This is a genomic window from Proteus sp. fly-1089 (genome assembly GCF_040138965.1).
Classification (GTDB): Bacteria; Pseudomonadota; Gammaproteobacteria; order Enterobacterales; family Enterobacteriaceae; genus Proteus; species Proteus vulgaris_B.
The window spans coordinates 637,118-867,803 of sequence record NZ_JBEETS010000001.1; the positions used below are offsets into that span (position 1 = coordinate 637,118).

General features: G+C 36.3%; 206 protein-coding genes, 1 tRNA gene and 5 pseudogenes (2 of these 212 cut by a window edge). 85 read left to right on the forward strand and 127 right to left on the reverse strand.

The window, feature by feature from the left end; translation table 11 throughout:
* On the reverse strand, window positions 1-1,144 hold the 5' portion of the coding sequence (gene yegD / locus ABN080_RS03010; protein WP_109408252.1) for a molecular chaperone. It extends 209 nt beyond the left edge of the window; the window shows 1,144 of its 1,353 coding nt (coding positions 1-1,144); the start codon lies at window positions 1,142-1,144; its stop codon lies off the left edge, out of view.
* A gap of 197 nt (window positions 1,145-1,341) precedes the next feature.
* On the opposite strand from yegD, the gene ABN080_RS03015 reads away from it, so the two are divergent.
* Window positions 1,342-1,818 carry a hypothetical protein gene (locus ABN080_RS03015; RefSeq protein WP_349440311.1) on the forward strand — a complete coding sequence of 159 codons (477 nt, stop codon included), beginning with the start codon at window positions 1,342-1,344 and terminating at the stop codon, window positions 1,816-1,818.
* Window positions 1,819-1,902: 84 nt separating this feature from the next.
* On the opposite strand, the gene ABN080_RS03020 is transcribed toward ABN080_RS03015, so the two are convergent.
* The 3 genes from ABN080_RS03020 to ABN080_RS03030 form a co-directional block, all read right to left on the reverse strand.
* A complete protein-coding gene (locus ABN080_RS03020) occupies window positions 1,903-2,316 on the reverse strand; it encodes a DUF6122 family protein (RefSeq protein ID WP_349440312.1) in 414 nt (137 codons plus the stop codon).
* Between the two features lie 101 nt (window positions 2,317-2,417).
* Window positions 2,418-4,730 (reverse strand): hypothetical protein, encoded by a 2,313-nt coding sequence (locus ABN080_RS03025; protein ID WP_349440313.1) that lies wholly within the window; start codon window positions 4,728-4,730, stop codon window positions 2,418-2,420.
* A gap of 87 nt (window positions 4,731-4,817) precedes the next feature.
* Window positions 4,818-4,889: transfer RNA gene (locus ABN080_RS03030), tRNA-Arg, on the reverse strand.
* A gap of 350 nt (window positions 4,890-5,239) precedes the next feature.
* On the opposite strand from ABN080_RS03030, the gene mnmH reads away from it, so the two are divergent.
* Window positions 5,240-6,325 carry a tRNA 2-selenouridine(34) synthase MnmH gene (gene mnmH, locus ABN080_RS03035; protein ID WP_349440314.1) on the forward strand — a complete coding sequence of 362 codons (1,086 nt, stop codon included), beginning with the start codon at window positions 5,240-5,242 and terminating at the stop codon, window positions 6,323-6,325.
* Between the two features lie 87 nt (window positions 6,326-6,412).
* Here mnmH and ABN080_RS03040 read toward each other — a convergent pair whose 3' ends face one another.
* Together ABN080_RS03040 and ABN080_RS03045 are read right to left on the reverse strand one after the other, a co-directional pair.
* Window positions 6,413-7,156 (reverse strand): DUF4184 family protein, encoded by a 744-nt coding sequence (locus ABN080_RS03040; RefSeq protein WP_197269210.1) that lies wholly within the window; start codon window positions 7,154-7,156, stop codon window positions 6,413-6,415.
* Window positions 7,157-7,347: 191 nt separating this feature from the next.
* Window positions 7,348-8,907: a bifunctional metallophosphatase/5'-nucleotidase gene (locus ABN080_RS03045; protein ID WP_349440315.1), complete on the reverse strand. Its 1,560-nt coding sequence runs from the start codon at window positions 8,905-8,907 to the stop codon at window positions 7,348-7,350.
* A gap of 169 nt (window positions 8,908-9,076) precedes the next feature.
* On the opposite strand from ABN080_RS03045, the gene ABN080_RS03050 reads away from it, so the two are divergent.
* On the forward strand, window positions 9,077-10,453 hold the full coding sequence (locus ABN080_RS03050; RefSeq protein WP_349440316.1) for an IS1/IS1595 family N-terminal zinc-binding domain-containing protein: 1,377 nt from the start codon (window positions 9,077-9,079) through the stop codon (window positions 10,451-10,453).
* Between the two features lie 253 nt (window positions 10,454-10,706).
* Complete coding sequence (locus ABN080_RS03055; protein WP_349440317.1) at window positions 10,707-11,144, forward strand: GNAT family N-acetyltransferase; 438 nt, start codon at window positions 10,707-10,709, stop codon at window positions 11,142-11,144.
* 187 nt (window positions 11,145-11,331) lie between these two features.
* Here the strand turns inward: ABN080_RS03055 and ABN080_RS03060 are convergent, their stop codons facing one another.
* Together ABN080_RS03060 and ABN080_RS03065 are read right to left on the reverse strand one after the other, a co-directional pair.
* Entirely contained in the window at window positions 11,332-12,978 is a 1,647-nt protein-coding gene (locus tag ABN080_RS03060) for a DUF4139 domain-containing protein (protein WP_349440318.1), read from the reverse strand.
* 352 nt (window positions 12,979-13,330) lie between these two features.
* Window positions 13,331-14,731: an amidohydrolase gene (locus ABN080_RS03065; RefSeq protein WP_349440319.1), complete on the reverse strand. Its 1,401-nt coding sequence runs from the start codon at window positions 14,729-14,731 to the stop codon at window positions 13,331-13,333.
* A gap of 173 nt (window positions 14,732-14,904) precedes the next feature.
* Here ABN080_RS03065 and ABN080_RS03070 point away from each other — a divergent pair, with 173 nt between their 5' ends.
* Window positions 14,905-16,152: a TerD family protein gene (locus tag ABN080_RS03070; protein ID WP_349440320.1), complete on the forward strand. Its 1,248-nt coding sequence runs from the start codon at window positions 14,905-14,907 to the stop codon at window positions 16,150-16,152.
* A 100-nt stretch (window positions 16,153-16,252) separates the two neighbouring features.
* On the opposite strand, the gene ABN080_RS03075 is transcribed toward ABN080_RS03070, so the two are convergent.
* Together ABN080_RS03075 and ABN080_RS03080 are read right to left on the reverse strand one after the other, a co-directional pair.
* Entirely contained in the window at window positions 16,253-16,708 is a 456-nt protein-coding gene (locus ABN080_RS03075; protein WP_072068072.1) for a YaiI/YqxD family protein, read from the reverse strand.
* Between the two features lie 69 nt (window positions 16,709-16,777).
* Entirely contained in the window at window positions 16,778-17,653 is an 876-nt protein-coding gene (locus ABN080_RS03080; RefSeq protein WP_349440321.1) for an EamA family transporter, read from the reverse strand.
* A 97-nt stretch (window positions 17,654-17,750) separates the two neighbouring features.
* On the opposite strand from ABN080_RS03080, the gene ABN080_RS03085 reads away from it, so the two are divergent.
* The 7 genes from ABN080_RS03085 to ABN080_RS03115 all read left to right on the forward strand — a co-directional run bounded on the left by ABN080_RS03085 (window position 17,751) and on the right by ABN080_RS03115 (window position 25,884).
* Window positions 17,751-18,233, forward strand: coding sequence for a MarR family winged helix-turn-helix transcriptional regulator (locus ABN080_RS03085; RefSeq protein ID WP_072068074.1), 483 nt, complete (start codon window positions 17,751-17,753; stop codon window positions 18,231-18,233).
* A gap of 276 nt (window positions 18,234-18,509) precedes the next feature.
* The gene (locus tag ABN080_RS03090; RefSeq protein WP_196553046.1) at window positions 18,510-20,648 is read left to right on the forward strand and encodes a TonB-dependent receptor plug domain-containing protein; all 2,139 of its coding nucleotides are present in this window, start codon (window positions 18,510-18,512) and stop codon (window positions 20,646-20,648) included.
* A 2-nt stretch (window positions 20,649-20,650) separates the two neighbouring features.
* A complete protein-coding gene (locus ABN080_RS03095) occupies window positions 20,651-21,535 on the forward strand; it encodes a heme/hemin ABC transporter substrate-binding protein (protein WP_349440322.1) in 885 nt (294 codons plus the stop codon).
* A gap of 20 nt (window positions 21,536-21,555) precedes the next feature.
* Window positions 21,556-22,902, forward strand: coding sequence for a heme anaerobic degradation radical SAM methyltransferase ChuW/HutW (gene hutW, locus ABN080_RS03100; protein WP_502935105.1), 1,347 nt, complete (start codon window positions 21,556-21,558; stop codon window positions 22,900-22,902).
* A 42-nt stretch (window positions 22,903-22,944) separates the two neighbouring features.
* Complete coding sequence (gene hutX / locus ABN080_RS03105; RefSeq protein WP_502935106.1) at window positions 22,945-23,433, forward strand: heme utilization cystosolic carrier protein HutX; 489 nt, start codon at window positions 22,945-22,947, stop codon at window positions 23,431-23,433.
* A 6-nt stretch (window positions 23,434-23,439) separates the two neighbouring features.
* Window positions 23,440-24,069 carry an NAD(P)H-binding protein gene (locus tag ABN080_RS03110; protein WP_349440323.1) on the forward strand — a complete coding sequence of 210 codons (630 nt, stop codon included), beginning with the start codon at window positions 23,440-23,442 and terminating at the stop codon, window positions 24,067-24,069.
* A 216-nt stretch (window positions 24,070-24,285) separates the two neighbouring features.
* The gene (locus ABN080_RS03115; RefSeq protein WP_109408225.1) at window positions 24,286-25,884 is read left to right on the forward strand and encodes an ABC-F family ATPase; all 1,599 of its coding nucleotides are present in this window, start codon (window positions 24,286-24,288) and stop codon (window positions 25,882-25,884) included.
* A gap of 152 nt (window positions 25,885-26,036) precedes the next feature.
* Here ABN080_RS03115 and ABN080_RS03120 read toward each other — a convergent pair whose 3' ends face one another.
* Both ABN080_RS03120 and ABN080_RS03125 read right to left on the reverse strand, forming a co-directional pair.
* Window positions 26,037-28,925: a DEAD/DEAH box helicase gene (locus ABN080_RS03120; protein ID WP_349440324.1), complete on the reverse strand. Its 2,889-nt coding sequence runs from the start codon at window positions 28,923-28,925 to the stop codon at window positions 26,037-26,039.
* A complete protein-coding gene (locus tag ABN080_RS03125; protein WP_072068079.1) occupies window positions 28,918-29,319 on the reverse strand; it encodes a (deoxy)nucleoside triphosphate pyrophosphohydrolase in 402 nt (133 codons plus the stop codon). Before ABN080_RS03125 ends, ABN080_RS03120 begins: the two co-directional genes overlap by 8 nt.
* A gap of 195 nt (window positions 29,320-29,514) precedes the next feature.
* On the opposite strand from ABN080_RS03125, the gene ABN080_RS03130 reads away from it, so the two are divergent.
* From ABN080_RS03130 to ABN080_RS03165, 8 genes are all read left to right on the forward strand, one after another.
* Complete coding sequence (locus tag ABN080_RS03130) at window positions 29,515-31,755, forward strand: TonB-dependent siderophore receptor (RefSeq protein ID WP_349440325.1); 2,241 nt, start codon at window positions 29,515-29,517, stop codon at window positions 31,753-31,755.
* Window positions 31,756-31,764: 9 nt separating this feature from the next.
* Window positions 31,765-32,934, forward strand: coding sequence for an ABC transporter substrate-binding protein (locus ABN080_RS03135; protein ID WP_349440326.1), 1,170 nt, complete (start codon window positions 31,765-31,767; stop codon window positions 32,932-32,934).
* Between the two features lie 2 nt (window positions 32,935-32,936).
* Window positions 32,937-34,058, forward strand: coding sequence for a hypothetical protein (locus ABN080_RS03140; RefSeq protein WP_349440327.1), 1,122 nt, complete (start codon window positions 32,937-32,939; stop codon window positions 34,056-34,058).
* Between the two features lie 111 nt (window positions 34,059-34,169).
* On the forward strand, window positions 34,170-36,254 hold the full coding sequence (locus ABN080_RS03145; protein ID WP_349440328.1) for a TonB-dependent siderophore receptor: 2,085 nt from the start codon (window positions 34,170-34,172) through the stop codon (window positions 36,252-36,254).
* Window positions 36,255-36,329: 75 nt separating this feature from the next.
* Window positions 36,330-37,112, forward strand: a complete 783-nt coding sequence (locus ABN080_RS03150; protein ID WP_196553038.1) for an ABC transporter ATP-binding protein — start codon at window positions 36,330-36,332, stop codon at window positions 37,110-37,112.
* Window positions 37,103-38,023: an iron-siderophore ABC transporter substrate-binding protein gene (locus ABN080_RS03155; RefSeq protein WP_349440329.1), complete on the forward strand. Its 921-nt coding sequence runs from the start codon at window positions 37,103-37,105 to the stop codon at window positions 38,021-38,023. Before ABN080_RS03150 ends, ABN080_RS03155 begins: the two co-directional genes overlap by 10 nt.
* Complete coding sequence (fhuB, locus tag ABN080_RS03160; RefSeq protein ID WP_349440330.1) at window positions 38,013-39,980, forward strand: Fe(3+)-hydroxamate ABC transporter permease FhuB; 1,968 nt, start codon at window positions 38,013-38,015, stop codon at window positions 39,978-39,980. Before ABN080_RS03155 ends, fhuB begins: the two co-directional genes overlap by 11 nt.
* A 253-nt stretch (window positions 39,981-40,233) precedes the next feature.
* Complete coding sequence (locus ABN080_RS03165) at window positions 40,234-40,461, forward strand: hypothetical protein (RefSeq protein ID WP_349440331.1); 228 nt, start codon at window positions 40,234-40,236, stop codon at window positions 40,459-40,461.
* A gap of 108 nt (window positions 40,462-40,569) precedes the next feature.
* Here the strand turns inward: ABN080_RS03165 and ABN080_RS03170 are convergent, their stop codons facing one another.
* The gene (locus ABN080_RS03170) at window positions 40,570-41,166 is read right to left on the reverse strand and encodes a TetR/AcrR family transcriptional regulator (protein WP_349440332.1); all 597 of its coding nucleotides are present in this window, start codon (window positions 41,164-41,166) and stop codon (window positions 40,570-40,572) included.
* 152 nt (window positions 41,167-41,318) lie between these two features.
* Here ABN080_RS03170 and ABN080_RS03175 point away from each other — a divergent pair, with 152 nt between their 5' ends.
* Complete coding sequence (locus ABN080_RS03175) at window positions 41,319-42,821, forward strand: MFS transporter (protein ID WP_196553034.1); 1,503 nt, start codon at window positions 41,319-41,321, stop codon at window positions 42,819-42,821.
* Between the two features lie 9 nt (window positions 42,822-42,830).
* Here the strand turns inward: ABN080_RS03175 and ABN080_RS03180 are convergent, their stop codons facing one another.
* Window positions 42,831-43,718: a LysR family transcriptional regulator gene (locus ABN080_RS03180; protein WP_196553479.1), complete on the reverse strand. Its 888-nt coding sequence runs from the start codon at window positions 43,716-43,718 to the stop codon at window positions 42,831-42,833.
* A 78-nt stretch (window positions 43,719-43,796) separates the two neighbouring features.
* Entirely contained in the window at window positions 43,797-44,759 is a 963-nt protein-coding gene (accA, locus tag ABN080_RS03185) for an acetyl-CoA carboxylase carboxyl transferase subunit alpha (protein WP_349440333.1), read from the reverse strand.
* 304 nt (window positions 44,760-45,063) lie between these two features.
* Between accA and ydeE the strand changes: the two genes are divergently transcribed.
* Window positions 45,064-46,251 carry an efflux MFS transporter YdeE gene (gene ydeE, locus ABN080_RS03190; RefSeq protein WP_349440334.1) on the forward strand — a complete coding sequence of 396 codons (1,188 nt, stop codon included), beginning with the start codon at window positions 45,064-45,066 and terminating at the stop codon, window positions 46,249-46,251.
* A 186-nt stretch (window positions 46,252-46,437) separates the two neighbouring features.
* Here the strand turns inward: ydeE and ABN080_RS03195 are convergent, their stop codons facing one another.
* Window positions 46,438-46,974: a metallophosphoesterase gene (locus ABN080_RS03195; protein WP_072068090.1), complete on the reverse strand. Its 537-nt coding sequence runs from the start codon at window positions 46,972-46,974 to the stop codon at window positions 46,438-46,440.
* A gap of 132 nt (window positions 46,975-47,106) precedes the next feature.
* Window positions 47,107-47,886 carry a helix-turn-helix domain-containing protein gene (locus ABN080_RS03200; RefSeq protein WP_349440335.1) on the reverse strand — a complete coding sequence of 260 codons (780 nt, stop codon included), beginning with the start codon at window positions 47,884-47,886 and terminating at the stop codon, window positions 47,107-47,109.
* Window positions 47,887-48,165: 279 nt separating this feature from the next.
* On the opposite strand from ABN080_RS03200, the gene ABN080_RS03205 reads away from it, so the two are divergent.
* The gene (locus ABN080_RS03205; RefSeq protein WP_196553029.1) at window positions 48,166-48,720 is read left to right on the forward strand and encodes a GNAT family N-acetyltransferase; all 555 of its coding nucleotides are present in this window, start codon (window positions 48,166-48,168) and stop codon (window positions 48,718-48,720) included.
* A 71-nt stretch (window positions 48,721-48,791) separates the two neighbouring features.
* Here the strand turns inward: ABN080_RS03205 and ABN080_RS03210 are convergent, their stop codons facing one another.
* The 4 genes from ABN080_RS03210 to ABN080_RS03225 form a co-directional block, all read right to left on the reverse strand.
* Complete coding sequence (locus ABN080_RS03210) at window positions 48,792-50,075, reverse strand: cystathionine gamma-synthase family protein (RefSeq protein ID WP_349440336.1); 1,284 nt, start codon at window positions 50,073-50,075, stop codon at window positions 48,792-48,794.
* A 279-nt stretch (window positions 50,076-50,354) separates the two neighbouring features.
* On the reverse strand, window positions 50,355-51,155 hold the full coding sequence (locus ABN080_RS03215) for a MetQ/NlpA family lipoprotein (protein WP_196553027.1): 801 nt from the start codon (window positions 51,153-51,155) through the stop codon (window positions 50,355-50,357).
* Between the two features lie 217 nt (window positions 51,156-51,372).
* Window positions 51,373-51,906, reverse strand: a complete 534-nt coding sequence (locus ABN080_RS03220; protein ID WP_349440337.1) for a carbapenem self-resistance protein CarG family protein — start codon at window positions 51,904-51,906, stop codon at window positions 51,373-51,375.
* A gap of 206 nt (window positions 51,907-52,112) precedes the next feature.
* The gene (locus tag ABN080_RS03225) at window positions 52,113-52,490 is read right to left on the reverse strand and encodes a lysozyme inhibitor LprI family protein (RefSeq protein WP_349440338.1); all 378 of its coding nucleotides are present in this window, start codon (window positions 52,488-52,490) and stop codon (window positions 52,113-52,115) included.
* A 547-nt stretch (window positions 52,491-53,037) separates the two neighbouring features.
* Here ABN080_RS03225 and ABN080_RS03230 point away from each other — a divergent pair.
* Together ABN080_RS03230 and ABN080_RS03235 are read left to right on the forward strand one after the other, a co-directional pair.
* Window positions 53,038-54,126 carry an alpha/beta hydrolase family protein gene (locus ABN080_RS03230; protein WP_349440339.1) on the forward strand — a complete coding sequence of 363 codons (1,089 nt, stop codon included), beginning with the start codon at window positions 53,038-53,040 and terminating at the stop codon, window positions 54,124-54,126.
* Between the two features lie 68 nt (window positions 54,127-54,194).
* Window positions 54,195-54,569: pseudogene (locus ABN080_RS03235) on the forward strand (EamA family transporter); the annotation flags it as partial.
* 65 nt (window positions 54,570-54,634) lie between these two features.
* Here ABN080_RS03235 and ddlA read toward each other — a convergent pair.
* Window positions 54,635-55,735 (reverse strand): D-alanine--D-alanine ligase, encoded by a 1,101-nt coding sequence (ddlA, locus tag ABN080_RS03240; RefSeq protein ID WP_349440340.1) that lies wholly within the window; start codon window positions 55,733-55,735, stop codon window positions 54,635-54,637.
* A 202-nt stretch (window positions 55,736-55,937) separates the two neighbouring features.
* Between ddlA and ABN080_RS03245 the strand changes: the two genes are divergently transcribed.
* The 3 genes from ABN080_RS03245 (at window position 55,938) to ABN080_RS03255 (ending at window position 59,768) form a co-directional block, all read left to right on the forward strand.
* On the forward strand, window positions 55,938-56,372 hold the full coding sequence (locus ABN080_RS03245; RefSeq protein WP_072068100.1) for a MerR family transcriptional regulator: 435 nt from the start codon (window positions 55,938-55,940) through the stop codon (window positions 56,370-56,372).
* A gap of 131 nt (window positions 56,373-56,503) precedes the next feature.
* Window positions 56,504-57,682: an MFS transporter gene (locus ABN080_RS03250; RefSeq protein WP_349440341.1), complete on the forward strand. Its 1,179-nt coding sequence runs from the start codon at window positions 56,504-56,506 to the stop codon at window positions 57,680-57,682.
* A gap of 337 nt (window positions 57,683-58,019) precedes the next feature.
* The gene (locus ABN080_RS03255) at window positions 58,020-59,768 is read left to right on the forward strand and encodes an ABC-F family ATP-binding cassette domain-containing protein (protein WP_349440342.1); all 1,749 of its coding nucleotides are present in this window, start codon (window positions 58,020-58,022) and stop codon (window positions 59,766-59,768) included.
* Between the two features lie 56 nt (window positions 59,769-59,824).
* On the opposite strand, the gene yqfB is transcribed toward ABN080_RS03255, so the two are convergent.
* The 3 genes from yqfB to ABN080_RS03270 form a co-directional block, all read right to left on the reverse strand.
* Window positions 59,825-60,145, reverse strand: a complete 321-nt coding sequence (yqfB, locus tag ABN080_RS03260; protein WP_349440343.1) for a N(4)-acetylcytidine aminohydrolase — start codon at window positions 60,143-60,145, stop codon at window positions 59,825-59,827.
* Window positions 60,146-60,205: 60 nt separating this feature from the next.
* The gene (gene ada / locus ABN080_RS03265; protein ID WP_349440344.1) at window positions 60,206-61,054 is read right to left on the reverse strand and encodes a bifunctional DNA-binding transcriptional regulator/O6-methylguanine-DNA methyltransferase Ada; all 849 of its coding nucleotides are present in this window, start codon (window positions 61,052-61,054) and stop codon (window positions 60,206-60,208) included.
* A 65-nt stretch (window positions 61,055-61,119) separates the two neighbouring features.
* Window positions 61,120-61,740, reverse strand: a complete 621-nt coding sequence (locus tag ABN080_RS03270; RefSeq protein ID WP_196553018.1) for a DNA-3-methyladenine glycosylase family protein — start codon at window positions 61,738-61,740, stop codon at window positions 61,120-61,122.
* A gap of 237 nt (window positions 61,741-61,977) precedes the next feature.
* Between ABN080_RS03270 and ABN080_RS03275 the strand changes: the two genes are divergently transcribed.
* A complete protein-coding gene (locus ABN080_RS03275) occupies window positions 61,978-62,997 on the forward strand; it encodes a methyltransferase (protein WP_349440345.1) in 1,020 nt (339 codons plus the stop codon).
* 71 nt (window positions 62,998-63,068) lie between these two features.
* Here ABN080_RS03275 and leuE read toward each other — a convergent pair whose 3' ends face one another.
* Window positions 63,069-63,716 (reverse strand): leucine efflux protein LeuE, encoded by a 648-nt coding sequence (gene leuE, locus ABN080_RS03280; protein ID WP_196553017.1) that lies wholly within the window; start codon window positions 63,714-63,716, stop codon window positions 63,069-63,071.
* 570 nt (window positions 63,717-64,286) lie between these two features.
* Here leuE and ABN080_RS03285 point away from each other — a divergent pair.
* A complete protein-coding gene (locus tag ABN080_RS03285; RefSeq protein WP_349440650.1) occupies window positions 64,287-64,829 on the forward strand; it encodes an NAD(P)/FAD-dependent oxidoreductase in 543 nt (180 codons plus the stop codon).
* 9 nt (window positions 64,830-64,838) lie between these two features.
* A complete protein-coding gene (locus tag ABN080_RS03290) occupies window positions 64,839-65,606 on the forward strand; it encodes a GNAT family N-acetyltransferase (protein WP_349440347.1) in 768 nt (255 codons plus the stop codon).
* 47 nt (window positions 65,607-65,653) lie between these two features.
* On the opposite strand, the gene ABN080_RS03295 is transcribed toward ABN080_RS03290, so the two are convergent.
* Complete coding sequence (locus ABN080_RS03295) at window positions 65,654-66,250, reverse strand: sugar O-acetyltransferase (RefSeq protein WP_349440348.1); 597 nt, start codon at window positions 66,248-66,250, stop codon at window positions 65,654-65,656.
* Window positions 66,251-66,330: 80 nt separating this feature from the next.
* Entirely contained in the window at window positions 66,331-67,089 is a 759-nt protein-coding gene (locus tag ABN080_RS03300) for a DJ-1/PfpI family protein (RefSeq protein ID WP_349440349.1), read from the reverse strand.
* Window positions 67,090-67,174: 85 nt separating this feature from the next.
* Here ABN080_RS03300 and ABN080_RS03305 point away from each other — a divergent pair, with 85 nt between their 5' ends.
* Complete coding sequence (locus tag ABN080_RS03305) at window positions 67,175-67,798, forward strand: TetR family transcriptional regulator (RefSeq protein WP_196553012.1); 624 nt, start codon at window positions 67,175-67,177, stop codon at window positions 67,796-67,798.
* Between the two features lie 27 nt (window positions 67,799-67,825).
* Here the strand turns inward: ABN080_RS03305 and ABN080_RS03310 are convergent, their stop codons facing one another.
* Window positions 67,826-68,551 carry a sulfite exporter TauE/SafE family protein gene (locus ABN080_RS03310; protein WP_349440350.1) on the reverse strand — a complete coding sequence of 242 codons (726 nt, stop codon included), beginning with the start codon at window positions 68,549-68,551 and terminating at the stop codon, window positions 67,826-67,828.
* A 144-nt stretch (window positions 68,552-68,695) separates the two neighbouring features.
* Here ABN080_RS03310 and ABN080_RS03315 point away from each other — a divergent pair, with 144 nt between their 5' ends.
* The 6 genes from ABN080_RS03315 (at window position 68,696) to glgP (ending at window position 79,492) form a co-directional block, all read left to right on the forward strand.
* The gene (locus ABN080_RS03315; protein ID WP_349440351.1) at window positions 68,696-69,577 is read left to right on the forward strand and encodes a LysR substrate-binding domain-containing protein; all 882 of its coding nucleotides are present in this window, start codon (window positions 68,696-68,698) and stop codon (window positions 69,575-69,577) included.
* Window positions 69,578-69,941: 364 nt separating this feature from the next.
* Complete coding sequence (glgB, locus tag ABN080_RS03320; RefSeq protein WP_349440352.1) at window positions 69,942-72,125, forward strand: 1,4-alpha-glucan branching protein GlgB; 2,184 nt, start codon at window positions 69,942-69,944, stop codon at window positions 72,123-72,125.
* A 1-nt stretch (window position 72,126) separates the two neighbouring features.
* Window positions 72,127-74,196, forward strand: coding sequence for a glycogen debranching protein GlgX (glgX, locus tag ABN080_RS03325; RefSeq protein ID WP_197269184.1), 2,070 nt, complete (start codon window positions 72,127-72,129; stop codon window positions 74,194-74,196).
* A 21-nt stretch (window positions 74,197-74,217) separates the two neighbouring features.
* Complete coding sequence (gene glgC, locus ABN080_RS03330; RefSeq protein ID WP_072068116.1) at window positions 74,218-75,567, forward strand: glucose-1-phosphate adenylyltransferase; 1,350 nt, start codon at window positions 74,218-74,220, stop codon at window positions 75,565-75,567.
* Window positions 75,564-76,997 carry a glycogen synthase GlgA gene (gene glgA, locus ABN080_RS03335; protein WP_349440353.1) on the forward strand — a complete coding sequence of 478 codons (1,434 nt, stop codon included), beginning with the start codon at window positions 75,564-75,566 and terminating at the stop codon, window positions 76,995-76,997. The genes glgC and glgA overlap by 4 nt, the downstream gene beginning before the upstream one ends.
* A 44-nt stretch (window positions 76,998-77,041) precedes the next feature.
* Entirely contained in the window at window positions 77,042-79,492 is a 2,451-nt protein-coding gene (glgP, locus tag ABN080_RS03340) for a glycogen/starch/alpha-glucan family phosphorylase (RefSeq protein WP_349440354.1), read from the forward strand.
* Between the two features lie 80 nt (window positions 79,493-79,572).
* On the opposite strand, the gene ABN080_RS03345 is transcribed toward glgP, so the two are convergent.
* Complete coding sequence (locus ABN080_RS03345) at window positions 79,573-80,223, reverse strand: helix-turn-helix transcriptional regulator (RefSeq protein WP_196553006.1); 651 nt, start codon at window positions 80,221-80,223, stop codon at window positions 79,573-79,575.
* A 93-nt stretch (window positions 80,224-80,316) separates the two neighbouring features.
* Here ABN080_RS03345 and ABN080_RS03350 point away from each other — a divergent pair.
* The 4 genes and pseudogenes from ABN080_RS03350 to ABN080_RS03365 all read left to right on the forward strand — a co-directional run bounded on the left by ABN080_RS03350 (window position 80,317) and on the right by ABN080_RS03365 (window position 84,098).
* A pseudogene (locus ABN080_RS03350) lies at window positions 80,317-81,731 on the forward strand (MFS transporter).
* 139 nt (window positions 81,732-81,870) lie between these two features.
* A complete protein-coding gene (locus tag ABN080_RS03355) occupies window positions 81,871-82,659 on the forward strand; it encodes a type III secrection system effector, WxxxE family (RefSeq protein WP_349440355.1) in 789 nt (262 codons plus the stop codon).
* A 76-nt stretch (window positions 82,660-82,735) separates the two neighbouring features.
* Window positions 82,736-83,125, forward strand: a complete 390-nt coding sequence (locus ABN080_RS03360; protein WP_349440356.1) for a RidA family protein — start codon at window positions 82,736-82,738, stop codon at window positions 83,123-83,125.
* A 4-nt stretch (window positions 83,126-83,129) separates the two neighbouring features.
* The gene (locus ABN080_RS03365) at window positions 83,130-84,098 is read left to right on the forward strand and encodes a threo-3-hydroxy-L-aspartate ammonia-lyase (protein WP_349440358.1); all 969 of its coding nucleotides are present in this window, start codon (window positions 83,130-83,132) and stop codon (window positions 84,096-84,098) included.
* A gap of 124 nt (window positions 84,099-84,222) precedes the next feature.
* On the opposite strand, the gene ABN080_RS03370 is transcribed toward ABN080_RS03365, so the two are convergent.
* The 13 genes from ABN080_RS03370 to ABN080_RS03430 all read right to left on the reverse strand — a co-directional run bounded on the left by ABN080_RS03370 (window position 84,223) and on the right by ABN080_RS03430 (window position 97,276).
* Window positions 84,223-85,134 carry a dihydrodipicolinate synthase family protein gene (locus ABN080_RS03370; RefSeq protein ID WP_349440359.1) on the reverse strand — a complete coding sequence of 304 codons (912 nt, stop codon included), beginning with the start codon at window positions 85,132-85,134 and terminating at the stop codon, window positions 84,223-84,225.
* A gap of 18 nt (window positions 85,135-85,152) precedes the next feature.
* Window positions 85,153-85,758, reverse strand: a complete 606-nt coding sequence (locus tag ABN080_RS03375) for a dihydroxyacetone kinase subunit L (RefSeq protein ID WP_349440360.1) — start codon at window positions 85,756-85,758, stop codon at window positions 85,153-85,155.
* Between the two features lie 2 nt (window positions 85,759-85,760).
* Window positions 85,761-86,756 carry a dihydroxyacetone kinase subunit DhaK gene (locus ABN080_RS03380; RefSeq protein ID WP_349440361.1) on the reverse strand — a complete coding sequence of 332 codons (996 nt, stop codon included), beginning with the start codon at window positions 86,754-86,756 and terminating at the stop codon, window positions 85,761-85,763.
* A 146-nt stretch (window positions 86,757-86,902) separates the two neighbouring features.
* Window positions 86,903-88,393 carry a tripartite tricarboxylate transporter permease gene (locus tag ABN080_RS03385; RefSeq protein ID WP_349440362.1) on the reverse strand — a complete coding sequence of 497 codons (1,491 nt, stop codon included), beginning with the start codon at window positions 88,391-88,393 and terminating at the stop codon, window positions 86,903-86,905.
* A 15-nt stretch (window positions 88,394-88,408) separates the two neighbouring features.
* Window positions 88,409-88,846, reverse strand: coding sequence for a tripartite tricarboxylate transporter TctB family protein (locus ABN080_RS03390; protein WP_349440363.1), 438 nt, complete (start codon window positions 88,844-88,846; stop codon window positions 88,409-88,411).
* 31 nt (window positions 88,847-88,877) lie between these two features.
* A complete protein-coding gene (locus ABN080_RS03395; RefSeq protein ID WP_072068128.1) occupies window positions 88,878-89,822 on the reverse strand; it encodes a tripartite tricarboxylate transporter substrate binding protein in 945 nt (314 codons plus the stop codon).
* Window positions 89,822-91,066, reverse strand: a complete 1,245-nt coding sequence (locus ABN080_RS03400) for a PfkB family carbohydrate kinase (RefSeq protein WP_349440364.1) — start codon at window positions 91,064-91,066, stop codon at window positions 89,822-89,824. The genes ABN080_RS03395 and ABN080_RS03400 overlap by 1 nt, the downstream gene beginning before the upstream one ends.
* Before the next feature lie 314 nt (window positions 91,067-91,380).
* On the reverse strand, window positions 91,381-91,695 hold the full coding sequence (locus ABN080_RS03405; RefSeq protein ID WP_349440365.1) for an AzlD domain-containing protein: 315 nt from the start codon (window positions 91,693-91,695) through the stop codon (window positions 91,381-91,383).
* Window positions 91,692-92,405, reverse strand: a complete 714-nt coding sequence (locus ABN080_RS03410; RefSeq protein ID WP_349440366.1) for an AzlC family ABC transporter permease — start codon at window positions 92,403-92,405, stop codon at window positions 91,692-91,694. The genes ABN080_RS03405 and ABN080_RS03410 overlap by 4 nt, the downstream gene beginning before the upstream one ends.
* Window positions 92,406-92,503: 98 nt before the next feature.
* Window positions 92,504-93,355: an AraC family transcriptional regulator gene (locus tag ABN080_RS03415; RefSeq protein WP_349440367.1), complete on the reverse strand. Its 852-nt coding sequence runs from the start codon at window positions 93,353-93,355 to the stop codon at window positions 92,504-92,506.
* Window positions 93,356-93,443: 88 nt separating this feature from the next.
* Window positions 93,444-94,454, reverse strand: coding sequence for a LacI family DNA-binding transcriptional regulator (locus ABN080_RS03420; protein ID WP_349440368.1), 1,011 nt, complete (start codon window positions 94,452-94,454; stop codon window positions 93,444-93,446).
* Between the two features lie 44 nt (window positions 94,455-94,498).
* Window positions 94,499-95,905 (reverse strand): sucrose-6-phosphate hydrolase, encoded by a 1,407-nt coding sequence (locus ABN080_RS03425; protein WP_349440369.1) that lies wholly within the window; start codon window positions 95,903-95,905, stop codon window positions 94,499-94,501.
* Window positions 95,906-97,276 (reverse strand): sucrose-specific PTS transporter subunit IIBC, encoded by a 1,371-nt coding sequence (locus tag ABN080_RS03430; protein ID WP_196552994.1) that lies wholly within the window; start codon window positions 97,274-97,276, stop codon window positions 95,906-95,908.
* A gap of 676 nt (window positions 97,277-97,952) precedes the next feature.
* On the opposite strand from ABN080_RS03430, the gene dmsA reads away from it, so the two are divergent.
* The 4 genes from dmsA (at window position 97,953) to dmsD (ending at window position 102,664) form a co-directional block, all read left to right on the forward strand.
* Window positions 97,953-100,391, forward strand: a complete 2,439-nt coding sequence (dmsA, locus tag ABN080_RS03435) for a dimethylsulfoxide reductase subunit A (protein WP_196552993.1) — start codon at window positions 97,953-97,955, stop codon at window positions 100,389-100,391.
* An 11-nt stretch (window positions 100,392-100,402) separates the two neighbouring features.
* Entirely contained in the window at window positions 100,403-101,020 is a 618-nt protein-coding gene (locus tag ABN080_RS03440; protein ID WP_023582154.1) for a DMSO/selenate family reductase complex B subunit, read from the forward strand.
* 1 nt (window position 101,021) lies between these two features.
* Window positions 101,022-101,879 (forward strand): DmsC/YnfH family molybdoenzyme membrane anchor subunit, encoded by an 858-nt coding sequence (locus ABN080_RS03445; RefSeq protein WP_197269172.1) that lies wholly within the window; start codon window positions 101,022-101,024, stop codon window positions 101,877-101,879.
* 173 nt (window positions 101,880-102,052) lie between these two features.
* Window positions 102,053-102,664, forward strand: a complete 612-nt coding sequence (gene dmsD / locus ABN080_RS03450) for a Tat proofreading chaperone DmsD (RefSeq protein ID WP_349440370.1) — start codon at window positions 102,053-102,055, stop codon at window positions 102,662-102,664.
* A gap of 101 nt (window positions 102,665-102,765) precedes the next feature.
* Here the strand turns inward: dmsD and ABN080_RS03455 are convergent, their stop codons facing one another.
* Together ABN080_RS03455 and ABN080_RS03460 are read right to left on the reverse strand one after the other, a co-directional pair.
* Window positions 102,766-103,227, reverse strand: a complete 462-nt coding sequence (locus ABN080_RS03455) for a nucleoside deaminase (RefSeq protein ID WP_196552990.1) — start codon at window positions 103,225-103,227, stop codon at window positions 102,766-102,768.
* The gene (locus ABN080_RS03460) at window positions 103,227-103,913 is read right to left on the reverse strand and encodes an ankyrin repeat domain-containing protein (protein WP_349440371.1); all 687 of its coding nucleotides are present in this window, start codon (window positions 103,911-103,913) and stop codon (window positions 103,227-103,229) included. Before ABN080_RS03460 ends, ABN080_RS03455 begins: the two co-directional genes overlap by 1 nt.
* A gap of 226 nt (window positions 103,914-104,139) precedes the next feature.
* On the opposite strand from ABN080_RS03460, the gene ABN080_RS18220 reads away from it, so the two are divergent.
* Genes ABN080_RS18220 through kdpE form a run of 6 tightly spaced genes read left to right on the forward strand, consistent with a single transcriptional unit; the run spans window position 104,140 to window position 111,989 of the window.
* Window positions 104,140-104,223: a potassium-transporting ATPase subunit F gene (locus ABN080_RS18220; protein WP_115349781.1), complete on the forward strand. Its 84-nt coding sequence runs from the start codon at window positions 104,140-104,142 to the stop codon at window positions 104,221-104,223.
* A 2-nt stretch (window positions 104,224-104,225) separates the two neighbouring features.
* On the forward strand, window positions 104,226-105,929 hold the full coding sequence (gene kdpA / locus ABN080_RS03465) for a potassium-transporting ATPase subunit KdpA (RefSeq protein ID WP_349440372.1): 1,704 nt from the start codon (window positions 104,226-104,228) through the stop codon (window positions 105,927-105,929).
* Window positions 105,930-105,940: 11 nt separating this feature from the next.
* A complete protein-coding gene (gene kdpB / locus ABN080_RS03470) occupies window positions 105,941-107,998 on the forward strand; it encodes a potassium-transporting ATPase subunit KdpB (protein ID WP_349440373.1) in 2,058 nt (685 codons plus the stop codon).
* Window positions 107,999-108,008: 10 nt separating this feature from the next.
* Window positions 108,009-108,605 carry a potassium-transporting ATPase subunit KdpC gene (gene kdpC / locus ABN080_RS03475; RefSeq protein WP_340896570.1) on the forward strand — a complete coding sequence of 199 codons (597 nt, stop codon included), beginning with the start codon at window positions 108,009-108,011 and terminating at the stop codon, window positions 108,603-108,605.
* Window position 108,606: 1 nt separating this feature from the next.
* Complete coding sequence (kdpD, locus tag ABN080_RS03480) at window positions 108,607-111,309, forward strand: two-component system sensor histidine kinase KdpD (RefSeq protein WP_349440374.1); 2,703 nt, start codon at window positions 108,607-108,609, stop codon at window positions 111,307-111,309.
* Window positions 111,306-111,989 carry a two-component system response regulator KdpE gene (gene kdpE, locus ABN080_RS03485; RefSeq protein ID WP_196552985.1) on the forward strand — a complete coding sequence of 228 codons (684 nt, stop codon included), beginning with the start codon at window positions 111,306-111,308 and terminating at the stop codon, window positions 111,987-111,989. Before kdpD ends, kdpE begins: the two co-directional genes overlap by 4 nt.
* A gap of 478 nt (window positions 111,990-112,467) precedes the next feature.
* Here the strand turns inward: kdpE and ABN080_RS03490 are convergent, their stop codons facing one another.
* The 5 genes from ABN080_RS03490 to ABN080_RS03510 form a co-directional block, all read right to left on the reverse strand.
* A complete protein-coding gene (locus ABN080_RS03490; RefSeq protein WP_072068145.1) occupies window positions 112,468-112,773 on the reverse strand; it encodes a hypothetical protein in 306 nt (101 codons plus the stop codon).
* A gap of 11 nt (window positions 112,774-112,784) precedes the next feature.
* Entirely contained in the window at window positions 112,785-114,089 is a 1,305-nt protein-coding gene (locus ABN080_RS03495; RefSeq protein ID WP_284551734.1) for an insecticidal delta-endotoxin domain-containing protein, read from the reverse strand.
* Window positions 114,090-114,908: 819 nt separating this feature from the next.
* Window positions 114,909-116,036 (reverse strand): ABC transporter permease, encoded by a 1,128-nt coding sequence (locus ABN080_RS03500; RefSeq protein ID WP_196552983.1) that lies wholly within the window; start codon window positions 116,034-116,036, stop codon window positions 114,909-114,911.
* Complete coding sequence (gene rbbA / locus ABN080_RS03505; RefSeq protein WP_349440375.1) at window positions 116,037-118,805, reverse strand: ribosome-associated ATPase/putative transporter RbbA; 2,769 nt, start codon at window positions 118,803-118,805, stop codon at window positions 116,037-116,039.
* Window positions 118,802-119,875 carry an HlyD family secretion protein gene (locus ABN080_RS03510; protein WP_349440376.1) on the reverse strand — a complete coding sequence of 358 codons (1,074 nt, stop codon included), beginning with the start codon at window positions 119,873-119,875 and terminating at the stop codon, window positions 118,802-118,804. The genes rbbA and ABN080_RS03510 overlap by 4 nt, the downstream gene beginning before the upstream one ends.
* Window positions 119,876-120,706: 831 nt before the next feature.
* On the opposite strand from ABN080_RS03510, the gene ABN080_RS03515 reads away from it, so the two are divergent.
* Together ABN080_RS03515 and ABN080_RS03520 are read left to right on the forward strand one after the other, a co-directional pair.
* Entirely contained in the window at window positions 120,707-121,741 is a 1,035-nt protein-coding gene (locus tag ABN080_RS03515) for an isoaspartyl peptidase/L-asparaginase family protein (protein ID WP_349440377.1), read from the forward strand.
* 331 nt (window positions 121,742-122,072) lie between these two features.
* Window positions 122,073-123,065 carry a tyrosine-type recombinase/integrase gene (locus ABN080_RS03520; RefSeq protein ID WP_349440378.1) on the forward strand — a complete coding sequence of 331 codons (993 nt, stop codon included), beginning with the start codon at window positions 122,073-122,075 and terminating at the stop codon, window positions 123,063-123,065.
* Between the two features lie 92 nt (window positions 123,066-123,157).
* Here ABN080_RS03520 and ABN080_RS03525 read toward each other — a convergent pair whose 3' ends face one another.
* The 4 genes from ABN080_RS03525 to ABN080_RS03540 form a co-directional block, all read right to left on the reverse strand.
* Entirely contained in the window at window positions 123,158-124,609 is a 1,452-nt protein-coding gene (locus ABN080_RS03525; RefSeq protein WP_349440379.1) for an AMP nucleosidase, read from the reverse strand.
* Window positions 124,610-124,675: 66 nt separating this feature from the next.
* On the reverse strand, window positions 124,676-126,025 hold the full coding sequence (locus ABN080_RS03530; RefSeq protein WP_349440380.1) for a hypothetical protein: 1,350 nt from the start codon (window positions 126,023-126,025) through the stop codon (window positions 124,676-124,678).
* 115 nt (window positions 126,026-126,140) lie between these two features.
* Entirely contained in the window at window positions 126,141-127,049 is a 909-nt protein-coding gene (locus tag ABN080_RS03535; RefSeq protein ID WP_349440381.1) for an AEC family transporter, read from the reverse strand.
* Between the two features lie 191 nt (window positions 127,050-127,240).
* Window positions 127,241-127,726 carry a GNAT family N-acetyltransferase gene (locus ABN080_RS03540; protein WP_349440651.1) on the reverse strand — a complete coding sequence of 162 codons (486 nt, stop codon included), beginning with the start codon at window positions 127,724-127,726 and terminating at the stop codon, window positions 127,241-127,243.
* Between the two features lie 145 nt (window positions 127,727-127,871).
* Here ABN080_RS03540 and ABN080_RS03545 point away from each other — a divergent pair, with 145 nt between their 5' ends.
* The 3 genes from ABN080_RS03545 to ABN080_RS03555 are packed head-to-tail and all read left to right on the forward strand — an operon-like array spanning window position 127,872 to window position 132,353.
* Complete coding sequence (locus ABN080_RS03545; protein ID WP_349440382.1) at window positions 127,872-128,981, forward strand: lysophospholipid acyltransferase family protein; 1,110 nt, start codon at window positions 127,872-127,874, stop codon at window positions 128,979-128,981.
* Entirely contained in the window at window positions 128,975-129,856 is an 882-nt protein-coding gene (locus tag ABN080_RS03550) for a phosphatase PAP2 family protein (protein WP_349440383.1), read from the forward strand. Before ABN080_RS03545 ends, ABN080_RS03550 begins: the two co-directional genes overlap by 7 nt.
* Window positions 129,840-132,353: a PEP/pyruvate-binding domain-containing protein gene (locus tag ABN080_RS03555; protein WP_349440384.1), complete on the forward strand. Its 2,514-nt coding sequence runs from the start codon at window positions 129,840-129,842 to the stop codon at window positions 132,351-132,353. Before ABN080_RS03550 ends, ABN080_RS03555 begins: the two co-directional genes overlap by 17 nt.
* A gap of 88 nt (window positions 132,354-132,441) precedes the next feature.
* Here ABN080_RS03555 and ABN080_RS03560 read toward each other — a convergent pair whose 3' ends face one another.
* The gene (locus ABN080_RS03560) at window positions 132,442-132,924 is read right to left on the reverse strand and encodes a hypothetical protein (RefSeq protein ID WP_340896581.1); all 483 of its coding nucleotides are present in this window, start codon (window positions 132,922-132,924) and stop codon (window positions 132,442-132,444) included.
* Between the two features lie 258 nt (window positions 132,925-133,182).
* On the opposite strand from ABN080_RS03560, the gene catA reads away from it, so the two are divergent.
* Window positions 133,183-133,824, forward strand: coding sequence for a type A chloramphenicol O-acetyltransferase (gene catA / locus ABN080_RS03565; protein WP_349440385.1), 642 nt, complete (start codon window positions 133,183-133,185; stop codon window positions 133,822-133,824).
* 93 nt (window positions 133,825-133,917) lie between these two features.
* Here catA and ABN080_RS03570 read toward each other — a convergent pair whose 3' ends face one another.
* From ABN080_RS03570 to ABN080_RS03585, 5 genes and pseudogenes are all read right to left on the reverse strand, one after another.
* On the reverse strand, window positions 133,918-134,910 hold the full coding sequence (locus ABN080_RS03570) for an alpha/beta hydrolase family protein (RefSeq protein ID WP_196552975.1): 993 nt from the start codon (window positions 134,908-134,910) through the stop codon (window positions 133,918-133,920).
* Between the two features lie 167 nt (window positions 134,911-135,077).
* Window positions 135,078-135,200, reverse strand: a complete 123-nt coding sequence (locus ABN080_RS03575; protein ID WP_349440386.1) for a hypothetical protein — start codon at window positions 135,198-135,200, stop codon at window positions 135,078-135,080.
* Window positions 135,201-135,267: 67 nt separating this feature from the next.
* A complete protein-coding gene (locus tag ABN080_RS03580) occupies window positions 135,268-136,560 on the reverse strand; it encodes a hypothetical protein (RefSeq protein WP_349440387.1) in 1,293 nt (430 codons plus the stop codon).
* 113 nt (window positions 136,561-136,673) lie between these two features.
* Window positions 136,674-136,840, reverse strand: a pseudogene (locus tag ABN080_RS18225) (AEC family transporter); the annotation flags it as partial.
* Window positions 136,841-137,045: 205 nt separating this feature from the next.
* Window positions 137,046-138,218, reverse strand: a complete 1,173-nt coding sequence (locus ABN080_RS03585) for a hypothetical protein (RefSeq protein ID WP_349440388.1) — start codon at window positions 138,216-138,218, stop codon at window positions 137,046-137,048.
* Window positions 138,219-138,477: 259 nt separating this feature from the next.
* On the opposite strand from ABN080_RS03585, the gene ABN080_RS03590 reads away from it, so the two are divergent.
* Window positions 138,478-138,681: a YdcA family protein gene (locus ABN080_RS03590; protein ID WP_196727311.1), complete on the forward strand. Its 204-nt coding sequence runs from the start codon at window positions 138,478-138,480 to the stop codon at window positions 138,679-138,681.
* Window positions 138,682-138,727: 46 nt separating this feature from the next.
* On the opposite strand, the gene ABN080_RS03595 is transcribed toward ABN080_RS03590, so the two are convergent.
* The 21 genes and pseudogenes from ABN080_RS03595 to ABN080_RS03695 form a co-directional block, all read right to left on the reverse strand.
* Window positions 138,728-138,946, reverse strand: coding sequence for an ogr/Delta-like zinc finger family protein (locus ABN080_RS03595; RefSeq protein ID WP_071233994.1), 219 nt, complete (start codon window positions 138,944-138,946; stop codon window positions 138,728-138,730).
* Between the two features lie 52 nt (window positions 138,947-138,998).
* On the reverse strand, window positions 138,999-140,096 hold the full coding sequence (locus ABN080_RS03600) for a phage late control D family protein (protein ID WP_349440389.1): 1,098 nt from the start codon (window positions 140,094-140,096) through the stop codon (window positions 138,999-139,001).
* Entirely contained in the window at window positions 140,096-140,560 is a 465-nt protein-coding gene (locus ABN080_RS03605) for a phage tail protein (protein ID WP_099075426.1), read from the reverse strand. Before ABN080_RS03605 ends, ABN080_RS03600 begins: the two co-directional genes overlap by 1 nt.
* A complete protein-coding gene (locus ABN080_RS03610; protein ID WP_349440390.1) occupies window positions 140,560-143,421 on the reverse strand; it encodes a phage tail tape measure protein in 2,862 nt (953 codons plus the stop codon). The genes ABN080_RS03605 and ABN080_RS03610 overlap by 1 nt, the downstream gene beginning before the upstream one ends.
* On the reverse strand, window positions 143,414-143,587 hold the full coding sequence (locus ABN080_RS18230; RefSeq protein WP_371014266.1) for a GpE family phage tail protein: 174 nt from the start codon (window positions 143,585-143,587) through the stop codon (window positions 143,414-143,416). Before ABN080_RS18230 ends, ABN080_RS03610 begins: the two co-directional genes overlap by 8 nt.
* Window positions 143,548-143,895 carry a phage tail assembly protein gene (locus ABN080_RS03620; protein ID WP_349440391.1) on the reverse strand — a complete coding sequence of 116 codons (348 nt, stop codon included), beginning with the start codon at window positions 143,893-143,895 and terminating at the stop codon, window positions 143,548-143,550. Before ABN080_RS03620 ends, ABN080_RS18230 begins: the two co-directional genes overlap by 40 nt.
* A gap of 19 nt (window positions 143,896-143,914) precedes the next feature.
* Window positions 143,915-144,430, reverse strand: a complete 516-nt coding sequence (locus ABN080_RS03625; RefSeq protein ID WP_036908498.1) for a phage major tail tube protein — start codon at window positions 144,428-144,430, stop codon at window positions 143,915-143,917.
* Between the two features lie 3 nt (window positions 144,431-144,433).
* Complete coding sequence (locus ABN080_RS03630) at window positions 144,434-145,606, reverse strand: phage tail sheath protein (protein WP_349440652.1); 1,173 nt, start codon at window positions 145,604-145,606, stop codon at window positions 144,434-144,436.
* A 1,100-nt stretch (window positions 145,607-146,706) separates the two neighbouring features.
* Window positions 146,707-146,982, reverse strand: a pseudogene (locus tag ABN080_RS03635) (baseplate assembly protein); the annotation flags it as partial.
* A 1-nt stretch (window position 146,983) separates the two neighbouring features.
* The gene (locus ABN080_RS03640) at window positions 146,984-147,322 is read right to left on the reverse strand and encodes a GPW/gp25 family protein (protein ID WP_349440392.1); all 339 of its coding nucleotides are present in this window, start codon (window positions 147,320-147,322) and stop codon (window positions 146,984-146,986) included.
* Window positions 147,319-147,945: a phage baseplate assembly protein V gene (locus tag ABN080_RS03645; protein ID WP_349440653.1), complete on the reverse strand. Its 627-nt coding sequence runs from the start codon at window positions 147,943-147,945 to the stop codon at window positions 147,319-147,321. Before ABN080_RS03645 ends, ABN080_RS03640 begins: the two co-directional genes overlap by 4 nt.
* Before the next feature lie 65 nt (window positions 147,946-148,010).
* Window positions 148,011-148,646 carry a phage virion morphogenesis protein gene (locus ABN080_RS03650; protein WP_340896598.1) on the reverse strand — a complete coding sequence of 212 codons (636 nt, stop codon included), beginning with the start codon at window positions 148,644-148,646 and terminating at the stop codon, window positions 148,011-148,013.
* Window positions 148,633-149,073 (reverse strand): phage tail protein, encoded by a 441-nt coding sequence (locus tag ABN080_RS03655; RefSeq protein ID WP_340896599.1) that lies wholly within the window; start codon window positions 149,071-149,073, stop codon window positions 148,633-148,635. The genes ABN080_RS03650 and ABN080_RS03655 overlap by 14 nt, the downstream gene beginning before the upstream one ends.
* Window positions 149,048-149,551, reverse strand: coding sequence for a lysis protein (locus tag ABN080_RS03660; protein WP_211838750.1), 504 nt, complete (start codon window positions 149,549-149,551; stop codon window positions 149,048-149,050). Before ABN080_RS03660 ends, ABN080_RS03655 begins: the two co-directional genes overlap by 26 nt.
* The gene (locus ABN080_RS03665; RefSeq protein WP_349440393.1) at window positions 149,548-149,958 is read right to left on the reverse strand and encodes a M15 family metallopeptidase; all 411 of its coding nucleotides are present in this window, start codon (window positions 149,956-149,958) and stop codon (window positions 149,548-149,550) included. The genes ABN080_RS03660 and ABN080_RS03665 overlap by 4 nt, the downstream gene beginning before the upstream one ends.
* Complete coding sequence (locus ABN080_RS03670) at window positions 149,945-150,259, reverse strand: phage holin family protein (RefSeq protein ID WP_161710257.1); 315 nt, start codon at window positions 150,257-150,259, stop codon at window positions 149,945-149,947. Before ABN080_RS03670 ends, ABN080_RS03665 begins: the two co-directional genes overlap by 14 nt.
* 20 nt (window positions 150,260-150,279) lie before the next feature.
* Window positions 150,280-150,486, reverse strand: a complete 207-nt coding sequence (locus ABN080_RS03675) for a tail protein X (protein ID WP_349440394.1) — start codon at window positions 150,484-150,486, stop codon at window positions 150,280-150,282.
* Window positions 150,486-150,941 carry a head completion/stabilization protein gene (locus ABN080_RS03680; protein WP_349440395.1) on the reverse strand — a complete coding sequence of 152 codons (456 nt, stop codon included), beginning with the start codon at window positions 150,939-150,941 and terminating at the stop codon, window positions 150,486-150,488. The genes ABN080_RS03675 and ABN080_RS03680 overlap by 1 nt, the downstream gene beginning before the upstream one ends.
* Before the next feature lie 74 nt (window positions 150,942-151,015).
* The gene (gpM, locus tag ABN080_RS03685) at window positions 151,016-151,684 is read right to left on the reverse strand and encodes a phage terminase small subunit (RefSeq protein WP_234566094.1); all 669 of its coding nucleotides are present in this window, start codon (window positions 151,682-151,684) and stop codon (window positions 151,016-151,018) included.
* Entirely contained in the window at window positions 151,684-152,802 is a 1,119-nt protein-coding gene (locus ABN080_RS03690; RefSeq protein ID WP_349440396.1) for a phage major capsid protein, P2 family, read from the reverse strand. Before ABN080_RS03690 ends, gpM begins: the two co-directional genes overlap by 1 nt.
* Before the next feature lie 15 nt (window positions 152,803-152,817).
* Window positions 152,818-153,627 carry a GPO family capsid scaffolding protein gene (locus ABN080_RS03695; RefSeq protein WP_349440397.1) on the reverse strand — a complete coding sequence of 270 codons (810 nt, stop codon included), beginning with the start codon at window positions 153,625-153,627 and terminating at the stop codon, window positions 152,818-152,820.
* Window positions 153,628-153,798: 171 nt separating this feature from the next.
* Here ABN080_RS03695 and ABN080_RS03700 point away from each other — a divergent pair, with 171 nt between their 5' ends.
* From ABN080_RS03700 to ABN080_RS03710, 3 genes are all read left to right on the forward strand, one after another.
* Complete coding sequence (locus ABN080_RS03700) at window positions 153,799-155,553, forward strand: terminase ATPase subunit family protein (protein WP_235365342.1); 1,755 nt, start codon at window positions 153,799-153,801, stop codon at window positions 155,551-155,553.
* Window positions 155,553-156,581 (forward strand): phage portal protein, encoded by a 1,029-nt coding sequence (locus ABN080_RS03705; RefSeq protein ID WP_349440398.1) that lies wholly within the window; start codon window positions 155,553-155,555, stop codon window positions 156,579-156,581. The genes ABN080_RS03700 and ABN080_RS03705 overlap by 1 nt, the downstream gene beginning before the upstream one ends.
* A gap of 495 nt (window positions 156,582-157,076) precedes the next feature.
* On the forward strand, window positions 157,077-158,426 hold the full coding sequence (locus tag ABN080_RS03710; RefSeq protein ID WP_349440399.1) for a KAP family P-loop NTPase fold protein: 1,350 nt from the start codon (window positions 157,077-157,079) through the stop codon (window positions 158,424-158,426).
* A 62-nt stretch (window positions 158,427-158,488) separates the two neighbouring features.
* Here ABN080_RS03710 and ABN080_RS03715 read toward each other — a convergent pair whose 3' ends face one another.
* The 8 genes from ABN080_RS03715 to ABN080_RS03750 form a co-directional block, all read right to left on the reverse strand.
* A complete protein-coding gene (locus ABN080_RS03715; RefSeq protein WP_349440400.1) occupies window positions 158,489-159,169 on the reverse strand; it encodes a terminase large subunit domain-containing protein in 681 nt (226 codons plus the stop codon).
* Window positions 159,170-159,375: 206 nt separating this feature from the next.
* Window positions 159,376-161,754 (reverse strand): replication endonuclease, encoded by a 2,379-nt coding sequence (locus ABN080_RS03720; RefSeq protein WP_349440401.1) that lies wholly within the window; start codon window positions 161,752-161,754, stop codon window positions 159,376-159,378.
* 1 nt (window position 161,755) lies between these two features.
* Entirely contained in the window at window positions 161,756-162,079 is a 324-nt protein-coding gene (locus tag ABN080_RS03725; protein ID WP_349440402.1) for a DUF5405 family protein, read from the reverse strand.
* Window positions 162,079-162,906, reverse strand: coding sequence for a DNA adenine methylase (locus ABN080_RS03730; protein WP_349440403.1), 828 nt, complete (start codon window positions 162,904-162,906; stop codon window positions 162,079-162,081). Before ABN080_RS03730 ends, ABN080_RS03725 begins: the two co-directional genes overlap by 1 nt.
* A 1-nt stretch (window position 162,907) precedes the next feature.
* Entirely contained in the window at window positions 162,908-163,129 is a 222-nt protein-coding gene (locus ABN080_RS03735; RefSeq protein WP_036907622.1) for a TraR/DksA family transcriptional regulator, read from the reverse strand.
* A complete protein-coding gene (locus ABN080_RS03740; RefSeq protein WP_223878651.1) occupies window positions 163,122-163,328 on the reverse strand; it encodes a DUF2732 family protein in 207 nt (68 codons plus the stop codon). The genes ABN080_RS03735 and ABN080_RS03740 overlap by 8 nt, the downstream gene beginning before the upstream one ends.
* Before the next feature lie 68 nt (window positions 163,329-163,396).
* Complete coding sequence (locus tag ABN080_RS03745; protein WP_349440404.1) at window positions 163,397-163,792, reverse strand: DUF5347 family protein; 396 nt, start codon at window positions 163,790-163,792, stop codon at window positions 163,397-163,399.
* Window positions 163,793-163,800: 8 nt separating this feature from the next.
* Window positions 163,801-163,950: a hypothetical protein gene (locus ABN080_RS03750; protein WP_349440405.1), complete on the reverse strand. Its 150-nt coding sequence runs from the start codon at window positions 163,948-163,950 to the stop codon at window positions 163,801-163,803.
* 45 nt (window positions 163,951-163,995) lie between these two features.
* Between ABN080_RS03750 and ABN080_RS03755 the strand changes: the two genes are divergently transcribed.
* The gene (locus ABN080_RS03755) at window positions 163,996-164,271 is read left to right on the forward strand and encodes a hypothetical protein (protein WP_123822138.1); all 276 of its coding nucleotides are present in this window, start codon (window positions 163,996-163,998) and stop codon (window positions 164,269-164,271) included.
* On the opposite strand, the gene ABN080_RS03760 is transcribed toward ABN080_RS03755, so the two are convergent.
* The 3 genes from ABN080_RS03760 to ABN080_RS03770 are packed head-to-tail and all read right to left on the reverse strand — an operon-like array spanning window position 164,264 to window position 164,890.
* Window positions 164,264-164,461 carry a hypothetical protein gene (locus tag ABN080_RS03760; protein ID WP_123822139.1) on the reverse strand — a complete coding sequence of 66 codons (198 nt, stop codon included), beginning with the start codon at window positions 164,459-164,461 and terminating at the stop codon, window positions 164,264-164,266. The genes ABN080_RS03755 and ABN080_RS03760 overlap by 8 nt on opposite strands.
* Entirely contained in the window at window positions 164,433-164,633 is a 201-nt protein-coding gene (locus ABN080_RS03765; RefSeq protein ID WP_349440406.1) for a hypothetical protein, read from the reverse strand. Before ABN080_RS03765 ends, ABN080_RS03760 begins: the two co-directional genes overlap by 29 nt.
* Window positions 164,630-164,890 carry a Cox family DNA-binding protein gene (locus ABN080_RS03770; protein WP_099432912.1) on the reverse strand — a complete coding sequence of 87 codons (261 nt, stop codon included), beginning with the start codon at window positions 164,888-164,890 and terminating at the stop codon, window positions 164,630-164,632. The genes ABN080_RS03765 and ABN080_RS03770 overlap by 4 nt, the downstream gene beginning before the upstream one ends.
* A 101-nt stretch (window positions 164,891-164,991) precedes the next feature.
* Here ABN080_RS03770 and ABN080_RS03775 point away from each other — a divergent pair, with 101 nt between their 5' ends.
* Complete coding sequence (locus ABN080_RS03775) at window positions 164,992-165,291, forward strand: helix-turn-helix transcriptional regulator (protein WP_349440654.1); 300 nt, start codon at window positions 164,992-164,994, stop codon at window positions 165,289-165,291.
* A 66-nt stretch (window positions 165,292-165,357) separates the two neighbouring features.
* Window positions 165,358-166,340, forward strand: a pseudogene (locus ABN080_RS03780) (phage integrase).
* A 131-nt stretch (window positions 166,341-166,471) separates the two neighbouring features.
* On the opposite strand, the gene ahpF reads toward ABN080_RS03780, so the two are convergent.
* The 12 genes from ahpF to ABN080_RS03840 form a co-directional block, all read right to left on the reverse strand.
* Window positions 166,472-168,037: an alkyl hydroperoxide reductase subunit F gene (ahpF, locus tag ABN080_RS03785; RefSeq protein ID WP_349440407.1), complete on the reverse strand. Its 1,566-nt coding sequence runs from the start codon at window positions 168,035-168,037 to the stop codon at window positions 166,472-166,474.
* A 70-nt stretch (window positions 168,038-168,107) separates the two neighbouring features.
* Window positions 168,108-168,671 carry an alkyl hydroperoxide reductase subunit C gene (gene ahpC, locus ABN080_RS03790; RefSeq protein WP_006536680.1) on the reverse strand — a complete coding sequence of 188 codons (564 nt, stop codon included), beginning with the start codon at window positions 168,669-168,671 and terminating at the stop codon, window positions 168,108-168,110.
* A gap of 284 nt (window positions 168,672-168,955) precedes the next feature.
* Complete coding sequence (locus tag ABN080_RS03795; protein ID WP_349440408.1) at window positions 168,956-169,606, reverse strand: hypothetical protein; 651 nt, start codon at window positions 169,604-169,606, stop codon at window positions 168,956-168,958.
* A 443-nt stretch (window positions 169,607-170,049) separates the two neighbouring features.
* Entirely contained in the window at window positions 170,050-171,567 is a 1,518-nt protein-coding gene (locus ABN080_RS03800) for a carbohydrate porin (protein ID WP_349440409.1), read from the reverse strand.
* Window positions 171,568-172,233: 666 nt separating this feature from the next.
* On the reverse strand, window positions 172,234-172,389 hold the full coding sequence (locus tag ABN080_RS03805) for a hypothetical protein (RefSeq protein ID WP_164526352.1): 156 nt from the start codon (window positions 172,387-172,389) through the stop codon (window positions 172,234-172,236).
* Window positions 172,382-173,281 carry a PadR family transcriptional regulator gene (locus ABN080_RS03810; RefSeq protein WP_349440410.1) on the reverse strand — a complete coding sequence of 300 codons (900 nt, stop codon included), beginning with the start codon at window positions 173,279-173,281 and terminating at the stop codon, window positions 172,382-172,384. The genes ABN080_RS03805 and ABN080_RS03810 overlap by 8 nt, the downstream gene beginning before the upstream one ends.
* Window positions 173,282-173,746: 465 nt before the next feature.
* On the reverse strand, window positions 173,747-175,582 hold the full coding sequence (locus ABN080_RS03815) for a tyrosine decarboxylase (protein WP_349440411.1): 1,836 nt from the start codon (window positions 175,580-175,582) through the stop codon (window positions 173,747-173,749).
* Between the two features lie 499 nt (window positions 175,583-176,081).
* Window positions 176,082-177,119, reverse strand: coding sequence for an NAD(P)H-quinone oxidoreductase (locus ABN080_RS03820; protein WP_349440412.1), 1,038 nt, complete (start codon window positions 177,117-177,119; stop codon window positions 176,082-176,084).
* 131 nt (window positions 177,120-177,250) lie between these two features.
* Window positions 177,251-178,135, reverse strand: a complete 885-nt coding sequence (locus ABN080_RS03825) for a 4Fe-4S binding protein (protein ID WP_340893042.1) — start codon at window positions 178,133-178,135, stop codon at window positions 177,251-177,253.
* A 14-nt stretch (window positions 178,136-178,149) separates the two neighbouring features.
* Window positions 178,150-179,022 (reverse strand): dimethyl sulfoxide reductase anchor subunit family protein, encoded by an 873-nt coding sequence (locus ABN080_RS03830; protein ID WP_349440413.1) that lies wholly within the window; start codon window positions 179,020-179,022, stop codon window positions 178,150-178,152.
* On the reverse strand, window positions 179,019-179,648 hold the full coding sequence (locus ABN080_RS03835; protein ID WP_109408131.1) for a DMSO/selenate family reductase complex B subunit: 630 nt from the start codon (window positions 179,646-179,648) through the stop codon (window positions 179,019-179,021). Before ABN080_RS03835 ends, ABN080_RS03830 begins: the two co-directional genes overlap by 4 nt.
* Entirely contained in the window at window positions 179,645-182,035 is a 2,391-nt protein-coding gene (locus ABN080_RS03840) for a DMSO/selenate family reductase complex A subunit (RefSeq protein ID WP_349440414.1), read from the reverse strand. The genes ABN080_RS03835 and ABN080_RS03840 overlap by 4 nt, the downstream gene beginning before the upstream one ends.
* A gap of 572 nt (window positions 182,036-182,607) precedes the next feature.
* On the opposite strand from ABN080_RS03840, the gene fnr reads away from it, so the two are divergent.
* Window positions 182,608-183,366 (forward strand): fumarate/nitrate reduction transcriptional regulator Fnr, encoded by a 759-nt coding sequence (fnr, locus tag ABN080_RS03845; RefSeq protein ID WP_072068170.1) that lies wholly within the window; start codon window positions 182,608-182,610, stop codon window positions 183,364-183,366.
* 143 nt (window positions 183,367-183,509) lie between these two features.
* Window positions 183,510-184,460, forward strand: coding sequence for a universal stress protein UspE (gene uspE / locus ABN080_RS03850; protein ID WP_109408129.1), 951 nt, complete (start codon window positions 183,510-183,512; stop codon window positions 184,458-184,460).
* Window positions 184,461-184,531: 71 nt separating this feature from the next.
* Here the strand turns inward: uspE and pntB are convergent, their stop codons facing one another.
* Entirely contained in the window at window positions 184,532-185,920 is a 1,389-nt protein-coding gene (gene pntB / locus ABN080_RS03855; RefSeq protein ID WP_072068172.1) for a Re/Si-specific NAD(P)(+) transhydrogenase subunit beta, read from the reverse strand.
* A gap of 11 nt (window positions 185,921-185,931) precedes the next feature.
* The gene (gene pntA / locus ABN080_RS03860) at window positions 185,932-187,461 is read right to left on the reverse strand and encodes a Re/Si-specific NAD(P)(+) transhydrogenase subunit alpha (RefSeq protein ID WP_349439036.1); all 1,530 of its coding nucleotides are present in this window, start codon (window positions 187,459-187,461) and stop codon (window positions 185,932-185,934) included.
* A gap of 386 nt (window positions 187,462-187,847) precedes the next feature.
* On the opposite strand from pntA, the gene ydgH reads away from it, so the two are divergent.
* On the forward strand, window positions 187,848-188,801 hold the full coding sequence (ydgH, locus tag ABN080_RS03865; protein ID WP_196552963.1) for a DUF1471 family protein YdgH: 954 nt from the start codon (window positions 187,848-187,850) through the stop codon (window positions 188,799-188,801).
* 264 nt (window positions 188,802-189,065) lie between these two features.
* Window positions 189,066-190,460: a basic amino acid/polyamine antiporter gene (locus ABN080_RS03870; RefSeq protein ID WP_349440415.1), complete on the forward strand. Its 1,395-nt coding sequence runs from the start codon at window positions 189,066-189,068 to the stop codon at window positions 190,458-190,460.
* 248 nt (window positions 190,461-190,708) lie between these two features.
* Here ABN080_RS03870 and hrpA read toward each other — a convergent pair whose 3' ends face one another.
* Window positions 190,709-194,605: an ATP-dependent RNA helicase HrpA gene (gene hrpA / locus ABN080_RS03875; protein ID WP_349440416.1), complete on the reverse strand. Its 3,897-nt coding sequence runs from the start codon at window positions 194,603-194,605 to the stop codon at window positions 190,709-190,711.
* 233 nt (window positions 194,606-194,838) lie between these two features.
* On the opposite strand from hrpA, the gene ABN080_RS03880 reads away from it, so the two are divergent.
* From ABN080_RS03880 to ABN080_RS03900, 5 genes are all read left to right on the forward strand, one after another.
* Entirely contained in the window at window positions 194,839-195,462 is a 624-nt protein-coding gene (locus ABN080_RS03880) for an FMN-dependent NADH-azoreductase (protein WP_349440417.1), read from the forward strand.
* A gap of 351 nt (window positions 195,463-195,813) precedes the next feature.
* Entirely contained in the window at window positions 195,814-196,362 is a 549-nt protein-coding gene (locus ABN080_RS03885) for a fimbrial protein (RefSeq protein ID WP_349440418.1), read from the forward strand.
* Between the two features lie 90 nt (window positions 196,363-196,452).
* Window positions 196,453-197,154, forward strand: coding sequence for a fimbrial biogenesis chaperone (locus ABN080_RS03890; protein ID WP_349440419.1), 702 nt, complete (start codon window positions 196,453-196,455; stop codon window positions 197,152-197,154).
* Window positions 197,155-197,187: 33 nt separating this feature from the next.
* Window positions 197,188-199,512, forward strand: coding sequence for a fimbria/pilus outer membrane usher protein (locus ABN080_RS03895; protein ID WP_349440420.1), 2,325 nt, complete (start codon window positions 197,188-197,190; stop codon window positions 199,510-199,512).
* Window positions 199,513-199,534: 22 nt separating this feature from the next.
* A complete protein-coding gene (locus ABN080_RS03900; protein WP_349440421.1) occupies window positions 199,535-200,083 on the forward strand; it encodes a fimbrial protein in 549 nt (182 codons plus the stop codon).
* 92 nt (window positions 200,084-200,175) lie between these two features.
* On the opposite strand, the gene ABN080_RS03905 is transcribed toward ABN080_RS03900, so the two are convergent.
* From ABN080_RS03905 to ABN080_RS03915, 3 genes are read right to left on the reverse strand one after another with little or no spacing between them, the layout of a single operon-like run.
* Window positions 200,176-200,508: a DUF1318 domain-containing protein gene (locus ABN080_RS03905; RefSeq protein ID WP_196554200.1), complete on the reverse strand. Its 333-nt coding sequence runs from the start codon at window positions 200,506-200,508 to the stop codon at window positions 200,176-200,178.
* 10 nt (window positions 200,509-200,518) lie between these two features.
* Window positions 200,519-200,725 carry a YnbE family lipoprotein gene (locus tag ABN080_RS03910; RefSeq protein WP_109408118.1) on the reverse strand — a complete coding sequence of 69 codons (207 nt, stop codon included), beginning with the start codon at window positions 200,723-200,725 and terminating at the stop codon, window positions 200,519-200,521.
* Window positions 200,722-203,358, reverse strand: a complete 2,637-nt coding sequence (locus tag ABN080_RS03915; RefSeq protein WP_349440422.1) for a YdbH family protein — start codon at window positions 203,356-203,358, stop codon at window positions 200,722-200,724. Before ABN080_RS03915 ends, ABN080_RS03910 begins: the two co-directional genes overlap by 4 nt.
* A gap of 150 nt (window positions 203,359-203,508) precedes the next feature.
* On the opposite strand from ABN080_RS03915, the gene ABN080_RS03920 reads away from it, so the two are divergent.
* Complete coding sequence (locus ABN080_RS03920; RefSeq protein WP_196554197.1) at window positions 203,509-204,507, forward strand: 2-hydroxyacid dehydrogenase; 999 nt, start codon at window positions 203,509-203,511, stop codon at window positions 204,505-204,507.
* Window positions 204,508-204,600: 93 nt separating this feature from the next.
* Here ABN080_RS03920 and ABN080_RS03925 read toward each other — a convergent pair whose 3' ends face one another.
* The 3 genes from ABN080_RS03925 to ABN080_RS03935 all read right to left on the reverse strand — a co-directional run bounded on the left by ABN080_RS03925 (window position 204,601) and on the right by ABN080_RS03935 (window position 207,893).
* Window positions 204,601-206,199: a methyl-accepting chemotaxis protein gene (locus ABN080_RS03925; RefSeq protein ID WP_349440423.1), complete on the reverse strand. Its 1,599-nt coding sequence runs from the start codon at window positions 206,197-206,199 to the stop codon at window positions 204,601-204,603.
* Window positions 206,200-206,718: 519 nt separating this feature from the next.
* Window positions 206,719-207,207: an NUDIX hydrolase gene (locus ABN080_RS03930; RefSeq protein ID WP_349440424.1), complete on the reverse strand. Its 489-nt coding sequence runs from the start codon at window positions 207,205-207,207 to the stop codon at window positions 206,719-206,721.
* Window positions 207,208-207,272: 65 nt separating this feature from the next.
* Window positions 207,273-207,893 (reverse strand): TetR family transcriptional regulator, encoded by a 621-nt coding sequence (locus ABN080_RS03935; protein WP_349440425.1) that lies wholly within the window; start codon window positions 207,891-207,893, stop codon window positions 207,273-207,275.
* Between the two features lie 90 nt (window positions 207,894-207,983).
* Here ABN080_RS03935 and ABN080_RS03940 point away from each other — a divergent pair, with 90 nt between their 5' ends.
* From ABN080_RS03940 to fetB, 4 genes are all read left to right on the forward strand, one after another.
* Entirely contained in the window at window positions 207,984-208,898 is a 915-nt protein-coding gene (locus ABN080_RS03940) for a helix-turn-helix domain-containing protein (protein ID WP_196554195.1), read from the forward strand.
* A 191-nt stretch (window positions 208,899-209,089) separates the two neighbouring features.
* On the forward strand, window positions 209,090-210,010 hold the full coding sequence (locus tag ABN080_RS03945; RefSeq protein ID WP_349440426.1) for an acyl-CoA thioester hydrolase/BAAT C-terminal domain-containing protein: 921 nt from the start codon (window positions 209,090-209,092) through the stop codon (window positions 210,008-210,010).
* Window positions 210,011-210,146: 136 nt separating this feature from the next.
* Window positions 210,147-210,797, forward strand: coding sequence for an iron efflux ABC transporter ATP-binding subunit FetA (fetA, locus tag ABN080_RS03950; protein WP_340896667.1), 651 nt, complete (start codon window positions 210,147-210,149; stop codon window positions 210,795-210,797).
* 51 nt (window positions 210,798-210,848) lie between these two features.
* Window positions 210,849-211,622, forward strand: a complete 774-nt coding sequence (gene fetB, locus ABN080_RS03955; protein WP_196554193.1) for an iron efflux ABC transporter permease subunit FetB — start codon at window positions 210,849-210,851, stop codon at window positions 211,620-211,622.
* Window positions 211,623-211,685: 63 nt separating this feature from the next.
* Here the strand turns inward: fetB and ABN080_RS03960 are convergent, their stop codons facing one another.
* Window positions 211,686-212,510, reverse strand: coding sequence for a DNA/RNA non-specific endonuclease (locus ABN080_RS03960; protein ID WP_371032478.1), 825 nt, complete (start codon window positions 212,508-212,510; stop codon window positions 211,686-211,688).
* Window positions 212,511-213,201: 691 nt separating this feature from the next.
* Here ABN080_RS03960 and ABN080_RS03965 point away from each other — a divergent pair.
* The gene (locus ABN080_RS03965) at window positions 213,202-214,089 is read left to right on the forward strand and encodes a PhzF family phenazine biosynthesis protein (RefSeq protein ID WP_196554192.1); all 888 of its coding nucleotides are present in this window, start codon (window positions 213,202-213,204) and stop codon (window positions 214,087-214,089) included.
* A gap of 62 nt (window positions 214,090-214,151) precedes the next feature.
* Here ABN080_RS03965 and ycgN read toward each other — a convergent pair whose 3' ends face one another.
* The 4 genes from ycgN to ABN080_RS03985 are packed head-to-tail and all read right to left on the reverse strand — an operon-like array spanning window position 214,152 to window position 216,779.
* On the reverse strand, window positions 214,152-214,595 hold the full coding sequence (gene ycgN, locus ABN080_RS03970; protein WP_109408109.1) for a cysteine cluster protein YcgN: 444 nt from the start codon (window positions 214,593-214,595) through the stop codon (window positions 214,152-214,154).
* 36 nt (window positions 214,596-214,631) lie between these two features.
* The gene (locus tag ABN080_RS03975; RefSeq protein ID WP_072068191.1) at window positions 214,632-215,288 is read right to left on the reverse strand and encodes a fumarylacetoacetate hydrolase family protein; all 657 of its coding nucleotides are present in this window, start codon (window positions 215,286-215,288) and stop codon (window positions 214,632-214,634) included.
* Between the two features lie 51 nt (window positions 215,289-215,339).
* Window positions 215,340-216,467, reverse strand: a complete 1,128-nt coding sequence (locus tag ABN080_RS03980; RefSeq protein WP_349440427.1) for a lytic murein transglycosylase — start codon at window positions 216,465-216,467, stop codon at window positions 215,340-215,342.
* Between the two features lie 24 nt (window positions 216,468-216,491).
* On the reverse strand, window positions 216,492-216,779 hold the full coding sequence (locus ABN080_RS03985; protein ID WP_072068467.1) for a YcgL domain-containing protein: 288 nt from the start codon (window positions 216,777-216,779) through the stop codon (window positions 216,492-216,494).
* A gap of 133 nt (window positions 216,780-216,912) precedes the next feature.
* Here ABN080_RS03985 and minC point away from each other — a divergent pair, with 133 nt between their 5' ends.
* Genes minC through minE form a run of 3 tightly spaced genes read left to right on the forward strand, consistent with a single transcriptional unit; the run spans window position 216,913 to window position 218,722 of the window.
* Window positions 216,913-217,614: a septum site-determining protein MinC gene (gene minC, locus ABN080_RS03990; protein ID WP_349440428.1), complete on the forward strand. Its 702-nt coding sequence runs from the start codon at window positions 216,913-216,915 to the stop codon at window positions 217,612-217,614.
* 22 nt (window positions 217,615-217,636) lie between these two features.
* On the forward strand, window positions 217,637-218,449 hold the full coding sequence (gene minD, locus ABN080_RS03995) for a septum site-determining protein MinD (RefSeq protein WP_099075461.1): 813 nt from the start codon (window positions 217,637-217,639) through the stop codon (window positions 218,447-218,449).
* 3 nt (window positions 218,450-218,452) lie between these two features.
* Entirely contained in the window at window positions 218,453-218,722 is a 270-nt protein-coding gene (gene minE / locus ABN080_RS04000) for a cell division topological specificity factor MinE (RefSeq protein WP_072068194.1), read from the forward strand.
* 373 nt (window positions 218,723-219,095) lie between these two features.
* On the opposite strand, the gene rnd is transcribed toward minE, so the two are convergent.
* The 5 genes from rnd to yoaA all read right to left on the reverse strand — a co-directional run bounded on the left by rnd (window position 219,096) and on the right by yoaA (window position 225,723).
* On the reverse strand, window positions 219,096-220,214 hold the full coding sequence (rnd, locus tag ABN080_RS04005; RefSeq protein WP_072068195.1) for a ribonuclease D: 1,119 nt from the start codon (window positions 220,212-220,214) through the stop codon (window positions 219,096-219,098).
* A gap of 98 nt (window positions 220,215-220,312) precedes the next feature.
* Window positions 220,313-222,001 carry a long-chain-fatty-acid--CoA ligase FadD gene (gene fadD, locus ABN080_RS04010; RefSeq protein WP_349440429.1) on the reverse strand — a complete coding sequence of 563 codons (1,689 nt, stop codon included), beginning with the start codon at window positions 221,999-222,001 and terminating at the stop codon, window positions 220,313-220,315.
* A 301-nt stretch (window positions 222,002-222,302) separates the two neighbouring features.
* Window positions 222,303-222,899 carry a Slp family lipoprotein gene (locus ABN080_RS04015; RefSeq protein ID WP_349440430.1) on the reverse strand — a complete coding sequence of 199 codons (597 nt, stop codon included), beginning with the start codon at window positions 222,897-222,899 and terminating at the stop codon, window positions 222,303-222,305.
* A gap of 86 nt (window positions 222,900-222,985) precedes the next feature.
* Window positions 222,986-223,681: a tRNA (adenosine(37)-N6)-threonylcarbamoyltransferase complex dimerization subunit type 1 TsaB gene (tsaB, locus tag ABN080_RS04020; protein WP_349440655.1), complete on the reverse strand. Its 696-nt coding sequence runs from the start codon at window positions 223,679-223,681 to the stop codon at window positions 222,986-222,988.
* Between the two features lie 98 nt (window positions 223,682-223,779).
* A complete protein-coding gene (yoaA, locus tag ABN080_RS04025; protein ID WP_349440431.1) occupies window positions 223,780-225,723 on the reverse strand; it encodes a DNA repair helicase YoaA in 1,944 nt (647 codons plus the stop codon).
* A gap of 83 nt (window positions 225,724-225,806) precedes the next feature.
* On the opposite strand from yoaA, the gene ABN080_RS04030 reads away from it, so the two are divergent.
* Window positions 225,807-226,151, forward strand: coding sequence for a RidA family protein (locus ABN080_RS04030; RefSeq protein WP_098942664.1), 345 nt, complete (start codon window positions 225,807-225,809; stop codon window positions 226,149-226,151).
* Between the two features lie 66 nt (window positions 226,152-226,217).
* On the opposite strand, the gene ABN080_RS04035 is transcribed toward ABN080_RS04030, so the two are convergent.
* The 4 genes from ABN080_RS04035 to zwf all read right to left on the reverse strand — a co-directional run bounded on the left by ABN080_RS04035 (window position 226,218) and on the right by zwf (window position 230,269).
* Window positions 226,218-227,183, reverse strand: a complete 966-nt coding sequence (locus ABN080_RS04035) for a lysozyme inhibitor LprI family protein (RefSeq protein WP_349440432.1) — start codon at window positions 227,181-227,183, stop codon at window positions 226,218-226,220.
* Window positions 227,184-227,443: 260 nt separating this feature from the next.
* The gene (gene mdtI / locus ABN080_RS04040; protein WP_023582084.1) at window positions 227,444-227,776 is read right to left on the reverse strand and encodes a multidrug/spermidine efflux SMR transporter subunit MdtI; all 333 of its coding nucleotides are present in this window, start codon (window positions 227,774-227,776) and stop codon (window positions 227,444-227,446) included.
* A gap of 2 nt (window positions 227,777-227,778) precedes the next feature.
* Window positions 227,779-228,219, reverse strand: a complete 441-nt coding sequence (mdtJ, locus tag ABN080_RS04045; protein ID WP_196569175.1) for a multidrug/spermidine efflux SMR transporter subunit MdtJ — start codon at window positions 228,217-228,219, stop codon at window positions 227,779-227,781.
* Between the two features lie 574 nt (window positions 228,220-228,793).
* Window positions 228,794-230,269, reverse strand: coding sequence for a glucose-6-phosphate dehydrogenase (zwf, locus tag ABN080_RS04050; protein ID WP_072068202.1), 1,476 nt, complete (start codon window positions 230,267-230,269; stop codon window positions 228,794-228,796).
* Between the two features lie 350 nt (window positions 230,270-230,619).
* On the opposite strand from zwf, the gene ABN080_RS04055 reads away from it, so the two are divergent.
* A protein-coding gene (locus ABN080_RS04055; protein ID WP_196554184.1) for a MurR/RpiR family transcriptional regulator crosses the window boundary here: on the forward strand, window positions 230,620-230,686 show its start. The gene runs 776 nt beyond the window's last position; only the first 67 of its 843 coding nucleotides appear in the window; the start codon lies at window positions 230,620-230,622; its stop codon lies off the right edge, out of view.

Below are 230,686 nucleotides of genomic sequence, written 5' to 3' on the forward strand. Positions count from 1 at the left end.
TAGGGGATTCTATCGACTCCACCATTTGTTCACGTTCAATGGTGCATTCTAATGTTTCACTTAACAAGGCGATATTAGCAATATATTCAGGAGAATCTGATAAGGCAATTTTAGCCTCTTCAGCACGTCGAACAATGCTATAACCCAGTGTTTCATTATACACTTCGATTAGACGAGCTATTTTTTCAGGTTCTTTCGCATCTCGTCTAAGCTGATTTAATGCAGCTAAATTTTGACGAGAATAAAAATCTTTTTGCGCCTCGACATTATTAATCGCAATAGGATCCCAGAATTGTTTCAGCGGTAATTTAATACCAGAAGAAGTTAATCCTGTCATACCGAATAAAGGCATAAGTTGTTTAAAAGCAAGATAAATATCAAGATCATTACCACCAACACGTTGTCCACTATGGGCAAGTAAGGTGTTTGAACGATCAGTTTTACCTTGATAACTTGGCCCCATCTGAATTAATGAACAATCTGTTGTACCACCGCCAATATCAACAACTAGTACTGTTTGGTCTTTATTTAAGGTAGATTCATATTCAAGCCCAGCTGCCACAGGTTCAAATTCAAACATAATATTCTTAAAGCCAGCTCTTTTAGCCGCGCGGATAAGAATACTTTCAGCTTGTTTATTTGAAGTTTCACCACCTAACCCATTAAAGTTAATTGGTTTACCAATAACGGTATCTGTAATTGCTTCTTGTGTGCTTTTTTCTGCTTGGTGTTTAATATTCGCCATCATGGCGCACACTAAATCTTCAAAGAAGCTAATTTGTATATCATGTAGGCCCGAAGCCCCTAAAAAAGATTTAGGTGATTTAACGTAATAGACATCGCGCGGATCACGTAGATACAAACTTAGTGCAGATTGTCCGAAAAGAATATCTTCAGGTACTAATTCAATATCTTCTTCTCGATTAAACGCAATCGACTTTCTTAGTAATTGTTCGCCAATTTCACTGGAAGGTTTTATATTTAAATGGCGAAATAAGTGCTCAGAAACAGATTCACGGGTTGGCGCACAAAGGGTCGATGGAATATAGACATCATTACCTTCTAAAGGTAAAAGAGTCGGTTTTCCTTCTTTCATGATTGCAACAGAACAATTCGATGTTCCGTAATCAAAGCCTATAAACATTCAGCCTCCCCAATAGACTTCATTAAAAAAAGACTGAGCACTCTACATCAAGATTTTTGCAATTACCACCAGATTATAAAGTCAAAAAGAGCGTCAATGAGACAAGTGATTTACTGTATGAGTGGCTTATAATATTTTTAATAAAATTAAGATGGTTATAAAACAATTAGAGATTTTTACGAGAAGGTATAAAAAATATGAAGATAATTTATTTATGCATTATAGGTATATCTGATTATGAAGGTCCTGATTTTATTTTAGGGGCTTTTGACAATAGAGATATTGCTGAAAAAGCAAAAATGACTTTCATTAAAGATAATCAAAACGAAGAAAATCAAGTTAAAGTACTCACTGAAAAAGACAGATGGATTGAAGTTGAAGAAGTGAAATTAAGCAGTTTTAGTTGTGATATCCCTCTTTCAGATTTTTATTATGTTATTTCACGTTTTAGTGAAGGTTTTGGTCAGATCTATCGAGATATTGAAGCTATTTTTGATAACTATGAAAACGCACTCTCTAAATTAGAACAACTCGAAAAAGAGTATGATGAATCAGATGCTTCATTCCCTGAATATTTTGCGATTGAAAAACTACAATCGAATCAAGTTAATGCTAAAACGGTAACGCAGTGGTTAGCCAGTGACTTTTTCGGTGATGATAACAGTTTATTATGATCTTTTTCTTTCAATGTTGCGTTGGTAGTCGCTATTAACACCGAATTGCTAAAGAACAAAAACAAAGGGAGATTTACCCCTTTTCTATTTTTGACTAATAAAGTTATTACTGAAATCGGATATAAAGTAATTTTTATCACAAATCATCGTTATTGTTAGGCTGGGTTTTAATCCACCTAAATAGCAGTCAATCGAGTCGGTAAATAAATGAAATAAACATCCTATTGCAATAGCTTTTAATTTCCATGAGGGTAAAAACCATATACCCAAATAAACTAAAGCGGCCCAAACCGTGTGTAATGGATGAAAACCCACGCTACAACGATTGGGATCAAAAATAGGGGTTGCTAACAAATGGTCGATATCAATAGCCATTGTTCCAATCATAAGCAGTGAGGCTATCTTCCAATTCTTACGCCAGAAAAGATAGCCTAATAGAATAGGCGCTAAAAAATGTAAGCTGTAATGTAAAAGTGTTCTAAAAATCTCAAATATCACTTAAGCCTCTAAACTAATCATAGATAATGTTATACAGAGTAAACAGGCAAAAAGAACCGTTCAGTCTATTTGCCTATTTAATTTTGATGTATATCTCAAGTTTATTCACAAATTTCTTCACCATTGGCTTTTAAAATAGTCTTCATCATCCAATGTTTTTTAGACCAACCATAAAAAATAAGATGTGATGTTTTATCATCATAATTATAGTCATTTGGCGTATTTATTACGCTCATTAGCCCATTCCAAATTGGCATAAATAGTGTTTTGAAATATTGAGATTGGGTATCAATATAATTCTCTGCCCATAAGACAAATTGTTGTAGTTCTTCTTGTGATAAATACGAGAGGTAAAAAACACATTGTCGCCATGCATAAGCTGCATTTTTTATTATGATTAATGATGCATGATAACCACGATAAGGAGCCTGTAAATAGCGATTGATGACTTGTACACATTGTTTACACATATCAAGCAAGAATGGTTTTAATTTGTCAACAAGACCAAGCACATTAAAAATGGTACTAAGATTATGGGTTGTTAATATGTAGGATTGTTCAAGTAATTCCCCATTTATTGCCGGCGAATAAGAGCCAAATTTTTCATTTGTTCTATCCTCACACCATTTTAAAATCACGCGAGATGTCGCATAAGGGTCGCTCCCTTGTGTATTTACTGGCGATAAAGCGGTGAGTAATTCATGCTTCAACAGTAAATAATCAACTTTATAATATTGTGAATACAGACTGTAAGGTAAAATTGAATCAGCATTTTTTACCAATATATTCGCGATCTTCTTACTGAACATTCCCATAAAGATATCTGCGGCAAGTTCTTCACTCCATTTAATGCTTGGATCTATTTCAGATGTCAGTGAGTTTAATTCTTGTAATAAAGGATTAGGTAGCTGCGTTTGTGGAAAATAACGAAAGTTTAATAATAGAAACTCATTTAATACTTCCGTAAAGATAGTTTTATTGGAAATTTGTTTTGTACGAAACTTGTCAATAATCGTAATCCACGGTAGCTCTTCTAGTTGTACTTGATGTTGTAAATCTAATAACAACAAAGAGCGACGTTGTTTAAATGCTCGATAGTTTTTTTCGTAAAGATGGCGTAATGGAATATCTAACAGACTATTGGCACGTAAACCCGCTGTAATTTGAGGAATAATATGACTTAACGCTTCTGAAGAAGTAATTAACTTTTGTTCGACAAGCTGGCTTGCTGTGGTATTAAAACTACGCATTGTTTTATACGTAATGATATTTGGAATAGGATAACCTTGTGTTAAGTTAAATTTATTTGCTTCACTTTCAGAAATTGCCTCTGTGGCGATTTCTTTATTATCAAAACCATTATTAATATCTAAGCAATCAAGTCGGTTTAAAATGACTCGACTTAATGTGTAATGTAATGGTGCTTGCACATCACCTTGCTTTATTTTTTGTATTTTATCGCTTTTCTCTGAGTTTGGTTCACCATACTTCTCGATATGGCGTTGTAATAAAATACGAATATGTTGTACTTGATGAAGATCTAACTCATTATTCTCAAAGGATAACTGCTCAATAGCAATACGTAATTTTGCAAAGTCACCTTTATTTTTTACAGGTTTATTGCAAAGGAAATATTGTTTACGTAATTTGGAATATTCAGCAATAAGATCTTTTGCCGATTGCCTCCATAACGATGTAATTGTATTACTCGATGACTTATCAACAATTTCTGAAAGTAACGCTACCATTTTCATTTTAAAAGGATGCCAAATAGTCACCGCTTCTTTTTGTGCTAATACTCGTTTATTGGGCTTTATTCTTTTAAGATCGTAAATTGTTATATCGAGATCTTGCACTCTTACTGTACTGCTTGAAATAACAGGCTGTTCGACAATGCGAGGGTAAAATCTTAATGTTGAAAACCAAGGCGAAATAATATCAAGCAAGTCCCTTGCGTAAGCTTGAGCTTTATTTCTGATCAACCATGCAACAGTGAGTAAAACACTCTCTTCAGGAATCGTAATAAGATAGTTTTCATTATCTAAACATTTATTAAGAACATTCATTCCTTCATCAGTTAAATAGTAGCTATTTAACGCTAATCGTTGATTTTCAGGTGAGGTTTTTATTTGCAGTTTATCTAATAAGTGTTGCTCTTCAGATGTTATTTCTCCCCCAGCCAACCAATTACCAGTGGCGAATCCTCCTGTTATAACCTCAAGGGTGATCCATGCAGGTGTGTTTTCGAAGGGTGTACGACTGCCATAAGTGGCTTGCCCTTGTAGTATCTGGTGTAAGACAGCTTCCCATTGTTGAACTTTATTGTTATTTATCTCGGGTTGGCTTAACGCTTTAGCCAATTGCGATTGTGCATAAGAAAGTCCAACGGGTAATAGGTTTTGTTTATCAGCCATGATATTCACCAAATAAAGAGGGGTATTCAAGGTGGTTTTTGATTGCTCTGAAAGGGATCAAGCAATAGAAATTATTATTAATGAGGGATCCAGAAGCAGGAGTTGAACCTGCGCCCTTTCGGTCCGAAGCCAAATGCTCTACCACTGAGCTATTCTGGAATACGTTGTGATTATAAGTGATAAACAAAAAATATCATCTAAATTATACCTATTATTTACATCTTTATGGATGATTTTAAGCAAAAATTATTACCCTTATTAGCTAAATTAACGTCGGTGACACAGGGCGATAGAAATATTAAGCAGTGGTAAAATGTTGCTGTGACAAATTTAAAAATATGCCACAGGATTTACTGACAGTGATGTGTTTTTTTGTTCTATAGAAAATTATTCTGTTAGAAATAACACACTATAATTTAATAAAAACATACGATCAGAGCGTGTCATCACATGTTCTTAAGAGTATAGTAGTCAATCTTTCAGCCAGACTAGATATAACAATTTTTATTATGGAATCAGCGTTTTCTGCTCAAAATATTCGACATATTCTTGCAACTAACACACCTATTATTGATGTGCGTGCACCTATTGAATTTAATCAAGGCTCGATCCCTAATGCGATTAATTTGCCTTTAATGAATGATGAAGAGCGCGCGGCGGTGGGAACTTGTTATAAACAACAAGGCTCACAAAAAGCAGTCGATTTAGGACATCAATTGGTTAGCGGTGAAATCCGTGATAAGCGAATTGTAGCTTGGCGTGAAGCCTGTGAGCAATTTCCTAATGGTTATATCTGCTGTGCTCGTGGTGGGATGCGTTCTCATATCGTTCAGCAATGGCTTAAAGACACAGGTATAGATTTCCCATTAATTGAAGGGGGATATAAGGCATTAAGACAGGCTGTTATTGAAATGACCAAAGAGTTCGTTCAGCGCCCTATTATCCTTATTGGTGGATGTACTGGCAATGGAAAAACGACATTAGTGCGTTCATTACCTGAAGGTATTGATCTTGAAGGTATTGCTCATCATCGAGGTTCTTCTTTTGGCCGTACTGTTGAAGATCAATTCCCTCAAGCTACATTTGAAAACCATCTTGGTGTTGAAATGTTGAAAAAATCAAAAAAATATACGAGATGGGTACTCGAAGATGAAGGCCGTGCTATTGGAGCTAATGGATTACCTGAATGTTTGCGAGCAAAAATGGCTGAGGCATCAATCGTTGTTGTTGATGATCCCTTAGAGCGCCGCATTGAGCGTTTAAAAGCAGAGTATTTTGATCGTATGACTCATGATTTTCTAGAGGCATATGGCGAAGATAAAGGCTGGCAAGCTTATAGTGATTATTTACATCATGGGTTATTCGCTATCCGCCGTCGATTGGGATCTCAACGAGCTGCGGAATTAACACAATTACTCGATAACGCGTTAGAAATACAAAAAAAAGAAGCCAATACTGAAGTTCACTTTACTTGGTTAACTCCTTTGCTGAAAGAGTATTACGATCCTATGTATCGTTATCAATTAAGCAAAAAGGTAGATAAAATTATTTACCAAGGAAGTTATGAAGAAGTCATGCAGTGGTTTAAAAACTAATAAATAGCTAAGATTTTCTGTATTAAATACGGACACTAAAGAAAAGCTCCATAAATTTATATTACGGGGCTTTTTTAGTTTAATTGGTCAAGTTTTAGTTCGATATAACCATAACCCTAAAATTATCATTAAACCAAAGAAAAAAGGCACAGCTAAAGATAGTTCTAAGAAAATAAATCGATTAATGTTGATCCCCTGTCCTTTATTTGAGAATTGCAAAGCTAAAGGTAAAGCACACAAGCCTGACAGAAAGCCGATCCCAACTAAGCGATATAATTTAATACGGTTTTCTTTTTGTGTTAGATAGTTTTGTTTACGCTGATATTGAATGTATTTCCAACACAAATAAAGTACTCCTATCACCGAGCCTAAATGTTGTAATAATTTATAAATAGCAATCTCTTGGCTGTCTGTCATTCCTTGTAATAATTGAGCCTGTAATACAGAAAAAAATCTGACTGCAGTTCCCGTTTCATGGGTAAATGAATCCCATACAATATGTGTTACTGCACCAATATACAGGGATAAAACAAATAGACATAATGCTCGAATATTGAATTTTAGAGGATCATATAAAGGTATGGGCGATACACATTTTAATGGATTTCTGAATAAGTAATTTAAGATAAAAACGAAGATACAAAAAGGAAATGCAGTATAAAACCAGCCTAATAAATCATGTGCCGTTGTTGCAGATTGATATAAACCAAAAGAATAGAGTAAATCAGGTGAAGTGCTTCCCACAATTAATGCAGGTAAATTAAGATATTTGCCTATTCTGGACTGTTTTATCGGGAAAACAATGGAAGGATGTGAAAAAGTCCACGGCATAGGAATATCTCAACAAAACAAAGTGAATAACAAAATAAGCATGAGTATATCAGCAGATGAGTTAAGTTTTATCTGATATCACAGCGATCTGCTGGATTAATAAAAAGCCTTCTTATTAATTAATGCAAAAAACGCCATAAATAGTGAGAATATTAATGGCGTTATATGATGGGTTATTGGTTATTTATACACTACTTTTTTGTGGAGATATCAACAATTCGTTCTTCTCTAGGCATGTTGATAGTGGCTTTTTGCTTAATATATTCAATAACGGCCGTTGCTGCACTGGTATTAGGAATATCTTTAGTATTTTGGCCATGAGTAAAGGCAGTGAAACCATCACCGCCTCTTGCTAAGAAGGAATTAGCAATAATGGGATAATAAGCATTATCTTCAACTTGTTTTCCATTAATAGAAACAGAAACAACACGCTCATTAACAGGTTTAGAGCTATCATATTTCATTTCAAAACCACTAGAAGCCTGCAATACACCATTAGTTAAATTTGCAGAGTGATTCATTAAATCCCGTAAATCTTTACCACTTAATTCCATGTAAGTTAAATCATCAGGGAATGGGAACATACTAATAATATCCCCGATCGTAATATCTCCTTTATGGATCTCGTTACGAATACCACCACTATTAACAAAAGCAATTTGAGCTCGATTATCTGTGACTAAAAAAGCATCGGTAATTAAATTACCAATTTCAGAAGATCCACCATAAGAGCGCGTTAGTTCATTATGGGCGTTACCAATTTTTTGTTGTGCAATTTCATCTAATTTTTTAGTCCATGCTTCTATTTTTTTCTGTGTATCTGGATCAGGTTTATGTTCATCGGCAAAGATATTAACTAATTCGCCCTTATAGCTATCAATTTTTTTAGTTTTATCATTGATATCTAAAACTAATTTTCCAACATTAATGCCATAAGCATCCGTAGAAACAATCAACGTATCATTTACTTTAATAGGTTCTGGTGTACCCACATGAGCATGTCCAGTAATTAAAATATCCAACCCTTTTACTTGCTGTGCTAATTCAATATCTTTTTGTAGCATACGGGTGACATCTGTTGAGCCAAAGCTAGATTGTCTTGCAGGAACACCTTCATGAACCAGTAATACAGTTATATCAACTTTCCCTTTTAGTTCATTAAGATATTTATTAAGGTATTCAACTTCGTCTCTCGCTTCTACACCCTCTCGTTTATCTTTATTGACAGTATCATAGAAAGCAAATTTACCGTGTAGTCCTATTACACCAAACTTAACACCTTCTTTTTCTACTATAATATACGGTTTATCCCAAACAGCTTTCCCATTATTTTCATAGAAAATATTACCTAAAAGTACGGGAAACTTCGCTTTATTAAGCTGTGTAACCATATTTTCAACACCATGGTCGAATTCATGATTTCCCACAGAGGCTGCATCAAAAGACATTTCATTCATGATATCAATAATGGCTTCACCTTGTGTTAAGGTGCTTAAATAAGGTCCTGTAAAATAATCGCCAGCATCAAAAAATAAGACACCTGGATTATCTTTTTTTGCCTCTTTAACGATGGTTGCAATATTGGCAAAACCGCCAACTAACCTATCTTGGCTAACGTAAGGAGCTTTAAAAGGAACGGCATTCGCGTGCAAATCGTTAGTGTGATAAATGGTAATTTCTTGAGCAAAAACTGAAGAATTCCCTAATAACGTGCCAATTAAAAGAGGCAATATAAAAATAGGCTTATGCATAATAATATCCTGTAATAATGAGAATACTGAAATAACGTCGTTGATGTTCGATATCTAGTTAATAACAGCTGAGTTATTAAAAGTATGATAACTATCACAGTAAGTTAGCAATATACCCGATTGAATTATGTTATTATCGTTTCGTGTTGGTTTTTTATGATAAGAACTGATGAAAATAACAAACGAAATCAATGTTAATATATGTAAAACAGAGAGTTGTGAACATTTTTCTGACGTAATAGAAGATGTTTATATCATCCCTTCTTTTAAATTGGGCTTTCCCGCTGTTTATTGTAATGGTTGTGGTGGTAGCAGCGTATTAATCAATAATGAGGATATAAAAACATTATTAAATCCTTATATTGATTTTTTTAATTTAAATATCAATGAATACTGTCCAAATTGTGATTCATCAGAGAAAATACTTTATGGAAAAACTGCAAAAAGAACAGTACGTTATCAATGCAAAAAGTGTAATGCTGTTTTCTCCCTTAAAAATAATATAGATTTAAAACATCTTTATAATAAAATAATAGACCTCCTTATTTTACAAATACAAACACCAACTTATATTATCAATAATTTAAATATTACCCCCGCTCTGTTTTATCGGAAATTAGCTAAAATTGAACAATTGCTAGAAATAAAAACACGAAAATATGAACAATCTTTGAATAGAAACAAAATCTATAGCTTACAAACAAATGTATTTACTTTGAATTGTCGAAATAATACAACAAAAGGTTTTTCAAATGAGCTGTTTGGGATTGTAACCTGTTGTTCTAATACAGGTTATGTTTTTCTGTCTAGTGTTAATTGGAGTAAGGCTGTCGTGAGTCCTGACAGCCAATATCATAACAATACTAAAAAAGAGGTGCTAGATAATACGCAAGGTATATTACTTGATAATATTATTATGCGATATGAACAAATAAACAGTAGAAAAAGTTTTGGACAAATTCAATATACAGAAAAAATTTGTTCTGAACATATTATTGAACCCGTTGTTTTATCACACTTTCATTTTCTTAAATTAAAATTTATTCTACCAATAACTATCCAATACCATTTTATTTATCATGATAGTTTTATACGTGGTGGGTGTATGGTGGCATATGGAAAAGAAATAAAGCGAAAAGAATCTAATCTTTATTATGTGGTTTCAAAAGGAACTCGTTTAACTACTGACTTTTCTTATAAAGGGAGTTATACATTGGGTTGGTGGAATAATAAATGGTATGAGTTTATATCTCAAGATAATCAAGAGCTTTTTTATCTATGTAATTTAGGGTTAAATAAAACAGATGATATTAACTTTTATACTAAAATAGCTCCTTCTCTTGATTATAGTCATTTGTTTATTCAATCATTTAAAGAGAAGTTTTCGGATGTATTTTTAAGAAAATTATCGCCTAGTACAGTAAGTTTATTATTGTCTATTTATAGCTTTTATTATAATTATTGTCTTATCAATGAAAACGAAACGCCCGCACAAAAAATAGGATTAAGAAAAGAAATGATAACATTGGAAGCGCTATTTACTTAAAATAAAGATGGCTTATTAAAAGTGTTTAACAAAGCATTTTCACATCTAAAATTTATCTATTTATTTTTAATAATGATTTTCTACTTTAATCCTTGTCTATTGTTATTTTTTTATTTCAATATTTGGAATGGATAAAGTAATGTGACTTATAGTGCTATCTAAATTTTCTCTTAATCTTTCTTAAATTTTAGCTATGATAATAAGTGGTGAACTTATATTGATATGTGAATTAGTGATTTAAAAAGAGAATATAATGGACATCAGTTTAAAACCTATAACTTCAGATAATTATGAAGAAATTAGTTTACTTGAAGTAGAAGAATATCAAGAAGACTATATTGCTTCTAATATGTGGTCTTTAGTCGAAGCGGCTTATAATGAAAACTATATTGTCAGAGGAATTTATTTATCAGATAAACCTGTTGGTTTTTTTATGTGGGTGAAAGAAAATCCGTATAAAATTGCTATCTGGCGTTTTATGATAGATAAAGTACATCAAAATAAAGGATTAGGCCGAGAAGCACTACATATTGCTTTAAGTGAAATTAAGCAAGATAAGCAAATCAATGAAATTGAAATTTGTTACAACCCATTAAATCCAGTAGCTAAAAAATTTTATAGTTCTTTTGGTTTTGAAGAGATAGGTCTGGATAAAGATGGTGATGATATGTTGGCAGTCATAAGAGTATGAAAAGAAATATAATGATCATAGGTTATTGGAATAATGAATTTCAATTAGTGAACCAATAATCGATTAAATTTTATTTAATTTTAAAAAAGATGATAAGTGATTTTTTATAATATAGAATTGATCTCTTTAAAATAGAAAAAGGTGCAATTGCACCCTCTTCTATTTTTTATCAGCCTAAAGATCGTAATTATAGCCCGATAATTTGTCTGTTTTTAGGGTAAGAAAGCGTATAATTTAATGGTAAGGATTTTTCTTGTTTTGCCCCTAACGTGATATTCCACTCTATTTCACCTGTATCTTTATCAAGTACGCCATCTTTATAATCAGCGTTTGAGACGTTAATATTATTTTCCTGGCTAAGTGGTAATTGATCGTAAATTGTCACTTTAATTGGCGTGTTATACGTATTTCTTATTTTAATAGTATAGCTTTCTTTTTGTTCTATTGTGGTGCCAATAAAGATGGGTTCTTTCCTTATTTTTTCATTATTAATACGACTAATTTGGATATTTTTATCTATTCCAAGTGGAATGTTAAGTAATTCTGTTAATTCATTAGTATTAATATAGCTATTACCTACAAAACTATTCATATAGTAGATATTAGCACGGCCATTAAGTAAATTTAAATTTTCCCAGTCTTTGACTTCAGCTTGTAAATAGACTTCTTCAGCTAATTTTGGTGTGGTTAAATAGCGATAATCTGCAACAACTTCTTTTTGATTAATCACTAATGTATTAGGCTCTGTGCTATTTTTTAATGTGTAAGGTAATGCGATAGCGTGGCTTAAATTAATACCATTATTATTGGTTGTCACATACCGCGTTACGCCTTTATTTAATTGTTTTTCATAGCTTTCTTCTCTCATTACTGCAGGGGAAGGTGCTGAAGCCATATCCATGCTCATACTTTTACTTCTAAATTTAGCATTATCATTATAAAGAGCGAGATACCATGGCGATAAAGTGGGTGCAGTAATATTTAAAGATGGATTAGTGGATGTTAAAACCAGCTTTACTTTATCCCAATTTAGGCCTGTATTTTGAATAACATCTGCTTTATAGGTAAGTAATATTGGCTTATCCATTCCTTGACTTCGAATATCATAAGCAGGAGACCATCCAGCATCTGGTGTTATATAAGATATACGCATTTTACTTGTTAGGTTTTTTGATGTGCCTAAAGATAAAACAATTTGTGTTTTTTCTTGCGCAATAATTGGCATATCGATTTCTAATTTACGTGTTAACTCTTCTAATTGCTCAGTCAGTTTAGCTATTTCTTCACGCGCTGTTTTTTGTTGATTTAAAATAGATGTCATTTTTTGGCTAATAAAATCAAACTTCTGTGATGAATGTTCTAATGTCTGCGTTTCACCATAGCCAAAAAATGATTGGTCTTTTAGTAAAGCAATTTGTTCATCACCTACATTAATATTGATGTTTAATTCTTCAATTTGCTTATTAATGTCTTTCTGTTTTTTCATCAATACTACAATTTCAGGGGGGTAACTAGGTGCAATAGGAATTTTTTTAACGTTAATGGTGTTAATAATCACATCGTCATTATCAATGCTAATTGATAGGCTTTTGGGATCAAGATTATCCGCAACATTTGATAAAATGACTTCACTTTGTCCTGCTGGCAAATTGAGCATCGTACTATTTTCAAGCTCTGCGCCTCGTAAGAAAATAGTGGCTTGATTAAGTGTTACATCTTGATAAAGCGTTTTAGTTAGTTCTGCTGAGTTATGTTCATTAGCCAACGCGTTAGATGCACTAATAACCGATAATGTAAAAAGTGACAGAGTGAGTTTATTAGGTTTAATCATCATTTTTATTCTATCCATAGTTGATGAGCAGTGTTATCAGAATACTAAATAGGAATGCACTATTGCATAAGTATATTGAGATAGTATTGCATCTCTAATAATTTAGATAACAGAATAAACTTAAAGAGGAAATGACATTAGAATATAAGGATCAAGATAAAACAGAGTGTTACAGTATTAGATAGAATAATCATTATAAATAAGCAAGATTATCTTAGTAATGGTGAAAGATTTAGTCGTTACTTTATCTTAATTAGTCCTGTTTGGATAAAAATAAGAGAAATATTTTAATGATAAAAATAAAAAGGCAGTTTAAAAGCAAACTGCCTAGGATAAAGATGTTTGATATCGATTTTTATTTAACCACTTCGCCACTATCGATAACAGTTTTACGTACTTTATTAGAGAAATCTTGCGCTTCTTTAATAATCGCTTTCTCATCAACCGTTAATAGTTGACGATCTTCCATTAAAATTTTGCCATCTACAATGGTATGGCGGACATTACTGCCATTTGCACCATAAACTAATGCTGCATAAGGGCTATACATAGGCACCATATTAGGTGATTTTGTATCAACAACTATGATATCAGCAAGTTTACCTGATTCTAATGAGCCCAATTTATCTTCCATATGCAAGACTTTTGCTGAACCCATAGTCGCCAGCTCTACAACCGTTAAAGGTGGCATTGTAGCACGATCTTTATTTTCTAATTTATGAATTTTACCTACAAGATTCAGTTCATTCATGGTTGTTAGTGTATTACTCGACATTGGACCATCAGTCCCTAAACCGACACGAACACCCTTTTCTAGCATTGCGACGACAGGTGCAACCCCTTTCGCTGATTTTGTATTAGCACTGATATTATGAGCAACGCCAACATCATATTTTTTCAGTAAATCAATATCTTTTTCATCAACCATAATCGCGTGCGCCGCAATAACTTTGTTATTTAACGCTCCAATATCGGCCATATATTGAACAGGACTTTTGCCACCTGTGCGTTTGGCGATTTCTTCTTGTTCACGGTCTGTTTCAGCTAAATGGATCATTACTGGCACATCTAGCTCAATAGATAATTTGGCAATTTTCTGAAGATTTTCCGTGGTGTTTGTATAAGGTGCGTGAGGTGCAAAAGCAGGGGTAATACGAGGGTGATCTTTATATTCTTTAATAAAATTTACCGCATATTGAATGCCTTCTTCTGGTGTTTTCGCATCTGCAACAGGGAAATTAATAACAGATTCTCCTAATACAGCGCGATTTCCCATTTTATCAACGGTTTTAGCAACTTCATCTTCGAAATAATACATATCAACATAAGTTGTTACACCACCTTTTACCATCTCGATATTTGCAAGATCAGCGCCTACTCTGACCATTTCACGAGAAACCATTTTGCTTTCAAGCGGGAAAATATAGCGGTGAAGCCTATCTGGAACATCATCCGCTAATGAACGAAATACTGTCATTGAACCGTGAGTATGAGTATTAATCAACCCAGGCATAACAATATCACCATCAACATCTAGAACTTTATTCGCTTGGTATTCTTTGGAAAGCTCAGGGCCTCCAACGGCAATAATTTTATTTTCTTTTACGACAACAGTACCCTGTTCAATAATTTTATTTTGCTGATCCATAGTTAGAACAGTACCGTCAACTATCATCAAATCAGCCTGTTTTGCAGCGTAACTGGAAAAAGAGACCGCCATTACAGCCAAAGCAAGCATAGATTTAGAAAATGACATCATTACCTCTCGTCTTGATGGAAAAATTTCCCTAAGATTATAAATAAATTCATTGGGTTTTGATATCTAATGAAAGTGAAAGAGATCACCGAATAAATAATTAATTGAAGTTATTATCACTTCTTTCATCTCAATTTCTTGCAGTTGGTCTTATCAATCAAGGAGCAGTTTTAATGAGTAAAACGTTGCAACCTGGTGAAAATACATCACTAAGTGAAAATAAAGGACAAGTTAGAGTCTCTCATGCAGTAGGCAATAACCTTGATATTAATTTGACTGCTTTTTTAGTCACTGAGTCAGGCAAAGTCGTTCATGATGATGATATGGTTTTTTTTAATGCCCCTCATCATACCTCTGGTGCAGCGTCATTTATTGCACCAGTTACTCAAGGTTCATCGGTTATTCATAGTATTGATTTTGACTTATCTCGTTTACCTACCAATATTACCAAAATTGCTATTACCTTGACGCAAGATGGAAGTGCTGGTGGTTTTGCTGTTGTGGCGCAATTAAAAGCGCAAGTATTGTTAAATAATGACGACGTTATTGAATTAGCGCCAAGCCAATTTTCGCAAGAAACGGGCATTATTGTTTTAGAACTGTATGTTCGAAATGGGCAAAATAAAGTGCGTGCTGTTTGGCAAGGGTTCGCATCGGGACTTGCTGGGTTATGTGATCTTTATGGTATTGAGGTTGAAGAACCCGCCCCCGTTATTACTACACCTGTGCCGACACCACCTGTTAATATACAAAAAAGCGTGGTGAAACTGACGAAACCAGATAGTAGCCACCGTGTTTCTTTACTAAAAGGGAGTGATGCACCTAAGCGCATTTTAGTCAGTGCAACGTGGATAGATAATGGTGATGGTAAGGATAACGATGATTTAGATCTTCGTGTGGGTATTTTGCGCCCTAATGGTCAAATGTCTATTATTCAAGCGCCAGATAAAAGTGGTGCTTTTAATACGGATCCTTTTGTTTTCCATACTGGTGATGTGGTCAGTGTTAGCCAAGATCAGCCCGGTTGTGAAACAGTTGAAATAAACCCCGCTATTTCTCAATTAATGGGCGGAAAAGTGGCATTAGTTTGTAGTGTTTATTCTGCCATTAGTAATGGTTGCGTTTCTGTTGCATCATTAAAACCAACAATGCGCATGGAATATGGTAATCAAATCGTTGAGTGCTCTTGTGAATACAAAAAAGGTTTTTTCAATAATATGATTTATACCTATGTCATTGGTATTATTGAAATTGATCAAGAGAGCATTACGTTAAAGCCTTCAGGTGTAACATCAAGAGCAGGCAGTGAAGCCACTCCTTGGTTAACACGTATTGGTGATGAGCTTAAATTAACGATGGATGGTCCGCATGTTTTTAAAGGGAAGAAACCGAGTATTTTAGGCTCAAAGCGTTATGTCTAATCTCATTATAAAGAAGAAATAAGTTAAAGTTTATCTTAAGAAAAACGGGCAATAATATCTATGCCCGTTTGTTTATTTAAAGAGATAATAACCTGTGAAGTTAAGTGCGTCTTTTTTGCTGTAATAGCCACTTATCTAATTCATTAGCAAAAAGCTGGCGGTCGCGTTGGTTTAGGCTTGCAGGCCCTCCCGTTTGAATACCACTGGCTCTCATCGTATCCATAAAATCACGTATATTTAAGCGTTCACGAATAGTTGCTTCTGTATAACGTTCACCTCGAGGATTTAGAGCAACCGCACCCTTTTCAATTACTTCCGCCGCTAATGGGATATCTGCCGTGATCACCAAATCATCTTTATTAGTACGGCGGACAATTTCGTTATCTGCAACATCAAATCCAGCAGAAACTTGTAATGTACGTAAGAAAGGTGATGCAGGTACGATTAATCGTTGATTAGCAACAAAAGTAATAATCACTTTTTCTCTATCTGCTGCACGATATAACACTTCTTTGATTACTTTTGGACATGCATCAGCATCAACCCATATAGGCATAACAACTCTCTCTTGATTATTCTGTATTAAACATTGCATGGTTAAGGTGGTTAAAATAACACAATAATCCTAACTAAGTGATTGTAGCTTTGCTCGTGCTCGTTTTTCTGATTGTTGATTAACCCAAATACTCACTAATATCACAATTATACCGATAATTTGTAAACCAGTTAATTGTTGTCCTAATAATGCCCAGCCTAAAATAACAGCACTAAGTGGACTTAAAAATCCTAATGATGCCACAGAGCTTGGCCCTAATAATGCCAATCCTCTAAACCAGAAAACATAGGTTAATGCCCCACCAATTAACGTTAAATAAGCTAAGCCTAAAAGATTAATACCCGTTAATGAAGGTAATGCAGGTTCAAATAATAACGCAAGAGGTAATAATACAGCACCACCCGCAGTTAACTGCCATGCGGTAAACGTTAAAGGAGTAACTGGTGGTTGCCAGCGACGACTTAATACAGTACCAGCCGCCATTGATAAAGCACCACCTAATCCTGCAATTATTCCGAGAGGATCAAGGGTTGCATTAGGCGTAAGTATCAATATTGCCACACCTAATATGCCGCCTAATGCTGCTGAAATAGAAAGCCATGATAAACGTGTTTGTAATAACCAATGAGACAGAAATAAGACAATTAAAGGCTGAACCGCCCCTACAGTTGCTGCAACACCACCAGGTAAACGATAAGCCGAAATAAATAATAACCACCAAAATAGTGAGAAATTTAAAATACCCAAAATTATCACGCGTAACCACCATATCCCTTGTGGCAGTTGTCTCATAATCATTAATAATAAAATACCAGCAGGTAATGCACGTAATGCAGCCAATGTCATTGGCACGTTTGCAGGCAACATTTCGGTTGTCACAATATACGTACTTCCCCAAACAATAGGAGCTAAAGCGGTTAATAAAAGCGTTGTGTATCGGTTCATAAAGTGACTCAAGTTATTTGCCATTGTGATTTATCTTGAGGTCAAGATAAATTGATAATACCTTGACGTCAAGATAAATAATTGACATGATAAATGCATGGACAGAATAGATAGAATTACCGAACAATGGCAGCGTGAGCGACCTGATCTTGATATTAGCCCTATGGGGTTAATTGGCCGATTGGGTAATATTACTTTGCATCTTTCCCGCGAAATGGAGAAAGTTTTTTCCCAATTTGGCTTGAATACATCAAGTTTCGATGTGTTAGCCACATTACGACGAGCAGGAAATCCTTATACCCTTTCCCCTGGTGAAATGTTATCAACATTGATGGTTACATCGGGCACAATGACAAACCGCATTGATCAATTAGAAAAAGCAGGCTGGGTTATACGTAAAGTTAATCCGGAAGATGGCCGTAGCTTTTTAGTTTCTTTAACACCACAAGGTTTAGAATTAATCAACCAAGTTATTGAGGCTCATGTTAACAATCAAAAACGTTTGGTTGCGGGTTTATCACAACAAGAACAGCAAGCATTAAATGAATTACTAAAGGTTTTTCTTAATTCTCTAGAATAATGTTTTGCCCCCATTCTATTTTCTGCAAGATATTTAATAATAAAGGTAAGTACAGAAACTGAGTATTCTTACTTACCTTCTTTTCTTTGTTTGCTTAAAAACCCTTCTTTTTATGCCATTTTTGTTTATTTAGGCACCTAATGTGCATGAAGTCACATTTTTACTTTGATTTAAATCAAAGATGTATTCTATTTGCTATTTTTAGGTTGCTGAATACCAAAAGTTAAATTATAAAGCGAATGATAATTATTATTGATCTCATTAAGGTCTGTAACTATGTGTATTCAATTTAAATCTTGCTTCGTATTATCGGCTCTAACCCTCTCACTTTCTCAATACGCCATTGCTGAAACGGCGTCACCTAAAGAAGAAACGCTGGTTGTTACTACAACGCGTAGTGCCTCCTCTTTATGGAATAGCCCTGCGACTATTCAAGTCATTGATAAGGAATCATTAAATCAATCAACCGCGTCTTCTATTGCAGATCAATTGCGTGATATTCCTGGTGTTGAAGTCACTGATAATAGCCTCGCGGGCCGTAAACAAATTCGTATTCGTGGCGAGGCTTCATCACGCGTACTTTTGTTGGTTGATGGACAAGAAGTTACCTATCAACGAGGTGGTCAAAACTTTGGTGCGGGTATTTTAATTGATGAATCTGCACTAGAGCGTATTGAAGTGGTTAAAGGTCCCTATTCTGTACTTTATGGTTCACAAGCTATTGGCGGTGTGGTGAATTTAATCACCCAGAAAGGCGGCGATAAGCCCTTTGGCGGCAATGTTAAAGTTGTTTATGACTCAGCAACGATGGGATGGCGTGAGTCAGCGTTAATTTCAGGCACAATAGGTGATTTTGAATACCGTTTTAATGGGAGTTATGCCGATCATGGTGATCGCGATACTCCTGATGGTCGCTTAGCTAATACTCATTTTAGAAATAATGGTCAAGGGGCATGGTTAGGCTATAAAGTTGATAACCATAAATTTGGGCTTTCGCTTGATCGCTATGATTTATCTACGCAATCTTATTATGCTGATGAGGGAAAATATCAAGAGTTTAGCGTTAAAGTTCCTAAGCTTGAGCGTGAAAAAATCGGCTTATTTTATGATTATGATATTGATGCTGATTATTTTAAAAAACTTCATATAGATGCATATACACAGCGAATTGAACGAAAATTTGAAAACCGCGTTGGTGTCGTTACGCCAACAGGCAGTCCAATGATTGGTAATTTAACTGTTAAAAACCGGACACAGTCAGAGGATACACAGAATACTTATGGAATGACTATGCAGGCAAACTTTACGTTACCTGCAAATAATGAACTCATTTTAGGCGCGCAATATCAACAAGATAAAGTAAAACAAACCTCTGTTGGCCAAACATCTTCAAATAGTACAACGGGTTTTCCACCTGCCGTAAACTATGAAAAACAATCTTTGTTACATAATCGCAGTCAGCAAACTAATGTGTCTGTTTTTGCCCAAAATGGTTGGAAAATAACAGAAGATTGGTCATGGACTGTGGGGGCTAGGCAGTATTGGTTAAAATCAGAATTACAAGATGGTGATGAGACTGTTAATCATAATAAAACAGGTACAAGCTATAAGACATTACCCTCTACATCTGTGAGAGATAATGCTTTTATTGTTTCATCCAATTTACGTTATTCCGGGTTCAAAGATACTGAGTTGCGCCTTGCATTTGCACAAGGTTATGTGTTCCCTACGTTAGTTCAGCAATTTATGAATACAACGGCGGGCGGTGCGGTAACTTATGGTAATCATGATCTTGAGGCTGAACACTCTAATAACGTAGAGTTTGGTGCACGTTATAAAGGTAATAATTGGTATATTGATAGCGCCATTTATTATTCTGAAGCAAAAGATTACATCACCTCAGTCGCTTGTGCTGGGGAACGTATTTGCGAAGGAAATAGCAAAACAGGCCGAGCAGATTACTTCTATTATGACAATATCGACCGCGCGAAAACTTATGGTATGGAGGTAATGGCCCAATATCAAGGTTGGCCAATTACACCTTATGTTTCTGCCAATGTGATGCGTCGCCAATTTATTAGCCCAACCCTAAAAACATGGGACACAGGGGAACCTACAGTCACTACACGAGTTGGTACTAAACATCTCTTATTGCTCAATAATATGAATCTAATGTCAGATTTATATTTAAGAGCAGCAACGCAAGCGAAAGATCATAGTAATCCAGAAAATAAACAGCATTACGCCGGCTGGACAACGGTTAATCTTTCACTTAGTAGTGAGTTTGGCCATAACGATCAATATCGTATTAACTTTGATTTAAATAATATTTTAAATAAGCGTTATCAAACAGCTCATGAATCTATCCCTGCTGCGGGTATTAATGCTGCAGTTGGTCTGACATGGGCGTTTTAATAATGAAAAAAATATTAATTACTCTCAGTTTTTTATTGTTGCCTTTTAGCTTAACGGCAAAAGAGAATATAAAAAATGACCGTTGGGTCATTGCGGGTGGTTCTATTGTGGAATTAGTTTATGCCATGGATGCTGGCAATAAGCTTGTTGGTGTTGATGAAACCACCTCTTACCCAGAGCAAACTCAGGTATTACCCCATATTGGGTATTGGAAACAGCTAAGTATTGAGGGCATTTTGTCTCTACGCCCTTCTACTTTTGTAACGTGGGATGATGCTGAACCGAAAATGGTTTTACGTCAGCTTGCTCAACATAACGTTAAGGTGATCACATTACCAAGAACGCCAGCAACTTTTGAGTTAATGCTTCAAAACATCCGCACGTTAGCCATCTCACTGAATAAACAGCCACAAGGCGATGCATTAATTGATTCATTACAATCACGTTTAGCCTCTATTCAGGCTAAAAATAATCAAATTAAACAGAAAGTAAAAGTGATGTTCTTTCTTTCACCGGGAGGCGGAATTCCTCAAGTTGCAGGGAAAACCAGTGTCGCAGATGCGATCCTTCAATTAGCGGGTGGTGAGAATATCGCTACACACGAGAATTATCGTATCTATAGCGCAGAGGCCATTATTGCAGCTGACCCAGAGTTAATTGTTATTACGACACAAAGCCAAAAGAACCAAACAGGCACAATAAGAGCGTCTGAAGGATTAGCTTCTGTGCCCGGAGTGTCAATGACTCAAGCATGGAAAAATCAACGCATTATCGAAATTGATCAATCCCTTATTTTGGGAATGGGGCCTCGTATTGTGGATGCTGTAGAGTTATTGCATCAACAGTTTTATCCCGCTGATCTAGTAAAAGATAATAAGAGCGAATAATAAGTAGGAATGATTTAATAATGAAAGAGTCAGTCGCAACACATGTTATGCCCCCTTCTGCTGAAATTGATCTTACTGCTCACTTCGCTTTAGAAGGTGATAGTCCTTTTCGAGATAGGCATGCCACCATGCCATGGCGAAGTTCTGTACCTATTGTAAAAGAAGAACATCAATCAACATGGCAAGCCTTATTAGCAAGTAAAACGCCAGCCTGTAAGCGTTTGTTGTATATTCATATCCCTTTTTGTGCAACACATTGCACATTTTGCGGTTTTTATCAAAATAACTATCACGAAGAAGCCTGTACGCGCTATACCAATGCATTATTGCGCGAGATCTCCGCTGAATCAGATAGCTTACTTTATCAATCAGCACCAATTCATGCCGTTTATTTTGGTGGTGGAACCCCTTCTGCGTTATCCGCCAAAGATCTTTATCGTGTGATCGCACATTTGCGCCAATCACTACCTCTAGCCCCTGACTGCGAAATTACTATTGAAGGTCGAGTTTTAAATTTTGATGATAATCGCATTGATGCTTGTTTAGATGCAGGTGCAAACCGTTTTTCGATAGGTATTCAAACTTTTAACAGTAAAATTCGTAAACGAATGGCGAGAACCTCAACGGGTGAAGAAGCTACCAAATTTATGAAAGGGCTTTGTTTACGAGATCGTGCTGCCGTGGTGTGTGATTTATTATTTGGATTACCTGGGCAAGATGCAACGAACTGGCAAGAAGATCTCACTATTGCTCATGATATTGGCTTAGATGGTGTCGATCTCTATGCATTGAACTTATTGCCTAATACACCATTAGGTAAAGCAGTTGAAAATCAACGAATTACTGTGCCCTCACCAATACAAAGACGTGATCTTTATCTTCAAGGTTGTGACTTTATGGAAAATGTCGGCTGGCGTCAGATCAGTAATAGCCATTGGGCAAGAACAACCCGCGAGCGTAATCTTTACAATCTATTAATCAAACAAGGGGCAGATTGCCTAGCTTTTGGCTCGGGTGCTGGTGGCTCTGTTAATGGTTATTCATGGATGATTGAACGTTCGCTTGATAATTATTATCAAAAAATTACAGATAACCAAAAACCCTTAATGATGATGAGCCGTACAACCGATAGTGGTTTTCGTTGGCGTCATGAGTTACAAGCTGGCATTGAGTGCGGGCGTGTTGACTTAGCCAAGTTAAGCCCACAAGCGACTCTACTCTCTCCTTTATTAAATCAATGGTATCAAGCTGGTCTTGTTGAAGACGACTTTCTTTGTATGAAATTAACCAATGAAGGTCGATTTTGGGCAAGTAACTTGCTGACATCCTTACAGCAATTAATTTTGCAATTAAATACGCCTCGTTAATTTTATTACCCTGAATATTAATTAGAAGATGGAAACAACATCATGAATACTGAGTTACAACAATTTTTAATGACTGAGCCTGATGGAACATTGGAAACCATTGCAACACAATTTAATACCACATTGTTGGAGGTTGTGAGACATTTACCATCACGCTCATTAATGAGTGGCGAACAATTCGATACGGTTTGGGATAGTGTGATGAAATGGGGTAATGTCACCACGCTTGTGCATACTCAAGATGTTATCTTAGAGTTTAGTGGTGAATTGCCAAGTGGTTTCCATCGTCATGGCTATTTTAATTTACGGGGTAAAAAAGGAATGACCGGCCATATTAAAGCCGAAAATTGCCAATCTATTGCAATGATCGAACGTAAGTTTATGGGTATGGATACCGCCTCTATTTTATTTTTCAATCAACAAGGCGTTGCTATGTTTAAAATCTTCCTTGGGCGAGATGAACATCGTCAATTATTACCCAAGCAGTTATCAGCTTTCCGTCAACTAGCACAACAATTAAATAAGGAATAATTGCACGTGAAAACTTGGGTTATTTTTGGCGCTGGCGGTAAAGGGATTGGTGCACATATTGCTGATATTGGTGTAGCACAACAACGCCCTATTGTGGCTTTAGTTCGCAATCCAGAAGCGGCAACGCGTTTAGAAACAAAAGGAATAAAAACAGTCGTGGGTGATGCGATAGATCCTGATGCTGTTGACCGCGTATTAACACTAGCTGGAAATGAAGCAGATATCATTTCAACGATGGGGGGAGAAAATGATTATCTTGCACATAGAACAGTGATTGATACTGCGGAAAAAATGGGTTTTCAACGAATGCTCATGGTTTCTTCTTTAGGCTGTGGTGATAGTTGGGTTGCCTTATCTGACAGAGCAAAAGCTGCTTTTGGGCAAGCCGTTAGAGAAAAATCATTAGCTGAAGTATGGCTGCAAACTAGCCGTTTTGATTATGCAATAGTAAGACCTGGCGGGTTACTGAATGGTGAAGAAACGGGTAAAGCTCAGCTTTATCAATATGAAGAGACTCACGGCTTAGTTAATCGTCGTGATGTTGCACGTTTAGTGACTCAACTTATGGATGCTGATCTGCTAGATGACCAAGTTTATGCAGTGGTTGAACCGGGCTTAGTACCAACCAAATCATAGATATTAATACCAATAAAATTACCTTAAGAGATGACCTATGTGTTATCTCTTTTTTCTTACTTTAATTATGGTCAATAGCTCACATTATGATGAGTTTTCTACTCATAATGAAATTTCCTCAATAGTCATTTGTCACTTTACTGTCTTAATGGGGGTAACTTGTGGCATAATGCGGCCCCATTACCTTTTGTCATTCACTAATAATGAGTATTCGTCTTGTTAATCAGCAATAATATCACTATGCAGTTTGGCTCAAAGCCACTGTTTGAAAACATTTCTGTCAAATTCGGTGGCGGAAATCGCTATGGTTTAATCGGTGCTAACGGTAGCGGTAAATCAACCTTTATGAAAATTTTAGGTGGCGATTTAGTGCCAAGTAGTGGCAACGTATTTCTTGATCCTAATGAGCGTCTTGGTAAATTAAAACAAGACCAATTTGCTTATGAAGAATATACAGTGCTTGATACCGTGATTATGGGTCACACTGAACTTTGGGAAGTTAAACAAGAGCGCGAGCGCATCTATAACTTACCAGAAATGAGTGAAGAAGATGGCTTACGAGTTGCTGATCTGGAAGTAAAGTTTGGTGAAATGGACGGCTATACCGTTGAATCTCGTGCTGGCGAATTATTATTAAATGTAGGCATTCCATTAGAGCAACATAATGGCCCTATGAGTGAAGTCGCACCGGGTTGGAAATTACGTGTGTTATTAGCACAAGCCCTATTCGCTGATCCTGATATTTTGTTACTGGATGAACCTACGAATAACTTGGATATTGATACTATTCGTTGGCTTGAACAAACGCTAAATGAACGTAACAGTACCATGATCATTATTTCCCATGACCGTCACTTCCTAAATATGGTATGTACGCACATGGCTGACTTAGACTATGGTGCGCTTGCTGTTCATCCGGGTAACTATGATGAATATATGTTTGCTGCAACTCAAGCGCGTGAACGTTTATTAGCGGATAATGCGAAGAAAAAAGCACAGATTAGTGAATTACAATCTTTCGTAAGTCGCTTTAGTGCTAATGCATCTAAATCACGCCAAGCAACCTCTCGTGCTAAGCAAATTGAGAAAATTCAATTAGCTGAAGTTAAAGCATCTAGTCGCCAAAACCCATTCATTCGCTTTGAACAAGAGAAAAAATTATTCCGTAATGCGCTTGAAGTGGAAAATATCTCTAAAGGCTATGATGATAATGCCCCGCTGTTTAAAGACGTCAATATGATGCTTGAAGTGGGCGAAAAAGTTGCCATTCTGGGTAATAACGGTGTGGGTAAATCGACGATGATTAAAACATTAGTCGGTGAATTAACACCAGATACAGGTCGTTTAAAATGGTCTGAAAACTCAAATATTGGTTATTATGCACAAGATCATGCAACTGATTTTGAAGTAGATATGACTGTATTTGATTGGATGAGCTTATGGATGAAACCAGAAGACGACGAGCAATCTGTACGTAGCGTATTAGGTCGTTTATTGTTCTCTCAAGATGATTTGAAAAAATCAGTTCAAGTTTTATCAGGTGGTGAAAAAGGCAGAATGTTATTTGGTAAGCTGATGATGCAAAAACCAAACATTCTGATTATGGATGAACCAACCAACCACTTAGATATGGAATCTATCGAATCACTGAATATGGCATTAGAACTTTATCAAGGTACTTTGATTTTTGTTTCTCATGACCGCGAATTCGTAAGTTCATTAGCAAATCGTATTATTGAAATTACACCTGAAAAAGTGACTAATTTCCAAGGTACTTATGATGAGTTCCTTGCCAAAAAAGGTGTTACGCTTTAATTTCACAGCAAAATTAAAGTAATAAGCAAACAAAGGCTTGATAACTATTTATCAGGCCTTTTTATTGCATTGATTCAGCCAAATAAGGTTGATATTTTTCTAATCTAGAATTGATTAGTATAATGAAATCAAGTTACCGATCTATATCAAGACTAGTTATTCATCAATAAAAATCTGTAGATATCATTATCAACAGGATGCTCAAGATCGAATACTACTTTAACAACAGGTTTATTATCTATTACGTTTTGTTCAAAGCTATTTATCTGTGGTACAACATCTCCCATATAGTAAAAATCAATTTCATTTTTATCTTTTTTGATAAATAATGGTAAGCGCAATCCAGATTTGTAATTGATAATAGATTTAATATCTTTACTATTTAATGTACGTTGTGATTTAGACATCCAGTTAAATTCATATTGATTAATAAAATAATCTTCGTATTTAGTGCTTTCTGAAATATCATCTGATTTATGATAATTAACAAAAATTGGACAGTTAGAACCATCTTTACTAATAATATATCCACCAACATTTTGAGCTATAGGATTTTGACTCCAATTTAATATCCTAAAAACATCTTTTCGAGAATATTTTTTGTACAACTGAAAACCATCAAAAAATAAATCGACATTAAAATCATCATCAAATTTTTTTATTGAGTAATTGGTATTATCTGTTAGATATTTTATAAAAAATTTATTTTTTAAAATTGTTTTAAATTGATTATCCCATTCTATAAACTCATCGTTATAAGATATTATTTTAAAATTATATATTTGAGATATAGGTAAGTGTTTTTTTTCTTTAACCTCAGTTACAAAATTACAATTTAAATTATTCACATAAGAAATAATATCTTCTTTTAATAATTCTTGTTTATAATTGTTTTTTAAGATTTTTTTTAACTTACTTACAAATAACTTATTATTAAGTAGAAGTTCTTTTAAAATAATACTTTCACCAATTCTTTTGGAATTATTTATATCATTAGCAAAAAACTCTAATAATCTTCTTTCTTTTTTATTAATTCCATTTTTTATTGTATCTTCAAATTCTTCTGCAAAGTTAAAAAATGAACGACTATATTTTACAAATGCAAATGGATCTCGTGAGCCATATTTAATAAAATCCATCATTAAAGGAGCTCTACCTAACTTTAATTTTAAAGATATATAATCTTTAGTTAAATCTTGTTTCTTTTGTAGATTTGCATTATTTATTGATTCATATATTCTTTTTTCGGCTATTCTGTCAAAACTAACTGTTGATGTTCCTGGAATTATTTTATTCCTACTAGACATGATTTTTTTAAGATTATCTTTGTTATAGGAATTATCACCAAATAAAGCAATTGGAATTAAAAAATTATTCTTATAATTACCAATGAAATCAATAACAGTTAAATATTTTTTATTACTATTTTTTCTTAATCCTCTACCTAGTTGTTGCACAAATACGATTGCTGATTGAGTTGGCCGAAGCATAACAATTTGATTAACACTTGGTATATCAACACCTTCATTTAAAATATCGACAGAAAAAATATAGTCAATCTTTTTTTCTGGTATAATAGATTCAAGCCTGTCAATAGCTATCTCTCTCTCTTCTTCAGTTGTTTTATTTGTTAATGAGAGTGTTTTAAATCCTCGCTTATTAAATTCTAAAGAAAATTGTTCACATTCATCAATATTGGAGCAAAATATTAGCCCTCTTACATTTCCATTGTCACATCCATAAAGGTTAATATTATTTATTATATTTTTTATTCTTTCTTTTTCTATTAATAAGTTTAATGCTGAATTTTCACTAATTTGTTTACCATCAACACTCACATCAGTTATACCATAATAATGAAATGAAGATAATATATTCATTTCTAACGCTGATTGTAATCTTATTTCATAAGCTATATTGTGATCAAAATATTTATAAATATCATTGCCATCAGTTCTTTCAGGGGTTGCAGTCATACCTAAAATAAACTTAGGTGAGAAATAGTTTAAAATATGTTGATAGCTATTTGCATTAACTCTATGAGTTTCATCAATAACAATATAGTCAAAATCTTTAGGATCAAATTTTTTTAAATGTTCCTGTTTTGATAATGTTTGTACTGTAGAGAAAATAAAATCTTTTTCTAGTTCTAAATTTTTACCTGAATATAACCCACATGTTTTTTTCTGCTTAAAAATATTTTCATATGTATTCATTGCATCTTTTGCTATTTTTTTTCGATGAACAATAAATAATAGCCTATTAGGATTGAATTTATAAGCATCAAAAGCTGATAAGTAGGTTTTTCCCGTTCCAGTAGCAGAGATTAATAATGCTTTCTTTTCACCATTAATTCGTAATTGTTCTAAATTTTTTAATGCATCTTCTTGTATCTTATTTGGTTTTATTTCTTCCGTTATAAGCTTAGTTATCTTTTCGTTATTAGCTTTCTGTTCTATAAAAATTAATTCATATTTTTTTATAAATTCATTTGTAACAATAGTAGAACGATTGAATTCCTTATTAAATTCTTCTAATGTTGTTATTGATAATCCACTTGTGTTTTTTGATGTAACTTTTAAATTCCATTCTTTATTTATACTAAGTGCACTTGCCGTAAGATTGCTACTACCGATAATTAAATGATTCAACTTCCCTTGTTTAAATAAATAGCCTTTAGCATGAAAGTTTGAGTTTATGGATATACGAAGCTCAATATTTTTAAAGCGTAATAGCTTTTTTAATGCCTCAGGTTCAGTAAAATTTAAGTATTGTGAAACTAATATTTTTCCAGAAATATTTCTTTCTTCTAAGTTAAGTAAATCTTGAATTATACTAGCAAGACCACTACTTGTTAAAAATGCAACTGAAAACCAGAAATGATCACATGATTCCAGTTGTTCTTTTATTGTAATAAGTATTTTTTTACCTTGTTTATCATTGGTCAACAATTCTGGTTGATATTGTTGCTCTGATAGGTATTTACTATTAATAAAACCAGTTTCAATACTTTTTCTAAGTTCATTAACTTTATTATTCATAATTAGACACTTTTAATTTTTCAACAATTGGAAGATCCGCTTCAGCCCAATCTAAGTTATCTAATTCATGTTTATTTAACCATTGAATATTTAAATGCTCAGATAGTTGTAAGATTCTTGAATTAACATCACATAAAAAACTATGCATGATAATATTAAAATCAGGATATGTATGTTCAACTGTTGTAAAGTGTGAGCGTATATTAATATCCATTTTTAATTCTTCTTTAATTTCTCTAATCAAAGCTTTTTCTAAGGATTCGTTCTTTTCAACTTTGCCACCAGGAAATTCATATTTTCTGGAGATATAATCTAATTTGCTGTCTCCTCGTTGGGCACAAAGAACTTGTCCACGATGTACAATAATTGCTGCAACAACTTCGATTGTTTTCATTTTTCATCATCTTTGTTATATGAGAATTTTATATATTATACCTTTTAAAATTAGATTAATAAAATCTATGAATAATTTTTCAGATAGTCATATACAGAAAATATCTTTATTGTGATTTGATTACACAATTATTAAACCCCACACATAAATGTAAATAATTATCATTTATATTGACTGACAGTCGGTCGATAATGTATGTTACCGACCACGAGTCAATCATGGTTTATTTCATTTTTTGGGATCATTATGTTGCTACTACCTCAAATAATACATTGTCCAAATAAGCAATTAAAAAATTATTGGAAATGTAGTTACTCTTTTGTTTTACCTACATTAATTTCATTAAGCGTGGTGTTACCCTCTTTTGCTTCAGAAAATATTGAAAAAATTATTGTCGCCTCTTCACCAAGTTCGTTGTCTGATGCACAACCTTACGGATATGTTGCAAAACAGCAGGCAACGGCGACGAAAAGTGATGCAACTTTATTAGAAGCACCACAAATGGTTTCTGTTGTTAATCGTAGTCAACTAGATAACTTACCCTCTGAATCTATTAGTCAGGCATTACGTTATAGTTCTGGGATTGTCAGTGAAAAATTTGGCGCTTTTGGTAGTGGTATTGATTACTCGAAAATGCGCGGATTTGATGCAGACTATTATTTAGATGGTTTAAGAATGCTTGGTAATAGCGGTATTTGGGCGCCACAAATTGATAGTTGGAGTTTAGAAAGTATCGAAGCCGTACATGGCCCTGCATCTGCTTTATATGGACAAGGTGGTGCAGGTGGTGTGATTAATATGATATCGCGTCGTCCTTGTGCAGAAACGCAACACCAAGTGCAATTACAAGCGGGCAATAATAAAAATCATGGTATTAAATTTGATACCACATCAGCTCTTAATGAAAATGAAACATGGTTATATCGTGTTTCAGGTTTGATGCTTGAACAAGGATCGCAAATACCCTCTTCTCGTCAAACTCGTTTTCTTATTTCACCTGCTCTCACTTGGAAACCTAATGATGTATTGAGTTGGACAATATTGGGACAATATCAAAAAGAGCCTCGTCTGGGTTACTACAATACGCTACCTGCTCAAGCATTAGGTTTATTACCTAATCCTAATGGTAAAGTTGATCCTAATCGAAATTATAATAATCAAAGCCATGATAATTCACATCGTAAACAACAATCGTTAACTTCATTGTTTGAATATGAACTGACCCCACAGTGGCAATTTAAGCAAAATACTCGTTTTATGAAGGTTGATACAGAAATAAGCCGTGACTATACCCGTGGCTTTCTGCCCGGTGCTCGCTTGTTAACTGCGGTTTATCAGGAGGCGCCAAGTACATCAGAAACATGGGTAACTGATTCACAATTGATTGGTAAATTAGCAACATGGGATATCAATCATACTGTGATAACTGGTTTTGATTATCAACATGGCTATATGACCAAAGATTGGTGGGGTTCACAAACAGTTAGTTTTGATCCTTGGGCATCACATCACAAGCCTGATTTTGAGCCTTACCCTGTTTCGCGTACTTCCACAAAACAACAATTTGATCGCTATGGATACTATTTACAAGATCACCTTCGTTGGCAGCGATGGAATTTATTACTCAGTGGCCGTTATGACAGTGCGGATTTAGAGACACATAATCAAATTTCAGGTATGACACAGCAAAGCCATAACACGGCATGGAGTCATCGTGTTGGTTTAAGTTATCAATTTAATAATGGGTTCTCACCTTGGATAAGTACATCAGATAGTTTTGATCCTGTATTAGGTACAGATGCAGATGGAAAAGCTTTTATTCCAATGAAATCAAAACAATATGAAGCAGGTGTTAAATATCAAAATTCTGAGTTAACACAACTGGTTAGTATTTCTGTATATCAATTAACCCAAGAGAATGTCACAACACATAACCCTAGAAATCCTGATTATTATCAGCAATCGGGTAAAATTCGTTCTCGTGGCGTTGAGCTTGAAAGTAAATTAGCGCTAACGCCACAAGTTAATATGATGCTCAATTATGCTTATCTTCATAATATTGTGACATCGACTAGCGATCCAACCACCTTAAATAAACACCCTGTCCAAGTACCTACTCATACGGGATCTGCATGGATAGATTATCGTTTTCATCAACCTTATTTAAACGGTGCATTATTAGGTGCTGGTGTACGTTATTTAGGTTCAACTTACGGTGATAATACGAATACATTTAAGGTACCAGCAGTATGGTTAGGGGATGTGAGTTTCCGTTATCAATTATCGGCAATTAATCGTGAATTACAGGGTTTAGAATTAGGATTAACTGTCAGCAATATCACGAATAAATCCTATATTTCTAGTTGTACTAGTTCAACTTATTGCAGTGTGGGAAGCGATCGTGTTGTGCTTGGTATCCTCAATTACTATTTTTAGGAGATGAACATGGATAACTATCGACGTTCATTACTAAAAGGTGCCAGTGCATTCTCGTTATTATTAGCAACCCCTTTTCCTGTTTATGCAAAACTTGTTTATGTAAAACCAAGACAGAGAGAAATTGTTGATATTCTGGGAAGAGAAATTGTATTAGTACAAGAATTAACACGCATTTATGTGGCAGATAGTGGGTTATTTTTACTTTATGCTTCATTAAGTGGAGGCGCTTTTTATGAGCGTCTTATCGGGATGCCATCCGCCTTCCGTACTGCCGACTTAAGTTTATATCACCAATATACGCGAGCATTTCCTCAATTATTGGCATTACCTGAGTTTACGGCTATGTCGAGTGGACATTTTAATAGTGAAAAACTTATCGCGCTAAAACCCGATGTCATTATTGTGGCGGTTGGAACTTATCGTGCAATTAGTGTTAATGGTGTGCTGGATTTATTAACGAAAGCGAATATTCCCGTTGTGGTGTTTGATTTGAGCATCGACCCACTTAATAACACGCCAATTAGTACATCTATAATGGGAAATTTATTGGGCAATATTTCACAAAGCCAAGCCATGAATCAATTTCGTGAAAAGCAACTCAATTATATTTCTCAGCAATTAAGAAAAAAGCCACTTAAACGCCCTAATGTGTTATTTGAACGAGCCGCTGGTTTTACACCTGAATGTTGTCTTTCTTATGGTAATGGCAGTATGGGACAAATGTTACAAAATGCAGGTGGTCAAAACTTAGGTTCAGAATATATAAAAGGCACTTATGGGATTTTGAACCAAGAAACGGTGATTTATGCCAAACCGGATAAGATTTTTTTAACAGGGGCTGATTGGAGTGGCTATAACCCTTCAGGTGATTGGGTTAATTTAGGCCCAGGTGCAAATTTAGATTTGGCAAAACAGCAACTTGAAATTTTAATGCACCGACTTGCTTACAAAACACTCGATGCGGTTAAAGATAAACAAGTATATGCTCTTTGGCACTCATTTTATGACAGCCCTTTTGGTTTTATTGCGATATTACAAATGGCTAAATGGCTACACCCTGAGCGTTTTTCACACCTCGATGTAGACACTATTTTTTATGATTACCATACTCAATTTTTACCAGTGAAATGGGAAACGGGCTATTGGGTCACTTTGTTTGATCAAGATAAGGAATAATCATGTTTGATATCTATTCACCCGATCCTTTACGGGCAAAAATTGAGTCACAATCAGCAGGAAAAAGAACAATTTTATACTCAGCAAAAGGCCAACCTAACTATATGTATGTTGTTCCTTATTTTCGATTAAATGAAGTATCAGATAATCTTGATGATACAACTCACTCTGCATTTATTGTAAATGGAAAAGTTAAGAATGAGTTTTTCTATGCGTGTTATCCCGCTTCATTACATCAAGATGAATTGTTAAGTTTACCTAACCAAAAACCGGCGACATCATTAGATTTATTGAGCTTCCAGCAATATGCACAACATACAGGACGAGGATTTCATTTAAGTACACATGCAGAATGGGCTGCTTTAATGCTGTGGTGTCGCCACCACAATATGATTGAAGATGGTAATACGGATTATGGACGAAGCTTTCTTCACCCAGAGCAATCTGTTACTCGTGTTGATGGTAAAGAAGCTGGTGATATGGACTTTACCACAGGTGATCCCACGACAATAACGGGGCCACAATGGTCGAATTGGTATCATGATAATAGTGAGTTTGGTATTAGTGATTTATGTGGCAACCTTTGGGAATGGCAAAGTGGTATGCAATTAAATGCCGGAGAAATACAGATAATTAAAGATAATGATTCTGTATTTTGTGGTGATCCCTCAGTAATAGAGCAATGGCACTCAATAGCATTATCAACGGGACAATTATTACCAATCAATCATCCCAATAGCGCAAAATACGATGCCCCTTCAGATTATTGTGATGGAAATGCTGGTACTCCTATTTTATCAACTTCAATAAAACACTATAACGGCACACCAACAGATAATGGTTATCCTGCTGGATTAATGGACGGCGATTTTAATGCAATAACAGCAGAAGATAGTATTAAAATACCTACATTATTTAAAGAATTAGGATTATATCCAGCAATAAACCAACAGGACAATGATCAGGTTTATTTACGAAATTATGGTCAACGCTCTTTAATGCGCGGAGGCGCTTGGTATTCACAGCAAGCCGCAGGGATGCGAGCATTATGCTTAAGTCATAATCAGCATCATTTCAGCACTTCTGTCGGCGGTCGCCTTGCTTGGATTGATACAACCAGTTAATTAACCTAAAAAATTATTATTTATAGATATTTTTGCATAAATTAATTTACCTTAGTATCGATTATATGAATAATACTGCTAATAGTAATTATTATTATTCGGTGACTTATTGTGATTAATTTTCATGCGTTTAAATTAAAACCGGTGGCATTGCTCTGTTCTGCCACCCTTCCTTTTGTTTTGGCTACACAGGCTTTTGCGGAAGATGCAGCAAAAACAGAACAAGTAGAGAAGCTTGTTGTTAGTGCTCAAGCATTAAAAGTAAATACTAGTTTGCAAGAAACGCCTAAATCAGTTTCTGTGATTTCTCAGCAAGATATAGAAACTCATGCTCCACAAAAATTAGACGAAGCATTGCGTTATACATCAGGTGTTGTCTCTCAACCTTTTGGTGCTGATAACGATACTGATTGGCTCCGTATTCGTGGCTTTGAGGCGGCAACTTATCTCGATGGCAGTCGCCTCTTTCGTGATGGTTATTATACATGGCTACTTGAGCCTTATGGTTTTGAACAAATTGAAGTGGTAAAAGGTTCTTCTGCTGTATTATTTGGTGAATCGACACCTGGTGGTGCCGTTAACGTAGTACAAAAGAAACCCAGTTTTACTCCTCGTAATGAAGTCTTTCTTGAGGCCGGAAATAATGATCAACGAGGCTTAGGCTTTGATGTTTCAAGTGCCACGGATGATAAACGTGTGCGCTATCGCCTTGTTGGGTTAATGAAAAAATCAGACGGAGAATTATCGGGTACTGATAATGAGCGTATTTATCTAGCGCCAAGTGTTGCGATTAACCTGACTGACGATACATCACTCACTTTTATGGCAACCTATCTTCATGATGATGGTACGCCAACTAATCCTTTCTTCCCAGCAGCAGGCACATTAATTTCATCCCCTTTTGGTAAAATTAAGCCTTCTACCAACTTAGGTGAACCTGGGTATGATAAATATAAACGTACCCAAATTTCAGCAGGTTATTTACTTGACCATAATATCAATGATGTTTGGCGTTTTTCACAACGTTTAAACTATGGCTATAACGATTTGTTATTACGCAGTGTCTATGCTTTTCCTAATTCAGATATCACTGCAACAGAGCTAAGTCGAGGTGTTGTCTTCCGTGATGGTAAAAGCCAAAGTATCACTTTTGATAACAATATAGTCGGTGAATGGGATACAGATAATTTTGAGCACACATTATTAGCCGGTGCTGAATTGCAATATCACCAAACTAAAGGTGATGAACAAGATAATTATAGTTTTGATAAAATTAATCCGTGGAACCCAATTTACGGTAAATATACCCCACTTAACCCTGCTGATAATGTCAATCGTACTATCGATAAAACACAATATAGTCTTTATTCACAATATCAAACCAAATTTGATAGTCACTGGGTTGCCGTTGCCGGTGTTCGTCAAGATTGGGTAAAAACAGAAAATAAAGCGCAAACAAAAAATGAGGACAAATCACGTACTGATAGTGAATTTAGCCTCAATGCAGGATTAATGTATTTAGCAGATAATGGCGTATCGCCTTATATCAGTTATTCTGAGTCATTCGAGGTGATGAGCACCATTGATCCGGCAACTAAAGAGCTTTATAAACCACTCAAAGGTGACCAAATTGAAGCGGGTATAAAATATACGCCTGATTTTATGGATGGTTATTTTAATATTGCTTGGTTTGATATCACACAGAAAAATGCACTTGTTGCAAACCCAACAACTTTTGTTTCAACACAAACGGGTAAAGTCACCTCAAAAGGTGTCGAAGTTTCCAGTGAAGTGCAGTTGACTGAACGTTTAGCATTAAAAGCCAATTACACCTATACCGATATGCAAACGGATGACACTGGTAATAAAGGTAAACAGCAAGCGGGGTTAATTCCTAAACATACCGCTTCAGCTTGGGGAAGTTACACTATTCCAATTACAGGGACGCAAGATCTAACATTAGGTACTGGGGTACGCTATTTAGGAGAATCTAAAGATAACCCTAAAAGCAGTAATTTAACTGTTCCTAGTGCAACATTATGGGATATGGCAGCAACTTATAACCTCGATAAACAGTGGCAACTACAGTTAAATATCAACAATATCCTCGATAAAGAGTATATCTCTGGTTGTGATTACTACTGTTATTATGGGCAATCGCGCTCTGTTTTATTGAACGCAAAATATCGCTGGTAATTTTCTTTTTTATTCCGCCTTTTATTGTTAAATATGCAATTAAAAGGCGGAATAGTATTTTATAAATGAGTGACCATGTTCGAACTCTCAAATATTCAAATGGATCGCGGTGGACGTACTATTTTATCAATCCCCTCACTGCGTATTTCAGACTCTGGATTAACTATTGTGCTCGGCCATAATGGTTCAGGTAAATCGACCTTAGTTAGTTTATTATCTGGTCAGCAAATCCCTGATAGTGGAAATATCACACTGAATAATTGCAATATCTCACACTATAAACCACGTGATCTAGCTAAACAGATAGCCTTCCTTCCTCAAAAATTGCCTGCTTCTGCAGGATTAACAGTAAGAGAATTAGTGCGTTTAGGCCGTTTCCCTTGGCGTGGAACATTAGGCCGTTGGAATAAAAAAGATGATGAAATAATCACAACGGCAATGGAAAAAGCGGGAGTTTTACCCTTTGCAGACACACTCGCTGATGATTTATCTGGTGGTGAACGTCAACGTGCTTGGGTTGCAATGTTACTGGCTCAACAATCACCCATTTTAATTTTAGATGAGCCAACTTCTGCTTTAGATATACATCATCAATATCAACTAATGGAGCTTTTAAGTGAATTAAATCAAACTCAACATGTTGGTATTATCGTTATTTTGCATGATCTCAACCTTGCCTTGCGTTACGCCACTCATATTATCGCGCTTAAAAAAGGGAAAATTGCATTTGAAGGAGAAGCCTCACTACTTTTTGATGATGAACGACTTTCTGCACTTTATGAAACACCCATTAAGCTGATTGAACACCCTGATAATAAAGGTTCACAACAACATAAGGTGGCAGTGGTATGTGTGTAATATTACAAAAAATAGTTAGGCTTCTGTCTTTTTGTCTGGCTATTTTATTTATCACTCCCATTGTTAATGCTGCGCAAAATAATCATGAAACAAACGCGAATACGCCACAACGCATTATTGTTTTGGATTGGGATTTATTGGAACAAATATTAACACTTGATGTTATTCCAGTGGGCGCTACTGAAATTGCTGGGTATAACCAATGGGTAGCTTACCCTGTTGCTCCAAATACTATTGAAGAAGTGGGTATGCGGGCTGAGCCTAATTTAGAAAAAATGGCTTCGTTAAAACCAGATCTTATTTTAGCATCAAGTTCTCAGCAAGATTTATTGCCTGTATTAAAAACCATAGCCCCTGTTGTATATCTGCCTAATTTCTCTCGCCAAGATAATGCAGCAGAAGTTGCTTTGGCGCATTTTAATACCCTAGCCTCTATTTTAGGAAAAACAGCGCTTGCACAGCAAAAATTAGCAGAAATGGACAACACTTTTGCACAATTAAAGAGCAAATTACAGCAAGCATTTATTACGTTACCTGAAGTGGAAGTGATCCGTTTTTCTACATTAACGTCTGTTTTTCTATACACCGAAAACTCAACAACTGAATATGTAGTCAATAAGTTGGGTCTAAAATCCGCCATATCATTACCTCCTCAACCTTGGGGAATTGATCAGCGAAGAATGAATATATTGCAACATATTAAACAAGGCTACGTTCTTTATATGTTGCCATTCCCTGATGAAAGCAAACTGCAAAAATCCGCATTATGGCAAGCCATGCCATTTGTACAGAATAGGCATTTTCACTCAGTGAAGCCAGTATGGAATTATGGCGGAGTAGCATCATTAACGTTAATGGCAGAAGCTATTACAGAAAGTTTATTAGATATGGCACCGAATAATGAATATTAAGCAATTTACTTTCTATTTTTTGGCGATCATCTTATTAAGCATTACTAGCTTACAAATTGATAATTCTCTTTCATTATATCGCCAATGGCATTTGTTGGGAAATTTAGATACAAACGCCCTATTTGCCGATGTTTTTTTTATTCATGCACAATTACCTCGTTTAGCTATGACACTACTGATTGGCGGGATTTTCGGTGTTGTCGGCAGCTTAATGCAACAATTAACACAAAATAACCTGACATCACCGTTAACATTAGGTACTTCTTCAGGAGCTTGGTTAGCTTTAGTTATTGTTAATATCTGGTTTACAGATTGGGTTGCTGACTATAGTGCATTAGCTGCAACGATGGGGGCTTTATTTGCATTTGGTCTTGTCATTATTATTGCGGGTATCCGCAATATGACCGGTTTACCCCTCGTTGTTTCTGGTATGGTCATTAATATCTTATTAGGCGCAATTGCAACCGCGCTGGTGACATTAAATTCACAGTTTGCTCAAAATATATTTATGTGGGGTGCAGGTGATTTAGCGCAAGATGGTTGGGATAAATTCCTTTGGCTATTACCTCGAATTACACCTGTTTTACTTATTTTTATGTTTGCACCTCGTATTCTCACTTTATTACGATTAGGGCATGAAGGTGCAACGGCTCGAGGGTTATCTGTTTTACCTACATTTGCATTTTTTATTATATTAAGTACTTGGCTAGTTTCCGTATCAATTACTGTTGTTGGCGTCATTAGTTTTATCGGATTACTTGCACCTAATATTGTCAGAACATTAGGTGCAAGAACTGCTCGTCAAGAGCTTATTGCCAGCGGCTTAATGGGAATATGCTTATTACTTATTACAGATAGCTTGGCAATATGGGTTGGTCAGTGGCTCAATACGGTTATTCCCAGCGGAGTGACAGCCGCGGCTATTGGAGCGCCTGCATTAATTTGGTTTAGTCGAAAGAAAATGAGAGCTCAAGATCAGCTTTCTATTTCTATTCATTCTCAGACCAAAACAGTATCAATGTATACTGTAATAGGAATATTTGTATTATTAATACTTGGATTAGTCCTTACAATTTTCATTCATATTAATGAGCATCAATGGTTTTGGGAAATACCCTCTGTTTACCAATGGGCGTTACGCTCTCCTCGTTTATTAGCTGCTTTATTTGCCGGTATTGCACTGGCTATTGCTGGCGTGATTTTACAACGTTTAATCTACAATCCATTAGCTAGTCCAGATATTTTAGGGGTTTCATCTGGTGCTACTTTTGCATTAGTTTTTTCTAGCTTAATTTTAGGGAGTACCTTACAAACATCACAGTGGGGAATTGCATTATTAGGTAGCGGTGTTGTGATGATTACTCTATTAATCTTAGGCAAAAAACACCAATATGCGCCAGCCAGTTTGATATTAACGGGTATTGCATTAACCGCGAGTTTAGAAGCCTTTATTCAATTTTTCTTAGCGAAAGGCTCATTAAGCAGCTATAAAATATTACTGTGGTTATCTGGTTCAACTTATCGTGTTAATAGTGAACAGGCTCTCTATTTTGCATTTGCAATTACATTGATTGTGGGAAGTGTCTTTTTATTAACGCGCTGGCTTGCACTAATATCAATTGGTCGAAGTTTTGCTTCAGCTCGAGGATTGCATACTGAGCGTGCCAGTATTATTTTATTAATCATCGTTTCGTTATTATGTGCTTTAGTAACTTCAACAGTAGGCCCTATTGCCTTTATTGGCTTAGTTGCTCCTCATATGGCCGTATTACTTGGTGCTCAAAAAATAAAATCACAATTAATGGTTTCAGGATTAATTGGTGGCACCTTAATGGTTTGGGCTGATTGGCTTGGACAAATATTTATTTATCCCGCACAAATTGCGGCAGGAACTTTAGTGGCTATTTTAGGTGGTAGCTATTTCCTTTGCTTAATGCTGTTAAACCGTAGCCGTTGATTTGAAAAGCCTAAGATATTGGTGTTATTTTTACTAATATTCTTAGGCTTTAAATATAATTAGTTACAAAGATATTTTTCAGTGGTAATTATTTATACGTTTGAAACTAAAAATATTTAATTATTTATCTCAATAATACCTATTAATAGATAAGTATTATTGATTAATTGTTATTTATTGTGATCAGGGCACCTTTATAAATAAAAGCATTACGCTATGTTTAAAATTCACTTTTTATATAAGGAGTTTTTATATGGCAAAGTATTATTATGAATCTAACTTAAAGAAATCGCTATATTCAACAGATTTCAATACTGAATTTAAAACATCACAATATGTAGAATATTCAGGAATTTACAGATGTAAAACATGTGGTTATGAAATTGCGCTAAATGCACATGAAGGAAAGGTCCCACCTCATCAAAATAATTCAAGTTGTTCAAATAATGTTTTTAAGCTATTAGTTAAAACAGATAATTAAAAATAAAAACCACCTGTATTGTGGGTGGTTTTATTTTGATATACGAGCATTATGACTAATCCAATAATTTAAATAACGTTTTTTAACATCCCTATTTTCTCTAAATAATTATTTTAGCAATTGCGTAAATTGCTGGTAAAGCATTGGGCCTAAAGTATTTGCAGTATATTCTTCACTATGACCTAAATTATCAACCGCTGCATGCATACCATGATAAATCAACGTACTGGTTAATTCAGGCTGTGTGACGTGCCACGTTTTATTTTCAGTTCCTGAAATTAACAATGTTTGTATTTGCTGCAATGCCCTATTTTCATGAATATTACTACTTTGATGAAAAACTTGATGAAAAAGCATATCGTGTAATTGCTGTTTCTCAACATAAGCAATCACACTAATTTCACACCACTGTTTTAATTTTTCACGGTGATCTTGCTGTGAGCAGGCATTCATCGCACTGTCTATTTTATCCAAGTACCAATCCATATAACGCGTTCTTAATGCGTTAAGAACATCTGTTTTGGCAGAAAAATAGTGATAATAGGTTCCTTTAGCTACCCCTGCCTTTTTTACGATATCGCTCACAGTTGTTGCATCAAAGCCTTTATCTAAAAACAATGCTTCTGCTGCATTCATTAACTCTTCTAAACGAACCTCTGCGGGTTTTGTTCTTGGTTTATCTGTGGTTTGTTCTTCTAATGACATTGCTTATCTCCCTCAAAGTCGCTTGTAAAGAGTACTCTAAATTAAAGCTAGCCACAACGATGATAAATGAAACTCATTATCAATAACGATTGACCGACGGTCGGTCGAGTATTATTATGCCATTATTATTCATCATTAAGGCAATAAAGCTTATGACTTATTTGAAACGACTGTCACTTATCTGTGCCATTTGTTTAGGCACTTTTATGGCAACACTTGATATTAGTATCGTGAATGTAGCATTACCCACTATTCAAAATGATATCCATGCTGATATGGCAACTTTACAATGGATTGTTGATGCTTATGCGCTTTGTTTATCTGCCTGTATTTTGTCATCAGGCCCTTTAAGTGACCGCTTTGGACGAAAAAAAGTATGGTTATGGGGTGTGATTATTTTTACTGTAGGATCTGTTATTTGTGCTATTGCACAGCAACATGAAGTGCTTATTTTAGGCCGTATTATTCAAGGTATTGCTGCCGCCGCACTAATTCCTGGCGCATTGTCTCTAATTACACATGCTTTTCCAATTGATATTGAGCGTGTCCGTATTATAGGTATTTGGTCTTCTGTCAGTGCTTTATCACTGATTATTGGCCCTATTTTAGGTGGGATATTAGTTCATACCAGCGGTTGGGCAAGTATATTCCTTATTAATATTCCTATAGGCATAATTACTGTATTACTGGGTTGGTATGGATTAAGTGAAAGCGCTGATCCTGAAAATGTGGCACTAGATCCCTTTGGTCAATTGACCAGTATGTTAGGACTAGGCTTACTGACTTATGGTTTAATTGAAGCCGGATCTGTAGGTTGGTCACATTATCGAACTTTATCGACATTGATGGTAGGCGTTATATTTCTCGTTCTCTTTTTAATGATAGAAAAACGTGTTGAGCGGCCTTTATTACCACTTACTTTATTTAAAGATCGCGCATTTTTTCAATATAACCTTTCTTCTTTCACTTTGGGCTTTGCCACTTATAGCAATGTCTTTTTTATTGCTTTTTTTCTGCAAAAAGCACAAGGCTGGAGTGCATTAGAAACAGGTTGGAGAATGGCACCTGAATTTATTGCAATGGCTCTATTTTCAATGTCTTTTGGTCGTTTATCTGCATATTTTTCAGTAAGAAAATTAATGATCTGTGGTTTCTTGTTTATCGCTATTTCTTCTTGCTTATTAGCGACATTGGCAACAAATAGCCACTATGGAATAACTGGAAGTTATTTATTTGTATTAGGTGCTGGAATGGGCTTGTCAACGCCTGCAATTGGTGCGTTAGTGATGAAAAGTGTTTCACCATCTCGCTCTGGTATGGCGTCTGCAACCATGAATGCATTAAGACAAACAGGAATGACGATGGGGATTGCTTTACTAGGTACATTAATGGTGCAACAAGCAATCCATTATATGGTTATGCAAAGTCAGGCATTAGGAATATCTGTAAACTATATCGATGTTGTCAGTCTAGTAACTGAAAATACTACCAGCAATTTAGATAAAGAATTCATTACTCTGCTACCAGAGGCATTTAATTCCGGATTTGCTTATGCAATTGCAACTGCTGGGATCTCATGTTTTATCACTTTATTTATCGTATTATTACCTTTAAAAACAAAACATAGCGCACTTTCCCAGCAAATAACCGATTGATAGTGATAGTTATAAACGTTGAGTAAGAAACTCAAGGAAAGATTCAATATTACGAGAAAGCGTACTACGACTTGCATATATTGCGATTAAATTAATACTGGCGGGCTGTTGAGGAAATTCAATAGCTCGCAAATCTCCAGCTTTAATTGCATCAATACAACAATGTTCAGCCAAAATAGCAAACCCTAATCCTTTTAATACCGCAGCTCTTGCTAATATGGCGCTATTTACTCGGTAATGGCTATTAATAGTAACTTTTATTGATTTTTTATGTTCATCAATAAATATCCAAGGCTGCCCTTCTAATGCGCTTAAACTAGAAATACAAGGCATTTGACTTAATTGTTCGATATGAGTTGGAACACCTGTTTTTTCTAATAACTCATTAGAGGCAACAACAATACTGCGCCACGATTTAATTAACCGTGAATGATAACTGCTATCTGCTAGATTTCCGCGATGAAAAGTTAATAGTAAATCAATATCATCATCAATGATATTTCTTGGCATTAATTGAGTGTCACATTGAATAAGTAAATTAGGATGAAGAACTGCAAAATCGGCTAAAATATCAGCCAGTAGTTCGCTACCATATTCACTAGGAATGGTTAAACGGAACGTTCCTGTTAATGGGCCATCACTAGTGATATTGCTTATAACATTGTCTAACTCAGTTAACGTTTTCTTTCCTTGCTGATAGAGTAATTTACCTTGTTCTGTAAGACGCATCTTTCGCGTTGTTCTATCAATAAGTTTACAAGTGAGTTGCTGTTCAAGCTGTTTAATAGCACGACTGATATTCGAGGTAGGCATAGATAATAGCCGAGCTGCTGCGGCAAATTGTCCTTGCTCGGCTACAGCAGAAAAAATACGTAATAAATTAAGATCAATTTGCATAAATAATTCACTGCCTACTGTATTTTTATTGCTTAATATAGGCAGTGTATCATTCATTTTCTTTTCTCTCGTTAATAATTAACAGTAACCATGAGACATGAGTTTTTGATAACGTTTATCTAAAAGCTCCTCGGTTGAATAGCTTTTTAATAAGGCTAAGTCAGTCAATAATTGTTGTTTAAGAAATTCAGCTGCTTGTTGATGATCACGATGAGCTCCACCTAATGGCTCTGGAATAATAGCGTCGATAATGCCTAATGATTGTAATTTAGGTGCTGTCATTCCCATGGTTTCTGCCGCTATTGGCGCTTTTTCAGAACTTTTCCATAAAATAGAAGCACAGCCTTCTGGTGAAATTGCCGCATAAGTGCTGTATTGCAGCATATTCACTTTATCACCAACACCAATTGCTAGCGCACCTCCAGAAAATCCTTCACCAGTAATAGTGCAAATAATCGGTGTTTTTAATCGTGACATTTCAAGAATATTACGAGCGATAGCTTCTGCTTGTCCTCGTTCTTCAGCACCAACACCTGGGTAAGCGCCCGCAGAATCAATAAAAATAATAACGGGTAGATGAAAACGTTCAGCCATTTTCATTAAACGTAATGCTTTTCTATAACCTTCAGGTGATGGCATACCAAAATTACGAAGAATTTTCTCTTTTGTATCACGCCCTTTTTGTTGCCCTATCACCATGACTGGCATTTTGTCTAAACGCGCTAAGCCCGCAACAATCGCTTTATCATCGGCATAAGCTCTATCACCCGATAACTCCTGAAAATCAGTAAAAACCGCTTTAATGTAGTCAAGGGTATATGGGCGCATTGGGTGACGAGCGAGCTGCACAATTTCCCATGCACCTAAATCAGTAAAAATAGATTTTGTCAGCGAAAGGCTTTTTTGCCTTAAACGAGCGATTTCTTCATCTAAATTAATACCTGTTGGTTCATCTTGAGATTGCTTAAAGGTAAGCAATGCATCTATTTTTTCGTCTAATTCAACAATAGGTTTTTCAAATTCAAGATGAATAAAAGACATAACGACCTCAGATTTAATGCAGTAAATAAAACAGTAATTGGGTCAGTTTAGAAAAAATAATAATGTGTTGATAGAGAGGAATTTGATAAACACTATTATCAAAAATGGGATAATTAAACATTACAACAAGATCGACAAGAAAAAAAACAAGATCAAAAAGAGCTTTTTTTCTGACTTTAAGCTATACAGTAATTACTAAGTTATGTATTAATATACAGTGCGAACTTATTCTTTTTACACCCGTGAAAAATCGCAAAAATTATAAAACACTCCATAAAATACAAATAATTAGAATAAATATAATATGTTCTCAAAAAAAACACGCTCAACAACTGCACTGCTATTTTCATCGCTTCTTCTTACAATAGGAAGAGGTGCAACATTACCATTTATGGCTATCTATTTGTCGCGGGAGTATCAATTACCCGTCGATGATATTGGTATTGCCATGTCTATTGCATTAACAACGGGAATTTTTTTCAGCCTTGGTTTTGGCATGCTTGCTGATAAGTTTGAGAAAAAACGTTATATGATCCTTGCAATTCTAACGTTTATTTTTGGATTTACCGCAATCCCTCTTGTCCATAGTACTATTTTAGTTGTTATCTTTTTCTCTGTGATTAACTGCTCTTATTTAGTGTTTTCAACTGTATTAAAAGCGTATTTTTCTGAAACCTTATCGGTTTCAGCAAAGCCTAAAATATTTTCTCTAAACTATACCTTTATCAATATGGGATGGACGGTGGGTCCTCCTATCGGCACCTTATTATTAATGTACGGAACGCAATTACCTTTCTGGCTTGCCGCTATTTCGGCAACATTTCCACTATTTATGATCCAAGTTTTTGTTCAACGCTCAAAAGCGGTGAATAAAGATGAAGAAAATAGTGTGAAATGGGACCCGAAAATAATGCTAAAAGATAGAGCATTAAGTTGGTTTGTACTCTCTACTTTTTTCGGTACATTAACATTTGGCTCTTTTGCCTCATGTATTTCACAATATATCTTAGTAGTGTACGATGCTAAATTAGCAGAGTCCGTTATTGCGGTTGTACTGCCTGTAAACGCCGCTATTGTCGTTTCTTTGCAATATATTGTGGGTAAGCATGTTACAGCCGACAGATTGCGTAAATTAATGACCTTAGGCACATTATTTTTTATGTTAGGCTTACTTGGTTTTATGTTTGCTGGTGACAACTTGATATTTTGGGCATTAGCCATTGCCGTTTTTACTTTTGGTGAGTTAATTTATGCGCCAGGTGAGTATATGATGATTGATAACATTGCGCCGTTAGGAATGAAAGCAAGTTATTTCTCTGCTCAGTCGTTAGGTTGGTTAGGTGCAGCATTAAATCCATTAGCCAGTGGTTTTATTTTAACGTCATTCCCTCCTATTTCTTTATTCGCTATTTTAATGGCCGTTTCTGCATTGGCTTGGTTTTGTATGATCCAAGGAATGAATGCCAGTAAAAAAATAGCTATTGCACTTTAATTTCTGGAAACTTCACAAACTAAAAAGACACCTTAAGGTACTTTTTAGTTTGTAGACGACTTATTTTGTCTCTATTCTTTTCTGCAATGGATTAGGGAAGACAGATTTCTTCCTAATCTTGAGTTATATGGCTAGCTAACATTGTTAATTTATTGAATTTTAAATAAAAAATATTGCAGAATAAAATTATTTTGATGTTCTTTTGAGTATTGTTTCAATGCTAATAGGGAAGAAATCATTAACATCGACACCAACATTAATTGCATTTTTTCCTAAAACATCTAAACGCTTACGTTGAGTTGGATCTTTTTGTGAATTGTGTACATGACCATATAAATGAATAGCGTCACGGAAAAAACCACCCCATTCTAATATAGGATAATGAAACATCACAATTTTTCGTTTTTTATAATCCAATTCAAAGTAGTCTTTTACCCATTCAAATACTGATGCGTCAAATTCTGGATCATCGAGAAATTTGTCATGATTTCCACGGATAAGGTACTTTTTACCGTTTAATCGACGTAAAATTCGGTTGGCATCTTGCCCTGTTCCTCGATAGAGAAAATCACCTAAAATATAGATTTCGTCATGATCAGATACATAAGCATTCCAGTTATGGATTAACGTATCATTCATATGGCTTACGCTATTGAAAGGACGGTCACAAAGATTGAGGATATTTGAATGGCAAAAATGTGTATCAGAAGTAAAATAAATCATAGTAATTTCTTAATAAGTAATAAAAATCTTAACCTTAAGAAAGTATTTTCCCTCGGTCTGTATAGTGATATTTTTTCAACATAATTACCTCCCTTAGCTAAAAATAGAACAATAAATACAATATCATCTGTTTTATTGTCGTTGATGTTGTTTACGGTAACCAGATAAAGAATGCCCCGTCTCTCTTTTGAAATATCGGCATAAATAAGAGGGCTCATCAAAATGAAGCTTTATTGATATCTCATTTACTGAAAGCGAAGTGTGCATTAATAATGCTTTTATTTCAAGAATAACTTGACGATTAATCAACGTCTTAGGTGAATCATTAAAAAATTGTTTTGTTATTTGTGATAAATAAAACGGCGTAATATTAAGACAATTTGCATAAAAAGCAACTTCTCTATGCTTTAAAGAATGTTTTCCAATTAACTCCCAAAATTGCCAACAAAGCTTTTCTTTACGACTAAATTCTTTTTTAGCGATAGAGAAATACGTTGGTATTGATTCTGTGATCGCAAAGAAGAGATTTTGCAGGTGGTTTTTTAACATCAATTTTCTATGTTCAGAATATTGACTATCTATATATTTTAGTTGTTCTACCCATCTATTTAAGGCTTCTTTTTGTTCTTTTTTGGGAGAGCAAATGGGATTTTCATGGAGAAAGGCAAATAAAGTATTAGAAAGAGAATAAGCAATTTCTGAAGCAAAAGATTTATCGAGAAAGCAATAAAATAAGCGAAAATTTGCTGATTTTTGGCTTAAAACGGTCATGATATCATCACCCAAAATAAGAATATCATTCGCTTTAATCATCTGCTTCTGAAAACCAATATTAATGACAGCCCTTCCTTCTAGGCATACCATGACCACAATGTAAGATAAGGGTAATGGATAATTAATTTCATTTGCCATACTGCTTTCACCCATAATGGCGTGTTGCGATGAGGTATTCAGTTGTGACAGTACTTGACTTAACATAAATCTATCGATCTCTTTTTATTCTAATTTAATTAGTTTTTATATTTGATGATATTTAACTTAATAACAAGTATTTTCTTTTATTTTGTTTTCAAAAGTATCGATTTTACCTCTTTTATGCCATTCGGGTTTTTATTTCTTTTCTTTAGAATACACATATCTTAAAAACACAAGATAAATTGCAACATATTGATAAAAAGAAAATTAATTGAAATGAAAACATTAAAAACAGAAAGACTCATACTACGGCCATGGAAACTTGCTGATGCCCCAAGCCTGTATGAATACGCGAAAGATGAACGAGTTGGCCCTATTGCTGGTTGGCCTATTCATAAAAGTATTGAAGAAAGTACTGAAATAATTCGTACTATATTTATGCGAGATGAAGTTTATGCTGTCACATTAATTGATGATGATCGTGCTATCGGCTTAGTGGGTTTATCTTTTGCTAAAGAGAGTAATTTCCCGATAGGCGATAATGATGCTGAAGTCTCTTATTGGATTGGAGTTCCGTTCTGGGGAAAAGGCTTAATTCCTGAAGCGGTGAGAGAAATTAGCCGTCATAGTTTTGAAACTTTGGAATTAGATAATTTATGGTGTGGATACTTCGCTGATAATAAGAAGTCACAAAAAGCACAAGAAAAATGTGGGTTTAAATTTCATCACATTATTGAAGAACAATACGTAGAATTTTTAGATGAAGTGAAAGTTGAAAATATTTGCCGCTTAACTAAAGATGCATGGGTTGAAATCCAAAAACAGTTGTAATGAAAATAAAAAACACCAGATAACCAATTGTTATCTGGTGTTTTTCTAAAATAGATAAGCTAATCGCTTAATTAAGCGTTTTCTAATGCTTGAGATAAATCAGCAATTAAATCTTGAGGATTTTCAATACCAATAGATAAACGAATTGTAGTGTCTTGAATACCAATATTATGGCGTAATGCTATCGGTACGCCAGAATGAGTTGTTGAGCCAGGATGACAGGCTAAAGACTCTGTACCTCCCAGACTAACTGCAAGTTTAAAAATTTTCATAGCATTAAGAAAACGGAAAGCTTCACTCTCCCCTCCCATAATATCAAATGAGAATGTTGAACCTGCCCCCGTACATTGTTTTGCAAATACTTGACCTTCAATCGAGTTTTTATCCGCAAATGGCAAATAGTGAATAGTTTTTACTTTTTTATGATCACGCAAAAACGCTGCAACTAATAATGCGTTCTGGTTCGCTTTTTCCATTCTAATTTGTAGTGTTTCTAAAGAACGCCCAAGCATCCAGCAAGAATGAGGGTCAAGCTGTGTTCCTATTGCACCTCGTAGTAATCGAATTTGATTAATCAGTTCACGAGAGCCCATTGCAGCGCCAGCAACCAAGTCCGAATGCCCCCCAACATATTTAGTCAAAGAATAAACAGAAATATCTGCACCTTGTTCAATTGGGTGTTGATAAACAGGGCCAAGTAATGTGTTATCACAAACAATAATGGGACGATAGCCCTGCTTTTTTTCTAGTTTATCAGCAACAATTTTTAATGCGCTAATATCGACTAATGAATTAGTTGGGTTTGCAGGTGTTTCTGCAAAAATAACGGCAACCCGCCCTTTTTGGCTAGCGTTATTGGCTTGTGCTTGGATCAATGAAAGGTTTAAGCCGTCAGTAAATGGAGTGGCTTGAATACCAAATTTAGCAAGTGTCTTTGCAATTAATGTCTCTGTTCCACCATAGAGAGGTTGAGAGTGTAAAATGACATCACCAGGCTGAGTTAAGGCCATTAATGTCGTCGTGATTGCTGACATCCCTGAAGAGAATAATACACAAGATTGTGTATTTTCATAGACAGCAAGCCTATCTTCAACAATTTCACTATTAGGCTGATTAAAACGAGAATAAACCAAACCTGCTTTTTCACCTTCAGGTAAAGGTTTTCTCCCGCTCACTGTATCAAAGAAAGCTTTGCCTTCTTCTGCACTTTTAAAAATGAAGGTCGATGTTAAGAATACAGGTGGTTTTACTGAACCTTCAGAAAGTAATGGGTCATATCCATAACTCATCATAAGTGTTTCAGGCGATAGTTTGTGTTCACCGATATATTGTTTTTTTAGTTGAGAATCAGCCATTTTTTTATTTCTTCTGTGTAATGGAGGATGAGTTATCATACTGAAAAAAATTCATGTTGTTAGAATGTTTTATAAAGTATGGAAACTAGTAGTTATATAAAAATAGCGAAATGAGGAATAAAAATAAGGATTAATAATGAAATATTAAAAATTGAGTGATATTTAGACAAGAAAATACGCTAAATAATAGTGGTTCATTCTAGTGAAAAGAGTAATTTATGTGGAAAAATAATGAAAACTTAAAGATAAAAAGAATTCTTTTATCTTTAAGTCAAGACGTTACCATGCTCTGACTGCATCACCTTTATACATTTCTTTAAACTTCAACTCGATTTGTCGTGAGTGAAGCACTGAAATCAACTTCTTTATATTTTCATCATCTTTGTTATCTTCGCGGGTTACGATAACATTGGCATAAGGTGAGTTTTTATTTTCTAAAATTAATCCATCACGAGTTGCAATTAACCCAATTTGAGACGAAAAATTATTATTAATAACCGCCATTGTAATTGCTGGATCATTTAGTGCTTCAGTGAGCTGTGGTGGATCGACTTCAATAAACTTAATTTCTTTAGGGTTATAGATAATGTCATCTAATGTTGGAGTAAAACCAACGTTCTCATTAAGAGTAATAAGATGGTTTTCTGCTAGTAATAGAAGTGCTCGACCTCTCATACTGGCTTCATTTGAGATAGCAACAAGAGATCCTAATTGTAATTCATTTATATCACTAATTTTTTTAGAGTATGCAGCTAAAGGAAAAATATAGGTTTTACCCGCGATATGAAATTTATAGTTATTTTCTTTCATTTGTGTTTGAAGATAAGGAATGGATTGAAAAACATTCGCATCAACTTCTTTATTATTTAATGCCTTATTAGGAAGTACATAATCATTAAAAGTGACAACTTCAACGTCTAACCCTTCTGTTAATTTAGCTAAACGAATAACGTCATCCCAAATCACTTGATCAGGTCCTGTATTAATTGCCACCTTTATCTTATGTGCATCTTCTTGTGAACAAGATACAGTAAATAGTGATATTGAGGCTAGAAGTAAACCCGTAATAATTTCCTTCATATCTCCCTCTTAAACAGTCCCAGATAAGATCAGTACTATTAATATCATTTTGATTAAGAAATATCCTAATAATAGATTAATAACAAGGAAAAAGAAATGATACAAGTACTCAATGAATATAAAGAAAGGAATATTCTTTTTATTCTTACAATTCATTGTTTTATAAAATAAAAAATAACTCATCAAAATATGATGTGTTTGTTAATAAATTGTAGATTTACTCATTGATAATTTTATTTATACAAGCATCAGAATATGAGTCTTCAACGCTAAGATAAGATAATTCAGTGACACAATAAGTATTAAACTGCCATTTGAACTGAATTTCATCCTCTTGTTTCTTTTCTGATATTTCATAACTAGAAAAACGAATCGGAGTTGGCCGTTGTAAATCGTTTCCTATTTTTTCAGCACTTAACAACACCACTCTGCCTTTTTTTTCAATGAATTCAAAATCAGAAATAGTGATATTAGTGCCTTTAATCTTATTGTTGTAAAGACTTAACGCATTAGAATATATGGATGGGACAATATACACTTTTTGATCGCTGCCTTTGATATAAACGGTCGTCATATCAAAAGATGATGAATCATTTAATGAACGTCGAGACTTGACCACGACATCAGGAATACCATCACCATTAAAATCGATAAGATTTACTCCATATTCGAGTTTAATTTCAGATGATGTTGAAGTGAAAGGTAATGATGCAAAAAGTAATCCTAGCCCAAGTTTTAATATTTTATTCATTGTATTCGCTTCTTTTTTTGCTTATTACTTGAGCATCAGACTACTTTGTGGCAATGATTAGTCAAGGAATTTTATGTTTCGAAATAATACAGAATTTACAATTATATCATTCATAAAATATTTCCATGCTAATGAATTTACTTATTTGACTATTATAAAATGAATTGTTTTTTTATTTTCTATTATTTTAAGGCTTAAGTTTTTATTTAATATAAAGCAATGTAATTTTTAAGATCATTAATTCTTTCTTTTGTTTTATCTTTTAGGCAGCTGCTATATACCATTGGCGCTAAACTTCCCCCTTGATAATAGTCCGCTTCATACTGACAAGAAAGGTCTCTAAAATTAACCCATACTAACTGTGCTTGCTTTAATTGCACCTTTCTAGCGCTATCTAACTTGGCGTAATATTGCTGGTAAATGTGGTTAAGCTCTTCATCTTTCTGCTGAAAATCTTGATATACACATTGATTTATTTCAGTTTGCGTTGCTGCATTTCGACAATCAAAGTTATCTGCTTGTAAATGTATAGACCAAAAGAGTATACCGCCAGATATTGCACTTAATAGGATAAGTTTTTTCATCGCACCGTCCATTTTTTGATTAAAAACATCGCTAAAAATATTTATTTCACTCCTTTAATATTTAATTTAAGGAATGAAGATAAAGTAAAACCTTTATCATTTTAACAATGTTTCTTATATAACAATTACATGAAGATAACGCAAAATCTCTCTATTTAAGACAATCAAAATAAGATTAAGATACTATTACAAGTAATTATACTGATGTTTTTTTTAAAACAAATATTTTTTAAAAAATATTTAAAAAAATGATAACTAAACACTCTTTTTTTTAACATTAAATGTTATTTGCAAAAATATTAGGCAAAATAATGGCTATATTTTATGATTTATTTCCTGTTGTGCTGAGTTGTTATTATTAATATATCTAATCAATTTCACCTTAATACAACTCCTCCTATTCGTTTTTATTTAAGTTGCTTTTAATAAAATAGAGATAATAAATTAGACTATTTAGTCTAATTAATGCATGTTATATAAAAAATGTTCAAAAATAGTTCATTTAATATGCTCACTCGCTTCTTACTCAAGGTGGATCTTTTAAGCTATGAAAAAATGTTTTAACTCTATTTGGTTTTATTTAGGGCTTTTTATTCTTACCTTTGCACTGGTTGTAAGCCGTGGGCAGTATTCTGATTTTGAACTAAATTCTGACACGTCAGTAATAATCCCCGTAAATTTTGTGTCTAAAATGGATACATTATCAGGTACGTTGCTCTTACCCCGTGACAATAAAGTAAAAGCGGTCGCTATTTTTATTCATGGTGATGGCGCTCAAGATCGATTTTCTAATAGTGGTTATTTACCTTTAATTAATAATTTACTTGATGCAGGTATTGGTGTTTACACATGGGATAAAGCCGGTGTTGGTGAAAGCCAAGGAAATTGGTTACTTCAATCCATGTATGATAGAGCAGATGAAGCACTAATTGCATTTCATCTGATACACGGAAAATTTATAAATACGGATATTAAAGTGGGTTATCTTGGATTTTCCCAGGCAGGCTGGGTTATTCCCATTGCGGCTTCGCAATCTGAACCCGATTTTTCCGTTATTATTGGTGGCGCAATTAATTGGCGTGATCAAGGTGCGTATTATCAGCAAGTCCGCCTAAAAAACAATCATGTTAATGATGCTGAGATTACTCGAAGAGTATTAGAACAATTGCAACAAAACGATCGTGTATTTGGTATTAATGGTAGTCATGATATTTCATCCCAAGGTGAGATGTCTCATGATCGCTTTCAATTTGTTATTAAAAACTATTTGAGTGATTCCTCTAAATTTCTACCGAATATGAATGGTCGAGTATTAGCGATATTGGGTGAGTTAGATCTTAATGTTGATGCAACTAAGAATGCCTGTTTATATAAAACATTATTAGGTGATCATGTAGATAAAACCGTTGCCTTATTCCCTAATGCATCACACGGTTTATTAAAAGCGCCTATGTACAATTACCAGCTAGAAAGCCAGTGGTCATGGTGGAAAGAAGCACTTTTTATTTATCAAGGTAGAGAGAGTTATTCTTCAGATGCTTTGTCTGCACTTACCGCGTGGATAGCTGAAGGCACACCAATATCACCTGCCTACACAAATTTCGACTGTACAAATAACAATAAGGCTTATCAATAAAAAATAAATCACAATAACTATGGAACATCGTATGCAACATGAAAAAGACAAAGAGCGAAAAAATGGCTGGATATGCAGAAGGAGCAACGTTGACGAAATCATTAGGTTGTTGGCAAGTTATCTGTTGGGCATTAATTGTATCGTTACCTCCTATGCTTATTCTGAGCTTTATTCTTATGCCAGAGGAATTAACGACAATCGATCTCTCTGCCTGGGTAGGTTTAGGTTATGTTTCTCTATTTAGTATGCTGATTGGCTTTATATTTTTGTACAAAGGGTCATCTCAAGGTGGGATTGCAACAGTAGGACAGCTTCAATTATTACAGCCTTTCTTTGGTTTAGCATTAGCGACCGTGTTACTCAATGAGTCTGTAAATTTATTGATGTTGCTCGTAACTGTTGGTGTTATTTTTTGTGTTGCTGGTTCACGAAAATATGCTTAATTAATATTAGCTAGTTAAAGCTAAAAACACGCTAAATATTTTTATTTAGCGTGTTTTTACTTTAATTAAAGCTCACACTTCGTTTTCAAGGTAGCTGTTTTTTTATGATGATCCAGTGCTAGCTCAATTAATTTAGTAATTAACGACTGATAGCCTAAGCCAGCACTTTGCCATAATTTTGGATACATACTGATATTTGTAAATCCTGGTAATGTGTTTATTTCATTAATCACAACTCGGTTGTCTTGAGTTAAGAATACATCAACACGCGCCATACCTAAGCAATTAAGCACACGATAAGCTTTTAATGCCACTTGGCGAATATGTAAACTAGTGTCTTCATTCATAACAGCAGGAACAACAACTTTAGCACCATCTTCGTCGATGTATTTGGTGTTATAACCATAGAAAGCATCATTTAACACTATTTCACCACAAGGGCTTACTTCAGGGTTTTCGTTACCTAAAACAGCACACTCTATTTCACGACCAACAATAGCACTTTCAACAATCACTTTAAGATCATATTCAAAAGCCATGGCTAATGCCGCGTTAAATTCTTCTTCGTTATTAACTTTGCTAATTCCTACAGAAGAACCTAGGTTTGCTGGTTTAATAAATAAAGGTAATCCTAATTGACGAACCATTTCGTTATAAGGAATATCATTAATTTGGTGTGCCATAATCGTAATAAAAGGTGCAACCGCTAATCCCGCACCATCAAGTAGGCGTTTTGTGACATCTTTATCCATACAAGCGGCTGAACTCATGATATTAGGACCGACATAAGGCATATCAATCATGTGTAATAGACCTTGCAGTGTACCATCTTCACCATAGGCACCATGGACAATTGGGAAGACAACATCAATTTGTGGTAATGCTTGACCATCTTCAAGCGAAATAAATTGATTTTTTACACTACCTGGAATAATAGCAACCGCTCTTAAAGGTTTGCTTAATGAGATAGTTTTAGGATTATCGCTATTGAGTAAATAGTCAGCTTCTGAATATTCATGCCACTGTCCTTGCTCATTAATACCTATTAAGCAAAGGTCGAATTTCGTTCGATCTAATTCATTAATAATATTTTTTGCTGATTGTAATGAAACTTGATGTTCTGTGGATTTACCACCAAAAATAATAGCGACTCTTAATTTACTCATTTTCTAACCTTTTATAGGACAGCTATAGCGAATAGGTAGCAATATATCATGATAAAAACGCCCAATGTAGGTAGATAGTTCTTATCTGCGAAAAATTACGATAAAATGATGAAATTCTATGATTTAGAGTGTTAAAACATCACTATTTCAAGATATAACAGCGCAATAACGATCACAATTCTATTGGTATAAGATAAACACCATGACTGATATAAAACAACCGATTGAAATGGATATTACTGAAGTAGCAAAAGCAACAGGGCTTGCCTCTTCAGCAATACGTTATTATGAGAAAAAAGGACTGATTAATTCGATAGGACGTAAAGGGCTTAAACGCGTTTATCACCGCGATATATTGAGCCGCTTGGCCTTAATTTCTTTAGCGCAACAAGCGCATTTTTCGCTAGATGAAATTGCACAATTAAGCTGCAACCAAAAAATCCCCTCAATAGATAGAACTATTGTTCATCTAAAAATTGAAGAAATTGATAATAAAATAAATGAACTTAAACGTCTTAAAAAAGGATTAGAACATATTCAAACCTGCCCTGAAGAGAACCATTTTCAATGCAATAGATTTCAAAAAATTTTAGCATTAAGTCTAAAAAAGAATAAAAAACGAATTAATAAAAAATAATCGATTACTTTAGGTAAGCGCTAAATCAACTGATGCTCTTTTAATAATAACCCTCCTCTTGACTTGAAGTTAACTTCAAGTTGTAAGATGCGTATCTCTTTAATTTATTTATCGCATCAATGGAGATATCTATGCCTAGATCAGTCTGGTGGTTGGCATTTTCTTTGGCTCTTTTTACAACTGGGAACGCATTAGTGCTTTCTGTCGCTGTCCTTGTGGGAGAGCAACTTGCTAAAGATCCTATTTATTCAACGGTCCCTTTATTAAGCCAATATATTGGAATTATTTCAGCAACACTTCCAATGGCACACTTTATGATGAAATATTCACGTAAAGCAGGTTTTATTATTGGAAATATAGGCGGATTAATCGGCGCATTATTATCTATTGCAGGTATTTATTATCATAATTTAATGCTGTTTTCCTTTGGTACTTATTTTACTGGAGTTGCTATTGGTACAGCACAACAATATCGATTTGCCGCACTCGAAGAAACACCAGTGAGCATGCATGCAAAAGCTATCGGTTTAGTAATGAGTGGCGGTATTGTTGCCGCAGTTATTGGACCAACATTAGCGGTAACAACGCGGCAATTCTTTGCAGATTATCCGTTTATTGGACCTTTTACTGCATTAAGTATTATTTATATTTTAGCCTTCGGATTACTGTTGAAAATTCCTTTAAAAAAAATAATAAAAACCAAAATACAAACAGAAGAAAAACCAAGAAGTTATCCGCTATTATACAGTCAACCTTTGTTATTTTTAGTCACAATTGTTAGTGCATTAGGTTATGGCATTGTGGTGTATATGGTTGGCGCTATTCCACTATCGATGAAACAAAATGGCTTTGAATTTGCCACCATTGCTTTTGTGTTTCAATGCCATATCTTAGGCATGTTTGCTCCCTCTTTTATTACAGGTCAACTTATCCACCGATTCGGGATCAAGATTTTCTTTTTTACTGCCATACTCTTATTGATAATTGCATTTGGTGTCAATTTACAAGGTAATAGCTTTTATCATTACCTTATTAGTTTTGTGTTAATTGGTATTTCATGGAATCTAAATTTAATTAGCTCTACTCATTTGCTATCTAAAACGTATTTATCGCATGAGCGTGCAAAAGTCCAAGGTACCAATGACTTTTTAATTTTCTTCTTTGGTGGATTAGGCAGTATCGCAGGTGGCCTTGCTTTTTATTTAATAGGCTGGCAGCACACCAACATTATTGGTATTACTGTTGCTGTCATGATTTTATTAGCCGCAATTAAACTACGAAAACATTTACCCTCAGCGAGTACGTTATAATTTTATTCACTCATGATTATCTCAAGCCTGCATAAATTGCGGGCTTTCACACTAAATGATACTTTTTATCTTTCTTATGGGATTGCATAGAGGAATTCTATATTGATAGAATTAAATCACGGATTCATTTTTTAAACTTAAAGAAGGAGGCTAATTATGTTTTTGTGTGATCTTATTGAATACTCACACTTCTTTGGTAATCGCCACAGCTCAGGCTTTCACAGTATTTTACTGCGTTAACCTGCCTGAGCGACGTTAACTATTACCTCTCCTCAGCTTACAGGGTTATCGCAAGATATTACCCAAGGCGTTTCTACGCCTAAAGAATGAGTAAGCTATGAGCACATTATTATCTACACAAAATCTGTCTTTTCATAATAACAACGGTTTATTACTAAATGATATTTCTTTAGCCTTAATTAAAGGTGAGAAAATTGGTTTAATTGGCCATAACGGCTGTGGAAAAAGTACATTATTAAAACTTTTATCACATCAATTAACACCGAATGAAGGTGTTATTTCCATTGCTAATCAAACTGTAATGGCCTATATAGAGCAGCACCTTCCTCAAGAGTTACAGCCAATGACATTAATGGATGCTGTGCTTCATAAATTTCCTGAAGAATACAGATTATCTGAAGGCTGGCGCGCAGAGTTACTACTCAGTGAAATGGGTTTTAAGTTTGATGAAAAAAATCTACGTGTTTCACAATTAAGTGGTGGCCAACATACACGTTTATTATTAGCAAGGGCGTTAATTATTGAGCCTGACCTATTATTACTTGATGAACCCAGTAACCATCTCGATTTACCCACTATTTTATGGTTAGAAACCTTTTTAAAACAGTGGCGTGGTAGCTTTATTTTGGTGTCTCATGATAATACGCTATTAGACAACGTGACGAATTGTACGTGGATCATTCGTGATAAGTCATTATCTATCTTTCGCTTGCCCTGCTCTCAAGCCAGAATAGCGCAAGAAGAGCAAGATATGAGTGCGCAACATCGACGTGATGCACAGCAAAAAGAGATAGATAGGATCACCCAAAGTGCGAAGCAACTTGCAATTTGGGGGCACGTTTATGATAACGAGAATTTATCTCGCAAAGCTAAACAGATGGAAAAACATATTGTTCGTTTAAAAGATGAACAAACCGAAGTGGCTGAAGAGGCTCAGTGGGTATTACAATTCTCAGGTACAACACTGCGTGCTGATAGGCTTTGTGAATTAAACCAACTCCCTGTTATTCCTGCTGATAATGCACCTGTTCTCTATATTGTCGAAAATCAGCGCATTAAAAGTGGTGATCGAGTGGCAATAATCGGTGCTAATGGAACCGGAAAGTCATCATTATTAAAGATGATTTGGTCATTAAATTCAGTTGAAACAACGACACAAAGTACAATAAGGTTACATCCACGTGTTGAATTGGGTTATTACGACCAAAACATTGCGCAGTTAAAGGATAATGATACCCTCACTGATGCATTGAAACCTTTTGCGCCTTTAACTGATGAACAACGTAAAATGGCACTAATTAGTGCGGGTTTTGCTTACATTCGTCATGGGCAAAAAGTGAGTACGTTAAGTGGTGGTGAACGTGCTCGTTTATTATTTATCGGTCTGAGTTTAGCGAAATACTCATTCTTGATGCTTGATGAACCGACGAATCATATTGATATGGACGGCAAAAAGGCGTTAGCTGAACAAATTAGTCAATTCACTGGTGGCATTTTATTAGTTAGTCATGATCGAGAATTGATTGAAAATAGTTGTAATCGCTTTTGGTATATTCACAATGGTATTTTGACTGAACATCATGATATTGAAACGATTTATCAACTTATTTCTGAAGAGGAAATGCCAGAAATACAGATAACAGATAAGGAAAGTGATATAGAAAATCATGCATCGGTGCTGTCTGTTTCTCACCATGATGATGATGAAAAACTGTTTAAACTCATTGAATTAGAAGAGAAACTGGATGCTGATTTAGCACGTAAACCCAACCATCAAAAACCTACTTTGCAAGCACAATGGAAACTGGAAATTAGTCAGTTAAAGCAATCGCTTAATATGATGTAAAAGAATAAGATTTTGGTGTAACTCAAAGGATCACATTGTGATCCTTTTTATTGTTCTTATTTTACTAATTCATATTCAATCAGGTATAAAGACTGAGTTGTTGGATAAATATCTTTAATAAGCCCTTTTAATACAGGAAGCGTCATTCCTTCTTGCTGTGCATGATACTCATTAATATCATCATAATGTAAAGGTGATACAGCTAGAATTTTTAATTTTCCATAGTAAGTACGATGTTCGTTAGCATATAACTCAACCACACTACCTGGCTTATAATAGCTTTCACTTTCATCTCGAATAGTAATTACTTTTATTTCTTTAAGAATTGAAGGAATTAAACGCTCAAAAAAAGTAATTTCTGTAGGGTTAAATGACATAGTATTACTCACGAATAAATTGATAACTTGCTGATTATCTTACCATGTCTTACTGGTGTTTTATCTTTTTTTGCTAATTATTGTGTTATTTGATGCTTCGGTCTGAAGCAATTTTGCTTTACGCTCGATCCCCCAACGATAACCTGACAATTCGCCATTTTGACGAATAACACGATGGCAAGGTATCGCCACAGCAAGTTTATTAGCTGCACAGGCATTTGCTACGGCACGATATGCTTTAGGGGAACCTATTTTATTGGCAATTTCTTGATATGTCATGGTACTACCAAAAGGAATATCTAATAATGCCTGCCACACTTTTTGCTGAAAAACAGTACCTTGAATATCAAGAGGCAAAGATAGTGGTTGTTTAGGTAATTCAATAAAACCAACAACTTGAGCTATTATTTGTTCAAACTCTTTATTTGCACCAATTAATTCAGCAAGAGGAAATTGTTTTTGTAAATCTTCTAATAATTGTTCTGCATCATCCCCTAACATAATAGCGCAAATTCCCTTTTCGCTTTGAGCCACTAGAATATTACCTAAAGAACACAGTGCAATCGCAAAAAAGATAGCAATATTCTTACCACCTGTACGCCAATTGGTTGGAGTCATTCCTAATATTGCGGCTGCGTTTTCATAAAAACGGCTATTAGCATTAAAACCTGATTGATAAATTGCATCAGTAATACTGACATCTTCTATCAGGGCTTTTTTTATTAATTTTTGGCGGTAGGCATTAGCATAATCTTTTGGGGTGATACCCATAATCGATTTAAAGAGACGATGAAAATGATATGGGCTTGCCATAACATGCTCAGCAATACGAGCTAGTGAAACATCACCGTTATTTTGTTCAATAAAACGGCAGGCTTGTTCAATAAGTTGATTACGCTTATTTTCCATTATGACAGTCCTTTAATGCGGGATTACGGTTATTATCAACAGTCATAATAAATAAAGAACTCCGTTTATTGCGCAATAATTTCAGGCTCTTTAGATAATGCCCATAAATAAAGCGATGCTGTAGAGCCATAAGGTGAATATCGTTTACGGTAACGCTCAAAACGTGCTTTATCTAATGTTTTATGACGATAAAGGCGCATAATTCCGCGTTGAATGGCCAAATCTCCCCAACTTAAAATATCTGGCCGATTAAGCGAAGAAATTAATAACATTTCTGCTGTCCAAACTCCAATACCTTTCAGTTGAATTAAAGTATCAATAACCTCTTTATCTGTCATATTAGGAATTTTATTTAAATCTAATTTTTCTGAAATAACAGCATCTGCGATACCGATAATATAACCCGCTTTACGCATAGTCATTCCACATTGCTGTACCTCTTTTTCTGATAATTTTGCAATACGCTCTGGCGTGTAAATGCCCTCACATAAATTCAATAGCCGTTGGTGCACCGTTATGGCGGCAGAAACAGAAATTTGTTGTTCAATAATGTTTTTAACTAATGCGGTAAATAAATCAGGTGTAATAGGACGTTTAATGTCACCCATTCTTTCAATGAGTGCAGCTAAGCGTTTATCACGCTGCTTTAAGGTTTTTATCTCTTTTTCGCCATACTGAAAATACATAGCTATTCTCTATTAAAAATATATTAGAAGTCAGTATAACTTGAAAAACAAGATATTATGCACTCCATTTCTTGCTTTTTTATTTTCATACTCAGAATAATAATTATAGAAACAATTACAGTTAATAATTAAATTTAAATATTTATAAAAATAATACAAATAAAAAATACTCTATAATTTATTTGAAAAGGTTTTTTATTATCAAGTCACCTGTATTACACAATGGAGTTTAATATTATGAATGAAAATTTAGATTTAAATAATAAATCAGCGGCATTAGATTTAATGAAAAAATCCATGAGCTTTACTATTCCTGGCGCTTTAAGAGTTGCAGCTAAATTAAAAATTGCAGATTTATTAAAAGAAGGGCCTAAAGATATAAATGAACTTGCAAAGAAAACGAACTCAATTCCTTATGTTTTAAATAGAATATTAAGAATGTTAGCATCTGAAAGTATATTTTATGAGTCAGAAGGAGAGCGTTACTCTCTTGCTCCCGCGGGGCGATTTTTATTAAGTGATCATAAATATAGCTTGCGTGATGCCGTATTAATGTTAACTAATGAAACGTTATGGCGCCCAGTTGGCGATGTTATTGAGTCAGTTCAGGGTAACCCTGCTTTTGAAAACTTATATGGCATGTCTTTTTATCAATATTGGCAAGATAATGTAAGAGAAGATCATGATTTTCAAGCAGGTATGAGCTCTTTATCAAAAATAGAAAATTATTTTCTTATTAAGCATTATAACTTTCCAGAGAACAAAATAGTGACAGATATTGCAGGAGGGTTAGGTGGATTATTATTAGAAATTTTAAAAGAAAATCCTACGTTAAAAGGACAGTTATTTGATCACCCGCATGTATTAGAAAGAACAAAATTAGTTGAATTAAGTGATGATAGTCGTTGGAAATTAATACCAGGTGATCTATTTGGAGATTATCCTGAATCTGATATTTATTTAATGAAATATATTGTTCACAATTGGAATAATGAAAAAGTTATTAATATTTTTAAAAATTTACGCAAAATAATGAAGGCGGATTCAAAAGTACTTATTATTGAACCGGTTATTTTTAAAAAAAATATACCGGATTTCGCTAAATATATGGATATGATTTGTATGAGCGCATTTCCTGAATCTGGCGAGCGTACAGAAGATGAATTTATTGCTTTATTAGAACAATCAGATTTGAAAATTAATAAAGTGATTAAAACAGAAACTTATAATTCAATATTAGAAGTTGTTATTAAATAATTTATTGAAAAGATCGTCTATTTGTAACAAAAAAAGCCACTTTCAAAGTGGCTTTTTAAATTGAAAAAAGATTATGCAGTTAACGCCAGTTTTGCACCAAAAAGTAAGAACACTGCACCTATACAACTATTTGATAATGATGCTAATCGTTTGTTATGTTTTACTTTATTAGTAATAGCCACTCCGCCAAAAATAAGAATTGATAAATAAATCATGCTACATGTTTCTAAAATTGCACCTAATACAAAAAATGGAACACCCGCATTTTCATATTTAGGATCAATAAACTGAATAAAGAAAGAGACATAAAAAATGATCATTTTAGGATTAAGCATACTTAAAAATAGAGCCTTAACATAAAGGCCATCTTTTGCTTTGATTGCCACTTCTGATAATTGTTCAGTTGTTTCTTTTTTCTTGTGAAACGTTGCATATAATGTCTTTAAACCCAAATAGGTTAAATAAAGTGCACCTGCATATTTAATAACAATAAAGAAAACGGGTGAAGTCTTGACTAATGAAGCAACCCCCAAAAATGCCAAAAAGATTAATAATGCATCACCCGTAAAAACACCAAGAGCGGCTTTATACCCCCCTTTTACCCCATGCTTCGCACTGGAAGTAAGGACGAAAATCGAGTTTGGACCTGGTACTAAGGTAATAAAAATAACGCCTAAAAGGTATGTCCAAATATTTGAAATACCGATACTTTCTAACATACGACGCCTTTTTTAAAAAAATAATATGCTGAATATGTGAGCTATCATATCGATAATAATATTTTTGTAAAACAATAATCTTTATACAATCTAAAAATAAGTCAATTAATCTACTTTGATTAATAAAAGGCAGTTTGTAAGTCTTTTTTAATTGCTTTATTTAGATTAAAAAACTAGTTTAAATGTGCGTTATAGTATGATGCTGAAATTAAAATTTATACAGCGATAAAGTTCAAAATAAAAAACAATATCAGTCTTATAAACTGAAAATCAGATAAATATTAGAGGTAATATCCTATTGTTTGTTTTGTGTTATGGTTTTTTATTCTTTTTGTGATTTACATCTACTCAATATTATCAAAAAAACAGTAAGAATAGTAACTATGCTTATGAAAAATAATGATTTTTATAAACATGTTATTAAATGTATTAGCACAAAAAGTGAGAGGATAAATAAGATTATTTTTCTCAAAACCATTATTCTGTTTGTTTTTTACATTTAGCATAAAAATCACCTTACCTCCTATTACTGTTAAGAGAATAAAATGGATATAAGCACCTCATCGCATTATTGGTGTAGAAACAGAAAATATTAAAATGCATGCTGATCATGTTATTTTAACCGCGGGAGTGGGCGCTTTAGCGTTATTGTCTGAAAAAAGTATTGATTTACCTTTATATGCGTCATCCAATATTTTACTCAAATTAACAACAGATGCAGAAACGCCGTTTTTACCTTGCATTATCTCAACGCCAGAAATGGAGTTACGTCACTTTGCTCAAAATGAGATTATTGCAGCTGAAGATTACATTGATAATAGTGATGAACATCACCCTGAGCACATTGCATTCCATGCACAAGCGACTTTTTATGATAATTTTACGCAAACAGGTAAACTAACGATTGAACAAGTTATTGTTGGTGAAAGACCCATGCCTAAAGATGAAATGCCAATTATTGGAGAAATATCTCCTTATCAAGGACTATATCTTGTTACTATGCACGCCGCCGTGACGTTGTCACCTTTATTGTGTAAATTGGTTGCACAAGAACTGATTTACGAAAAAGCGAATCCTCTATTAACTCCTTATCGCTTATCACGATTTAGCTAGAGAACCATTATGGATGCACAACTGTATAAAGAATTTAAAGTAGTAGAAAAAGCTTTTTGGTCAGAAATTTGTGAAAATAATATTCGTATTGGTGATCATACTCATTGCTTTATGACACCAATGGACGCGCCAATTTTTAACTTTATTTATTTACGTCAAGGCGCAACAGAAGGCTCATTTCAGCAGGCAAGTACCCTTTTCTCTTCGCAACAAAAAGACCATATTTTGGTTTTACCTGAATCATTATTACCTGAATTTGAAGGCATTATAAAAAATGCGGGCTATACTGGTGACGGTATGACAACAGCAATGTATTTAACGTTGTCAGAAGCGGTTTACCCTTCTTATCGAAATAATCCATGCGATATTATTCTCACTAATCATAACCTAGAACAATGGGCACATCCGTTAAAAACAGCGTTTCCTGTGGGAGATGACAGTGATGATACGATTGTTAATGAGTATATTCGTTATCATCAAAAAGCATTAGATAATGGCGCGACTATTTTCCATTATGCTCTGTTAGTTGAAGGTCAGCCCGTATCGTCATTAACGCTGACGTTACATGATAAATTAGCGCGTTTTGACGATATTGGGACAGATGTTGCTTATCAAGGCAATGGCTATGCGACTCATTTAATTAAACACGTTTTAGAGTTTTGCCGTGAGCAAGGTGTAGAGCGTTGTTTCTTAGATGCATCCGCAGATGGTTTGGCGCTATACCGTAAATTTGGTTTTAAATCCCTATTTAACTATTTAAGTTTTATTAAAGAGTAACTTTATCATAAGGCTCAATAAACTTATTGAGCCTTGATTTTTAGTAATTAAAGTTTCAACCTTCTTTCTGCATCTGTATTGTCTTTATCACTGATTTGTCTTATTACACGACAGGGATTGCCAACAGCAACACAATTAGCTGGAATAGATTTTGTTACTACACTGCCCGCACCAATAACACAATTATCACCAATAGTTACGCCGGGTAAAATAATGCACCCTGCACCTAACCATACCGAATTGCCAATAGTAATAGGTAATGCATATTCAAGTTCACTGCTGCGTATTTCAGGATCAATAGGATGAGTTGCAGTTAAAATGCTAACATTCGGTGCACACATTACATTGTTTCCAATTTTCACAGGTGCACAATCTAATATCGTTAAATTGAAATTGGCATAAAATCCCTCTCCAATTTCAATTAATTGCCCATAGTCACAATGAAATGGAGGTTCAATAGAAAAATTTTCACCTGTTTTACCGAATAGTTTCTTTAAATAAGCTTTTCTTTTTTCAACTTCAGACGGCCGCGTTATATTAAAATCATAAACAATTTCGCGTGCTTTTGTTCTTAAGGGCTTCAAGCTGTCATCTTTATTTGCATGATAAAGATGACCTGATACCATTTTTTCATATTCTGTCATTGTGATGCTCCGAAATTGAATAAAACAGTTTAGGTAAACTTCAATATTTATCACCTCATTCTAACGTGAATTAATCTAAATTAACGGTACTTTTTAAGACCATTACGTGCAGCTTGATGAAATTGAGCATTTAAATTAGCGGTTAAGCTTTGTGAAATTGCCGTCATTTCTGTGCCTGCTAATGCAGGTGAACCTGTACCAAAAGGCGGACGTGGATCATACTCAATAGCAAGCTCTACCAATTGAGCAAAAGGCGTACCGAGTAATTGTTCTAATACTAATAATGAGGCATCGAACGAGCCTGTTGCTGGCCCCGAAGTATAAATATTGCCATCAATAACAACATCACTTCCCTCTACAGCTATGGCTCCCATATCAGGTAACATCGGAACGACATTTGAATTACTGGTTGCTTTTTTACCTTTTAATAATCCTGCCGCACCTAAAACTAAAGAGCCGTAACATGTACCAATAACATAACGTGCTTTATTACCCATGTTAGCAAAAAATGTCAGTGTCTCTTCATCTTCAACAATTTCTGGTGGTACCATTCCTACGACTAGTACATCAAGATCTTCAGGGCATTCATCAAAAGTCATAGTGGGCATTGTTGGCCAACCAATATATCCTTCAACTAACTCTTTCTTTTTCCAGATAAAATAAATTTCAGCACTCGCAATTGTAAAGACTGATTGAGCACCGTTAATATCCATAGGCATAAAGCCTGGACAGACAAAAATACCTATTTTCAATGGCTTTAATTGCTGCTTACGCCCATCTTCAACGAGCCTGATAATAGAGGGCATATTTTTTCCATACAGCATTTCATTGTGATTCATTTTACTTTCCTATTTTGTACTAGTTAGTAAAATAATGACATTTGTTTTATACTGAGTAAATGAATTTCTTACTAACTGGTATAAAATGCAAAAAAAAGGTCGCCCTCGTCGTTATGATAGCGATGCCGCTCTTGAAAAAATAATGGCATTATTTTGGCGAAAAGGATTTACTGCAACATCTATGGATGACTTGGTCATTGAAACTCAGATGAATAAGCCAAGTCTTTATGCTGCATTTGGTAATAAAGCCGCATTGTATGAAAAAGCCATTGAACGCTTTAATCATATTGCTTCTACACGTTATCGCCATGAATTAGAAAAACAGTCACCGAAAGATAAAATTACCGTAAGAATAAAACGTTATCTGAATTCGGCTATCCATTTTTATACAGATAATGATGGATTAACTGGTTGTATGGTGCTTTCAACCGCAGTGACTGAAATAGCCGATCCTGCAATCAAGAATATGCTAAATCAGGTTATTAATGCACAAACTCAGCAAGTTGAAGATGCCTTGCAAGAAGCATTAGAAGTGGGTGAACTAAAAGAAGGAACAGATATTCACACTATTGCATTGGGGATGATCGCGTTATTACATTCCATTTCCTTAAGAGCAAGATCAGGCGCAACAATTGATGAATTGTTGCCACTCGCTGATCTCTCACTGATTATATTAGCGCCTTATTTATCAGATTATTATGATGAATAAAGAAAATAAGTAATTTGCATTCGTTATTTAAGAGAAAAAACCATTAAAAAGCAGTGAGCCACCAGCAAAAATTAACATGACATCTAATAGCCCTTGGAATAGCTTAGGTGTCAGTTTTAATACTAGCTTTTTGCCAAGGAAATTTCCCATGGTTAAGCCACAACCCACTAACATTCCACTAATTAGGATAAAGCTATTAACTGCTCCAAGTTGGCTAAAGGTTAGGGCTTTGGTGAGATAAATAATAAACGAAGCAGCCGCTTCTGTTGCTAGTAATGGCCCTAGAGTTAGCCCATATGCAGAAAATATTGGAATAGTTAATGGCCCAGTAGAAAAAACAACCCCGGTTAAATAGCCGATAACTGCACCAGCAATAATAACTTGGTAAGGTTTTATTTTAATTTGATGTTGGCGTAATAAATGAATAATTGGGATCATCAAAATAAAGAACAGTCCCATCCCGATATTGAGCCATTTTTCAGACATAACCCACAATGTATTTGCACCTAAAATAACCGCGGGAATACCAGCTAATAAATAATAAAAAAGTGGCTTAAAACATATACTATGGCGCCATAAATAAATACGAGATAAATTTCCCATTACTGAGGCAATAGCCATAATAGGCACCGCCTCTTTAGCGCCAAATACATAAGTTAATGCGGGAATAAGTAAAATAGAAGAGCCTGTTCCAACTACTCCGCTGATGATACCAGAAAGTACTGCTAATAAAATAACCGCGATAAAACTCATTATCATCCTTTAAGTTCAATAAGTTAAAGACGCTGTATCATACCTGCCTTCTTTATTTTTACCTGTGATAAAATATCACTGTACTGTGAGTTTTAATCAGAAAGACTGCTTTATTGATGATAAGTAAACTATGATGAGAAAATTATGATGAGAAACCTTCCTCCATTACCGTCATTACGTGCTTTTTTAGTTGCTTGTCATAGCCAAAGTTATACAGAAGCCGCACAAACACTATGTGTAACTCATGGTGCAATTAGCAGACATATTCAAGTTGTTGAAAAATGGTTTGGTGTTACGTTATTTCACAAACAAGGTTTACGTCGTGTACCAACTCCCTATGCATTAACATTGGCACAAGAATTAAGTGATGTTTTTGATAAGCTTAATGACATTGGTGTTCGTTATGGTAATGGTGGTAAAAACGATATTTTAAATATCAGTGTTCCTACAACATTATGTTTAAAATGGCTTATTCCAAGAATGGAGGATTTTTATCTTCAATATCCTAATGCCAACATTCAAATTGCCTCAGCAAATAGTGAGCGATTTCATTTAATCAGCCATGATGATTTAATTATTCGTCCTCAACCTCAGCAACAAGAATATTCATCTATTGTTTTTCTAAAGGATGTGCATTGTTTAGTTGCCTCTGAAAAACTACTTAAACGTTACAGTGTCACCAATTTAGAAGACATTTTTAATTGCCCTGCTATCGATACACTCACTCGCCCTGGCCATTGGCAACAATGGCTAATTGCGGCTCAGCTTAATACTCAGCGATCATTTTTGCGTCAGTATCGTTTTGATCACTTTCATATTTCACTTCAAGCAATTATCGAAGGTTTAGGAATAGGCATTGGTCCAATCTCAATTTTATCGAATGAGATAAATCGAGGGACTTTAAAAATCTTATTTCCTAACATTCAAATAGCCCCTCTTTATTACTATGCATTAACACCATTAGGTGTACAAAAAACCAAAACACACCTTGATTTTGAGCAATGGCTCACACAACAAAAAAGTTAATTTTGCTAATGAAATAAGTGTTTTTTTTTCATAAAAATGACGATTTTACTCTTATTACTTATACTTTTTAAAACTCTATCTTAAGTGTTTAATTAAAAATATTTAATATCATTCTCTTTTTTAGATTAGGTAAAAACGCTATTTGTGCTGTATTTATAATTCGCTACCTTACTCTACGCCCTATATCAAATCCATTTGTATTCAGTAAATTAAAGGCAAATTTTAAGTGTATTAACCCATGATGATTATTATATTTTTAAATAATCTGTTAAAAACACTTATTGTTTAACTTAAATTAACGTTCTATGCTGATATTTATATATAAAATTTATTAATTTATTTGCTGGCAACGAAGGACGATACGATGTCTGTAGCTGTGACAAAAAAAGCAATAGAAAAGCTAATCAATGGGTATGAGTCTGATCCTTTTGCACTTCTTGGTATGCATGAAACATCGGTAGGTTTAGAAGTTCGTGCATTTTTACCTGATGCTGTTTCAGTCAGTGTCATCGATAGAAAGAATGGCAGAAAAGTCGCGACATTAGAACGCAAACATCCTAGTGGTTTTTTCTGTGGTGCAATCTCCCGACGTAAACGTCGTTTTAGTTATTGTTTAGATGTTACTTGGGAAAATGCACAAGGGATTGTTGATGATCCTTATCAGTTCGGTATTTTACTGCAAGAAATGGATATTTGGTTTTTAGCACAAGGTCATCATTCTCGCCCTTATCAATGTTTAGGCGCTCACCCCGCTAAATTAGGTGATATTGATGGGATTACTTTTGCTGTATGGGCACCAAATGCACAAAGTGTGAGTGTGGTTGGCGATTTCTCATTTTGGGATGAAAGACGTTTTCCTATGCGATTACGTCGTGAAAGTGGAATTTGGGAGCTTTTTATTCCACAAGCCCATCTTGGTGATTGCTATAAATACGCTATTTTAGATGCCAATGGAGAACGTCGATTAAAAGCAGATCCTTATGCTTTTGAAACACAGATACGCCCTGAAACTGCATCAATTATTAATACATTACCTTCCGTTAAACCAATGCCATTGTCGCGTCAGCAAGCAAATCAACGTAATGCGCCTATCTCTATTTATGAAGTTCATTTAGGCTCATGGCGCCGACACACTGACGATCAAAGTTGGTTAAGTTATCGTGAACTAGCCGAACAGTTAATTCCCTACGTTAAAGAAATGGGCTTTACCCATATCGAACTATTGCCTATTAATGAGCACCCCTTTGATGGTTCATGGGGATATCAACCTTTAGGGTTATATTCACCAACTCGTCGCTTTGGTTCACCTATGGATTTCCGTGATTTTATCGAAGTAGCTCATCAGGCTGAAATTAGCGTTATTTTAGATTGGGTTCCCGGCCATTTCCCTGAAGATGACTACGGTTTACGTAATTTTGATGGTACATCGCTCTATGAATATGCTGATAGACGAGAAGGCTTTCATCCAGATTGGAACACCTTAATTTATAACTATGGTCGTAATGAGGTACTGAATTACCTTTCAGGCAATTTATTGTATTGGCATGAACATTTTGCACTTGATGGTTTCCGTTTCGATGCCGTTGCTTCCATGCTTTATCGTGACTATAGCCGAAAAGAAGGTGAATGGATCCCGAATAAACATGGTGGACGAGAAAACTTAGAAGCCATTGATTTTCTTCGTTATACCAATAAATTATTAGGTACAACTTGCCCTGGCACCATCACGATTGCTGAAGAATCAACTGATTTCCCCGGTGTTACCTTACCGCCAGATGATGGAGGTTTAGGTTTTAACTACAAATGGAATATGGGATGGATGCATGACACGTTGGCATATATGCAACGTGATCCTATCTATCGTAAATATCACCACAATCAAATGACCTTTGGCATGCTCTATGCCTATAACGAAAACTTTGTTCTGCCTCTTTCTCACGATGAGTTTGTGCATGGTAAAGGTTCGTTGATTGGTCGTATGGTGGGTGATGATTGGCAAAAATTTGCTAATTTACGTGCATATCTTGGCTTTATGTGGGCTTATCCGGGCAAAAAGCTACTATTTATGGGATGCGAATTTGCACAATGGCGTGAATGGGATCACGACAATAGCTTAGATTGGCATCTTCTTGAAACACCAAATAGCCCACACCAAGGTGTTCAGCACTTTGTGCGAGATTTGAATCTTTCCTATCAAGCGAATACTCCTCTTTATGAATGTGACTTTGAACGAGAAGGCTTTGAATGGCTTACCGTTGATGATCATGACAATTCTGTTTTTGTTTTTTGCCGAAAAGATACACAAGGCAACGAAATTATTGTTATCAGTAATTTTACCCCAGTAGTTCATCACAATTATCTCGTGGGTGTTAACAAAGCCGGTGCATATCAAGAAATACTCAATAGTGATTCTGAATTTTACAACGGAAGTAATGTGGGAAATCTAGGTGAAATAGAGGCAATAGCAAGTGAATTTAATGGTAAAGCCTACTCTTTGTCATTGACGCTACCGCCACTTGCAACACTGTATTTAAAATTGAAGGATTAATATGTCTTTAGATTATGGTCGCCCTTTCCCTATGGGCAGTCATTATGATGGCTATGGAGTAAATTTTACACTCTTTAGTGAAAATGCCACTAAAGTCATACTTTGCCTGTTTGATAAAGCAGGCAAAGAGATCCGCTATCCATTACCCGGCAAAACGGGAGCTATTTGGCATGGATACTTACCCGGTGCAGGGCCAGGTTTGCATTATGGCTATCGTGTAGAAGGTGAATGGAACCCAGAACAAGGATTATTCTACCAACCTCAACAGTTGTTATTAGATCCTTATGCGAGACAAGTTACAGGCATCGTGGATAACACCTTACCTTATACATCTCCTGTTTTTAATGCATTAGAACATGATGATAGCGCAATAACACCTAAAGCAGTTATCACGGATGATAGTGGTTGTTTTTGTCACTATTATAAAGAAAAAGGCACTTATCAACGCTTAAACACACCTTGGTCAGAAACTATTATTTATGAAGGACATGTCAAAGGACTAACAAAACTTCATCCAGATATACCTGAAACAATTGCAGGAACTTATGCAGCATTAGGTCACCCTGCTTTTATTTCTCATCTGAAAAAACTAGGTATTACGGCATTGGAATTATTGCCTATTCAATATCATTTAACAGAACCTCATCTTCATAAAATCGGATTAAAAAATTATTGGGGTTATAACGTATTAGCGCCTTTTGCTTTATCTACACAATATTATTCCAACACAGGTCGGAATATTATTGATGAATTTCGAGAAGCCGTAAGATGCCTGCATAAAGCCAATATTGAAGTCATTCTAGATGTGGTATTCAATCATACTGCGGAATTAAGTGACCAATATGAAGGTTATATTGTTTCTCAACGTGGTATTGATAACCAAAGCTATTATTGGCTAAACGATGAAAACAAAGCTCAAAATTGGACAGGATGTGGCAATACTCTCAATTTAAGTCGCCCTGAAACAGTGCAGTGGGTAATGGATTGCCTACGTTATTGGGTTACCGAATTTCATATTGATGGCTTCCGCTTTGATTTGGCAACCAGTCTTGGCCGCGTTCCTTATTTTGATACACAATCACCATTATTAACGGCTATTCGCCAAGATCCGCTTCTTTCACGCATTAAACTTATCGCAGAGCCATGGGATTTAGGATCAGATGGTTATCAAGTCGGTAATTTCCCAGTTCCATTTACAGAATGGAATGATGGCTACCGTGATGTTATTCGTCGTTTTTGGTTATGGCGAGATGTATCTATTGCAACATTTGCAGACAACATTACTGGCTCTGCAAAGCTATACCATAAAAACGGTCGGCCTCCCTATTCTAGTATCAATATGATAACGAGCCATGATGGCTTTACACTGCGGGATTTAGTGAGTTATCAGAATAAGCATAACGAGGAGAATGGAGAATCAAACCTAGATGGACATAACACCAATTACAGTGTGAATTTTGGTGAAGAGGGTTTGATAGTTAACGAAAAAATAGGTCAATACAGATTGCTTGCGACAAGGAATATGCTGGCAACCTTACTGCTTTCTAGAGGAACACCTCATTTACTCGCCGGTGATGAAGTGGGTAATACGCAATATGGTAATAACAACGCTTATTGTCAGGATAATAAAGTCAGTTGGATCAAATGGTTTCATCAACCTTATGACTTAACTGATTACATTCGCCACCTTATTGAATTACGTCACCAAATTACACCTTTAAGTTCTCTTAAATGGTGGGAAGAAGATAGTGAAAATGTTATTTGGCTCAATCAAGATGCTCAACCTATGAGCCATGAAGATTGGCAACAACTTCCTCCCTCACCATTACAACTTTTTTTAGCGCAACAATGGATTTTAATGATTAACCCATTAAGAAATAGCGCTGTCTTTTCTTTACCTGAAGGGTCTTGGTCTTGCTTGCTTGATACGGCTAGCTGGCCTCTTTGTCACCCAACACAATCTCAGCATTGTGAAGTACAACCTAACAGTATCACCCTTTGGCGAAATAGCGTTTTTTATACTCAGTCTTCTACTGAAAAATTACCCAATATTTCCTCCCAAGTTAAGTAATTTGATTGGAGTGCTATAACTATGATGACAACAGAACAAGGCCAAAAATTAATGTTGGCACAACAACTTCCTAAAGAGGCAATTGCACTCGTTTTAGCTGGAGGTCGTGGTACACGCTTAAAAGCATTAACAGCGAAACGTGCAAAACCGGCGGTTTTCTTTGGTGGGAAATTTCGAATTATCGACTTTACGCTATCAAACTGTCTTAACTCAGGGATCCGTCGTATTGGCGTAATAACCCAGTATCAATCGCACTCCCTCGTTCAACATATTCAACGTGGGTGGTCATTTTTTAACGAAGACATGAATGAATTTGTTGACTTATTACCGGCTCAACAACGTCGTAATACTGATCACTGGTATATGGGTACGGCTGATGCGATATATCAAAACCTTGATATTCTTCGCAGCTACAAAGCTAAATATGTGGTGATTTTAGCAGGTGATCATATTTATAAGATGAACTATGCGCGTTTATTGCTTGATCACGTAGAAAATAAATCAAAATTTACCGTTGCCTGTATTCGAGTTCCTAAAGAAGATGCATTCCAGTTTGGTATTATGGATATCGATGAAAATCGTCGAGTACTAAATTTCCTAGAAAAGCCATCAAACCCACCGTGCATTCCTGATGATCCAGATCATTCATTAGCTAGCATGGGGATTTATGTAGTTGATAGAGATTATCTATTTGATTTATTAGAAGAAGATAGTCGTGATCCTGATTCACATCATGATTTTGGCCAAGATATTATTCCTAAAATCACTGAACGTGGTGATGTGTTGGCTCACCCATTTGAACTATCTTGCGTTAGTTCTGATCCGTCTGTAGCACCTTATTGGCGTGATGTAGGAACCATTGAAGCGTATTGGTCAGCAAACCTTGATTTAGCTTCGGTGACACCAGAGCTTGATATGTATGCCAAAGATTGGCCAATTCGTACCTTTATGACCCCGCTACCCCCTGCAAAATTTGTACAAGATAATCATGGTGAACATGGGCAAATGATGAACTCTTTGATTGCAGATGGCTGTATTATCAATGGTTCAACCCTCTATTCTTCTATTTTATTCCCATTGGTTCGCGTTGAATCTTTCTGCCACATTGAAGATTCTGTCATTTTACCGGATGTTACCGTGAGTCATCACTGCTACTTAAAACGTTGTATTATTGAGCGCAGTTGTACTATCCCCGAAGGGACAGTCATTGGTATGAATGCAGAAGATGATGCGGCTCGTTTTCATCGTACTGAAGAAGGTATTGTGCTAGTGACAAGAGAAATGCTTGAACAATTAGCACATCAAAAAAAAGAAAACTCAATTGAGAAAAACGAAGAACAAAAACCTCAAAATGAGGAGGCATTTTCGTGAATGTCCTTCACTGTTGTTCTGAATTATTCCCTCTGCTAAAAACAGGGGGATTAGCTGATGTTATGGGCTCTTTGCCTTTAGCTCAGAAAAAGATAGGTTTAGATGCGCGGGTTGTTATACCCGCGTTTCCTGCTATCAAAGATAATATTCCTGATCTCAAATTAGTCACTAATATCGACACCTTTGCCGGTAATGTTTCTCTGCTTTATGGACAATACCAAGGTGTTGATATTTATCTTATTGATGCACCTCATCTTTATCAACGTACTGGTAGCCCTTATCACGATGAATATCAACATGCTTATAGTGATAATGTTTTTCGTTTTGCCTTATTAGGTTGGGTAGCAAGCGAATTATCAGCGGGGTTAGATCCTTTATGGCGAGCTGATGTTGTTCATGCCCATGATTGGCATGCTGGACTTGCTTGTGCTTATTTAGCAGTTAAACATTATTCAGCAAAATCTGTTTTTACCGTTCATAATCTGGCTTATAAAGGTGAGTTCTCACCTTATCATCTGCATCAACTTGAATTACCTGATTACAGTTTTTCAATTAATGGACTGGAATATTACGGACAAATTTCATTCTTAAAAGCGGGCTTGTTTTATGCCAATCATATTACGACGGTTAGCCCAACGTATGCCAAAGAGATAACGCGCCCTGAATTTGGTTATGGACTTGAAGGTTTATTGCGTCAACGTACGGATGAACAACGATTAAGTGGCATATTAAATGGCATAGATGAAGCGATTTGGGAGCCTGCAACGGATAACTTAATTACACGTCGCTATGATATAAACAGCCTCAATAAACGCCTAGAAAATAAAACAGCCTTACAGAAAAAATGCGGTTTACCTGTTAATAATAAAGCTCCTCTTTTTGCTGTTGTGAGCCGTTTAACATCACAAAAAGGGCTTGATTTAGTGATTGACGTATTACCTGATATTGTTGATCAAGGTGGCCAATTTGTGTTGTTAGGTACAGGTGATAGTCATCTTGAATCCGCATTTTTACATGCTCAACAACAATATCCGCAAAATGTAGCAGTTCATATTGGTTATGACGAAAGTTTTTCACACCAAGTCGTCGCGGGTGCTGATGTGATTATGGTGCCTAGTCGTTTTGAACCTTGTGGGTTAACTCAGTTATATGGTTTGAAATACGGCACACTTCCTTTAGTGAGGCACACCGGTGGATTAGCTGATACGGTGAATGATTGTTCATTAGAAAATCTAGCCCATCATAAAGCTACAGGTTTTGTTTTCCATGAAGCAACACCTGATGATTTGCGTCTTGCTATCAATCGAGCCTTTACTTTATGGGGTATGCCAAAACAATGGCAACAAGTTCAAACAGATGCCATGAACCAAACTATTTTTAGTTGGGAAACAGCGGCTAAGACATATGCAGCGCTGTATCACCGTTTATAGACATGATGTCTATTTGACCTGTGGATCACCAAAAGAGATTTATAATGAAAAAGTTATGTGAATTTGATTATTTATCACCAGATAAGGATGTTGAATCGTTAAAGCGTTCTATTGTTTATAAACTGATGTTTATTGTTGGTACTTCCCCTAAATACGCCACACCAACAGATTGGTTAAATGCAACTTCCTACGCTATACGAGACCGTTTAGTTGAACGTTGGCTGAAATCAACCAAAGCGGAACTTTCACCGAAAGTAAAACAGGTTTATTACATTTCGATGGAATTTCTTATGGGGCGTTTTTTAACGAACGCAATGCTCTCTTTAGGGGTTTATAACGAAGTTAAAGAAGCATTAAAAGAATTAGGACTTGATCTTGAAAAGCAAATCGAACTTGAGCCAGATCCGGGTTTAGGTAACGGCGGTTTAGGTCGTTTAGCCGCGTGTTTTCTTGATTCTTGTGCCACATTAGGTTATCCAGTGACAGGCTATGGTATTCGCTATGAATATGGTATGTTCCGCCAGCAAATTCAAAATGGCGAACAACATGAAGTTGCGGATAACTGGCTTGAAAAAGGTAATCCTTGGGAATTCCCGCGCCATGATGTGCAATTTGAAGTGGATTTTGGCGGGCGTTTACAACAAGAAGGTGATAAAAGCTATTGGGTTGATACCTTAAATGTGCTGGCACAACCTTATGACTCTATTGTTCCTGGTTATAACACACAAGCAACAGATACCATTAGGTTATGGTCTGCTAAAGCAAATGGTGCGTTTAATTTAGGTAAATTCAATAAAGGTGAATACCTAGAGGCTACAGAAGCCAAAGATCGCTCTGAAAATATCTCTCGTATTCTTTACCCTGATGACTCAACCACATCAGGTAAGATGTTACGTTTACAGCAAGAATATTTTTTAGTCAGCGCCTCTATTCAAGATATTTTGCAACGTCATTATCATCTTCATCAACGCTTTGATAATTTAAAAGATTTTATTGCCATACACCTTAACGATACTCACCCTGTTCTTGCCATCCCTGAATTAATGCGTCAACTTATTGATAAACATGGGTTCAGTTGGGATGAAGCATGGGAACAAACAATCTATATATTCTCATACACCAATCATACGTTAATGGGGGAAGCATTAGAAACATGGCCTGTTGATATGATAGGACGCTCACTTCCTCGCCATTTACAAATTATTTTCCAAATCAATGATAAATTCTTAAAGCAAGTTAGAGAACAATATCCTAATGATAACGACTTATTACGTCGCGTTTCTATTATTGATGAAGAAAATGGTCGCAATGTCCGTATGGCTTGGCTTGCGGTAATTATTAGCCAGCAAGTTAATGGGGTTTCTGAACTCCATAGCCAATTAATGGTGCAATCCTTATTTGCCGATTTTGCGATGATCTATCCCAAGAAATTCTGCAATATTACCAATGGTATTACACCACGTCGCTGGCTGGCATTAGCTAACCCTTCTCTTTCTCAAGTGATTGATAAGCAGATTGGTACTAATTGGCGAACTAATTTAGAGCAATTAGGTGAATTAATGCCACTGGTGAAAGACAAAGATTTCTTACACCAATTAAAAGACTCAAAGCGACTGAATAAACAAAATTTAGCTAACATTATTCAGCAAGACTTGAATATCACAATTAATCCTGATGCGTTATTTGATGTTCAAATTAAACGTATTCATGAATACAAACGTCAACTTCTCAATGTGTTAGGGATTATCACTCGCTATAATCGCATTTTACAGGATCCAGAAAAAAACTGGGTTCCTCGTGTGTTTATTTTTGGTGGTAAAGCGGCCTCCGCTTATTATAATGCTAAGAAAATTATCAATCTTATCAACGATATTGCAGTGAAGATTAATAATGATGAGCGCATTAATGATAAATTGAAAGTGATCTTTATTCCTAATTATGGCGTGAGCTTAGCGCAACATATTATTCCTGCTGCGGATTTATCTGAGCAAATATCTTTAGCCGGTACAGAAGCTTCTGGTACAGGTAATATGAAATTTGCGTTAAATGGTGCACTAACTATCGGAACTCTGGATGGTGCTAATATTGAAATTGGTGAGCATGTTGGTTTTGAAAATATGTTTATCTTTGGTCATAACGCACAAGAAGTCGCTGAGTTAAGACAGCGTTATTCTCCACGTCGCTATTACGATGAAGATGTTGAGCTACATACAGCGCTCAATCAAATCGCTAATGGCTTCTTTAATCCAACTTACCCTGATAGATATAAATCAATTTTCGATAGCTTAATTGAGTTTGGCGATCATTATCAGGTATTAGCCGATTATCGTAGCTATGTTGATACTCAAGATAGTGTTGATATTCTCTATCAAGATGAAGACGCGTGGTTGAAAAAATCCGCATTAAATATCTGCCAAATGGGTTATTTTTCTGCGGATCGCGCGGTAACTGAATATATGCAAAGAATTTGGAAAGCTTCTGCGATTACATTGTAAAAACTAAGCTAATTTTCTAAGGACAGAACGTAACCGCGCTTTATTGCGCGGTTTTTGCTTTTATTTAAGGCTTAATAAAGTTAGATTTTAATACGGTAGGCACAGCGTCTTGCGCCTTCTAAGATATATTCAACACGTTGTAGTTCTACTCCTAGTGTTTCAGAAAATAGCTCTTTTTCTGTATTACAAAAACCTTGGCAAACTTTAGCTGCTGCACATATTGGGCAATGATCTTCAATAAATAGGTATTCGTTATCTTTTACTTGCTCCCAATGTGCCATATAGCCTTCTTGACTACGCAAAGAGGCTAAAATATCTAAGCGTTCCGTTAGTTCATCGGCTTCTTTTATTGCTTGAGTATAGCGTTCATAACTCTGCTTTTTTCGTGCAAGAATAATTTTCTCAATTGCATCTTCACCCAATTCTTCACGAATAGTCATCAAAATTTGTGCTGTTAATTCAGCATGAGTATCTGGAAATTGTTTTTGTCCTAATTCTGTTAAGTGCCAATATTGAATAGGTCGTCCAACCCCTCTTGGCTCAGTTATTGCTTCAACCAATCCTGCGCTGGCAAGCTTGACAAATTGTTGCCTTGCCGCTTCGCTACTTGTACCAAGACGTTGGCCAACATCATTTGCTTGCATTGGCCCATGTTTTTTAATTAAAAATAGAATTTTATCGCCAACACTACGTTGCGCAGGATAATTATATTCCAAGTTTTTTCTTGACATATTAGACGTCTCAGTATTTATTAATCCAAGTTTTACCTTGGTAATTTAACGAAGCTATGTCGTAATAGCAATAAAAGAAGGATATTTTTTCTAATGATCCCAGATAACAATAGCCAATGGCGTGATCTTTTCTCAGGGAGAAATGGGGCAATTTCATTTGCACTTTCTTTTGGTGTCGTGATCCACGCAATTAATATTTTAATGGCGACCACGATTTTACCCTCAGTTGTAACCGATATTGGCGGAATGGGATTATATGCATGGAACACCACGCTATTTGTTGCCGCCTCTATTATTGGTTCAGTATTATCTGCACGCTTATTAAGTTTATTAGGTGCCAAAGGTGCTTATCTGATAGCAACGGTGCTTTTTTTATTGGTAGTTTATTGTGTGCAATTGCACCTAAAATGGAAGTCATGCTAATTGGCCGATTTATTCAAGGCCTTGGTGGAGGGCTTTTATTTGCACTTTCTTACGCCATGGTAAATATCGTTTATGATCAAGCATTATGGCCAAGAGCAATGGCTTTAATTTCAGGAATGTGGGGTGTTGCTACATTAATTGGCCCTGCTATTGGTGGAATTTTTGCTCAATTAGATGCTTGGCGTTATGCCTTTGGAATTATGTTACCTATCATGCTTTTTTATGGTATTTATCTGTGGCTTATCTTACCAAAAAATGACAATAACGCTTCAAAATCATCATCACAAAGCCTGCCTTATCTTCAGCTAATAATTTTAACAGCTGCCGTTCTGCTTATTTCATCTGGTAGCCTTTCTTCTTCACTCATCATCAACTTACTCAGTATTGTGGTGGTATTTGGTTTAATTGGCATGCTTATTTTTTGTGAGAAACGCCTTTCTGTTCGGTTATTACCGTCAAATACCTTTAAAGGTCTTTCTTTACATGCACTTTTATATCTGACTATTTCGTTATTAGCCATTGGCATGACATGTGAGATCTTTGTCCCTTATTATCTACAAAGCTTACATATGCAAACACCTTTAGCTTCAGGTTATATGAGTGCATTAATGGCATTAGGCTGGACAGTTGCTGAAGTGATTAGCGCAAGTTGGCAAGGTGCTAAAATGCGTTTTAGTATTTTAAGTGGCCCTATTATCGTTTTTATTGGCTTGCTTGTGTTGGCTTTTGTTATTCCAAACCCACTACTGCAATCAGAAAATGCGGTTAGTCTTTCTATTATATTATTCGCTTTGTTCTTAGTGGGATATGGCATTGGTTTTGGTTGGCCACACCTATTAACACGTATATTGCAAGCCGCATCAGAACAAGATAAAGATATTGCAGGTGCCTCTATTACAACCGTACAATTATTTGCAACCGCACTAGGCTCTGCATTTGCAGGTATGATAGTTAACTTAAATGGCTTTAATAGTGGTACCCCTGAAGGGCTCTCTTCTTCTGCATCTGCCCTATTCTTATTTTTAGCATTCGCACCATTAATAGCGATTTATACAGCGTGGAGAATAACACGTTGTTCTTATTAAACCTTATTTTTAAGGTCATATAAGATACAAAAGAGGTGATATTTTTTCACCTCTTTTTTATTAAAGCTATCGGTTTTATTTATGAAAGAACTTATTTTTTATTCTGTCAAAATTCCTTTTAATGACAAAAGGAATTCTTATGACAAAGATTTTATCGAATATAGTTGTAGTAAACAACACCCCCTTTTATAAAGAAAATATTGTTATTAACAATAGTCAATTAAATAGTTATAAGAAACTTTTAAATAATATTAACAATATTCAAAATACACACTTGGAAATCATTGTAGAAAACGATAATGAAAAAAGAAAAATGAGTCTGAATGTAGCTCAACTGGCTAAAAATTTAATATCAGATATACTCGATATTTATATATCAGAAGGTATTGCTTATAATAAAATAAACATGAAAAATACAGAAAAATCAAAGAATACTTTAGCGGAAATATATGAAAAAGCAGATGGTGCTATATCTGAGTGGTGGGAAAATGAAAAAATAATTCTCCCCTCCTCAATAGTTCAGCGGGCAATAGATAACCTATACCTTGAGAATGGAACTATTATGGATAAAAAAACTAAGGAAAATTTATTTTTATTAATATCTAAAAAATTTGATATAAAATTAAATATTAAGGCGGCTCAAAGTTCAATGATCCAACAATTACAAAATATTCCCATGGTGGTAGAAGAAATAAACAAATTAAATATTCCTAATGTTTCTAATAATTCATATTTAATATATGATATTTATTCTTTATTGGCTGAAAGCATCTACAATATTTTATTGGGAAATGAAAAAATGGTTAAATTTTCCGAACTAAAAGAAGCTGTTAAAGAGATAAGTCAAAGAAAAATTAGTGTGCATCAAAATAAGCTAAACCATCCCCCCCTTTACCCTATAAATACATTTTTTTCTCATGAAAATTAAACTATCGATCTAAAGTTAGACATTGCGTACAATAAAGCATATGCTTTGTCTAACTTAAGTGAAATAGGAAACCACAATGTCCTCACATCTTACACTACAAAATATCGATGCCCTCTCATCCCCTGGTGGGCATTACTCTCACGTTGTTACTGCAAATAAAATGTCGTTTGTTTCTGGGTTATTACCCTTAGATAAACAAGGCAACCCATTAGCAGACAAACCCATTGAAGTTCAAATCACACAAGTACTTGAAAATTTAAATGCTTGTCTTCTCGGAATAAATGCAAAAAAAACCGATATTGCTCAAGTCAAAGTCTATGTGACAGATATTAATGAGTGGCCTACCGTTAATGAGCTATATGCAAAATGGATTGGTGAACACAGACCAGCAAGATTAGTCGCAGGTGTAAAAGAACTGCATTTTGGAAGCAAAATTGAAATTGAAGCTGTTGTTATCAAGGAATAATCTTATGAATAAGTTACCTACTCCTACTTATAAAGATGTTACTGAAGCTCATCAACGCATTCTGCCTTATCTTAATAAAACACCTGTTTTAACCTCTCGTACGATTAATGAGCTAACAGGGGCACAGTTTTATTTTAAGTGTGAAAACTTTCAGCGTATGGGAGCATTTAAATTTCGAGGTGCAATAAATGCGTTATCACAATTTACCACAGAACAACGTAAAATGGGTGTCGTGACTTTCTCATCAGGTAATCATGCACAAGCTATTGCTTTATCAGCAAAACTATTAGGGATTCCTGCAACAATTATCATGCCTGACGATGCACCAAAGGCTAAAATGGATGCGACAAAAGGCTATGGTGGCCGTGTGATCACCTATAACCGTTATACAGAAGATCGTGAAAAAATCGGCCAACAACTGGCACAAAAAGAAGGATTAACGTTAATTCCACCTTACGATCATCCTCATATTATTGCGGGCCAAGGTACTGCTGCAAAAGAGTTGTTCGATAAAGTTGGTGAATTAGATATGCTATTTGTTCCATTAGGTGGTGGTGGTTTACTTTCTGGCTCTTTATTATCAACCAAAGCCCTTTCACCGAAATGTAAAATATACGGTGTTGAGCCTTTAACGGGCAATGATGGACAACAATCATTACGTAAAGGCGAAATCACGCATATTGATACCCCAAAAACAATTGCAGATGGCGCACAAACACAGCATCTAGGCAATTATACCTTTGAGATTATTCGTAACAATGTGGATGATATTTTAACTGCAACAGATGAAGAATTAATTTCCACCATACAGTTTTATGCCCAGCGAATGAAGATTATTGTAGAGCCTACTGGCTGCTTAAGTTTGGCGGCCGCTCGTCAATTTGGTGATAAATTAAAAGGTAAGAAAATCGGTATTATAATCAGCGGTGGTAATGTTGATATCGCACAATATGGTCATTTTTTAGCACAATAAAAATCAATAAAAAGATGTGATTAACCATAAAAAAAGCAGTATGGATTGTTTTTCATACTGCTTAAAATCATAAATATATTGCTACTCAATTAAAATAACGAAAGTGTTTTTTGCTTAGTCTCTTTTAATTAAGTGAAAATGTGATCCCTGCTTCTTTACACAATTGCGTTAAACTCTCTTTTAATTGTTGATTTTCTTCAGGTAATAAATCGAGTTGTGGCAAACGCATATGACCGCCATCTAAACCACGCATGGTTAATGCTGATTTAAATATTGCCATATTTGCACCTGATTTAAGTGCATCACTAAATTTTACACAAAATTGTTGCCAGTGTTTTGCTTCTTGATGATTACCTGCAATATAGGCTTTATACATATTCACAAATGGCTCAGGGAATACACAAGCACAACCTGAAACGGTACCATCACAACCTGCATCTAACAGACCTAGGAATAATTTATCGTAGCCATGAAGCACTGAAAAATTATCGGCTACAGCAAGGTAACTTAATGTTGTATTGTTATCAGCAAAACTGTATTTAATCCCAATTACATTTTTACACTGTTGTTGTACTTTTGCAGCTAACTCAGGCTTGATATTATTTGCCGCACATTGTGGAATATTATACAAATAAACAGGGAAATTATCCGGCACACTGTTTGCCACTGTTACAAAATAGTTTTCTAATTCTCTGTCTGTCGCACCAAAAAATTGTGGTGTCACCACACCAATACCATCAGCTCCAATTTCAACGGCATGTTTCGCTAATTCAATGGTTTCGGCTAATGTCATTGCGCCAACATGAATAAAAACAGGTAAGCGTTTATTGGCTGTTTCGACAACGGTTTTTGCAACATTTTTACGCTCTGATGCTGATAAACGTAGCATCTCTCCCGTAGTGCCACAAGGATAGAGGCAATCAACACCTTGAGTGACTAACATATCAGTTAATGTAGATAACGCATTAATATCCACTTGATCGTGCGAATCAAACGGAGTAACCATTGCCACTGTAACGCCAAATAATTTTTTCATATTAAGACCTTTATTAAATCAGATTGCTTTAACAATAACTTTAATTGCCAACATGCCAGGATCATCTAAACCAATAGATTTTTCTGGGAACATACGCGCTCGACCTAATAAATTAGGTTTTTGACGAAATTCATTAAGCGTATTATCAATACTCTGTAAAGCTACCGCTTTTAATTCCGATCGAGATAAAACGGGTTTTAACGCTTCAGATAATTGGTAAATAATATCAAGCACCGATTTTTGCCCTAACTCCCCTTTTCCTCTTGCCATCATGCTTTGATAGGCAACTGTTAATAGCGGTGGAATGTCGGAGGGCGATATTTCTTGAAGCTGGTTTTCTTTGCAATATTTTGCCATTGCCATAAAAGCCGTTGCTTGCAATGTACCAAAAGAAGAAGCACAGGCTTTTTGTAATGATTTACTGCATTGAAAAAATGCTTTACTGAGATCATCAGGCCAATCTTGCGAATCGTCGGCAATTTGTCGCCAGCCTTTTTGCATGGTGATCCCTAAATCTCCATCACCTAGGCGGCTATCTGCTTCACAAAGCATAGATTGAGATTGCTCACAAGCGATGGCGATACGCACAACAGCTTGCTTGAGCATTTCAAGTGTAATATTCATCGTTATACTCTCCAGAATGCACAATGAGCAGGTGCATTCATCAAGGCTTCTAGCTCATCATCTAACTTGCACAATGTTAAGCTTGCTCCTGTCATTTCCATAGATGTGGCATAACGGCCGACCAATGGGTGCACAATAGTCGCACCTGTTTTATTAATCAGTTGTGCAATTTTGTTATACAGAATATAAAGCTCTTCTAATGGTGTTGCGCCTAAAGAGTTAACTAATACAGAGACTTTATCTCCTGTTTTTAATGATAATTCTGCTTGTAGACGCTCAAACATCTCTTGTGCAATATCATCTGCACTGCGTAATTTATCACGCCAAATTCCCGGCTCTCCGTGAATGCCCATCCCCATTTCCATCTCATCTTCACCAATTTCAAAGGTAGGATGACCTACTGCGGGTAAGGTGCAAGATGTTAACGCACAACCAATTGTTCGGGTATTTTCCATGGTTTTTTGAGCAATACGTGTCACTTCATCAAGTGATGCACCTTCTTCTGCTTTGGCGCCCGCCATTTTAAAACCATAAATCATCCCAGCTACACCACGGCGTTTATGCGCCTCTTCAAGTTTTGCTGAAGCGACATCATCCGCAGCTAATACCGTTGTGCAACGAATATCGTCTTCAAAATCAACTGTTTCAGTCGCCATATCAAAATTCATAATATCGCCACCGTAGTTGCCATAAAGTAGCAGTACGCCTAACCCGTTGTTGGCCTCACGAATAGCATCTGCCATTAAATCTGCTGAAGGTGAAGCAAAAACATCACCTACAGCGGCGGCATCGAGTAGCCCCTCCCCGACATATCCGGTAAATACAGGTAAGTGACCTGAACCACCGCCAGTTACAATACCCACTTTGGGCTTATCTGTTTTTTTAGAACGAGTAATCAATCTTGGCTGTGATTGGCGATAAATATCACTATGAGCAAGGCATAAACCCGCTAATGTTTCATCGACATAATTTTCTGGCTTATTTAATATTTTTTTCATGTGATCACCCGATATTTTTATTTATCTGCTGATTTTTGACACCTTAAATAAACTAATTTATTTAAGGTGTGTTTTCCCTGATACTAAAAAAGTATCTCTCTATGATTGAATTTTTAGTAATAAATAATGAGTAATAAATGGGTTATTTATTTAGCTTTAAATGCACCTCTAATTTGCATTACTACAATAAGTAGAAATACACTTGCTAATACCATCGAAATAGGTCTGTTAACAAAACTAATTAAATCACCGTCAGATTTCATTAATGATGAAAGTAAATTCTTTTCTAACATAGGGCCTAATATCATACCCAAAATAATCGGTGATATCGGGAACTTTCGTTCTTGAAGAAAATAGCCGATAACGCCCATCACTAACATAACCACAATAGAGGACATCGTATTTGTAATTGCATATGAACCAACGATACTAAATAGAATGATTGCTGGGTAAATAATCGCATTATCGATAGCAACAATCTTTTTCAATAAATTGACAACAATAAAAGCAATCGGCAGTAAAATAAGATTAGCAATAAAAAAGATAATAAAGACAGCATATAATTTATCGGGATTAAATAAGAACAGCGTTGGCCCCGGTTGCATATCTTTCATATACAGTACACCGATAATAATTGCCGCAGCAGAATCACCTGGGATACCAAAAACTAGAGATGGGATCCAACTTCCGGCTAAGCTTGCATTATTACTCGCTGAAGCATCAACAATACCTTCCTCAGAACCATGACCATATTTCTCTGGTTTTTTAGATAGTTTCTTTGAAACTGCATAAGAGATCCATGCTGCAATATCGGCTCCTGCACCGGGTAAAGCACCAATTAATGTTCCTATTATTCCGCTACGGAAAATACCGCCCTTACGTTGGCGAACAACACTTCCCACACCTTTAAAGATGTTGTAAGAATTATTTTCCACATTCATGTCTGTTAATGTAATTTGCTTTTCTTTCCAACGTTCAACGTAATATTTAATAGCACCAGAAATAGCAAATAATCCTATCATTGCCGGAATAAAGCTGACTCCTTGCATTAAAGAAACTTCACCAAAAGTAAAGCGGGCTTGACCTGTAAACTCATCATAACCAATGGTGGCTAATGCAATACCAAAGAACAGTGCTAATAAGCTTTTTCTAATATGAGAGCCTGAAACAATAGTTGCACAACTTAAACCAATTAAAGACAACCACATATATTCATAAGAGCTAAATTTTAAAGCAAACTCAGCTAATATTGGTGCGGTTGAGGCTAATATAATCGTACCAATTACGCCACCAATCACAGAGCTCGTTAATGACATACCCAATACACGATTTGTTTTGCCTTCTTTTACTAAAGAGTGTGCATCATTAGTATAAGCTGCGGATGCAGGTGTCCCTGGTATATTTAATAAGGCTCCGGGAATATCCCCTGCAAATATAGATGATGCTCCGACGGAGATCATTAAGGCTAAAGCAGGAATAGGATCAAGAAAAAAAGTAAACGGCACCATTAATGCAATAGCCATTGTTGATGTTAACCCGGGAATTGCACCAACAAATAAGCCAAATAAACAAGCACCAATAACGACAAGAATTGTTGTGTAATCAATATATGCAAGTGCGCTAATTAATATATCCATACTGTTTTTCTCTATTTATGAAAATAGCTGAGGTAGCGGTACTAACAGTACAGCGGTAAATAAGTAATACACACCTAACACCACTCCAGTTGAAATAATAAAACTATATATAGGTTTTGTTGTTGCATATTTCATCATTAATGGTGCAGTAATAATTAATCCGGTTAAAATAAATCCTAAATAATCAGAGGCAAACACATAAAAAAGAATAATGCTGATAACTAATAAGACAAATTTTATTTCATGCCATGTCACTAATGGAATATCACTTTCTTGTTTACGTGAAAATATATCTATTAATGAAAATATAATCATGCCACCGCCAATAATAGAAGGCATAAACGCGGCACCATATTCACTAAAATCGCCTAATGAATACGCGCTATAAACAATAAGGAATAAACCAAAACAACAAAATATGAGCGATAGAATATGACGATTTAGCATAGGCATAAAAACGGCTGTTGTTCAGCCGTTTCCTCAGTTATTTCTTTATAATTTCACCAAATTTTTTATCTTCATTGGCCATAAATTGTGTGGCATCATCGCCATATAATTCGATAACTTCAAAGCCTTGTTTATTTGCAAATTCGGCTAATTCACCAGAGGCATATACTTTTTTCATGGCTGCAGTGAGTTTATCTTGTACTTCTTTATCTAGCCCTTTTGGCGCAACTAGCATATTCCACGCTTGCAAATCCCAGTTATAAGGTGTGGCTTCTTTGAATAACGGCACATCAGGATAAAAAGCAGATTTCTCATTGGACATAATAGCCATATGTTTTACTAAACCCGCTTTTACCATGCTGTCAGCTTCACCTAATGAAGATGTCACAATATCAACACCACCAGAAGCAAGCTCTTGTAATGCTGCACTTGCACCTTGAGATGGGATAAAACGAATGGCATTATCTGGTAATCCTGCGGCACGCAACATACCAATAGTATTGAGATGCCAGATTGAATTTAAGCCACTGCCCGATGCTTTTAATTTGCCCGGATTTGCTTTCGCGTAATCAATAATTTCCTGTGCATTTTTAAATGGTGAAGATTTTCCAACTTGTAATCCACCATAAATAACGGCAAGACGCGTGATTGGGGTGTAATCTTGATATGTTAAATTCGTCATCCCTTGATGATGCATCATGGTAATTTCAACCGTTGCAATCCCCAGCGTATAGCCATCTGGTTTTGCATTTTTAATGGCATCATGACCTACAACACCACTACCGCCTGTTTTGTTGACCACATTAACAGTAACGCCCAACTCTTCTTGTAGTCCTTTTGCTGCTAGACGTGCAACAGTATCAGTGTTACCCCCAGCCGCCCAAGGAACAACAATAGTAATCGGCTTTTCAGGGTATTGAGCAAAAGCCGGAAGTGTAAAAATGGAACTGCATAGGGTAAATGCCAGAAGTGTTTTTTTCATTATATGCACCTTTTCTCATTGCAGATTATTTGTGGCCGAATATCTTCAAGCCTTGATTTAAGGCGAGCCTGAACTTGGGAAAGGACGGGCATTGCTGTTACGCCTTTTTGTTCTATAAATGCAGAGAGGAAAGCACTGGCAAATAATACACTCTCATGCATCGTGCCTCCTGCTGCTATCTTTGATGCAAATGCGCCATTAAACGCATCTGTTGCTGCCATCGTATCCACACGTAACGATGGCATAGGTGGAATATGAAATGTGGCTCGACCATCAAAATAAACCACACCAAGCTCATCCATATAAATAATCACTTTCTTACTTTCATCACCGGAAATAATACTGATCGCCTGCTTTGCATCATTAATATCGTTTATTTCAAAGTCAGCCCAATGAGATGCTTGATTCGCATTTAAAGTAATAAAATCAAGATATAAATAAAGTTGTTTTAGGTTTTCGTTATAAGGAGCAACATTCAGTATGATGATCTTATTAACCGACTTAGCAAATAAAGCGACTTTAATATTAGCTTCTATATTAATTTCGCCTTGGAGCAATAACACATCGGCTTCACTTACATAAGGCAATGAAATATCAATTTCTTGTTCAGAAAAGGTGTTATTTGCGCCTAAATAAGTGGCTGTAATATTATTTTGTGTTTTGTCAGCTAAATAACTAATCGAACTGCCTGTTGGCTCGGTTTCTGTTTGAAAAATAGTGAAAGAATCAATGCCACTTTCTTGTAAATATTTATAAGCGTATTTACTAAAATGATCTTCACCGACTTTCGTTATTAAATGGACTTTAGCATCAGAAAAGCTTGCTGCCATTGCCTGATTTGTCCCTTTACCACCAGGGCCTATCGAATTGCTTTTTGAATTAACTAATTCACCGACTTTCGGAAAAGATTCGACATTGGCGATAATATCCACTACAAACGATCCTAAAACACAGACTTTACCTTCCGGTTTTCTATCTTTACGTTCTCTAACAATTAATAAGTCGTGCAATAAACATGAAATATCAAAACTATCACTGAATTTACTTATTTTTTTAATTTCTTGTTTCCCTAGTATGGCGCCACCATGACAACGTTTGATCAACCCTTCTCCTTCAAGGTATTTCAAATCACTGCGAATAGTCTCCAATGTGACACTGAATTTTTCCGCAAGCTGAGCCACTTTAACTTTTTTTTGTTCCCTGATGATGGTGTAAATTTCCTGTCGCCGTTCTTCTGAAAACATATAAAGTGCCTCCGTATCATTGATAACGAGAATAAGGAGATCAGGCCTGTGATTCTGCGATGGTATTCAAAACAAAAAACCAAAAGCAGAAGCAAAACCAAATCGAAGCAATTTAGATCACATTTTTTTAACACAACATCAATTAGCATACGTTAAAAATGAGAGGTGAAACGAGTCGGATAATGAATGGCAATACAGAAAAGAGAGGTAGAATCAGCCGTTCAAAGACGGCCGATAAAATAACGAGCTACATTAATACAAAAATGATTATTTTTAAATGTAAATATTACGTTAAATAAGATTACCCTTGGTATTTAGTTTAATAAGGCATTAAGCAGATAAAAACCAACCAAGGTCAGTAAAACCACTATTAATGTATTGCGTATTTTAAGCGCTAATCCTACACATAATAAGGTTCCCCAAAGATAAGGATTATCTAAAATACCTTTAAATTCGCTTTTTTCTAACAGTACGATTGGCGCACAGATCGCAGTTAATAAACAAGGTGCAGAATATCCTAATGCTTGTCTGATCACTGATGGTAATTTAACGGGGATCGCCGGTTCAAGAAAGAAATAACGCAACATAAAAATGACAAGTGCCAAAATTAATAATAACGACCATGTCATTTTTGTTCTCCTCTTATTCTTGCAACACAAACCGCGATAAACATGCCTGTTAGCCCACCAATAACTACGCCACCTTCTATATTTAACCAACTAAAAAGAATAGAGAGACAAAAAGAGACAATAACGCCCACTAACGTACTAAATGTTTTTATCAATGGAATAACAATAGCTAATAACGTAGCGACAATAGAAAAATCAAGATGATAACGAGATAAATCAGAAACTTGGCTCGCCATAATAATACCAACAATACTAACGGCAACCCACGCTAAATAAAAACATAATCCCGCACCTATCATATAAGCGGGTGTGAGTTTTACTTTAGGTTGTGCTGAAACGGCAAAAAGCTCATCTGTTAATAAAAAGCCTATTGTAATACGTTGATACCATTTTAAATGGGCAACATGGGGGCGTAAGGTTAAACCATATAAAAGATGTTGGGCGGTAATAAAAAAGACAGAAACAATAATGGTCAGCATTCCTGCACCAGAAACCACTAATCCTAATGTTACTAATTGCGCCGCACCTGCAAAAATAATCGCAGACATTCCGACGCTTTGAGCAAAGGTTAACCCTGCATCAACGGCCATTGAACCAGCGAGTATTCCCCAAGGGATCACTGCAAGGCATAAAGGCAAAACATGCAAAGCGCCTAAACCAAAGGCACGCATAGTTTGCTTATCTTCAGTGTTATTTTTGATTTTTTCCATTTACCTGTCTTCACGTCTAATACATTAATTTTATAGAGAATGATTATCAGTCAGTAAAGATAAATGAGATTGTATAAAATTGCTCTTTTAATTTTTTATTACAACAAAGGAAAAGTTAGAGAAGAAGATAACCGAAGCCCTTTTAAATAGTTTCCAGGCGTAACACCAATGGCATTTTTAAAATGGCGATGGAAATGGCTTTGATCTGAAAAACCACAACGTTGTGTTACATCAGTAAGTGTATGGCCTAAAGAGAGTAACTGCCTTGCTTTACGAATTCGGGCTTGAATAAGCCAAGCATGAGGTGTCATGCCTATTTCTTTTTTAAACTGACGTAAAAAATGCCATGGGCTTAAATTCACTATTTCAGCTAACATGTTGAGTGAAAAATCATTTTCAGGAGTGTCATTCATTAATTCACTCACCCACTGTAACCGTTGTCCTATAGCACTTAATGGTTTTTCTTGAGTTCTTGTTTTGCTATAACGCAAAATCAACATTGCCATTGTTGAAAGCAATAGAGACTCTTTTAAAAGGTAATTATTGGGCTGCTCTAGTAATGAAAAAAGTAATAAAAGTTGCTGACTTAAACCCGGATCGTGAATAACAGCATCAGGAAACCAAGGCGTTGCACCCTGCTCTTGTTGTAGATCACGCGTTAATGTTTGCAGATATTCTGGTGTGGGATAAATAGCTTGATAAGCCCAACCAGATTCAACCGCAGAGGAGCCAGTGTGGACTTCATCAGCATTAACAATAATGATGTCTCCTTTAGGAGCGATATGTTCGCTTCCTGTGCGATAAAACTGTTGTGCGCCATCATCAATCACACCAATACAAAAGCCTTCGTGGGTATGACGTGAAAAAGTTTGATGTAAATATTCGGCTTGCAGATAAGCAAGACTATTAAGCTCAGGAAGGTGAATAAGTTTAGCCTGCTCTTGTCGCATCAAAGATTGACTCCATCAACGGTAAAAATAATCAGCTTTTATCATAAACACGATACTGATGATTGTATGAAATTGCTCAACCTTAACCTTACTCATGTCGTTGATGAATTTTTGCTGGAATAAAAATTTGATGAGTTTCTAAGTTTGTCTGGTTAATTAATCCCATAACCAGTCGGAAACAGTGTGATGCTAATTCAGGATTATTTTGTGCGACAGTATCTATTGGTATTGATAATGAATCATACAAATAGTGATCATCAAAACCCGCTAAATAAACATTATCTTGCATAATTTTATTTTGACTTAGATAGCGCAATACGCCATCTAATAAGCCACAAGCAGAAGTAAAAACAAATTTTGGCGGGCGCCCTAAAGATGCACATAACGAGCCGAACATTTCATAACCTGAACTTGGGTGATAATGCCCATGTATGATCCATTCTGATTTTAAATTGATTTGTGCTTGAGAAAGCCCTTGCGTAAAACCTAAAAGACGATCTTTAGTCGGTGAAAGTGTTGACTGCCCACCTAAGAAATAAAATTCATCAATGCCTTTTGTCGAAGTAATTTTTGCAATTAGCTGTTGTGTTGCCGTTATTGAATCGGTGACAACAAAAGGTAATGTTGTTCCTTCAAAATACCGGTCAAATAACACAACAGGTATTTGTTTGCTTAAACGTTGATATTCAAAATCACTTTGTAAACAAGAAGCTACAATCAAACCATCGATTTGACGTGATAATAGATGTTCTATTGCCAGTGTTTCTTGAGCCGCATTTTCATCAGTACAGGAAATAAGTAATTGAATACCTGCTTCCCTGCATAATATTTCTAGTTCGTACGCCACAGAAGCAAAACCGTAGTTAGTAATATCAGGAATAACCAACCCTAATGCATAACTACGGTTATCACGTAAAGATCGGGCATGAATATTAGGCTGATACTGATATTGTTCAGCAATAGCTGTAATACGCGCAATAGTATCATCAGAAACACGCATCTCTTTACCACGGCCATTTAACACCAAACTTGCCGTTGTTTTGGACACACCCGCTATTTTTGCAATATCTGTAATGGTAAGACGTTTTTGTTTTTTCACTGTTATTCTAATTTGCTAAGCTTAAATTATTTATATAATCTTATTCAACTTGGTAATGCGTCTGTTAATTGCCAAGTTGTTATTTTTATTACATCTTTTCCTGAAAATGTGATTATTTGTTTTTCTAAAGGAAAAAAACGACTGCTCATCACACCCATGCCGTGATTAAAGAAAATCTCTACACTAGAACTATCACATAATATTTGAAGATGTTTTATATCACCAGACCAGAAACGTGATTGCCACTCTCCATTCTTAGCGCTACGGCGTTTTAATAGTGCTTGGTCATTTTCAATAATTAACGAAAGAGTATCAGAAAAATGAATGGCAAGAGAGCCAAATAGTTGCAATTCTAGCTCAATTGAGAATTCATTAATTGTAGGAGCATCATCTGCAATTCCCTGCCAATATGCTGGATTTTGCCTGAGTTGCTGTAATTCTTTTACGGGTTGTTGATAAAGCTTCCCTTCTTTTATATGTAATTCGCGAGGGCAAGTCATTTGGTGTATCCAGCCATTAGCAATGGTCGGTTGATACATTTCTTCACCATCAGGAACTCCCATCCAACCAAATAATAAACGTCTGCCATTCGCAAATGTTGTTTGAGGTGCGTAAAACTCAAAACCTGCATCTAGTTCGATTAAATCACCATGCTGAAATTGCAATGTTGAATAATCAAAATTCCCTATTAAGTAGGCACTAGAATGTGAATTTAAAAATCGTTGTTGTTCTCTTTTTATACCTTGAGGACATATTAATAAAATAAAGCGTTCATCTAGTTCAAAGAGATCTGGACATTCCCACATATAACCCGCATCAGCCAACCCGCCTAAATAACTTCCAGCTAATTCGCCGACTAATTGCCATTGATATAAGTGAGATGCACGATAGAGTAAAACTTTACCCTGTTTATCTAAATTTTGTGCGCCTAATACCATGTACCACACATCATTATATTGCCAAATCTTTGGATCACGGACATGGCCACTATAACCTTCAGGAAGCCCCAAGACAGGCCCTAACTTATCAAAACCTCCCTGTTGATTTTCAACGGCTAAACATTGCCATGCCGTACGAGAGCCATCCTCAAATTTAACATTACCAGTATAACAAAGGGTTAATTTCCCTTGATAGATCACTGCACTACCGGAATAACAGCCATCTTTGTCATAAAATTCATTAGGCAGTAAAGCAATAGGTTGATGCTGCCAAGTAATCAAATCCTTTGAGCGCCAATGACCCCAACATTTATGTTTATGCTCACAAGACAAAGGGTTCCATTGATAAAACAGATGATAATATTCGCCATCAAAACAAAATCCATTAGGATCATTTAATAACCCAGTTACTGGCGCTAAATGCCAATGTGGATAATATTTATCTTTTATGGTTTTAGCGCTATTACGCATGACCGATTGTAAAATCGCAGATAACCCTTCGTTTTTGTTCATTTATGCAGACTCCACTTTGTATTTCAGCAAAAGAGAGATAACAAACGCAGTCACAAAGGCAATCACAAGGCCAATAATATAATTCATAATTGAACCTGCTTGCACGATTGCAATACCAGGAATAGCAGTCAGCCCTACGGCCGTCATATAAACATGTGAGCCTACAACCCAAGCACCACCAGCAGCACCACCAATTAAAGCCGCAATAAATGGTTTTCCATAACGTAAATTAATCCCGAAAATGGCCGCTTCAGTAATTCCTAACATAGCAGAGAAACCCGATGGGATTGTGATTGCTTTAATTTTTGCATCCTTGGTTTTAAACCAAACAGCAATACAAGCACCACCTTGAGCTATATTCGCCATTGCCCAAATCGGCAATAAAAAGTTAACCCCAATATTAGGGTTGCCTAATAGACCTGCTTCGACAGCATGAAAACTGTGGTGAATACCCGTAATAACAATTACAGAATAAAGCCCACCAAAAATTAGCCCTGCTATCCAACCCGCTTGTGTAATTAAGGTGCTTAATAGTAATGAAATACCATCACCTAAAAGACGACCGACTGGCCCTATGACTAATAACGCGACAAAGCCCGAAATAATAACGGTTAAAAATGGCGTGATAATTAAATCAAGAGCATTAGGAACAACTTTGCGTAATTGTTTTTCCAACACACTCATAAACCAAACAGCAAGCAAGACGGGAAAGACAGTACCTTGATAACCAATCATTGCCACTTCTAACCCAAAGAAATTCATGGTGTTAAAACCAGCAGCAACGCCCCATGCGTTAGTTAATGCAGGATGCGTTAAAATTCCACCTAATGTCGCACCAAGATAAGGATTTCCGCCAAACTCCTTGGCCGCCGTAAAACCAATCAAAATAGGTAAAATAATAAATGCCGCAGAGCTACACATATCTAACATGATGTAGAGTGCATTATCAGGACTCACCCACTGGTTAGTTTTCATTAACCCAAGTAGCCCCATTAATAAACCTGACGCCACAATGGCAGGAATAATAGGCACAAAGATATTAGAAAGCAGTCTAGCTATTCGCTGAAATGGGTTGAGCTTTTTGGCCGCGATATTTGCCGCTTCAGATTTACTTGATTCGCCAATACCCGCCGCAGCAATAAAGGCCGCATGCACTTTGTTGACTAAGCCAGTACCAAAAATTACCTGAATTTGTCCCGCATTACTAAAACACCCTTTTACACCTTCTAATTTATTGATTGCCTCTTTATCAGCCTTAGTGTCATCGACTAATACAAGTCTTAAACGAGTAGCGCAATGCGCCGCACTGGCAATATTTTCAGCACCTCCCAATAAAGGCACTAGTTGGCGAGCAATATTCTCAATATTCATCATAGCCTCGGTAAGTCTTACTTCGTTTATAAGCGATCATTAATAGTAATCATAAAAACTAAAACGGTTTAGCTAATGACATGATTAAATAAAAACCTATCTTAAATGGCAATGAATATGCGGATAAAAGCGCTTTATTTGTGATCTAAACGACAAAAAAGACATATCATTAGTCTTTTTTAGATAATTAAAATGAAGACAAAACAACCCAAAAGCTAAACAAATTATTTTTTATTTAGCTAAATAAATTAATATAATGTTAAATAATTTTATTTTAGAAAAAAATATTCCATTCATTAATTTTATTGGCAAATTATCCAGTTAAATCTGACAGATAGCATATTATTATTTCATCCACTCCTTGTTATCAGTAACATTATAATACTTCATTAATCGTTATATATTTTATTATACAACAATATTAATCATCTGATTAAATTTAACAAATACAAAAGCTTAGATTAACCTTAAAAACTGGTAACGCTTGTAATAAATCACTTTTCTTTGATGTAAAGCAACTACAACTTTTAGAAAATACGTAGTATCCACATTAACAGTTGGGTTTTATTGCCTACGTTAAAGTGCTTATTTTTTAACAACAATAACAATAATTATTTCTCTATAAGCTCGTTGGCTTCTTTTTTCTTAAAAATATAAATAATCAAGTGAGTAATGTATGAAAAACATCAAAGAGATGGCGTTACTTTCCACTCCCTTATCTCGCCGTCGTTTTGTAAAAACAGGTGCAGCGGGTGGTTTAGCAATAACTGCTGGGGGATTATCTCTCCCCTTTAATCAAGCCATCGCCACAGAAACAAAACCGACAACAAATAGCGAAAAAGTGGTGTGGAGTGCCTGTACAGTAAACTGTGGTAGTCGGTGCCCATTACGTATGCATGTTGTTGATGGTGAAATTAAATATGTAGAAACTGACAACACAGGTAATGATGTCTACGAAGAATTACACCAAGTTCGTGCCTGTTTACGTGGTCGCTCAATGCGTCGTCGTGTTTACAACCCTGATCGTTTGCGCTATCCAATGAAACGTGTGGGTAAACGTGGTGAAGGCAAATTTGAACGTATTTCATGGGATGAAGCCTTTGATACGATTTCAGATACCATGAAACGTTTGATTAAAGATTATGGTAATGAATCTATTTATTTGAACTACGGCACAGGTACTTTAGGTGGCACGATGACGAAATCATGGCCACCGGGTGCAACATTGATTGCTCGTTTAATGAATTGTTGTGGTGGTTATCTCAATCACTACGGTGATTACAGTACGGCACAAATTGCAGCTGGCTTAAACTACACCTATGGTGGTTGGGCGGATGGTAATAGCCCTTCAGATATTGAAAATACAAAACTTGTTGTGATGTTTGGTAATAATCCTGGTGAAACACGGATGAGTGGTGGTGGTGTCACTTATTACGTTGAGCAAGCCCGTGAGAAATCTGATGCTCGAATGATTATTATCGATCCACGCTATACCGATACAGGTGCAGGCCGTGAAGATGAGTGGATACCTATTCGTCCAGGAACTGATGCCGCATTAGTCAATGCATTAGCATATGTCATGATCAAAGAAGACTTAGTTGATAAGCCTTTCCTTGATAAATATTGTGTAGGTTATGATGAAACCACCCTGCCAGAAGGCGCGCCAAAAAATGGTCACTATAAGGCCTATATTTTAGGTGATGGCGCAGACGGTCAGCCTAAAACGCCAGAATGGGCAGCACAAATTACAGGTATTCCCGCTTCACGAATTGTGAAATTAGCACGGGAAATTGCGACGGCAAAACCGGCGTATATCACTCAAGGTTGGGGACCTCAACGTCGTTCTAATGGTGAATTAGCCTCTCGTGCGATTGCAATGCTCTCTATTTTAACCGGTAATGTGGGAATTAACGGTGGCAATACTGGTGCTCGCGAAGGCTCTTACAGCATTCCTTTTGTTCGTATGCCTACGTTCACTAACCCTGTAACCACCAGCATTTCCATGTTTATGTGGACGGATGCAATCTTACGTGGTCCAGAAATGACGGCAACACGTGATGGTGTTCGTGGTAAAGACAAATTGGATGTGCCTATTAAAATGGTTTGGAACTACGCAGGTAACTGTTTAGTCAACCAGCATTCTGAAATCAATCGTACTCACGACATTTTGCAAGACGATAAAAAATGCGAAATGATTGTGGTGATCGATAATCATATGACATCATCCGCAAAATATGCCGATATTCTACTTCCTGATTGCACTGCATCAGAACAGATGGATTTCTGTATGGATGCATCTGCGGGTAATATGGCGTATGTAATTTTTGCAGATCAAGCAATTAAACCTCGCTTTGAAAGCCGTAATATCTATGAAATGACCAGCGAAATTGCAAAACGCATGGGGGTGGGTGAAAAATTCACTGAGAACCGAACTCAAGAAGAATGGTTACGTCATCTTTACGAACAATCTCGCCACAACTTACCTGAACTTCCAACTTTTGAAGAGTTCCGAGCTCAAGGGATCTTCAAAAAACGCGACCCTGAGGGTCATCATGTTGCTTATCGCAAATTCCGTGAAGATCCTGAAAATAACCCATTAACGACACCATCAGGAAAAATTGAGATTTATTCTTCTCAACTTGCTGACATTAAAGCGACATGGGAGCTTGCATCTGACGATGTTATTGATCCACTGCCGATTTATTCTGCTGGTTTTGAAAGCTATGGTGATCCGGCAATGGAAAAATATCCATTACAAATGACGGGTTTCCATTATAAATCACGTACTCACTCAACTTATGGCAACGTAGATGTTTTAAAAGCCGCATGCCCACAAGAAATATGGATAAACCCTGTTGATGCATCAAAACGAGGCATTAAACACGGTGATTTAGTGCGTATTTATAACGATCGTGGTGAAGTTAGGATCAACGCAAAAGTGACACCTCGTATCTTACCTGGTGTAGTCGGTTTAAGTGAAGGTGCTTGGTATAACCCAGATAGTAACCGCATTGATCACGCAGGTAGCATTAACGTGTTAACGACACAACGCCCTTCGCCACTTGCCAAGGGTAATCCTTCTCACAGTAATCTTGTTGAAGTCGTCAAGGCGTAAGGAGTCTGGTTATGTCAACGCAATATGGTTTTTACATTGATTCAAGTCGTTGCACCGGCTGCAAAACCTGTGAACTGGCGTGCAAGGATTTTAAAAATTTATCCCCTGAAGTCAATTTCCGCCGTATCTATGAATATGCAGGTGGCGATTGGACAGAACAAGATGGCGTTTATACACAAAATGTTTTTGCCTATTACTTATCTATTTCGTGTAACCACTGTGACGATCCTGCTTGTGCAAAAGTTTGCCCAAGCGGTGCAATGCATAAACGTGAAGATGGCTTTGTTGTTGTTAATGAAGATATTTGTATCGGTTGTCGCTATTGCCATATGGCATGCCCTTATGGTGCACCGCAATTTGATGAAGTCAAAGGTCATATGACCAAGTGTGACGGTTGCTATGAGCGTGTAGCTGAAGGCAAAAAACCAATTTGTGTTGAGTCTTGTCCACTACGCGCATTAGATATGGCACCTATTGAAGAATTACGCGCAAAATACGGTGATTTAGCTGAAATCGCCCCACTTCCGTCAGCAAAATACACCAAGCCAAATATTGTCCTTAAATTAAATGCCAATAGCCGTCCTGTGGGTGATACCACCGGTCATCTGGCAAACCCAGAGGAGGTGTAAGATGGTGGGATTGCATGAATGGCCACTGATGTTCTTTACTGTTATCGGTCAAAGTGTTGCTGGCGCTTTTATTATCATGGGATGCGCTATTCTTTCGGGTAAGCTTTCTCCTGAAATGAACAGAAAAGTACATTACAGCATGTTTGGTCTTTGGGCATTAATGGGAATTGGTTTCTTATTATCTATGATGCATATGGGAACCCCATTACGTGCATTTAACTCATTACTTCGTCTGGGTCACTCATCATTAAGTAATGAAATTGCCAGTGGTTCAATTTTCTTTGCCCTAGGGGGGATTTATTGGCTATTGGCTGTACTTAATAAAATGCCGGCTGCATTAGGCAAATTATGGGTCGCACTGGTTATAGTATTAGCCGCATTATTTATTACGGCAATATCTCGCGTATACCAAATTGATACCGTTCCAACATGGTATAACAGCTACACCACATTTAATTTTGTGCTAACTGCCTTTATCGGTGGCCCTATTTTAGCGGCACTTTTACTGCGTATTGCAGGTTTTAACCTCAATTGCGCCAGTACATTGCCATTATTGAGTGTTATCGCAATTATTGTGAGTGCTATTGTGGCAACATCTCAAGGCTTTGAATTAGGTTCTATTCAAACCTCTGTACAAAAAGCGGTAGATTTAGTCCCTAACTATGGTGCTTTGATGGGAATTAAATTAGTAGCTTTAGTTTTAGGCTTAAGTTGCTGGATTACACCACTTCTACGTAAAAATAACCCTTCTGTTGCTTTATTAGCATTGGGCTTTATTTTAGTGTTTACCGGTGAATTTATTGGACGTGGTGTGTTCTATGGTTTACATATGACTGTCGGTATGGCGGTAGTTGGTTAATTAAATACTCAGCCTTTAAACCGCTGTAATAGTTAAAAAGTCCACTCTTTTATCTGTTATGGCGGTTTTCCTTTTATAATGCGGTATCACTCTTTTTTAATCTTAGTCATTATGTTTAGATAGAAAATCGCATATAGTAAAGACAATAAATCTAAGCGGATTATAAAAATATTATGGAACAACAACTTATTACTGATATTTCTCTTACTGCCCGTATTTTAGGTGCAGCGTTTTATTATTCACCCACTGAAAAAAGTGACATTGTCGAACTGCTGTCGAGTCAAAAGTGGATTGAAGAATGGCCGTATGGCAGCGAAGAAGAAAAGCAACGTATTGCAAGTCTGCTTTCACAAACCTCATTTAATGAAGAAACTTTAGCACAAGCTTATCAGCGCCTATTTGTCGGCCCTTACGCACTTCCAGCACCGCCTTGGGGCTCGGTCTATCTTGATCATGAAAATGTATTATTTGGTAATTCAACATTAGATTTACGTGAATGGATGCTAGAAAATGGCATTGATATTGCATTAACCCAAAATGAACCTGAAGATCACTTTGGATTAATGGTAATGATGGTGGCATGGATTGCAGAAACTCGCCCTGAAAAGCTCAATGAGCTATTAGCAGAACATCTTCTGCCATGGGCTTATCGCTATTTAGAGAAGTTATCTTTGCAAGGGGCATTCCCTTATTACGAAGGTTTAGCCATGTTGGCGACATTAACGCTCAAAAGTTGGCAATCGCAGTTAAATGTGGCTCCTGCTGAAAAGCAATTGTTTTGTTGATTAATCATCAATAGTAAAAATAAAAAGTCCTAAAAGTATCAGATCTTATGCTGTTATTTTAATCTCGCTTTTAGGACTTTTATTTATAGAAAAATGAACATCTAAGGTTGCTGTGACCAATACTGGTAAAGCTTGGGTTGTATTTCCCCCTCCGTTTTTATCTGTACAAATTGAAGGCCTTCTTGTTGCTCTGGTACCTTTCTTAATGCTTTAGCAATACTGGCTGTCGATAGTCCGTAAGGCTCTGCATCCTCATTAGAATAGGCATAAAAAACTTTAGAGATCCCCGCCATACGCATTGCAGCAAGACACATTGGACAAGGTTGTCCACTGGCATAAACTATACAATCATCTAATTTTGTTCGCCCTAATACTTTACCGGCTTCCCGTAATGCTAATAATTCAGCGTGGGCAGTGGGATCATTTGTCGTTATTATTTGATTAACAGCACTTGCAATCACTTGACCATTATTCACAATGACCGCGCCAAAAGGCCTTCCCCCTACTTTCACATTATCCATGGCAAGTGATATAGCTTGTTGTATAAACTGATTATCTGACATTATTTCGCCCCCGCTTGTTCAAGTATATTAACGATGTTTGTATAGCCTTTATCTTTAGCTAAGGTTAATGGTGTGTGGCCAGAGCCATCGGCGAGGTTAACGTTAGCTCCACCTTCAATAAGTAAAGTCACAATCTCTTCATATTTTTGGCTACCATCACCTAAAATAATAGCTTCAATTAAAGCAGTCCAACCTAAACGATTAATATGATTAACATCCACACCAGCATCAATCAATGTTTTTACTGTTTTTACATGACCCCGCTCTGAAGCAGGAATTAATGCTGTTCCACCATAACGATTAACGCTTTTAAGTGAAGCGCCATGGGATAACGTTAATTCTAAGATCTCCTGTAAACCTCTAGCGCCCGAATAAAGATAGGGTGAATCATGAATAGCATCACGGGCATTAACATCTGCACCGTGCTCAATCAGGTATTTTGCAACCTCAATTTGGTTGGCATGTGTTGCCGCCATTAGCGGTGTACGTAATTTTAGATCACGTTGTTCAATATTTGCACCTTGTTCTATCTGACGTTTTAATTCAGATAAATTCCCCTCTTGTGCCAGTGTAACTAAATATGCTTTATCAGAATTTGCCATCGCTTTGACCATGAATATAGATGAAATTATTAATAAGCTTAAGAAGTATAAAAACCATTTGGCCTTTAGATAGCGAGTATTCATTCAATATCCTCTAGAGAGTGCTAATTTCTATCCACTTAATTAGCATATTATTTTAACCTAACTTAGATCTAACAAAGGCATGACCTTATTTCAACCAATCAAGGAGTCTATGCACACCTATTAGCCATTTTTATACTTTTTTTACACTTCACCTATCTCTTTTATCAACATCTTTACAGTCCTTTAAGTACGCTTTCTTAATCTAAATAGTAAAAGGATCGTTCTGATGGTGATATTCGGTGCTGTGGCATTAGTTGTTTTGCTCACTGCTTATCTTATTTATGTGTTATTTCACGCAGAGGCATTTTAAAAATGGCAACAACAGCGTTGATATATATTGCTGTTTTTCTTATTACACTCTTTGTAATAGGAAAAATGCTTGGGCATTATTTGGCTCGCCTGATTGAAGGTGATTTACCTCATTGGGTTACTCAAACTGAACATATCATTTGGCGTTGCTGTGGTTTTAAACCCGCAGGTAAGTCCATTCAGCCTATGAGCGGATATCAGTATATGTTCGCTCTGCTTATTTTTAATTTAATGGGGGCAATTCTATTATTTGTCATACTGCTTAACCAAGGCTATTTACCTCTAAATCCCCAATTTGCCTCTAATATGAATTGGGATTTAGCGCTAAATACAACTATTAGCTTTATTACAAATACTAACTGGCAAGCTTATAGCGGTGAAACTGCCGTCAGTTATTTGAGCCAAATGATGGGGCTTGCAGTACAAAATTTTTTATCTGCCACAACTGGAATTGCGGTAGCTTTCGTTTTAATTCGGGCATTAACACAATCTTCTTGTACTTCTTTAGGAAATGCTTGGGTCGATATGGGACGTATTACAATATATGTCTTACTCCCTTTAGCTATTATCTGGTCGTTATTCTTTGTCAGCCAAGGCGTGATACAAAACTTTCATCCTGCGCTATTGAGTCAAGGTCTTGATGGTCAACACCAATGGCTGCCAATGGGACCAGTTGCTTCTCAAGAAGCAATTAAGTTATTAGGTACAAATGGCGGTGGTTATTTTGCAGCAAACTCTGCACATCCTTATGAAAATCCCACTTCATTAAGCAACTTCTTACAAATACTCGCTATTTTTCTTATCCCTACTGCCTTGTGTTTTGCCTTTGGTCGTTTAAGTGGAACTCAGCGCCAAGGCTACACTTTACTTTGGGCAATGACGCTGATTTTTATTGTTGCCGTTGGTGTTATTACTTGGGCTGAATGGCACGGAAATCCAGAATTTATGCTCGCAGGTACCAATAGCTCACTGAATTTCGAAGGCAAAGAAACACGGTTTGGAATAATTGGTAGCGCCATTTTTGTTGCTGTCACAACGGCAGCATCTTGTGGTGCCGTTAATGCAATGCACGATTCATTAACGGCATTAGGTGGCATGGTACCAATGTGGTTAATGCAAACAGGTGAAGTGGTTTTTGGCGGTGTAGGTTCAGGATTTTATGGCATGATCCTCTATGTGTTATTAGCTGTATTTATCGCTGGATTAATGGTTGGTCGTGCGCCGGAATATCTCGGTAAAAAGATAGGTGTTGCTGAGATGAAATGGGTAGCCGTTGCTATTTTAATCTCTCCAACCATTGTTTTATTAGGTACAACCCTCGCTTTATTTACTGATGTTGGTCGTGAAGCCATTTTAAACCCTGGCCCTCATGGTTTTAGCGAAGTGTTATATGCATTTACTTCTGCTGCGAATAATAACGGTAGTGCCTTTGCTGGACTCAATGTCAATTCACCTTTTTATAATCTGTTATTGGGTATTGCAATGCTCATTGGCCGCTTTGGTGTCATGTTACCTGTTTTCGCTATTGCCGGTAGTTTAGCGGTGAAAAAACGTCAACCAGAAAGCTTAGCGACACTCTCTACCATTTCACCACTGTTTATTTTTTTATTGATCCTCACGGTATTATTGATCGGTGCTTTGACTTTTGTTCCGGCATTAGCACTTGGCCCTATTGCAGAACACTTACAGCTGTTTTGGGCTAAATAAGGAAACCTATCATGAAAACAACCCAACTTTTTGACAGCAAAACAATAATGTCGGCTTTCTTTGATGCGATAAGAAAATGTACACCTCAGGCACAATGGCGTAACCCCGTTATGTTTATTGTTTATGTTGGTGCGCTTTTAACTACCGGTATTTGGATTGCTTCGCTATTAGAGTATCTCCCTAATGATAATCACTTTACTTCACAAGTGATGTTTTGGTTATGGGTGACATTGTTATTTGCCAATTTTGCTGAGTCATTAGCAGAAAGCCGAAGCAAAGCACAAGCAGCTAGTTTACGTGGTGCTAAACAACAATCCAAAGCAGTACGTTTACATCACGCTGACATCAATGCACCAAAAGAAACCGTTGACTCTTTCTCATTACATAAAGGTGATATCGTTTTAGTCAACGCGGGTGAAGTTATTCCTTGTGATGGTGAAGTTATTGAAGGTGGTGCTTCAGTTGATGAAAGTGCTATTACGGGTGAATCCGCACCCGTGATCCGTGAATCAGGTGGTGATTTTTCTTCTGTCACTGGAGGTACTCGTGTGTTATCTGATTGGTTGATTATTCGTTGTACTGCTGAAGCGGGTAATTCATTTCTCGATCGTATGATTGGAATGGTTGAAGGAGCTAAACGCAGAAAAACACCAAATGAAGTGGCATTAACTATCTTATTAACAGCGCTCACACTTATTTTCTTATTAGCCTGCATCACCCTTTACCCGTTCAGTGTTTTTGCTGTCGAGTTTCAAGGCCATGGCGACGTTATTTCAGTCGTAACCTTAATTGCTTTGTTAGTATGTCTGATCCCTACCACGATCGGTGGGTTGCTTTCATCGATTGGTGTTGCAGGTATGAGCCGAATGTTAGATGCGAATGTTATCGCAACTAGTGGTCGTGCAGTTGAAGCCGCTGGTGATGTTGATGTTTTACTGCTTGATAAAACAGGTACCATTACATTGGGCAATCGCCAAGCATCACGTTTTATCCCCCTTTCAGGGATCAGCGAAAAACAACTTGCTGATGCCGCACAGTTAAGTTCTCTTGCAGATGAAACACCCGAAGGCAGAAGCATTGTGATCCTTGCTAAACAACGCTTTAATTTGCGTGAGCGTGATTTAGCATCAATGGGGGCTTCTTTTATTCCTTTTTCTGCAATGACTCGAATGAGTGGGGTCAATATTGGAGAGCGATTGATCCGCAAAGGTTCTGTTGATGCTATTCGTCGTCATATTGAAGTCAGTCACGGTCATTTTCCTGATGAAGTCACCACTATAGTTGAGCAAGTAGCAAGAGCAGGTGGAACACCGCTGGTGGTCGTTGAAAATCAGAAAATTTTAGGGGTTGTTGAACTTAAAGATATTGTGAAAGGAGGTATTAAAGAACGTTTTGCTCAACTTCGCCAAATGGGGATAAAAACCGTCATGATCACCGGTGATAATCATCTTACGGCGGCAGCTATCGCAGCAGAGTCTGGTGTTGATGACTTCCTTGCAGAAGCAACACCTGAGGCAAAATTAGCATTAATTCGTCAATATCAATCAGAAGGCCGATTAGTCGCAATGACGGGTGATGGCACTAATGATGCTCCTGCATTAGCACAAGCCGATGTTGCTGTTGCGATGAATTCAGGTACTCAAGCTGCCAAAGAAGCCGGTAATATGGTTGATTTAGACTCTAATCCAACAAAGTTAATCGAAGTTGTACACATCGGTAAACAAATGCTAATGACACGTGGTGCGTTAACTACTTTTAGTATTTCCAATGATATTGCTAAATATTTTGCCATTATTCCAGCCGCCTTTGCCGTCACTTATCCTCAACTCAATATGCTTAATGTAATGGACTTACATTCACCAGCATCGGCCATGCTATCTGCAGTTATTTTTAATGCCTTAATTATTGTTTTCTTGATCCCACTTGCACTTAAAGGTGTAAATTATCGCCCTGTATCAGCACATGTATTACTTCGTCGTAATCTTTCGTTATATGGGATCAGCGGGCTATTAATACCATTTATTGGCATTAAAGTTATCGATATGATTTTAGCGCTTATTGGGTTTTAAGGAGTTATATATGCCTCTATTTCGTTCATCATTAGTAATGTTATTATTACTTACACTAATAACTGGGCTAGCCTATCCTCTTTTAGTAACAGGATTAGCTAACTTAATATTCCCATGGCAAGCGAAAGGTTCTCTTATTTATCAAGATAACACGCTCATTGGTTCTGAATTAATTGGCCAACAATTTAATCGAGCCGATTATTTTAAAAGTCGGCCTTCGATGACGACAGAAATGCCTTATAACAGTATGGCTTCAGGTGCTAGCCAATTGGCGACTTCTAATCCATTGTTACTAAATGAAGTTGTAAAACGAGTTCAAACATGGCAAAAAAATGTTGGTAATCATCATATAGTACCTGTGGATTTGGTCACTGCATCAGGAAGTGGGCTTGATCCTCATATTTCATTACAAGCAGCCTATTACCAAGTTGAAAATATTGCACAGTTACGCCAGCTTCCAAAAAATGAAATAGAACAATTAATAAAAAATAACACGATATCTCCATTAATGTCATTTATGGGAGAGCCTGTGGTGAATGTATTTATGCTGAATCAAGCACTTGATAAATTAAGTGCTGAAATACAACAGAAAGCGAGTATTCAATAGAATGGAACATGATCAACAATGGCAACGCCCTTCTCCTGATGATTTACTCGCTTCAACGCGAATAACAACTCGAGGGCGTTTAAAAATATTTTTTGGTGCTTGTGCTGGCGTAGGGAAAACCTACGCCATGTTGCAAGAAGCTCAACGTCTCCACCAGCAAGGTATCGACATTCTTGTGGGCGTGGTTGAAACACATCAACGCCAAGAAACGGCGGCATTATTAAGTGGATTGCCAGTATTGCCACCACAACGTATTCATTATCATGGTAGAAAATTAACAGCATTTGATTTAGATGCTGCTTTAGCAAGGCACCCTGCGGTGATCTTAATGGATGAATTGGCATTTAGTAATCCCCATAAATGCCGACATCCTAAACGCTGGCAAGATATTGAAGAGCTATTGGATGCGGGTATTGATGTTCTTGCCACGATAAATGTACAACATATTGAAAGTCTTAATGATATTGTCGGTAGTATTACAGGTGTTCGAGTTCAAGAAACAATTCCAGATTATATTTTTGATAGTGCTGATGAAGTAGTTATGGTGGATTTGCCACCTGACGATTTACAACAGCGATTACACGAAGGCAAAGTGTATATTGCAGGACAAGCCGAGCGTGCAATAGAACACTTTTTTCGTAAAGGTAATTTAATTGCCTTGCGTGAATTAGCCTTACGTCGTATGGCCGATCGTGTTGATACACAAGTTAAAGAGTTCCGCGATAGTCAAGGAACAGCCCCAGTTTGGCACACAACAGATAGCTTGATGGTTTGCCTTGGTGCTCATGGTGGCAACGATAAATTAGTTCGTACAGCAGCGCGTTATGCTGCTGCTTTTGGTTGCCAATGGCATGCTATTTATGTTGAAACACCTAAACTTCACCAAATTGGAGAACATAAACGCCGAGCAATTTTACATTCATTAAAGCTGGCCAAACATCTTGGTGCTAGAACCGCGATCCTCTCCGACAATTATGCAGAAAAAGCAGTGATCCGTTATGCCAGAGAGCATAATTTAGGAAAAGTGATTATTGGACAGCGCACTTATCAAAAGTGGCAGTGGCTAAAACGTTGGATACGTATGCGTTTTGCTGAAAAACTAGCGCGATATGCACCTGATCTCCATGTTATCAGTGTTGCTCTGAATGATGAGGAGTTTCGTTATAAAACCAAAGTACCGCAACTGCAAAATGATAAATGGCGACAAAATATAAAAGGTTATCTCACAGCCATTGGATTATGTTTAGCAATAACCTTATTTTCTCGTACATTCCTATTAGCACTTGATAAGGCCAATTTAGTCACACTCTATTTATTGGGGGTTGTATTAATCGCTCTCTTTTTTGGCCGTCGCCCTTCCATTTTTGCCGCATTAATTAATGTTATTAGCTTTGATCTATTTTTTGTACAGCCTCACTTTTCTCTCGCTGTCTTAGATATGCAGTATTTAATTACATTTACTGTAATGCTTATTGTTGGGCTAGTAGTAGGAAATTTAACCGCAGGCATGCGTTATCAAACACGGGTTGCACGTTATAGAGAGCAACGTACTCGCCATTTATTTGAAATGACCCGAGAACTTAGTCGAGCGGTAAATTTACAAGAGATTGCTCAAACAAGTTATCATTTTCTATCAAGTGCATTTGATGCCAAAGTTTGTTTGCTTATCCCCAATAAACAAGAGGAATTAACTCCTTTTCATGCTCAAGGAATGGGACATTTACCTCTTGATAATGCAATTGCACGTTGGTGTTATGACAAAGACCAAATTGCAGGCGCGGGCACTGATACGCTTCCAAGTGTGCCTTATCAATTACACCCTATTAGTGCATCTCAACAAGTTTTGGCTATTTTAGCCATTGAACCTAATAATCTTCGCCAATTACTTATTCCTGAACAACAACAATTATTACAAACGTTTAATGGTCTGATTGCCAATGCGCTTGAGCGATTACAACAGGCAGAAATGGCCGAACAATCACGAATTAATATAGAACGAGAACAATTACGCAATGCACTCTTAGCGGCTCTTTCTCATGATTTAAAAACCCCTCTTACTGTGCTTTTTGGTCAATCTGAGATCTTACTTCTGAATTTAAGTGCCGAAGGTTCTTCACATACTGAGCAAGTGAACCAAATTCGACAACAAATTCTCACAACTTCACGTTTAGTCAATAACTTACTGGATATGGCACGGATACAATCCGGTGGTATTCAAGTGAATTTACAATGGAATTCGTTGCAAGAAATTACAGGAAGTGCTATTCGGTCACTCTCTTATTTACTTGATAAACATCCATTAAAAATTGATATTCCGGCTGATTTACTGCTTTATTGTGATGGTAATTTAATTGAACGGGTTATCACGAACCTACTTGAAAATGCGGTTAAGTACACGGCATCAAACACAAAGTTAGGCATAAAAGCCTACACAGAAGAAACAAAAATTCATGTTGAAATTTGGGATGAAGGTCATGGTATCCCTTGTGATCAGCTACAGCATATTTTCAATAAATTTTCACGCGCAGTAAAAGAGTCGGCTATTCCTGGTGTAGGATTAGGTTTAGCGATTTGCAATGCGATTATTCGCTTGCATGAAGGTGAAATTTGGGCTGAAAACAATAAAAAAGGTGGAGCAAGTTTCCACTTTGTTTTACCTTTAAAATCACTCCCTGATATTGATGAGATTGAAATAAAACAGTGACTCCATATAACATTTTAATTATTGAAGATGAAAAAGAGATCTTACGATTTGTTCGGCTAGCATTAGAGAACGAAGGTTTTCGTGTTTATGAGGCCTCTGAATGTCAACGAGGGTTAATTGAAGCCGCATCAAGAAAACCCGATTTGGTTATTCTTGATCTCGGCTTACCTGATAAAGATGGACTCTGTTTTATTCAAGATTATCGCCAATGGAGTAGTACGCCTGTAATCGTCCTTTCTGCAAGAGATGGTGAACAAGATAAAGTAAACGCACTTGATGCGGGAGCTGATGATTATCTAACGAAACCTTTTGGTATTAGTGAACTACTTGCCAGAGTAAGGGCTTCACTACGTCGTTTTGTAAAGCAAGAAACTGAAAACACACAATTTACCTTTGGTGATATTACTATTGATTGGGTTAATCGCATTGTCACCCGCCAAAATGAACTGGTTCATTTAACACCAACAGAATTTCGCTTACTGAGTGAATTGGTTAATAACAGTGGTAAAGTGCTTACTCAACGGCATTTAATGCAACATGTTTGGGGGCCTAATTTTGTCGAACATAGCCATTATTTACGTATTTATATGGGGCATCTGCGCCAAAAATTAGAAGCCGATCCCACATGTCCTGTACACTTAATAACAGAAACTGGGATCGGTTATCGATTTATGCCTTAACTGTGGCTATTTGAGGATAGGCAAAGTTAATCTATTAATTAATCAGTTTTCTTGTTTATATAAAATATACATACCTAATCCTCGTAAGATCTCACCTGACCAAAAACCATAAAACATACCATTATCGCTTTCTTTTCTGACTGCTGGGGACCACCGATAAATTACTTTATAACTGTTCGACTCTGAGCAATCAGGTAGTAGTTTGAATTCTGATGAGAGGTCTGAGCTATTAAGGCTTCGAAAGCTTGAATGAATTATGTCACCCCACACCCAACATCGACCGTTTACTCCCTTGGGATTTTAAAAGCTAGGTGGGATTCATCGAACGGATACAAACATTTTGACGGAAATGTGATGTTTTTTGCAATAGTCGATATTGTAGCCATTAAAGAATTGTCGCCGCCGGATCAGCTCTCGCCACTACTTATGGCAGGAGATCCAAAAAAGGTAATTGAATCTCCTGACCATCAAGTAAATGCTAATCTAAAATTTCAACGATAGCCGCACCCACCTTGGTATCATCCGAGTTAGTTACATTAACTCTGTAGTAGTAAAATGATCGTTGGGGGGCTTGAACGATAATCGTGTCATAGGGTTCAACCCAATATGTGGTATCGGGATAAAAAACATGTGATGGCGGTGCCCAGTAATTCACAACTTCTAATTTCGTTTCACCATTATTAGTAACAATTACACTTTTAGTAACTGTTGGAATGATAGGCTCAGCATCGTCCCATACTGTAACAGTTTCCAAGGGTTGAATAACATAATTAGTAGTCGACATAACACACCTCCTTAACTGTTTTTATATAGACTGCTGACATATTGCATCGCAAGTTCATTATTATATATTGCTGAAATCGCTATCCCACACATTTGATGGCCAGATGATTGTATATATCCTGCAACATCAGAGACCACATACATGGAGTTAATTGAAAATGGGCTGACTAAAGTGACTTCTTGCACAGGGTCATCATCAGGATGCTGACCTGCTACCATTGTATTATTAAGATTAGTAGTGAACTCAATTTGTGAAACAAAAGATTCTGCTCTCACGGACACCTGATTAATGAACTCACCACCATCAACATTAATACTCATAGTGTTTTGTCCAACATTGAATGAGTAATTGTTATTTGGCGTCATACCCATTTCATATTGTTCATCAGACCCACTACAGGTAAACATTAACCCAGTAGTTCGATGTGACACTGACAGGTCTGTATAAACATCGATAAAATTAATATAGCCATCTGGATAAGATGTTGGCTCCTGATATAAAGATCCCAGGATGTTTGTAGATGGCATCATTGAGTTATCAGCGACTTCAGCAAATGCCATAGGCACTGAGTAATTTTGCCCGTCTAGGCTTATAAGCTTATAGAAAGATCCAGCTGCCATGACTGGAACGTAGTAATTTTCCAGCGGTGCAGGAGCATTATAGTCTTCATAATCCCCTGACCATAGTTCATTAAATAAAGACACGCTTGTTTCATAATATAACTTAACACTAAAGTAGGTCTGTATGTTGTTAAGATAAGTACTGCCTATTGCCGAATTTATTGGAGATAAATAACTCTTGGAGCTTTGAACATCAGATTGAAGCAATGACTTTAATTGATTAACTTGATCTTGACTTAATCCTAATTCATTAGAATATTTAATCCCTTCAAGATATAAGGCAATTTTTAAATTTACAGCGGCGACAAAAAGTGGAGCAAATGCATATTTAAAATTAGTCCCTTCTATTTTGAAGTTTTCTTCAATTCCAATTATATCTACAACCACTGTCATCAGTTCAGGGCCAGCAGTATCATACTGGGCATTAATTAACTGGTCATTGATAAATGATACTTTATCCTGAAGCTCGCTTACTGCGGCCACAAGGCGATTCCAGTCGTCCTCTTGAATATCTTCATTAATAAGGCTTTGCACTTCCTGTTTAATCGTGCTCCATATATCTTCCTTATCTGTTGGCCATAAAAGGCCAAAAATGGTGCTTAGTACACCTCCGACCACTGGGATCTGACTGATACCATAATGTATTATCGCTCCGATATCAGATAAACCATCATTAAGCTTAAGTGTAGATGACATATTTAGCCTCTTAAATTATAGCAATGATAAAAAACAGAATGAGTGACTTAATGTGTTTTCTCTCGATTAGTTTCCGCCCTTGCCAGAAACTAATAAATTAAAAACCAATAAGAAAATCTTATATTTTATAGTACAGATGTATATAACTTTTCAAAGGGAAATGTAATAAATCTAACGCAAGGCAAGGTTTCGCAAGTTATTTCTATTATTTTCTTATGTTTCAGTGACTTTTCCTAAAAATAGTCTATGCTTTGTTCAGACAGTCTCTTAGCATTAAGGTGTCATCACCATTAAGTTATGATTCTAAGCGTGTATATCCGACTGTATGTCTATTATTTGGTAAAACACCATCAGGATTAAAAACAAAATGCTCTTTACTTCTATCTATTGTTAAACCAGTATTATTATCTAAAGAATGTTGATGCCCAAATAAAAAATTATAATTTATCTCTAATTGGTTTAATATCCATTATATCTATTCCAATTTTTTATTCTTTATTAAGTTTTCTTTCTCTTATTACTTTTTTTAATATCTTAATTATTCTCATAAAATTAGCCTTATTAAAAATAAATTTAACTCAATCAATAAAAATATATAAACTATGTTATTCAAGTGATGAATAAAACCCTTCATTAATGAATTTTATTTAACGCCTTACCTTAAATAGATTATTTACCTTCGTGAATATTATTTATTGAAACCTTATCATTAATTAAAAACACCAACATTAGATATATTGAATCAATAAAAAACCTATTCCTTCTATATTTAATAATAGAAGAGAATAGGTTAATTTATCGATTAATATTTAAAATTTATTAGGCCATAGCTGAAATGGTTTTTCTAAAACGTAATAAGGCTAATGAGAAAAATACAGAACCAATAATAATTAAGACAATAAATTGAGGCCATACAATAGAGAAATCAGCACCACGATATAAAATGGCCTGAGCTAAACTCACGAAGTGTGTCGTTGGCATTGTTTGCATTACATCTTGTACAAACTGAGGCATACTTTCTCGTGACGTCATACCGCCAGATAGCATATTTAATGGTAGTAAAACCATAATCATCAATAAACCAAATTGTGGCATTGAACGCGCCATTGTACCTAAGAAAATACCAATAGAAGTTGTCGCAAATAAGCTTAAAGCAACACCACACATAAACAGTAAAACCGAGCCTTCAATAGGTACATTAAGCAAGGTTTTTACCACTAAAACTAATGACATTACCGATGCCAATAGTACAACCAACCCCATTGACCATATCTTAGAAAGCATGATTTCAAAGGGAGTTACAGGCATAACCAGTAAATGTTCAATGGTTCCGTGCTCTCGCTCTCTTATTAATGCGGCTCCTGTTAATACTATCGATAACATAGTGATATTGTTGATAATTGCCATCACGGAACCAAACCAAGATTGTGTTAAGTTAGGGTTAAAGCTCATTCTTACTTCTAAATCAACAGGTAATGGGTCGTTGGTTCTGTTTTTGGCTAAAAAGGTTTTCGCCTCTCCCATTACAATGTTTTGTATATAACTATTACCTAAAAAAGCTTGGCTCATTCGTGTTGCATCGATATTAACTTGTATTTCCGGTTTACGCCCCGCTAAAAGATCACGCTGAAAATTAGGTGGGATATCTAATGCAAACGTATAAGCGCCTCTATCTAACAAACCATCTATTTGCTCAGGAGTGATATCTGCAGGTGGCAAAAAATAAGGCATATAAAAACTATTTACAATACGTGCAGATAATTGTGATTTATCCTGATCAGCAACCGCAATCGGTGCATGGTGCAATGAACCCGGAGTTACCGTTGCTGATGAGTAAATCGATACGGTAAAAGCAAACACAATTAATGCCAGCATTGCCTTATCTCGTGAGAGGCTTCGTAGCTCTTTTATACCTAAGTTAAATACATTTTGCATTGTGTGCCACATTTAAGCCTCCTGCTTTTTCAAGAAAAAGACACTTAGCCCAATTACAATAGGGATAGTAATAAGCAAAGGAATAAAAGACCAAGGTAAATCAAAAAGATTTAATCCTTTTGAAAAAGTCCCTCTTGCAATAGTTAAGAAGTGAGAAGTAGGATAAATATGCCCTATCCATTTACCAATGCCCTCTAGTGATGAAACAGGGTCAATCATTCCTGAAAATTGTGTTGCTGGAATTAAGGTAATAATTGAAGTACCAAAAATAGCGGCAATCTGACTTTTCATAAAGCAAGAAATTAATAACCCCATTCCTGTTGCGATCGTAATATAGAGCAATGCCCCTAAAGAGAGCGTAAGCATACTGCCTTTAAAACTGACACCAAATACAAAGACCGAAAGCGCACAGAGCATAAAAAAGTTAAACATTCCCAATAAAATATAAGGAAATTGTTTACCTAATAAAAATTCAGCTTTGGTAACAGGTGTAACATAAAGATTAATAATAGAACCCAGCTCCTTTTCACGTACCACACTCAATGCACTTAACATCGCAGGGATCATCATTAATAAAAGTGGGATAACAGCAGGCACAATAGCAGGTAAACTTTTTACATCAGGATTATAACGATAACGTGTTTCGATATTAATCGGTGATAATTTATCAACTACATTTGTTGGTTGACGCATTGCCATATCAAGCATCCATGTTAAGTGCATCGCCTGAATATAACCACGTACTGTTTCAGCTCGATTTGGCATAGCTCCATCTATCCAAACTCCTATTTTTACAGTATTTCCCTTAGCAACATCACGGGCAAAGTTAGGCGGAATTTCAATTGCAACTGTGATATCTCCACTACGTAGCCGACGTTCAAGTTGGTCATAATCAGTGATTGGTGCTTTTTCAATAAAATAACGAGAGCCTGATAGATTTTGGCTATATGCTTGACTTAAACCCGTTTGGTCTCTATCCATAATACCAAAGCGTAAGTTTTCAACGTCCATGCTAATTCCATATCCCATAATAAACATGAGAATAACTGTTCCTAATAACGCCAATGTTAGACGCACAGGATCACGGCGCAACTCCATGCCTTCACGAATACTATAGCTAAATAAACGTCGCAGACTAAATCGTTGCTTTAAGGCTTTTTCTGCACTTTCATCGCTAGATGTGGGAAGTTGTAGTGTTTTTTCATTAAGTTCAGGGTTTTCTTGTTCACCTGATGCCTTCTTAAGATAATCAATAAAGACTTCTTCAAGGGTATCAAATTGACTATTTTTGACTAAATTACTTGGGGTATCAGTGACTAAAACTTTACCCGCATGCATAAGTGACATTCGGTCACAGCGTGCAGCTTCATTCATAAAATGGGTTGAAATAAAAATAGTGACACCGTCACGTCTTGATAAGTCAACCATCAAGTTCCAGAACATATCTCGTGCAATTGGGTCAACACCTGAAGTTGGTTCATCCAGTATCAGCATTTCGGGTTTATGAATAACTGCAACTGCAAGGGATAAACGTTGGCGAATACCTAATGGCAAACCATCAGGGAGGACATCTTCAACATCAGTTAAATTAAAACGTTCACTCATCGCCTTGACTCGCTGAGGAATTTCTTCTTCAGGAATATGGAAAAGTTTGGCATGTAATTCTAGATTTTGGCGTACTGTTAATTCACTATAAAGTGAAAAAGCTTGCGACATATATCCCACCCGACGACGAGTTTCGATATCTTTAGGATCAACTTCTTGACCAAATAACCAAGCTCGCCCTTCACTGGCTTCTAATAATCCCGTCAGCATTTTCATTGTGGTTGATTTACCACAGCCATTTGATCCCAAGAAACCAAAAATTTCACCTTTAGGAATGCGAAAGCTCACATGATCAACCGCAACAAATTGACCAAAACGCATGGTTAGATCTTTAGCTTCAATGGCAATCACGTCATCGTCACTTTTATTTCTAGGAGGAATAATAACTTTTTGATGATTCTTTTTCTTTTCTTCAGGTAACAACTCGATAAAAGCGGCTTCTAATTCATTCGTCTGAGTTTGTACTTTTAACTCATTGGCATGACCCGTTGCTAAAACTTTACCGGCATCCATAGCAACCAGCCAATCAAAACGCTCGGCTTCTTCCATGTAAGCAGTCGCAACTAACACGCTCATGTTTGTTTGACGTTTACGAATACGATTAATTAAATCCCAAAATTGAGCACGTGATAAAGGGTCAACCCCTGTTGTCGGTTCATCTAGAATAAGTAATTCAGGATCATGAATTAATGCACAACATAAACCCAATTTCTGTTTCATCCCACCAGAAAGTTTGCCTGCAGGTCTGTCACGAAACGGCGCTAACCCGGTGCTTTCAAGTAAGTCGTTTATGCGTTCTGCTCGTTCTTGTTTTGATTGACCAAACAGACGGCCAAAAAAATCAACGTTTTCAAAAACAGAAAGTGTGTGATAAAGATTTTTACCTAATCCTTGTGGCATATAAGCAATACGAGGACAAACAGCCCTTCGATGTTCAACATCGGTCATATCACCATTTAAAACAATTACTTGCCCTGTTTGAATTTCTCTTGCTCCTGAAATAAGAGAAATTAAACTCGATTTACCTACACCGTCAGGGCCTATTAGGCCGACCATTTTTCCTGCTGGAATAGTCAATGTCACATCATCAAGTGCTTTGGTATCGCCATAATGTTGGGATACATGAGTCAATTCAATGATATGAGAATGACTTTGCGTTCTCATTGTTTGACTCATTGTGGTAATTTCACCTCTAAATCAGTTGGCCAAGATTGATTGTTATCTAATCGAATATAAGCACGACCAGGCAATCCAGTTTTTACATATTCAAGATGTTTTTCGAGTAACTCAGGTGAAATTCTTGCTCTTACACGAAACATCAGTTTCAGCCTTTCATTATCTGTTTCAACCGTTTTAGGCGTAAATTGGGCAACACTAGCGACATAAGTCGTTTTTGCAGGAATAACAATATGAGGGGCTGCATCTAAAATAATATGAACGTCACTACCTAAAGCGGCTTGACCTGCCGCCTCAGTTGGTAAAAAGAAGGTCATATAAACATCACTTAGATCAACCATATTTAACACACGACCACCAGCACCTAAAACTTCGCCTGGCTCAGCAACTCGATATTGAACACGACCATTACGAGGGGCTTTTAAAATACTGTCATCTAATTCAGCCATGATGCGTCTTTCTGTTGCTGTTGCGGCATCTACTTTTGTATTTGCTTGAATAATACCCGCTTTTGCAGATTCAATAGCAGCTATGGTTGCCGTTTCTTGCGCTTTGGCAGCTTCAACGGCTGCTCTTGCTCCTTCAGTTCTGGCGATATCATCATCTAATTGTTGAATAGAAATAGCATTGGTTTTTACTAGTGCACGAGAACGATTGAGTCTTTTTTGTGCTGCATCCAGTTCGGCAATACGTTGACGAACCACCGCTTGGGCAGCAAGTTGTTCACTGTTACGTTGTGATAATGCAGATTGAGCTGTAACAACACTGCTTTTTGCTTGATTTAATTGTGCTTGAACTTCATGCAGTTGTTCTTTAAGTGTACGAGTATCCATCTTGGCTAAAACTTCACCCGCTTTAACAAAATCACCTTCTTGAACTAAAATAGAGTCTATTCTTCCTGGACTTTTTGTTGATATATCAATTTCGGTTGCTTCTATTCTCCCATTACTTTGAGCAAATCCAGAAGGAAGTGCCGGTGCTTGAGATTTCCACCAAAAAACACCTGCAGCAATTATCACGACAAAAATAATACCATAAACAAAAAAACGACTATTTTTTTGATTTTTCATATAAATTATTTAACCTTCCTTTAGCCATAAAATAATACCTAAAATGTGTTTATCTGCTGTATGTCAGAAAATAGTTAAATAGTTAAAACTGATTAATTTTTTATTTTATCTATATTTAAAAATAGTTCATTTGTATTAATAAAGCTAACTTATGCCTAATAAAAAAGTAAAATATTAAAAGCTAACCTTATGAATTATAAATATTATGTCATTATAATAGAGCCTTAACTCAAATTAATGTAGTACTTTTATCACAGAATCCATTATCCCTTTTTGATTATTCGAGGAAGCACACAAATTGTATATAAAAACACCCTTTTATTGCATTAAAATACAAACGAAATAATAACAATTAGTTATCAACCACCTATCAATATTAAAATGATATTTGTATTTCTATTTTCTTTTATAAAATAATTAATTATTAGTTAACTACAATTTGATCCCATATGACAACAGGTTGAATTTATTATATAAAATTAATTGAGGCCTATTTTTAGATACCTATTGAAAATATTATTGTTAATTTTAGATGTGATTAATTATCACTTGCTTAATATATTTATTTTGATATGAAAACAAGCTTTAAAAATATAACCCATTGAATATTTATGAAATAAATCAAAAAGTAAAATCACTCTATGACAGAGATCGATAAATCAACAATAAATTCAAGTGTTCAGACCACTTATGTCTTAAACTTTTTATATAGTGATTATTGCAGTTAGTTATTACAGCCAAATTTCGTAATTAATTAAAATTTAGAAACAAATCGATAAGAAAATATATGAAAATATCAAATTAATTTTAATCTAAAATAAGAAGGGTTATATGAATAATATTAAGTATAAACTCGCCACAATGACACTTTGCACTCTATTTGCTACCTCTGTTTTTGCTAATACTCAATCCCCAATTCGTCTTGTTATTCATGGTGGTGCAGGCACAATCACTAAAGACACGATCACCCCTGAGCAAGAAAAAGAATATAAAGAAAAACTGACTGAAGCATTAAATGCGGGATATGCTGTTTTGAATAGCGGAGGCACTAGTATAGAAGCGGTTCAAAAATCGATTAACGTAATGGAAGATTCTCCCCTCTTTAATGCAGGAAAAGGCGCCGTTTTTACCCATGACGGACGCAATGAACTAGATGCTTCTATTATGGATGGAAAAACACGCAATGCTGGTGCTGTTGCCGGTGTCACTACAGTTAAAAATCCTATAAATGCTGCTATTGCAGTAATGGAAAAAAGCCCTCATGTTTTAATGGTGTCAAATGGTGCAGATCTTTTTGCTAAAGAACAAGGGCTGACCATTGTAGACCCTTCTTATTTCCGTACTGAACATCGCTGGCAACAACTTCAAAAAGCGATAGAAAAAGAACAAGTCGTTTTAGATCATGATGGAAAAACAGCTGCACTTTTTATTGATCCGATGATGTACGATTATAAATATGGCACAGTGGGTGCAGTTGCACTGGATCAATATGGTAATTTAGCAGCGGGAACTTCAACAGGCGGAATGACTAACAAACGCTATGGCCGAGTTGGCGACTCCCCTATTATTGGTGCAGGAAACTATGCCGATAATGAAACAGTTGCTGTATCTGCAACAGGTTCTGGTGAAATGTTTATCCGTACATTAACCGCCTTTAATATTGCAGCCCAAGTTAAATATCAAAATCTACCTTTAGAGAAAGCGGCACAAAATGCACTTGATGAAGTTAAAGCTATTAATGGAAGTGGTGGTGTTATCGTATTAGATAAATCTGGCAACTATACGATGAGTTTTAATTCTGAAGGTATGTACCGTGGCACTATCGGTAATGATGGAAAACCTGTTGTTGCTATTTATAAAGAGTAAATTTAAATAGTCATTTTTCTATTTCGTACCCAAGATCTTCATTTTTTCTATTTAAAAATAAGAGAAAAATTGGGTACGAAATCTTAGCCAATCTCCTATTACTCGTCTGATTTCCTACATTTTTTCTGAAAGAAATTTATTCTTAATTTTAGCGCCAACTCAGCTTGATTACTATCCACACCAATTGCGTTCAATTAACACACTAATTGATGCAAAAACAAACACGATCAACTCTACTTATTAAAATGATCCTTTGAAAAAGTAGCTTTTTTCTTTTTTGGATCTGTTAGAATATTCACCATGGTTATGTTGATTTAATAAGGAAATCACAGTGGAATTTCACCACGACGATCGGGATTTAACACCTGAAACATCGCTAGTCTTGCCTGAAAAACAAGCAATGTTGGATCTGAATGCAACATTCACCACTCCATCTCACACAAATCCCGCAATGGCTTATTTAATGAGTTTAGGATCGAAACGTAGTCGTCAAACGATGAGATCGTTTTTAACTATTGTTGCCAAAATGATTGGTTTTTCTTCTCTTAAAAATTGCCAATGGGGTGCTCTTCGTCGTCATCATATTCAAGCTATTATTGATATGTTATCTGATGCCAATAAAGCCCCTGCCACAATTAATACTTATCTTGCTGCATTAAAAGGTGTTGCTTTAGAAGCATGGGCAATGAAACAGATGGATACTGAAAGTTATCAGCATATCCGCCAAGTTAAATCTGTCAGAGGAAGTCGATTACCTAAAGGTCGTGCATTAACAAGTCATGAAATTCGTTCTTTATTTAAAAGCTGTGAAAAAGACAACTCATCGAAAGGTTTAAGAGATGCTGCAATATTAAGTGTGCTATTGGGTTGTGGATTACGCCGTTCAGAAATAGTCGCTATTAATTACGAGCATATTCAATTTCGTGATCAAGCCTTTCTTGTCAGAGGTAAAGGTAATAAAGAAAGAATGTCTTATATGCCCGATAATACTTGGGATCGTGTTCAGTTATGGATTGATGAAATAAGAGGTACTCAAGATGGCCCCCTTTTCACTCGAATTCGTCGTTTTGACGATGTAACAACTGAACGAATTACAGACCAAGCTATTTACTATATTTTAGAAACTCGTCAGCAAGAAAGTGGCATTGATAAATTTGCTCCCCATGATCTTCGAAGAACTTTTGCTTCCGCAATGCTTGATAATGGCGAAGATATTGTGACTGTAAAAGATGCAATGGGTCATGCCAGTATTATGACAACTCAGCGTTATGACCGACGTGGAGATGATCGACTAAGAAAAGCAGCGCGTCATTTACGTTTTTAAGTTTTATTTTTGAATAACTTATTTTTGATGATATTAAATAAAAACCCCAATTTGTTGAATTAATTATAAATTGGGGCTTTTATACTTATAATTTATCTGAAAGGTGGTTCATTAAATGTTCTTAATTTTCGAGAATGTAAATTACTTTCTTCTTGTTTAAGTAACTCAATCGCTTGAATACCAATTTGCAGATGTTCGGATACTGCACCTTCATAAAAATGATTAGCCTGACCGGGTAATTTAATTTCACCATGTAATGGTTTATCAGATACACATAATAATGTGCCATAAGGAACACGGAAACGATAGCCTTGTGCCGCAATAGTGGCGCTTTCCATATCAACAGCAACCGCACGACTTAAATTAAATCGTCTGGCTGATACCGAAAAACGTAATTCCCAATTACGATCATCCGTTGTAACAACGGTTCCTGTTCTTAATCTTTGTTTTATTTCATGCCCTGGTTTTCCACTGACTGCTTTAGTGGCGTCATAAAGTGCACGTTGTACTTCTGCAATATTTGGTATCGGGATATCAGGTGGTAAAACATCATCTAAAATATGATCATCACGCAAATAAGCATGGGCTAAAACATAATCGCCAAGTTGTTGGCTTTCACGTAATCCACCACAATGACCAATCATTAACCAAACATGAGGCCGTAAAACCGCTAAGTGATCACAAATTGTTTTCGCATTTGAAGGGCCAACACCAATATTAACTAATGTTATTCCGGGACCTTCTTTAGCAATTAAATGATAGGCAGGCATTTGATATTTCTTCCAAGTTAAATCTGATATTAACTTTTCAGGATCAACAGTGTCTGCTGTAATTCGTTGAAATCCAGCACAGGAAAGTGCGCAATATGGACTATTTTCATCCGCAACTTGATCACATGCCCAACGAACGAATTCATCAACATAACGATTATAATTCGTATATAAAATATATGGTTGAATATCTTCAGGCAATGTACCAGTGTAATGCTTTAAACGTGCCAGTGAGAAATCAGTACGCAAAGCATCAAAATGAGAAAGTGGCAATATTTCCCTATCACAAATTAAGCCATCAGTAATTTCATCACCAATTTTAGATAGATCAGTTGTTGGAAAATATTTTGCTAAAGAGGCACTCATTTTTCTATCAAAACCAATACCTGTTCCATCAATTACAAAAGGATAAGGGATCTCTTGTTTTGAGGCACTGACTTCAAAAGTTGCATGATAGGCATCAGCAATAAGTTGCACTTGTTCTGACAAATAATTTTCAAATAATGCAGGATTAGTAATAGTGGTGGAATAAGTACCAGAATGAGACAAACGTCCATAAGCTCTCGTTTTATCTTCTGTTTTTATTTCACCAGACCAATATACCGTTAATTGAGGATAAGCAAATAACCCTTCAGCTCTTTGCTTTACACTAGGTAACTTTCCATCCTGTGCATAATCAACGATTGCCTTACGTAAGGCATCCACTGCATTTTTGTATCGCTGCTTTAATTCATTGATGATTTTTGAAATTTCAGGGCTATGAGGTTGTGACATAAAAGAGCCTCTTGCTTATTATTGATTTATACACATCATAGCAAGAAGCTCTGTTTAGCCCAATAGTCAATCTTTTAAGATTACGTATTCATATTTACTTTTATTATCAAGAGCAAGTGTTTTATTTTTAGTATCATACTCGAAAATTAATTTTGTATGGTCTCCTAACGTAATATTAGTTCCGACTGATAATATTTCTGAAAGATTAGGATCAAGTTTACTAATACTAAAAGGCTTTTCTGCAAGCTCCTCACTAACGAGGTTGACTAAATTATAGTGTTTTTCATTAACATACGCTAATTTTGTATCTATTACATAGTCTATATTTTCTACACCTTTAGCATTTTTATCTTGTAATGCTTTTTTATTTTCTATTACAATCGTAATTTTATTTTTACTATCATCTTTTATAATATTTGCTGTTGTTTTTCCTGAATAAAGAACATTAACTAATCCTGCAAATAGATCTTCTTCCATCAAAAATGATTTAAATTCAAGAATTACTTTTTGATATAATAAGGAATAAACTAGTTCCTTATCATTTTCATCCAAATTTTTAAATTCTTTTTTTAATTTTTCGAATTCTAAATCTTTGAATTTTATCTCATCTAAATCTTGAGGTTTATTTTTCATATCAGCTATTGGGGTAGAATTAATATTAATTTTCATCCTTGATAAATCTCTAAACAGCTCGCCTTCAATTTTCTCTAACAGAGTCATATATGTTGGTGTTATACCCTTTTTTATACTCTTTTCTATATTCTCTTCTATACTCTCTTTTTCATTTTTAATAAGCTCTTTAAATCTATCTGTAAATAGCTCAGGATCAAATTTAGCCTTTTTATACAATTGATTTTTTGATATATAATCCCTATCTAAATCTTTATCCCCAATGAATCTACTTTTATTATCAATTATCAATTCTCTGATAACTTCTTTTTTAATTTCATTACGTTCAATTCCTTTTTTCTTTAATTCGATAGCCTTATCTATAGCGTAGAATAACAAATCATCAAATCCATTTTTTTTTAATGATAGAATTATATCTGCTATGAATTTTATTTCATCAGATCCATCCTCATTTATATTATGTATAAAGCTTATTTTTTCACCATCAAAGTTACCATCCAAAAGAATAGAAAAATCTATTTCATTATCTTTCTTTTCAATACGGAAATTCTCTTTATATGCATCACCAGTAAGATTCCTTAATTTGCAAAATCCTTTTATTTTCTCAAAATCATTTATTTTATTATCAAAAAAAGTCTCTTTAATTAATGGAAAAACGATTTCTTCTTTCCCAAAACCAAACCAGTTTTTTATTTTTTCCCATAATGTCCTTACATTTAATGGTTTTTCTGTATTCTTTATCTTATCCATTTTATCATGATGAATTTTAACACCATCGATATTCATAATTTTATACCTAAGTTAGAGGTTATGAAATTCAAAATATCATGAAATAGAATTTATGATATAAAAAAACATCATTTAATTTAAAAGTAGTATTTTTTAAATAACGTCAATTTTTCTATAATACTAAAAAATTTAAAATAATAGGTAGTGTAATCGTAGCAAACATGGTTTGAGAGGTGATGATCCCTGCCATTAGTTCAGAATCTCCGCCAAGTTGTCGAGTTAAAATATAGGAAGTGGGTGCCGTAGGAATAGAAAAGAAAACAACTAAAAGCATTGTCACTAATGGTGATAAATCGAGAAGATAAGCAATGCCATATGCTATTATCGGTACGATAAATAAGCGAGTCACAGTATTAATGCTAATCATTTTACTTTCTGCTTTTAACGTTGATAGATGCAATGCTGCACCAATACAAATTAAACCTAAAGGTAAACTGGTGGCTGCTAATAACTTAAGAAACTGATCACTACCAAAAGGAAGTCCGACTTCAGATAAGTTGATCACTATTCCTATAACGCAAGAAATAATTAGAGGATTCTTAATAATAGGTAATACCAATTGACGCAATGTTATATTTTCTCCTGCCGTTAGACAAAGTACCGAAGTCACATTTGATAGTGGAACTAATGTTGCCAATATTAATGCCGCTATTCCTAATCCCTCAACACCAAAAAAATCAGCAACAATCGCTAAACCTAAATAAGTGTTAAACCGAATATTACCTTGAACAATTGCACCAAAACGCCCAGCACGCCAACCCGTAATTTTTTTCAATACAGTACATAACAGCGTGATAATAATGACCACAGAAAAAATAGCCCCAGCAAGGTGGGGTAATTGAGGATCAGACAAAGGTGCATTTGCTAGGCTATTGATCAGTAATGCAGGAAAAAGTAAAAAGTAATTTAGCTTTTCAGCACCGACCCAAAAAGCAGGCTCAAACGTTTTATTTCTTCTTAAAATTGCACCTAGCGCAATTAACGCAAATAAAGGCCATAACGTTAATAACACATTTTGCATAATGTTTATCCTAAAGATATTGTGATACTTTACAATATCGTAACATCATAGCGATTGCTATTTTATGTTGTTAATACAATAAGCAACTCAAAATATGATAAAAATATACTAATATCGCATTTTTAGAATAACATTTTTATTTTTAGATGATTAAGTACAAACTTTCTTTTTATGAGCATAAAATCCTAAAGCTAATCTAAATCAATGTACATTCGATAACAATGTAGATTTGCTTTTGCTAAACTTGAATAATACTCTCGCTCTTCTAATGCTTTAAAACCTTGTTTTAAATAAAATATTACTGCGTTAGGTGTTGCATCCAAAAATAGCTTTTTTTGCCCCCTCTTTATTGCTTCATGTTTTAACTGTTTTAAAATAAGTCCTGCGAATCCTTTTCCCATAAATTCTGGTAATGTAAAAATCGCTTCAGCAAAACCTGTTTTGACATCTAAAAAACCAGAAGCAACGGGAATATTATATTCTTGATAATCAATTACATAAAATGGATTATCTATAATAGCTTGTCGATATCCATCTGGCATTTCATCGGGAGTCCAAGCAGCTAAAATATCTTTTGGATAAACATTTTCACAACCAAATCGTAAAGCTTGATTTCGTAAATACCACAATCGTTTTGCTTCCTGTGGTTCAGCAAGTCTAAGTTGAATCATACTCACTTCCATCTTATTCATTAGAATTAAAAGCCTTAAACCAGTAAAAAACTCTATTCTAATAGTGTATTTTAAATTTTTTAATTTTTTGGTGTTACTTTTTTTTAGAGCATGATATGTTTTTGTAGAAGGAATAATGTAAGGAAATCTTATGCCTAATTCAATATTACCTTCCCAAATAAAAAAAACCTCCTCTTTTGTTGCTGGTTCTGAGCTTCCTTTTTATTATCAATTCATATCTACTTCAATTAGAGAAATCTATTTTTCAAACATTTCACTTATTTACCATAATGGATATAAAACCAAAAATACACTTCCAAAGCTAATTCTTTGTAGTCATCGGAACAGTGCATTTGATGGTTACATTGCTTTGAAGGCATTCCCTAGAGCTCAGGCTTTAGCATCAATACAATTATTAAATAGCTACATAATGAAGACTTTTTTTACGGGTATTCCCGTCGTTAGAAAAAAGGATAGACAACGTTTAGGTATAAATACAAATATTTTTTCAAGCCCTTCAGATGCGGCAATTGCACATATAAAAGCAGGTGGAGACCTACTTTTATTTCCAGAAGGCAGTAGCGAGTGGGGTTTCCAGCCTTTACCTTATCAACGAGGAGCGGCAAGAATCATTAGAACATTAATCAGTGAGGGAGTTAATTTTGATATTATTCCTATGGGATTGTTTTATATCGCGCCTGATAAATTCAGTTCAAAAGTTGAAGTTTATATTGGAAAAAATATATGTATAGCCTCGAAAAAAGATAATTTATCAATTAGAGAATGGGAGCAAAATATTCATAAAGAAGTATCTGATGCATTAAATAAAATTTCCGTTAATTGCCCAACCATTGATGTTTTTGAAAAAGCTTCAGCCTATGCTTTTAATAAAAACAAAGAAGGATACTCTTATGCTAAATCCTTTATTGATTATCAAAATAATCTATCTCAAACAGATAATAGTAATAAGACTATAGAAAAGACATCTCAATCTTCTATTTTAATTTGGCGTTATATTTCATTTTTATTTATGTATATCTTATTCCCAATATTACTCTCATCATTTATCGCATCTCATTTTGCTGATGCACGTAATACCGTTAGTTTCTTTAAAATATTAGGTGGCGCTATTGCTTCAGCAGTTTGGCTTCCGATCTTAGTCATGCTCCTATTCTTTTCACCTCTATTTATTGGTATAAGCTTAGTCAGTGCATTATTCGGCTTCATATTGATAAGGAAGAAAGGCGCTCAAATATGTTAACGACTAAAGCTAGGATGCTTTTTAACCATATGTTTTCCGTACAGCTCTTTATTATTTGGGGACTTGGCACTTATGGTAGTTGGTTAATTCATGCTACAGAAATGCTAACACCTATTTTCTTAGGTTTGTTCTTATGGATTTTATTGGTTTTTGTTGGATATAAAAATCAACATTCAACACGCCACTCGCGATTTTATTGGCTAGGTTTGTTACAACTAATTGTGTGTTGGACTATTTTTCCTTTGTTTAAATCAATTTGCTATGGATTATATCAATGGAGTTTTGATGATATTTTATATACCTTGGATAAATTCTTGTGGTTTGGAAAAAGCTTACCCGAATGGTCCATTTTTTTACAATCAGGATGGCTAAGTGAATTCCTTGCTTTTTGCTATTTTAGTTTCTATTTTTTAATTATTGGTAGTGCCCTGTTCTTCTTTTTTAGCCGAAATAACGCACTGACTAAAAACTATTTTTTCGGTTTAATGCTGATGTATTTTTTTGGATTTATTGGTTACTTTACTATTCCAGCCGCAGGCCCTTACTCTGCATTTCCTTCTGATTTTAACTATCCCGTTTACTCTGGTCCCATGACATTATTTCTGACAGATCTCGTTGATAAAGGCATTACAGGAATGGATGTTTTTCCTTCATTGCACACAGGGATAACACTCTATATTGTTGGTTTTTTCTATTTATCAGGTTATCAAAAAACAGCTTATTGTTTATTTCCTATCTTAATAGGGCTGATTTTGGCAACTGTATATTTACATTATCATTATGGCATTGATGTTATTGTCGGTGCTTTGCTTGCATTATGGGTACTTTACATCACAGGTAAAAATAATAAGGTAGAATATGGAACTCATTTATAAAATTAACGAGCCTATTGCTTCAGAAGTTTCTATTAGCGGAGGTAAAGGTGCAAGTTTAGCGAAAACGATTCAATCACTGCCTGTTCCTGATGGTTTAATTCTTTCTTGCCAAGCTTATCAGTTATTTATTACGCCTTTGCTCCCTAAAATTAATCTTTTATTATCAGATAAAAAGCAAGAAATTGAATCAATTAGTAATAATATTCAGCATCTTATTTTACAAGCACCTATGCCTGAAAGTTTAATTCATTCTCTAAGTACAATGTTAAATAACCTTCAGTTGAATGATACCGCTTTAGCCGTTCGATCATCAGGAACATTAGAAGATATGCCCGGAGCCGCTTTTGCTGGCCAGCATGACACATTATTAGGAATTAAAACCTTACCTCGTTTACTAGACGCTATTCGCCAATGTTATGCCTCTTTATGGCATGCTCACGTCATGCTTTATCGTCAACATTTAAATTTACCGCATACTCAAGCATCAATGGCTGTTGTACTACAAAGGATGATTGATGTTCAAAAAGAAGAAGCAGCAGGTGTTGCTTTTTCTGTTGATCCCGTTCAAGGTTCTCTTTCTACCGTATTAATTAATGCAGCCTTCGGTTTAGGTGAAACCGTAGTTGCAGGTGAAGATCCTGTAGATGAATTTATCGTTGATAGAGAAAGTTTAGAATTAAAGCAAACAACAATTTCTCAGAAAATAAATGCCATTGTGATGGTGAATAATGGTACTGAAATTTTACCTCTCGAACCTCAAAATCAATCTATACCTTCCTTAACACCTGAACAGTGTAAACAAGTGGCTAAACTAGCTATTTCAGCCGAAAAATATTTTGATTTTCCGCAGGATATAGAGTGGGCATTTCATGATGGAAAATTATGGCTTTTACAATCACGAAATGTGACACAAATAGCCCCAATTTGGACAAGAGAAGAATCAGCAGAAAGATTTCCTAATCCTATCACGCCATTAACATGGGATATGTGTGAAGCAGGTTTTCATTCATCATTAAACTTTAGCCTTAATCTTATGGGGCTTCCTTCATTTAATGGTAAATGGTTCGGAATGCAAGATTATTATATTTATGGCAACCAAAATGCGGTTTCTTTATATAGTAATCGGCTTCCCACCTCAATGATGAATGATTTACCTACCCTACTAAAATCTTTACCTGAAATAGCAAAAAAATTTAGTTGGGTACAAGAATTACCTATTACTTGGATGCGCGATTTAGATAAATACTTGATCTCAATCGGAGCATTAATGAATGAACCATTAGAAGAAAAAAACTTGTCCCAACTATGGGATTATGTGCAAAGAATTAATAAATTAGGTGCTGATTACTTCTTACCTAATATTGCTATATCATTGACTCAACGCTCTCTCTATTCCGCACTGATGGCCTTGCTAAAACTCTTTTTTAAAGAGGAAAAATATGCACATATTGCATTCGATAATTTAATTGCAATGTCTGAAACTAAAACTGGACAAGTGAATGTAGAACTTTGGACTCTTTCTCGTTATGTTCGGCAGCAACCTAAACTTCTCGAGCTTATAGCATCTATTGTTCCCGAAAACATTATGCAAGAAATTGAAGAATGTGATCCCCATTTTCACCAGCAATTCTCCTTATTTTTAGCAAACCACGGTCATCGAGAATTAGACTTTGATGCGTATCATCCAACTTGGTTGGATGCCCCGCACATTGTGTTGACTCAAATTAAGGCTATGGCAGATTTAGCCGATGATAAGCAAGCAGACTCTCCATTAGGTAAAAAAATTCTACAATCAGAAACTGAGTTTTCAATTATTTCTGATGCCCCTGAAGAGTTACGTTTTTTCCTACAAGAGATTATTCGATTAGCTCGAGTTTATACTGCACTTGATGACTTAGAGCATTATCAAACAACACGATTAGCCTTACCGATGCGTCGCGGATTAAAAGCATTAGGAGAACGACTGGTTATTCGTAGTGTCTTAGACTGCCCTATGGATATTTATTTTGCTAATGAAAAACCTTTAGCTGAAGCAATTCTTGCAGATAATCCTACGACTTGGAATAAGCTACGCCATCATATATACCAAAATAAGGCTGAGTATTTAAAAGCAAAATCAGTTACTCCGCAGTGGGTTTATGGCGAAGATGGCAGTGATGAACTTAATACAAATGAGCACCTATTAAAAGGATTGGCTGGAAGTGCAGGCATTGTTGAAGGTGAAGTTTATCTTGTTCATGGCCCTGAAAATTTTGCCGAGTTTCCACAAAATGCCATTTTAGTTGCAAGAACAACAAATCCGGCTTGGACGGCGCTTTTTTATCGCGCATCGGGCATTATTACCGAAAGCGGTGGCCCATTATCTCATGGTGCTGTTACTGCCAGAGAATTAGGATTACCTGCCATTATGGGCGTTCGTAATATATTGAATATATTGAAAAATGGACAAAGAGTCAGAGTTGATGGACAAAAAGGCGTCATTGATATTTTATCTTAATTCTTTAAAAACATCATGAGCCATACGCCTTGAACAGAAAAAGCATCTTTTTAGATGCTTTTCTCGTTTCAAACAACACATTTTTTGACTAATTATTTTCTTTTTCTTCTGGCACTTTATTAATGTCGATATCAACTTTATAAGCAGAAGGTGCAAGTAAGGCAACCAACCCACCTATTAATAAAACAACAAAAAGCACCATCAACATGGTTGGCGCATTAAAGAGTAAATATGGCATTAATAATATAGGACTAGCTGTAAAAATAAGTGAAATGATGACAGGATAACTTATACCAATATCTCTCACTCGTTGTGATAAAATCAGAGTGAATATGTAAATCTGTATTATTAAAAATACGATTTCGATTAAGCCATATGACGTAAAAGAAAATTGATAATAAAAGATATTTTCAATTATTAAATCTGCATTTTCAGGATAATATAATATATACCAGCGATATACTAAGTTTTCGACAATAGCAAATAAAATTGACCAAGCAATTTCTAAACCTAAAAAAGAGAGCCTTCCACGTCTTTGCTGTTTCCATTGATAAGCAAGTTTAGCTTGCATCATAAATCCCTTCATTTTTTCAAATAGTAATCTTTTTTATCATAATACACTTAATGTTTTTCTCCAAAATAATGTTATTATAATTTAGTGTCAGCACAAAAATACCTTTAATATTTAATTATTTATGTAATAATACATTATATTATCTTTTATAATAATAAAATACGTAAGGAATTATTATGCAGCCTATACAGACAACCTATTTTGCCCTTCTTCGTTAAAAAACATATTTATAAATTAATAAGAAGGGCTTAAAAAATGAATTATAAAAAAATAGAATTAGAACAATGGGATAGAAAAGAACACTTTTTACATTACCGTCATAACTTGCAATGTGGTTTTAGCTTAACAACAAAGATAGATATTACTGCCTTAAAGGCTATATTAACTAAAAACAATCTTAAGTTTTATCCTGCAATGGTCTATTTGATTGCAAAAACGGTTAATTATTATCCTGAATCTAGAATGGCTATAAAGAATGATGAATTGGTTATTTGGGATTATACCAACCCTGCATATACGATTTTTCATCCAGAAACTGAAACCTTTTCAGAGTTATGGAGTGAGTACTTTGAAGATTTCGATACTTTTTTACAAGGATATAATCAAGATTTTCAACAATATAAAAATAATCTTAACCTATCTGCAAAACCTAACTTTCCTGAAAATCACTTTTGTATTTCGATGATCCCATGGGTGAGTTTTGATGGATTTAATTTAAATGTTGCGAATGTGAATGACTATTATCCACCTATTTTTACGATGGGAAAATTCATTCAACAAAATGACAAATATTTATTACCAATATCCATTCAAGTACATCATGCTACTTGCGATGGCTTTCATATAGCAAGAATGGTCAATAAACTCCAAGAGTTATGTGATGATTTTTCAGTTTGAGCATATTGAAATTTAGATAAAAAATCGCTCTTTTATCAATTTAATAAAAGAGCGATTTATTAAAATAAATCTTTTCAAATATAAATTAAATTATTATCTAACTTGTTTATTGATCCATTTTATTTCTTCATTAGTGAATCGAATATTGCTTTCTTTATTTGTATCAGTATCTAATAAAATTTTGTCTTTAATTAATTTACTAACAGGCACTATAATATTGAAATGATCCCCATTTTTGATGCTATAGATTTTTAATGGAATATCATTCACCATTGCCACTGCACGTAATTCGTTAAACTCATTCCAAAAATAACCACGTCCTTCAAAATAAAATGTTGGAGTTTTTATCGATTTAATATAGCGATATACTGAGCGAACATTAAATTCTTCTTCTTTATTACTATCAAAGGGTAGCTCAACGATCATATCACCTTCAGCACGTAATTTTAGGTCAGGTATTCCCCCTAAGGAGAAAACAGCTCTAAATTTATCACTATATTCACTCGCTAATAATGCACGTGTTCCCCCAGTGCTATGACCTACGACATAGATACGTTTAGCGTCAATGTAAGGTAATGATGCTAAATATTCTCTCGCTGATTCTAAATCTTCCAATTCGCCATAGAACATTTCATAACGGCCAGGGTTGGTATTTTCACCTCGAAAAGATGGGATCATCAGCACCATATTAGGATCACGGAAAATAGCCCCTGTTTGGTCGTTATCAACCGGTTTTGGTTGCCAAAAATAGTCATCTCCCCCTATTCCACCATAGCCTCCATTTAACCAGATCACGGCAGGTAATTTCGTTTTTTTATCTGTAGGGGGTGGTGTTAAATAAGCATACATATCACCAGGTTTAGCTGGATATTTAATAACATTAAATATTTCTGGTGGCGCTTCCCAAGGTGGATCAATATTATCAAAACTGTCATTTATAATTACGGTCTTAAAACGCTGATGTGCTTCAAATAAAGTTTCATCACGAACTTCGAGATCTGCATTAACAGAAAAAGAGCTAATACTCGCTAAAGAAAAAAGAATTGCAGGAACAATTTGTTTAAAGCTCATAATTTTTATATTCATATCAATCGACTTCCCTATAGATTATTTAAGTTGTGAGATAATAGCATAGGTTGTTTGAGATTTATGAATAGAGGTTTTTCGATAAATTAACAATTCAAGGCAGAAAAAAGCATCTCAATTGAGGTGCTTTTGACAATGCAAGATAGTTAATTTTAAGTCTAGTTTGCTTATTTTGCAGTCGTGCGGATCAAGCAATCAAAGGCGCTAAGTGAGTCATCCACTGCATTTTTGTATTGCTGTTTTAATTCATTGATGATTTTTGGAATTTCAGGGTTATGAGGTTGTGACATAAAAGAGCCTCTTGCTATGATTTATACACATCATAGCAAGAAGCTCTGTTTTGACTAAAGGATAAGATTAATAAAATCTATATGTGCATTCTCCATCTAAAGAGACTAACTCTCCTTTATTTAGTGTTAGCTTAATGTCAATACTATCTTTATTAATTATTTTATCTCGATACAATAGATCTAGGAAATCCTCACCTAGGTTGTGTTTTTTCTTATTTAGTTGTTCTTTTATCTCGGTGATCTTTTCATTTAAGCGCTTATCATCATTTGGCTTGAGGTTATTATTAGTAGCCACCATATCATACATAAAATTATATAACTTACATTCAAATGGTTTAGCTAAGCTAATATTATTATTTATTTCATTGCTACTTTCTTTTAAATATTTTATTTTTAATTCTATCAGATCATTAGAAAGGCTATTTATGCTATAAACTTTTTCTTGATTAAGAATATTACCTGATGAAAAAGATGTTGTCAGTGTGTAGTAATCAAGAGCTGTATTATATGATTTAATTAAGGTGATACCTTCTTGATTTAATAAATAGTAGATTGCCTTTTTATTTTCCTTTGATAATTCTTGTATTAAAGATTCAAATTGTTGCATTGCCTCTTTTTGATCTTTGCTTTCTATTTTTTCATCATTGACAATATAAGTATCTCTATTTATATCTTTACTTAACGCCTTTCTTATATCTAATTTGGTATTATTCTCTTTTTCATCTAAATTGGTATCATTCTTATTGATTGCTTCGTTTATGAGCCCGCTTATTGCATGAAAATCAACTTGATTAAAATTACTTTTATTAAGCGCTAAATCTATTTCGCCAGAACTTATTTTTTCATTTAATTCAAGGTATAATTCAGCAAAAATCAAATCATTACCCTTACTTTCACTCTCATTTTGATCTAATTTTTCATATAGACATTTTAATGCGATTTCATTGGAGAAAATTGATGAATGTCGATTAAATATATCAATTATTTCTGATGCTTTACTAAGATGCTCATTATCTATATCCTTTATAAATATATTATAATCATCAATTGAAATAGTAATATTTTTATTATTATGATTATCTAAACTATCAATAGTAATATTTATTCTTTCTTTATATGCATCTGAGGACATCACTTTTAACATTAAAATATTATATGCCATTTTTAAATGGTCAGTATCATCAGATTGTGCTTCAGATACAATATTTTTAATTATTTCTAGTGCTTTTACTCTTTTGTTTGATTGGAAAAAATCTTTTATTTTAGCCCACAAAGAAATAACATCTTTTATTTTTTCTCCTTGTGATATTCTTAATATTTGTGACGTAGAAATATCTTTTTCATTAATTTTAACATTCATTGCAAATCTCTCTCAAATAATTAAATTTATATTTAAGAGAAGAACATTTTTATTGAAACTATTCTATAAAAAATCATCCAATATAAATTAAATGAGTCGTATTCCCTTAAAAATTATGGGATTAAAAAACCTAATATGATCGGTAAGGTAATAGCCGCAAGCATAGTTTGAGAAGGAATGATGCCTGCCATTAGCTCAGAATCCCCCCTAACTGTCGAGTTAAAATATAGGCAGAAAAAAAGCATCTCAATTGAGATGCTTTTGACAATGCAAGATAGTTAATTTTAAGTCTAGTTTACTTATTTTGCACTCGTGCGGATCAAGTAATCAAAGGCGCTAAGTGAGGCTTTTAAAACCGACTTAATAGATTGATATAAAAGGATTTAATCAACGTCAATGTCCACATATTGACCACATTTCGGAAAGCCTCTTGAAAGAGAGGCTTTTTGTTTTGAAGGTTTTTCAATATGTAATTGTGGTTTAAATTATCTTTCATCTATAAAAAAACGTAATATTGTTGATGGTTTTTCTGTAACTTCGAACAAAATACCAGCATTTTTTTCAATAAGCTTTCTTGTACAAGGGCTAGGATGCCCATACCTATTTTTTTCTCCATACGAGATAACAGAATAGATGTTATGTGTTTCGTTTATGTCTTCACTATAATTTTCAAATGAACCATGATGAGGTATTTGAATAGTACAAACAGAGTTATAATACGCTTTTAATCTATTCTTAATTAATTCCAATGCACCTTTCTTTTTAGCCTCATAATCACCAAAATATATACAACTACTTTCATTCATTCCAATAACATTTCTTTCAAAATTAATTTCATCTTCTTCGATTTCTTTTTCAGTGAGAGAAATATGATTAATGTCACTAAATAAATAATTATTTATACTGGAACCAGAATAAACCACCATTGAATTCTCATTTGCTTTTCCTGGCAACCCCTTGAATATATTGGTAATATTATTCTTTTTATCTTCATCACCCCAGGCTTTAACAAAATCATCAGTATTTCTGAATTCAATGTTTAACTTCTTAAGTTTTTCACTAAATTTACGTGAACGAAATTTATTTTTATAATTAATAGGAATAAATATCCAATTAGGAATTGGAGAAAGCAACAGCTCACCACTATTAAAATAGCTATCTGGAGATACTTCATAATCACTAATATCATTATCAATGATATTATCACTATGGTCATGTTTAACTAAAATTACTTTTATATTTGTTGATATGGCTTTTATTGTTTTAATAGGCTCTAAAATTAATTCATTATCGAACAAGTCAAAGTTTATATCTATTTTATCATGACCATCTTCATTATTTATATTAATAAGTTCAATTACTCGCTCATAAATATTATATTGAGGAATAAAAATATGCTTAACTTCATAGTGCGATAATAAATACTCCAAACCATTAATATGGTCTCTATGAAAATGAGAAATAAATAAAAAGTTTATAATTTTTCCACTTTCAAAATAGTCCATCACGTAGGTATTTATCCGTGCTTTAGAATTAGTTGATTTTCCATGAGCATCTACCCCTACCGTCGCAGTACCACAATCATAAACAAAGGTAAAATTATCAAATTCCTCTGTATAAAATGCACCCTGCCCAATAGAGTGAAATGTTCTTATCATCATATTTTCCTTGTCTAAATAAATTTTTCATATCCATTAAGAGTACATGAATTTTAGTGAAATTTAATAGTTTCCTATCAAGATGTTTAAGATTTAATATTTGTATCTAATAGTAACAAAATAAAATTAGAAAAATTTAATGTTAAAAATAATTTCGTACAAGTATATTGATAACACTCCATCTCCAACATGCAAACTTATACTACAATAATAACTCTGCAACTTATCTCAAATAATCTTACTGACAGGAATATTTGTAATGAACAAAGTTATTATTTCAACTCTCATAATTACACTTCTCAGCTTGTTTTCAATCAATACTGTATCAGCTCAAAACTACCCTTGTTCTGGTAAAAAAGGCGGTGTATCTCACTGTGAGAATGGTAAATTTATTTGTAATGATGGAAGCACAAGTAAATCAAAACGAGTTTGTACTGATGAAAGTGATACAAAGAAAAAATAGAACATTTCAGATATAAATAACGCCCGGAACACTCCGGGCATTTTCATCAAATCGCTAATGCCTGCTGACAATACTTATCAAGATGCGGCTCTACCCGTTCAATCAATTGAGGCTTTGAAATAAACCGTGTTACGGTTTCATGGCTGACGAACGTCGCGCCACAATTGATATTCTGACACTGGTTATAACGTTCTTTGGTATCGGAAGATATTTGCTGACTACTACGAGTATGTGCGGCATGACCACAAACAGGACAAATCATCATAAACGGGTTACCTCTTTATGATGTGAAAATTACCTGTAATTATACACAGGCACTATTCCTTATCCATATCTATCTCACTGCTTTTGACTTCTAATTCTAACGAGGTGGTAAATCCGCTATTGTTCAGTGAATGGCTCACTGTGGCCAATGTCCAATAGGCTTCATCAATTTCAGGTTTAAAACCGCTAACTTGTACCGGTAATTCAGGAAAGAGATCCGCACGCCCTTTCGCAAGGGTAATACTAAAAGAGGCAACGCCCCGCTGTATTTTTTCCCACGCGGCTTTCGCGGCACGTTCGGCATTGGTTTTACTCGCGTAAGTATGAGACAACACCATTACGTTACCTTCTTCACCAACAAGATACTCCCCTTGTTTCTCTTCTTCTTTTTTCGGTTTATCAGTAGTGGGTTTTCTACGACGAATTTGTGATTGTGTTTTCTCTTGCGGTTTACGGGTATTTAAATAATTGGCGGTCACACCAGTGTAGGCCCCTCTATCCACCAATGAAAAACGGTGTCCATCTCCCACACTCCGGGTGATTTGCACTAAAGGTAACGCTTGACCGCTAGCGGTGGTATTGCCCCCTTGCACCATAAACAGCAAATTGCCGTTTTTAACACAGGCGGTGGCACCGTTTAATTGCCCTAAGCGCGTTAAAAAACTGCCATCTGACTCATTGGTTTGGTCGATATGTTCAATCTTTACCGTATCAAGACCAGGATCAACCACCGCCGTGACATTATTGCGCCCTGCAATGGTTCTGACGATATCGCCTAATGTTTTTTGATGGTAAGACATTTCACGGCGAACATTCAGCGTTGCCCTAAAATCCGCACTACGAGCACGTAATGTCATTTTATCCGGTACACCTGAATGTTCTATCTCATCAACCGTAAAAGAGCCTTTATGAATAAGGCTTTCACCCTGCCAACCTAAATGTAACGTCAGCACTTCTCCTCTTTTCGGCATCATTAATGCACCGTCAGAATCATCTAACTCAATATCAAGCCGGTCAGCTTCAAAGCCCCGATTGTCCGTTAATGAAAGCGAAATTAATCGCCCTTGAATTTTGGCACTGATATCTTCATCACCAGCGATTAACACAAAAGCCGGCGTGCTACTTTTACCGGTGATCATTTCTGGTAACATTATGATAAAACTCCTTTAATGGCTTCACCGGCACCATTGGCCATCATGCCTAATTGGTCGCTTAAATCCCCCAACATCTGACTGATGGAGTCATCCACCCGTTTTAATGTCAGTGAGAAATCAATTTTTCTTGCGGCTCCATCTTGGAAAAATTCGGTGTGGGTGCGTTGTAAATCGGTGATCACAAACATGCCGTGAATGGTGCCCGTACCATCAATAAACGACCACGCTTTACCGCTATCCGCCATTAATTCCAATGCCAACAACGACACTTTACCGCCGGTTAATGAGGGATAAAGCGCCCCCGATAAAGTGATCACATCGGTATCAGGGCCAATAAATTGTTGTGCCGGTCGGCGCGCGACACGTTGAGTAAAACCATGTCGCCATGTTTGTTGTTTTTGTAGGGATTGATAAGGTACGGTGCGTAACTCAAACACAAATACCCCAAGTGCTGCCATCATTACCACACCTCACTGTCTTGATAACGGCTATTTAATCGTGCTTGTTTGTCACGTTCACGGCGTTCGATTTCTGCGATCACAAGCTGTGCAATATCTTGCGCGGATTGATTCGGTTGAGGGTGAATATTAATTTCATAATGTGCTGGCGCACCTTGATAACGCTGTTGTTGAATATTCACGTTAGCCGGTGCCGTACGATAGTTTTCAACCGGCAAACTGTGCGGGTGCAACGGGGCATTTTGTGCCTGTAATGAAAAGGCACTGCCTAGCGATAATGCGGCAGTCGCTAACATGGCGGTGTGTTTACGACTGGTGATATTCGCAGGACCCTCAACAATTTCAGGACCATTTTCGCCAGCAATACCAAACTGACCACGCGGGATATAACCGCCTGAATCATACATACCGGCAAAGTTGCTATTGTAAGAATCTAATGCAGACTGCACTTTCGGATCGGAGGTTTTAGCAAATTCCGGTGTCAGTGCTTCTTTGGTGGCGGTTGCCAATTCCCCAATGCTATTTTTAAAGTCCGTCCATTTATTTTTTATTCCCTGAATAATGGAATCAATCAGGTCGCTACCAAACTGTAAAAATTTAGCCGGTAACGCTTTGGTATCTTCGACAATCTCATCCCATTTAGTCGATATCGTTGTTTTAAGGAATTCCCATTTTTCTTGCGTGTACTTAACGATTTGATCCCAATTGCTATAAATAATCCCCGGTAAAGTTTGTGTCATGAAAAAGGTTTTAATGCCTTCCCAAATACCTGAAATTACAGATTTAACAGACGCCCATGCAGTTTTGGTATAGCCGACAATACTATCCCAATGTTTTGCAATTAATCCCGGTATTGTCCAGTTAAAGAAGATATATTTAATCCCTTCCCATACTTTTAAAATGGTCTCTTTCAATGCTTGCCATGCGATAGCGGTACGCTGTTTAACAGACTCCCACACCTTGGTGACATACGGCTCAATCTTATCCCAGTTTTTATAAATCAGATAAAATGCGCCGGCAATAGCGGCAATAGCTAACAAGATAGGGTTAGCTAACATGGCCTTACCCAACCATAAAAATGCACTGCCTAATAATTTAATTGGTTTTAATAACAGTGTTAACGCGCCACCGCCTTTAATGCCTAAAATTGATAGGCTTAATTTCGCGGCAGCTAATGGCCCTAACATTGCTGCAATGGATAACGAGAGCACACCGAGCGTGGTAATTATGCCCGCAATGGCTAAGCCAACCATAGTCAGTGTTTTAGCCAACTCAGGGTTTTCTTTCATCCACACACCGACATTAGAAATCACACGGGTAATACTTTGTGATATCTGACGCAACGGGCTATCAATGCCGTCAAAAATCTGAATGCCTAAATCTTCCCATGCAGATTGCAGGTTTTTCATATCCCCGCTTAAGTTGTCCGTCATGGTACCCGCGACTTTTTGGGCTTCGCCTTTGGCTTTCTTCAAATCAGCAACAAGGGTTTGCAACTCCCCTTTACCCGCTTGTTCGGCAAGCACCGATAACGCCGAGAAAGCTTCTTCACCGGCAATATGTTTAAAGAATCCCGCCCGTTGCGCATTACCCATATTGGCGGTTTTCTTATCCAGCTCGGCTAATAACTCAGGAAAATCGCGTAAATTGCCTTTAGCGTCTCGCGTTTTAATACCCAGCTCTTCTAATGCCTTCGCCGCCATTTTCGGTGGTTCAGCAAGGCGCCCTAAGATAGCGCGTAATGAAGTACCTGCCATCGAGCCTTGAATACCGGCATCACCCAATTTACCCGTTGCGGCGGCTGCGGTTTCTAAATCAACCCCTAACCCTGACGCCACCGGTGCAACGTATTTCATCGTGTCGCCAAGCATGGTTAAACTGGTATTTGAACGGGTAAAGGCACCGACTAACACATCACTCACTCGCCCCATCTGATCCGAATCGAGTTTAAAGCCGGTTAAAATATTGGAACCAATATCCGCCGTAGTACCTAAATCAATATCACCTGCCAATGACATTGCCAGCGTTCCGGGCATAGCATTTTTAATTTGCTCAGGCTTAAAACCCGCCATGGCATAGAATGCTTGACCTTGCGCCACTTGGTTGGCGGTAAATGCCGTGGTTGCGCCTAGCTCTCGCGCTTGTTCACGCAACATCTTAAATTCATCAGAGTTTTTATCTAAGCGAGTTAATGCCTGCACCTTTGACATACCGACATTAAACTCGTACCCCGGCATTAATGTTTGTTTCGCGGAATACAACATACCGGCACCGGTTGCCGTCATGGTGGCACCGGCACCCGCCATTTTATTTCGTACATCGAGCGTCTTTTGATACTGCGATTTAGCCGCCGCCATGCGCCGTTCTTGTTCGGCACTGCGCCTTAACTGGTTTTCTTGCCGGCGGAGCTGTTGCGTGGTGCGTTCAATATCACCATTAAGTCGCCGTTGTGCTTGACCGAGTTGATTAGTAGAAATGCCATTGGCTTGTAATGCTGAGCGCTGTCGCTGTGCCGACTGCTGTAATTGCTCATACTTGGTTTTGAGTTGCCCCGCTTCCCGTTGCGCTTTTTTAAACGCCTCTAACTGTTTTTTAGTAGGGTTTTCACTGTTGGCAATTTCTTTGGCGAGGGTGGCAACACGTTGTGTGGCGGATTGGTACGCTTGCTGTGTGGAGGTTAACTGCTGTTTAATCTTGCGAAAGCCGTCAATTTGTGAGGTTTGCTGATTAAGGGTTTTTAACGAATCACGCGACTGGCGCATAGCGGACGCCAATCGTTTATTACTTTCTTGCGCACTGCGAAACGGTGCGGTTAATTTATCAACCGCACTCAGTACAACTTGTAATTTTAAGTTATTACTCATTCTGTTGTCCGCACCGTTTCGCCGCTTGATAGCGCCATGACAATAATTCTGAAAGGCTCATTTTGCCGGTATCTGCCGGTGACCAATGAAAAATGACGGCAATATCTGCCGCCAGTTCATCGGTGGTTAATTCGCTAGGGAATCGGGCATAACCGACTTCGGTAATAAAAAATTAACCACCTGCACGCTCAGGTTTACCAAGTCGCCCGCGGCTAAAGACAGCACATCTTGCTTTGTCAGTGTTGGCATAGTAATTCGCGGTAGCACCTGCATCATGCTATCAACATCCATATCCATTAACGGCTGTAAACGCACACCGCGTAGTGCCCCTGAATTGGGTTTAAGCACCGCCACTTTTTCAATTTTGGTTTCACCGCGCATAAGTGGTTGTTCTAATGTCACCGTGGCTTGGTCACCATTCACAACAACCCATTCAATTTGCTCTTGGTTTTGTTCTTCGATTGGCTTTTTCATGTTCTCTTTCCGTATTTAATTAAAGTCCCAGCGCGTCACGCTGTGCTTGTAACAGGTCTTTACCGTCCACTTTTTCCACCATATTGACGATATCAATTTCAATGATTTCTTGGCCGTCCATCACTAACTTGTAGTAAGTGGGTTTTACGGTGATTTTGGTTTGTGTGTTATCGCCCGATTTCCAGTTACCGGGATCGATTTCGCTATAACGACCGCGGAGAACCACTTCAACGGCTAATGTTTCCCCCGTATCATCACGCTGATAAGCACCACATAAACGCAATTGAACCGCATCAATAGTGGATGCGCCCCATTGGCGGTAAACGTCAATATCAGCACCACCGAGGGTAAACTCACTATCAAGCGCGCCGTCATCAAGCCCCATATCAATTTGCACCGAACCATTCATACCGCCCCCGCGATAGGCTTCTAACTTGCGGGTGATTTTGGGTAATGTGAGTTCTTCCGCAACGCCCACATAATTGGCGCCATTCATAAATAAATTAAAATTCTTTAGCTTGCGTGGTAACGCCATGATTTACCCCTTGATTTTGTTACCGAAATCCATCAGGTATTTATCAGTAATACGCTGACGCAACATCAGATTTTCCATTGGTGGCACTGGCGTATAGTCATAATCCAGTGTGAGCTTGCCGTCTTTCAGTTCTTCTTTGCTATTTGATGCCGGGTCATACCAACATTCACCGCCTAACAAATAGCCCTGACTGACCAGTGAACGTAATTTTGCGTTGATGGTTTCGACGATATCCCGCGCTAAAGATGGCGTTAACGGTTTATCAATCGCCCACATTTGCCCTTCAGCCATGGTGTCAGCAAGGACTTGTGCGCTACGGGTATAAGATTCAAAGGCAAACAGCGGATCATCCGAACAGGTACGCGAACCCCAAAAACGAAAACCATCACGACGAATAAGCGTCGTCACCCCTTTTTCATTCAGTAAGCCGGCATCAGTAGCGGGATCTTGTAAATCCCAATAGATATCCTTAGAAATACCCGTCACGCCGTTAACGGTGATATTGGACAGCGTTTTATGCCAACCGATATCATTGTCTAACTTGGCACGCAGACCTAACGCACGCGCCGTGGCGTAAGCCGTCGTCTCGCTATTAGTTGTGCTATCCCATGACGTAAAATCAGGGAAAATCACCATCAATTCACGCTGACCAAAGTTGTCACGGTACTTGATTGCTTCGCTGATATTTTTACAGTCATAAGCAGACACATAGCCAAAGGCGCGGAGTTTTTGACAAATCACCGCAATCTCATTAGCAACGGCTAAAGTATCGTGACCGGGCACGCCAATAATGCGAGGCTTAATACCGTGTTGGGTTTGTGATGCTAACAGCGCTTGCAACCCTGTTTTTAGCCCTTCTTCGGTGGTGCCACCGATAATATTAGTGGTGGTTTCCGCTTCACTTTCACCTTGTTCTACACGCACCACAACGGTGATGGGTTTAGCCTGATCTGCAATCGCCTTTAACGTGCTGGCTAAGGTGCCGGTTTTCCCTGCTTTACCGATAGCCTGTGACACATCTGTCAGTAAGACGGGTTTGTTTAAAGGAAAGGTTTTTTCGTCCGCATCATCAGCGGTGCAAACCACGCCAACAATAGCGGTGCTGATAGTGCGAATGGGGCGGGTGCCTTCGTTAATTTCAATAACGCGCACACCGTGATGATAATCTTGTGCCATGCTCACGGACTCCTATAACTGTGTCCGTGTAGCATGAAAAATTAGTGAGAAAATTGCACGAAAGCGGGATTGTTTGAGGGGTGATACAACACGACTCAATCTTGTAACCAGATCTCCTTTATTCCCCACGATGAATCATCACAACGTAAATTTTTCCCATCTGAAGACGTCACGACAAAGAGATGGAATTCTTTATACCAATTAATAACAATACCTATATTAATTTGATTCGGTACTTGTATTCCCCCACCAAGATAACTTGTACCCTTAATATAAATAGTTTTTCCTCGTACATCTTCCGAAACAGTGATTGTGCCACCTTTTGTCCAATTATCCCCAGACCAAATTTTTCTAAAGTTCTGACCTGTTCCTTTTTTTTGATATCGCACATCACCCTGTGTTTGTGTTAAAGCCCCCACATCACCCGCATTTAAATTAATATCTCCGCTCAATGATTTGCCATTCACTTTACGGGTATTAGGCACGTAACTTCCTGCTGGCTGTTTCTTTCCTAACTCTTTTGCGAGTAAATCTAAGCTTGGCACCTTATTAACATCATTGGCTAATTGCTGTGAAATGCTTAATTTATCTATTTTCTTATTAAGCTCAACATTCATGGTTGATGCTGTAACATAATCGCCTTTTGGCTGGTAATTAGTCAGATCTGTTTTTAGCGCATAACTTCCTGCTGCCTGTTTCTTTCCTAACTCTTTTGCGAGTAAATCTAAGCTTGGCACCTTATTAACATCATTACCCACTTGCTGAGAAATACTGGATTTATCAATCTTTTTATTTAATTCAAGATTCATTGATGCCACAGTGACATAATTTCCAGCAGGGGCATAATTTCCTTTGGGCTGATAATTATTTAAATCTGTTTTTAATGCATAGTCTCCTACGGGTTGATAGTTACCTATCCCCTGTTTTTTACCTAACTCTTTTGCAAGTAAATCCAAACTAGGCACTTTGCTGACGTCATTAGCGAGCTGTTGAGAAATGCTGGACTTATCAACCTTTTTATTGAGTTCCTGCGTCATTTCAGCTTTGGTTGGGTATGTGCCTTTTGGCTGAAAAAGCTCTGTCGCCCCAAATTGGCTGATCACTTTTTCTTTTGATGCCCCTTTCGCATACGCCACCATAACCGCACGCGCGGACTCATTTATCCGCTGGCGTAATAGCAACTCACGATAGACGTTTTCTTCTAACAGTTTGGTTAACAGTTCAGACTCTAACGATAACGTGTTAGCCACCGCATCACGTAAATGGACCGGCATCGCAGCAATCAACGCCGTTTTGCGTTCACGTAATAATTGTTCTGCATCTAATGACTCAATCACATCGGGCGGTGTTAATTGGCTTAAGTTAATCGTAGGCATGTTATTTCACCGGTAGAGAGAAATTAATCGGTTGTTGGTTGTGGGTGTAATAGCCGGTGATATCCACAATCACCTGTTCGTGTTGGCTATGAATATCAATGGCAGTCATCACAATACGTGGCTCCCAACGATAAACTGCGGTGTAACACGCCGACATTAATTGCAATCGCATCTTGGCGTTAACAGGGCCGTCAATTAAATCGGCAAGCAAACTGCCATATTCACGGCGCATCAATCGGCTACCAATGGGGGTGTTAAAAATATCTCTCACCGACTGGCGAACGTGCTCAATATCGGTAATGCGCTCACCGGTTTGTGCATTCATACCTAAATAATTCATTGCGGTAGTCCTGAATTACCGTCACCGGTACGCACACCACCGTGTGTGTGGGTTGAGACCACCACGCCATTAGAGGACATTTGTCCGCCACTATGGGTAATATTGCCAGTCATCGTGCCACCTTTTTGTACTGTCAGTGATCCCGTGGTTAAGTTGTTGGTGCAAATAACAGTAGGTGTATCAAGGGTGATTTTGCTTGTCGCGATACACGTAATGTCGGGGGATGTGACCGTGACCGACTCGTTGGCTTCAATCACGGCGGTTTTAATTCCTGTGACTATTAGCGCCCCTGTTGCTGGCTCATATTCAATCACTGCACCGTCTTCATATTCATGACGATGGGCGGTTAATGAGCTTGATGGCTCTGAAAAATCGTCACTAAATATTGCCGGTAACACAAATGAGGTAGTTAAATCGCCACCGATTGATAGCAATAACACTTGTTCGCCAACACTCGGCGCCCACCATGAACGCGATTTTCCGGCACGCATTGTGAGCCACGGGCGCCAGTCAGTTTCATTGTCGCCCGTTTTAACTCGACACCCTTTTTCCGCACTGACATCAATCACAACGCCAGTACGGATCAAGTTTTGTATTTTTCGGATAAGCTCTGCAATATTCATACCCGCAATGTGCAACGGGAAATAAAAAAACTCACGGGGTTGGGATTGTTTCAAAGACAGGACAATTAACGGGAAAGGAATTCCAGTAACTGATTTTCGATATGTTTAATATCCGCCGGTGAAAAGCCTAATAGCTTTCTTTCAGGGTATTGAATTTCTAATGATTTACCTCGCACACGCTCTTTTAAACCGTAATGGTGTACGGCAGCAATGCCCGCAACTTGAGGGGCAAAGAAGAGATCCACACCTTTATCATTTGCTGACATTCGCAAATAACGGGCGGTGGCTAAACGTTTAAACATGCGAGTCTGTTTATTGGGTTTTGCAGTGCTGATTTTATCTTTTTTCACTTCAATAAAACGTAAAATATCGCGCTTATAAAAACTGCGTTCGGCTTTTTTTTCTAAATCGTAGCCGGTGATCACTTCACCTTTTTTCGTTTTGCGTAATCGCCAATTTTTTAAACTACGTGGTTGCCCTTTCCAGACAAATTTCATTCCTCGCAATACGGTAACCGTTGAGGCTTTGCGTTTGGTGAATGCGGTTCCATCGGGATTTTTTTGCGCACGAATACGTTGTAAATTGCTTTTGCGTAAATCACGGGCAATTTCACGGGCTAATTTTTTACGTTCATTGGGTGATGCTTTTGCCAACATGGCGGCTAATGCTTGGGTTAACGGGCTGAAATCATCGGCGTTCATGAGCCACACTCTCCCAACTCTCAAACGGATCAGCCGGCTCTTCAATGGCACCAACAACCAATTTACCCGCTTGCACATTAACGAGGACTCGCTCAGTCAGCTTTAAATCAATGCTAATACTGGCGGTTTGGTTGCTATCAATAAAGGCGTCAAAAGTAAAATGACTTTGGCGCTTATCTGGATTGAGGAAAATATCAGGCTGGTGTTGTTCAATCCAACCGATAATGACCGCCATTAACACATTTTGGTCACCGGGATAATCATCAATAATAATATTGAGATTGTATTGATACTCATAAGATTGACTGCTTGCACCCGTTGCCACAATCGCCCCACCATCAATAAAGGTGTAGAGCCTATCGGGATTTTCGCCTAAATAAGCGACCTTTTTAATTAAGGTATCACGTAGGTTTGCAGGCTTTTTCATGGTTTAACTCATTGATGTATTGTAATAATCGATTTGTATAATCAATCAAATATTCTGTTTGTGCCTGATTCTCCGCCATCATTTCGAGGAGACGTAAATAATCTTGTTGAGCTGTTTCGGTAAGTCGTGCGGGGGTTGCATTACCCATGCCGGCGGTGGCGGCAGTGTGATTATCGGGATTGGGGCAATCGGCTTTGATGTACACCCGCTTAGTATTATTGCGCAACTCATCATTAAGCTGGCTAATATCATTTTTTGCATCGGTTAGCGCCTTTGTGTGTTGTTTATCCAGTTCTGATAAACGGGTAAGTTCTTTCTGATAGCGTTCAATAGCGTCTTGATGACTGATAACATTTTGTTTAAGGGCGAGGTTGTCACCCTTAAGCTGGCTATTTTCAGTGAGCAAGGCATCAAACTTAAATATCAGTAGCAAGCCCATCACACCCGCCACAATAATAAGTAGTACGTTCCTTTTCATCGTGGGATCTCAATATGAGGATAGTCAGGAAAGCGGGTTTCAACGGGTAAACTGGGATCACTTTTCCAGTTTTTACCAAAACGCAATGTTACCCCTTCTTCATCTGCGGCTTGTTTGAATGCCATTAATACGGGTTCAAAAAAATACGGTTGCCATTCCATCCCCGGTTTAATCGCAGAGGGTAAAATATCAATCGCATCGCCTGTTAAATGACGGCTGTTTAATGTTTTTGAAACGCCTTTTTTAACGTTTTCTTTTTGCTTTTCACGTGTGCGAACACCTTCAATGACTGCAAAATCAACCGGTGAAATTTCTAATGCACGATAAGCAATTTTCACTAACAGCGGGTTAACGCCAATAAGGTTATTTTTACTGCGCTGACTCAATGTAAATTTACTCACCGGCAACCTTCCTTAAGAATAACTTTCCGACTGCGCTAATAAATGCTGACCCCATCCAGCCCGCCATGCCTGCTATACCGCCGGCAATCTCAGGTTGCCACTGAAAATAACTTGCACCGAATAAAATCAATGCCCCTGAAAACATGGAGACAATAATTTGTGCAAGTAAAATGGCAAAGCGGAACGGCTCCCCTTTCACTATTTTATTGGCATAACTGGCAATACCACCAAAAACCGCCATGCCGGCAATTAATAAGGCGGTAAACCAATTAATATTACTTGGATCTTTATAGGGCATCTTCTTCATACCTTCCCCCCTTAAAGGGGTTAATCCCAAAGTTGTAAAATCGGTGTGGTGCTGTGTTGTTGTGATGTATCAGGTAACTCAATCGCTGTGCCGGTAGGTAATATTGCCCCCCATTCAACCAGCCCCGGATTAGCCTCTAATACTTGCTCAATCATGCCGGATGACTGACCAAAGTAACGCCAACAAATATCATCTACGGTATCCCCTTGCTGGGTATAAATCCGCATTAGATAAGCTCCACCGTGTTATGGGTTTCCCCTTTGATACGTTGTAAAGCCCATTGACCATCACGCCACACTTCATCAATCACCGGTGTCATGGTGTCAGCTTTTTTATTACCTTGTGCGGTAGTATCAATATCGCGATAACGTTCGATTAAACTGGCTTTTGCAAAACAGAACACCGCACGCTGATATAAAATCATCAGTTCACTTTCACCGTTAATTTGTTCAGCAGATACGTCTTTTAATGTTTTCGCAGATTGACCAGTGCGCCACTGATACAACTCGCGATTCACTTCAATCATGGCGTTCAGTAACGTGCTTTTCAGTCGTTCCGGTGTCACTGTGCCATCGACACGAGTTTGCAATTGAAAATCACGAGTTTGAATATCAGGGAAAAAGCCATTATTTTTAATGGTTTCGTCTTTTTGTGGCACAGGGTTAGCAGAAACATAATCCATAGGAAAACCTTAAAATAGGTGGGCGGTGGACGAAAGAAAGCGAGTGGCTTTTTCCGTGCCGCCCTGACGTGGTGTCACAATGCTTTTTCAGCGTCACGCTGGGCTTTGAGCACTTTATCAAGTTGTTTTAATTCGGTTTTTATTCCGACATTAATATTTAACTCTAAGGCTCGACTTAATACGCAGTAGCTTTCTTGTGGTCGATTATTATCGCGTAGCACTAACCCTAAGATTTTATAGAGTTTTGCTCTCACTTCATCGGGCATATCTTCATCATCAGTAAGGGCGCGTGTACGCTCTAACGTTGCTAAAGATACCGGTGATTTCACGGCATACGCTCGCATGGCCGAATCGGCAATTTCTTCTGCAATCACGGTGCCCGTGGTGCGGTTAACACCGGGGATCACTAAACGATTAGCTAATGCATAAACAGCAATATCTAACGCCCCCTCATAATCACCCGCATCAATTTTCCACAGCAAAATCGTCATTAAGACATCATCTTGCACACCACTACCACCAGACAGCGCCCCATCAACCCACGGCTGATAATTGGCCAATATCTTGCGTTTATAAGCTTCTTTGCGTTCGCGTGACTGAAAATGTTTTAGCTCTTTTTTATCTGTCGCAAGACGTAACAGCATCATGTGATAGCCTTTCGTGTTGCGACTCACATGCCCACCCAATTGGGTGGACTGTTGCGCACTTAGGCTCATGCGGTGTTTTTCCCACGGAGATAACATTATTTCGCCTTTTTATTTTCAGCCGATGCTTCTTCTGTTACTGCGCTGTTGTCTGTACCGTCAGTGGTTTCGGGTGGTGTTTCTTCGGCATCTTTGCAAACAATATTTTCAACCAATGCCACACCGCGGAAATCTTCAACCACGAAATCTTCATTCACTGACTCGTAGTTTTCGATGCGATCGCGTTTTGCATTATCCAGCACTTGGCGACGACGAGAATCCGCAAGGAAATAAATCGACAAGTTATCAAGACGAGTAATAAAAAAGGCATTATCAGGGAAGAACGGCGCACGTACAGCTGGTAAACCACCGATACGTTTCTGACTGATAATGGTATCCGCCGCCAGTTTTTCGCTGTTGTTTTGGTCTTTATTGACCAATGGAAAATATTTATCTGCTAACAATTTACGCCCGCAAATCACAACAAGCCCCGTATCGTCCTGATATTCTGGATCAATTGCCTTATCAATGGTGTCTTGGACTAACGCATCGAAATTTTGATACGCACGCCCTTCACCAACATAAACCGGTTCGGCTGTTGTTGTACCGTCTTGCGTAATACTGCCCATCACATGTTCAGGCGCACGCTCACGGACTTTTTGTAACCAACCTGAATTCACATCTTGCAGTAAGGGATATTTTTTACGATCAGAGTTATCGGCACGGTGCGTACCATTAAAACCAATCATAATGCGGTCTAATGCCTGACGGCGGATAATCGCATCACGGATACGGGTTTGAAAGTCGGTAAACTTCGCCCACATATCAATTTTTGAATAATCCAGATGGGTGTCGTAATTGGTTTTCTGGCAAAGGTAGCTATTTTTGGTCAGCTTAATCGGATCGCTTGTTTCACGGTCTTTTGCTGTTGTGTCAGTGGTTCCCGCGATAGTCGAACCAATACCTAAACCAATCGCTTCACCGACTTGCTCATCAACCGGCACAATATTAATGTGCGTTAAAAACTCCGCCGATTGCTGGATCGTGGTTTCTAATTTTTGAGCAGCAGACGGCTCAATCGGTACTTTGGTATCGCTAAACTCTTGGGCGCTAACACCGTAAATTTTACCGAGTTGCGTCATATACGCATTAAATTTAAAACGAGTTTCTTTCTTCATGGTTTATTCGTTACCTTAGCAATCCGTCAGCACTTCGCCGTTATTTTCGCCACCTGTTGCCGGCGGGCGATGTGAGAACGAGGCGTCTGTATTTTCAAATTGGGTTTTTAATTCTGTGATTTGTTGCGTAAGTGCTTTTACCGCTTCGCTTTGGTCTGCGTTTTTTAATGCGGTAATTTCTGTTGAAAGGGTTTGCACTTCTTGGGCGCACAGCTCTACCGCCTGATGCACATCGGTAAATCGCGCATCATCACTGTGTTGCTTTTTAGAAAACATCTCTTTAATGACGCTAAAAAGACCCGGCTTATCGTTTTCAGGCTTTTCGTCAGTAAATTCGAGATGCGTTTCTTCTGCAGCAGTAAAGACGTTATCTTTGCTTTGTTTGCGCTCTGAAAGTGGGCTACTTTGTGCACTGGCACTAAATTGCAACATTTCAGTGCCTAAACTCGCAGGGTTATCGGTCACTGCAAGACCGACCAGATAGGCTTCACCGGTATCTGAAAAACTCGGGTTAATTTCGACAGAGGTATAAACTTTTTGACGTTTTTTATTGAGTTCAATTAAATCAGGTGTCGGATTGATCACACCGTATAATGCCAACTTACCTGCCAGTGCCCCTTCTTTGATTTCCTCGGTATACACCGATTCCACATCACCAAAGCGTGGTGCCCATGAATAGTTATAGTGATCGACATTGACCCGCGCACCATAAACCGCGGGATCAAAGTTTTTCGCAATTTGGGTTAACCATTCGCGACTAACCTTGCGCCCATCCGTTGTCGCCCCTTCAACACAAAGACGAACCGGTTTTAATTTCTTCGACATGCAAACTCCAGACTGCATCCGTTTATTCGTTGGTCTGTATGTTGTCGGTTAAAAGGGGCGTTAAACAATGGATAAGGTTTGTTTGAGAAATGGCACAAAGGGAAGCCAGCGGATCCGTTCCAGACGGTTGATAGACTCGCCATAACTTAAGCAAGAAATAGTGATTGTGCAATGGCTATTACAACGACTATTGATAACCGAAAAAAAGCAATGCACCTGTATTTTTCAGGTTACCGCATTGCCCGCATAGCGGAATCGCTAGGCGAAAAGGCGTCCACTATTCACAGTTGGAAACGCCGTGATAATTGGGATGAAATCAACCCAACCGAACGCGCAGAGTTAACCGTTGAAGCGCGTTATTGCAATCTGATTTTAAAAGAGAGCAAAGAAGGCAAAGATTTTAAAGAAATCGACTTGTTAGGGCGTCAACTTGAACGCATGGCGCGGATCAGAAAATATCAAAACGGCGGTAATGAAACTGACCTTAACCCTAAGATTGCCAACCGCAATAAAGGCGAGCGCCGTCAGCCAGAGAAAAACTTCTTTTCAGAAGAACAAATTGAAAAGCTAGAAGATGAGTTTCGCAATACATTGTTTGAATATCAAAAGGTGTGGTATCGCGCCGGTCATCACCGCATCCGCAATATTTTAAAATCCCGTCAAATCGGCGCAACATTCTACTTTGCCCGTGAAGCCTTTATTGATGCCCTGACTACTGGACGTAATCAGGTTTTCCTCTCCGCCAGTAAAGCGCAAGCCTATATGTTCCGTGAATACATTATCAAAATGGCATTAGAGGTTGATGTTGAGTTAAGAGGCGACCCGTTGATGTTGAGCAACGGTGCAACGCTCTATTTTCTTGGTACCAATGCCCGCACAGCACAAAGTTATCACGGTAATTTATATCTGGATGAAACCTTTTGGATCCCGAAATTTCAGGAGTTACGCAGAGTCACTTCGGGTGTGGCGATACAAAAACAATGGCGACAAACCTACTTTTCAACACCGTCAACCATGAGTCACGAAGCGTACCCCTTTTGGTCGGGCAAGCTGTATAACCGAGGACGCAAAAAAGAAGACAGAGTTGATATTGATATCTCACATGAGGCGTTAGTGAATGGGCGTTTATGTGAAGATGGGCAATGGCGACAAATCGTCAATATTGAAGATGCGTTGCGGGGCGGTTGTGATTTATTCGATTTAGAACAACTCAAAAAAGAGTATAGCCCAGACGAATATAACAACCTGTTAATGTGCCACTTTATGGATGATATCGAATCCTTATTCAACTTTAACATGATGCAAAATTGCATGGTGGACAGTTGGGAGGTGTGGGATGACATTCAACCATTAGCACTACGCCCTTACGGTTATGATCCGGTTTGGGTAGGTTACGACCCAAGCAAGGGCGGTGAAAATGGTGATAGTGCCGGTTGTGTGGTTATCGCTCCGCCGAAAGTACCAGGAGGGAAATTCCGCATATTAGAACGCCATCAATGGCGTGGTATGGATTTTCGCGCACAAGCTGACGCCATTAAAAAAATTACTGAGCGTTTCTATGTGGAATATATGGGCATTGATACCACGGGCTTAGGTCATGGTGTTTATCAGAATGTCATTCAGTTTTTTCCTGCTGCGCGTGAGTTTATTTATAACCCAAATGTCAAAAATGCCTTAGTCATTAAAGCCTATGACGTGATTAGTCACGGACGTTTAGAGTTTGATGCGCAGTGCGTTGATATCATTCAGTCTTTTACTTCCATTCGTCGTACCACCACCGGAAGCGGTAACCGCCCTACTTATGAAGCCTCACGCAGTGAAGAAAGCGGACATGCTGACCTTGCATGGGCAACGATGCACGCCCTATTCAACGAACCATTAACTGGCACCACCGAGAACAGTAATAACATTGTGGAGATTTATTGATGAGCCGTAAAAATAAAAAGAGTTTTAAAGCACAACAAACGGCAACCGCCAATAACAGCATGGAAGCCTTTACCTTCGATAGTCCTGTTCCGGTATTAGATAAACGAGAAATCTTTGATTATCTGGAATGTGCACAAGTTGATAATTGGTACGAGCCACCGATTAGTTTTGATGCATTATCAAAGCTATTTCGTGCTACCCCCCATCATAGCAGTGCGATTTATGTCAAACGTAATATCTTAGTGAGCACCTTCCAACCTACCCGCTTTCTGTCTAAGTTAGACTTTAGCCGGTTTGCCCTCGACTTCTTAACCTTTGGCAATGCCTACCTTGAACGGCGTAATAATATGGTGGGTAATTTATTAAAACTCACACCAACGTTAGCAAAATATACCCGCCGTGGTGTTGCTGATGATAGCTACTGGTTTGTACGCTATGGCTATGACTCAAAACCTTATGAGTTTAAACCCGGTAGCGTGTTTCAGTTATACGAACCCGATTTAAATCAAGAGTTATACGGGTTACCGGAATATCTGGCGTCCACCATGTCCGTATTACTGAATGAAGCCGCCACTCTGTTCCGCGTTAAGTATTATCGAAATGGAAGCCATGCGGGATTTATTTTATACATTAGTGATGCCTCACAAACGCCGAGTGATATTGATAAAATTCGTGATGCAATGAAAAATTCCAAAGGCCCCGGCAATTTTCGTAATTTACTTATCAATGCTCCAAACGGCAAGAAAGACGGGGTACAAGTTATTCCACTCAGTGAGATTGCGGCGAAAGATGAATTTCTCAATATCAAGAATGTTAGCCGTGACGATATGTTAGCGGCACACCGTGTACCGCCTCAAATGATGGGGATCATTCCACAGAATACCGGTGGCTTTGGTGACGTAGAAAAAGCGGCAAAGGTTTTCTTTCGTAATGAGTTGGCACCACTGCAAAGCAAGATATTACAAATTAATGATTGGTTAGGTGAAGAAGTGATTAAGTTTGATAAGTACACATTAGATGATGAGTAACATCACCGCACAAAGAACAATACCGCCGACACTGGCGGTATTTTTTTACCTGTAAGGTATAAGTATCGGTCTGACTAATAATAATAGTGACCCAATTCTATTATACCGTTTACACCCTGATAAGGCGAATCCGCCTAATTTTCACCCTCTCAAACCTGTATTAAATGCGCCTACAATCCATTTTAAGCGCATGTAATTTATTTGGTATTCAGATGTCTTTTTCTTGTTTTAATCGCTCTGCGAGCTGGAAATTTGCGAGGGATAATGTTTTTAACCCCCTCAAAACGCAATCGTGACCCCGCCACGCCCGCGCACTAAATGTGTCGGTTTTTATGCAGATGCAAATTCTCATCATAGCGCCTAGCAATGGCATTAGTGTATATAAAAAATGACGGCACAATAGACTCAATATCATGCAAAATTATTCAGAATTGCTTACCATGCAATAGTAACTATCTAAATAGATTTCATATTAAACGTATTTAAGGAGTTGTTATGAGATTGTCACCAAAAGAACCTGATTTTTCTCAAGGATTTACAAGCGAAAATGATATTTTTAATAGGAAAGCTTTATATGAAAAAATTATTAATGTCGTAAACCATTCTGAAGATAGTAACTTAGTTCTTGCATTAAATGATAAATGGGGAAATGGTAAAACCTCTTTTGTAAAAATGCTAAAAGCAGAATTAGAACTATCAGAAAATAATATTAATGTTATTTACTTTGACTCTTTTAAAAATGATTACCAAAAAGACCCATTATTACCAATGATATCATGTGTGTACAATAGTATAGAACATGATGAAAAATCTATAAAAGAGAAAGTATTCCAAACAGGTAAAAGTGTTGCTTTAAGCATTTCAAAACAAGTTCCTAAAAGTATAATCAATATATTAACCTCTAAACTAATCGACAGTGATGATATAGATAAAATTAAGGAATCAATTGTTGATGCCACAAATGCCCCTTGGGAAAGTTACATTGAAGATAAAATAAAAAACTCACAAGAAGAAGAGGATAAAATCGAAAATTTTAGAGCCATATTAAGGTCTATACACGAAAAAACAAATAATAAAACGTTGTTTATTATTGATGAGTTAGATAGAGCAAGGCCTGATTTTTCATTAAATCTTTTAGAATTAATAAAACACATATTTAATGTTGAAGGTTTTTATTTCTTACTAGTTATGAATAAGCAACAATTTGAAGAATCTATAAAAATAAGATATGGAAATATTAACTCATCATTATATTTAAATAAATTTATAGATTACTGGTTTACCTTGCCTAAAGATATATTTACAACAGAAAAATACATAAATAGCGAAGGGTATCGCATGCCTAAATATTTAACTTTAGGTGCTTATCTTCAACATATAGATAAAAATAATATTCTTATGAAAGAAAGCGATGCATTTAATATGCTACTGTACCTATTTAACTTCAACAATGTATCGCTTAGAGAAATAGAGAAATGTTATTCTTTAATTTCAATTATTAAAAATTCCAATAAAATAATGATGCTTAATAGAGCACATCAAGTTATCGTTAGCTTGATTTGTTTCATAAAAATTAACAATGAACCGTTATTAGAAAAATTAAAAAGAAGGAATATAACCCCAGAAGAAGTACTTTCAGTATTGAATATACCATTAGATCAGAATTTATTTGATACATCACTTCTCTATTTGTATATGGTACTACGCTATGAATTGCTTACTGGTGCAGAGTTTAAAAAACTTAAAGATGAAAATTATTTTAGAGATATAGAAGGTTATTCTGGTAGAAAAGTAAGATATTTAGAAACGATAATCGATTACTTTGAGAACATGTCAATAGATTAATATCATGATGGCTTAAGTTATTCCAACGAATATTTTAAGCCATTTTTAGTTAATTCCACAAATCAATTTCCATTGAATTGACACAATATCATTTCATTAAAATAATCATCACCCCTATCATTTCTTATATTTTCCATATTTAAAAAGTTATAACACTCCATATTAATAGATGGGACAACATCCCAATACGTTTCCTCATCAAAAATTTTATGATGTTTAAAATAATCATTATCAGCAATGTGGCCATTATCTGACTTTGAACGACTTGAATAAAAAGTCCTTCTCCATTTTTTATTTAAACTCACTGATTTAACTAGACTTAAAATGTAAGAAGGATCTTTAAACCAACTCCATTCTGAAACATAAATGTCACCAATGATATCAACCCATGACTTACGATTCTCAGGTAAAAAATACAATACTGCACCATTATCTAATTCTATTTTTGTTATAGTATTATTACTTTTTATATCTAAAAAATATTTAACAATCTCCATTTCTTTAGAGATAAATTCATCATCTGCCCCACAAGCATGGCCTATATATATTTTATTTCTTCCTGTTAAACAGGCATCTAGCAAACCCTCTAAAGCAAAGAAATAACTGCTACCTATTTGACGTGCTTTATGTAAATATCTATTTCTTTCAAACCTGTGGTTATACCAACGTCTTTGCCATGGATATAATTTATCTAACTTGCTATATAAACTTATCAATAAATCAGTTGTTACCTTGACTTTCATTTTATCTCTCCTCGCTCATACCAATAAATTTTCTATATTTCTCTGCAATAAAAAAATATGGCGCAGTAAAAATATAAAGAAACCATAACGTTGAATAATCTATCGCTTCGCCAAAACTATATTTATCGTGATAACTCTTTTTTGATTTAATAGTCCTGTATATAAAAAGAGTTACCGACACCAATAAATAAAACAAAATTAAATATTTAATCATTTATCCCTCTCAATTTATTAACCTTAGCCATTACCCTATCTCGTGTATTTGAGATACTCTTTTGCCTCACTTCTTCAAAATTAACTTTTTCGCGTTTCGTTGATGAAATTTGAATTTTCCCGTTTTCAAACCAAATCACTTCATCGCCATAACTAAGGCGCATACCGTTCATCACCATTGACCACATTGTGTCTGGTGGTAAATCCAATCCCATTTTTTCGGCAAAAGCTTTAAACTCAGGTATCAAACGTTCCTGATTTTCACTTAATGATACGGTTGAAATTATTCGCTGACTCTTTTTGTGCTCTAAAACCTCGCCAAATGATTTCTCCCAATCGCTATATTGTGAACGTAGGTCAAAAACATCAGGCTCAGAAATCCCCCATACGGGCGATTTTAAGCCCCTATCGTGTGGGTTTTTAATATCGGGTGAACTGCCCGATCCACAGTTATTGACAGGACTCCGAGGCGCGCTGATCGCGCTTTTTAAAGTCAAAACACGACCCGTTTCTAACTCACGCTTATGCTCAATTGCCTCAATATCCTGCTTAGATTTACGGACTAAACGATACTGACGCTCACGTGTTTTTACTAAATCACCGCTTTTCAATGGTGAACATAGCCCAATAACGCGCATCACTTCTTCATCATAAAAATTCGGCTCATCTGCAACAGTACGAGCCACTAATAACGTTTGTAGGTTACGCTTAACGTTAGGGCCTCCTTGGTGCTCGATATAAGCAGCGAAATCCCCCGCATCGGCAGACGCTCTTACTTTTTCCGCTATATCACCCAACTTATCAGCGATACTCACACCACGAACACGGCGACACTCACGCCATACGCCTTTAGACGGTAAGCCAAACATGTGAAATTGAGGAATACGCCAAGTAGACGCCCACGCAGTAACGGCTGATGCAACCTCGGTTAATAACTCCCCCGATTCGTCATCAACTTCACCCTCTAGCGCATAACCGTCGATATTTTTCGAAATGTATTTAGCGAGATAACCCGTAGCACCGCCTTTATTTAAATGCTTTGCTTCAAAACGGTGTTTCTTTGCGCCCCGTTCTTCACCATCTTCTTCAAGGGCATATTTACGCATGATCTCAATCGCTGATGCACGTTGGGATTTATCCAGAAACATCATCATGTGCCAATGTGGTGTAGCGTCATGATGTGGCTCAACAACTCTGATCCCGTAAACGTTAATATCGTTATCTTTAAAAGCGGTGCGAATTTTCGCCCAAACTTTCACTAAATAACGTTGACCGTCTTTCGGTGTGTATGCGCTGTTATTCCATTTCTCGTTAATGAGAACTTTTTTCTTTTTCTCATCTTTAGAAACGTTAATTTGCTTGGTGGGATGGTATTTTGAAGGTGTGGTTAAGGTGATAAATAAACCTATATCACCCCTTTCTTCTGCAACTTTTTGAATTCCAGCGGCTTGCGCCATTAATTCCATGCGACGAATTTTAGGGTTAGCGATACTCGCTAATACTTTTTCCATTAAATCAAAGCGATCACCCGATTCAACATCTTGAATATCCATCATTTCAAGATAATTCATATTCGCTAAGCGTTGCGCTCTGATTTCACGAACCGCATTTTTACTGGCGTAAGGCGTCTTATCTGAATTCACATCACCAAAGGCAATATGCAAAGACTCACGCCAACGCTGACGATGAGCCTTTAACTTTTTCAGCCACCAATCTTCATTAGTTAACCGACTTAATCCTGATAGCGCATCTTCAGGTGTTAACTTCCCTTTTTGCACTTTTCCCCAAAACAATGGCGTTACATGTAAATAGGTAATTAACTGCCCTAATTGATGATAAATAGGGTTAATCACTTTTAGGTTAAGTAACACCTCACGATCACCGTTATTTTCAGCAATTGCCTGATCAGCTAATTCATCGAATAAGTTGTCACACGCATTCGCGAATGACTTCGCCATATGACGCAATATTTTGTCATGCGCATCAGGCAAGCGATTAAAGAACATGGCTTGATCAAAATCTCTATCTAACAAGAATTGACGCTTATCTTTCGCTAAACCATAACGCGCATTAACAGCTTGCAAACGCTGATAGACACTTTTATGAAACTTAAACACCAGCCAGTTATGAACTTCTTTAGGTGTTTTCTCTTTTCTAAGATGTTCGATGTATTTAAATAAGCGGGATTTAAGAAAACGAGGCAGCTTTTCAATATCGAATAAAATCGCTTGCCCCTGAGCCAGTTGCTCACGGGTAAGCGGTCTTTCATAAACAACAGGTTCTGGCTGTTTCCCATTCCACCAATACGTCCATTGCATATCAGCAGGATAGGAAACAGGAGGCTGAGAAAAATCAATCAAACGGCTAGCCATGTTACAGCACACCGCCTAAACGTTTTGGATCAATAATTTCAATGGCTGTTTCGCACAGTTTAGCAACGTGAGTCATTATCTCTATCAATTCAGAGATAGACTGAATTTCTGCGCAAATAACACGACTCACATGAGCACCAACAACGCCAGCAGTTACATTTACCGCAGAGTCATACCACGCAATCACTTCACGGCGCACAAGGCCATCAATAAAGGTGACTTCAATTAACCCAAATTGTTTTTTCCAATAAACGATAGCAAAACGGGTGCCGGTGATATGTACCCCATTTTTTGGATCTTGAATATCAACATAGCCCTGTTCCATCAGCACACCTCCGGCAATACGGCGATAATTTCTTTTGCTGATTGGCGGTTTCCATTTGCAGAAATAGAACGAGGCGCATCAATCTCGTGAATAAGAAAACCAAGGTCGGCATACAGCTCTTTGGCGTGAATGGAATTAGAGACGGTAATCGGGTTACCTTGTGATTGATTTAATGCCTTTAGCGCTTGAGCTAATTCAATTTGATGAGCGTGAGTAAAATCAGTGTGATGATATTTAGTAAAACATTTCTCATCACCCATATATGGAGGATCACAATAAACACCATCCCCGAAGCCAACGAGTGATAAAGTATCTTGCCATTCTAAACAGGCGATAATGGCATTAGTAGCTTTTTCAGCAAATTGCCTAATTTCTTCCTCTGGAAAATAAACACGGCCATATGTTCCAAATGGCACGTTAAATTCACCTGAATTGTTATATCGACATAACCCATTAAAGCAATGACGATTTAAATATAGAAATCTTGCGGATTGTATATATTGATCACACTCGCTTTTATCTAATAACTTAATTGAATTAAATAATTTCCTAATAGAAATGTAATCATTTTTATGATTATTTTCTTCCCACGCATAGAACTCTTTACGTGCCATAATTTCAGTATGTTCTACGACATTACGATATAAACTAATTAAATCCTGGTTGGCATCAGCAATTAAATATTCGTTATATTCCGTATTCATCATAACCGCACAAGAACCCGCAAACGGCTCAACTAAGCGCTTTGCTTTTGGCAAATGTGGAATTAATTTATCCATGATGCGGGCTTTTGAGCCAGCCCATTTCAGAATAGTTTTATTCGCCATTTCACACACTCCGATAATGCTTAGATTTCAACTCGTACACCGTTTGGCAATCTGCACAGCGGGTGCATCCCATTACCGCAATACGGCGTTTTTCGGGTATCTCACGACCGCAATCTTCACATTCAAACGCCGATACACCGACGTAACGCCCTGTTACTGCTTTTATTTGTTTATCAAGCAATAACTGTGATTGTTCACAGGCTAAATCCATTTCTTTAGACATAATTCCATTCCTGTGCTTGATGTTCGATAGACTCGGCTTCACCTTCTAATAATTGAAATACTTGGGAAGGCTCCATTCGTTCACTTAGTGCTTTTGATGCTAATTTGCGTAAACGGGCAGAAAAAAGAACCGCACGAGATTTTCTTTCATCTTCTCGAACGGCATTAATTAAATCGGTTACATCACTTTCTTTAGACATAATCAGACCTCTGATAATCAGATATAAAAAGCCCTGACAAATAAATGTCATTTATTTTTTAGGTGTAATTAAATAGGCATTGCTAATTTATTCGGAATTAATGCGCTTAATACTTTTATTTGATGAAGTGCATTAATGATTTTTATTTTGTCTTTCCTCTTTAATAATAAATAATCTATTCCGTTCTTTTCTTTTTCTATCTCAGCGAGATAATAAATCATCTGATATATACGATTATTTTCACTCCTTAAATAATCAAGAAACTCACTAACCTGAATATCATCACTATTTTTATTTAACTTACTTAATAAATCAGCCCTAACTTCGGCTGTTTTATTCATACCACTGACGCGCTCATCAAATGAAAGACCATCATTACGATAGTGCCTTACAACTTTAGGCTGATAAAAATCATCATTGCCTTGTAGTTGCTCTCTTGCTTGGATAAGCTCCGCGGCATTCATAACAATACCTAGATAGAAATTTTCACAAGAAACGAAACAATAACAATGGCACATAAAGCCAGTGTCGCTTTATCCGCTTTTGAATACTTTTTACTTTTATAAGTAAAAGATTCACTGTTTAGTTTGTATTTATTTCTTTGCTTTACCAATTCATTCATCTTCTTTATCCTCATATTTTCACTATTACATGGAGATATTAAGTAATGATAAAAACACCTATCCAACAAGAGTTAGAACCTATTGTTAATGCGCTTAAAGAACTTAATTTCAAAATAAAACTACAACAAGAGTTACTCATTGCCGTAATGAGTGAACTTCCTGACGGTACTTTTGTTAATGGAACTCCTTTTGATCTAGCTATAAAAAAATGCTTAGAAAAATACTCTGTATATGGTGATGATCATTATGATGCCAATGAATTTTTTGAAGAATGTAAAGCACTAGCTCAACATTACCGTTCAAAAGCACCTGTTATTTGATGTTTAAAATGCCATCAATATCATCTAAATAAACTTTTTTTATATTGGTGGCATTATATTCCCTTCCTGATTTTGTTATTAAACAATCACATTTTAATGCTCTCACTGGATAATTAGAGACAACATCAGATTCAGAAATAAGATAAGTTTTATTATTTGATTCAAACATTATCATTTGAATATGTTTCATTCTTTAACCCATCAATATATTTAACCGCCTCAGCCATTGCATCAAACTTACCGAATGACTGATCATCTAACCAAACGTGATAACGAGTAACTGGGTTCATTGCTTTTCGTGGTAACTTAATAATCGTAAAACTACGATACAGAAAACTATGCTCAGTTATTTGTCGTATCATGATTTCAGCCCTAACCACACTAACCAACCGTCACGCATCTCTTTTGGTAAAGATTCATAAGCCATCTTTAAACCGTTATTCCATGCAGGCAGATAAACATAGTTTTCGGCTCTACTTGAACCCGGTCTTTTCATTTGAATAATGGGTAACTTTCCTGCTTTGCGCATATCTGCAACTGCACTCGCCGGCTTACCGATTAATTCAGCAAATTTTTCCTCAGTCACGCCATCTGACAGACTTACGATTTTCTCTCTCATCTGCTACCCTCTTATGTCAGGCGCTTTATAGCGCTTTCGTACTCTTTGCTTCATTGCAAGGAAATATCTAATACTCGATACAACATGGAGAACTCCACATAATATCAAGATCGCAAGGTGAGAAATTACGATTAATGCGTAACTCTGAACAGATGACAAAAAGGGAACTCGCTGATTTGGTTGGGCTAAATTATGCAACCTACCACGGCTATGAAAGTGACAAATCGAAAATGACGTTTGAATCAGGCGTGAAAATCTTTTCTGTCAAAGTATTCAGGAAATATCGAGACTGGTTTATGTTCGATGAAGTTAATCCTGATGCTGGGCAAATCGCACCGGCACTCGCACACAGTGGGCAAGACAGCACGCAATCATCCCACTCAGACAAGAAAATTGGATAACAATACATCAAGCATTTTGCGAATTTATTGATTCGCAAAGCATTTGTTCCATTAGAGGGCTTTCTTATGACAATTAAGAAACTCGAAAATGGTCAATATGAAGTGGACATTAGACCGGCTGGCCGTCACGGAAAACGGATCAGACGACGCTTTGAAAAGAAGCAATTTTATTTGAACGTTATTCACTAGCTAATCAGCAAACAAAAGATTGGGTAGAAACATCAACCGATATTCGCCCTCTTAGCGATTTAATTGATATTTGGTGGGAAGTGTTCGGCAAAAATACACCTTATGGAAGAATGACACATCTAAGGGTGAGACGTATTGCTGAATCACTGAATAATCCCCCTGTTTGCCAATTAACCGATAAGCAATTGGTACTCTATCGTGAGCTTAGACTCGCTTCTGGCGTAAAAGCCTCAACGATAAATAGGGATATCTCAGCACTCAGCGGTATGTTTACGGCCCTTAAAAAAACGGATTTCTTTTTAAGTAAACATCCCGTTCAAGGAATATCACGGTTAAAACAGCAAACGACTGAAATGTCATATCTAACAGATAATGAAATTCAGCAATTATTAGCATTATTGGAAGGTGACAACCTAAAAGTTGCCGTTCTCTGTTTAAGCACTGGCGCCCGTTGGGGTGAAGCGCTCAAACTAAAACGTGAACATGTGATCCAAAATAAGGTGAGATTTACGTATACCAAAACCAATAAGCCAAGAATTGTGCCAATTTCTCAAGCTGTTGCAGACATGATTTGTACAAAGAAATCAGGATTGCTTTTTACTGAAACGTCTTATCACATGTTTCGTAGAGCAATTAAAAAAGTGAAGCCCAGTATGGCATTAGGTCAGGCAACCCACGCATTACGCCATACATTCACCACCCATTTTATGATGAACGGCGGAAGTATTATTACGTTACAACGCATCTTAGGACACACTAATTTGCAACAAACGTTGACCTATGCACACTTTGCGCCAGACTTCTTACAAGATGCCATTCAATATAACCCTTTGAAAGGTAGTACAGAATTACTGGTTTAGAGTGTCCACATATTGTCCACACTTGAACACTTAAGGGCACTTTTCAGCCCTTTTTGATGGTTTTATGTACAAAAAAAGGCATCTTAAAAAAGATGCCTTTCTCTATAACTTATTGATTATCTTTGATTTACTTATTTTGCACTCGTGCGAATCAAGTAATCGAAAGCGCTAAGTGAGGCTTTAGCTCCTTCACCGGCGGCGATAATAATTTGCTTGTACGGTACTGTAGTACAGTCACCTGCGGCAAAAACACCTTTAATATTCGTTTCGCCACGAGCATCAACAACAATTTCGCCCATCTTATTACGCTCAACAGTACCTTCTAACCACTGCGTATTAGGTAATAAGCCAATTTGAACAAAAATACCTGCTAACGCAATATCGTGCATAGAATCATTGGTGCGATCTTTATATTTTAGACCGGTTAATTTAGTACCATCACCATACACTTCTGTAGTTTGAGCATTTAAGATAACTTCTACATTGCTTAAGCTACGCAGTTTTTTCTGTAATACAGCATCGGCTCTCATTTCTGGCGCAAATTCTAACACTGTGACATGTTCGACTAAGCCTGCTAAGTCAATTGCAGCTTCAACACCTGAGTTACCACCACCAATCACGGCGACTCTTTTGCCTTTAAATAGAGGGCCATCACAGTGTGGACAATAAGTTACACCACGAGTACGGTACTCATTTTCACCAGGAACATTCATATTTCTCCAGCGAGCACCTGTTGCAATAATTAAGCTACGGGTTTTTAAAATTGCACCTGATGCTGTTTCAATTTGGTGTAATTCCCCTTCTGATGTGCCTGGGATTAAACGACTGACTGTTTGGCTATCAATCACATCCACTTGATAATCATCAACGTGGGCTTTTAATGCACCTGCAAGTTTTGCACCTTCTGTTTTTGGTACAGAGATATAGTTTTCAATATCAACAGTATCAAGAACTTGACCGCCAAAGCGCTCACCAATAAGACCTGTGTTTAAACCTTTACGTGCTGAATAAACTGCAGCTGATGCACCTGCAGGGCCACTACCAACAATCAATACATCAAATGCATCTTTTTGGTTTAATAATTCCGCAGTACGCTTTTCTGCATTGCTGTCTACTTTGTTAACGATTTCAGCTAAAGTCATACGACCTTGACCAAATTCGTTACCATTTAAGAATACAGCTGGAACGCCCATAATATTACGTTCCTGAATTTCATTTTGGAACATGCCACCGTCGATCGCTGTATGTGTGACCTTCGGATTTAAAATCGCCATTAAGTTTAATGCCTGAACAACATCTGGGCAGTTATGACAAGAGAGCGAATAATAGGTTTCGAAATGAAACTCACCGTCTAACTGACGAATTTGTTCAAGTAATTCTTGTGCTTCTTTTGATGGGTGACCACCAGTTTGCAGTAGTGCTAAAACTAATGAAGTAAATTCATGGCCTAACGGCGAACCAGCAAAACGAACACCCGTTTCTTTTCCTGGGTTCGTAATAAGAAAAGATGGTTTACGCACATCAGCGTTATTATCTTCACGATAAGTGACTTTATCGGATAATGGTTCGATTTCTTTTAATAGCGCTTGAATATCAGCTGAATGTTTACTGTCGTCTAATGTTGCTACTAACTCAACTGGCTGAGTTAATCGTTCTAAATAAGCTTTCAATTGAGCTTTTAAATTATTATCTAACATTTTTGCACCCTTAATAAAATCGGGTGCCGAAACACCCGATAAATAACTTTTTTAGTGGCTTAATTCTTATTTAGATTTTGCCAACTAAATCCAGTGATGGAGCTAAAGTTGCATCACCTTCTTTCCATTTTGCTGGGCAAACTTCGCCTGGGTGGCTAGCTACATACTGAGCAGCTTTAACTTTACGCAGCAGGTCGGATGCATCACGGCCAATACCTTCAGCTGTGATTTCAATTGCTTGAATGATACCTTGTGGGTCAACAACGAAAGTACCGCGGTCTGCAAGACCTTCGTTCTCACGCATATTTTCGAAGTTACGAGTTAATGCACCAGTTGGGTCGCCAATCATACCATATTTGATTTTACCGATAGTTTCTGAGCTGCTGTGCCATGCTTTATGGGTAAAATGTGTATCGGTAGAAACTGAATAAATTTCTACGCCCATTTTTTGGAACTCAGCATAATGATCCGCTAAGTCACCTAATTCGGTTGGGCACACAAAAGTGAAGTCAGCAGGGTAAAAGAAGAAAACGCTCCATTTGCCTTCGACGTCCTTTTCAGTCACTTCTACGAATTGACCGTCTTTAAATGCCATGTTTTTGAATGGTTTGATTGGGGTATTAATTAAAGACATTGTATTTCCTCCTGTTTGGTATGGGAACTAATGTACCTATTCCATTTGAGAATAGCTAATACATTCCTGCTATCAGTTCAATAGGTTTTACCTAATGAGTTGAAGAAATTGATAGAGATAGGTTAACGAAATGTAGCTATTAAAGCAACTAAACAACATGGCAGTATGCCTTACTTACTATCAACCACTCTCTTTATTTAATATCCTTGTCTTAAATAGACATATACTTATAACATTATGAATTATAAAAATAATAATTCAACCTATCACAGATTAGCTTAATACTATTGTGCTAATTTGGCAGGTTTAAGAATAGTATAAGTACACTCAAATGCCGCCTTTTGAATACGATAAATATCTTGGCTATCCATCGTGGATTGAACAACCGCATCACCTGGTTGAAAACGTTGCAATTCTCCCCATGGGGCTTTCATTGCAAAAGCGGGTGTAGATCCTGGCACAATAAAATAATTCATTTCAATTCCTTTCGGAATAAAAGCCTGATAATCATTAGGATAAGAAATTAAATTAATTTTGTTTTTCTCTGCAACATTATAGCGTTGAACAAATTTAGCTTTTCTTACCAATATTTCTTCATTACCTGTCTCTGGACAGATATTTTGCACAACCCAATCCCCTACTTTTGCAGGTTCAGAGACAGTTTCAACACCTTCACCTTTAATAATGGTTGTGATGATCTCGCCTTCTTTAGCCGGCCTTGCCAATACAGGTTTGGTTTTAATAGCAACTCCTGTGATCCCGGCTTGCTGAACTTGAGTAAAATAAGCTACTCGCTCTTTTTGTGGTAATTGTGACAGGTCATCTGCAAATACGAAGAAAGGAATTAAGGTCAAACCTATTAATAGTTTTTTTATTCTATTTTGCTTATAGGTCTTATTATTATTTGGATAACTGTTTTGTGTATAGAAAGGCATTGAATTATTTCCTGCTTAATATTAATCGTATTTAAATACGTTATTTTATGTCTGTAATTGCTAAACAGATTATGACAGGAAACAAAACTATGACACGAGCAAAATCCATTATCTAGCGGGGAAAAGATCAAAAAATCGAGAGATCTCACAACTTAAAAAAGAAAACATGTAATTAAGAGTAAAAAGCTTCAAACCATAAAATAACGCATTAAAATACATCCCATTAAATTTATCGAACTAAAAGAAATAACTGGTTGGTATGAAGATAGACAAGTTTCTGACATTAAAGAGTGGCTGGTTGAAAAACTCGTTAAAGCCTTTCTTTTATCAGGTAATTGAGATTTTACATACTTATCGCTATATATAAAAAGCAAAGACTTCAATTAATAACAGTACATTAAAATTTGAAGTCTTTAGATGTAAGACTAATACCTAATATAAAGTTAAAAGAGATACTTAAAGCGAACACGAGCACCGTAGCGATCTTTATCACTACTATGTACATTTATCTCGTCTTTGCCATCTATTCGCGAATAATAAGCACCTAAATAGGTTTTAAAATTATCCATATCCAAGATATTAGGCAGTTCGTAAGAAGCAAATACTGTATTGATATTGTACTTACCAGGATTAAGCGTTAGATAGGTTTCATTTTGCCCATTATGGCCGCTTGTTTGATAGTAAGCTTTAATATCATTATGTGCATAGATATAACCTAATTGGAATTTACGCCACAATATATTACTACCTATTGAAAAATCATTTTCATCTTTAGCATCAAGATAAGCAGCACTTAAGTTTGCAACAATGCCATTAGTAGGATCATCAGCTAAAGTATCCCATTTTAACGTTAGTCCATAGCCAGTACGACGTGATTGATCTTGGAATTTTCCATATTCATCCTCGTAACCATAAGCTTTATTTATTACGTTTGCGTCTATCGCACCTGCAATTGTTAGGTTATCTTTTTGCCATGCAACAACTGGCCGCATATAAATAACATTTTTACGATTATCAAGTTTACGCCCGTGATACTCACCATCTTTGAAAACTGAAGTTCCATCTTCAACCAACGTATTTAACTCAAAATACCAGTCGTTGTAATGTGTGTTAACCATCATGCTACCACCATCACTACTACGACCGCGCCCTTCTTTCATCATATAAATATAGCCAAAACCATCACCATATAAATCATTTGCAGTATTACCTGAATATTCTACGAAAGTATCTTGATTCAAAGGAAACATATCATACGCTTCATAACGGCCAATTTTATATTCCCATTTATTACGTTGGCCAAAGTAAAAGGCCGCATCATCTAGATTCATTTTACCCGTCATGTCAGCCATAGGCTGAACACGAAAACCAGCATAATTGCCATTTTTTAATTCTCGTTCACCATCAATACCGATTAAAATCCGCCCATTAAGTGACCATTTTTCATTATCTTCAAAGTCTTTTTGCTTACCAGGCATCATTCTCATTGATGTTAATTGACCTTTTTTACTTGCTGCATCAATATTATATTCAACATCTCCATACAATTTGAGATCACCCCAATTTGTATTCGTAGAGAAAAAACCTGTGCCTTCTTTATTTCCAGTATTAGCAAGCTGAACTGACTGTTTTTGTTGAAGTTCTTTTAACTGAGTCTGAGCGATATTGGCTTTAGCTTGAGCTTCATCTGATTGCTTTTCTAATACAGCAATGCGTTGCTCCATATTTATTGCAGTAACGTTATTTGCAGGTTTCCCATTAGAACCATTATTTAAATTAATAAGTTGCTCAAGACGAGCGGCTTTTTGTTCTGCTGCAACAGCTCTTGCTTCAGCCGCATTCGCACGTTGTTCTAACGCATTTAATCTTGCTTCAATAGCACTTATATCAGTTTGTGCATTAGCACATAACGGTGTAGCGAGTATCAAACTTATCACTACAGATAATGCTTTCACTTTCATTCGAATATTCCTAAGTTAGCAAATGTTGATTAAATAGGTACGGCAAATACATAACAATCAACTTAGTCGATCGATTGTCCTATTTGATGAGCGTATTGTTATTTTTATGCGGTAATACTTTTATAGATATCAACCGTTTATTCGCATCGCTATTTCTATTCTCAACAATAAATAAACCACTATCTATGCTACCTTTCTCTAATTTAAGTGCATTAAATGCACATATTATCAAGTAAGGTATACGTTTGAAGTAATGCACTCATTCTCGTTTAAGTGCTTACGAACGTTTATTATTTTGATCTAGTATTTATTTTATTGTTATTACAAGAATATCTCTGGTTTACATTTTCTATTTTTATAATGGCTTACTAACCTAAATAAAATAATCGCTAATGTGGAACATTTCCACAATCATTTGTGATTTTTTTGATATCAGTACAATAACCTAAGGAAAACGCCACAAATGGTCATCAAAAAATGATGACTTACAAAAATAAATAAAGGTAGTGATTGCTAAGATAGTAATTAGGAAATAAAACGAGTTTTACAAGGAATTGTTGGTTTTTGTTATTTAAAAACCATTTTTATAAAGCAGTAGGCGAGGACGAACAACAGATAGAAAAAAACTGACAGAGGTCATATTATGATAACCTCCGTCCATCATTATCATATTCTGCCAGGTTTACGTAATGCTCTACGAAAGTAAGAAACTGGCATTTTAGGGCAAATTTGTTCTTTTACAGCTGGATTATTTTCTAAATCCTCTTTTTCTATTTCATTATGTCTTCTTGTATTTTGTGGTTGAGTATCTGTTTTATTCATCTTCCCTTTCCTCTGAGATCAATGCCTCATTAATAGCTTCGATTTTCTCAACTGCTTCATTAAGAATAGAAGCAATACGTTCCGCTTTTTCCACTGAAAGCTCTTTTAACACCAGTTTATGGCGTAATACAGCCTTTAATTTTCCAACAGCAGACTCAATCTCTTCAGAAACACCACCCGCGTTTTGAGACAAGTCTCTCGCATAAGCAAGTTTTCTTTGAATATTGGCATCTATTTCCTGATGTTCAGTTAAAAATGCAGAGCCTTCAGGTGTGATGCTGTAATTTTTACGACCTTTTTCAGCAATAGTGGCAACCAGTAGATCTTGCTCTTCAAGTAATGTTAGTGTTGGATAAATAACACCAGGGCTAGGCACATATAATCCTGACGAGGCTTCATCTATTTCACGAATAATTTCATAACCATGGCTCGGTTTTTTCGCAATCATACTGAGCAATAAAACTCGTAAATCACCATGATCAAACATACGTTTTAATTGACGACCTTGACCTTTACCTCGGCCACCACATCCACGACCGCGTTGTTTACCTTGTTTTTCAAAGCCATGTTCGCCATGACGACATTCACCGCGACCTTCATGTCCGTGATCATGTTCTCCATGACAGCATTCACCACGACCTTCATGTTCGTGACCATGTTCACCATGACAGCATTCACCGCGACCTTTATGCCCGTGACCATGTTCACCATGACGACATTCACCGTGACCTTCATGCCCATGTTCGCCATGACAGCAATGCTCGCCGTGATTTCCATGGTGTCGATCTTGTTTCCCTTTACCCCCACAACGTCCTTTTCCGTGACCATGGCTACCATGTTCGCCGTTTTCGGCCCGTTGTTGATAAAGTGAATGTAATGCTCGAATCATCATAAATATTCCCTCATTGTTTTAGATATATCGAATTTATACAATGCAATATAAACCGATATATCTAAATGATCAAGTTTTAGATATATCTAAATATGCATCTAAATCCACTTTATCTTTAACAATATGATTTATCTATGATTATATACATATAAGATAGATGGTTATTATGAATGATTCTCATTATCTAGTTTGCTTTTATGTGCTATCAGTGGAAATAACAGAAGAAAAAATCAAAATAGCTATAAAAAATAAATTTTAAGGAAGTAGTTGTCGCTCTGTTTTAGTGAGTCGATGATTACAAGTAATAAAGAGAAAACGATAAGTGACAATGTCACCTTTTTTTGTGAGGAGAACAATTAAATATAGATAGAGCCCCAAAAAAGCGAAGATAATGAGATATCACTCACTTCTTCGTTTTTTTAGGTTGGATATTTTTAGTGATAAAAAGTTATTGTTATAACTTAACTATCTCTCTAACGCGGATAAAACGACCTTCTTAATATATTGGTACCCTGCCTCAATTTGTTGTTTATCACCTATTTGCGTACTTTTTATAGTAAGTTGTAACAGACTTAAATGTTTGATTGTTTCCCATTCGTTTTTATCTAGACAACACTCATGACAAAACTGTGCAGGCGCATCATCACTATTACGAGCACAAAGTGTAAGTAAGCTTAAGTCCTGCCTGTAGTGACTTTTTACAACTAAGTTCTCATATATTTCTTTATTCAGCTTATTTTGTGTTTCTAAACACTTATTCCCTTTTTTCACAACTGCAAAATTCAATTTATTAAAATCAGATGCTGATAAAATTCGAATAAAATAATGCTCCCCTTCTTTCTCAAAGGCTTGAGCTTGATTAAAGAATTGTTCAAGTTTGACTCGTGTTTCCCATTGAATCTGGGCATATTTTCCATATCCCGATAAAGTAAAGGGATAAAGTTGATGTACACTCCACATTGAAGCCACTGCGGGTGCTGATTGAATACCGTCAATTTCGGGAACTCCATCAGCTTGCTCTGGACATAATCTTGGTGGATTAGTTAGAAAATGGCTCATGCGTGCATCTTTAATACACACGACACCCGTGGGGTAAGGTGAAAAACCAGCTTGAAAAGGCTCAAAAGAGACAGAGTCTGCAAGAGAAAGTTGTGTGACGCTTTCATATATTTCTGGGGTTAATTCAAGTAGAGGCGCTTCTTTTTTTAGTTTTTTGCACAATGTCTTATAAGGAATAAGTTCGTAATTATCATCAAGGAATAAGCTTTTCATATAGCCGAATTGTGAAGCATCTATATGAATATAAAAAGAATTTTTGTATTTTTTTTCACACTCTCTTCTTAATTCAAAAAGTGGTTTTAATTTATCAATGCTGCCATAAGATGGAGATCCTAGCATGCCAATAATACCCAAAATAGGTTCACCCTGTTCAATAAGGCGTAAAACAATACTACGCATTTTTTCAGTATCTGTTTTAAATGATCCATCAATGGGCAATGCAATAAGGTTGTCATATCCTAACCCCAATATATCCATTGCTTTCTTCCAAAATTCAAAACGCGAAACAGGGACAAGCAATTTTCCTAAATGCATCGTTTTTGTCATACCCGTTCCCCGGCATGTCAAATAACTAACATCATCAAAAATCTCACGTTTATGAAGTTGTTCACCCATAGCTAAAATATCTGAGATAGACATATTGAATAATTCAAATGCTTTTTTATCAGCAACCAAATCTCGTGACTTGGGATGGCGGGCAATGGCCATTGGTAATGTTTTTAAATTTCTAAGTGCCCATAATATTTCATAGCAAGCAAGGGTATGACTTGTCGTGATATGCCCAAATGCATCTTTCGATGAATAGCCAATTAATTTACAGAGATCATCTATAATTTTCTTTTCTTGTTGTTTTTGTAAGGGGGAGTGGTGATTAAAAACATTATCTGAATTGTAAGCCAATGCAGAAAGGTAGCCGAATTTAGCCAATTGCATCACCTGTGAATGATGATGAGAAAAATAAGGCTCAATATCTGATTGAGTAAAATTGCTTTGCTGTTTTAGTGTTTCTAAAATATTGTCATAAGCATTATCTACTGCTTTTTTTTCAATCGTACAATTTTTTATTTTAGTCTCTAAATTATCACTATTATTTTTTTTTGCTTTATTTGCATTAGGAAAAGAATACTCACTATTCATTAATATTTTTGCCATCTCTCGATGATAACATGCTAGGGTATCAACGGTTCGGGTATGGTATACACGCTCTGTAGCACTCAGACAGGTTTGTTTATGATTTGCCATCATCGCACCTATATATAAATTTTTGTTATTTGTTTTAATGAGAATTGTGTTTATTAATCGTAAATAATTAATCTCTATTCAAATGATATACTACATGATGAGTAAGAATCTTCTTTATTTTATTGATATCAGTTAAGATTTTTTCAATTCAAACTAAAGTTTTTTCTATCTAATGATAAATGATTTAGTTTTATTTGTTAGTTTCTTTGTTTTATTATCAATTTTGATTTAAGTTACTTTTCAGCTAATGTGATATTATTTTTACTAAGGTTAATACTTAAATCTACTTTAATTAGAATAAATAAATATTTCTATCGCCCAGTATCAATTAAAAGGGATAGATATTAAATTTTATGCTTCACTAAAAATATATTTATTTAATTGTTATTCATTTTTACTTCAATATATAAAAAAACACATGATAAATTGAACATGTGTTTTTCGGAATATTCGCTTTTTTAAACAAAAAATAACCATCACTTCTTATAACAAATAATATTTAACACCCTTGGTTACTATCACTTACGTTATAAGTCGTGTTTTCTAGTATAACTTTACCAATTAAATCACCAGACTCCATTAACTGATGAGCTTTTCCTGCTTCTGTTAATGGGAAAATGGCATTAATTATTGGCTTAATTTTACCTTCAGTAATCAATGGCCATACATGTTGTTTTAATTCTTGTGCAATGTAAGCTTTTTCTTCTACTGAACGAGAACGCATTGTTGAGCCTGTATGAATTAATCGTTTAATCATCATAGGCATCATATTTACATTTTTTGGCATCCCTTTCATCATGCCCACTTGTATTATGCGTCCAAATTTGCTCGCAACTTGATAGTTCTTTTCGACATAATCGCCACCGATAATATCAAGTACAACATCTACCCCTTTGCCTTGAGTTAAGATAGGAATTTCTTTAGCGAAATCGGTTTGTTTGTAATTAATGACATAATCAGCACCAATTTTGTAAGCTACTTCCTTTTTTTCTTCAGAACCTACGGTTGTATAAATGGTTGCCCCTATAGCATGAGCGAGCATAATTGCAGTAGAGCCAATCCCAGATGTTCCGCCATGAATAAGGACAGACTCACCCTGTTTTAGTTTGCCTAACTGGAATAAATTAGCCCAGACAGTAAAGAAGTTTTCAGGTAATGCGGCAGCTTCAATATCCGTTAAATTCATTGATGGCAATGCGATGTCTTCATGTGCAATACAATATTGAGCATAACCACCACCTGCGACTAAAGCACAAACCCGATCACCCAATTGCCATTTAGTACAGCCTTCACCTAAAGCCACTACTTCTCCAGCAACTTCAAGTCCAGGAATAGGCGAAGCATCTTCTGGTGGAGGGTAGCTTCCTTGCCTTTGAAAAATATCAGGTCGATTAACACCTGAGGCGGCAACTTTAATTAAAAGATAATGAGGAGGAAGTGAAGGAATGGATGATATTTTTGCTTGTAATTTGTCTATATCACCAGGTTCTGTAATAGCAATCTCTAACATTTTTGCAGGTAAAACAGTATTCATCATATGCTCCCATTTAATTTGTCCACTCTCAGAGTTTAACGCTAATTAAGCTGTTTCTATCACTTATCTTATTTATTTTAAGAAAAGTGTTCGCCTATTAAGCAATAAATAGATCAAGTGTATTTAAAGGAAGATTATAACCAACCTTGCTTCTGATGTTGTATGCAAATCGGGCACAATATTGCGTCGGATTTCCATGATAAGAAAGCTAACCGACATTTTTCACAGTGTGCATCATAATAGTGGTAAAGAGTGGGTTCGCTATTTTTAGCGACATGTTCTTTGACATGAATAGATTTAGGAAAACAAACGACTTCACAATTCATACAACCAGTGCAACGTTTTTCATCCAGTTTGAATATATTGTTTTCGAGTTCAATCGCACCTTCATCACAGACCTTGGCACATGCGGAACAAAGAATGCATGTTTCGTTATCTAACTGGATTTGGAACCAACTATCTTCTGGATATAGTTGTTTTCTTGCATTTAATCCTGTTCTTACTTGGTTTTTATTTAATGGTTTTTCATCGAGTTTTTGACGAAAAAGCATAAAACGACGTCCACTATCAATATCAGTAGGTTCCATGATCATTAATTGCCAGATAGGCTCTTGTAATGTTTTTAGTTGAAGATTTAAATTCGCTAAAACAGGAAGCCATTTATCCACTAAAGGTTGCGCTATTTTCATTCCTCTAATGTGATATTGACGATGCCACACTAACAATTCTTCTGTACTGGCTAGTGGTTCATCATGATTAACAACAAGATAATTATCCTGATGTGTTCTTTCATGAGGTGCAATGTTTTCTATTGCATCTACAGGGCAAGTAAATAGGCAATTACCGCATTGAAAACAGCGTTCATTATCTATTTTTACCTCTAGGTGACTAAAAGTGATAGCACCTACAGGACAAACTTTAGAGCAACTATCACATAGGCTTTGTTTGAGGCGTTTTCTAACACATTTATCATTAATAATTGGTTCAGGAGGAAGATCCACCTTAATAAAACGCCTCATACATCACTACTCCACTACTTTACAATAAAGAATGCAAAACGATTGAGAATTTCTGCAATCAGTATTGTTGCGCTACTTACTATTACCATGCGCAATCCTGAAGTAAATACAGCATTATGATATTTCCATACACTGTATCCCATCATTAAAATACCAAGAATTGACAAAATCCATGCAGATATTCTTAATCCGAATGTTTCATTATACGCAATGATAGGCGTATGAGGGAATGTTATTACATCATTAGTTGAAATGACTGATGACATCCATTCTAAATAAAAGGGTTGCTCCACCATACGTAATGTCACTGCAAGAAAAATAACGACTAATGCACTGATTACAATTCGTTTAGCTAACTCTCCATTCACAAATGCTTTAACGCGCAATGCGGTGATCAATAATGCTATCGCGGCACCTGATGAAAATAATGCTCCGATAAACATAACGTAAGTATTGGCATGCATCCATGTCAGCATTGATGTGTTGTAATAAAGTGATGCCATACAAATTATATCGATGATGCCAAACAAACCAATAACTGCTAATAAAGTTTTGTTCATACGTCCTTTAATCAAAATTACTAAGGTATAAAGGCATAATGTACCAAGATAAACAGCAGCAAATATGATTTCACGACTCAACCATGATGAAGAAATATGGCGTAATGCATGAAAAGCATTCCATGGATATCCCATATGCAGCGTTGATGCTAATAATCCTAAACATCCTAAAATAGTGGCAGTTAATAACACGGGTCGCATAGCAATCGTGGCTCTTTGATTACCAATCTCTTTTTCTAACCAACAAAAATAAAGAGCCGAAAAAAGAGTCACGCCAACAGAACTCTGGACGAATAAAGTAAATGTCACTAATGGCCATTCATTCATGCTTGAACTCCTCCCTTTTTCGTCGCGCCAGTATGAGGTTTGATAACTAAATTTGGATTAGTCATCGTAAAGTCAGGTAATCCTTGAACTTGGCTTAAATGACCATATTTCGCTCTTAACTCTTTAATCTTGCCAAACTTAATTGCATTTAGCGGGCATGTATCAACGCAAATTGGATTTTTGCCTTCTGATAGTAAATCAATACAAAAATCACATTTTGACATTTGTCCGGTCTCTTCATTCATTTGTGGTGCACCATAAGGGCAAGACCACGCGCAATAACCACAACCTACGCATTTAGAGGTATCAACACGAACAATGCCATCACCTTCACGTTTATGCATTGCTGTTGTCGGGCAGTTTTTCACACAAACGGGTGATTCACAGTGGTTACAAGAAATAGTTAATGTGTATGCAAACACATTATTAACTAGACCACCTTGTCCTGTTGGCGCAAAACCGCCCCCTTTTACTTCATAAATACGGCGAAAACGGCGACCAACTTCTAAATTATTTTTATCTTTACATGCTACTTGGCAAGCTTTACAACCAGAACAACGAGAGGAGTCAATAAAGAAACCGAGCTGCTCATCGCTTACCGGTGCATATTCTTTAAAGTCACTCATGCTTTGGTTACCTCAACTAAAACAGTTAAATGTGAATTACCATGTGATAATGGTGTCATTCGTGTCGATGTTAAAACATTAGGGCATCCACCATGATCAACTCCGTTTTCATCGGGAGCCCACCAAGCACCAGCTTGTAAACCAACAACTCCAGGAATAATGCGTTGTGTTACTAATGCGGGGATCTCAGTGATCCCGCGATCGTTATAAATACGCACCATGTCACCATCTTTGATACCTCTATTTTCAGCATCAATTGGATTTATCCATGCCTCTTGACGTTGAACTTCTTTTAACCAAGGATTAGCATACTGTGTTGAGTTGGCTCGATTTTTTCCTTTCCAAGTCAACATTTGTAATGGATACTTTTCTGCTAATTTGTCTTCTGGGCCTTCAATTGCTGGCACATAATGAGACAAAGCTGGAATATCGGGATTATTCATGTCATAAAGACGTTTAGAAAAAATCTCAATTTTACCTGAAGGTGTCGGGAATGGATTATTTTCAAAGTCATTAATATTTTTTTCAAATGCAACAAAAGGAGCATCTTTAAAAAGGTAATGGCGTGTTTTTTGTAACTCTTCAAAATTAGGAAAGTCAGGTCTATCTTCAAAACGTGTTTTGTTGATATCAACTAGGTGGGAAATCCACTCTTTCTCACTACGACCTTCAGTGAACGCTTCTTTTACACCCATTTTTTCAGCAACTTCCGTGATCCATTCATAATCAGAACGGCGTTCAAAAGCGGGCTCAATAACTTTCTCAGAAAGTAGAAAATAATTACCTGTTCCCCATGTATTTCCTATGTTCCAGCGTTCCAAGAAACTGGTCTCTGGCAATACTAAATCAGCATATTTTGCTGAAGGTGATAAATAGAGATCACTAACAACAATAAACTCTACTTTTGATTCATCTGCTAATAATTTTGCTGCTGCATTCACATCGGGATTTTGGTTAACTAAATAATTGCCTGCTAATGAGAAGATCACCTTAATATTAGTATCAAGTTTATCTGCATCAAGAAGCCCATCTTCAGCACGAACTTGACTTGCATCTTCAACAGCCTGCATCCAGTTCATAATAGAAATTTTGGCTTTTACTGGATTTTCACCAATATTAGGCCCATGTATAGATTGACGGTTACCAATACCACCATATCCAGCTGCCCATGCTCCTTTCTTACCAACATTTCCTGTAATGGCTGCGAGTAATGATGAGCCTCTGGCACTACGTTCACCACAAATATGACGTTGAGGACCCCAACCTTGAATTAATGCGGCTGGTTTTGTCATGGCATATTCACGAGCTAACTGACGAATAGTGCTAGCAGGGACTCGTGTAATATTTTCAGCCCATTCTGGCGTTTTCATGACACCATCTTTCATGCCTGTTAAATAGGCAACTAAAGACTCATTAGCGGGAACACCTTCTGGCATATGCTCTTCATCAAAACCAATTACATATTTATCAATAAATGGTTTGTCATGAAGATTTTCGGTGACAATGACATACATCATTGCATCCATTAAAGCATTATCTGTTGTTGGTAAAAGCGGTATCCATTGATCAGCGAGAGATTGGGCGGTATCGGAATAACGAGGATCAACCACAATAAATTTAGTCCCATTATTTTTCATCTTTTGAAAATAATGGTTAGTATGCCCAAAAATGGTTTCATTCGGATTATGACCCCATAAAATCACTAATGGTGTATCTTCAAGGGTGTCTAGAGAGCTACCTGTTTTGGCAATACCATAAGTATAAGGCGTTACCTTTAAGGTGTTACCTAAACTGACTGAATGGTAATAAGGAAGATACCCTCCTGTTAAGTTAAAGAGTTTCTTCATCATGGTATCACCAGAGAAGATCCCTCCTGTTACCGCTGTGCTCACTGTTAAAAAACGACTTGCAGCACCATGTTTCTCCGTTAAACGTGTCACATTTTCTGCAATTAGTGTTGTTGCTTCATCCCATGAAATGCGTTCAAATTTACCTTCACCACGTTTGCCGACCCTTTTCATTGGGTATTTTAATCTGTCAGCATGATAAGAAAATTTACGATAACCTCTGCCACGCACACACGCTCGCATAATTGGCATAGTTTCATCTAATTCATTATCGGGTCTCGTTGTAATTCGAGTGACAATTCCTTCCTTTATATGTGCTCGAATATCACATTTCCCACCACAGTCAAAAGTGCTACATGTGGCTACGACAGTAGCGAGTGTGGTGTCTATTTTGGCCATTGGTAAGCTTTTATCTGCATTAGCGTGTGCATTTCGTGCGAAAAATGGCACAGTGACTAGTGCAGCGCTTGTTTGAACAAAGTGGCGACGGCTCAATGACATCATCCCTTTGTTTTTCTCACTTTTTTCTATTTTTTTCATTAGTTTATCATTCTCACATAACAACTCTCATTAGTGAAAATGATAGGATATAGTGGTAAACCCTCATTGATGTACATCAATACCACTTAATAGGTAATAGAATGTTTCAATTTTCCGCACTTCTTTGCAGATCCCCCACTTTTTATAAGGAAAAGCTAATTCAAGTTAGCATTAAGTTGCATCAAAAATACATCTAGTTAACTTTACCTATATTTATGTTAATAAAAGAAAGAGTTATGTATAAAAAACACGAATTTAAGGTAAAGCCGTAAACTAAATGTCAATATAAAGATAGAAAATATTGAAGCACACCTTCATTTTTGGCTTTTGACGAGGATAATTTAGTAATAGCACTATAACTTCATTAGAAAATCGAATAATATACCAATTGAGTATAGGGTTAGCGCAAATTGTTCTAAATAAGCCTTTAAGCAAAACATCGTTTTTATCAAGATACATGTTTTGTTACATTCAGAATTATTTCTACACGTATCGTTATTCCCCTTACCAATTACTGCAATATGTGTTAAAATTGACGCATATCAATATTTTTATTTGTAATGAGCAAGCTTATGATCCCAGAAAAACGCGTCGTTCGCCGAATCCAATCTGGCGGTTGTGCAATCCATTGTCAGGATTGCAGTATTAGCCAGCTCTGCATCCCGTTTACTTTAAACGAGCATGAGCTTGATCAACTCGATAATATTATCGAGCGTAAAAAGCCCATCCAAAAAGGTCAAACCTTGTTTAAAGCAGGTGATGAGCTGAAATCACTTTATGCCATACGTTCTGGTACAATTAAAAGTTATACCATTACGGAAGAAGGCGACGAGCAAATAACAGGATTTCATCTTGCTGGTGATTTGGTTGGATTTGACGCCATTATTAATACCGAACACCCTAGTTTCGCTCAAGCCTTAGAAACATCAATGGTTTGCGAAATTCCATTTGAGACTTTGGATGATCTGTCAGGCAAAATGCCTAACTTACGTCAACAAATGATGCGCCTGATGAGTGGTGAAATCAAAGGTGACCAAGAGATGATCTTACTGCTATCGAAAAAGAATGCAGAAGAACGTTTGGCTGCTTTTATTTATAACCTCTCTCGTCGTTTCGCTCAGCGTGGTTTTTCTCCTCGCGAATTCCGTTTAACAATGACGCGCGGTGATATCGGTAATTATTTGGGTTTAACCGTCGAAACGATTAGCCGTTTATTAGGTCGCTTCCAAAAAAGTGGCATGTTAAGCGTTAAAGGTAAATACATTACCATCGAAGATGGTACGTTATTAAGTGAACTAGCAGGTAAACTTCCTTCATCAGCTGAAGTTTAATCTGTGTTACATTTCACTCGCTAATTTTATAATGGGGCACACAAATTTGTGCCCCATTTTCTATTTTGTACTATTGCATTTTATCTTCTTGGGTTATCTTTAAATTGTAGATGGATAAATCCAGCCCTAAAGAGGATATTACAATGGAAAAATATCAAAACCTTCTCGTTGTCATTGATCCTAACCAAGATGACCAACCAGCACTTCGCCGTGCTGTCTATATCGTTCAGCGTAATGGTGGGCGGATAAAAGCTTTTCTACCTGTTTATGATCTCTCCTATGACATGACAACCCTTTTATCTCCCGATGAACGCAACGCAATGCGCAAAGGTGTTATTAGTCAAAAAGCAGCTTGGATCAAACAGCAGTCTCGCTATTACCTTGAAGCCGGTATAGAAATTGACATTAAAGTCATTTGGCATAATCGCCCTTATGAAGCCATTATTGAAGAAGTTGTGGCACATCAACATGACTTACTCATAAAAATGGCTCATCAACACGATAAATTAGGTTCTCTTATTTTTACTCCTCTAGATTGGCAATTACTTAGAAAATGTCCTTGCCCTGTTTGGATGGTTAAAGATAAAGAATGGCCTGAATACGGCACTATTGTCGTAGCGGCAAATTTATCAAATGAAGAATCTTACCATGATGCTCTTAATCTAAAACTTATCGAATTAACTACTGATTTATCTCATCGCATACAAAAAGACCCTGATGTTCATCTACTCAGTGCTTATCCTGTTGCACCGATTAATATTGCGATTGAGTTACCTGATTTTGATCCTAATCTTTATAACAATGCACTTCGTGGTCAGCATCTTATTGCGATGAAAGAACTTCGTCAGAAATTCTGCATTCCAGAAGAGAAAACGCATGTTAAAGAAGGATTACCAGAACAAGTTATTCCTCAAGTTTGTGAAGAGTTAAATGCAGGTATTGTTGTTTTAGGTATTTTAGGAAGAACGGGGCTTTCAGCAGCCTTCTTAGGAAATACCGCAGAACAACTGATAGACCATATTAAATGTGATTTGTTGGCCATCAAACCTGATGGTTTTACCTGTCCTATTACAGTTGATAGCGATCACGATTGATTGTTAAAAGTATCCATTAAAAAAGCCAGTCAAAGAATTGACTGGCTTTTCACTATCTGTATCTATTACAGTTACAGTGCTTTTAAAATTGCATCTACGCTAGCTTTAGCATCGCCAAATAACATTTGTGTATTCTCTTTAAAGAACAGAGGATTTTGAACCCCTGCATAACCTGTATTCATTGAGCGTTTAAACACAATGACGTTTTGAGCTTTCCACACTTCTAACACTGGCATACCTGCAATTGGGCTATTTGGATCATCTTGTGCTGCTGGGTTTACCGTATCGTTAGCACCAATAACTAAAACAGTATCAGTATCAGAGAAATCATCATTGATTTCATCCATTTCTAATACAACGTCATAAGGCACTTTAGCTTCCGCTAACAATACATTCATATGGCCCGGTAAACGCCCTGCTACTGGATGAATACCAAAACGCACTTTCACACCACGTTGACGTAATTTTTCAGTGATGTCATGCACAGGATATTGTGCTTGTGCAACCGCTAATCCATAGCCTGGGGTGATAATAACAGAAGTTGAATTTTTCAACATATCAGCGACTTCTTCAGCCGTTGTTTCGCGATACTCACCCATCTCACCTTCTTCAGTTGGAGCTGAACCATCTGTACCAAATCCACCTGCTATTACGCTAATAAAAGAACGATTCATCGCTTTACACATAATATAAGAAAGGATCGCACCTGAAGACCCCACTAATGCACCTGTTACAATTAACAGGTCATTGCTCAACATAAAGCCTGCTGCTGCTGCTGCCCATCCTGAGTAAGAGTTCAGCATCGAAACAACAACTGGCATATCAGCACCACCTATCGATGCAACTAAATGCCAACCAAATGCTAATGCAATTACAGTCATTACTATGATTAAGAAAACTTGTAAGCCAACACTGTCGGTTTTAACAAACCAAACCATCAATAAGAAAGAAACAACCAAAGCTGCAAGGTTTAATTTATGGCGATTAGGCAACATCATCGGTTTCGACGACATTTTTCCACTTAATTTACCATAAGCAACAATTGAACCTGTAAATGTAACAGCACCAATGAAGATCCCTAAAAAGACTTCTGTTAGATGAATATTCACCATCACAGGATCCATTGCCGTGTTGTGGTCAAGATAACTGTTAAAACCCACTAAAACAGCTGCTAAACCTACAAAACTGTGTAAGATTGCAACTAATTCTGGCATTTGAGTCATTTCGACTTTTTTAGCTAAACGGATACCAATAACAGCACCGATTACCATTGCAATAATGATCCAACCTACATTGCCAGCATAAGGTCCAAAAATGGTTGCGAACAGTGCAATCGCCATCCCTGCAATACCAAAGTAGTTACCTTGTTTAGAGGTTTCATGCTTTGATAAGCCGGCAAGGCTAAAAATAAATAATATCGCGGCGACAATATATGCCGCTGTAACAACTCCGCTGGACATAATTGTCTCCCTTATCCTTTACGGAACATTTTCAACATACGTTGAGTAACAGTAAATCCACCAAAAATATTAATACTCGCAATTAAAATTGCGACAAACGAAAAGAGGCTAACCCAACCACCACTCCCAATTTGTAGTACAGCACCGACAACGATAATGCCTGAAATTGCGTTTGTAACTGACATCAATGGTGTATGCAATGAATGGCTAACATTCCAAACAACGTAATATCCCACCACACAAGAAAGCGCGAATACCGTAAAGTGAGATAAAAACTCTTTTGGTGCAACATTGGCAAGCCATGCAAATAATAAGAAAGCAATAGCTAATAAGCCGTATTTCTTCCAAGGTGAAACAGGTTTAGCAACGGGTTTCTCTTGTGGTTTCGCAGCAGGTGTAGCTTTAGGCTGTGCTGAAACTTGAATCGGTGGTGCAGGCCATGTGACTTCACCAGCACGAATAACAGTGACGCCTCGAATAACAACATCATCAAAATCAATATTGATATTGCCGTCTTTCTCTTTACAAAGTAATTTCAGTAAATTGACTAAGTTAGTACCGTAAAGCTGAGACGATTGTGCCGGCAAGCGAGCTGCAAGATCTGTATAACCAATAATTTTCACACCATGTTCTGTCGTAAAGACTTCATTCGGTACGGTATATTCACAGTTCCCCCCATTTTGGGCTGCAAGATCAACAACCACACTCCCTGGTTTCATTGAATCAACCATTTCTTTCGTGATTAAACGAGGTGCTGGCTTTCCTGGGATTAATGCGGTTGTAATGATGATATCAACATCTTTTGCTTGTTCTGCAAATAACGCCATTTCAGCATCAATAAAGGCTTTTGACATTACCTTGGCATAACCATCACCACTGCCTGCTTCTTCCTTAAAATCAAGTTCCAGAAACTCAGCGCCCATACTTTGAACTTGTTCTTTAACTTCAGGACGAGTATCAAATGCACGAACAATTGCGCCAAGACTCCCTGCGGCACCAATCGCAGCAAGACCTGCAACACCGGCACCAATAACCATCACTTTAGCTGGTGGTACTTTACCAGCTGCAGTAATTTGCCCCGTGAAGAATCGGCCAAATTCATGAGCGGCTTCAACAACAGCACGATAACCTGCAATGTTTGCCATCGAGCTCAACGCGTCAAGAGATTGCGCACGAGAAATACGTGGCACACTATCCATGGCCATGACGTTAATGTTCTTTTCAGCTAGTTTTTCGAGCAATGACGCATTTTGTGCTGGCCATATAAAACTCACTAACGTTGCACCTTCTTGTAATAATGTTATTTCATTATCAAGCGGTGCATTTACCTTCAAAATAATGTCTGATTGCCAAACATTTTGGAGGTCGAGGATCTCGGCGCCAGCTTCTTGATAAGCTTTATCTTCAAAACTTGAAGCAATACCAGCACTATTTTCAATTGCGACTGTAAATCCTAATTTTATGAGTTGAGTTACTGTGGCAGGTGTTGCCGCAACCCTTGTTTCATTAGAAAGTCGCTCTTTGGGTATACCAATTCGCATAATTTTCCCTTCTTATCCATAGAGTTCTGTTAAAACCTCTCCGTTAACTTCACATTCATGCAAAAAAAATGTTAAAAATAATAATATGCATGCCATTAATCGGAGCTCTAATAACCTACTGAAAATAAAACCAATAATCTATATCTGTGTAAAGCTAAAATTGAACTTAATTGGATCATTTTAGTCGAAAAGGCATATTTATGAATTATTCACTATATTCAGGTAAATATCTGGTAACATATACTGGTCATTTGACTCTGTGGTGATTCGCTAAATAAAATAATGCGACAAATGCTATTATTACATGTAATAATTAATCCCTATGTGATAAACCACTACGTTCAGCACATGACCAATATTAATTGCGCAAGGCGGAAGGATTTTGTATGAAGCTGAAAACCTCAGTCATCGCAGCAGCGATGTTGTCTTTAACTAATATCACTGTTGCGCAGGCTGCTCAGGAATTAACCCCCGAACAAGCTGCAGAACTAAAACCATTTGAAAGAATTACAGTTATCGGTCGTTTTAACGCTATTTATGAAGCCGCTGATGCGGTATCTCGTCGTGCGGATAAAGTCGGTGCTGATAGTTTCTACATTCAAGGTCTAGATGATATTAGTGATAGTGGCAACATGAGTGTTACTGCTGATCTATACCATAAAGATGCACCCAAAGCAGAAGAAGAAAGCTATCGTGTTTTTCATGGCGTAACTGAATTACCAAAACCTGAAGCAATTCTGTTACAACCATTTGATACTGTTTCTATCCGTGGTTACTTCCCAACAACCCCGGATATTAACGATGCAATTGCAAAAGCGGCAGCTAAAAAAGGTGCTGCATCATTCTTTATTGTACGTAATGTATCGACAAATGATGGTGGTAACCAAGAAGTTACAGCTTATATCTACAAAAAAGATGCACCTAAACGCGCTATTCAAGCACCAGAAGCGGTTGTTCCCTATGATTCTGATGCCGGTCGCGCACTTATTGCAGAAGGCGGAGTCGCTGCTAATAAAGTTGAGAAACCAGGTCTTGCATCAAACACTGATTTTGATAGAAACGTAGGTGCATTTGCTGATACACAAACTTCAGGTACAGGTGGTCGTTACACTGTAACATTACCTGATGGCACTGAAATCCAAGAAGTCAACAAAGCTGCTGCTGCGTTAATGGATCCTTTTGATACCATTACATTTAGCGGGTACTTTGTAAACTCACCAGAAATTTCTTATCAGGTTGCTAAACGTGCTGCCGCAAAAGGTGCCAAGTATTACCATATTACCAATGAATGGCAAAGTGATGGTGGTACAGTCACTATTACTGCTGACTTATTCAAGTAATAAAACTTCCTAATTTAAAAAAACCTTGCTTATGCGAGGTTTTTTTTACTCAAAATATAATCAAACAAACCACATTTTGTAAAAGTGCATAATTTTTATGATTTAATGCATAGACAACCAAGTTAACTCTCCGTAAAATCTCGCTGTTTTTTAGTGTTTTTATCTTTATTTAAATTTGAGATATTCATATTTATTCTATTTACTGACCAAAAAACAAGAAAATACGCTATTTATTTACAATTTTAATCACGTAGGTAATTATCCTTGAATAAGAAACTTGGCTTAATATCACTCACCGCGTTAGTGTTAAGCTCAATGGTTGGTGCAGGTGTATTCAGTTTGCCTCAAAATATGGCTGAAGTTGCTAGCCCTGCTGCATTGATTATTGGCTGGGTAATAACGGGTGTTGGGATACTCTTTCTTGCCACGTCTTTATTGCTTCTCTCTCGCCTGCGGCCTGATCTTGACGGTGGTATTTTCACTTACGCTAAAGAAGGATTTGGTGAGTTTATTGGTTTTTGCTCTGCATGGGGTTATTGGGTTTGCGCAGTTGTCGCTAACGTTTCTTATCTTGTTATTGTTTTTGCGGCCTTCAGTTTTTTTACAGACACCCCCGAAAATGTCATTTTTGGTGATGGGAATACTTGGCAGGCCTTAATAGGAGAATCCATATTACTTTGGGTTGTTCACTTTCTTATCTTACGTGGTGTACAAACAGCCGCCAGTATTAATTTAATGGCAACAATGGCAAAACTTATTCCATTAGGACTATTTGTTATTGTCGCCCTATTAGCTTTCAATATGGATATATTTACCCTTGATTTTCAAGGAATAAATATGGGTGTTCCTGTTTGGGACCAAGTTAAAAATACAATGCTGATCACGCTATGGGTATTTATTGGTATTGAAGGTGCCGTTGTCGTTTCTGCAAGAGCTAAAAATCGACGAGATGTTGGTTTAGCAACTGTACTTGCCGTTGTTATTGCTCTGGTTATTTATATTCTTGTGACACTTTTATCACAAGGTTTAGTCAGTCAAGCTGATTTAGCCGCAATGAAAAACCCATCAATGGCTCCTCTGCTTGTACAACTGATTGGTAGTATGGGTGAAATAATTATTGCCGCAGGTCTTATTTTATCTGTTTGTGGTGCATATTTAAGCTGGACAATTATGGCCGCTGAAGTTCCCTATATCGCAGCATTGCATCATTCATTTCCTAAACAACTCGGTAAGCAAAATAAAAATGATGCACCATCATCTTCATTATGGTTTACCAACTTAGCTGTTCAATTCTCTTTAGTATTAATTTGGCTAACAGGAAGTAACTACAACACACTATTGACTATCGCCTCAGAGATGATCCTTGTTCCTTATTTCTTAGTGGGTGCTTTTCTATTTAAAGTTGCTATTGCACGTAGTAGCCGTGCTTTATTACTGATAGCTATACCCGCAAGTTTATATGGTTTATGGTTACTTTATGCGTCAGGTGTTATTAATTTATTATTATCTGTTGTACTTTACGCACCTGGTATCTTAATGTTTTTATATACACGCAAACAGTACAAAGATAAAAAACCGCTACTCTTAAGTGAGAAAATTCTGTTAGCTCTTGTCTTATTTGGCGCTATTCCGGCATTGGGTTACTTAACTATTTACTAAAGATAATCTGAGGGGTACTGAAAAAATAGTACCTCTCTACCTCTCTACCTCTCTTCAAAATAAATTTCACTTAAGTCAGAAAATTTCTCCTGCTAAGCTGTTATTTTTTACACGGATGGTTAGATGCGTATAAATTAAGAAACATATAGTATGTTGTAACTAATATATAGGTAGTTATTAATTAGCAAGAAAATAAAAAAACCCACAAGAAGTATAAGTTCCCGTGGGTCAAACATGTCACTATTTAATTAGTTAAAACTAATTTGTTCTATTGCCTGCAATATACGTTTATCTGAGATTGGATAAGGTGTTCCTATCTGTTGAGCAAATAGACTCACTCTTAACTCTTCTATCATCCAGCGAATATTTTGTACATCGTCTTGCTGTTTTTGTTTTTCAGTCAATTTGCCTAACCATTGTTGCCATTGCTGTATAACATTTTCAACCCGACTCATTTGTGCACGATCACGATTAGGATCAATAGCCAATTTTTCCATTCGTTTTTCAATAGCACTTAAATAACGAGGAATATCAGCAAGGCGTTTCCAACCGTGAGAGGTAACAAAACCAGGAAAAACTAACTGGCCAAGCTGGGCTTTAATATCAGATAATGCAAAAGCAACACTAATATCAACCCTCCCCTTTAAACGCTTATTAATGGCAAATACTTGCGTTAAAATTGCTTCAACTTGTTTTGCTATATCAACCACAGCATCATTTAGTTCTGCTCTGACATACTCTTGTAGCTTTTGATATTCGTCTTCTTGCCAAATTAAACCACCATAAGACGCGATAAGTTTATCAACACCACAAGCAATACAGTCATCAATTAAATCAAGCACTTTGCCATAAGGATTAAAATAAAGACCAAGTTTTGCTTTATTTGGTAATTTTTCATGCAGGTATTTAATCGGTGAAGGAATATTTAATAATAATAACCGTCGTACCCCTTCCCACATTGAAGCTTGCTGTTCAGTTTCTGTTTCAAAAAGCTTAATACCTACACTATTTTTTTCATCAACAAGTGCCGGATAAGCCTTCACTGAATAACCACCGCGTTTTTGCTCATAACGCTGAGGCAAATCACCAAAACTCCAAATATGCAGATTTTGCTGCTCGATACCATCATCAGCCACAGCCGATAATGTTTCTTGCACTTTTTCCTTTAAATTCTCTTTTAATTTATTGAGATCTTTACTTTCTGCCAGTGTTTTATTTTTATCGCCAACAACACGGAATGTCATTTTTAAGTGTTCGGCAACTTGATCTAGTTGCCAACTCTCTCTATCAACGGTCACGCCCGTCATACGCCGTAATTCTTTTTCAAGTCTATCGAGTAAATCACCTTCAACTTGAGGTACACGCTCTAAAAAAGCAGAAGCATAGTTAGGTGCTGGTACAAAATTACGGCGGATAGGTTTTGGTAATGACTTAATTAAGGCCACAATCAATTCATGACGAATACCCGGAATTTGCCAATCAAAACCTTCGTCTTTTACCTGATTTAAAATAGGTAATGGAATATGGACAGTGACACCATCAGCTGCAGTGCCCGGTTCAAATTGATAGGTTAAGCGTAATTTTAGATTATCTTGTTGCCAGTAGTTCGGATAATCTAATGCACTAACTCGTTTAGCATCATCTTTGATAAGCATACTTTTTTCAAAGTTAAGCAGATCAGGTGATGTTTTCCGTGCCTCTTTCCACCATTTATCAAAATGGCGAGACGAAACAACATCCTGAGGTATTCGTTGATCGTAGAAAGTAAACATTGTTTCATCATCGACAAGAATGTCACGACGACGGGATTTATGTTCCAACTCTTCAACTTCTGTCCGCAATTTTAAATTGTCACGGAAAAATGCATGACGAGTTTGCCAATCTCCTTCCACTAAGGCGTGTCGAATAAAGAGTTCACGGCATAAAAGCGGATCAATTTGACTATAATTTATAGGTCGAGAGGCAACGATAGGTAAACCATACAATGTTACTTTTTCATTAGCCATTACAGCACCTTGTGCTTTTGACCAATGAGGTTCGCTATATTGATGTTTCACCAAATGTTCAGCAATAGGTTCAATCCATTCTGGTTCAATCCGAGCCGCAATTCTCCCCCATAAACGAGATGTTTCGACTAGTTCTGCCACCATTGTCCATTTAGGCGGTTTTTTGAATAGACCTGAGCCAGGATAAATAGAAAAACGAGCATTTCTTGCACCTGTGAATTCTTGTTTATCTGCATCTTTTTGTCCAATATGCGACAATAAACCGCTTAGGAGTGCAACATGAACACTTCTAAAATCAGCAGGCTCACTATTAACTGGAAAACCTAATTCTTTCACAACTTGTCGTAATTGCGTATAAACATCTTGCCACTCTCGAACGCGCATAAAATTTAAAAATTCCTGGCGACACAGTTTTCTAAACTGGGAATGACTCAACTCTTTTTGTTGAGTTTTTAAATAATCCCACATGTTTAAAAAAGACAAGAAATCAGAATCTTTATCTTGGAAGCGCCGATGTTTCTCATCAGAAGCTTGTTGTTTATCCATCGGTCTTTCACGAGGATCTTGAATTGAAAGTGCGGAAGTAATAACCATCAACTCTTTAACAGCACCATATTTACGTGCTTCAAGTACCATTCTTGCTAAACGAGGATCAATAGGAAGTTGTGCAAGTTGTTTTCCCATAGGGGTTAAACGATAAGCGCCATTGTTATCGGTTCCCTCTTGTAATGCACCTAGCTCTTCTAATAATCGAACACCATCTTGAATATTACGTTTATCGGGTGGCTGTACAAATGGAAACGCACCAATATCACCTAATCCTATTGAGGTCATTTGCAAAATAACAGATGCAAGATTAGTTCTTAATATTTCAGGATCAGTAAACTCAGCACGAGAAATAAAATCATCTTCTGAATAAAGACGAATACAAATACCATCAGAAACACGACCACAACGCCCTTTCCTTTGATTGGCTGATGCTTGAGAAATAGGCTCTATTGGAAGTCGTTGTACTTTAGTACGATAACTATAACGACTGACGCGGGCGAACCCCGTATCAATAACGTATTTAATACCTGGCACAGTTAATGAAGTTTCGGCAACGTTAGTTGCTAAAATAATACGTCTGCCATTATGGGGATGAAAAATTCGATTTTGTTCACTGTTAGATAAACGGGCAAATAAAGGTAATACTTCAGTGTGGCGAAGTTGTAATTTATTCAGAGCATCAGCAGTATCGCGAATTTCTCGTTCACCACTCATAAAAATAAGAATATCACCCGCACTTTCTCGGCTTAATTCATCAATAGCATCAATAATCCCATCAGTCATATCCTTATCGCTATCCAGTTCATCACCACCAATTGGGCGATACCTCACTTCAACAGGATAAGTTCTACCTGATACTTCAATAATTGGAGCTTGACTAAAGTGTTTAGAAAAACGCTCAGGATCAATGGTTGCTGATGTAATGATGACTTTTAAATCAGGACGTTTAGGTAATAGCTGTTTTAAATAGCCAAGAATGAAATCGATATTTAAACTACGTTCATGGGCTTCATCGATAATGATCGTGTCATATTGCAGTAACAGTTTATCTTGCTGTAATTCTGCTAACAAAATTCCATCAGTCATCAATTTAACAAGTGTATTGTCACCAACATGATCGCTAAAACGAACCTTATAACCTACAGATTCTCCTAACGTACTTTTTAATTCATGAGCGATACGTTCAGCCACTGAACGTGCAGCTAAACGACGCGGTTGAGTATGCCCAATAAATCCCTTGATCCCTCGACCTAATTCAAGACAAACTTTAGGGATCTGTGTTGTCTTACCAGAGCCAGTTTCCCCTGCAATAATAACGACTTGGTTATCTCTTATTGCATTATAAATAGCATCTTTCTTTTGACTAACTGGAAGGTTTTCTGGGTAAGTAATTTCAGGACAATTAGCTTGGCGGCGAATTATCATCTGTTGTGCTGTGGTGATATATTGCTTAATTGCACTTAATACCACCTGTTTAGACTCTTCATTATTAATTTTAGCGACGCCACGTAGACGTTTTCTTAACCGTTGCTGCTCCCGCAACGATAATTGCTCTATTTCTTGATAGAGCATGGCAGATGATAATGTCACCTTTTATTATCCTTTTTGAGGTTATTCTAATCAAAACTAATGCCTTTATGATATCACAACAGGCTATTGGCACATAAAGGCTTGGTTAAATTTCTTAGTCTATGATTTCATATAATCAATAATTTTGAATAGCATATTCAAAGGATTGTGATGTGATATTTTAAAGATTGGGTAAACTACTATTAACTAATAAATTTAAATAAATAGAACACTTTATAGACCACGAGAAAATAATGAAAAAGATCCTTGTACTGAAATCAAGTATTTTAGATAACTACTCACACAGCAATAAAATGGCTGATTACTTGATTGAAAATTGGCAAAATAACCATAAAGATGACCTGATTACTGTACGTGATCTCGCTAAAGATACAGTACCAACATTAGACCAAGCTACTCTATTCGCTTTTGGAAAAGAAACAGCAATGCTATCTGATGAACAAAAAGTTGCCAGAGCATTATCTGATGAATTAATTAGTGAATTAAAAGCTCATGATATCATTGTTATCACGGCACCAATGTATAACTTCTCAATTCCGGCGCAGTTAAAACATTACATTGATTATATCGCTCGCGCAGGTGAAACATTTAAATACACCGAAGCGGGTTCTGTTGGTTTACTTGAAGATAAACAAGCGGTTATATTAACGAGCCGTGGTGGTATTCATAAAGATAAGCCTTCTGATCTGATTGTTCCATACCTTACACAGTTTTTAGCTTTTATCGGTATCAATGACGTACAATTTATTATGGCTGAAGGTACAGCCTTTGGTGAAGAGCACACTCAGCAATCTCATCTACAAGCACAAAAAGAAATTGATACTGTGGTTAGTACAAAAAATATCACCGCAAAATAATTAATTTTATCTTTTTATAAAAGCACCTAACCAGGTGCTTTTTTTATATCTAAATATATAAAAATATATCAATACCGTTTAATTTTTTTATAAAAAAGACCTTATTAAATTATAACTAAAAAACCTTAAAAGTAGATAATTCTAAAACAAACTACTTTATTAAACAAATAGTTTGATGTCCGTGTTTTTAATAACAATTAATTACTGTTTATTCTTTTATTCACCATAAAAATAAAGATATTTAATTCAATTAAATTTGATTTTGAAAAGATAAATAAATAATATTTTTTTAGCTTCTAGAGACAAGAAGATTATTAAATAACTTTATTAATTCAATAAATGGAATTTGAAATGAAAAAAAATTTACTCTCAATTCTTATTTTATCTACAACTTTTTTATCAACTCAAGCAAATGCGGTTGAATACACAGAAAAAAATGTAGGTACAATTACTATTAATGGTTCTGTTACAGCGAATCCCAATTGCCAATTACAAGACATACAACCTGTTCAATTACCCCCAGTTCAAGCAAATAATTTTGGAGATAACCATATAGCAAAAACGGATGCCCAACCACTTTCCATTCAATTTGCTAATTGTAGTGAAAGTCTTTCTAGTATTCAGTTGAAAATTCCAAAACAAACAAAAAATTCATTAAAAAACCTAGCAGATAATGGTAGTAATGTTGATCTTGCCATTTTTGATTCAGAAAAAAACATTATTCAATTAAGTAATGAAAGACCTAAAGTATTTAATTTAAATATTGATAAAGATGCTAAAACCGCTGATTTTTCATTTGAAGTCAATTATATGAAACCAAATGGATTAGATGCAACACCAGGCTTAGTAAGATCTAGCCTATCATTTGACGTTATTTATAGTGATGTCGCTGTAGATTAATGTCTTAAAAATTAACAAAGCTGGTTATCCAGCTTTGTTTTAATATTTCCAACTTAAAAACAATATTAAATTACTATACTTAAATACAAAATGATTAAAAAAACAAAACTAACTATATTATCTATATTTAGCATTCTTCCTATTTATGGTTACACGTCGATAGAAATAAATAAGGATAAATTTATTTTTATCGAAAGCAAAAATCAAGAAATCATTGAAATAAAAAATAATACAAATAGTGAATACTTTATACAAAGCTGGATTTCATACTATGATGAAAATAATGATGATGAATTACCTTTTATGATCACTCCCCCACTTTTTAAAATAGAGAAAGATGAGAACTACTCCTTGAAAATTTTTAAAATAGATGAAATAAAAGAAAAAGATAGAGAAACAATATATAGAATAAATATTAAAAGAATACCAGTATTATCAGATTCAGACGAAAATGAAAACTTATTGCATATATCAATGAACTCTATCTATAACTTAATATACAGACCGATATCGATAGAAGAAAATGCAAAAGATGCCTATAATAAAATTGAGTTTTTAAAAAATAAAAACAACGAGTTTATTATAAAAAACCCCACCCCTTACTTTATTACTTTGCTTAACGTCAGTTGTAATGATGTATTATTGATTAATAAGAGTAAAACCATACCACCGTTTAAAGAATATAATACAAAAAATAAAATTAAAAAAGATGGATTGATTAAATGGAAAATAATTGATCAGTTTGGTGTGGAAATAAATGCGACAGATAAGGCCATAATTAATGAAGATTAAGTTAAAAAAAAAGAAATAACTTTTTTTATTTTAATGTCTATTTATTACAAAGATACTTTTGCTCAGAATAACTTCCTCTCTCTTTATTCTAATTCATTTTCTAATATTAATGATGATACCATTAAACTCCTTATTGAAGATAAAAAACCTGAAGGATTTTATCACTCTATTATTTATATTAATAATAGAAAGAAAATGGCAAAACTCCTTTATTTTAAAAATATAGATAACAAGTTAATTCCTTGTCTTTCTATCAATGATTTAACCTCTCTTGGTATTGATACCGAATTTTATAAAATCACAAAAGAAAATCAGGAAATAATTCCTTTAATCGATTATTTGATTGATTTTAAATATCAATTTTCCAATCAAAAATTAAACTTAATCATTCCACAAAAAGCATTAATAAAAAAAACAGACTATGCCATCAATGAACAAGACTGGGATAATGGAATTACCGCATTATTCACTCAATATTCCTATTCGATTAAATATCATCAGAAAAAATCGTTTGAACAAAAGCTTAATTTACACTCAGGTATTAACATAGGAGCTTGGCGTGTACGTAGTCAAAGTGGGTTTAATTGGATAAAAGATAGCTATCAATCTAAGCTTTCATCAATTTACACCTATAGACAAATTAATTCTTTTTCTTCTGTTTTTTATGGTGGCAAATTTTCACCTACAACACGAATATTATCAAACGATAAAATTATTGGCTTTCAATTAATATCCAATAATTTAATTTCAAACAAAAATCTTTATGCTAATAGCCCTATTATTGAAGGAACTGCTGATACACAAGCTCAAGTTATCATAAAACAGGGTGATAAGATCATCTATGAAACGACAGTTCCTCCCGGCCCTTTTCTTCTAAATTCATTACCTTCTATAGGTAGTGAAAAACTTATTTTAGAAATCAAAGAAACAGATGGAAGAGTAAAGGTTTCAACACACTACTTTACATCATTACCTAACCAATTAAATCAAGGAAGTTATCAATATAATATCATCTCAGGCGCATTACCTGACCATCCTAATAATAAAAATGCTCTTTTTATTTTGAGCGAATTTTCATATGGATTGAGTCAAAAAATTACTTCTTACAGCGCAATAAAAAAACAGGATAATCAACAAAAATATTTATCTGGATTATCTCTAGACTTAGGTGTTTTAGGTGGTTTGGCCACAGATATAAGTTATGAAAAAAATAATAATGATAAAATTAAATATCAGTTTCGTTATCAGAAAAATATTCCTATTACACAAACTTACTTTACTTCGGGGATATCTTTTTATCATTATCTAGATAATTCATTATCAAAAAATCACATTAAAAAAAATTATTCATTATCTTTATCACAGAATATTAATGAGTTAGGCTTTATCTCTTTGCATTATTACGATAAAACATACCATAATTCATCGAAGGAATTTGAAATTGGAGCATCTTTTTCATCCTCATTTAATAGAGTGAATTATCATTTAAAGTATGATTTCAAAAAAGAAAAGCATTTTCAAGATCATTATTTTTCATTTAATTTTCATATTCCTATAGGGGACAGCGAACATTATCAATGGATTAATAATCAAACAAATTATCAAATTAATAATAAGCGTTATACAAACAGTACAAATATAGGTGGTACATTACTCAATAATAATTTAGGATATTCGATAAACTATCAACATACACATCACCCTAAAAGAAAATATAATCAATTTTCTGCTAACACAAGATATCAAAATAATTATCAATCTTATAGTTTTTCTGGAAATAAGTCAGAGAATGGCTACAATCTTAACTTTTTAGCTAATGGTGCATTAGTGCTTCATTCAGAAGGTATTACTCTGACACCCCGTTTAGGAAAAACCTTTGCATTAGTTAATACACAAGGTATTGCTGGTATTAAAACATCATTCTCACCTAATTTAGAAACAGATATCTTTGGTAATTTAATTTTGAATAACATTACGCCTTATCGAATAAACAAAATCAAACTAAACGCGGCAACACTCCCCCAATCCGTTGAAACAGAATATTATAGTAAAAGTATTATTCCTACATTAGGTGCAATATCTAAAGTTACTTTCCCAATGAAAACTGGTTATCGTATTATTTTTAAATCAATAACACCCCTTCCTTTTGCCTCAAAAGTTACCGTACTAGATAAAGAGGATAATATTATTTCTCAGGGGTTAGTAACAGAAAAAAATATTATTTTTCTTTCTGGCATTCCTGATAATGGATTAATAAAAGTAAAATGGGGTGAAGATAAACAGTGTCAATTTAATTATAATTTAAGTTTTGATGAAAAGAAAAAAAGTCTGATAAAAAAAGAAGTTACCTGTCTTTAAATTTAATTTATCAAGAGAAATTATGAAAAATATTATCTATTTAATTATTATACTACTACTTTCATCTTTTTCATTGCCATCAACAGCTAGACGCGGTGATCATGAATTCACCTCGAGTTGTAACATTGATTATATCCATGAAAATATTAGCGATAGACTTTCTGTTAATAAAAATGATTTTTCGTCACATGCAGCAGGAACATTAGCAGATATTGACAACCATATTATTATTATTGTCATAAAAGACTGTTCTAAAAGCAATGGGGATATTCGCTTAAAAATTGAAAATACGAGTATTGATAATACTACAGGTTACTTGAAAAATATAATCAGTGCTCCCGATGCAAGCAATAATATTGCTTTTCAATTATTGTATAATGAGGAAGAAAGACCTATCAATCTTAACAAAAAAAGCGAATTTACTGAAGAATTGATTGATGGAGAGACTGAATTCTACTTTTTAGTTAACTATGTTAAAAAAGATAGTATGCCTCCTTCACCCGGTTATATACGCTCAAATATTAATTTCATTGTCATGATCAATAACGATATTATTAATTTTAATGATTAGTCATTAAAATTAATAATAAAAAGCACGATAGATATTTATAATATATCGTGCTTTAAAAATTAAATAAGGTTAAGTCTCTATTTAAGATTTAACTACTTTTTTACCCATTTTCCATTAATACCCTTTACAAACTCACCTTCATTAGCTCTTGCGACTAATTTTTCACCTGCAAGTCGAGCAACAGATTCAGGTGTTACTTGGTTAGTTTTAGCAATTTCAGCATATTTTGCTTTTCTTGCTTGATTTATTTCATCTGCAAGTTGTTGAGCTTGCTTGTTATTAGTTTGCACAAGCTCAATATAACCACTAAAGGTTTCTCCTACTAATCCTTGTGATCTTGCTTCATCAAGCGTTAATGCTATGGCATTTGCACTAGTTAAAACTATCATTAGACCAAAGCTTAAGAGATATTTTTTATAATTCATCATTTATCCTTTAAAAAATGGCGCTGTTATTTTTTAAGAGATCTTCAACTTGCCGGTCTATTTTTACATTAATCTCATGTTCAATTTTAACATTCATATTAATATTAATCGGCTTATCGGGCGTAGCGACTTCTAGTCTAATACATCCTGTTAACGCCGATATTCCCATCATTAAAGCCGTTAATAAAAATAGTTTTTTTAAAAATAAGGGTTTCACTCTGACTCACTCCCTAAATCTGATAAGCTTTTTTCTAACCACTCTTCCAATTGTGAGCCAAATCGTAAACTTCGCCATAATTGAAAGACATTTTCTTCGTGCCGATAATTGAGATTAACTTGCCTGCGTTTATCTTCTAGAGGATTCGTTCCTTGAATTTCAGCCTCTAATATTAACTCACCTAAATTACTTAAATTGACGCGAGTCCAAGAACGGCTAATTTCTAAATAACGTAACCATGCCATAGCAATGCCTGCTGACATATTATTATCGTCAATTGAATCAACAAAATCTTTATCAAGCCTTAACGTCAAGTAAGATGAATTAGCAAGCCATCCATCTTTAATAATCCATTGATTATTATTAATAAAGAATGGAAACTCACCACTAACTTTACCTGATGCCGCAAACTGCGTCACTTTTAACAAAGTAAAAAGATGACTTAATTGAATATTATCAAGAGAAATAATCGCTGCATCATGTTGTGGAATTTTGAGTTTTGCCAATGAAATGGTCCCATCAAGCATGGCTACATTCACATTAGATAAAACTAACGGTTTATTTTCTGTTGCAGGGTAAAAACCTTGAAGATCAGCCGTAATATCCGTCATATCAAAAAGATTATTAACACGCTTTATACGTAGCTGGACAGGCTGTTTAACACCTAACTGCCACTCGTCGCCATTTAAACGCCAAGGCAAAATAAAATCTAAACCTTCTAAAACACCATCTTTAAGCCACATTCCCCCCTGCTTAACAACAAGGTGACCACCAGCAATTAATCCTTGTTCTGGTGCAATAGAAAAGTCTGCTTGGGTATAGAGTTCACCTTTATCAAGAGTGATCCCTAAGTCTTCAGGTAAGAGCGATTGAAAAACATTAATAGGTTGTGAAGGCCAACGCATTTGCCCTCTTAATCTTGCGCCATCCCAACGTGTATTTATTGCAATTGGTCCTATATTGGGTTTGGCACTTAATTCACCTTTCATATTAAAATTGAAAGGCGATTTACCACTGATTGTGGCAATAAAATCGGTTCTATCTAGAAAGCCACCAGCGGGAAAGTCTATACGTTGACTGGTTAATTTTAATTTTCCACCAAATGTTGGTTTTTTATCATCTCTTACCCAACGAAATGGGCTCTCTAAAGATAATCGAGGTGCCGTCATCGTTGTATTTTGGTATTTTAAAACATCAAACCCTGTCTGAAGTTTTTCAAAACTGACCAATTTATCAGCCCAATACCCTGTACCTGCAATATCCCAACGAGCTTTTAAAGGCAATAAATTCCCTTCTCCCCAATAACGCCATTGCCACATTCCATTATCAGGTAAAAAATCAATTGCTTTACCTTGAAAATGAATACGATAGTCGCCCCAAATACTGTCTTGTGCGACAACAATCGCATTTAAACGTCCGTTAAAACCTTTTGATGAAAATGTTGTTCCTGCTAATGGTAAGCGAGCATCTTTTATAGTGAGCGTTTCAGTTAATGGGCCTTTAAAGCGAAGTAATGAACCAGATTGAAATTCAATAGTAGGATCAGCTAATGTCCCCGTTACATAAACAGGTAATTGCGTACTGGCTTGCATTAATTGTTTATTAACCACACCTGTAATTTGAATAGGAATATGTGCATCTAGCAAATTTACGGCAGTTTCAGGGATCGAAATGACTAAATTTCCTTTTCCTGCATTACCTTCTGTCATTACATTTAATCGCGCAGTTAATCTTAAATCAGACAGGCCTTTTTGCCATTGGGCAATATTAATATTAACGCCACCACGTAATGGTTGATCTAATCCAAACCATTCCCAACGACCTTGTTCAATCTTTATATTTTCGGGAGTAACATGCCAAGGTAATAGAGCTAATGCATGGCCTCCCCCTTGTTCCGCTAGTGAAATAGTGCCTGATTGTCCTACCCATTCAAGAATAAGAACTAAGGGATAAGCATAATGGGAGGTTAATAAAGTCGCATCAATCGTACCTTTTTCAGGTAATGAGGCAATATCAAGGGGTAACGCTATTTCAGCAGCAAGTTCAATATTATTGTCATCAGGTAAATTTACTTTAAATTGCTTTATATCTAGCCATTTATTGTCTCTAATAAAAATACCAAGTTGAGCATTTTCTCCTTGGTACGTCACTAATCGGCCACCTTGTTGTGTCTTTAGCTGTAGTGCACCTTGATAGCGAGTGTTTTCTTTTAAAAATACATTTTCTATATTGACGGCTAAGTATGGTATCGATGTTAATAATGAATTTATCTCAACAGGCACTGTTGCCGTTTCTTCCTGTTTATTAGGTGGCATCGTTGAAAAACAATGTTCATCAATAGTGAGCTGCTGGCTATTAAATTGCAGTTTATCAGTCTGTTCTTTTCGATAAGAAAAAGCAAAATTGTCAATACTTGCTAAAGTACAACTGGCTGTCGTTAATGCGATATTCTCAATAGAAATACCTGCTCGCTGTAATTGAGGCTGGGATAATGAAAGTGAGACACCTTCAGGTAGGTAAGATTTAGCAATAACAGGCAACCAACGAGGGATAGACGCCCACAACGCAGTGCCGATTAGGCCTACACCTACCAGTATCGTCCCTGTCCATTTGATTGTTTTTCTTAACAACACATCATATTCCTTTTAAACAAACCTGAATCATCCACTTACCTCGCTAAATTGTTTATAATGATAGTATTAATTTCTTTCATATTGGGGCAGGATAATTCTTGTTTTTCCAGCCTCTGAACAAAAATTTTAATCGAGAGTAGAGAAGACTGGATGAAAATCGTTTCCTATAGTACTAAACATTATGATCGTAAGCACATGGAATGGGTCAATCAACATAATGGATATCATTATGATATTGAATATTTCGATTTTAATTTGACAGAACAAACCGCAAAAAATGCCGTTGGCGCAGATGCTGTTTGTATTTTCGTCAATGACGATGCAAATCGCGCGGTTTTGCAGGAACTAGCTAGCCTTAATATTCGCATACTTGCTTTACGCTGTGCGGGCTTTAATAACGTTGACTTAGAAGCAGCTGCTGAATTGGGTATCACGGTTGTCCGTGTTCCAGCCTATTCACCAGAGGCTATTGCAGAACATGCTGTTGGTATGATGCTCTCCTTAAATCGCCGTATACACAGAGCATATCAGCGTACTCGCGATGCAAACTTCTCATTAGAAGGTCTAACCGGTTTTAATATGCATAACCGCACTGCGGGTATTATTGGTACTGGCAAAATTGGATTAGCAACATTACGCATATTAAAAGGTTTTGGTATGAAATTACTGGCCTATGATCCTTACCCAAATCAAGCCGTACTTGATTTGGGTGCTGAATATGTCGATTTAGCTACAATTTACGCAAACTCTCATGTGATTTCATTACATTGCCCGTTAACCGCAGATAACCATCATTTATTAAATGAAGCTGCTTTTGCACAAATGAAAGACGGTGTGATGATTATTAACACCAGCCGTGGTGCATTAATTGACTCTGCTGCAGCGATTAATGCTTTAAAACAAGGCAAAATTGGTGCCCTGGGTATGGATGTTTATGAGAATGAACGCGATCTTTTCTTTGAAGATAAATCCAATGACGTTATTCAAGACGATATTTTCCGTCGCCTTTCTTCTTGTCATAATGTGTTATTTACTGGGCATCAAGCATTCTTAACTGAAGAAGCACTGATCAGTATTAGTGAGACAACATTACATAATATTAAAGAAGTTGCTTCAGGCAATACCTGTATAAACCAAATTAAAGCGTAATACTCAGCATTCAGATTAAAGTAATAAAAAAGCAAAAGCCCTCTTGACATGATTTGCCAAGGGGGCTTTTTTTATCAGTGAGAAATGTCGCGTTTACTTCTCTTGGGCATCGAGAATCTCAGATGATTTTGTAACACCAAAGCGAGATAATTTTTCGTTATCTTCATCGACTTTAAATTGTGAAACCAAGTTAGCTAATTGATGAGCTTCATCATCCATATTGGCTGTAATTGCTGCTGACTCTTCAACTAATGCTGCATTTTGCTGCGTTACAGTATCCATCTCACTTACTGCTAACGCAATTTGATTGATCCCCATACTTTGCTCATTAGAAGCAAGGGCAATCTGTTGCATAAAATCATTTACTTGATTAATTGTCGTCACGATCTCTGACATCGAACGACCCGCTTGAGCCACTTGCTGAGAGCCTACATGAACTTTATTAACAGAATGAGTGATGAGTTCATTAATTTCTTTAGCGGCTTCTGCACTACGGCTTGCTAAATTACGCACCTCTGACGCAACAACGGTAAATCCGCGACCTTGCTCACCTGCTCTAGCTGCTTCAACGGCAGCGTTTAAAGATAAAATATTGGTTTGGTTTGCAATACTATTAATGATGTCATTGATATCTGCTATTTTCTTTGCACTTTCAGAGATTGAAGACATGGTTTCTACCACGCTATCCATAACACTCTCGCCATTTTGAGCAGAGCTTGTCGCTGTAAGAGCTAATTTACTGGCTTCTCGTGAGTTATCCGCATTTTTTTCAACCGTTGTTTTAATTTGCTCCATACTTGCAACCGTTTCTTGTAATGCACTTGCTTGCTCTTCAGTACGAGAAGATAAATCAGTGTTTCCTGTCGCTATTTCGCTTGCACTCACACTAATGGTGTTAACAGCATTTTTGACAGAAGAGATCATATGGCTGAGTGAACTTTTCATCTTATTCATTTCATTGAATAACTGACCAAATTCATTATTCCCTTGATTTTCCACTCGCATACTTAAATCACCTTGACTCATCTTGCTAAAAATATCGATAAGTATTTTGATATTGCCAATAAAGGTATGAGAGAACCAACGTAATATAAAGATAAATAATAGAATAACGATAACGCCAGTTGTAACCGATACTATCATTAAGCGTTCTTGTGATACTTTTGCAATATCGATATAGCTATTTTCTATACCATTAGCCACAGCATAATATTGCATGGTGATATCGTTTAGCTCATCCATTTTTACACTGGCAGAATGTGTTGTCAGCTCACCTCGGCGCAATCGCTCTAACGCCCCAGTAAAAATATCGAGCAGTTCATCAAAGCGTTTTGTCATATCGTCAGCTATTTCACGCCCTTCCATCGTTAGCTTTTCAGCATCTGCCCAACGGTGGATCTCTTCGCGGGTAATTTCAATATACTCGGCTGTTTGATGAAAATATTTTGCAGATGGTTTTTCATTAACCCTTAATTGCCCATCTAACCCATTAATATTTGCCCTGATCACAGCCATTTGATATCGAGCTTTGCCCATTAGCAACATTTGCTGACTTAGGCTATTTGATGAAACGAAATTATTATAAGATCGAGTGGAAGCATCATAACTAAAATAAATAATGCTCATAATCAACGCAAATAAAATGGCCAGCATGACCTTAACGGTCTTTTCTATACTGATATTTTTAAACATGGTCATATTCCATCAAAATATACAGAGCTTTTTACCTGTACATTTGTAAGATATCAGAATGCACCCTTTCTCTGGCAAAGAGTGTATTCCCTAGTGTAATAAAATAAGGCTAAAATCTATTCATTAGAATATAAAGGCACATAAGATCTGCCTTTGTTTATAATGTCGGTAATAATGAGAGAAAACTTTAGAGTGTAGTGAAAAGCATTTTTCATTTACTAAATAAACGATTGTTTTATCCAGCCAGAGATAAATTAACTCTATAATATCCCGTAATGATGCTAATTTTACTCAGAAAAAGATAATTTATTAAATATTTTTTAGTTTTTGCACTTTATTTTATTTATTCTTACACAGTCTCTTTATAGGTATTCTTACCTATTAACATTAATTTATTTAATTACATTATTTATTTAAACCCAATATTAAAAATAGTTTATTTCCAATAAAAATAAGATAGTTTCCAAAAACCATCTTATTTGTCTCTTTATTGAGTTTCATTTCACTTTATTAAGAAATTTAAATGAGCTTTTTTATTAATAACGTTTCTGTTAGTTCAATAAGTCTTATCACATTCAACGGTGCATCTCTTTTTTTTAGTTCATCCAAAGAAAGCCATTGGAAAGATTTATTTGTCAATTGACTGTTTTTTAGCGGTTTACAAAGATAAATCATATCAATGTGATAATGAAATCCTTGTTTTTTATCATGAATAGGTTCTTTTAAAATAGCGAAGGGTTTAACAAGCTCAATAACATCACCATTATTTAAATCAAGATTTAAACCAAGGTTAAATTCCGGCTGGTAACACAAGCATTCACACAATAAGCCCGTTTCTTCTTCTATTTCTCTTAATGCAGCATTTTGTGGTTCTTCATTTTCTTCGATATGGCCTCCTGGTGGTAGCCAATATCCTATCTTGGGATGTAAATGGAAAAGAAACTGCCCTTGTTCATTAAATACAATACCTGTTGCAGTGAAATGGCTTTTAGGTATTTCTATTGTCATAACATGCGTATCCTTAAGTTTTATAATCTTGTTCCAATGTACATCAAATCATTATACTTTTTGTGCTATTGATTATTTTTCACCTTTGCTGAAGCTTGTTTTATTCCCATCAAAAAATCAAAAAAAATCCTCTTAAAATCCTTGCAGGCATTTTCTTGTAATGTAGCTTCATTTTTTAAGTTAATCGCAATATGAGTGAGAAAACCATAGATTAAATTAACGACAATATCAGGAGAGTAAGTGCAAATTTCTTGCTTAGAATAGAGTGTTTCTACGCAGAATTTGATTCGAGGAATAAGAATTTGTGCATCAATTTCATCCCATTCTTTCCAGCCCAAAACTGAAATAATCTCTTGTAGCGGAATAAGCTTGTCTTTATGTTGGTAAATATGATCAACACAAAAACTAAAAATGGCTTCAAGTTCTTGCCATTTATCATCATAAGTAGGAATTTTAACCAGTTGCTTCATAACGCTATCAACTTGAAAAAGATAGCACTCTTTTAACAGCGCTTTCTTATTACTAAAATGATGATAAAACGCCCCTTTCGTCACTCTTGCATGACGTGATATTTCATCAATGGAAACATCACAATAGTTTTGATTTATAAATAGTTCTTGTGCTGCTTCACGTAATGCTGTGCGTGTTTGCTCTGAATTCTCTTGTTGCCGTGATTTTATTTTCATGATAAAACCCTTAAAACATACCATAAGTATGTAATAATATATGGGTATCAGTTTCGTGTAAACTGAACAAAATATTTTCAGGAAATTATCATGTCATCTCAGTACAATGGGCTTATCCCCTCTAATACCTTATCCACATTTAATATAGAAATTATCAAAGAACTTCTTCTCTGGATTGAGGTAAATCTGGAAAAACCGTTGCTACTTGATGATGTGGCGATTAAATCTGGCTATACAAAATGGCACTTGCAACGTGTATTTAAACAAGCAACGGGTTTAACACTGGCTTCCTATATTCGTGGACGGCGTTTAACCAAAGCGGCAACAGAATTGCGGTTGACAAAATTACCTATTCTTACTGTGGCATTACGCTATCAGTTTGATTCTCAACAATCTTTTACTCGCCGGTTTAAAGCCACATTTGGCGTTACGCCGACTGAATACCGCAAACTGGATAATCTTTGTGGTAATAATTTTCAGCCACCAATTAATTTTGATGTTGTTGATCTGCCCATTCCTAAAATTATGGATTTACCAGATAGCTATGTTTATGGCATGCAATATCAATATTTTTGCTCTATAGAAGATATTGGTAAATTACATGAAGATATTCGTCATCAATTTTGGAATGATTTTTTACTTTATACAGATAAAAACTTTACAGAAAGTACAGTGCTTATTTCTTATCAGCCCAATACATTGCGTAAAAATAAAATCCAAATTGACTATGAGATTGGCTTAAATAGTTTAGATCACTTTACAAAAACCAGTGGATTTAGAAAAAGAGTGATTGAAGGTGGGCGTTATGTTCGATTTCAATTTAAAGGAACGTTAGAAGAATATAAGCAATTTGCGATGAAGATTTATTTTTATACATTACCCGCATTAGGCTTATGTCGCCGGTTAGGCGCTGATATTGAACGATATGTCAGTATAGAAACTGACGTTGATTTAATGGAAATACCCCGTACTTTAGAAATTGATTATTACGTGCCAATTCACTGATTTATTCTCAAATAGCCTGACTCGTTCAGGCTATTCTTATTAAGAGTATATTAATTTTATAGTGATGAACTATGTAATGGCTTTTTCAACTCTTGTTTCTACTAAATAATTGACTAAATTAATGAGTTGTCCCTCAAAAAATAAATATTATTTTTCCTTCTGCTCTCTCTACACAAGTGGATCTATATATCATGCATATTTCACTTCTCTTTTTATTATCTGCTTTTTTGTTACCTTCTTTTGCCAGTTATGCAGAAATCTCTACCCATACCCTTTTGCGTACAGAGGGCAGTGAAATTAACTATTATTTAGATAAACGAGCGGAAAACAATCAAACTTTACTTGTATTAATGCAAGGTTCTGATTGTAACAGCATCAAAAATAATGCATTTATTCAAGAAATATTTGGGCAATGGTTACCCAATAGCGATGTTTTGATGGTGGAAAAATATGGTATTACTGCTCAATTATCTTATATTCAAAGCGGAGAAGAACGGGCTGATTGCCCTAAAGAGTATACACTTCATGACAACCCCAACCAAAGAATGCAAGATTATGATGCAGTTTTAGATGAATTATCCCCTCATTATCCGAATATTGTTTTAATCGGCGGAAGTGAAGGTGCGACGATGGTGCATTTAGTGGTAGCTAAACGTAACGATATTAACGCGGCTGTCGCTTTAAATGGCGGTGGACGATTTTTTCTTGATGATGTTCTTTATAACATCCGTCATACCACACCAAAAGAACACGTTGAAGATGCAGTAAAAGGCTTTCAACAATTTGCTGATGCAATAAAAAATAACCAAATTGATGATGACCAAAATATTGGTGAACATAGTCCTTTATGGTGGAAACAGTTCTTTTCAATTGATTTACTTAATGTTATTAAAAATAACACTCAAACTCCTGTTCTTATTATCCAAACGCTCAATGATACTAATGTGAATGTCGAGGCTTTCCATCTACTAAATCAGAGCATTAATCAACCTAACATAATTTTTATTAAGTACGATAAGTTAGATCATGGATTTTATAATGAACAAGGTGAGCGTTTAACAGATGAAATAATCAACGATATCCAACAGTGGTATTTGAAGATCGTAAAATAAATTTATCTTTTTTATTAGCCTTATTCTTATTCTTCTATACTTGAGCTGTAATAGAATTACTTATAGCTGATTTAGCGCAGGATTTTTTTATCGTTAATTCTGTATAATGATAATTATTCTCTCTTCTAAGTTTGGAATAAGAATGGAAAGCACACTTTTACGACTTGATAAAATAGGTTATCAAGTTAATAACAAAAAAATTCTTGATAATATCAATTTTGAACTTCACCCTAGCGAATTTAAACTTATCACCGGTCCTTCTGGTTGTGGTAAAAGCACCTTGCTTAAGATTATCGCTTCTCTGCTCTCTCCCACCAGCGGTTCTATTTTCTTTGAGCAGAAAGATTATTTAACCTTCTCTCCTGAAGAATATCGTCAACAAGTATCTTATTGTACACAAACACCCATGTTATTTGGTGAAACGGTTTACGATAATCTTAAATTTCCTTATTTTTTACGAAAAGTCTCCGTTGATGATAAGAAAATTGCACACGATTTAGATTATTTTTGTTTGCCTATTTCTATTAAAGAAAAAGGAATAAACGAACTGTCAGGCGGAGAAAGGCAACGTATTTCGCTGATAAGAAACTTACAATTTATGCCAAAAATCTTATTACTTGATGAGATAACCAGTGCATTAGATGAAGATAACAAAACAAAAGTGAATGAGGTTATTCATCATTATGTTAAAGATCAAAAACTCGCTGTTTTATGGGTCACTCACGATCAAAATGAAATAAAACACGCTGATGATGTGATTTTATTACCTTCTCACAATGATGCCTGATTCTTTATTTCTTTATCAGTCACCTTTTTGTTATGAGCCGAACATAATATTATGAACGAACATACGATTAGCAATGAATCTCTTATTTTCTCACTTTTACTCGTTCTTGTGGCTATTCTAATTAGCCGTAAAGAAAAATTATCATTAGAAAAGGATATTATTTGGAGTACCGCAAGGGCTATTATCCAACTCTTAATTGTTGGCTATGTATTGACCTATATATTCCATGTAGACCATTTTATTCTCACCTTTTTAATGGTGCTATTTATCTGTTATAACGCGGCACATAACGCCAAAAAACGCAGTAAATATGTTAAAGATATTTTTCTTATCTCTTTTACTGCTATTACAACTGGGGCATTATTAACCCTAACTATTTTATTACTCACCAGTTCGATTGCTTTTACTCCTATTCAAATCATCCCTATTACCGGAATGATTGCAGGTAACGCAATGATAGCAACTGGCCTTTGTTATAATAATTTAGGGCAACGTTTTCAAAATCAGCAACAGCAATTACAAGAGATGTTAAGCCTTGGAGCTACCCCGAAATTAGCCTCGATGAGTATTATCAGAGACAGTATTAAATCTTCATTAATCCCAACGGTTGATGCAGCAAAAACAGTTGGTATTGTAAGCTTACCAGGTATGATGTCAGGCCTTATTTTTGCAGGGGTTGATCCATTACAAGCCGTGAAATATCAAATTATGGTGACGTTTATGTTGATGGCAACAGCCAGCATTTCGACCATAATTGCATGTTACTTAACCTATAAAAAATTCTTTAATCAACGTCATCAGCTAATTAATTTAGAAAATAGTTAATTTATATTGAAAAAGGTCACTAAATAAAGTGACCTTTTATTAGTAGTATGCAGGTTTAAATAATTACTTTAATACCGTACACCCCATTTTTTTAACTAACTCACCTGCTTGAGTTTTCACATCTTGAGCGTTTTCAGGTAACTCACTCCAAAGTGTTAAACCTGTACGTGCTTCCACTTCTGCCGCTGTTACTTGGAATTCACAAAAATCTGCTTTTTTCGGTGTTTGTTGATCCATAATAAACGCCGCATAAGAGGAATTTTCTGGAGAATCATTTAGAAAAACCACTTTAAAATAAGCACTTGGAATTGTGTGATCTTTATCTGTACTTGGCAATTTTCCCATATCTCTTTCATAGATAGGGCCTGTCACTGTAAAGACTTTGTGGCCTGCTTTGGCCAAATTACGCTCTTGATCTTCTAATCGTACCCACGCACCTTGGTTTAAATCTGCTTTTTGTGGTGTGATATTAGAAAGATAGTTAAGTGCATTCCAACCAGGTAACGCAGCCAATGAAGCTAAAGGCGCCTGATGACCACGATCAACTTTTAATGTGGCATTGGCATTTTTATAATCCGCTGGCGATAAGGTTTCATCATTACCTAAAGCTGGATCTTTTTTCCAATTACGTGCTTTACCACTACCGATACTGTCTTTAGTTACTAAATAAGCAACCCAGTCTGCAAACTTGGTTTCACTATTATTATTTAGTGTATAAACATCGCGCTGAATAGTGGTTTCGCTTCCGCCTAATGGACAACCAATACCACAATTTTCATCATTCATTGAACGCATGGAAATATCACGCGCCGAAGTTAACAATGAAGATCCAATATTAGTATTAGGTTCAACAGTTATATCGGTATTTGCATAACTAGTGGAGATCATCAAAAATGATAAAATAATAGGTGTAATACGTTTCATATAAAATTCCTTTTTAAATAAAGAAACAAAAAAACTCGCCGAAGCGAGATTTTTGTTAAAAGAGAAAAATCCTATTTTCTCTCGATGATGTATTCCAGCTATAAACTGCAACACAAAAACCCCATCGTATTAATGAGGTTATTTTTAATCACAATTTACAACTCAGAATTTTGCTAAGAAATAAAAAACGGTGAGTAAGAATTCTAAACATCAAATATTACAGACACCGTTTATGATGGATATTTATTTTCACTGTCTCCAAAAGCAAAAAACCCCGCATTAAGCGAGGTTTAAAACTTATTAGGTTTGGTGAAGACTAAATTTCCACCATGAGAATAATCATGGGATATAATTCTTATTTAGTCAACAAGTTTTCTACATATATTTTTATATGGAATAATTTTCTCTTTATTATCATCAATAAAGAGAAAATTATTTATATTACAGTTTGCTTGTTGTTCTTGAATTATTAATACTTCTAATCCGTGGGAAGCTCCTAGCGATTTATTTTTTCATATGTACTATTATTCACATCTAATAAAAAGGAACTATCATCATTTTTTACTATATAAATCTAAAGCTTACCAACAATTATCCATATTAGACTTTATATAAAAATTTAAATTGAATTGAGTTATAACACGAGAAAATCCAGATGAAAAACAGCGCTATCCTCACCACCGAGCACAAAATAAAGGTATATCTTGTAAACGCATTTACCCGCAATAATTCTGGAGGTAATCCTGCCGGTGTCGTACTTAACCCCCCTAATCTAAGTGATAAACAAAAAATAGAAATTGCGCGCCTAGTCGGCTTTTCTGAAACGGCATTTGTCTATACAGGCAAAGAGACAGACTTTAAGGTTGATTTTTTTACTCCAGAAGGAGAAGTTGATTTTTGTGGGCATGCGACATTAGCCGTTTTCTTTACTCTAGCTTCGCTTAATTTCATTGAGTCGGGTAATTACACGCAAAAAACAAAAGCAGGTATTCTAAGTGTCGCAGTAAGCTCACAAAATATTGTTATGGAGCAAACACGTCCTGTTATGCGTCAAGGCCCTAATATTGATGTTGTCGCAACAGCATTGGGTATACACCGTGATGTTATTGAAAAAACTGGCTTACCCATTACGATCATTTCAACAGGTTTACACGATATCATTGTGCCTGTGCAACCAGGCTCACTAGATACTTTACAACCCAATTTTGATGTGATTGCGGATCTAAGTCGTGAATTTGATACCATCGGTTTTCACGTATTTGAATTAAGTCAAGACATCGCCATTACAGCTCATTGCCGAAATTTTGCACCTTTGTATGGTATCAATGAAGAATCTGCAACAGGCAGTTCTAGTGGAGCATTAGGCTGCTATTTGGTCAATTACGTTTTTCCTAATGAAACTCATTTTCTTTTAGAACAAGGCCGTGCGATGGGATGCTCATCGTTGCTTGAAGTGACGATTAATTCACACGCTCAAGAAATTCTTAGTGTTAGCGTTGGCGGGCAAGCTGCTATATTCGGAGAAAAAATAATCCGTCTTTAAATGGAAAAAAGCCCCGAAAAGGGCTTTTAATAATTGAATTCCGCAACGTTGTTAGTTTTTAATTAACCACGCCCTTTCGGACGATTAAGAATATGATCTTCCCAATCTTCAACTTCCGTTTCTGGCACTGCAATATACCTTACAGATATATTACCTTGGTGCATTTTTGCTTTATTTCCTGCAATAAGTGGGTGCCAACTTTGTAATGTTTTGCCTTCAGCAAGAAGACGATACGCACATGTCAGTGGTAACCACTCAAATGTTGGTAAATTATACCGAGTAAGCTTGATACAATCTGGCTCATAACGGAAACGATCTTCGTAATTACTGCATTGGCAGGTCTTAATATTAAGTTGATTACAAGCGACATTGGTAAAATATATTTCGTCGGTATCATCATCCATTAACTTGTGTAAACAACATTGCCCACACCCGTCACAAAGTGATTCCCACTCATCATCACTCATTTCATCTAATGTTTTAGTCTGCCAAAAAGCCTTTGTCATCTCTACGTTATTACCTTATTGCTCATCTGATACGAATTAAATAACCCGCGTTGTCAGCTGATGCTCGTTAACACTTAATACCAACATATCACCCGATTCTAGAGGGCCGACACCTTCAGGTGTTCCCGTTAAAATCACATCACCAGGACGTAGGGTAAAAAAGCGAGACATATAGCTGATAAGGGGTAAAACAGGGGTAAGCATATCACGACTGTTACCCTGCTGACGAATCTCATCATTAACACGTAACATTAAATCGACATTTTGTGGATCACCAAAAGAATTAACGGGAATAAAACCTGACAGTGGTGCAGAACCGTCAAACGCTTTACTTTTTTCCCATGGTTGTCCTGCTTTTTTCAATTTACCTTGTAAATCACGTAACGTGAGATCAAGACCAATACCGAAACCCGCAATTGCGCGATCAACTCGATCTTCATTGGCTTGCTTGAGTGGCTGACCGATAAGTACAGCTAATTCGATTTCGTGATGAACAGCACCCATATCCTTAGGAATTGCAATAGGTTGACGAAGATCGCACATAGCGGTTTCTGGCTTGATAAAAATCACTGGTTCTTCTGAACGAACTGACCCCATCTCTTTAATGTGATTTGCATAGTTACTACCCACACAAATTACTTTATTGACAGGGAAATCAAGTAACGCACCTTCCCAATCCCGATGTTGATACATAATGTGTTCCTTTTAGGTAAATTGCTGTGTTTTATTTCACTGCAAATAGGGCTAACTCGCGTTAGGCAGTGAGTTTATTTTATTAGCAACGCCATCAGCCATTGTGACAATGCTAAGGGCAAAGAAGTAAGAACTATTCCAATGCATAATTGTGCGGAAGTTTTGTGTCACTAAATAACTTCTGTGTAAATCATCATCTGGAATTATTAACCATACCTGCATATCGTCACTTAATTGGCTATTAGCAGGTAATTGAACGCCTAATGCTTTCCATTGAGCAACCGTTTTTTGTTGCTCGGCCTTAATACCTTCAAGTTGCTGGTTAAAATCTACTGATAAAGTAACCTGTTCCCCCCAAGGAAGTCCACTTTTCCAGCCTTCAGTCGCTAAATAATTAGCAGCCGAAGCAAATGCATCTTCACGCGTATTCCAGATATCTATTTTTCCGTTACCATTGCCATCTGCAGCATAAGTAAGGAAAGAAGATGGCATAAACTGAGTTTGTCCCATTGCTCCCGCCCAAGAGCCTTTCAAGCGCTGTCCTTGCGGTAAGTGTCCTTCCTCGATAATTTCAAGTGCTGCCATAAGTTGGCGTGTAAATAGCTCTTCTCGACGACCTTCAAACGCTAATGTAGCCAGCGCAGAAACGACATCTTCTTTACCTTGCACTTTACCAAAGCCACTTTCAAGCCCCCATAACGCAACAATATAGTTCGCAGGCACTCCATATTTTTTGCTAATTAACTCTAAGGTTGATTGATTTTCTTGATAAAGATTAGCGCCTTGATTTAGACGACCATTAGTGACAATGCGCGGTAGATAAACATCGAGTGTAATTTTCTTTTCTGGTTGATTTCGATCAGATTTAATCACTCGTTCAATAAAATGTGCCTCTGAAAAAGCAAAATCTATTGTTTCTTGTTTATATCCCAATTGAGCCGCTTTCAATTTCAGTGCTTCAACATAAGCAGGAAATTGTGCAGCTGTGCGAGCATCTTTAGGAAAGGCCTGTTCTAATGATGCAATATTCACTTGTTTCCATCGAGGTGTTTTTTGTGTTTCAACTGCCGTTGCCTCTGGTGCGATAATTTGTCTTTCTGCCAATTTTTGTTGGCTATTAGTACAGGCTGACAGCATTAAACCAGAAACAATCACAGCGATGAACGAATATTTGAACATTTATGCTCCTTTTATCTCGATGATTTATTCAGTTTTTTCTGATTTTTTTAATTCATCTAAATAAGTATTTAACATACTTTCGACAGGTGGTGGAACTTGTAAGTAAAAACCCTGCTCAACTAATGCTTTTTTGACTTTTTCAATATCAGCATGCGCTAAACGCTGTCTATCCGCGAGATTAAGCAACATTGCAAACTGAGGTTCTCCAAAACTTTGTAATAATTCGTCCGGAATTCGAGAAAAATCATCCTTTTTTTCGATGTATAAATAAGTTTGATCACGCTTGGTACTACGGTAAATTGCACAAATCATTTTCATTAAACTCTAATTATTAAAATAAGCGACTTGCCTGAATATTTTAGTAAATATAACATGCTTATATACTTTCGTAATATCGTCTCTGGTTTTTTGTGCCAGATTATAAAAAATTTACTGAGTCAGATAGATGTCAAACACGCCCATTGAGTTAAAAGGCAGTAATTTTACCCTTTCGGTACTTCATTTAAATGATGGAACACCGAAAGTTATTCGTCAGGCAATTTCAGAAAAAATTGCACAAGCGCCTCAATTTCTGAAAAACGCGCCTGTGGTTATCAATGTCTCTGCATTAGCAGATGATAATATTGATTTTAAAAAACTGAGGCGAATTGTAGAAGATGCTGGCTTACGTGTCGTGGGAATTAGTGGTAGTTCAAACGCTCAACAGAAAGAAGCGATAATTGCCGCACAGTTACCTATCTTAAATGAGGGTAAAATAGCTAAGCCAACAACTCAGGCAAATAACGATAAAACGAATGAAGCACAGTCAGTTGCGCGTCAAAAAACAAAAATCATCCATACCCCTGTACGTTCAGGGCAGCGCATTTATGCTCAAAATAGCGATTTAGTGGTTATTAGTAATGTAAGTGCGGGCGCTGAATTAATTGCTGATGGTAATGTGCATGTTTACGGTATTTTGCGTGGACGTGTACTGGCTGGCGCATCGGGTGATCAAGAGAGTCATATTTTTTGTACGCATCTGTCTGCTGAACTTGTTTCCATTGCTGGTCAATATTGGCTAAGCGATCAAATTCCTACAGACTTTGTTGGTAAATCAGTACAACTGAGTTTGCAAGAGAATGAATTAACAATCGAGAACTTAATTTAGAGCATCGACAAGGAATCACTCCATGGCACGCATTATTGTTGTTACGTCAGGTAAAGGTGGGGTTGGTAAAACAACTTCCAGCGCGGCCATTTCTACCGGCCTCGCTCAAAAAGGTCATAAGACGGTTGTTATCGACTTTGATATTGGGTTACGTAATTTAGACCTTATTATGGGTTGTGAACGTAGAGTTGTTTATGATTTTGTTAACGTTATTCAGGGTGATGCTTCTTTAAATCAAGCATTGATTAAAGATAAGCGTACAGAGAACCTATTTATACTCCCTGCTTCACAAACAAGAGATAAAGACGCGCTCACTCGTGATGGTGTAGAACAAGTATTAGATGAACTCGATGAAATGGGGTTTGATTTTATTATTTGTGACTCTCCTGCAGGTATTGAAAGTGGTGCATTAATGGCCCTTTATTTTGCAGATGAAGCAATCATCACAACAAACCCAGAAGTTTCATCTGTGCGTGACTCCGACCGTATTTTAGGCATTCTCGCCTCTAAATCACGTCGTGCTGAGCGCGGTGAAGATCCAATTAAAGAACATCTGTTATTAACACGTTATAATCCAGGCCGAGTGAGCCGTGGCGATATGTTAAGCATGGAAGATGTTCTTGAAATTCTATGCATTCCACTTTTGGGTGTTATTCCCGAAGATCAATCTGTTTTACGTTCATCTAACCAAGGTGAACCAGTTATTTTAGATAGCGAGTCTGATGCGGGTAAAGCCTATTCGGATACAGTAAATCGTTTGTTAGGTGAAGAACATCCATTCCGTTTTATTGAAGAAGAGAAAAAAGGCTTTCTGAAACGCCTTTTTGGGGGGTAAAAGATGGCTTTACTAGATTTTTTCCTGTCGCGTAAAAAGCCGACAGCTAATATTGCCAAGGAGCGTTTGCAAATTATCGTCGCTGAACGTCGCCGTGGTGATAGCGAGCCAGCTTATTTACCTGATATGAAAAGAGATTTATTAGGTGTTATCTGTAAATATGTGCAGATAGATCCAGAGATGCTTTCTGTTCAATTTGAACAAAAAGGTGATGATATCTCTGTATTAGAGCTAAATGTGACCTTACCTGAAAGCGAAGAACCAACAAAGTAAATCATATTTTACGCTTTTTATAAGTCATTATTCACAGAGCCAACCATGAACTATAATTAATTTGATTGGCTCTGTGTTTAATTATATACAATTTGAATTCACCTGAATGCGCAAATAGCGCTATATCTCGTTGCTATTTTAATCATTAGTGATAAGTCACAGGAGCCATTTTATTTCGCAATAACGTTTACTTTTACTGTTTCTATATTTAATGCATTTATCACTATCTCCTATTCTTATAGGCGACTTTTTTGCATGCAAAAAATAAGAGCCTCTTAAGAGACTCCTATTGATTTGTTCTTTCACAGAGATTATTGATGCGACTTATCAGCAATTTTATCTTCAGTAGTTAGAAAATCGTCTATCAACAAAATTAAGGATATTGCGCCAGAATTTCTGTTATTTTTTCTTCTAATAAACCTTTACGCCAGCGCGAAATAAGCTCAGGCTGCCCTTCTTTTATTTTCCAATGAATACTTAATAACTGATTAATTTGTCTTCTTGAAGCCAATAATTCTGGATTATAGCGCTTACTTTCACTCATTTCTTGAATAACGGATTTTATCGCTTTAAAAGCTTTTTTATAATTTGGTTGTTCAATGATATTGCCAATAGGCTCAGGACAATCTTCATCTTTGATCTCTTTAGCCTTAGCAACAAAATCTAATAAGCGGCGTCCATGACAACGAATTTCCTGACCTGAAAGCGATAATGCATCTAATTCAGCGAGTGATGTAGGAAGATAGCGAGCAACAGCCCATAAGTGTTCTTCTCTTACCACAAAATTGAGTGCCATATCACGCGCTTTAGCTTGGTTTAAACGCCACTCGGCTAACATTTTTAAACAGGCTAATTGCTGGCCTTTTAATTGCCATGCATTGCCAATATCACGATAAGCGAACTCAGGAGAAACCGTTTCTTGTCGGCGTTGAGCTATCATTTCACATTCATCTACAATCGCCTCCATGTATCCGGCTTCTTCAGCTTCTGCGATAAGTTTTTTGGCTAATGGCAATAAATAGAAAACATCACCACTGGCATATTGACATTGCTTTTCCGTTAAGGGACGAGCCAACCAATCAGTGCGAGATTCGCTTTTATCTAATGCGATATCTTCATATTTCTCAACTAACGTTGCAAAGCCACAAGAAATCGGATAGCCCAAAAATGCAGCAACCACTTGAGTATCAATCATTGGTTTGGGAACACAACCAAACTGGTGAGAAAATACTTCGAGATCTTCGCTCCCTGCATGGAGATATTTCATGATGTTTGGAGCAGTTAATAATTCAACGAAGGGAGTCCAATTTGTTATTGCTAGGGGATCAATAAGAGAGATCTGTTTACCATCATACATCTGAATCAAACCAAGATGCGGGTAATAGGTACGTATGCGGACAAACTCTGTATCTAATGCGATTTGTGAAGCTTGTGATGCAGCTTTACAAGCGGTTTCTAATGCAGTGTCTGTCGTAATCAATTGATAATTCAAAACAGGTTTCTCTTGTTTTTATGTCTAATGACTTTTTATGTAATGACAAAAACGCCGGTATAAACCGGCGAAATTGAAAAAGGTTATTGAGTGTTGTATCAAGATTCAGTTGGGGTTTTCAACTGTTTTTCTTCATTTCTTAACTCTCTGCGTAAAATTTTACCGACATTAGATTTTGGTAATTCATCACGAAACTCAATAATTTTAGGTACTTTATACCCAGTTAAGTAGCGACGACAGTGTGTTTTTATCTCATCTTCCGTCAATGTAGGGTCTTTTTTCACGATAAAAATCTTAACTGTCTCACCTGAATTTTTACTCGGTACACCAATTGCCGCTGATTCTAATACTTTAGGATGACCCGTAACCACTTCTTCAACTTCATTAGGATAAACGTTAAATCCTGAGACTAAAATCATATCTTTTTTACGGTCAATAATGCGAATAAATCCTTCGTCATCCATTGTCGCAATATCACCCGTTGCAACCCAACCATCGTGTAAAACCTCGTCAGTGGCATCAGGACGGTTCCAATATCCTTTCATGACCTGAGGTCCACGAACCCACATTTCACCGCCGACAGTGCGGTCAACTTCGTTACCTTCATCATCCATAAACTTAACGTCAGTTGAGGGAACAGGTAATCCAATACTACCACTGTATTTTTTCAGATTATAAGGATTACCAGTGACCAGAGGAGAACATTCTGTCAGGCCATAACCTTCTAATAAATGTTTGCCTGTTAACTCTTCCCACTCTTTGGCGACACTGCTTTGTACAGGCATACCACCACCAACAGAAAGATTTAGTTTGGAGAAATCAAGTTGACGAAATTCAGGATTTTGCAACCAAGCGTTAAATAACGTGTTTACACCTGTAATAGCCGTGACAGGGTAACGTGATAACTCTTTAATTGTCCCTTTCACATCACGAGGGTTAGTGATAAGTAAGTTTTTACCCCCAACTTCAATAAACAGCAGGCAATTAACGGTTAAAGCAAAGACGTGATACAGCGGTAATGCGGTGACCACTAGTTCTTTACCCACATTTAGAGCAGGAACATAAGCCGCTTTGGCTTGTTCAAGATTTGCCAACATATTGCGATGCGTTAGCATGGCGCCTTTAGCAATGCCCGTTGTTCCACCTGTATATTGTAAGAATGCTAAATCGTTACCAGTAATTTCAGGCTTGATATATTGCATTCGATAACCGAAATGCATTGCTCTTCGAAATGATATGGCATCAGGCAAATTATATTTAGGTACTAATCGTTTGATGTACTTAACAACAAAATCAACGAGTGTTGCTTTAGGGCGAGATAATTGATCACCCATTCGGGTTAAAATAACGTGCTTAATGCTGGTATTAAACACAATTTTTTCGAGTGTATGCGCAAAATTGGAGACAATAACAATGGCACTTGCACCACTGTCATTTAACTGATGTTCAAGTTCTCTTGGTGTGTAAAGTGGGTTTACGTTTACGACAACCATGCCTGCACGAAGAATACCGAAAAGTGCGATAGGATATTGCAATAAATTAGGCATCATTAAGGCAACACGATCACCTTTTTTCAATCCTAAGCCATTTTGCAGGTATGCTGCAAAAGCACGGCTACGCTCTTCAAGTTTGCGATAAGTCATGACCTCGCCCATATTGATAAAGGCGGGTTGATCTGCGTAATTTGCGACAGCGTTTTCAAGCATCTCAGCAAGGGATGCGAAACGGTCCGGGTCAATTTCAGCCGGAACATCTGCCGGATAACGTTTAAGCCAGACTTTTTCCAAAGTAGTACTCCTGATTAATCGCACTTCTTGGGTTAATATTATGTTTCATTTTTAACAAAGTATTAACTCATCCTACCAGCACAAACAATTTTCTGTTGTGAAGATGAGAAGTGTGTCACTAAATATTTTATTTTTAGATTAACAAAAAAGAAGGCGGTCAAAACCGCCCTCTCTTTTATTTTTATTCAACTTTAATAACGCTATTAGATAGTTACCTAATATATTATAGATATCAATTATACACAGTTTCACCCAAATGGAGATAAAATATTATATTGTCATGCGATCACAAACCCATTTTTTATTCTAAAACGGGCACAACCTGACCAGTTCCATATGGATATCCGCCATAACCACCATATCCATGATGATAACCCCAATATGGACCATCACCATAATATCCCCATGTCATAACAGGTGCTGGCATAATCACTTGCTGTGTCAGTGTCCAACGTTTCATTCCTGTTACATCCATACGTAAAAATGGATAGCTAGCTTCTCCAACTTTTCCTGTTTCAACGCCTTTAATCGTTCCAACTACCGTTACATACTGGTTTTTATAATCTGTAGGATCTAAGAAATGCATGACATTTGCATAGAGACGCCCAATAGATGGCTGTTGTAATTCAGGTGCTGCATCATATTGAGAAAGTGGCATAACGGCAATTTCTAGCTGTGTGGATGATTGAAGATTTTTAACATCAATCACACGTCCGCCAAAACGACCTTCTTGACCTACATAAAGTTCAGGCGCTACAAAAATACCATTTAAATCAGTGACAGGCGTTGCTGATGTTCCTTTTATTGATTCAGGTATTGAGACACATCCCGTTAGAAACAAGGCACCAGACAAAAATAGTGCTTTGCTTACCAAACGGTAGTTTAATTGTCTTTTCATAAACCACCTCATTGCAAGTCATTATTGACGTTACTCTATAATATTATTATAGCTTTACTCTGTAATTTCTAATAGGTATTCATAATCTATTCACGACCAGGTAGTTTTTTCCACGTAACTTCGTTACGCAAATAAACAGGTTCAGCCTCTTCTACTCTTGTGGCTTTTCCTTCATGCCAAGCAGTAACTGCAAGCGGTAGCATATCTTGTGCCGCCGGCAATGTAATATCAGTTTCAACAACGGTAAAAGGCAATGTCTCTTTTAATTCAGGATAGGCTTGCCAACCCGTACCCGCCATTGCCCAAGTACCCGTGGTTGATAGCAAGGCGTCAGCAAAGTGTTCAGGTTTCATCACAGCTTCTGTTTCTTCACCTAACCAAATCCCTTCGTCATTACGTTGATATTGAGCACAATAAATTTCACCCATACGTGCATCTATTGCGACTAAAACCTGCTTGATCCCTGTTGTTCTAAATACACCTTCTGCCATGGTGGCTAGTGATGATATACCAATCATGGGTAATTCAGCACCCAACGCGATACCTTGAGCAACACCGACGCCAATACGAACCCCTGTAAAACTGCCTGGACCACGCCCAAAAGCAAGAATATTTAATGATTGCAATGTTAAGTTCGCTTCTTCTAAGGCGCTTTTGACCATAGGTAAAATCTTTTGTGTATGTTCACGAGGTGAGATCTCAAAACGTGAAGCAACAACGCCTTCATTCCAAACTGCAACTGAACAAGATTCTGTTGCAGTATCTATTGCTAAAATTCGCAGTGACACGCCATAACTCCGGCAAATTCGATAATTAAAAGAGAAAGAATAATATCATAATAGTGTTCGACAGAATAAACACACATTCTGTGCGATCGTTATTATGAACCCAATATTTCTTGTTTTTCATTCTGCTGTGCGCGCTGGCTCAAAAAACTCATGGTTTTTTCAAGAGAACGTGTTCGTGGTGAAGGGGGTAAACTGCTTAAAAAAACCTCTCCGTATGCACGAGAAACTAATCTATCATCACACACTATGATTGCGCCATAATCGTGTACATCACGAATTAATCGTCCAACACCTTGTTTTAAACTAATTACAGCATCCGGAATTTGCACATCCCTGAATGCATCACCACCCCGTAATTTACAATCTTCAATACGAGCTCTTAATAGAGGATCATCTGGTGCTGTAAAAGGTAATTTATCAATAATCACACAAGATAATGTATCACCGCGCACATCAACCCCTTCCCAAAAGCTTTGAGTTGCAACCAAAAGTGCATTTCCTGATGAGACAAATTTTTGTAGTAATTGTGTTTTACTCATTTCCCCTTGCATCAATACAGGTAATGGCAAGCTGGCTTTAAACTCTTCGGCAAGTCCACGCATCATGGCATGTGAAGTACAAAGGAAAAAACAGCGTCCTTGATTCTTTAAAATAACTGGCGTTAGCATGACAGCTAAACGTTTCGCCGTATAAGGCTGATTTAAGGGTGGCAAATAACGCGGTACACACAATAATGTTTGATGTTGATAATCAAAGGGACTATTTAAAATCAATGTTGTTGCGTTTTCTAAACCTAGCCTATCTGTATAATAAGACATTTGTTCATTTACAGAGAGTGTTGCCGAGGTAAATACCCAACTGCTTTTATGTGATTTAATTAATTCACGAAATTTATCTGCAACAGAAAGTGGCGTAATAGCCAGTAAGAAATGACGACCATAACTTTCAAACCAGTAACTATAGCCCGGAATTGTGGTATCAATCAGACGTTTTAAGCGATTGCGATAAACAGTGGCTCGTTCAAAAGCACTATCAAGTAATTGGCTTCGCCCTAACGATAGCTTCATAACGTCATAACTTAGTTCTAGCGCATCATCCAGTAACGTAAGAAAACGTTTTGTTTCATCACCCTGTAGCAGTTCTCGTAAATTACCTCGATAACCTGTTTCACCTAATACTAAGCGAAAATCCATTACCATTTGAGTTAATCGATCGGCGCTTTTTTGCAATTGAACTTGATCACGCACTTCAGTGCGATAAGCAACGGTCATATCTCTAGCGAGATCAAAAAGCTGCCTACTAGTAAGTTGTTGACCAAAATAGTGGCTGGCAATATCCGGAATTTGATGGGCTTCATCAAAGATCATAATTTCAGCTTCTGGAATTAATTCACCAAAACCAGTATCTTTAACGACAGTATCTGCCATAAATAAATGGTGATTAACGACGACAATATCTGCATCCATTGCTTTTTTACGTGCGCTTAGAACATAGCACTCTTTATAGCGAGGACAATCACTTCCTAAACAGTTATCGTTAGTACTCGTGACTAGAGGCCAAACTCGACTATCTTCTGCAACACTATGACAACGGCTAACATCACCATCTTCTGTCTGTGTTGACCACTGCCGTACATACATCACGTCAGATAATACTTCGGCTTCTAGATCACCACCACTGAGCATTTGTTGATCGAGTCGCTCTAAACACAAATAATTTGAACGTCCTTTTAATAAGGCCGTGTTGCCATCATAATTAATTGCTTCAATGATTGTAGGTAAATCCCGGCTATAGAGTTGATCTTGTAAGGCTTTAGAGCCTGTTGAAATAATGGTTTTTTTACCTGAACGCAAAGCAGGTACGAGGTAAGCATAGGTTTTCCCCGTTCCCGTACCAGCCTCCGCAATAAGTACACCCTGCTTATCAATAATATCTGTTATTGATTTCGCCATTTGTCGTTGAGCTTCACGGGGATGAAATCCAGGAATAGTTCGGGTTAAAATCCCGTTTTCTGCAAAATCGTCTGACACAGGCATACTCTTTTTATAAAATAAGACGTAAATTATGCCAGTGGATAATCAAAAGTACCACCTATGCCGTTAATACAAAGGAGAACTCAATGACAATTAAACGTATCGATCCCGAAGATCGCTGGTCTGAAGCGGTTATTCATAATGACACTATTTATTACACCGCTGTACCAGAGAATTTATCGGGCGATATTATTGAACAGACAGCAGATACATTAGCGGCAATCGATGTTTTATTACAACGCGTAGGTTCTGATAAAACTAAAATTCTTGATGCGACAATCTTTTTAGCTGATAAAGCCGATTTTGAAGGAATGAATAAAGCATGGGATGCTTGGGTTGCTAAAGGTAGCGCGCCTGTACGCTGTACTGTGCAAGCACAATTAATGCACCCTGAGTATAAAGTCGAAATTAAAATTATTGCAGCAATGTAAATACATTTATTAAGCACCTACTTTTATAGGTGCTTATTTTCTTTGATTTAACGTATTTTTATAATGTTATTTTAACTCAGGTATCCTATTTTTTATTGTCTCTGCATGACAACTGTATATTTTTGCTAATTTTTCATCACTGCCTTCAGATGTTACTTTCCCACAAATAAGATCTTTATTTTTTATCCACTGACGTTGGCCTAACAATAAAGCTTTTCTTTGTTCACTACTTAAACTTTGCCATCTATTATTTAATTCAGCATCTGCTGTAAGAAAATCTTTTTTTGCTTGAGAAAGTGAAAGTACTGGTGTTTCTTGCAAAGCCTGTCTTTGACGACGAACTTCTTGTTGCTCTAACGCCTGTTGACGTAGTGATCCTTGCTCTGCTTGTTGGTCTAATAGTTGTTGTTGACGCGTCAATTCTTGCTGTTGGCGAAGTTCTTCTTGTCTCTTTTGTAATTCTTGCTCTTGCTGTTGTTGCAATATTCTTTGTTGTTCTCTAATTGGTTTTATTATAGAAAGAGCAGAAACAAAAGCGGCACCATTTGAAATACTGTTTTTAGCTGAAATATTCACAAAAACCGTTTTATTATCATCCGTTGGTTGAGTGGTATAATCAATCCTTGCTGAGAAAGTATTAGCATTTTGTTCTAATGAAAAGTCTTCAAGTGTCTTATCAAGATTACGATTAAATTCCATCCGATAATAGTCGTGCAATGTTTCATAATTATTTGCTGGTAATGTCATTGAAACCATTGCTGAACAAGATTTCATCGTACTGTTTGGATCATTAGATTTAGTCATTATTTCAGACACGTTAAAACTCATTTCTTCTAATGTTGTTCGTTTTAATTGATTAGTTACATCAGAATAACGGCTCGTTTGATGAGAAACTTCTTCTAGTGCTGTTTTTTTCAATGCTTCAATAAGAGAAACTTGTGTTAATTCTGAAGAGCAACCAATAGGCTCTGTTTTTTCTCCACACGCCGTTAACAAGAGAGGAAAGCATAAAGCAATATATTTTAGTTTCATGGTCATATTCCGATAATCTTAAATAGCTAAATTGTAAGTGTAAAATAGTTAAGTTTATTTTATATTAAATATTTTTAATTTCACTTTATTTAACGACTCTCTAAAACATCAATATTAACTACACCCAATAGATCAACCTTTTCTTGAGTATAAAAAAAGCTGAATTCAGAAAGAACTCAGCTTTTTTATATAACTTACTTTGTGCTGTGATAATCAGATTACTATCTTTATCAAAATCTCACTTATTATGTTAAGTAGATTTAAGCAAATTTAATCATTACCATACCAACCAGTAATAATATAATTCCACCCCATCCTTTATAATTGAGCCTCTGATTAAATAAGATCCAACCGGCAGCGATAGTTGCAATAATACCGAATGCTCCCCAAAGTGCATAAGCAACTGAAAGCTCTATCCCTTTGACTGCCATTGCTAGTGCACTAAACGCACCTAACACACAAAACAGTGATAATATTCCTAATCCCATTCGGCTAAAGCCGTTAGACATTTTTAAGAATATATTCGCAACAATCTCAAGCACTACGGCAAGTATTAGGAACGCACCATGCCACCATTCAAATTGAGCTAGCATAATTAAGCCTCCTTGATATTGGCAGGAATTGGCTTATTCGCTCCTTTTACGGCACTCGCAACGTGCTTGGCTTTACCCGCGATACTTTTTACCGAATCGGTTGTTTTCTTAGCAACAACCGATTTTTTAGTACCGGATTTTATAAGCGTGATCCCTGCAATTAACATCGCTAGGCCACCTAACTTTAATGGTGACAGCGATTCACCAAACCACAGAACGCTGAATGTCGTAATAATGACAATTCCAATACCTTCCCATAGTGCATATGCTACACCTAATGCCACTTTCTTAACGGCTATGGCTAAAAAGATATAGGAAGTGGCAATCATTAACCACATCACTATCATACCGGTGTAACCACCGCTTACACTGGCGTACTTCATTGATAAAGTACCAATAACTTCACAAACGATAGCTAATGCTAAAAATATCCAATAAATCATTTTTTCATCTCTCATACACATTTGAAATACGCCGAAACGTTTCTTGCGCAGGAAGATAAAGAATATGTAGATAGTCTTTCTGGCGGCAATAAAAGCCGAACGTTAAGGCAACGTCATTTCCTGATTGCGTCAGGAATTAAGATGAGAGATTTCTATAATGCGCCACACCAGTAGTGTTCGCTGGATAAAATAGCAGAAAGGAATAACTTATAGGTAGAACGTTTAACTTTGACGCTTTTGGCGCTAGTCATGATTATTTATTCTTTCATCGCACAGACCATCCGCACGATATACTCCGAACCCTCATATAAGATGGTTAAATGTTACATGATATTTCTATCACGCCGAATTATTTAAAGCAATGCCTTTTCGCAAAATATTTTTGTTAATTGATTGGTTTTATTTAAGTTTTAGTTTCTGACCAAAATCAAATTGCATAGTTAATTAGTGATTTTACGATCCTTCAGTAGTTTTATTCATCTAAATTGCTGTAATTATGCTTAAAGGTATTTAGCTGATAAAAAACACCCAGCATAGCTGGGTATTTTTCGTTAGAATTGACAATCAAAATCAATTATTCAATTTCATTCCATGAACGGCCATCACGAGTGATCATTGCAACAGATGCAACAGGTCCCCATGTACCCGCTTGGTAAGGCTTAGGCAGTTCATTGTCGCATTCCCATGCATTAATAATTGAATCAACCCATTTCCACGCTTCTTCTACTTCATCTCGGCGTACGAACAATGCTTGAATTCCACGCATTGCTTCTAATAATAAACGTTCGTAAGCATCTGCTAAATGTGTTTGATTGAATGTTTCAGAGAAACTCAAGTCCAGTTTCGTAGTTTGTAAGCGATGTTTATGATCAAGACCGGGTGCCTTATTTAGCACTTCAATATCAATACCTTCATCTGGTTGTAAACGAATAGTCAGTTTATTTTGTGGTAACTCTTGATAAGTTTCACTAAAAATATTGAGTGCAGGTTTTTTAAAATAAACCACAACTTCTGAACATTTACTCGGTAGCCGTTTACCTGTTCTTAGATAGAACGGAACTCCTGCCCAGCGCCAGTTATCAATATCAGCACGGATAGCGACAAAGGTTTCTGTATGACTGGTTTTATTTGCACCTTCTTCATCAAGATAACCTGGCACTTTCTTACCTTGTACAAAACCACCCGTATATTGCCCACGAACCGTTTTTTCGCGAATATTAGTATTATCAATACGACGTAATGAACGTAAGACTTTCACTTTTTCTTGACGAATACTATCAGCGGTTAAATCAGCTGGTGGTGACATTGCTATCATCGTTAAGATCTGCAACAAGTGGTTTTGTACCATGTCACGCATTTGACCCGCTTGATCGAAATATCCCCAACGCCCTTCAATACCCACTTCTTCTGCAACAGTAATTTGGACATGATCAATCGTTTTATTGTCCCAATTGTTAACAAACAGTGAGTTTGCAAAGCGCAGTGCTAATAGATTTAAAACTGTTTCTTTACCTAAATAGTGGTCGATACGATAAATTTGGCTCTCTTTAAAGTACTTCGCCACACTATCATTGATAGAAACAGAAGACGCCAAGTCTGTGCCCAATGGTTTTTCCATCACAACACGGTTTGGCTCTTTATTAAGTTTTGCATGGCCTAAACCTTTACACATTGCACTAAAGGTACTTGGTGGCATTGCAAAGTAGTAAATAGCGGGTAATTTGTCTTGCTTGAGATGCTTTGATAGCTCAATGAAATGGTCTGTTTCATTGACATCAAGATTACAAAAATCTAAGCGATCACTTAAACGCTGCCAAATTTCAGGATTAATTTCTTCTTTTAAAAAAGTTTTTAATGCTTCGTGGGCAACATTTTTATATGCCTCGGCATCCCAATCAGCACGACCTACACCAATAATGCGAGAGTCAGGGTGAATATATCCTGCTTTTTCCAATTGATATAATGATGGAATAAGCTTGCGGCGTGCTAGATCCCCTTTCGTACCGAAGATAACCAGATCACAGGCCTGAGCAGTCGATATCGCTGCCATAGTACGTCTCCTCATGATGAGATTTTGTAATTTTGTTACAGAATTTTGTATTAATGTACTCTTTTGGGTGTATTCAGTAAATACGCTCGCACATTTAGTCTCTAACTTACCACACATATTGTAACGCTTCATTTTATGTCTAGTGTTTTATCCTTTCTTGTAACTTTACAACAGTTTTGTTTCTGGTTTTCAGCTTTGAAAGTTAGACACACGTCATACTTTAACGAAAAAAGCCCTGTTTACCGATGGTTTGCACTGCAAGCCTTGTTCTTTGCGTAGTATATTTTCATAAAACCGTTATAGATTTCTCCTTTTATTGAAATTGGCAAAGCCAAGGATCTGTATATTTAATGAATATATTGGAAAGGGTTCAGTCTAATCTGGACATCTTGAGTAAATCAGAAAAAAAAGTTGCAG

Bases quoted from the DNA above. Each gene is read 5' to 3' on its own strand.
- ABN080_RS03085 (WP_072068074.1), top strand. From the start codon at position 17,751: ATGGACAGAATAGATAGAATTACCGAACAATGGCAGCGTGAGCGACCT.
- ABN080_RS03380 (WP_349440361.1), bottom strand. From the start codon at position 86,756: ATGAAAAAAATATTAAATAAGCCAGAAAATTATGTCGATGAAACATTA.
- ABN080_RS03245 (WP_072068100.1), top strand. From the start codon at position 55,938: ATGACTGATATAAAACAACCGATTGAAATGGATATTACTGAAGTAGCA.
- ABN080_RS04030 (WP_098942664.1), top strand. From the start codon at position 225,807: ATGACAATTAAACGTATCGATCCCGAAGATCGCTGGTCTGAAGCGGTT.
- ycgN (WP_109408109.1), bottom strand. From the start codon at position 214,595: ATGACAAAGGCTTTTTGGCAGACTAAAACATTAGATGAAATGAGTGAT.
- ABN080_RS03940 (WP_196554195.1), top strand. From the start codon at position 207,984: ATGTCATCTCAGTACAATGGGCTTATCCCCTCTAATACCTTATCCACA.
- ABN080_RS03720 (WP_349440401.1), bottom strand. From the start codon at position 161,754: ATGGCTAGCCGTTTGATTGATTTTTCTCAGCCTCCTGTTTCCTATCCT.
- ABN080_RS03460 (WP_349440371.1), bottom strand. From the start codon at position 103,913: ATGAATACTCGCTATCTAAAGGCCAAATGGTTTTTATACTTCTTAAGC.
- ABN080_RS03430 (WP_196552994.1), bottom strand. From the start codon at position 97,276: ATGAATATTGAGAATATTGCTCGCCAACTAGTGCCTTTATTGGGAGGT.
- ahpC (WP_006536680.1), bottom strand. From the start codon at position 168,671: ATGTCTTTAATTAATACCCCAATCAAACCATTCAAAAACATGGCATTT.
- ABN080_RS03130 (WP_349440325.1), top strand. From the start codon at position 29,515: ATGTTACCGACCACGAGTCAATCATGGTTTATTTCATTTTTTGGGATC.
- ABN080_RS03445 (WP_197269172.1), top strand. From the start codon at position 101,022: ATGGTGGGATTGCATGAATGGCCACTGATGTTCTTTACTGTTATCGGT.
- ABN080_RS03360 (WP_349440356.1), top strand. From the start codon at position 82,736: ATGTCCTCACATCTTACACTACAAAATATCGATGCCCTCTCATCCCCT.
- ABN080_RS03400 (WP_349440364.1), bottom strand. From the start codon at position 91,066: ATGTTTTCAGAAGAACGGCGACAGGAAATTTACACCATCATCAGGGAA.
- ABN080_RS03885 (WP_349440418.1), top strand. From the start codon at position 195,814: ATGAAAAAAAATTTACTCTCAATTCTTATTTTATCTACAACTTTTTTA.
- ABN080_RS04035 (WP_349440432.1), bottom strand. From the start codon at position 227,183: ATGAAACTAAAATATATTGCTTTATGCTTTCCTCTCTTGTTAACGGCG.
- ABN080_RS03215 (WP_196553027.1), bottom strand. From the start codon at position 51,155: ATGAAGGAAATTATTACGGGTTTACTTCTAGCCTCAATATCACTATTT.
- ABN080_RS03640 (WP_349440392.1), bottom strand. From the start codon at position 147,322: ATGAATTATTTAGGTATGAATGCACAAACCGGTGAGCGCATTACCGAT.
- kdpC (WP_340896570.1), top strand. From the start codon at position 108,009: ATGCCTCTATTTCGTTCATCATTAGTAATGTTATTATTACTTACACTA.
- ABN080_RS03840 (WP_349440414.1), bottom strand. From the start codon at position 182,035: ATGAAAAAAATAGAAAAAAGTGAGAAAAACAAAGGGATGATGTCATTG.
- uspE (WP_109408129.1), top strand. From the start codon at position 183,510: ATGGAAAAATATCAAAACCTTCTCGTTGTCATTGATCCTAACCAAGAT.
- pntA (WP_349439036.1), bottom strand. From the start codon at position 187,461: ATGCGAATTGGTATACCCAAAGAGCGACTTTCTAATGAAACAAGGGTT.
- ABN080_RS03425 (WP_349440369.1), bottom strand. From the start codon at position 95,905: ATGAACAAAAACGAAGGGTTATCTGCGATTTTACAATCGGTCATGCGT.
- kdpA (WP_349440372.1), top strand. From the start codon at position 104,226: ATGGCAACAACAGCGTTGATATATATTGCTGTTTTTCTTATTACACTC.
- ABN080_RS03530 (WP_349440380.1), bottom strand. From the start codon at position 126,025: ATGAATATCGATGGTGTTAAAATTCATCATGATAAAATGGATAAGATA.
- ABN080_RS03625 (WP_036908498.1), bottom strand. From the start codon at position 144,430: ATGGCGTTACCACGCAAGCTAAAGAATTTTAATTTATTTATGAATGGC.
- ABN080_RS03745 (WP_349440404.1), bottom strand. From the start codon at position 163,792: ATGAATGCCGCGGAGCTTATCCAAGCAAGAGAGCAACTACAAGGCAAT.
- ahpF (WP_349440407.1), bottom strand. From the start codon at position 168,037: ATGTTAGATAATAATTTAAAAGCTCAATTGAAAGCTTATTTAGAACGA.
- ABN080_RS03250 (WP_349440341.1), top strand. From the start codon at position 56,504: ATGCCTAGATCAGTCTGGTGGTTGGCATTTTCTTTGGCTCTTTTTACA.
- ABN080_RS03825 (WP_340893042.1), bottom strand. From the start codon at position 178,135: ATGAGGCGTTTTATTAAGGTGGATCTTCCTCCTGAACCAATTATTAAT.
- ABN080_RS03925 (WP_349440423.1), bottom strand. From the start codon at position 206,199: ATGTTTAAAAATATCAGTATAGAAAAGACCGTTAAGGTCATGCTGGCC.
- ABN080_RS03975 (WP_072068191.1), bottom strand. From the start codon at position 215,288: ATGTATCAACATCGGGATTGGGAAGGTGCGTTACTTGATTTCCCTGTC.
- ABN080_RS03015 (WP_349440311.1), top strand. From the start codon at position 1,342: ATGAAGATAATTTATTTATGCATTATAGGTATATCTGATTATGAAGGT.
- pntB (WP_072068172.1), bottom strand. From the start codon at position 185,920: ATGTCCAGCGGAGTTGTTACAGCGGCATATATTGTCGCCGCGATATTA.
- ABN080_RS03025 (WP_349440313.1), bottom strand. From the start codon at position 4,730: ATGGCTGATAAACAAAACCTATTACCCGTTGGACTTTCTTATGCACAA.
- ABN080_RS03515 (WP_349440377.1), top strand. From the start codon at position 120,707: ATGAATAATATTAAGTATAAACTCGCCACAATGACACTTTGCACTCTA.
- ABN080_RS03060 (WP_349440318.1), bottom strand. From the start codon at position 12,978: ATGATGATTAAACCTAATAAACTCACTCTGTCACTTTTTACATTATCG.
- ABN080_RS03710 (WP_349440399.1), top strand. From the start codon at position 157,077: ATGAGATTGTCACCAAAAGAACCTGATTTTTCTCAAGGATTTACAAGC.
- ABN080_RS03725 (WP_349440402.1), bottom strand. From the start codon at position 162,079: ATGGAACAGGGCTATGTTGATATTCAAGATCCAAAAAATGGGGTACAT.
- ABN080_RS03270 (WP_196553018.1), bottom strand. From the start codon at position 61,740: ATGTATTTTCAGTATGGCGAAAAAGAGATAAAAACCTTAAAGCAGCGT.
- ABN080_RS03395 (WP_072068128.1), bottom strand. From the start codon at position 89,822: ATGAAAAAAACACTTCTGGCATTTACCCTATGCAGTTCCATTTTTACA.
- ABN080_RS03385 (WP_349440362.1), bottom strand. From the start codon at position 88,393: ATGGATATATTAATTAGCGCACTTGCATATATTGATTACACAACAATT.
- ABN080_RS03935 (WP_349440425.1), bottom strand. From the start codon at position 207,893: ATGAAAATAAAATCACGGCAACAAGAGAATTCAGAGCAAACACGCACA.
- kdpD (WP_349440374.1), top strand. From the start codon at position 108,607: ATGGAACATGATCAACAATGGCAACGCCCTTCTCCTGATGATTTACTC.
- ABN080_RS03510 (WP_349440376.1), bottom strand. From the start codon at position 119,875: ATGAAAAATCAAAAAAATAGTCGTTTTTTTGTTTATGGTATTATTTTT.
- ABN080_RS03610 (WP_349440390.1), bottom strand. From the start codon at position 143,421: ATGAGTAATAACTTAAAATTACAAGTTGTACTGAGTGCGGTTGATAAA.
- fhuB (WP_349440330.1), top strand. From the start codon at position 38,013: ATGAATATTAAGCAATTTACTTTCTATTTTTTGGCGATCATCTTATTA.
- ABN080_RS03075 (WP_072068072.1), bottom strand. From the start codon at position 16,708: ATGCCTATATGGGTTGATGCTGATGCATGTCCAAAAGTAATCAAAGAA.
- ABN080_RS03375 (WP_349440360.1), bottom strand. From the start codon at position 85,758: ATGAATATTACACTTGAAATGCTCAAGCAAGCTGTTGTGCGTATCGCC.
- ABN080_RS04015 (WP_349440430.1), bottom strand. From the start codon at position 222,899: ATGAAAAGACAATTAAACTACCGTTTGGTAAGCAAAGCACTATTTTTG.
- ABN080_RS03090 (WP_196553046.1), top strand. From the start codon at position 18,510: ATGTGTATTCAATTTAAATCTTGCTTCGTATTATCGGCTCTAACCCTC.
- glgP (WP_349440354.1), top strand. From the start codon at position 77,042: ATGAAAAAGTTATGTGAATTTGATTATTTATCACCAGATAAGGATGTT.
- ABN080_RS03200 (WP_349440335.1), bottom strand. From the start codon at position 47,886: ATGGCAAATGAAATTAATTATCCATTACCCTTATCTTACATTGTGGTC.
- ada (WP_349440344.1), bottom strand. From the start codon at position 61,054: ATGGAAAATAAGCGTAATCAACTTATTGAACAAGCCTGCCGTTTTATT.
- ABN080_RS03550 (WP_349440383.1), top strand. From the start codon at position 128,975: ATGTTAACGACTAAAGCTAGGATGCTTTTTAACCATATGTTTTCCGTA.
- ABN080_RS03305 (WP_196553012.1), top strand. From the start codon at position 67,175: ATGCAAAAAAAAGGTCGCCCTCGTCGTTATGATAGCGATGCCGCTCTT.
- glgX (WP_197269184.1), top strand. From the start codon at position 72,127: ATGTCTTTAGATTATGGTCGCCCTTTCCCTATGGGCAGTCATTATGAT.
- ABN080_RS03705 (WP_349440398.1), top strand. From the start codon at position 155,553: ATGAGCCGTAAAAATAAAAAGAGTTTTAAAGCACAACAAACGGCAACC.
- ABN080_RS03495 (WP_284551734.1), bottom strand. From the start codon at position 114,089: ATGTCATCTACACTTAAGCTTAATGATGGTTTATCTGATATCGGAGCG.
- ABN080_RS03830 (WP_349440413.1), bottom strand. From the start codon at position 179,022: ATGAATGAATGGCCATTAGTGACATTTACTTTATTCGTCCAGAGTTCT.
- ABN080_RS03740 (WP_223878651.1), bottom strand. From the start codon at position 163,328: ATGTCTAAAGAAAGTGATGTAACCGATTTAATTAATGCCGTTCGAGAA.
- ABN080_RS03810 (WP_349440410.1), bottom strand. From the start codon at position 173,281: ATGATGATTCGAGCATTACATTCACTTTATCAACAACGGGCCGAAAAC.
- ABN080_RS03730 (WP_349440403.1), bottom strand. From the start codon at position 162,906: ATGGCGAATAAAACTATTCTGAAATGGGCTGGCTCAAAAGCCCGCATC.
- ABN080_RS03680 (WP_349440395.1), bottom strand. From the start codon at position 150,941: ATGGATTATGTTTCTGCTAACCCTGTGCCACAAAAAGACGAAACCATT.
- ABN080_RS03125 (WP_072068079.1), bottom strand. From the start codon at position 29,319: ATGAAAACAATCGAAGTTGTTGCAGCAATTATTGTACATCGTGGACAA.
- ABN080_RS03590 (WP_196727311.1), top strand. From the start codon at position 138,478: ATGAACAAAGTTATTATTTCAACTCTCATAATTACACTTCTCAGCTTG.
- ABN080_RS03690 (WP_349440396.1), bottom strand. From the start codon at position 152,802: ATGAAGAAAGAAACTCGTTTTAAATTTAATGCGTATATGACGCAACTC.
- ABN080_RS03415 (WP_349440367.1), bottom strand. From the start codon at position 93,355: ATGCGACAAGAGCAGGCTAAACTTATTCACCTTCCTGAGCTTAATAGT.
- ABN080_RS03310 (WP_349440350.1), bottom strand. From the start codon at position 68,551: ATGAGTTTTATCGCGGTTATTTTATTAGCAGTACTTTCTGGTATCATC.
- ABN080_RS03440 (WP_023582154.1), top strand. From the start codon at position 100,403: ATGTCAACGCAATATGGTTTTTACATTGATTCAAGTCGTTGCACCGGC.
- minE (WP_072068194.1), top strand. From the start codon at position 218,453: ATGGCTTTACTAGATTTTTTCCTGTCGCGTAAAAAGCCGACAGCTAAT.
- glgC (WP_072068116.1), top strand. From the start codon at position 74,218: ATGATGACAACAGAACAAGGCCAAAAATTAATGTTGGCACAACAACTT.
- ABN080_RS03695 (WP_349440397.1), bottom strand. From the start codon at position 153,627: ATGTCGAAGAAATTAAAACCGGTTCGTCTTTGTGTTGAAGGGGCGACA.
- mdtJ (WP_196569175.1), bottom strand. From the start codon at position 228,219: ATGATTTATTGGATATTTTTAGCATTAGCTATCGTTTGTGAAGTTATT.
- ABN080_RS03355 (WP_349440355.1), top strand. From the start codon at position 81,871: ATGACAAAGATTTTATCGAATATAGTTGTAGTAAACAACACCCCCTTT.
- dmsA (WP_196552993.1), top strand. From the start codon at position 97,953: ATGAAAAACATCAAAGAGATGGCGTTACTTTCCACTCCCTTATCTCGC.
- ABN080_RS03605 (WP_099075426.1), bottom strand. From the start codon at position 140,560: ATGATGGCAGCACTTGGGGTATTTGTGTTTGAGTTACGCACCGTACCT.
- ABN080_RS03765 (WP_349440406.1), bottom strand. From the start codon at position 164,633: ATGATACGACAAATAACTGAGCATAGTTTTCTGTATCGTAGTTTTACG.
- leuE (WP_196553017.1), bottom strand. From the start codon at position 63,716: ATGTTAGAAAGTATCGGTATTTCAAATATTTGGACATACCTTTTAGGC.
- ABN080_RS03945 (WP_349440426.1), top strand. From the start codon at position 209,090: ATGCATATTTCACTTCTCTTTTTATTATCTGCTTTTTTGTTACCTTCT.
- ABN080_RS03490 (WP_072068145.1), bottom strand. From the start codon at position 112,773: ATGTCGACTACTAATTATGTTATTCAACCCTTGGAAACTGTTACAGTA.
- ABN080_RS03070 (WP_349440320.1), top strand. From the start codon at position 14,905: ATGAGTAAAACGTTGCAACCTGGTGAAAATACATCACTAAGTGAAAAT.
- ddlA (WP_349440340.1), bottom strand. From the start codon at position 55,735: ATGAGTAAATTAAGAGTCGCTATTATTTTTGGTGGTAAATCCACAGAA.
- ABN080_RS03390 (WP_349440363.1), bottom strand. From the start codon at position 88,846: ATGCCTATGCTAAATCGTCATATTCTATCGCTCATATTTTGTTGTTTT.
- ABN080_RS03670 (WP_161710257.1), bottom strand. From the start codon at position 150,259: ATGAAGAAGATGCCCTATAAAGATCCAAGTAATATTAATTGGTTTACC.
- ABN080_RS03165 (WP_349440331.1), top strand. From the start codon at position 40,234: ATGGCAAAGTATTATTATGAATCTAACTTAAAGAAATCGCTATATTCA.
- yqfB (WP_349440343.1), bottom strand. From the start codon at position 60,145: ATGTCATTTAACCCTACAGAAATTACTTTTTTTGAGCGTTTAATTCCT.
- ABN080_RS03315 (WP_349440351.1), top strand. From the start codon at position 68,696: ATGATGAGAAACCTTCCTCCATTACCGTCATTACGTGCTTTTTTAGTT.
- ABN080_RS03300 (WP_349440349.1), bottom strand. From the start codon at position 67,089: ATGAATCACAATGAAATGCTGTATGGAAAAAATATGCCCTCTATTATC.
- minC (WP_349440428.1), top strand. From the start codon at position 216,913: ATGTCAAACACGCCCATTGAGTTAAAAGGCAGTAATTTTACCCTTTCG.
- ABN080_RS03225 (WP_349440338.1), bottom strand. From the start codon at position 52,490: ATGAAAAAACTTATCCTATTAAGTGCAATATCTGGCGGTATACTCTTT.
- hutW (WP_502935105.1), top strand. From the start codon at position 21,556: ATGAAAGAGTCAGTCGCAACACATGTTATGCCCCCTTCTGCTGAAATT.
- ABN080_RS03985 (WP_072068467.1), bottom strand. From the start codon at position 216,779: ATGATTTGTGCAATTTACCGTAGTACCAAGCGTGATCAAACTTATTTA.
- ABN080_RS03210 (WP_349440336.1), bottom strand. From the start codon at position 50,075: ATGGCTGATTCTCAACTAAAAAAACAATATATCGGTGAACACAAACTA.
- ABN080_RS03655 (WP_340896599.1), bottom strand. From the start codon at position 149,073: ATGAAAAAGCCTGCAAACCTACGTGATACCTTAATTAAAAAGGTCGCT.
- ABN080_RS03555 (WP_349440384.1), top strand. From the start codon at position 129,840: ATGGAACTCATTTATAAAATTAACGAGCCTATTGCTTCAGAAGTTTCT.
- ABN080_RS03095 (WP_349440322.1), top strand. From the start codon at position 20,651: ATGAAAAAAATATTAATTACTCTCAGTTTTTTATTGTTGCCTTTTAGC.
- ABN080_RS03155 (WP_349440329.1), top strand. From the start codon at position 37,103: ATGTGTGTAATATTACAAAAAATAGTTAGGCTTCTGTCTTTTTGTCTG.
- ABN080_RS03905 (WP_196554200.1), bottom strand. From the start codon at position 200,508: ATGAATTATAAAAAATATCTCTTAAGCTTTGGTCTAATGATAGTTTTA.
- ABN080_RS03405 (WP_349440365.1), bottom strand. From the start codon at position 91,695: ATGACATGGTCGTTATTATTAATTTTGGCACTTGTCATTTTTATGTTG.
- ABN080_RS03560 (WP_340896581.1), bottom strand. From the start codon at position 132,924: ATGCAAGCTAAACTTGCTTATCAATGGAAACAGCAAAGACGTGGAAGG.
- ABN080_RS03525 (WP_349440379.1), bottom strand. From the start codon at position 124,609: ATGTCACAACCTCATAGCCCTGAAATTTCAAAAATCATCAATGAATTA.
- mnmH (WP_349440314.1), top strand. From the start codon at position 5,240: ATGGAATCAGCGTTTTCTGCTCAAAATATTCGACATATTCTTGCAACT.
- ABN080_RS03815 (WP_349440411.1), bottom strand. From the start codon at position 175,582: ATGGCAAATCATAAACAAACCTGTCTGAGTGCTACAGAGCGTGTATAC.
- ABN080_RS03920 (WP_196554197.1), top strand. From the start codon at position 203,509: ATGAAAATCGTTTCCTATAGTACTAAACATTATGATCGTAAGCACATG.
- catA (WP_349440385.1), top strand. From the start codon at position 133,183: ATGAATTATAAAAAAATAGAATTAGAACAATGGGATAGAAAAGAACAC.
- zwf (WP_072068202.1), bottom strand. From the start codon at position 230,269: ATGGCAGCGATATCGACTGCTCAGGCCTGTGATCTGGTTATCTTCGGT.
- ABN080_RS03500 (WP_196552983.1), bottom strand. From the start codon at position 116,036: ATGTGGCACACAATGCAAAATGTATTTAACTTAGGTATAAAAGAGCTA.
- ABN080_RS03800 (WP_349440409.1), bottom strand. From the start codon at position 171,567: ATGAAAGTGAAAGCATTATCTGTAGTGATAAGTTTGATACTCGCTACA.
- ABN080_RS03700 (WP_235365342.1), top strand. From the start codon at position 153,799: ATGGCTATTACAACGACTATTGATAACCGAAAAAAAGCAATGCACCTG.
- ABN080_RS03835 (WP_109408131.1), bottom strand. From the start codon at position 179,648: ATGAGTGACTTTAAAGAATATGCACCGGTAAGCGATGAGCAGCTCGGT.
- ABN080_RS03930 (WP_349440424.1), bottom strand. From the start codon at position 207,207: ATGACAATAGAAATACCTAAAAGCCATTTCACTGCAACAGGTATTGTA.
- ABN080_RS03570 (WP_196552975.1), bottom strand. From the start codon at position 134,910: ATGAATATAAAAATTATGAGCTTTAAACAAATTGTTCCTGCAATTCTT.
- ABN080_RS03180 (WP_196553479.1), bottom strand. From the start codon at position 43,718: ATGCAAATTGATCTTAATTTATTACGTATTTTTTCTGCTGTAGCCGAG.
- ABN080_RS18220 (WP_115349781.1), top strand. From the start codon at position 104,140: ATGGTGATATTCGGTGCTGTGGCATTAGTTGTTTTGCTCACTGCTTAT.
- ABN080_RS03630 (WP_349440652.1), bottom strand. From the start codon at position 145,606: ATGGCACAAGATTATCATCACGGTGTGCGCGTTATTGAAATTAACGAA.
- kdpB (WP_349440373.1), top strand. From the start codon at position 105,941: ATGAAAACAACCCAACTTTTTGACAGCAAAACAATAATGTCGGCTTTC.
- ABN080_RS03805 (WP_164526352.1), bottom strand. From the start codon at position 172,389: ATGAATAAAACAGATACTCAACCACAAAATACAAGAAGACATAATGAA.
- ABN080_RS03290 (WP_349440347.1), top strand. From the start codon at position 64,839: ATGGATGCACAACTGTATAAAGAATTTAAAGTAGTAGAAAAAGCTTTT.
- ABN080_RS03880 (WP_349440417.1), top strand. From the start codon at position 194,839: ATGAAAAAGATCCTTGTACTGAAATCAAGTATTTTAGATAACTACTCA.
- ABN080_RS03120 (WP_349440324.1), bottom strand. From the start codon at position 28,925: ATGAATAATAAAGTTAATGAACTTAGAAAAAGTATTGAAACTGGTTTT.
- glgB (WP_349440352.1), top strand. From the start codon at position 69,942: ATGTCTGTAGCTGTGACAAAAAAAGCAATAGAAAAGCTAATCAATGGG.
- ABN080_RS03545 (WP_349440382.1), top strand. From the start codon at position 127,872: ATGCCTAATTCAATATTACCTTCCCAAATAAAAAAAACCTCCTCTTTT.
- ABN080_RS03585 (WP_349440388.1), bottom strand. From the start codon at position 138,218: ATGATAAGAACATTTCACTCTATTGGGCAGGGTGCATTTTATACAGAG.
- ABN080_RS03660 (WP_211838750.1), bottom strand. From the start codon at position 149,551: ATGAAAAGGAACGTACTACTTATTATTGTGGCGGGTGTGATGGGCTTG.
- ABN080_RS03365 (WP_349440358.1), top strand. From the start codon at position 83,130: ATGAATAAGTTACCTACTCCTACTTATAAAGATGTTACTGAAGCTCAT.
- ABN080_RS03750 (WP_349440405.1), bottom strand. From the start codon at position 163,950: ATGAATGAATTGGTAAAGCAAAGAAATAAATACAAACTAAACAGTGAA.
- ABN080_RS03760 (WP_123822139.1), bottom strand. From the start codon at position 164,461: ATGAAACATATTCAAATGATAATGTTTGAATCAAATAATAAAACTTAT.
- ABN080_RS03755 (WP_123822138.1), top strand. From the start codon at position 163,996: ATGATAAAAACACCTATCCAACAAGAGTTAGAACCTATTGTTAATGCG.
- ABN080_RS03645 (WP_349440653.1), bottom strand. From the start codon at position 147,945: ATGAATATTGCAGAGCTTATCCGAAAAATACAAAACTTGATCCGTACT.
- ABN080_RS03735 (WP_036907622.1), bottom strand. From the start codon at position 163,129: ATGTCTAAAGAAATGGATTTAGCCTGTGAACAATCACAGTTATTGCTT.
- rbbA (WP_349440375.1), bottom strand. From the start codon at position 118,805: ATGAGTCAAACAATGAGAACGCAAAGTCATTCTCATATCATTGAATTG.
- fetB (WP_196554193.1), top strand. From the start codon at position 210,849: ATGAACGAACATACGATTAGCAATGAATCTCTTATTTTCTCACTTTTA.
- dmsD (WP_349440370.1), top strand. From the start codon at position 102,053: ATGGAACAACAACTTATTACTGATATTTCTCTTACTGCCCGTATTTTA.
- ABN080_RS03050 (WP_349440316.1), top strand. From the start codon at position 9,077: ATGAAAATAACAAACGAAATCAATGTTAATATATGTAAAACAGAGAGT.
- ABN080_RS03890 (WP_349440419.1), top strand. From the start codon at position 196,453: ATGATTAAAAAAACAAAACTAACTATATTATCTATATTTAGCATTCTT.
- ABN080_RS03715 (WP_349440400.1), bottom strand. From the start codon at position 159,169: ATGAAAGTCAAGGTAACAACTGATTTATTGATAAGTTTATATAGCAAG.
- yoaA (WP_349440431.1), bottom strand. From the start codon at position 225,723: ATGCCTGTGTCAGACGATTTTGCAGAAAACGGGATTTTAACCCGAACT.
- ABN080_RS03255 (WP_349440342.1), top strand. From the start codon at position 58,020: ATGAGCACATTATTATCTACACAAAATCTGTCTTTTCATAATAACAAC.
- ABN080_RS03675 (WP_349440394.1), bottom strand. From the start codon at position 150,486: ATGCGGATTTATACCCAGCAAGGGGATACCGTAGATGATATTTGTTGG.
- ABN080_RS03275 (WP_349440345.1), top strand. From the start codon at position 61,978: ATGAATGAAAATTTAGATTTAAATAATAAATCAGCGGCATTAGATTTA.
- mdtI (WP_023582084.1), bottom strand. From the start codon at position 227,776: ATGCTAGCTCAATTTGAATGGTGGCATGGTGCGTTCCTAATACTTGCC.
- ABN080_RS03345 (WP_196553006.1), bottom strand. From the start codon at position 80,223: ATGTCAAGAAAAAACTTGGAATATAATTATCCTGCGCAACGTAGTGTT.
- gpM (WP_234566094.1), bottom strand. From the start codon at position 151,684: ATGTTATCTCCGTGGGAAAAACACCGCATGAGCCTAAGTGCGCAACAG.
- ABN080_RS03230 (WP_349440339.1), top strand. From the start codon at position 53,038: ATGAAAAAATGTTTTAACTCTATTTGGTTTTATTTAGGGCTTTTTATT.
- ABN080_RS03980 (WP_349440427.1), bottom strand. From the start codon at position 216,467: ATGTTCAAATATTCGTTCATCGCTGTGATTGTTTCTGGTTTAATGCTG.
- ABN080_RS03055 (WP_349440317.1), top strand. From the start codon at position 10,707: ATGGACATCAGTTTAAAACCTATAACTTCAGATAATTATGAAGAAATT.
- hutX (WP_502935106.1), top strand. From the start codon at position 22,945: ATGAATACTGAGTTACAACAATTTTTAATGACTGAGCCTGATGGAACA.
- ABN080_RS03535 (WP_349440381.1), bottom strand. From the start codon at position 127,049: ATGCAAAATGTGTTATTAACGTTATGGCCTTTATTTGCGTTAATTGCG.
- ydgH (WP_196552963.1), top strand. From the start codon at position 187,848: ATGAAGCTGAAAACCTCAGTCATCGCAGCAGCGATGTTGTCTTTAACT.
- ABN080_RS03080 (WP_349440321.1), bottom strand. From the start codon at position 17,653: ATGAACCGATACACAACGCTTTTATTAACCGCTTTAGCTCCTATTGTT.
- ABN080_RS03600 (WP_349440389.1), bottom strand. From the start codon at position 140,096: ATGTTACCAGAAATGATCACCGGTAAAAGTAGCACGCCGGCTTTTGTG.
- ABN080_RS03175 (WP_196553034.1), top strand. From the start codon at position 41,319: ATGACTTATTTGAAACGACTGTCACTTATCTGTGCCATTTGTTTAGGC.
- ABN080_RS03650 (WP_340896598.1), bottom strand. From the start codon at position 148,646: ATGAACGCCGATGATTTCAGCCCGTTAACCCAAGCATTAGCCGCCATG.
- ABN080_RS03045 (WP_349440315.1), bottom strand. From the start codon at position 8,907: ATGCATAAGCCTATTTTTATATTGCCTCTTTTAATTGGCACGTTATTA.
- ABN080_RS03220 (WP_349440337.1), bottom strand. From the start codon at position 51,906: ATGAATAAAATATTAAAACTTGGGCTAGGATTACTTTTTGCATCATTA.
- ABN080_RS03620 (WP_349440391.1), bottom strand. From the start codon at position 143,895: ATGAAAAAGCCAATCGAAGAACAAAACCAAGAGCAAATTGAATGGGTT.
- ydeE (WP_349440334.1), top strand. From the start codon at position 45,064: ATGTTCTCAAAAAAAACACGCTCAACAACTGCACTGCTATTTTCATCG.
- ABN080_RS03040 (WP_197269210.1), bottom strand. From the start codon at position 7,156: ATGCCGTGGACTTTTTCACATCCTTCCATTGTTTTCCCGATAAAACAG.
- ABN080_RS03900 (WP_349440421.1), top strand. From the start codon at position 199,535: ATGAAAAATATTATCTATTTAATTATTATACTACTACTTTCATCTTTT.
- ABN080_RS03895 (WP_349440420.1), top strand. From the start codon at position 197,188: ATGTCTATTTATTACAAAGATACTTTTGCTCAGAATAACTTCCTCTCT.
- ABN080_RS03595 (WP_071233994.1), bottom strand. From the start codon at position 138,946: ATGATGATTTGTCCTGTTTGTGGTCATGCCGCACATACTCGTAGTAGT.
- ABN080_RS03455 (WP_196552990.1), bottom strand. From the start codon at position 103,227: ATGTCAGATAATCAGTTTATACAACAAGCTATATCACTTGCCATGGAT.
- accA (WP_349440333.1), bottom strand. From the start codon at position 44,759: ATGTCTTTTATTCATCTTGAATTTGAAAAACCTATTGTTGAATTAGAC.
- ABN080_RS03205 (WP_196553029.1), top strand. From the start codon at position 48,166: ATGAAAACATTAAAAACAGAAAGACTCATACTACGGCCATGGAAACTT.
- ABN080_RS03770 (WP_099432912.1), bottom strand. From the start codon at position 164,890: ATGAGAGAGAAAATCGTAAGTCTGTCAGATGGCGTGACTGAGGAAAAA.
- ABN080_RS03960 (WP_371032478.1), bottom strand. From the start codon at position 212,510: ATGATCTCCACTAGTTATGCAAATACCGATATAACTGTTGAACCTAAT.
- ABN080_RS03065 (WP_349440319.1), bottom strand. From the start codon at position 14,731: ATGTCATTTTCTAAATCTATGCTTGCTTTGGCTGTAATGGCGGTCTCT.
- ABN080_RS03135 (WP_349440326.1), top strand. From the start codon at position 31,765: ATGGATAACTATCGACGTTCATTACTAAAAGGTGCCAGTGCATTCTCG.
- minD (WP_099075461.1), top strand. From the start codon at position 217,637: ATGGCACGCATTATTGTTGTTACGTCAGGTAAAGGTGGGGTTGGTAAA.
- ABN080_RS03795 (WP_349440408.1), bottom strand. From the start codon at position 169,606: ATGCCTTTCTATACACAAAACAGTTATCCAAATAATAATAAGACCTAT.
- ABN080_RS03370 (WP_349440359.1), bottom strand. From the start codon at position 85,134: ATGAAAAAATTATTTGGCGTTACAGTGGCAATGGTTACTCCGTTTGAT.
- ABN080_RS03195 (WP_072068090.1), bottom strand. From the start codon at position 46,974: ATGATTTATTTTACTTCTGATACACATTTTTGCCATTCAAATATCCTC.
- ABN080_RS03295 (WP_349440348.1), bottom strand. From the start codon at position 66,250: ATGACAGAATATGAAAAAATGGTATCAGGTCATCTTTATCATGCAAAT.
- ABN080_RS03170 (WP_349440332.1), bottom strand. From the start codon at position 41,166: ATGTCATTAGAAGAACAAACCACAGATAAACCAAGAACAAAACCCGCA.
- ABN080_RS03820 (WP_349440412.1), bottom strand. From the start codon at position 177,119: ATGATGAATACTGTTTTACCTGCAAAAATGTTAGAGATTGCTATTACA.
- ABN080_RS03140 (WP_349440327.1), top strand. From the start codon at position 32,937: ATGTTTGATATCTATTCACCCGATCCTTTACGGGCAAAAATTGAGTCA.
- ABN080_RS03150 (WP_196553038.1), top strand. From the start codon at position 36,330: ATGTTCGAACTCTCAAATATTCAAATGGATCGCGGTGGACGTACTATT.
- ABN080_RS03575 (WP_349440386.1), bottom strand. From the start codon at position 135,200: ATGTCACAACCTCATAACCCTGAAATTCCAAAAATCATCAATGAATTA.
- ABN080_RS03580 (WP_349440387.1), bottom strand. From the start codon at position 136,560: ATGAATGTTAAAATTAATGAAAAAGATATTTCTACGTCACAAATATTA.
- ABN080_RS03965 (WP_196554192.1), top strand. From the start codon at position 213,202: ATGAAAAACAGCGCTATCCTCACCACCGAGCACAAAATAAAGGTATAT.
- fnr (WP_072068170.1), top strand. From the start codon at position 182,608: ATGATCCCAGAAAAACGCGTCGTTCGCCGAATCCAATCTGGCGGTTGT.
- ABN080_RS03410 (WP_349440366.1), bottom strand. From the start codon at position 92,405: ATGGAAAAAATCAAAAATAACACTGAAGATAAGCAAACTATGCGTGCC.